195 protein-coding genes, 1 tRNA gene and 5 pseudogenes (1 of these 201 cut by a window edge) are annotated in these 230,686 nt (G+C 66.9%); 102 read left to right on the top strand and 99 right to left on the bottom strand.

Annotation, left to right across the window (positions count from 1 at the left end; translation table 11 throughout):
• Both FZN60_RS03245 and FZN60_RS03240 read right to left on the bottom strand, forming a co-directional pair.
• Positions 1–229: the beginning of a dCTP deaminase domain-containing protein gene (locus FZN60_RS03245; protein WP_158871038.1), read on the bottom strand. It extends 620 nt beyond the left edge of the window; 229 of the gene's 849 nt are visible here — the first part of the coding sequence; its start codon is at positions 227–229; the stop codon falls past the left edge of the window.
• 369 nt (positions 230–598) lie between these two features.
• Positions 599–781, bottom strand: a complete 183-nt coding sequence (locus FZN60_RS03240) for a hypothetical protein (protein WP_158871036.1) — start codon at positions 779–781, stop codon at positions 599–601.
• A gap of 770 nt (positions 782–1,551) precedes the next feature.
• Between FZN60_RS03240 and FZN60_RS03235 the strand changes: the two genes are divergently transcribed.
• From FZN60_RS03235 to FZN60_RS03220, 4 genes are all read left to right on the top strand, one after another.
• On the top strand, positions 1,552–2,706 hold the full coding sequence (locus FZN60_RS03235) for a DNA cytosine methyltransferase (RefSeq protein WP_199266471.1): 1,155 nt from the start codon (positions 1,552–1,554) through the stop codon (positions 2,704–2,706).
• A 216-nt stretch (positions 2,707–2,922) separates the two neighbouring features.
• The gene (locus FZN60_RS03230) at positions 2,923–3,738 is read left to right on the top strand and encodes a hypothetical protein (RefSeq protein WP_158871034.1); all 816 of its coding nucleotides are present in this window, start codon (positions 2,923–2,925) and stop codon (positions 3,736–3,738) included.
• 277 nt (positions 3,739–4,015) lie between these two features.
• Positions 4,016–6,958: an ATP-binding protein gene (locus tag FZN60_RS03225; RefSeq protein WP_158871032.1), complete on the top strand. Its 2,943-nt coding sequence runs from the start codon at positions 4,016–4,018 to the stop codon at positions 6,956–6,958.
• Entirely contained in the window at positions 6,951–8,702 is a 1,752-nt protein-coding gene (locus FZN60_RS03220) for a response regulator receiver domain (RefSeq protein ID WP_158871030.1), read from the top strand. Before FZN60_RS03225 ends, FZN60_RS03220 begins: the two co-directional genes overlap by 8 nt.
• On the opposite strand, the gene FZN60_RS03215 is transcribed toward FZN60_RS03220, so the two are convergent.
• The 4 genes from FZN60_RS03215 to FZN60_RS03200 are packed head-to-tail and all read right to left on the bottom strand — an operon-like array spanning position 8,659 to position 15,449.
• Positions 8,659–11,526, bottom strand: a complete 2,868-nt coding sequence (locus FZN60_RS03215) for a Z1 domain-containing protein (RefSeq protein WP_158871028.1) — start codon at positions 11,524–11,526, stop codon at positions 8,659–8,661. The genes FZN60_RS03220 and FZN60_RS03215 overlap by 44 nt on opposite strands.
• A gap of 3 nt (positions 11,527–11,529) precedes the next feature.
• Entirely contained in the window at positions 11,530–12,534 is a 1,005-nt protein-coding gene (locus FZN60_RS03210) for a PD-(D/E)XK motif protein (RefSeq protein WP_158871026.1), read from the bottom strand.
• Positions 12,531–14,021 carry an ATP-binding protein gene (locus FZN60_RS03205; RefSeq protein ID WP_158871024.1) on the bottom strand — a complete coding sequence of 497 codons (1,491 nt, stop codon included), beginning with the start codon at positions 14,019–14,021 and terminating at the stop codon, positions 12,531–12,533. The genes FZN60_RS03210 and FZN60_RS03205 overlap by 4 nt, the downstream gene beginning before the upstream one ends.
• A 51-nt stretch (positions 14,022–14,072) precedes the next feature.
• Positions 14,073–15,449, bottom strand: a complete 1,377-nt coding sequence (locus FZN60_RS03200; protein WP_158871022.1) for a DNA cytosine methyltransferase — start codon at positions 15,447–15,449, stop codon at positions 14,073–14,075.
• A 192-nt stretch (positions 15,450–15,641) separates the two neighbouring features.
• Here FZN60_RS03200 and FZN60_RS03195 point away from each other — a divergent pair, with 192 nt between their 5' ends.
• Both FZN60_RS03195 and FZN60_RS03190 read left to right on the top strand, forming a co-directional pair.
• Positions 15,642–16,097 (top strand): very short patch repair endonuclease, encoded by a 456-nt coding sequence (locus FZN60_RS03195; RefSeq protein WP_158871277.1) that lies wholly within the window; start codon positions 15,642–15,644, stop codon positions 16,095–16,097.
• A gap of 524 nt (positions 16,098–16,621) precedes the next feature.
• Complete coding sequence (locus FZN60_RS03190; protein ID WP_158871020.1) at positions 16,622–17,434, top strand: IS5 family transposase; 813 nt, start codon at positions 16,622–16,624, stop codon at positions 17,432–17,434.
• A gap of 313 nt (positions 17,435–17,747) precedes the next feature.
• Here FZN60_RS03190 and FZN60_RS03185 read toward each other — a convergent pair whose 3' ends face one another.
• The 4 genes from FZN60_RS03185 to kdgD all read right to left on the bottom strand — a co-directional run bounded on the left by FZN60_RS03185 (position 17,748) and on the right by kdgD (position 22,718).
• On the bottom strand, positions 17,748–18,731 hold the full coding sequence (locus FZN60_RS03185; protein ID WP_158871018.1) for a hypothetical protein: 984 nt from the start codon (positions 18,729–18,731) through the stop codon (positions 17,748–17,750).
• Positions 18,732–19,245: 514 nt separating this feature from the next.
• Complete coding sequence (locus tag FZN60_RS03180; RefSeq protein WP_158871016.1) at positions 19,246–20,214, bottom strand: Bug family tripartite tricarboxylate transporter substrate binding protein; 969 nt, start codon at positions 20,212–20,214, stop codon at positions 19,246–19,248.
• Between the two features lie 103 nt (positions 20,215–20,317).
• The gene (gene gudD / locus FZN60_RS03175; protein WP_158871014.1) at positions 20,318–21,694 is read right to left on the bottom strand and encodes a glucarate dehydratase; all 1,377 of its coding nucleotides are present in this window, start codon (positions 21,692–21,694) and stop codon (positions 20,318–20,320) included.
• 79 nt (positions 21,695–21,773) lie between these two features.
• The gene (kdgD, locus tag FZN60_RS03170; RefSeq protein ID WP_158871012.1) at positions 21,774–22,718 is read right to left on the bottom strand and encodes a 5-dehydro-4-deoxyglucarate dehydratase; all 945 of its coding nucleotides are present in this window, start codon (positions 22,716–22,718) and stop codon (positions 21,774–21,776) included.
• A 42-nt stretch (positions 22,719–22,760) separates the two neighbouring features.
• Here kdgD and FZN60_RS29120 point away from each other — a divergent pair, with 42 nt between their 5' ends.
• Both FZN60_RS29120 and FZN60_RS03165 read left to right on the top strand, forming a co-directional pair.
• Positions 22,761–22,889: a hypothetical protein gene (locus FZN60_RS29120; RefSeq protein WP_255475868.1), complete on the top strand. Its 129-nt coding sequence runs from the start codon at positions 22,761–22,763 to the stop codon at positions 22,887–22,889.
• Between the two features lie 37 nt (positions 22,890–22,926).
• Positions 22,927–23,859, top strand: coding sequence for a LysR family transcriptional regulator (locus FZN60_RS03165; protein ID WP_158871010.1), 933 nt, complete (start codon positions 22,927–22,929; stop codon positions 23,857–23,859).
• Positions 23,860–24,040: 181 nt separating this feature from the next.
• On the opposite strand, the gene FZN60_RS03160 is transcribed toward FZN60_RS03165, so the two are convergent.
• From FZN60_RS03160 to FZN60_RS03150, 3 genes are read right to left on the bottom strand one after another with little or no spacing between them, the layout of a single operon-like run.
• The gene (locus FZN60_RS03160) at positions 24,041–25,210 is read right to left on the bottom strand and encodes an FAD-dependent monooxygenase (protein WP_158871008.1); all 1,170 of its coding nucleotides are present in this window, start codon (positions 25,208–25,210) and stop codon (positions 24,041–24,043) included.
• On the bottom strand, positions 25,207–26,436 hold the full coding sequence (locus tag FZN60_RS03155; RefSeq protein ID WP_158871006.1) for an MFS transporter: 1,230 nt from the start codon (positions 26,434–26,436) through the stop codon (positions 25,207–25,209). The genes FZN60_RS03160 and FZN60_RS03155 overlap by 4 nt, the downstream gene beginning before the upstream one ends.
• A 5-nt stretch (positions 26,437–26,441) precedes the next feature.
• On the bottom strand, positions 26,442–28,496 hold the full coding sequence (locus FZN60_RS03150; RefSeq protein ID WP_158871004.1) for a TonB-dependent receptor: 2,055 nt from the start codon (positions 28,494–28,496) through the stop codon (positions 26,442–26,444).
• A 124-nt stretch (positions 28,497–28,620) separates the two neighbouring features.
• Between FZN60_RS03150 and FZN60_RS03145 the strand changes: the two genes are divergently transcribed.
• A complete protein-coding gene (locus tag FZN60_RS03145) occupies positions 28,621–29,577 on the top strand; it encodes a helix-turn-helix transcriptional regulator (RefSeq protein ID WP_158871002.1) in 957 nt (318 codons plus the stop codon).
• Positions 29,578–29,937: 360 nt separating this feature from the next.
• Here the strand turns inward: FZN60_RS03145 and FZN60_RS03140 are convergent, their stop codons facing one another.
• From FZN60_RS03140 to FZN60_RS03130, 3 genes are all read right to left on the bottom strand, one after another.
• A complete protein-coding gene (locus FZN60_RS03140; RefSeq protein ID WP_158871000.1) occupies positions 29,938–31,143 on the bottom strand; it encodes an IS91 family transposase in 1,206 nt (401 codons plus the stop codon).
• Positions 31,144–31,147: 4 nt separating this feature from the next.
• Complete coding sequence (locus FZN60_RS03135) at positions 31,148–32,059, bottom strand: tyrosine-type recombinase/integrase (RefSeq protein ID WP_158870998.1); 912 nt, start codon at positions 32,057–32,059, stop codon at positions 31,148–31,150.
• Between the two features lie 240 nt (positions 32,060–32,299).
• Positions 32,300–32,776 carry an Lrp/AsnC family transcriptional regulator gene (locus FZN60_RS03130; RefSeq protein ID WP_158870996.1) on the bottom strand — a complete coding sequence of 159 codons (477 nt, stop codon included), beginning with the start codon at positions 32,774–32,776 and terminating at the stop codon, positions 32,300–32,302.
• A 224-nt stretch (positions 32,777–33,000) separates the two neighbouring features.
• On the opposite strand from FZN60_RS03130, the gene FZN60_RS03125 reads away from it, so the two are divergent.
• Positions 33,001–33,873 (top strand): DMT family transporter, encoded by an 873-nt coding sequence (locus tag FZN60_RS03125; protein WP_158871275.1) that lies wholly within the window; start codon positions 33,001–33,003, stop codon positions 33,871–33,873.
• 240 nt (positions 33,874–34,113) lie between these two features.
• Here the strand turns inward: FZN60_RS03125 and FZN60_RS03120 are convergent, their stop codons facing one another.
• Positions 34,114–34,530, bottom strand: coding sequence for an Lrp/AsnC family transcriptional regulator (locus FZN60_RS03120; RefSeq protein WP_158870994.1), 417 nt, complete (start codon positions 34,528–34,530; stop codon positions 34,114–34,116).
• A 244-nt stretch (positions 34,531–34,774) separates the two neighbouring features.
• Between FZN60_RS03120 and FZN60_RS03115 the strand changes: the two genes are divergently transcribed.
• The 9 genes from FZN60_RS03115 (at position 34,775) to FZN60_RS03075 (ending at position 43,753) form a co-directional block, all read left to right on the top strand.
• Positions 34,775–35,548 carry a transporter substrate-binding domain-containing protein gene (locus FZN60_RS03115; RefSeq protein WP_158870992.1) on the top strand — a complete coding sequence of 258 codons (774 nt, stop codon included), beginning with the start codon at positions 34,775–34,777 and terminating at the stop codon, positions 35,546–35,548.
• A gap of 158 nt (positions 35,549–35,706) precedes the next feature.
• Complete coding sequence (locus tag FZN60_RS03110) at positions 35,707–36,369, top strand: amino acid ABC transporter permease (RefSeq protein ID WP_158870990.1); 663 nt, start codon at positions 35,707–35,709, stop codon at positions 36,367–36,369.
• Entirely contained in the window at positions 36,366–37,022 is a 657-nt protein-coding gene (locus FZN60_RS03105) for an amino acid ABC transporter permease (protein ID WP_158870988.1), read from the top strand. The genes FZN60_RS03110 and FZN60_RS03105 overlap by 4 nt, the downstream gene beginning before the upstream one ends.
• Positions 37,019–37,783 carry an amino acid ABC transporter ATP-binding protein gene (locus FZN60_RS03100; protein WP_158870986.1) on the top strand — a complete coding sequence of 255 codons (765 nt, stop codon included), beginning with the start codon at positions 37,019–37,021 and terminating at the stop codon, positions 37,781–37,783. The genes FZN60_RS03105 and FZN60_RS03100 overlap by 4 nt, the downstream gene beginning before the upstream one ends.
• Before the next feature lie 10 nt (positions 37,784–37,793).
• Complete coding sequence (locus FZN60_RS03095) at positions 37,794–39,488, top strand: M20/M25/M40 family metallo-hydrolase (RefSeq protein WP_246726564.1); 1,695 nt, start codon at positions 37,794–37,796, stop codon at positions 39,486–39,488.
• A gap of 33 nt (positions 39,489–39,521) precedes the next feature.
• Entirely contained in the window at positions 39,522–40,583 is a 1,062-nt protein-coding gene (gene ocd / locus FZN60_RS03090; protein WP_158870984.1) for an ornithine cyclodeaminase, read from the top strand.
• Between the two features lie 29 nt (positions 40,584–40,612).
• Positions 40,613–41,740, top strand: a complete 1,128-nt coding sequence (gene solA, locus FZN60_RS03085) for an N-methyl-L-tryptophan oxidase (protein ID WP_158870982.1) — start codon at positions 40,613–40,615, stop codon at positions 41,738–41,740.
• Positions 41,741–41,840: 100 nt separating this feature from the next.
• The gene (locus FZN60_RS03080; protein WP_158870980.1) at positions 41,841–42,905 is read left to right on the top strand and encodes a LacI family DNA-binding transcriptional regulator; all 1,065 of its coding nucleotides are present in this window, start codon (positions 41,841–41,843) and stop codon (positions 42,903–42,905) included.
• A gap of 320 nt (positions 42,906–43,225) precedes the next feature.
• Positions 43,226–43,753: a hypothetical protein gene (locus tag FZN60_RS03075; protein WP_199266470.1), complete on the top strand. Its 528-nt coding sequence runs from the start codon at positions 43,226–43,228 to the stop codon at positions 43,751–43,753.
• A 40-nt stretch (positions 43,754–43,793) separates the two neighbouring features.
• Here FZN60_RS03075 and FZN60_RS03070 read toward each other — a convergent pair whose 3' ends face one another.
• Positions 43,794–44,099 carry a hypothetical protein gene (locus FZN60_RS03070; RefSeq protein WP_199266469.1) on the bottom strand — a complete coding sequence of 102 codons (306 nt, stop codon included), beginning with the start codon at positions 44,097–44,099 and terminating at the stop codon, positions 43,794–43,796.
• An 87-nt stretch (positions 44,100–44,186) separates the two neighbouring features.
• On the opposite strand from FZN60_RS03070, the gene FZN60_RS03065 reads away from it, so the two are divergent.
• Complete coding sequence (locus tag FZN60_RS03065; protein WP_158871271.1) at positions 44,187–44,996, top strand: IS5 family transposase; 810 nt, start codon at positions 44,187–44,189, stop codon at positions 44,994–44,996.
• Between the two features lie 63 nt (positions 44,997–45,059).
• On the opposite strand, the gene FZN60_RS03060 is transcribed toward FZN60_RS03065, so the two are convergent.
• Together FZN60_RS03060 and FZN60_RS03055 are read right to left on the bottom strand one after the other, a co-directional pair.
• Positions 45,060–45,293, bottom strand: coding sequence for a DUF433 domain-containing protein (locus FZN60_RS03060; protein ID WP_158870978.1), 234 nt, complete (start codon positions 45,291–45,293; stop codon positions 45,060–45,062).
• 143 nt (positions 45,294–45,436) lie between these two features.
• A complete protein-coding gene (locus tag FZN60_RS03055; protein WP_158871269.1) occupies positions 45,437–46,474 on the bottom strand; it encodes an IS1595 family transposase in 1,038 nt (345 codons plus the stop codon).
• A gap of 98 nt (positions 46,475–46,572) precedes the next feature.
• On the opposite strand from FZN60_RS03055, the gene FZN60_RS03050 reads away from it, so the two are divergent.
• Positions 46,573–46,854, top strand: a complete 282-nt coding sequence (locus FZN60_RS03050) for a helix-turn-helix domain-containing protein (protein ID WP_158870976.1) — start codon at positions 46,573–46,575, stop codon at positions 46,852–46,854.
• Here FZN60_RS03050 and FZN60_RS03045 read toward each other — a convergent pair.
• From FZN60_RS03045 to FZN60_RS03030, 4 genes are all read right to left on the bottom strand, one after another.
• Positions 46,846–46,919: transfer RNA gene (locus FZN60_RS03045), tRNA-OTHER, on the bottom strand. The two genes, FZN60_RS03050 and FZN60_RS03045, sit on opposite strands and share 9 nt — an antisense overlap.
• A gap of 48 nt (positions 46,920–46,967) precedes the next feature.
• Positions 46,968–47,423: a hypothetical protein gene (locus FZN60_RS03040; protein WP_158870974.1), complete on the bottom strand. Its 456-nt coding sequence runs from the start codon at positions 47,421–47,423 to the stop codon at positions 46,968–46,970.
• A 211-nt stretch (positions 47,424–47,634) separates the two neighbouring features.
• A protein-coding gene (locus FZN60_RS03035; RefSeq protein WP_422570103.1) for an IS5 family transposase occupies positions 47,635–48,389 on the bottom strand; the annotation gives its coding sequence in 2 pieces (ribosomal slippage) (positions 47,635–48,054 and positions 48,057–48,389; 753 coding nt in all).
• 129 nt (positions 48,390–48,518) lie between these two features.
• Positions 48,519–49,919 (bottom strand): glycosyl transferase family protein, encoded by a 1,401-nt coding sequence (locus FZN60_RS03030; RefSeq protein WP_158870970.1) that lies wholly within the window; start codon positions 49,917–49,919, stop codon positions 48,519–48,521.
• A 223-nt stretch (positions 49,920–50,142) separates the two neighbouring features.
• On the opposite strand from FZN60_RS03030, the gene FZN60_RS03025 reads away from it, so the two are divergent.
• Entirely contained in the window at positions 50,143–52,323 is a 2,181-nt protein-coding gene (locus FZN60_RS03025) for a TonB-dependent receptor domain-containing protein (RefSeq protein WP_158870968.1), read from the top strand.
• Between the two features lie 34 nt (positions 52,324–52,357).
• Here the strand turns inward: FZN60_RS03025 and FZN60_RS03020 are convergent, their stop codons facing one another.
• The 4 genes from FZN60_RS03020 to FZN60_RS03005 all read right to left on the bottom strand — a co-directional run bounded on the left by FZN60_RS03020 (position 52,358) and on the right by FZN60_RS03005 (position 56,007).
• Positions 52,358–53,125, bottom strand: coding sequence for an iron ABC transporter ATP-binding protein (locus tag FZN60_RS03020; protein ID WP_158870966.1), 768 nt, complete (start codon positions 53,123–53,125; stop codon positions 52,358–52,360).
• The gene (locus FZN60_RS03015; protein WP_158870964.1) at positions 53,122–54,129 is read right to left on the bottom strand and encodes an iron chelate uptake ABC transporter family permease subunit; all 1,008 of its coding nucleotides are present in this window, start codon (positions 54,127–54,129) and stop codon (positions 53,122–53,124) included. Before FZN60_RS03015 ends, FZN60_RS03020 begins: the two co-directional genes overlap by 4 nt.
• On the bottom strand, positions 54,116–55,069 hold the full coding sequence (locus FZN60_RS03010; protein ID WP_158870962.1) for an ABC transporter permease: 954 nt from the start codon (positions 55,067–55,069) through the stop codon (positions 54,116–54,118). Before FZN60_RS03010 ends, FZN60_RS03015 begins: the two co-directional genes overlap by 14 nt.
• A gap of 110 nt (positions 55,070–55,179) precedes the next feature.
• A complete protein-coding gene (locus FZN60_RS03005) occupies positions 55,180–56,007 on the bottom strand; it encodes a siderophore ABC transporter substrate-binding protein (protein ID WP_246726561.1) in 828 nt (275 codons plus the stop codon).
• Between the two features lie 730 nt (positions 56,008–56,737).
• Between FZN60_RS03005 and FZN60_RS03000 the strand changes: the two genes are divergently transcribed.
• Complete coding sequence (locus tag FZN60_RS03000; protein ID WP_158870958.1) at positions 56,738–56,980, top strand: hypothetical protein; 243 nt, start codon at positions 56,738–56,740, stop codon at positions 56,978–56,980.
• A gap of 122 nt (positions 56,981–57,102) precedes the next feature.
• Here the strand turns inward: FZN60_RS03000 and FZN60_RS02995 are convergent, their stop codons facing one another.
• Positions 57,103–59,322, bottom strand: a complete 2,220-nt coding sequence (locus tag FZN60_RS02995) for a bifunctional diguanylate cyclase/phosphodiesterase (protein ID WP_246726560.1) — start codon at positions 59,320–59,322, stop codon at positions 57,103–57,105.
• Positions 59,323–59,850: 528 nt separating this feature from the next.
• On the opposite strand from FZN60_RS02995, the gene FZN60_RS29255 reads away from it, so the two are divergent.
• From FZN60_RS29255 to FZN60_RS02970, 6 genes and pseudogenes are all read left to right on the top strand, one after another.
• Positions 59,851–61,182, top strand: a complete 1,332-nt coding sequence (locus FZN60_RS29255) for a caspase family protein (protein ID WP_369413027.1) — start codon at positions 59,851–59,853, stop codon at positions 61,180–61,182.
• 183 nt (positions 61,183–61,365) lie between these two features.
• Positions 61,366–62,016: pseudogene (locus FZN60_RS29250) on the top strand (AfsR/SARP family transcriptional regulator); the annotation flags it as partial.
• 249 nt (positions 62,017–62,265) lie between these two features.
• Positions 62,266–63,324, top strand: coding sequence for a hypothetical protein (locus FZN60_RS28800; protein WP_246726557.1), 1,059 nt, complete (start codon positions 62,266–62,268; stop codon positions 63,322–63,324).
• Positions 63,325–63,342: 18 nt separating this feature from the next.
• Entirely contained in the window at positions 63,343–63,585 is a 243-nt protein-coding gene (locus tag FZN60_RS02980; RefSeq protein ID WP_158870950.1) for a hypothetical protein, read from the top strand.
• Between the two features lie 8 nt (positions 63,586–63,593).
• A complete protein-coding gene (locus FZN60_RS02975) occupies positions 63,594–64,781 on the top strand; it encodes a YcaO-like family protein (RefSeq protein WP_158870948.1) in 1,188 nt (395 codons plus the stop codon).
• The gene (locus FZN60_RS02970; protein WP_158870946.1) at positions 64,778–65,566 is read left to right on the top strand and encodes a TfuA-like protein; all 789 of its coding nucleotides are present in this window, start codon (positions 64,778–64,780) and stop codon (positions 65,564–65,566) included. Before FZN60_RS02975 ends, FZN60_RS02970 begins: the two co-directional genes overlap by 4 nt.
• A gap of 788 nt (positions 65,567–66,354) precedes the next feature.
• Here FZN60_RS02970 and FZN60_RS02965 read toward each other — a convergent pair.
• The 5 genes from FZN60_RS02965 to FZN60_RS02945 all read right to left on the bottom strand — a co-directional run bounded on the left by FZN60_RS02965 (position 66,355) and on the right by FZN60_RS02945 (position 74,418).
• On the bottom strand, positions 66,355–66,597 hold the full coding sequence (locus FZN60_RS02965; protein WP_158870944.1) for a hypothetical protein: 243 nt from the start codon (positions 66,595–66,597) through the stop codon (positions 66,355–66,357).
• Between the two features lie 394 nt (positions 66,598–66,991).
• Positions 66,992–69,283: a hypothetical protein gene (locus FZN60_RS02960; RefSeq protein ID WP_210253408.1), complete on the bottom strand. Its 2,292-nt coding sequence runs from the start codon at positions 69,281–69,283 to the stop codon at positions 66,992–66,994.
• A gap of 206 nt (positions 69,284–69,489) precedes the next feature.
• Positions 69,490–71,793, bottom strand: a complete 2,304-nt coding sequence (locus tag FZN60_RS02955; protein ID WP_158870940.1) for a GDSL-type esterase/lipase family protein — start codon at positions 71,791–71,793, stop codon at positions 69,490–69,492.
• 114 nt (positions 71,794–71,907) lie between these two features.
• A complete protein-coding gene (locus tag FZN60_RS02950) occupies positions 71,908–73,278 on the bottom strand; it encodes an N-acetylmuramoyl-L-alanine amidase (RefSeq protein ID WP_158870938.1) in 1,371 nt (456 codons plus the stop codon).
• An 879-nt stretch (positions 73,279–74,157) separates the two neighbouring features.
• Entirely contained in the window at positions 74,158–74,418 is a 261-nt protein-coding gene (locus tag FZN60_RS02945; protein ID WP_158870936.1) for a hypothetical protein, read from the bottom strand.
• A gap of 644 nt (positions 74,419–75,062) precedes the next feature.
• Here FZN60_RS02945 and FZN60_RS02940 point away from each other — a divergent pair.
• The 5 genes from FZN60_RS02940 (at position 75,063) to FZN60_RS02920 (ending at position 78,005) form a co-directional block, all read left to right on the top strand.
• On the top strand, positions 75,063–75,620 hold the full coding sequence (locus FZN60_RS02940; protein ID WP_158870934.1) for a hypothetical protein: 558 nt from the start codon (positions 75,063–75,065) through the stop codon (positions 75,618–75,620).
• Positions 75,621–75,690: 70 nt separating this feature from the next.
• Positions 75,691–76,182 carry a hypothetical protein gene (locus tag FZN60_RS02935; RefSeq protein ID WP_158870932.1) on the top strand — a complete coding sequence of 164 codons (492 nt, stop codon included), beginning with the start codon at positions 75,691–75,693 and terminating at the stop codon, positions 76,180–76,182.
• Positions 76,179–76,343: a hypothetical protein gene (locus FZN60_RS02930; protein ID WP_158870930.1), complete on the top strand. Its 165-nt coding sequence runs from the start codon at positions 76,179–76,181 to the stop codon at positions 76,341–76,343. The genes FZN60_RS02935 and FZN60_RS02930 overlap by 4 nt, the downstream gene beginning before the upstream one ends.
• A 226-nt stretch (positions 76,344–76,569) precedes the next feature.
• Entirely contained in the window at positions 76,570–76,722 is a 153-nt protein-coding gene (locus tag FZN60_RS02925) for a hypothetical protein (RefSeq protein ID WP_158870928.1), read from the top strand.
• 524 nt (positions 76,723–77,246) lie between these two features.
• Positions 77,247–78,005: a VOC family protein gene (locus FZN60_RS02920; protein WP_158870926.1), complete on the top strand. Its 759-nt coding sequence runs from the start codon at positions 77,247–77,249 to the stop codon at positions 78,003–78,005.
• Positions 78,006–78,708: 703 nt separating this feature from the next.
• Here FZN60_RS02920 and FZN60_RS02915 read toward each other — a convergent pair.
• Complete coding sequence (locus FZN60_RS02915; RefSeq protein ID WP_158870924.1) at positions 78,709–79,254, bottom strand: hypothetical protein; 546 nt, start codon at positions 79,252–79,254, stop codon at positions 78,709–78,711.
• Between the two features lie 775 nt (positions 79,255–80,029).
• Positions 80,030–81,070 (bottom strand): helix-turn-helix domain-containing protein, encoded by a 1,041-nt coding sequence (locus FZN60_RS02910; protein ID WP_158870922.1) that lies wholly within the window; start codon positions 81,068–81,070, stop codon positions 80,030–80,032.
• Between the two features lie 316 nt (positions 81,071–81,386).
• Here FZN60_RS02910 and FZN60_RS02905 point away from each other — a divergent pair, with 316 nt between their 5' ends.
• From FZN60_RS02905 to FZN60_RS02885, 5 genes are all read left to right on the top strand, one after another.
• Entirely contained in the window at positions 81,387–81,827 is a 441-nt protein-coding gene (locus FZN60_RS02905; protein WP_158870920.1) for a hypothetical protein, read from the top strand.
• Between the two features lie 466 nt (positions 81,828–82,293).
• Positions 82,294–82,560, top strand: coding sequence for a hypothetical protein (locus FZN60_RS02900; protein ID WP_158870918.1), 267 nt, complete (start codon positions 82,294–82,296; stop codon positions 82,558–82,560).
• Positions 82,561–82,565: 5 nt separating this feature from the next.
• Complete coding sequence (locus FZN60_RS02895; protein ID WP_210253407.1) at positions 82,566–84,224, top strand: recombinase family protein; 1,659 nt, start codon at positions 82,566–82,568, stop codon at positions 84,222–84,224.
• Between the two features lie 231 nt (positions 84,225–84,455).
• A complete protein-coding gene (locus FZN60_RS02890; RefSeq protein WP_158870914.1) occupies positions 84,456–85,721 on the top strand; it encodes a helix-turn-helix domain-containing protein in 1,266 nt (421 codons plus the stop codon).
• 10 nt (positions 85,722–85,731) lie between these two features.
• On the top strand, positions 85,732–86,235 hold the full coding sequence (locus FZN60_RS02885; RefSeq protein ID WP_158870912.1) for a hypothetical protein: 504 nt from the start codon (positions 85,732–85,734) through the stop codon (positions 86,233–86,235).
• A 382-nt stretch (positions 86,236–86,617) separates the two neighbouring features.
• Here FZN60_RS02885 and FZN60_RS02880 read toward each other — a convergent pair whose 3' ends face one another.
• The 6 genes from FZN60_RS02880 to FZN60_RS02855 form a co-directional block, all read right to left on the bottom strand.
• Entirely contained in the window at positions 86,618–87,199 is a 582-nt protein-coding gene (locus tag FZN60_RS02880) for a hypothetical protein (RefSeq protein ID WP_158870910.1), read from the bottom strand.
• A gap of 764 nt (positions 87,200–87,963) precedes the next feature.
• Positions 87,964–88,893 carry a nucleoside hydrolase gene (locus FZN60_RS02875; RefSeq protein WP_158870908.1) on the bottom strand — a complete coding sequence of 310 codons (930 nt, stop codon included), beginning with the start codon at positions 88,891–88,893 and terminating at the stop codon, positions 87,964–87,966.
• A gap of 67 nt (positions 88,894–88,960) precedes the next feature.
• The gene (locus FZN60_RS02870) at positions 88,961–89,926 is read right to left on the bottom strand and encodes a quaternary amine ABC transporter ATP-binding protein (protein ID WP_158870906.1); all 966 of its coding nucleotides are present in this window, start codon (positions 89,924–89,926) and stop codon (positions 88,961–88,963) included.
• Between the two features lie 73 nt (positions 89,927–89,999).
• The gene (locus FZN60_RS02865; protein WP_158870904.1) at positions 90,000–90,887 is read right to left on the bottom strand and encodes an ABC transporter permease; all 888 of its coding nucleotides are present in this window, start codon (positions 90,885–90,887) and stop codon (positions 90,000–90,002) included.
• Positions 90,888–91,051: 164 nt separating this feature from the next.
• Positions 91,052–92,050, bottom strand: a complete 999-nt coding sequence (locus FZN60_RS02860) for a glycine betaine ABC transporter substrate-binding protein (protein WP_422570096.1) — start codon at positions 92,048–92,050, stop codon at positions 91,052–91,054.
• 337 nt (positions 92,051–92,387) lie between these two features.
• On the bottom strand, positions 92,388–93,431 hold the full coding sequence (locus FZN60_RS02855; RefSeq protein ID WP_158870902.1) for a LysR substrate-binding domain-containing protein: 1,044 nt from the start codon (positions 93,429–93,431) through the stop codon (positions 92,388–92,390).
• 505 nt (positions 93,432–93,936) lie between these two features.
• On the opposite strand from FZN60_RS02855, the gene FZN60_RS02850 reads away from it, so the two are divergent.
• The 7 genes from FZN60_RS02850 to FZN60_RS02820 all read left to right on the top strand — a co-directional run bounded on the left by FZN60_RS02850 (position 93,937) and on the right by FZN60_RS02820 (position 104,813).
• Positions 93,937–94,431 (top strand): DUF2628 domain-containing protein, encoded by a 495-nt coding sequence (locus FZN60_RS02850; protein WP_158870900.1) that lies wholly within the window; start codon positions 93,937–93,939, stop codon positions 94,429–94,431.
• A gap of 378 nt (positions 94,432–94,809) precedes the next feature.
• Positions 94,810–95,064: a hypothetical protein gene (locus FZN60_RS02845; RefSeq protein ID WP_158870898.1), complete on the top strand. Its 255-nt coding sequence runs from the start codon at positions 94,810–94,812 to the stop codon at positions 95,062–95,064.
• Between the two features lie 369 nt (positions 95,065–95,433).
• A complete protein-coding gene (locus tag FZN60_RS02840) occupies positions 95,434–100,440 on the top strand; it encodes an AAA domain-containing protein (protein WP_158870896.1) in 5,007 nt (1,668 codons plus the stop codon).
• Entirely contained in the window at positions 100,440–101,879 is a 1,440-nt protein-coding gene (locus FZN60_RS02835; RefSeq protein ID WP_158870894.1) for a hypothetical protein, read from the top strand. The genes FZN60_RS02840 and FZN60_RS02835 overlap by 1 nt, the downstream gene beginning before the upstream one ends.
• 554 nt (positions 101,880–102,433) lie before the next feature.
• Complete coding sequence (locus FZN60_RS02830) at positions 102,434–103,939, top strand: AAA family ATPase (RefSeq protein WP_210253406.1); 1,506 nt, start codon at positions 102,434–102,436, stop codon at positions 103,937–103,939.
• The gene (locus tag FZN60_RS02825; protein WP_158870890.1) at positions 103,936–104,124 is read left to right on the top strand and encodes a hypothetical protein; all 189 of its coding nucleotides are present in this window, start codon (positions 103,936–103,938) and stop codon (positions 104,122–104,124) included. The genes FZN60_RS02830 and FZN60_RS02825 overlap by 4 nt, the downstream gene beginning before the upstream one ends.
• On the top strand, positions 104,124–104,813 hold the full coding sequence (locus tag FZN60_RS02820) for a metallophosphoesterase family protein (RefSeq protein WP_246726554.1): 690 nt from the start codon (positions 104,124–104,126) through the stop codon (positions 104,811–104,813). The genes FZN60_RS02825 and FZN60_RS02820 overlap by 1 nt, the downstream gene beginning before the upstream one ends.
• Positions 104,814–104,873: 60 nt before the next feature.
• Here the strand turns inward: FZN60_RS02820 and FZN60_RS02815 are convergent, their stop codons facing one another.
• The 12 genes and pseudogenes from FZN60_RS02815 to FZN60_RS02760 all read right to left on the bottom strand — a co-directional run bounded on the left by FZN60_RS02815 (position 104,874) and on the right by FZN60_RS02760 (position 115,698).
• The gene (locus FZN60_RS02815; protein WP_158870886.1) at positions 104,874–105,071 is read right to left on the bottom strand and encodes a hypothetical protein; all 198 of its coding nucleotides are present in this window, start codon (positions 105,069–105,071) and stop codon (positions 104,874–104,876) included.
• The gene (locus FZN60_RS02810) at positions 105,053–105,763 is read right to left on the bottom strand and encodes a GntR family transcriptional regulator (RefSeq protein ID WP_158871265.1); all 711 of its coding nucleotides are present in this window, start codon (positions 105,761–105,763) and stop codon (positions 105,053–105,055) included. The genes FZN60_RS02815 and FZN60_RS02810 overlap by 19 nt, the downstream gene beginning before the upstream one ends.
• 44 nt (positions 105,764–105,807) lie before the next feature.
• Positions 105,808–106,890, bottom strand: a complete 1,083-nt coding sequence (locus FZN60_RS02805) for an ABC transporter ATP-binding protein (protein ID WP_158870884.1) — start codon at positions 106,888–106,890, stop codon at positions 105,808–105,810.
• The gene (locus FZN60_RS02800) at positions 106,887–107,687 is read right to left on the bottom strand and encodes an ABC transporter permease (protein ID WP_158870882.1); all 801 of its coding nucleotides are present in this window, start codon (positions 107,685–107,687) and stop codon (positions 106,887–106,889) included. The genes FZN60_RS02805 and FZN60_RS02800 overlap by 4 nt, the downstream gene beginning before the upstream one ends.
• 3 nt (positions 107,688–107,690) lie before the next feature.
• Positions 107,691–108,482: pseudogene (locus FZN60_RS02795) on the bottom strand (ABC transporter permease); the annotation flags it as partial.
• A 198-nt stretch (positions 108,483–108,680) separates the two neighbouring features.
• Positions 108,681–109,691 (bottom strand): ABC transporter substrate-binding protein, encoded by a 1,011-nt coding sequence (locus FZN60_RS02790; protein ID WP_158870878.1) that lies wholly within the window; start codon positions 109,689–109,691, stop codon positions 108,681–108,683.
• Between the two features lie 121 nt (positions 109,692–109,812).
• The gene (locus tag FZN60_RS02785) at positions 109,813–110,784 is read right to left on the bottom strand and encodes a Bug family tripartite tricarboxylate transporter substrate binding protein (RefSeq protein WP_158870876.1); all 972 of its coding nucleotides are present in this window, start codon (positions 110,782–110,784) and stop codon (positions 109,813–109,815) included.
• Positions 110,785–110,855: 71 nt separating this feature from the next.
• Positions 110,856–112,319: an aldehyde dehydrogenase gene (locus tag FZN60_RS02780; protein ID WP_158870874.1), complete on the bottom strand. Its 1,464-nt coding sequence runs from the start codon at positions 112,317–112,319 to the stop codon at positions 110,856–110,858.
• Positions 112,320–112,324: 5 nt separating this feature from the next.
• On the bottom strand, positions 112,325–113,365 hold the full coding sequence (locus FZN60_RS02775) for an LLM class flavin-dependent oxidoreductase (protein WP_158870872.1): 1,041 nt from the start codon (positions 113,363–113,365) through the stop codon (positions 112,325–112,327).
• 3 nt (positions 113,366–113,368) lie between these two features.
• The gene (locus FZN60_RS02770) at positions 113,369–114,295 is read right to left on the bottom strand and encodes a flavin reductase family protein (RefSeq protein ID WP_158870870.1); all 927 of its coding nucleotides are present in this window, start codon (positions 114,293–114,295) and stop codon (positions 113,369–113,371) included.
• A gap of 46 nt (positions 114,296–114,341) precedes the next feature.
• Positions 114,342–115,175, bottom strand: coding sequence for an alpha/beta fold hydrolase (locus tag FZN60_RS02765; RefSeq protein ID WP_422570319.1), 834 nt, complete (start codon positions 115,173–115,175; stop codon positions 114,342–114,344).
• Positions 115,102–115,698, bottom strand: a complete 597-nt coding sequence (locus FZN60_RS02760) for an amino acid synthesis family protein (protein ID WP_158870866.1) — start codon at positions 115,696–115,698, stop codon at positions 115,102–115,104. The genes FZN60_RS02765 and FZN60_RS02760 overlap by 74 nt, the downstream gene beginning before the upstream one ends.
• 110 nt (positions 115,699–115,808) lie before the next feature.
• Between FZN60_RS02760 and FZN60_RS02755 the strand changes: the two genes are divergently transcribed.
• The 4 genes from FZN60_RS02755 (at position 115,809) to FZN60_RS02740 (ending at position 123,984) form a co-directional block, all read left to right on the top strand.
• Positions 115,809–117,269, top strand: coding sequence for an NAD-dependent succinate-semialdehyde dehydrogenase (locus FZN60_RS02755; protein ID WP_158870864.1), 1,461 nt, complete (start codon positions 115,809–115,811; stop codon positions 117,267–117,269).
• Between the two features lie 774 nt (positions 117,270–118,043).
• Positions 118,044–119,177, top strand: a complete 1,134-nt coding sequence (locus FZN60_RS02750) for a DUF6361 family protein (RefSeq protein ID WP_246726553.1) — start codon at positions 118,044–118,046, stop codon at positions 119,175–119,177.
• A 65-nt stretch (positions 119,178–119,242) separates the two neighbouring features.
• Positions 119,243–120,997 (top strand): phospholipase D family protein, encoded by a 1,755-nt coding sequence (locus tag FZN60_RS02745; protein WP_158870860.1) that lies wholly within the window; start codon positions 119,243–119,245, stop codon positions 120,995–120,997.
• Positions 120,994–123,984 (top strand): C-terminal helicase domain-containing protein, encoded by a 2,991-nt coding sequence (locus FZN60_RS02740; RefSeq protein ID WP_158870858.1) that lies wholly within the window; start codon positions 120,994–120,996, stop codon positions 123,982–123,984. The genes FZN60_RS02745 and FZN60_RS02740 overlap by 4 nt, the downstream gene beginning before the upstream one ends.
• 81 nt (positions 123,985–124,065) lie before the next feature.
• On the opposite strand, the gene FZN60_RS02735 is transcribed toward FZN60_RS02740, so the two are convergent.
• The 6 genes from FZN60_RS02735 to FZN60_RS02710 all read right to left on the bottom strand — a co-directional run bounded on the left by FZN60_RS02735 (position 124,066) and on the right by FZN60_RS02710 (position 130,171).
• Positions 124,066–124,242 carry a hypothetical protein gene (locus FZN60_RS02735; RefSeq protein WP_158870856.1) on the bottom strand — a complete coding sequence of 59 codons (177 nt, stop codon included), beginning with the start codon at positions 124,240–124,242 and terminating at the stop codon, positions 124,066–124,068.
• A gap of 291 nt (positions 124,243–124,533) precedes the next feature.
• A complete protein-coding gene (locus FZN60_RS02730) occupies positions 124,534–125,616 on the bottom strand; it encodes an ABC transporter ATP-binding protein (protein WP_158870853.1) in 1,083 nt (360 codons plus the stop codon).
• Positions 125,617–125,618: 2 nt separating this feature from the next.
• Complete coding sequence (locus tag FZN60_RS02725) at positions 125,619–126,494, bottom strand: carbohydrate ABC transporter permease (RefSeq protein ID WP_158870851.1); 876 nt, start codon at positions 126,492–126,494, stop codon at positions 125,619–125,621.
• The gene (locus FZN60_RS02720) at positions 126,491–127,393 is read right to left on the bottom strand and encodes a carbohydrate ABC transporter permease (protein WP_246726551.1); all 903 of its coding nucleotides are present in this window, start codon (positions 127,391–127,393) and stop codon (positions 126,491–126,493) included. Before FZN60_RS02720 ends, FZN60_RS02725 begins: the two co-directional genes overlap by 4 nt.
• Before the next feature lie 287 nt (positions 127,394–127,680).
• Positions 127,681–128,910, bottom strand: coding sequence for an ABC transporter substrate-binding protein (locus tag FZN60_RS02715; RefSeq protein WP_158870849.1), 1,230 nt, complete (start codon positions 128,908–128,910; stop codon positions 127,681–127,683).
• A 139-nt stretch (positions 128,911–129,049) separates the two neighbouring features.
• The gene (locus FZN60_RS02710; RefSeq protein ID WP_158870847.1) at positions 129,050–130,171 is read right to left on the bottom strand and encodes an AraC family transcriptional regulator; all 1,122 of its coding nucleotides are present in this window, start codon (positions 130,169–130,171) and stop codon (positions 129,050–129,052) included.
• 138 nt (positions 130,172–130,309) lie between these two features.
• Here FZN60_RS02710 and FZN60_RS02705 point away from each other — a divergent pair, with 138 nt between their 5' ends.
• Together FZN60_RS02705 and FZN60_RS02700 are read left to right on the top strand one after the other, a co-directional pair.
• A complete protein-coding gene (locus tag FZN60_RS02705) occupies positions 130,310–132,682 on the top strand; it encodes a beta-glucosidase family protein (RefSeq protein ID WP_158870845.1) in 2,373 nt (790 codons plus the stop codon).
• Between the two features lie 426 nt (positions 132,683–133,108).
• On the top strand, positions 133,109–133,255 hold the full coding sequence (locus FZN60_RS02700) for a hypothetical protein (protein WP_158870843.1): 147 nt from the start codon (positions 133,109–133,111) through the stop codon (positions 133,253–133,255).
• A gap of 274 nt (positions 133,256–133,529) precedes the next feature.
• Here FZN60_RS02700 and FZN60_RS02695 read toward each other — a convergent pair whose 3' ends face one another.
• Entirely contained in the window at positions 133,530–134,174 is a 645-nt protein-coding gene (locus FZN60_RS02695; RefSeq protein WP_158870841.1) for a DUF6904 family protein, read from the bottom strand.
• Between the two features lie 518 nt (positions 134,175–134,692).
• On the opposite strand from FZN60_RS02695, the gene FZN60_RS02690 reads away from it, so the two are divergent.
• Entirely contained in the window at positions 134,693–134,959 is a 267-nt protein-coding gene (locus tag FZN60_RS02690) for a helix-turn-helix domain-containing protein (protein WP_158870839.1), read from the top strand.
• A gap of 122 nt (positions 134,960–135,081) precedes the next feature.
• On the opposite strand, the gene FZN60_RS02685 is transcribed toward FZN60_RS02690, so the two are convergent.
• The 4 genes from FZN60_RS02685 to FZN60_RS02670 all read right to left on the bottom strand — a co-directional run bounded on the left by FZN60_RS02685 (position 135,082) and on the right by FZN60_RS02670 (position 139,690).
• Positions 135,082–136,053: a 3'-5' exonuclease gene (locus FZN60_RS02685; RefSeq protein WP_246726550.1), complete on the bottom strand. Its 972-nt coding sequence runs from the start codon at positions 136,051–136,053 to the stop codon at positions 135,082–135,084.
• 401 nt (positions 136,054–136,454) lie between these two features.
• A complete protein-coding gene (locus tag FZN60_RS02680) occupies positions 136,455–138,677 on the bottom strand; it encodes an AAA family ATPase (protein ID WP_158870835.1) in 2,223 nt (740 codons plus the stop codon).
• 47 nt (positions 138,678–138,724) lie between these two features.
• Positions 138,725–139,072 (bottom strand): DUF6634 family protein, encoded by a 348-nt coding sequence (locus tag FZN60_RS02675; RefSeq protein ID WP_158870833.1) that lies wholly within the window; start codon positions 139,070–139,072, stop codon positions 138,725–138,727.
• A 72-nt stretch (positions 139,073–139,144) separates the two neighbouring features.
• Entirely contained in the window at positions 139,145–139,690 is a 546-nt protein-coding gene (locus FZN60_RS02670; protein ID WP_158870831.1) for a hypothetical protein, read from the bottom strand.
• Between the two features lie 238 nt (positions 139,691–139,928).
• Between FZN60_RS02670 and FZN60_RS02665 the strand changes: the two genes are divergently transcribed.
• Together FZN60_RS02665 and FZN60_RS02660 are read left to right on the top strand one after the other, a co-directional pair.
• Positions 139,929–140,072 carry a hypothetical protein gene (locus tag FZN60_RS02665; RefSeq protein WP_158870829.1) on the top strand — a complete coding sequence of 48 codons (144 nt, stop codon included), beginning with the start codon at positions 139,929–139,931 and terminating at the stop codon, positions 140,070–140,072.
• A 422-nt stretch (positions 140,073–140,494) separates the two neighbouring features.
• On the top strand, positions 140,495–141,229 hold the full coding sequence (locus FZN60_RS02660; RefSeq protein ID WP_158870827.1) for a hypothetical protein: 735 nt from the start codon (positions 140,495–140,497) through the stop codon (positions 141,227–141,229).
• Positions 141,230–141,416: 187 nt separating this feature from the next.
• On the opposite strand, the gene FZN60_RS02655 is transcribed toward FZN60_RS02660, so the two are convergent.
• Both FZN60_RS02655 and FZN60_RS02650 read right to left on the bottom strand, forming a co-directional pair.
• A complete protein-coding gene (locus tag FZN60_RS02655; RefSeq protein ID WP_246726549.1) occupies positions 141,417–142,232 on the bottom strand; it encodes a MipA/OmpV family protein in 816 nt (271 codons plus the stop codon).
• A gap of 926 nt (positions 142,233–143,158) precedes the next feature.
• Positions 143,159–144,148, bottom strand: a complete 990-nt coding sequence (locus FZN60_RS02650; RefSeq protein WP_158870825.1) for an Lnb N-terminal periplasmic domain-containing protein — start codon at positions 144,146–144,148, stop codon at positions 143,159–143,161.
• A gap of 1,138 nt (positions 144,149–145,286) precedes the next feature.
• Between FZN60_RS02650 and FZN60_RS02645 the strand changes: the two genes are divergently transcribed.
• From FZN60_RS02645 to FZN60_RS02635, 3 genes are all read left to right on the top strand, one after another.
• Positions 145,287–145,967 carry a hypothetical protein gene (locus FZN60_RS02645; protein ID WP_158870823.1) on the top strand — a complete coding sequence of 227 codons (681 nt, stop codon included), beginning with the start codon at positions 145,287–145,289 and terminating at the stop codon, positions 145,965–145,967.
• A gap of 600 nt (positions 145,968–146,567) precedes the next feature.
• Positions 146,568–147,197, top strand: coding sequence for an SH3 domain-containing protein (locus tag FZN60_RS02640; RefSeq protein WP_158870821.1), 630 nt, complete (start codon positions 146,568–146,570; stop codon positions 147,195–147,197).
• 38 nt (positions 147,198–147,235) lie between these two features.
• Positions 147,236–147,427 carry a hypothetical protein gene (locus tag FZN60_RS02635; RefSeq protein ID WP_158870819.1) on the top strand — a complete coding sequence of 64 codons (192 nt, stop codon included), beginning with the start codon at positions 147,236–147,238 and terminating at the stop codon, positions 147,425–147,427.
• A gap of 327 nt (positions 147,428–147,754) precedes the next feature.
• Here the strand turns inward: FZN60_RS02635 and FZN60_RS02630 are convergent, their stop codons facing one another.
• The 6 genes from FZN60_RS02630 to FZN60_RS02605 form a co-directional block, all read right to left on the bottom strand.
• Positions 147,755–148,555 (bottom strand): MurR/RpiR family transcriptional regulator, encoded by an 801-nt coding sequence (locus tag FZN60_RS02630; RefSeq protein WP_158870817.1) that lies wholly within the window; start codon positions 148,553–148,555, stop codon positions 147,755–147,757.
• Positions 148,556–148,637: 82 nt separating this feature from the next.
• Positions 148,638–149,645, bottom strand: a complete 1,008-nt coding sequence (iolG, locus tag FZN60_RS02625) for an inositol 2-dehydrogenase (protein ID WP_158870815.1) — start codon at positions 149,643–149,645, stop codon at positions 148,638–148,640.
• Between the two features lie 14 nt (positions 149,646–149,659).
• On the bottom strand, positions 149,660–150,445 hold the full coding sequence (locus FZN60_RS02620) for a TIM barrel protein (protein ID WP_158870813.1): 786 nt from the start codon (positions 150,443–150,445) through the stop codon (positions 149,660–149,662).
• A gap of 29 nt (positions 150,446–150,474) precedes the next feature.
• Entirely contained in the window at positions 150,475–151,263 is a 789-nt protein-coding gene (locus FZN60_RS02615) for an ATP-binding cassette domain-containing protein (protein WP_158870811.1), read from the bottom strand.
• Complete coding sequence (locus tag FZN60_RS02610; protein ID WP_158870809.1) at positions 151,263–152,387, bottom strand: ABC transporter permease; 1,125 nt, start codon at positions 152,385–152,387, stop codon at positions 151,263–151,265. Before FZN60_RS02610 ends, FZN60_RS02615 begins: the two co-directional genes overlap by 1 nt.
• Positions 152,388–152,517: 130 nt before the next feature.
• A complete protein-coding gene (locus tag FZN60_RS02605; RefSeq protein ID WP_158870807.1) occupies positions 152,518–153,471 on the bottom strand; it encodes a sugar ABC transporter substrate-binding protein in 954 nt (317 codons plus the stop codon).
• Positions 153,472–153,693: 222 nt separating this feature from the next.
• On the opposite strand from FZN60_RS02605, the gene FZN60_RS02600 reads away from it, so the two are divergent.
• The 16 genes and pseudogenes from FZN60_RS02600 (at position 153,694) to FZN60_RS29245 (ending at position 171,903) form a co-directional block, all read left to right on the top strand.
• Entirely contained in the window at positions 153,694–154,686 is a 993-nt protein-coding gene (locus tag FZN60_RS02600) for a LacI family DNA-binding transcriptional regulator (RefSeq protein WP_158870805.1), read from the top strand.
• A gap of 741 nt (positions 154,687–155,427) precedes the next feature.
• Positions 155,428–156,534: an efflux RND transporter periplasmic adaptor subunit gene (locus FZN60_RS02595; protein WP_158870803.1), complete on the top strand. Its 1,107-nt coding sequence runs from the start codon at positions 155,428–155,430 to the stop codon at positions 156,532–156,534.
• Complete coding sequence (locus FZN60_RS02590; protein ID WP_246726548.1) at positions 156,531–157,604, top strand: efflux RND transporter periplasmic adaptor subunit; 1,074 nt, start codon at positions 156,531–156,533, stop codon at positions 157,602–157,604. Before FZN60_RS02595 ends, FZN60_RS02590 begins: the two co-directional genes overlap by 4 nt.
• Positions 157,601–160,726, top strand: a complete 3,126-nt coding sequence (locus FZN60_RS02585) for an efflux RND transporter permease subunit (protein ID WP_158870801.1) — start codon at positions 157,601–157,603, stop codon at positions 160,724–160,726. The genes FZN60_RS02590 and FZN60_RS02585 overlap by 4 nt, the downstream gene beginning before the upstream one ends.
• 363 nt (positions 160,727–161,089) lie before the next feature.
• Positions 161,090–162,376, top strand: coding sequence for an alpha/beta hydrolase (locus tag FZN60_RS02580; RefSeq protein WP_246726546.1), 1,287 nt, complete (start codon positions 161,090–161,092; stop codon positions 162,374–162,376).
• Positions 162,377–162,500: 124 nt separating this feature from the next.
• Positions 162,501–162,899, top strand: coding sequence for a hypothetical protein (locus FZN60_RS02575; RefSeq protein ID WP_158870800.1), 399 nt, complete (start codon positions 162,501–162,503; stop codon positions 162,897–162,899).
• On the top strand, positions 162,896–163,639 hold the full coding sequence (locus FZN60_RS02570) for a hypothetical protein (protein WP_158870798.1): 744 nt from the start codon (positions 162,896–162,898) through the stop codon (positions 163,637–163,639). The genes FZN60_RS02575 and FZN60_RS02570 overlap by 4 nt, the downstream gene beginning before the upstream one ends.
• A 457-nt stretch (positions 163,640–164,096) precedes the next feature.
• Positions 164,097–164,687 carry a TetR/AcrR family transcriptional regulator gene (locus tag FZN60_RS02565; RefSeq protein WP_158870796.1) on the top strand — a complete coding sequence of 197 codons (591 nt, stop codon included), beginning with the start codon at positions 164,097–164,099 and terminating at the stop codon, positions 164,685–164,687.
• 359 nt (positions 164,688–165,046) lie between these two features.
• The gene (locus FZN60_RS02560; RefSeq protein WP_158870794.1) at positions 165,047–166,195 is read left to right on the top strand and encodes an alcohol dehydrogenase catalytic domain-containing protein; all 1,149 of its coding nucleotides are present in this window, start codon (positions 165,047–165,049) and stop codon (positions 166,193–166,195) included.
• A gap of 50 nt (positions 166,196–166,245) precedes the next feature.
• Positions 166,246–166,785: a cupin domain-containing protein gene (locus FZN60_RS02555; RefSeq protein WP_158870792.1), complete on the top strand. Its 540-nt coding sequence runs from the start codon at positions 166,246–166,248 to the stop codon at positions 166,783–166,785.
• Between the two features lie 123 nt (positions 166,786–166,908).
• The gene (locus FZN60_RS02550) at positions 166,909–168,120 is read left to right on the top strand and encodes an amino acid ABC transporter substrate-binding protein (RefSeq protein ID WP_369413026.1); all 1,212 of its coding nucleotides are present in this window, start codon (positions 166,909–166,911) and stop codon (positions 168,118–168,120) included.
• A gap of 17 nt (positions 168,121–168,137) precedes the next feature.
• Positions 168,138–168,998: a branched-chain amino acid ABC transporter permease gene (locus FZN60_RS02545; RefSeq protein WP_158870788.1), complete on the top strand. Its 861-nt coding sequence runs from the start codon at positions 168,138–168,140 to the stop codon at positions 168,996–168,998.
• Positions 168,999–169,009: 11 nt separating this feature from the next.
• Positions 169,010–169,951: a branched-chain amino acid ABC transporter permease gene (locus FZN60_RS02540; protein ID WP_158870786.1), complete on the top strand. Its 942-nt coding sequence runs from the start codon at positions 169,010–169,012 to the stop codon at positions 169,949–169,951.
• Entirely contained in the window at positions 169,935–170,666 is a 732-nt protein-coding gene (locus FZN60_RS02535; protein ID WP_158870785.1) for an ABC transporter ATP-binding protein, read from the top strand. Before FZN60_RS02540 ends, FZN60_RS02535 begins: the two co-directional genes overlap by 17 nt.
• Positions 170,659–171,366: an ABC transporter ATP-binding protein gene (locus FZN60_RS02530; RefSeq protein WP_158870783.1), complete on the top strand. Its 708-nt coding sequence runs from the start codon at positions 170,659–170,661 to the stop codon at positions 171,364–171,366. The genes FZN60_RS02535 and FZN60_RS02530 overlap by 8 nt, the downstream gene beginning before the upstream one ends.
• 43 nt (positions 171,367–171,409) lie before the next feature.
• Positions 171,410–171,903: pseudogene (locus FZN60_RS29245) on the top strand (DUF2958 domain-containing protein).
• On the opposite strand, the gene FZN60_RS28565 reads toward FZN60_RS29245, so the two are convergent.
• From FZN60_RS28565 to FZN60_RS02500, 6 genes are all read right to left on the bottom strand, one after another.
• Positions 171,885–172,025, bottom strand: coding sequence for a hypothetical protein (locus FZN60_RS28565; protein ID WP_199266468.1), 141 nt, complete (start codon positions 172,023–172,025; stop codon positions 171,885–171,887). The pseudogene FZN60_RS29245 and the gene FZN60_RS28565 sit on opposite strands and share 19 nt — an antisense overlap.
• Before the next feature lie 320 nt (positions 172,026–172,345).
• Positions 172,346–173,383, bottom strand: a complete 1,038-nt coding sequence (locus FZN60_RS02520) for an Ldh family oxidoreductase (protein WP_158870779.1) — start codon at positions 173,381–173,383, stop codon at positions 172,346–172,348.
• Between the two features lie 24 nt (positions 173,384–173,407).
• Positions 173,408–174,286: an alpha/beta hydrolase gene (locus FZN60_RS02515; RefSeq protein WP_158870777.1), complete on the bottom strand. Its 879-nt coding sequence runs from the start codon at positions 174,284–174,286 to the stop codon at positions 173,408–173,410.
• 38 nt (positions 174,287–174,324) lie between these two features.
• Complete coding sequence (locus FZN60_RS02510; protein WP_158870775.1) at positions 174,325–175,752, bottom strand: aldehyde dehydrogenase family protein; 1,428 nt, start codon at positions 175,750–175,752, stop codon at positions 174,325–174,327.
• 10 nt (positions 175,753–175,762) lie between these two features.
• The gene (locus FZN60_RS02505; protein WP_158870773.1) at positions 175,763–176,668 is read right to left on the bottom strand and encodes a VOC family protein; all 906 of its coding nucleotides are present in this window, start codon (positions 176,666–176,668) and stop codon (positions 175,763–175,765) included.
• Between the two features lie 270 nt (positions 176,669–176,938).
• Positions 176,939–177,103, bottom strand: coding sequence for a hypothetical protein (locus FZN60_RS02500; RefSeq protein ID WP_158870771.1), 165 nt, complete (start codon positions 177,101–177,103; stop codon positions 176,939–176,941).
• Between the two features lie 332 nt (positions 177,104–177,435).
• Between FZN60_RS02500 and FZN60_RS02495 the strand changes: the two genes are divergently transcribed.
• Positions 177,436–178,140, top strand: coding sequence for a GntR family transcriptional regulator (locus FZN60_RS02495; protein ID WP_158870769.1), 705 nt, complete (start codon positions 177,436–177,438; stop codon positions 178,138–178,140).
• A gap of 21 nt (positions 178,141–178,161) precedes the next feature.
• Here the strand turns inward: FZN60_RS02495 and FZN60_RS02490 are convergent, their stop codons facing one another.
• Complete coding sequence (locus tag FZN60_RS02490) at positions 178,162–179,058, bottom strand: LysR substrate-binding domain-containing protein (RefSeq protein ID WP_158870767.1); 897 nt, start codon at positions 179,056–179,058, stop codon at positions 178,162–178,164.
• A gap of 191 nt (positions 179,059–179,249) precedes the next feature.
• Here FZN60_RS02490 and FZN60_RS02485 point away from each other — a divergent pair, with 191 nt between their 5' ends.
• Genes FZN60_RS02485 through FZN60_RS02465 form a run of 5 tightly spaced genes read left to right on the top strand, consistent with a single transcriptional unit; the run spans position 179,250 to position 184,269 of the window.
• The gene (locus tag FZN60_RS02485; RefSeq protein WP_158870765.1) at positions 179,250–180,458 is read left to right on the top strand and encodes an acyl-CoA dehydrogenase; all 1,209 of its coding nucleotides are present in this window, start codon (positions 179,250–179,252) and stop codon (positions 180,456–180,458) included.
• 13 nt (positions 180,459–180,471) lie between these two features.
• On the top strand, positions 180,472–181,671 hold the full coding sequence (locus FZN60_RS02480; RefSeq protein WP_246726543.1) for a CaiB/BaiF CoA transferase family protein: 1,200 nt from the start codon (positions 180,472–180,474) through the stop codon (positions 181,669–181,671).
• Complete coding sequence (locus FZN60_RS02475; RefSeq protein ID WP_158870763.1) at positions 181,668–182,417, top strand: electron transfer flavoprotein subunit beta/FixA family protein; 750 nt, start codon at positions 181,668–181,670, stop codon at positions 182,415–182,417. Before FZN60_RS02480 ends, FZN60_RS02475 begins: the two co-directional genes overlap by 4 nt.
• Before the next feature lie 23 nt (positions 182,418–182,440).
• Positions 182,441–183,370 carry an electron transfer flavoprotein subunit alpha/FixB family protein gene (locus FZN60_RS02470; protein ID WP_158870761.1) on the top strand — a complete coding sequence of 310 codons (930 nt, stop codon included), beginning with the start codon at positions 182,441–182,443 and terminating at the stop codon, positions 183,368–183,370.
• 20 nt (positions 183,371–183,390) lie between these two features.
• Positions 183,391–184,269: a 3-hydroxybutyryl-CoA dehydrogenase gene (locus FZN60_RS02465; protein WP_158870759.1), complete on the top strand. Its 879-nt coding sequence runs from the start codon at positions 183,391–183,393 to the stop codon at positions 184,267–184,269.
• Between the two features lie 783 nt (positions 184,270–185,052).
• Here FZN60_RS02465 and FZN60_RS02460 read toward each other — a convergent pair.
• From FZN60_RS02460 to FZN60_RS02445, 4 genes are all read right to left on the bottom strand, one after another.
• Positions 185,053–185,940, bottom strand: a complete 888-nt coding sequence (locus FZN60_RS02460; RefSeq protein WP_158870757.1) for a hypothetical protein — start codon at positions 185,938–185,940, stop codon at positions 185,053–185,055.
• A 240-nt stretch (positions 185,941–186,180) separates the two neighbouring features.
• The gene (locus FZN60_RS02455; protein ID WP_158870755.1) at positions 186,181–186,738 is read right to left on the bottom strand and encodes a formate/nitrite transporter family protein; all 558 of its coding nucleotides are present in this window, start codon (positions 186,736–186,738) and stop codon (positions 186,181–186,183) included.
• A 211-nt stretch (positions 186,739–186,949) separates the two neighbouring features.
• A complete protein-coding gene (locus FZN60_RS02450) occupies positions 186,950–187,453 on the bottom strand; it encodes a Ros/MucR family transcriptional regulator (RefSeq protein ID WP_158870753.1) in 504 nt (167 codons plus the stop codon).
• Between the two features lie 190 nt (positions 187,454–187,643).
• Positions 187,644–188,261, bottom strand: coding sequence for a hypothetical protein (locus FZN60_RS02445; protein ID WP_158870751.1), 618 nt, complete (start codon positions 188,259–188,261; stop codon positions 187,644–187,646).
• Between the two features lie 339 nt (positions 188,262–188,600).
• On the opposite strand from FZN60_RS02445, the gene FZN60_RS02440 reads away from it, so the two are divergent.
• From FZN60_RS02440 to FZN60_RS02430, 3 genes are all read left to right on the top strand, one after another.
• Entirely contained in the window at positions 188,601–189,038 is a 438-nt protein-coding gene (locus tag FZN60_RS02440) for a DUF2231 domain-containing protein (RefSeq protein ID WP_158870749.1), read from the top strand.
• Positions 189,035–190,348 carry a PQQ-dependent sugar dehydrogenase gene (locus FZN60_RS02435; protein ID WP_158870747.1) on the top strand — a complete coding sequence of 438 codons (1,314 nt, stop codon included), beginning with the start codon at positions 189,035–189,037 and terminating at the stop codon, positions 190,346–190,348. Before FZN60_RS02440 ends, FZN60_RS02435 begins: the two co-directional genes overlap by 4 nt.
• A 268-nt stretch (positions 190,349–190,616) precedes the next feature.
• Positions 190,617–191,240, top strand: coding sequence for a methyltransferase domain-containing protein (locus FZN60_RS02430; RefSeq protein WP_158870745.1), 624 nt, complete (start codon positions 190,617–190,619; stop codon positions 191,238–191,240).
• Positions 191,241–191,406: 166 nt separating this feature from the next.
• On the opposite strand, the pseudogene FZN60_RS28790 reads toward FZN60_RS02430, so the two are convergent.
• A pseudogene (locus FZN60_RS28790) lies at positions 191,407–192,137 on the bottom strand (EAL domain-containing protein).
• Between the two features lie 266 nt (positions 192,138–192,403).
• Between FZN60_RS28790 and argE the strand changes: the two are divergent.
• From argE to FZN60_RS02370, 10 genes are all read left to right on the top strand, one after another.
• Complete coding sequence (argE, locus tag FZN60_RS02415; RefSeq protein ID WP_246726541.1) at positions 192,404–193,558, top strand: acetylornithine deacetylase; 1,155 nt, start codon at positions 192,404–192,406, stop codon at positions 193,556–193,558.
• Between the two features lie 126 nt (positions 193,559–193,684).
• Positions 193,685–194,986 (top strand): flavin-containing monooxygenase, encoded by a 1,302-nt coding sequence (locus FZN60_RS02410; protein WP_158870739.1) that lies wholly within the window; start codon positions 193,685–193,687, stop codon positions 194,984–194,986.
• Between the two features lie 38 nt (positions 194,987–195,024).
• The gene (locus FZN60_RS02405; RefSeq protein WP_158870737.1) at positions 195,025–195,447 is read left to right on the top strand and encodes a RidA family protein; all 423 of its coding nucleotides are present in this window, start codon (positions 195,025–195,027) and stop codon (positions 195,445–195,447) included.
• Entirely contained in the window at positions 195,444–196,118 is a 675-nt protein-coding gene (locus FZN60_RS02400; RefSeq protein ID WP_158870735.1) for a DUF1028 domain-containing protein, read from the top strand. Before FZN60_RS02405 ends, FZN60_RS02400 begins: the two co-directional genes overlap by 4 nt.
• 12 nt (positions 196,119–196,130) lie before the next feature.
• Positions 196,131–197,642, top strand: coding sequence for an aldehyde dehydrogenase (locus FZN60_RS02395; protein WP_158870733.1), 1,512 nt, complete (start codon positions 196,131–196,133; stop codon positions 197,640–197,642).
• Positions 197,643–197,695: 53 nt separating this feature from the next.
• Positions 197,696–198,664, top strand: coding sequence for a LysR family transcriptional regulator (locus FZN60_RS02390; RefSeq protein WP_158870731.1), 969 nt, complete (start codon positions 197,696–197,698; stop codon positions 198,662–198,664).
• Positions 198,665–198,859: 195 nt separating this feature from the next.
• Positions 198,860–199,840: an ABC transporter substrate-binding protein gene (locus tag FZN60_RS02385; protein WP_158870729.1), complete on the top strand. Its 981-nt coding sequence runs from the start codon at positions 198,860–198,862 to the stop codon at positions 199,838–199,840.
• Entirely contained in the window at positions 199,840–200,706 is an 867-nt protein-coding gene (locus tag FZN60_RS02380; RefSeq protein ID WP_199266467.1) for an ABC transporter permease, read from the top strand. Before FZN60_RS02385 ends, FZN60_RS02380 begins: the two co-directional genes overlap by 1 nt.
• Positions 200,694–201,533 (top strand): ABC transporter ATP-binding protein, encoded by an 840-nt coding sequence (locus FZN60_RS02375; RefSeq protein WP_158870727.1) that lies wholly within the window; start codon positions 200,694–200,696, stop codon positions 201,531–201,533. Before FZN60_RS02380 ends, FZN60_RS02375 begins: the two co-directional genes overlap by 13 nt.
• Before the next feature lie 148 nt (positions 201,534–201,681).
• The gene (locus FZN60_RS02370) at positions 201,682–203,298 is read left to right on the top strand and encodes a GMC family oxidoreductase (RefSeq protein WP_158870725.1); all 1,617 of its coding nucleotides are present in this window, start codon (positions 201,682–201,684) and stop codon (positions 203,296–203,298) included.
• Positions 203,299–203,327: 29 nt separating this feature from the next.
• On the opposite strand, the gene FZN60_RS02365 is transcribed toward FZN60_RS02370, so the two are convergent.
• The gene (locus tag FZN60_RS02365) at positions 203,328–205,319 is read right to left on the bottom strand and encodes a primary-amine oxidase (RefSeq protein ID WP_158870723.1); all 1,992 of its coding nucleotides are present in this window, start codon (positions 205,317–205,319) and stop codon (positions 203,328–203,330) included.
• Positions 205,316–205,531, bottom strand: coding sequence for a hypothetical protein (locus tag FZN60_RS02360; RefSeq protein WP_158870721.1), 216 nt, complete (start codon positions 205,529–205,531; stop codon positions 205,316–205,318). Before FZN60_RS02360 ends, FZN60_RS02365 begins: the two co-directional genes overlap by 4 nt.
• 35 nt (positions 205,532–205,566) lie before the next feature.
• Here FZN60_RS02360 and FZN60_RS02355 point away from each other — a divergent pair, with 35 nt between their 5' ends.
• Positions 205,567–206,673: an AraC family transcriptional regulator gene (locus FZN60_RS02355; protein WP_158870719.1), complete on the top strand. Its 1,107-nt coding sequence runs from the start codon at positions 205,567–205,569 to the stop codon at positions 206,671–206,673.
• A 299-nt stretch (positions 206,674–206,972) separates the two neighbouring features.
• On the opposite strand, the gene FZN60_RS29115 is transcribed toward FZN60_RS02355, so the two are convergent.
• The 3 genes from FZN60_RS29115 to FZN60_RS02340 all read right to left on the bottom strand — a co-directional run bounded on the left by FZN60_RS29115 (position 206,973) and on the right by FZN60_RS02340 (position 208,867).
• The gene (locus FZN60_RS29115) at positions 206,973–207,098 is read right to left on the bottom strand and encodes a hypothetical protein (protein WP_255475871.1); all 126 of its coding nucleotides are present in this window, start codon (positions 207,096–207,098) and stop codon (positions 206,973–206,975) included.
• A 361-nt stretch (positions 207,099–207,459) separates the two neighbouring features.
• Positions 207,460–207,900 (bottom strand): hypothetical protein, encoded by a 441-nt coding sequence (locus tag FZN60_RS02345; protein WP_158870717.1) that lies wholly within the window; start codon positions 207,898–207,900, stop codon positions 207,460–207,462.
• Positions 207,901–208,438: 538 nt separating this feature from the next.
• Complete coding sequence (locus FZN60_RS02340; RefSeq protein ID WP_158870715.1) at positions 208,439–208,867, bottom strand: helix-turn-helix domain-containing protein; 429 nt, start codon at positions 208,865–208,867, stop codon at positions 208,439–208,441.
• A gap of 168 nt (positions 208,868–209,035) precedes the next feature.
• Here FZN60_RS02340 and FZN60_RS02335 point away from each other — a divergent pair, with 168 nt between their 5' ends.
• Both FZN60_RS02335 and FZN60_RS02330 read left to right on the top strand, forming a co-directional pair.
• Positions 209,036–209,566, top strand: a complete 531-nt coding sequence (locus tag FZN60_RS02335) for a PAS domain-containing protein (RefSeq protein ID WP_158870713.1) — start codon at positions 209,036–209,038, stop codon at positions 209,564–209,566.
• 96 nt (positions 209,567–209,662) lie between these two features.
• A complete protein-coding gene (locus FZN60_RS02330; RefSeq protein WP_158870711.1) occupies positions 209,663–210,679 on the top strand; it encodes an IS110 family RNA-guided transposase in 1,017 nt (338 codons plus the stop codon).
• Between the two features lie 422 nt (positions 210,680–211,101).
• Here the strand turns inward: FZN60_RS02330 and FZN60_RS02325 are convergent, their stop codons facing one another.
• The 4 genes from FZN60_RS02325 to FZN60_RS02310 all read right to left on the bottom strand — a co-directional run bounded on the left by FZN60_RS02325 (position 211,102) and on the right by FZN60_RS02310 (position 217,777).
• On the bottom strand, positions 211,102–212,514 hold the full coding sequence (locus FZN60_RS02325) for an ATP-binding protein (RefSeq protein WP_158870709.1): 1,413 nt from the start codon (positions 212,512–212,514) through the stop codon (positions 211,102–211,104).
• The gene (locus FZN60_RS02320) at positions 212,511–213,230 is read right to left on the bottom strand and encodes a response regulator (protein ID WP_158871248.1); all 720 of its coding nucleotides are present in this window, start codon (positions 213,228–213,230) and stop codon (positions 212,511–212,513) included. Before FZN60_RS02320 ends, FZN60_RS02325 begins: the two co-directional genes overlap by 4 nt.
• 119 nt (positions 213,231–213,349) lie before the next feature.
• Positions 213,350–216,496, bottom strand: a complete 3,147-nt coding sequence (locus tag FZN60_RS02315; RefSeq protein WP_158870707.1) for an efflux RND transporter permease subunit — start codon at positions 216,494–216,496, stop codon at positions 213,350–213,352.
• Between the two features lie 3 nt (positions 216,497–216,499).
• Positions 216,500–217,777: an efflux RND transporter periplasmic adaptor subunit gene (locus FZN60_RS02310; protein WP_158870705.1), complete on the bottom strand. Its 1,278-nt coding sequence runs from the start codon at positions 217,775–217,777 to the stop codon at positions 216,500–216,502.
• A gap of 547 nt (positions 217,778–218,324) precedes the next feature.
• On the opposite strand from FZN60_RS02310, the pseudogene FZN60_RS02305 reads away from it, so the two are divergent.
• A pseudogene (locus FZN60_RS02305) lies at positions 218,325–219,513 on the top strand (IS3 family transposase).
• Positions 219,514–219,610: 97 nt separating this feature from the next.
• Here the strand turns inward: FZN60_RS02305 and FZN60_RS02300 are convergent.
• Positions 219,611–220,333 carry an FRG domain-containing protein gene (locus FZN60_RS02300; protein WP_158870703.1) on the bottom strand — a complete coding sequence of 241 codons (723 nt, stop codon included), beginning with the start codon at positions 220,331–220,333 and terminating at the stop codon, positions 219,611–219,613.
• Between the two features lie 4 nt (positions 220,334–220,337).
• Positions 220,338–221,942, bottom strand: coding sequence for a P-loop ATPase, Sll1717 family (locus FZN60_RS02295; RefSeq protein ID WP_158870701.1), 1,605 nt, complete (start codon positions 221,940–221,942; stop codon positions 220,338–220,340).
• A 500-nt stretch (positions 221,943–222,442) separates the two neighbouring features.
• Between FZN60_RS02295 and FZN60_RS02290 the strand changes: the two genes are divergently transcribed.
• On the top strand, positions 222,443–223,438 hold the full coding sequence (locus FZN60_RS02290; protein WP_158870699.1) for a hypothetical protein: 996 nt from the start codon (positions 222,443–222,445) through the stop codon (positions 223,436–223,438).
• Positions 223,439–223,658: 220 nt separating this feature from the next.
• Here FZN60_RS02290 and FZN60_RS02285 read toward each other — a convergent pair whose 3' ends face one another.
• On the bottom strand, positions 223,659–224,279 hold the full coding sequence (locus tag FZN60_RS02285; RefSeq protein WP_158870697.1) for a TetR/AcrR family transcriptional regulator: 621 nt from the start codon (positions 224,277–224,279) through the stop codon (positions 223,659–223,661).
• A 99-nt stretch (positions 224,280–224,378) separates the two neighbouring features.
• Between FZN60_RS02285 and FZN60_RS02280 the strand changes: the two genes are divergently transcribed.
• From FZN60_RS02280 to FZN60_RS02270, 3 genes are all read left to right on the top strand, one after another.
• Complete coding sequence (locus tag FZN60_RS02280) at positions 224,379–225,065, top strand: PspA/IM30 family protein (protein ID WP_158870695.1); 687 nt, start codon at positions 224,379–224,381, stop codon at positions 225,063–225,065.
• A gap of 56 nt (positions 225,066–225,121) precedes the next feature.
• Positions 225,122–225,403, top strand: a complete 282-nt coding sequence (locus tag FZN60_RS02275; RefSeq protein ID WP_158870693.1) for a YiaA/YiaB family inner membrane protein — start codon at positions 225,122–225,124, stop codon at positions 225,401–225,403.
• A 77-nt stretch (positions 225,404–225,480) separates the two neighbouring features.
• Positions 225,481–228,831 carry an acyl-[ACP]--phospholipid O-acyltransferase gene (locus FZN60_RS02270; RefSeq protein ID WP_199266466.1) on the top strand — a complete coding sequence of 1,117 codons (3,351 nt, stop codon included), beginning with the start codon at positions 225,481–225,483 and terminating at the stop codon, positions 228,829–228,831.
• A gap of 554 nt (positions 228,832–229,385) precedes the next feature.
• On the opposite strand, the gene FZN60_RS02265 is transcribed toward FZN60_RS02270, so the two are convergent.
• On the bottom strand, positions 229,386–229,571 hold the full coding sequence (locus FZN60_RS02265; protein WP_158870691.1) for a helix-turn-helix domain-containing protein: 186 nt from the start codon (positions 229,569–229,571) through the stop codon (positions 229,386–229,388).
• 113 nt (positions 229,572–229,684) lie between these two features.
• Here FZN60_RS02265 and FZN60_RS02260 point away from each other — a divergent pair, with 113 nt between their 5' ends.
• Positions 229,685–230,254 carry a hypothetical protein gene (locus FZN60_RS02260; protein WP_158870689.1) on the top strand — a complete coding sequence of 190 codons (570 nt, stop codon included), beginning with the start codon at positions 229,685–229,687 and terminating at the stop codon, positions 230,252–230,254.
• A gap of 286 nt (positions 230,255–230,540) precedes the next feature.
• On the opposite strand, the gene FZN60_RS02255 is transcribed toward FZN60_RS02260, so the two are convergent.
• A partial coding sequence (locus tag FZN60_RS02255) for an integrase core domain-containing protein (protein ID WP_158870687.1) occupies positions 230,541–230,686 on the bottom strand: 146 nt, incomplete at its 5' end.

Below are 230,686 nucleotides of genomic sequence, written 5' to 3'. Positions count from 1 at the left end.
TGAGGCTAGTCTTCACCATGGCGATGCCCGCGACATCCATCGGCAGCGCCAGTCGTTCTTCGGAGACGATCTCGACGATGCCCTGCGGCGGAATGACGTAGTGATCGGCCAGCTGGCCGCCTGGCCTAACCACCTTTCCGACGCGCAGATCGTAGCTGATCGCACGGAAGGAGGCGTCCACGCCACCAAGGACTAGCTTGCGGGCATTGATCTGCACCGAGTTCAGCATGCCGACATCCTACTATGAAGCCCGAGGCGGGGAAGCGTCATCGCTTGCATCACGTGCTAGCTGATGCAGCAAGCCGTCTTTGCCAGCAACCCGGCCGGCGATGCCGGTCCGGAAGAAGGGCGAATGGGTCCCGCGTCATGACAGCTGCCCGTCGCCAGGGAAGATCCGTTCGAACGGCTCGAAGCTCGAGAAATCGGGATGCCGCCGGCCATCTTGCATGAGGTTCGCGTCATATGGATGCGCTGGTGTGGATCGGCCTTCCATTTGGTCGTTGATCGGCACGGTAAGCTGCCTAGCAAGCTGATCTCAAGCAGGCCGGTGAGCGATCTGGATGCCTGCGAGGAAGCGAGTCGTCTGGCGAACGGGTTGTCACGCTGAGGTAACGCGCATGATGGCAACCTTCTCATAGCCGATGCCCGTCCCACTCGCCCGCACTGCGGCAACGGGCTCGGCAGTGGTGAGCCGAAGGGACTTGGCCGGCATGCAAGTCATCAGGATCTGAAAGTTGCCGGCCTCTCCTCCAGCGTCATGGAGACCGATCGCCTGCCGCATGTCGTCGGCATCTCCGCAACCGCGAGCGGTTCTCGAGCAGCGCACGCCTCGAGCCCGGTTGAGTTTCCATGATCGCGGCAGCTCGTCCGATTCGCCGAGGACCCGCCTATGAACGCGTCAGAAGGCGCGTCCTCGGCTGCCCCGACTTCGATCCTGCCGCTCGGCGGTTCGGGGCCATCTGCGCCGATGGCATACGATCGCCTGCGTTCGGCCGTTCGGCTTGGCGTTCCTTGCCGCTGCAAGATACCCCGAGCGCATCTTGTGAGCCCCGTCCTGCAGTCTGCGTCGCCTTATCGAAGCGGGCAGCTCTGATGGCGGATCGAGCCTCCGGGCGCCCGATGACGTTTTCTGACGAGGGGAGGGGCTTCGGCGATCGTGCGGTGTCGCGCATTTCCCCTTCGAAGCGAAGCAGTGCTGGGCAATTCCCGACACATCTCGGAAAACGATCGCAGCCCATGTCGATCGGATCGCGGCGGTCTTCTGCTACTGCGAAGTCGGTCATGCACCCCTCGCGGCTGGGTGGATCGTGCCCGAGGAACGGTCGTGCGATCGGTGCGTCGCTCCATGATCCGGGGACGGTCGGGTCAATCCGACCGCCTCACCGTCAGGTTGTCGGGATTCCAGAATCGCGCTGGAAAAGCATATGGCGGAAACCGGTCTTTAGACAAATCGCGTATGCCATGGGTGCATGGCTGCCGGGATCTTTCGCGACGTCGGATGAGGAGCTTTCCGATCTGCGGAGTAGGGAGGGCGGAGCAGAAGGAGCGACGATGCCTGTTTCCGACCCTACCATGCAAATCGAGAATCTTCGCGGAGTCTGGGCCGGGGCGAGCCGAATGGGACGGCCGTTGATCGGAGTCGACCTTTTCGCAGGTGCTGGCGGACTGTCTCTCGGAGCCTTGGCCGCCGGTGTGCAGGTCGTCGGTGCGGTCGAAATGCACAGATGGGCGTGCGCGACGTACAGGTCGAACTTGATTGACAACCGTTTGACGCGCACGAAGCTGTTCGAGACGGACATACTCGAACTCGATCCGGCTCGGCTGATGCGCGAGACCGGACTCGACGAGGGACGGTGCGACATCCTGCTTGGCGGACCTCCTTGCCAAGGATTCTCGTCCCACCGTCTCAATGATGCCGGCGTGGGCGATCCGCGAAATCGCTTGCTGCTCCGATACTTCGAGTTTGTCGCAGCTTTGCGTCCTCGGATCTTCCTCGTGGAGAACGTTCCCGGCATGCTGTGGCCGCGACATCGCTGGTTCCTGGAGGAGTTCTACAGGCTTACCGAGGAAAGCGGCTATCATCTGCCGATGCCCTTCTCCCTAAACGCCCGGGACTACGGCGTTCCTCAGAACAGAAGACGGGTCTTCCTTCTCGGAACGGATCGGACGCAGGATCCGGTGGCGTGGCCTCCGGAGCCGACCTGCAGCGAAGGAGGCCTCATCGCGGGCACCCGACCTTGGCCGCCGGCTTCCGTCGTGTTCGACGAGCCGGTGGACGCGTCGGACGAGAACGGCGTTCACATGCGTCATGGCGAGGAACTGACGGCTGCCTTCGCGAAGACGCCGATCAACGGAGGGTCGCGGAAGCAGTCGGGACGGACACTTAGATGCCACGGCGAACACGACGGACATTCGGACGTCTACGGTCGGATTAACCCCGACCTCCCGGGACCGACGATGACGACCGCATGCATCAATCCGTCGAAGGGCCGCTTCGTGCATCCTACCGAACCCCACGGTATCACTCTCAGGCACGCGGCAAGGTTCCAGACCTTCCCGGAATGGTTTGTGTTCAAGGGCGGCTTGACCGCAGGGGGCTCGCAGATCGGCAACGCAGTCCCGGTTAAGATGGCCCGGACTCTTGTCCTTCCCCTTGTCGAGCTGCTTCAAGATGCGAGACGGGATCGGAGGCCTGCAGCCGCATGAGCGAAGCCTTGCGCTCCCGCGGCAAAGCGATCGTCCTTTCGGGAGTCGGACGTGGAATGGAGATCGCACTGAAACCGTCAGTTTGCATCGATGCTTGCGGCTCCGTCCCTTTCGATCCAGATCCCGGATTCGTCCATGTACGGTGAGGACTTGACCGCCCTTCAACGGCAATGGGCGGAGCGCGCGTTGGACGCGTCGCGCAAGCTCCTTCCGCACATGACCCCCGTTTCCACCTATGTCGGATGGGATCCAGCCCAGCGCGGAACGATCATGGGACTGGCGTCGGCCGCTGCTCGCTCGTCAGAGAGCGCGGTGCTCCTGTGTGCCTGCGGGCAGCTCTGGGACGCGGAGGTGCTTGTCCGCTCCTCGCTCGAAGCCTCATTGAAGATCGCTTATCTACTCCAAACGTGCGAAGACTTCACGCTACGCTGCCGCGAATACTCGGAGGATCTGTTCGGCGTATCGCTCCTGAAGGATCACGCCAGGGCTGCCAAGATCCTCGCCTTGGTAAACGACCCGCTCGACGGCAGATGGCAACCTATACGTGACCTGATCCTGTCCGATGCCGACCTGGCAGGACTGACCGGCCGATATCCGAAAAGCGTCCGCGGCGAGCTCGAGACGCGGTGGGGATTCACAGGGATCGTCGGAGAGCTGTCCCGATCCGGGGATCTGCTTCTGAAGGATCTGCAAGGACTCGCGCACGGCTATGCTCTGGCAAGCCACATACAGCATGCAGATACGATCGGAGCTTCCCTGCCGATGGAACGGGAGAGCCGGCCGGACTGCAGGAGGGATGCAGTCATCCTCGCTCACGAGGGCCGGATTCTTACGGACCTTCTCTGGTATGGCTTTCTGCGACTCTCGGTCGGATACAGGTTCGTCGGAGCCGACCCGGCGCCTCTCGGAGAGATTAGAAACTTGATCGAGGAAGCCACTCGGCCGTTCGAAGGATCCTTCGAAGATTGGGGTGTGGTGGAATTCGGCTTTCCGCCGCCGCGAGGTCGCGATGAGGATGCATATCAGTCATGACGAAGAGCAGGCGCTCGGGCGTGGATCCGCAATCAAGCGATGTAGGCGATGTGTGCCGCCCGGCATGTGGGACGTGTTCGGTCGTATCAAAATCGGATCGGCAATCCCTGCGGATCGCATTCTATCTGCGCCAGCTGATCTGCGCCGATGCTGCCGAGCCGCTCGAAGCCGATCGGAACTTGCGGGACGGATCGGCGACGTCGGTCACGAAGGCTCGACCGAGCCGACGGCCGATCAGCACGCCTGCTGCTCGCATGCTCGTCCGATACGGCGCCTCATGATCGGCATGTCTCAGAACGTTCCTTTCCGCACGCGTGCGCGCACGATCGACCACCTGGGACGCGAGCAGATCGCGGACGTGCCGACTGCAGTAAGTGAGCTTTGGAAGAACGCTTACGACGCCTACGCCCGCTCCGTGTCTCTCCATCTGTATGGGGGGCACAAGCCTGCCGCTGCCGTGTTCGACGACGGACACGGAATGTCGCGGGAAGACTTCGTCTCCAAATGGTTGGTCGTGGGTACCGAGTCGAAGGCGGGCGGCGCCGAGACCGACGAAACTCTCAGGCTCGGGCTTCCCGTACGCCCGCGTCAGGGTCAGAAAGGAATCGGACGTCTGTCGGTCGCCGCCATTGGCGCCGCGGTGCTCATCGTCTCGAAGCGGGCGGACGCTCCGTTCGTAGCCGGGCTGGTGGATTGGCGACTTTTCGAGAATCCCTTTGTGCTGCTCGAGGATGTGTCCGTCCCTATCGTCGAGTTCGACAGCCTCGAATCGCTCGGATCACTGGTTGAAGGATTGAGGCGGGAACTGCTGACCAGCGTAGACGGACCACGCGATCAGCCGGAGCGCGCCGAGCGCCTGCAGTCGGCCTGGTCCGCCTTCGACCGCCTCGAACGGGCGCAGGATCCATCCGCAGAGCGTACCTCCGAGCGGATCCGGCAACTCGTCGATCTGAGCCTTCCCAGCCTCGCCCCGCTTGAGGATTGGGGAGTTTGGAAGGGCGACAGCCGAACGGGCACGGCCTTGATCGTCGCGGACATCAATCCGTTCCTTGCCGCATGGGTGGGAAGGCACTACGGCGTAACCGCCGACGAGGCCGACGCAGTCAAGATTTCTCTGAGGAGGACCTTGACCGGTTTCTCCGATCCCTACGCCGCCGAAGATCTCGCGCTGGATTACCGGGTGATCGTTCACCGAAACGGCGAGATCGTGCCGGTCGTTGCTCGCGACCCGGACTTCGGACTGGGCTTCCTGCGCGGCCTCGAGCACTATGTCGACGGCGCCTTCGACGAGCACGGCGTCTTCCGAGGCGAGGTGAAAGCGTACGGCCGCGAACTCGGGACGGTCGAGTACATTCCGTCTGCGCATCCGCCGACAGCGCCCCGGGATCGGGTAGGCCCGTTCGGCGTCTGCATCGGCGCCTTCGAGCCGGAGGCAGGCTACTCGACGCATCCGCCGGATGTACATGCTAAGATCGCTGGGCGTTCCGAGGCACATTCCGGGTTGAACGTCTATCGCGACGGCCTGCGGGTGATGCCCTACGGGCGCCCGGAGAACGATTTTTTCAAGATCGAAGAGCGGCGCACGAACAATGCGGGACGCGAGTTCTGGTCGAGCCGACGTCTGTTCGGCCGGTTGGCCATCACGCGTGCAGCCAATCCGAACCTGCGCGACAAGGCAGGCCGGGAAGGCCTGATCGACAACACGGCCGCTCGCGCCATGCAGGCGCTCGTGATCGACCTGTTGCGGCGGTTGGCCCGAGACTACTTCGGTTCGGCATCGGAGGTTCGCAAGGATTTGCTCCCGGGCATCGCGGCGGAGAACGCCGGGGCGGCCGAGAAGGCAAAGGCGGCGAGACAGCGCACGTTGACCACCTTCCGCACCGCCGTTCGCGACCGTGCTCCGGTACTCCAGCGTTCCCTGACTGCACTGCAGGCGGCACGTTCACGTCTCGATGCCGCCATCGTCGACGGCTCTCCCGAAGCCCTGCTGGCCGTGGGCGGCCCGCTGGACGATCTCGTGACCACGAAAGGCGAGCTGCGTCTGCCCCCGAAGCCGAAGAAGCTCGCCTCCTTCGAGAAGACGTACCGCTCCTACCGCGACGACTACAGCCGGTTCGCCGCCGGGCTGGAGGAACTGCGGGACGTCTGGAGGGCGGAAACCGACCGTATCCAGACCGAGCCCGATCCGGTCGTCGCACGCTCACACCTGGGCCGGAACCAGAAGGCGGTGACGGATCTCCTGGTCCGCTGGCGCAGAGATATCGCGGCGATGCTCGACGCCGAGCAAGCCAGGGTCGCGGAATCGATCGAAAGCGATCTAAAGGAGTTCTACAAGCGTGCCGCTCCGCTGCTCGGCGAATTGGAAGAGGGACGGATCAGCCTCTCCCACGCCTTGGGCCAGATGGACTCCTTGCGGGAGCAACTCACGGAGCGTTTCGCCGGCGTGTACGACCCGTATCTGCGTTCCGTCAAACAGCTCTCGGAAGGCATCGATCTGGACAGCGCGTTGACGTTTGCGGATGCGCGGCAGGATACCCTGGAAGTTCAGCTGGGGCGCATTCAGGCGTTGGCTCAGGTCGGCATCAGCGTCGAGATCCTCACTCACGAGCTCAATACCCTCAACAGGCGCCTCGAACGAGCGTTGCACGGACTGCCCCAGGCCGCCCGCGATACGGCAGAATTCAAGGATGCCGACGAGGCGCGTCGAGAGCTCGTCGAGCGGCTGCGCTTCCTGTCCCAGATGCAGGTCTCGGAAGGAGACGCGCGGAGAGAGATCAACGGTAAGGAAATCCTCGACTATGTCGGGCGCTTTTTCGAGCGCGGGCTCTCGGACCGGAAAGTCAGCTTGGAAGCGAGCGCGGCCTTTCTCGCCGTCCGCTTCAGCGAGTTCCCCTCCCGTGTGCTTCCGGTCTTCATCAACCTGATCAACAACGCGCTCTACTGGGTCAGCGATGCTCCGGAGCGTCGTATTCGTCTCGGCGTGAGCGAGGGAGCGATCCTGATCAGCGACTCCGGCCCGGGTGTCGATCCCGACGACGTGCCTAACCTGTTCGAGCTCTTCTTCACGCGGCGGATCAGAGGACGAGGCGTCGGGCTCTATCTATGCCGCCAGACCTTGGCTGCCGGCGGTCACACCATCGAATACGTGACGGATCCGGACAGGCGGGACCTAAGCGGTGCGAACTTCAAGATAAGCATGCGGGACGGCATCGATGGCTGAACTTCACAGGGACCTGCTGGCCGAGGCCTACCTCGAGCCGATCCGGTTCGCTCTGCTAGTCGATGACGAGTTCCCGACCTACGGCCAGCCGGTCGACGCGAACGCGCGAGTCAGAACGATGGTCGATCTTTGCAGGGCGCGAGGTTGGCTTTGCGACGTCGAGAGCAACGTTCACAAGATAATCGACATCGAGAACAATAAGCACCTGCATCAATCGGATCTCCTGATCGTCGATTTCCATCTGGAGTCGGCCCGGCCGGAGGATTGTACGGCAGCGATCCAGCTTCTGCAGAAGCTTGCCATTTCTCCGCATTTCAATCTGGTTCTGATCTACACGAGCGATGAGCCAACATCGGTCGCGCTCAGCGTTGCCTATGGGCTCGGATCGGGCGAGTTCATTTCGGCCGACCTGGAAGAGCAGCTGTCCGACAAGCTCGACGAGGGCATCGAGGGAATCGAGTTGCCCCCCGACATCAAGTTGATCAAGGCGATGGTGGGCAGCCGCGGCTATGAAGGGACGCTCGCCGACGCACAGAAGGCATACGGAAAAGTTTTGAACAAACTCGGCAAGCCCATGCTCAGCATGGTCGCGAAGAGGCACTTCGAAAACCGCATGAGGGCTGAAGCGATCGCAAGTCGACCGACCGACGTCTCGCCTTCGTGCGACGTCGACTCCGACGTGCCGTGGATCAGCACGCCCAACCTGTTCGTCGCGGTGGTCAGCAAGGACGAACTTCCAGAAGTTCTCATCGAGCGTCTCTGCGACGGGTTGGCCGCCTCGCGGCCCACACCTTTGCAGGCGATGGTCGTGCAGGCACGCGCCGCGCTGGAGAAGGCAGGATCCAAGCACGACCGCTCGGTGCTGCGCCAGTCGCTGACCCAGGCCGGATGGTTTCTCAACCTCCTGTCGGCAGCCCCGGGCGAGCGGGCCGGCCGCATGAACGAACTCTATAGCCACCTTTTCTCGAGCCTGGCCGCCGAGATGCAGGCCGCCGCTGGTGCCTTCGGGAACAAGATCATCGGCGACGTTGCTCCGGCAGATGCTCTGTCCGCCGCCCGCGATCTCAGTCGCCTCGGCGAGGAAGTCGGGAACGAGGCCGTGTACCATGCCGCCAACGAGTTCCTGTGCTCGGGGCCGCTGGAAACCGACGGCCGGCTCGCGCCGGGCCTTGTCTTCAAGGCTTCGCTGGGCCGGGGAGCCGAGCAGTTTTGGGTCTGTACGACGCCGAGCTGCGATCTCGTTCCTGGGCAGAATGAGGGCGGCTGGGACGGGCAGCTGGGCGAATTCAAGGCCGTCTACGCCGCACGGCTGGCCCGCTTGCCGGCTCGCGACCTGGAAGAACGACTGCGGCAGGCCACGAACGGCCGCCATATCTATCTGACCGTCGACGGCAAGCCGACTGCCTTCGAAGTCGCCGACGAGACCAAGCGTCAGGCGAAGCTGGAGGTCTTGTTCGTGAACGACCAGGGCCGATACGCGTCCGGCAAGTTCCAAGGTATGCTCATCCGTCAGGAAGGCGGAAAGCCGACGTTCAAGGAAGTCGGCTTCGAAGTCATCGCCAAGCTCCGTCCTGGCTATGCGGCGAAGTTCCTCATGGATGCCGGAGTCCAGAAGGCCCGTATCGGGCTGAACTGGCTGCGGATGCCCGGGACGGACAGCACGGCTTCCGCCGCGGCTGCGGTCGAGCAGGCTGTCGACCTCATTCCGCAGGCACAACCGCTGCCGACGGTCGATCAGGTCTGACGACCCCGAAGGTGAGAGGGGTTCGTATCGTGTTCTTCGGGAAGAGGAAGGTCAGGCCGGGAGAAAAAGGGGGCTTGACCTTGCCGGTCTTCACGTCGGTTATGGGATAGAACAGCATTGCGCCTCGGCCGGGGCGGCGGAGTTCGTCGAGGGCGGCGTTCGGCCTCGACATCTCGATCTTGCCCGTCACATGCTCGGCGAATCTACGATGCACGGGATCGTTGTAGGTCGTGAATCGGGGCCCGTTTCGGCTGCGGAAGACTGCGTGGAAATCCGCGCCCGCGATCGACAGGTGCGCGCGGGGGCTATCGAACTTCGGGCTCATGAACACCCAGTCCTCGATCTGAGGGCTGCGATCGCCGGTCTGTTGAAGAAACTCCAGCTGTTGATAGAGCGGGTTCGGTGTGCGCCCTCGTTCACGGCGATCGAACCAGATGTAACCGCGGATGAGCTCGACGATGTCGCTCGGCCGGAGGATCCCGGCGTTCACCGTCAATCCTCCGGAGCCCCGGGCGGCGTCGCCGACAAGCGTCATTTCCCGGACGGTGGTCCGGCCGATTATATCCTCAACGAGATCCTGGTTGCTGCGCACGTCCTTCGGGTCGGTTGGGGCGAACGTCGACTCGGCCAGCTGTCCACCGAAGTTCCGGTAGGTCACCCGTGCATTGTACATCTTGTTGGCCGCCGTAGGCTTGAGCATGTGCATCGGCACCAGCGGCGGGATCTGGATCGGAGTGATGCGGGGCTCCTCCATCGAGGCGTACCGCTTCAGCTCCTCGCGAAAGAGCTCCTCGTCGCGACACACGGCGCCGAACGCCTCGTATAGGTCGATGCGTCTTCGCCCGTTCCTGTCCAGCCATTCGTCCGTGCCGATGAACAGCCGGACCAAGTCCCTGTAGCCATGTCTGAAGCCGAACCAGCGCCCCATCTGCATGAGGGTGTCCGCGGTTTGTGCCCGGCGGCGGTAGTAGCTGACGGTCAGTCCTTCGACGGTGTAGCCGCGGGACAACTTCGTGCCGCCGACGAGGATCTTCCAGACCGGGTTTTTGTCGAAGTCGGGTGCCTGATCCTGGTTCTCGTTGTTGAGGATGCGCACGGCTTCCCGTGCTTCTCCCAAACGGGCAAGCGTCTCGCCGACGAACGGCGCGATTTCCTCGAACGTGGCAGGAAACGGCATATCGGGACTGCGGATGGCACTGACCGGCCTGAAATCCGTCTCCAGAAGCTTGGCGAGACGGTCCGGTCCCCTTCCCGCTTCGTAACCTGCACCTTGTAAGACCGCTCGTATGCTTTCGGCGAGATCGTCGTGCTCGGCCACCCGGGCGGAAGCATGTGCCAGCATGGTGTGATGGCGGTAGGTGAGATCGGGACGGGCGGCTTCCCGGAACAACTTGAGGGCTCCGCTGAGAACATAGCTGTCCAGGGCTCGCGGAAGGTTCTCGGCGGCAGTGTCGTCTCCGACGAGCGGCCGCATGTAATCGCGGCGGTTGGGCCGCGTCGACTCGTCCGACGAGCTGCCGTTCAGGTCGTAGAAGTCCGCCACGCCCATGTAGCCGTCCGGGCGTGGAAGAGAGACGAGGAAATCTCGCGGGAAGATGTCTTCTTCGTTGTTGGGATCCACGAAGACGTTCGCGAACGGTGTTGCTGTATATCCGACATATTGGGCGCGGGGCAGTAGTCGGAGAAGCTCCACGATGCCGCGATTCGTTGCGGTGCGCTCCTGCTCTTCAGGTCCGGTCACCGGCTTGTTGGAATTGATCGATGCTTGGTCGGACTCGTCGTCGACGATAAGGGTGGGGATCTGATCCAACGGTGCGCCCGTGCGCGTGCGGCCGAGGAACCGGAGATCTGACAGCAAGCGTTCGAGGATCTTGCTGTTTTTCTTGACGATCGCTATGCGCGCCGGACTATCCACGAGATTGTCGGGATCGAAGAACGGTTTGGCAGTATTCGAGCGTACAAACGCAAGGGAATGGACCGCCCTTCCGAGCTTTCGATAGTCCGACTCAGGGCCGGTCAGCCGATGCCAGTCGAAGCTGCCCAGGCTCGAAGGTTTGGCTCCGTGCTCGAGAAAGCGCTTCCAATCGGCATCGTGTACGTAATCGCGATCCAGGAGTTCGCGCCCGATCAGGTCCTTGTCGATGCGTCGCTGCGTCTGTGAACGAAGTACGTCGAGCGTTCCCGCCAACACGATGATGAGCTTGTAGCCCGCATCGGCTGCCTTCGAGATTACGCCCGTGAAGTTGGCTGTCTTCCCGCTCTGGACATACCCTACGACCAACCCTTTAGCCTGATAAGCCTGAGTCCGTCGAGGATCCGAAAGCCTCTCGATGACGCTGGTCGTGCTCTCGTCCAGCGCCGAGATCCCGGCCTCCGACCAACCCTGGCGCTCGAGCTGCCGACGATAGGCAGTCCAGTAGAAGTCGGAGCTTCTTCTGCGCGCCTCATCATACCACCGCTCATGATCGGCGGCGATGACCGACGGCGCATCCAGACGGTGGAATGGGAAGCGCTCGTTGCACAGCTCGCGAAGGGATGGAGCCATGAGAAGTGCCTCATAGATCCGGGCACGTCGCTCGGCGGTGTTGCGAAGCGTCGTTCGCGTCCAGATCGCCTCGCCTTCGTTGTCCCATATGGCCAGTGCCCGACGAAAGATCCCGACAGAAGCATCTCCGGGCGCTGCCGACGAGAGCAACTCCTCGAGACCCAGGGCATCCAAGGGTGAGGCGACATCGTTCACGGCCGCGCTTGCGGCCAAGGCGGGGCCCAGCGGCTTCGGCCCCGATTGCATCAAAGCCAGCGCTCCGTTCAGTTGCTCGAACATCCGTTATTCATCCTGCCATTCAGCTGGAGGTATGATGGCGAGGAAATCCTCCGTCCCGTCCGCCACTCCCAGGCCGTCCACGTCGACTTCATAGCTGACATCGATGATCCGCTCGGGCACGAACGAGGGCGGCATGCTCCGGATGGCTTCGGCCGTGAGCCGAGGACAGGATTCGTCCACCGCGATAATGCGCGGCCGCTCCGCCAATCGCCATCGTTCCAAGTAGAGATGAGCGTCGGCTTCGCGATAGCCGCAACGTGCCATCAAACTATCGAACCGGTCTCGTTCCGAGGCGACCATCCGGCGGGCAATGGACTCAACCGCTTCGGGCAGGCTCTCTCCAACTTGGCCGGCAGCTTCGAGGCGCAAGGAAAGCAGGAAGAGCGGCACACCCGGCATGGGAGTCAACTGGGCCAATCCGTGGATGTGATGTACCCGACGCGTGCCTCTCGTCGTCTTGATCTCGACATCGAAGCCAAGAAGGCGAAAGTCGTGCGATGCTCCGAACGGACCTGTCCAAGCGTCCAGAGCATTGGCGGTGCCGGACTGCTGTAGGCGTCGCAGCAGCCATAATTCGCCGTAGAGGCCTTGCCGCCGATCCTCGCTCAGCGCGGAGTTCACCTTGAGGAGAGACTGCCACTCCTGCAGGACGTCCGTGACGGTTCGGCTCACGTCTTCGCTGGCTTCGACCCGTGTCGTCAGGTCCGCCAGCAGAGCGTGAAAGGTGCGGAACAATGCTCTTGATGTGACCGATAGCTCAAGGGCTCTTGCACCATCCGCGTGGATGTCCTGCATGCTCACGGCCGCAAGCCGAATCGGTACGTCGGCGCAGCTTCCCCCTTGGAACACCGCGCCTAGCCGGCTGCCCCCATCGTCGATGAACACGCGGATGAGCGGTCGGGTACGCAGGGCGAAGATGACGGGAACTCCGGTGACGATGTAATGGTCGTGAACCTGCTCCCAATCGGGAAGCAGCAAAGGATTGGCTTCCGCGACCGACTTGTTCACGAATTCTCCAGCGCCCTCAAAAGAAGATTGTTGATTTCATCCAAACGTCTTCTTCGACGCTGAGACAGCCGCGATCCGTCAAGTTCCTCTTTCAGAAGGAAGAAAAGCAGGGTCTTGAAGATCGGCAAGTCGATGGACGGTTCCTCCGAGCCCGGCGATAGCCGGGCTCTATGGACATCGTTCAATACGATGCGATCGGATGCTTGATCCAGGGCGAAGACGCGATCCGGCGGCAACGTGTGCCAGACGAAATCGATGCGGCGGAACATCGATCCGCCTGCATACAGACGAGACTGACGTTGCACGGACACCGGCAGGCCGTCGCCGAGCACGAGCGGGAGGGGAGCGGGACCTGCAGATTTACTTCGCGCCTGGCGGAAGGCTCGACGGGCGTCGTCCAGATAGTCTCCGAACATAAGCTGGCCCGACTTGGCATCGGCAAGAGCCGAAGACAGTGCCGCAGTCGTCTGGATCCGAGACTTTTGTACATTGATGTCAATGTACTCCGGCGGGATGTCGATAGCGACTCGGGCGAGGGTCAGTTCAGGATCAACGGCATCGTTGGTCACGCTTTGCCATCCACCTGCCTGGACAAGACGATCATTCCGGTAGAAGAAGAAGCCTTGGTTCGATAGGGCGCGGCGCTTACCGAGCAGGAATTCCGGCGATTCGGACCCGGACGGCCAGATGTGTGCGTGAAGCCTAAGCGCGGGTCCTCCCGGCATGTATGTCTCAAAGGTCCTGGGATAGCCCGAGCGTCCCGATGCAGCATAGCCGAAGGGGTCGTAGGCTCGAACGCGACGCGGCAGACTGGTAGGCCTTTCCTCGTGCTTCACCCTCAGCACTATGCCAAATGCGGGACCGATGAAACGGTGGAATGTCAATCCCAGGCTGCGATCAAGGCTGACCAGCATCTGCTGCAGGAAGCTGTCCAATCCCCCTTCACCGCCGGTTGTCGTCAGGCGGTCTAGCTGTTCCCAGAGGACCACCAGACCCGCATCAGGCTTCTGCGGAGAGGCGTAGCTGGCGGCGAAGCGCTCCCGGACGTCGGCACTCTCGAGAGTCTCGCAGCGCCAACCTTCCCTGATCGATGTTTCCGTCCATCGGCAACCGACCGGTGAGCCTGTCGCAGATTTTGCAAGGACGCTGACGCTGCGGCACTGGCTCAGAGACGCCGACTTCATGCCGAGCCCGAACATCCCAAGGGTCGAAGGGGCGCGGTGTTTCGGACCCGCAAACCGCATCGCCTCCTGCAGCTCACCCTCGGTCAGGCCGCGACCGTTGTCGGCGATCGTGACCGCGGTCACCCTGCTGTCGTTGCGTGTGAACGTGATTTCCACCCGACGGGCTGCCGCGTCGATCGAGTTGTCGATCAAGTCGGCCAAGGCTTCGGCGAGATCGTATCCGATGCGCGAAAATGCTCTTACGCTACCCGCATCGTCAGGCGGAAGGACGAACGATCCCGCCGATCGGAGTGCGGCCTTCAACAATCCTTTCCCTCTGCGACCATCGGCATCCGCATCCGTCCTGCCGCCCGTTCACCGAACCGGAGCGGAGTGTCCTTGGTTGTCAAGAGATCTCACGAGGTGACGTGCGAAGAACCGGGCAAGCTTGGGAGGCACGGCATTGCCTATCATTCGCGCCACGGGTTCGATCATGTGCGTCGGATAGAAAACGTAGTTATCGGGAAACGATTGAAGCGCCGCAGCCTCGCGAAGCGATATGCCGCGGACCTGTGTCGTGTCGTAATGACCGAAGCGCCCGTTCGAGATGCTGTGACAACGGGTGGTGATCGTCGGTGCCGGAGCATCGGGCCGCATTCTCGTGTAGACGTCCGTGAAGCATCTCTGTTTGAGCCGCCTTTCCAGGCGTCTGTGGCAGTCCAGGCTGAGGTCGCCGTCGCTCGTGCTTTCCAGGTAAGAGTTGTTCTGACCCGGCTTGGCGGCAGCGAGCCGCTTCAGGTTAAGTTCGCTCAAAGTCCGAGTGCGGTGGTTCGGAACCTCCGGGTCGGCTTCTCCGGCGCCGATCCTGGGGAAGCGCCGGAGAACCGATTCGACGGTGACGGGCGCTGCTTCCGTGTCCTCTTCAGGAACCATGAGGCTATCCCGGATGAGATTGCCGAATGCATGCTCGCTCACGCGGTCGCGACGAACGGCTAGAAGGATCGAGCGTTTCCTATACTGCGGAATACCGAACTTGGATGTGCAGACCAGCCGAGTGCCGACTGTATAACCTAGATTCTCCAGCGTTATACGGAAATCACTCCAGATGCCGCCATATTTTGGGTCGCCTATGCCTGCGACATTCTCCGATAGGATCATGTCCGGAACAAATCTCTCAACAAATTGAGCGGCTTCATTCAGAAGATTGCTGTCTCGCTCCCGTCTTTCCTGGCGAGTCTTGCTCAACTCCTTGCGTGCCAACGTCGTGAACGGCTGACAGGGTGCGCAGATCGCGAACATGAGGGAAGTTTCAGGGAGTTCCGATCGATAATGATTGATAAGAACCGACAATCTGTCGAACAGCTCAACCTGTTGCCCGCCGGGATGATCCTTTGTCTTCGGGAATATATCGTAATCCAGATATTCGGGCGCCGCCCCGTCGTACCTTTCGTTGGAATTGTTCAGGACGTAGGTATCCTTGCAGCGCTGCTCCTTATCGATGCCGGCGATGACGTAACCGCCTGCATCGATGATGCCTCTCGTGGTTCCGCCCGCGCCGCAGAAGAAGTCGACCGCGAGGAACTCGGGCGGAAGCAGCGCGGGCGCCGGTTCCTGAGAATCGCCGATGTTCGGGTCGGACGGGACGTGACTTTGCGCGGAACGGATTCGGTGCTTACGTGAACGGGGCGCGAAACATGCATGCTCCCGCCATACCTTCGTTCGCCGTACTCTAGACCGTCTTACGCCGGCCACTCTGCCGCTCCGCTCGCTAAGCTCCTCCTCTGAGGTAGGCGGACCTTACAGAGCGGCTTCTGACGAGGCAAGCGGCAAGGTTCCCTTCCTCACGACTCGAACGCAGGGGATCATGCGCCATTTGGATCGCAGGGGCCCTGGACGAGGCGGTAAAGGTTGGACAGGCACACTCTCGAGCAGCGTAGTTTCAACATGCGTCGGGTTCGCGCCCGCGATACTCAACCGGAGCGACAAGTGCGCTCATTGCTGCACCGATACGGTTTCCGCTTCCGGCTGCATGTCCGTACTCTGCCGGGCACACCCGACATCGTGCTGCCCCGCCACGGGGCGGTCGTTCTCGTTCATGGTTGCTTCTGGCACGGACACGGCTGCGCCAGATCGAAGCTTCCTCAGACCCGGCAGGAGTTCTGGCGGAACAAGATCGGAGCGAATCGAGCCCGGGATGAGGACGATGCAAGGCGGCTACGCGAGTTGGGATGGCGTATCCTGGTCATCTGGGAGTGTGCGTTGAGGGGGCGTTCACGCCTGTCTACAGACTTGGTGGCGATGTTCTCCCGTAATTTTCTTTTCGGCGACGAGGTGGAAGTGTTCATCGAAGGCGAGCGCCCGTCGCCTCCACATGAAGGGCAGACGAGCAGGGATCATTGAGTTTTCGACCGGTACCGCTCGCTGGCCTGGTTCGAGCGGCACTCTGAAGCATCAAGGCGCGTGACAATGCTCTATGGAAGCAGCCGTGCATCCTTAGGGTTGTGATCGACGTCAGATCTCGACGCCGATCGGCGTGACAGCCTTTTGGTCGCGCTTATGGCGGTAGGGTCAACCGGCGGCGCCGATCGACACATCGATGGAAGGCGATATCAATAGCGGATATCATCGTCGCCGCTTCCAGATGGTCAAGGAGCCAGGACGTTCGCGGCCCGGCGCGATCGAGCCGTCTGCTCGCCCGGCTTGTGGCAACTGGCGGCCATTTCGAGTTCTGTGCGGATCAAACCTCTATCATCGTCGGCGGCGATACGCGCATCGATCATCTCGAGCGATGGTTGAAGCCGGGTCTGCCCGGGTGGCACCTGCAGCTTCGTTGTGTCGCCAGTCAGAGCCTGTCCGGAATGGGTTGAGTGGCTCGCGTCGGGCTGCTTCCGTGGAGGTGTTCGAAGCCTTCGTTGGAGCCAGGCATGTGGACGCCGGCCACCCGCGCCCAGCATAACAGAGACTTTCTGCGCTATTCGAGCGATCTGACCGATGCGGAATGGGCGGTGATCGAACCCGTGCTGCCGAAGGCAGCCGCGGCCGACCGATCTCGAGCGTGGCCGATGCGCGAGATCGTCGACGCCGTCCTGTACATTCTGCGCTCCGGCTGCTCGTGGCGCATGCTGCCGGACCACTTCCCGCCGCGCAGCACGGTCCGGAACTGGTTCCGCCGGTTCCGTGACGAGCGCCTGTTCGAGGGCCTCGGCCATCGGCTGGTTCTGGCCGACAGGGAGCGATGCGGCCGCCAAGCCTCGCCCAGCGCGGCGGTCATGGACAGCCAGATCGCACGGACCTGCGAGAGCGGCGGGCCCCGCGGTTACGACGGGGCCAAGCGGATCGTCGGTCGCAAACGCCACGCGCTGGTCGATACCGATGGCCGATTGCTGACGGTCGTGGTTGGCGCAGCGTCGGTCCAGGACCGTGACGGCGCCGGTCCGCTCGCCCGCGCTTCGCGCCACCGCTTCCCCTTCGTCGAGCGCATCTTCGCCGATCGAGGCTATCAGGGCGAAAGGGTCCGCCGGACCAGCCCGGTGCCGGTCGAGATCGTGCGACCAGGACCCGGGCAGATCGGCCTCGCCGTGCAGCCGAGGCGCCGGGTGGTCGAGAGAACCTTTGCCCGACTCGGCCGCAATCGGCGGCTCTGGAAGGACGCGGAGACGGCGATCGCTAGGTCGACGGCCTTCCTCCATGCCGCCGCAGCGAACGTCCTCATTCGCCGCATCGCCTCAGCAAAATGAGTTTCCGGCCGGACTCTCAGAAATCAACTCGCCGTTTACGAATACTTAAGAATTAGAAGATTTGTGCAGTTCTACCTTGATCTGATAGCTTGCTTGAGCCTGTGCCTCGACTGGCCTCCAATTGGAGCGGATAAATACGGGATCCCGCGCTGAAACCCTATTGACTTTTGGGCGATCCATATTAAATCTGATGCAGAAAAGGCTGCTCACAAGGAGACTGTCATGTCCAAGGACAAGACCTGGTAATGCCTGATAATGTAGTGCTGCACTTGAAGGTGCAAGCGCTTCGTTGAAGGCCGCCAGAAGGCGGCCTTCATTTTGTTATCTCGGCGAACTTAGAGTCGTTTTTAATAGCGTCGAAGTCTCGATCTGAAATGGCGTCTGTCTTGTTTTCCGGATGTGAGGTGCCGGAAGAGAATAAGATGTCCAGTGCTTCCGATTTGTATTTTTCCTCTCCCGTCTCTTTGTAGAGTAGAGAGTAGTAGCAGGCTCTGTTGTAGTCTCCATCCGCCCAATCCTTGTCCTTCTGCCCTCTTAGCATCTTCGCGTTAACGAAAACGTCGAGAACTTCGATAGCTTTGTGCAGATCGCCGGACATGCGATGTAGGCGAGCGAGCGGTATGGCGATGCTCCTGTTCAAAGGCTCCGTTTCAAACCTCTTCGTCAATTGAACGATGGAGAACTCCCGCTCCGATGCCGGTGCATCAGGTCGGAACGCCGAAGCGATTGCTCGTGTGACTTCTGCCGTCTCCTCTGCCTTCTCCCGAGCTTCGCTCGCTTCCTTCGTGGCTGCCTCGGCATCCCTCTCTGCCTGCTCGATGCGCTTCTCCAGGCTGGAGGTGATTCTCGGAAGAAGCCGTCTCGCGCCAAACCCGGCGATGCAGCTGATCGACAGAAGAAGCATCGACCCTTCTGTGTCGAGGTTGCTCGGGAATAGCCTGATGAGCACTGCGACAAACTGGATGGCGAGAGCGCCGACCATGCCGACGGCCGTCTCGACGAAAGCGAGGAGGGCCAGGCGTTTGCCGTCGATATTCCTGCCGAAGAGACGGATTCTTTCATCTTCGTATCGGAGCTCGATGAGGAAGCTGACAAGCCCGCCCATCAGGCCGCCAGCAAGCACCAGGACGAGCGGCATCAGCAGGCTGCCACCTGATCCGACTTGGCCTGCCTGAGATACGACATCGTTCATCGCAATGCTCTCTGCTCTGGTTCGGCCGCGCACGAGCCACTTCGGAGAAGGCCCCTTCATGGCATGGCCGCCGTCCCCGTCGTCCGATCCCCCCTCGGCCAGCATGGGGCGTATCCAGATCTAGGACATCGAGCGCTCGGCGACCACTCTCGAGGTGGCAGCGGAAGCGGTCAGTGTGGACCTGCCAAGCCGCAGTGGCTTACTTGGTGTTGATCGGCGATGCATGACGGCCAGCTTGAGGTCAGCGCACCCAAAAGGTTGCCGCGCCGGTCGGCATCGAAGCTGCGCGCCGCTCGGGAGCGGCTGCTTTTTGCCTGTCGGCAAGCGAAATCAGATGGGTTTCCTAAGTGACGCCGACGTTGACTGCCGCGCAGGCTCGCCTCGTCCGTCGCGTCGCTGACGGCGGCAGTGTTGTTTAGGCGGCGTTCTCGCGAGAGATGGGCCGTCCCGTGTCAACCGGCAACACATGCCGAGCAGCGGAAGGCCAGCATCCTCAACGGCTACCGCGCCGATAGGCGTTCAAGCTGCGCGCCGATCCACATGCTCGTCGCTGCCTGGACTTGTCGGCCACAGAAAAGGGCGGGCGCCTCGAGACGCCCGCCCACCATGCTGCGGCAGGTCACTCCGGCTGGATGCCTGCCTTGTCGATGACGCCCTTCCAGCGGGCCATCTCCTCCGTGAGGTAGGTCGCGAACTCCTCGTTGGAGTTGGCGACGACCTCGAAGCCGAGCTTGTTGAACTCGGCGACGACCGCCGGGTCCTTCAGCGAGGCCTGGATCGCCTCGTTCAGCTTCGTCCTGGTCTCCGCCGGGAGGCCCGCCGGGGCGGCGACGCCCTGCCAGGAGTTGACGACGACGTCCGCGTAGCCGAGCTCCTTGAGGGTCGGCACGTCCGGCAGCATGGGGTGGCGCGTCTCGCCGGTCTGGGCGAGCGCCTTCATCTGGCCGCCCTGGACGTAGGTGAGGATCGCGCCGAGGTTCTGGAAGGACACGTCGACGTGGCCGCCCAGAAGGTCGGTCTGGGCCGCCGAGCCGCCCTTGTAGGGCACGTGGACGCCTTGCGTGCCCGTCGCCTGCCAGAACAGCGCCGCCGTCAGGTGGTCCGAGGACCCCGTGCCGGAATTGGCGAAGGTGACCGTTTCCGGGTTCGCCTTCATGGCCGCGACAAGGTCAGGCACGGTGGCCGCCTGGAAGTCCGGATTGGCGACGAGGACGTTGGGGGTGCGCACGGCGACGGTGAGGAGGTCGAAGTCCTTCACCGGGTCGTAGGACAGGTTCTTCTGGAGGTACGGGTTGGTCGCGAAGGTGCCGAGCGAGGCGACGATCATCGTCTGCCCGTCCGCCGGGCTGGACGCGACGCGGCCGGCCCCGATCGCGCCGGTCGCGCCCGGCAGGTTCTCCACGACGACGTTGCCGCCGAGCGCCGCGGCGAGCTTCGGCTCCATGAGGCGGGCGGTCGTGTCCGTCGCGCCGCCCGGCGGGAAGGGGACGACGATCGTGACCGGCCCGTCGGGAAAGGCGTGGGCCGCGCCGACGACGGCCGACAGGGCCAGGCCGACGGCCAGTCCGATGAAGGTCTTGGGCTTCATGAGGTATCCTCCCAGGGTTGATCGTTTCGGCGCCCCGCCTCCCGGCCGCGGGCGCCGCCTATGTTCGGCTCGGATGCGGCGGCTTCGTTCCGCCGCCCGTCGCTCAGCGCACGAGGCAGGGACGCTTGTTGTCGAAGCGCCAGCCGGGCACGAGGAACTGCATGGCCTCAGCGTCGTCGCGCGCGCCCAGGCAATGGTCGAGGTAGAGCCGGTGCGCCGCCTCCACGCGCTCCATGTCGAGCTCGACGCCGAGGCCCGGCTTCTGCGGCACGGCGACGTGGCCGTCGACGATGCGCGGCGGCTCGCGCGTCAGGCGCTCGGTGCCGTCCTGCCAGATCCAGTGCGTGTCGAGCGCCGTCACCCGGCCGGGCGCGGCGGCGCCGACATGGGTGAACATGGCGAGCGACACGTCGAAGTGGTTGTTAGAGTGCGAGCCGAAGGTCAGCCCGAACATCTGGCAGAGCTGGGCGACGCGCACCGAGCCCTGCATGGTCCAGAAGTGCGGGTCGGCGAGGGGGATGTCGACCGACTGGAGCTGGACGGCGTGGGCGAGCTGGCGCCAGTCGGTCGCCACCATGTTGGTGGCCGTCGGCAGTCCCGTGGCGCGCCGGAACTCGGCCATGACCTCGCGGCCGGAATAGCCGTTCTCGGCGCCGCAGGGGTCCTCGGCATAGGCGAGGACGTCGCCGCGGCCCTTGCAGACGCGGATCGCCTCCTCCAGCGACCAGGCGCCGTTCGGGTCGAGCGTCACGCGGGCGTCGGGGAAGCGGCGCTTGATGGCGGCGGCCGCCTCGATCTCCGCCTCGCCGGCCAGAACGCCGCCCTTCAGCTTGAAGTCGCGGAAGCCGTAGCGCTCCTGCGCGGCCTCGGCGAGGCGCGCGACGGCGTCCGGCGTCAGCGCCTCCTCGTCGCGAATCCGCGTCCACTCGTCGGTGGCACCCTCGCCGGCGCGGTAGGGCAGGTCCGTGCGGGCGCGGTCGCCGACGAAGAAGAGGTAGCCGAGCATCTCGACCCGGTCGCGCTGCTGCCCGTCGCCGAGAAGGGCTGCGACCGGCACGCCGAGATGCTGGCCGAGAAGGTCGAGGAGCGCCGATTCCAGCGCGGTGACGACGTGGATGGTGGTGCGCAGGTCGAAGGTCTGGAGGCCGCGGCCGGCGCTGTCGCGGGAGGCGAAGGCGGTGCGCACGCCGTTGAGGAGGGCGTTGTAGTCGCCGACCGAGCGGCCGACGAGGAGCGGTCCCGCTTCGGCGATCGTCTGGCGGATCGCCTCGCCGCCGGGCACCTCGCCGACGCCGACGTTCCCCGCATCGTCCTGAAGAATAGCGAGGTTGCGGGTGAAGAAGGGAGCGTGCGCGCCGCTGAGGTTCAGGAGCATGCTGTCGCGCCCCGCCACCGGCACGGCGCGCACCGAGACGATGCGAGGCGCGTGGCGGGCAAGGTGCGGGTCGGCGGCGGTGCTGGGCGTGGACTCGGCGAGCATCTGGATTCCTCCCTCCGGATGCCGGCGGCGCGGGGCGCATCGGGGGCCCCGAGCCGCCGGTGGCGGCTCTTTTCTGGGTTCAGGCGGCGAGCGAGGCCTTTGGCAGGCGCGCGTTCGCCGTCTCGATCAGGGCCTTCAGCTCGGCCCGCTCGGCCTGGGTGAGGTCGGTGAGCGGGGTGCGCACCGGACCGCCGGGGCGGCCGATCGCGTCGACGCCGGCCTTGACGATGGAGACGGCATAGCCGCGGCCGCGGTCGCGCAGCGCGATGTAGGGCAGCACGAACTCCTTCAGCTCGCGCGCCACCGTGTCGCGGTCGCGGGCCCGCACGGCCTTGTAGAAGTGCAGCGCCCATTCCGGCATGAAGTTGTAGATGGCCGAGGAATAGGTCGTCACGCCCATCTCGAGGTAGGGCAGCGCGAAGGTCTCGGCGGTCGGCAGGCCGCCGACATAGGTCAGGCGGTCGCCGATGCGGCTGGCGACCCGCGCCATCAGCTCGAGGTCGCCGACGCCGTCCTTGAAGCCGACGAGGTTGGGGCAGCGCTCGCAGAGCCGCGCGAGGGCGTCCGGGCCGAGAACCGCGTTGGCGCGGTTGTAGACGATGACGCCGATGCCGACCGACTTGCAGACCGCCTCGACATGGGCCGCGAGGCCTTCCTGCCCGGCCTCGGTGAGGTAGGGCGGCAGGAGCAGGAGCCCGTCCGCGCCCGCCGCCTCGGCGGCCCGCGCGATCTCGACGGCGATCGCCGTGCCGTAGCCGCAGCCCGCGATCACCGGCACGCGGCCGGCGGTCTCGGCGACGGAGGCGCTCACCACCGCGTCGACCTCGGCGGGGGTGAGCGAGAAGAACTCGCCCGTGCCGCCGGCGGCGAAGAGGGCGGCGACGTCGTAGCCCAGCAGCCAGGCGCAGTGCTGGCGGAAGGCCGCCTCGTCGAAGCGGTTCTGCGCGTCGAACTGCGTGATCGGGAACGTCAGGAGGCCGGAGCCGACGGCGTCGGCCATCGCGGCGGGCGAAAGATTGGTCATCGGCTGTCCTCCGGTTCGGGAGCGGGTGGGCGAAGCGGCCTCTTGCGGCGCCTGCTCGCTCCGGACGCGAGCGATCTGCACCAGTGGCGGCGCCGTTTGTCGGCCGTCGGCGTCTCGCTCTGCCAGCAGCCCGCGAGCCGACGAGTAGACGTCACCGACGATGCGGTCTAACTCAAAGAACGAATAGATCGATGCAAGGAATGGATCGATGTTCGAGCTGAGCCAGTTGCGCTGCTTCGTGGCGGTGGCCGAGGAGCTCCATTTCGGACGAGCATCCGCGCGATTGAACATGACGCAGCCGCCTCTCAGCCGCCAGATCCAACTACTGGAGCACGCGTTGGAGGCGCGCCTTCTGGAGCGCTCTAGCCGTGTAGTACGTCTCACTCCTGCAGGGCGCGCTTTCCTGCCGGAAGCGCGACGCATCCTTCGCCTGTCGGACAGTGCGGCAAGCTGGACGCGTCGGGTCTGGCGGGGCGAGGCAGGCACGCTACGCCTCGGGTTCACCGCTGCGTCGGGCTACAGCAGGATGCCGCTGCTCCTGAACCTGTTGCACCGGCGGTTGCCAGGGATCGACGTCGTCCTGCAGGAGATGGTGACCCACGCCCAACTTGAGGGTCTCGACAGCGGCACGCTCGATGTCGGGCTCGTACGCGCTCTGCCACCCGGGGCTCGACATGCCAGTCTGCCGCTCGCGCCGGAAGCGCTGCTAGTCGCCCTCCAGCAGGACGACCCGCTCTGCTCACACCACGAACTCGGGCCGGCAGACCTTGAGGGCAGGGACCTCATCGGTTACTCGCCCGACGCGTCGAGGTACTTCTTCGAGTTGACAAGTGGCCTCCTGGACCGCGCCGGCGTGCGGCCGAACGTCGTGCAGCAGGTTGGTCAGATCCACACCATGCTGGCACTCGTGACATCCGGCTTCGGCGCCGCGCTCGTGCCCGGGAGCGCCGCCTGCCTCGGGATGGAGGGCGTCTCCTTCAAGACGTTCGTGACCACCCCTCCGAAGCCCGTCGAACTGATGATGGTCTGGCTGCCGACTAACGAGAACCCGGCACTCGCCGCCTTCATCGACGCCTATCGATCCGCAGCCGATCCGGTGGACCGGACGTCGCCAACGTCGGTCGGCGCCGGGATGGGCTGAGTTGGGTCGAGAGTGGATGGGCAGCTTTTCGGCCGCTGCGCCCGGAAGCAGACCGTCTGGATTCGACCCTTCAGAGCCGTTCGGCGCTAGCTTTGGAATACTCGAGAGCAGACATGACGTACTCGGAGAGGAACGTCGTAAAAGACTGACGGCGCCTGCCAAACGAACGTTCGGATTGCTGTCATTGCGCCATCATCGCCTCCTCGCGAATGGCGCTCGACAGGTAGCGGGCGAGCCATCGACGCGGCATGTGGCGGATCGCGGCGTTGCGCAGACGGAAGGCGAGCGGTGAGGCCGGAATGAACATGGCGGCGCTGCGCCGCGCCCGGCCTTGAAGGCGGGCGATGGCAGGCCGCAATTCCGCCTCGTGCCGTCGGAGGGCCGCCTCGATGGATCCCGCCTCCAGCGCCCGCCCCAGACGCTCGGCCGAGGCCATCGCCATGCCGGCGCCCTGGCCGGAGACGAGCGTCAGGGAATGGGCGGCATCGCCCAGGAGGAGCACCCGGCCCCGCGACCACGAATCGGCTTCGGCGAGAACGAGGTCGTCGAGGACGCAGTCCAAGCCGGCCGCCTCGGCCAGATCGAGATGCCGACCAACGAAGGGATGGGAGGCCCGTGAAACATCCCGCAGCAGGCTCCAGCGCCGCGAGGGTTCCACCGGGCCGCTCCCGACGCTGCGCCAGACGTGGAGCGCCGCCACGCGCGTCGGCGACAGGCGGTAGTATTCCGCCATGTGACCCGGCTCGACATAAGACAGGAAGTCGACGCCGGGCTCCAGCGCGGCCTCGACGTCGTAGACGGCGAAGCGGTAGCCGAGCGGGCGCAGAAAGGCTTCGTCCGGACCGAAGACGAGGCGGCGGGTCGCCGAACGCAGGCCGTCGGCACCGATCACGAGGTCGGCCTCGACGGCCGAGCCGTCCGAGAGGGTTGCCCGGACAGTCCCTCCGTCGGGAGATCGGTCCTCGATCCGCTCGATCCGCGTCTCGAACGCGATCGACACATCCGGAACGAGCACGTCGCGTAGCTCCCGCACGAGGTCCGTGCGCAGGAGGGCGAGGTAGGGCAGGTCGCGGATGAAGTCCCGGTAGCGCAGCCGCGCGATCTCGCGGCCCCTCCGGTCACGGTAGACGTTCTCCTCCACCGCGAAGGCGCGGGCTTCGAGCTTCGGCAGGAGGCCCATGCGGCGCGCCGTCTCGTAGCCGGGGCCGGACAGGCCCATCATGTAGCCGCCGCGGCGCAGGTCGGGCGCGGCCTCTACAACGCGGACCGACCAGCCGGCGCGCGACAGCCAGAATGCGGCGGAGAGGCCGGCGACGCCCGCTCCGGAGATGAGGACGCGTCCGGGCTTCATCGAGATGCTCCGAGGTGTGCGAGGGGGCGCGTGACGAGCGGCAGAACGGCAAGGGCCGCAGCGGCTCCTGCCAAGGCAAGGGCGAAGCCCGCGCTATATCCGAACCAAGAGGTCAGGACGCCGCCCAGGAGGCCGCAGGACAGGGCGACGAAGGCGTCGGCGCTCTGGAACAGGGTGAAGTCGACGCCGGCCTGGTCGGGTGAGGCCGCGCCCATGAGAAGCGCGTAGAGAGCGACGAAGCCGAAGGCGTTGACGGCCGAGAACAGGAGGACGCCCGCCACGAGCGCGGGAACGGAGCCGATGGCGGTGGCGCAGACCAGTCCGGTGAGGGCGAGCGCCTGGAGAAGCGCCGCGAGGAGGAGCCGCGACGACGACAGGCGCTCCCCGATCCCGCCGGCCAGCAGCGTGGCGGGGAGCGCGAAGGCCGAGCCGGCGATCACGATCAAACCGACCCGGACGGGGTCGAGGCCGGACTCCACGAGGCTCGGTCCGACCAGCGCCTGCGCGATGCGCGGCCCCGCCTGGAACAGAAGAACGGCAACGAGCCCGGAACGCACCGGTCGCGAGCCGAAGGCACGGGAAAGGCTCGGCCGACGGGTCTTCGCGCAGGTCACCGGAAGCGGTGCTTCTTCGATCCGCAGGACGGGAAGCGTCAGCGCCGCGATCAGCCCGGCGATCGTGAGAAGGCTCCCTGTCCAGCCGAGGAAGGGAGCCGCCAGGAGAAGCCCGCCAGCCCCCGCCACCATGCCGAGATAGGCGCCGCCGATCTGGACGGCCGACGTTCGCTGCCGCCCGTGCGGTCCGGCCTGTTCCACCGCGAAACCGTCGCCCGCGACGTCCAGGGTGGCGGACGCGGTCGCCGCGAGGGCCAGGAGGGCGATCACGACCGCGGGGACGGAAGGACCCGCGAGCGCGAGAAGCGCGAGCGTGCAGACGACGACAGCCTGGCAGGCGAGGACGATGGCCCTCGTGCGCCGCCCGCCCGTCGCCGGCAGGCGGTGCCGCTCCACGATCGGCGCCCACAGGATCTTCAGCGTCCAGGGGAGCATCGCCAGATAGGTCAGGGCGACGATGTCGAGCGAGACGCCCGAGGCGCGCATCAGCGTCGGCACGCCCTGGAAGGTCAGGGCGCCGAGGAGGCTCTGGCCGGCGGCGATGCCGCCGATGGCGAGGAGCGGCACCGCTGCGGCGCTGCCGGGAAGTGTCAGGGCAAGGGCGCGCGCCACGGCCTTCAGAACTCCTTGCGCAGCGTGATGCCGAAGCTGCGTCCGGTGTCGACGGTCGAGAACTGCCGGCCGCCGGCGACGTAGCCGGAGGTGCGTACGATCTCGTCGGCGATGTTCAGGGCGAAGAGCTTGGCCGTCAGGCCGTTGCGGAAGTCGAGGTCGAGTCCGGCGTCGATGGTGGCGACCGCCGGCTGGTCCGCGAGGTTCGCCTCGTCGAAATAGGTGCGGCCGGCATAGTTGAGGCCGCCGGAGAGGGTGATATCGGCGGGGATCGCCTCCTGCGGCAGGAGCCAGCTCGCGAGGAGGCGGCCCGTGACGTCCGGCGCGTAGGGGACGGTCTTGCCGTCGTAGGAGATGCCGGCGGCCCGGTCGACGAAGTCGGTGAAGCGCGAGCGGCCGAGCGCGAGGTTGCCGGTCAGCGTCAGCGCATCGGTCGGGCGAAAGGCCGCCTCGATCTCGACGCCCTTGCTTTCCGCCTCGCCGGCATTGCGGATCGTTTGCTGGCCGATCGGGCCGACATAGATCTGCTTGTCCTTCGACGTGATGAGATAGGCCGCGAGCGTCAGGTCGAGGCGCCCGTCGAGGAGGCCGATCGACTTCACGCCGGCCTCGTAGTTGATCGCGGTTTCCGGCTCGTAGGGCTCGGCGTCGACGAGCGACGAGACGGAGTGGTTGAAGCCGCCCGGCTTGTAGCCGCGGGCCACCGTCGCGTAGAGCCGCGTCGCGTCGGTGATCTGGTAGCCGATGGCGATCTTCGGCTGGATGTCGGTATAATCCGCGTCGCGCTCGAAGTCGAAGCCGAAGCCCGTGCCGAAGGTGTCGGCGCGCCGCGCGTCGATCGAGGGCGCGTCGTAGCTGAGACGGGCGCCGGCGGTGAGGGCGAGGCGGTCGCTCGCCTGCCACGTCGCCTCGCCGAAGGCCGCCGCCGCGTCGGACCGGACGCGGTTGACGGACTCGCCGTAGAAGCCCGGAAAGGCGTTCTTGCGGCTTTCGAAGTCGTCGTGCTGGTACCAGAGGCCGAGGAGGCCCGAGACGGGACCGTCGCCCTCGTAGGCGGCGCGAAGCTCCTGGCTGTAGGTCTTCTCGTCCTGCGGCCACGCGAAGAGGAAGTTCGGCACCATGCCGGGGAAGTCCCGGCCGATGTCGGAGCGGGTGAAAGAGGAGAGGCTCGACAGGGTCCAGCCGTCGAGCCGCCAGTTCATCTGCGCCGAGGCGGTGGTGAGATCGCGCGTCAGATCCGGCCGGGGACCGTAGAGAGCGCTCTGGTACTCCAAGTCCTCGACGCCGTCTCCGAAGAGGTAGAGTTCCTCGTGCGAGTGCAGCCTTTCCTTCGAGACGCTGAAGGTCGCGTCGAAACCGCCGCCGTCCGGCGCGTAGCGCAGGCTCGCGCGCCCGGTGAGATCACGCGCGGTATCGATGTCGTCGTCGCCCGTCGAGACGTCGTCGATGCGGCCGAAGCGTCGCTCGCCGCCGAGCGCGAAGTCGAGATAGGTTGACCCCGGAACGAGGACGCGCGTGCCGCCGATCTCCGCCCCGGCCGCGCGGTTGCCCGCCGTGCCCTGGACGTAGAAGCGGTCGGCATCCGGCTTGCGGGTGATGATGTTGATGACGCCGGCCAGCGCGTTGCCGCCGTAGAGCGTGCCCTGCGGCCCGCGCACGAACTCGACGCGCTTGACGTCGATCAGAGGCTGCGAATAGGCGGAGGGCGGCTGGGGAACGCCGTCGACATAGACCTGCACGGACGGGCTGAAGAAGTCCGGCGACGAGATCCCGCGCACAGTGAAGTTCGCATAGGTCCGGTTGCCGCGCGTGTTGATCTTCAGGCCCGGAAAGACCTTCTCCAGATCCTGGACGGTCGAGACGTTGCGCGCCGCCAACTCCTCGCCGGTCGCGACCGAGACCGCCGCATCGGCCCGCTCCAGCGCCTGAGGCCGTTTCGAGGAGGTGATGGTGACGGTGTCCAGCATGATCGTCTCGCCGCCCTCTTGAGCATGGGCGGGCGAAAGGGCGGCGAAGCCGAACGGCACGGTCAGGAGGAGGCGGGGCAAGCGGATTGACATGGACGCGAACCGGAGCTGACGGACGATGGTTCTCCTTCGCCTCGCCGGGCATGCTTGGCTAACGGTTCCGGGACGGCTATGGACGAAAACAGGATTATAGCACTCAAGTTATGGGATGAAGCCCGTGAGCGCTCACCCTTCGCCCGAGCGCTTCCTCGACCCTCAGATCGAGCGGCTCGGGCCGAGCCTGCCCATCCGCTGCGAGCGGCCGTCGGACGATCTCGGGATCTACGTCGTGGAGGCGGAAGTCACCCGTCCCGTCCGGTTCCGCACCGAGGGGCCGGCGGCCTTTTCGGTGGCGGTGTTCCTGTGCGGCGAGGGCGTCCTGGCCCTCGACGGCGGCGACTCGCTCCGGGTTCGGGCGGGAAGCGCGGTGCTCTTCGCCAGCGACGGTCCAGCATCCGGCGAGAACGCCTTCGCGGGCGACCAGAGCCTCGTCTGCGTCGACTTCCGCTACGCGGCGGGCTTTCTGGAGCGGATTGGCGAGAGCCCGTTCTCCAGCGCCCGCCGCCTGAGCATGACCGCGTCCGATCCGTCGAGCGCAATCCTCCTCGGCTTCCGGGCCAGCCCGAACCTGATGCGCATCGCGGCCGACGTCGCCCGGTGCCCGCTGCCGCCGGGACTCGCCCGGCGGCTCTCCATGCTGGCGCGAGGAATCGACGTCCTGTCGGAACTCACCCGGCTCGTGGAGGCGCCGGCGCGGGTCGCCTTCGCCCTTCCCGCGCCGGCCGACCGCCGACGCGTCGAGAGAGCGCGGACGATCCTCGACGAGGACTTCGCCGGCGACTGGTCGATCCCCCGCCTCGCGCAGGCCGTCGGCCTCAACCAGCGCAAGCTGAAGCAGGGCTTCCGCGATCTCGCCGGCCTGCCGCCCCACGCCTATCTGAAGGAGCAGCGCCTCCAGGCAGCCTATCGGCTCCTGGAAGCCGGCCGCAGCGTCACCGACGCCGCCTCGCAGACCGGCTTCTCGAACCTCAGCCACTTCGCCAAGGCTTTCCGCCAGCGGTTCGGGATCGCGCCCAGCACCGCCCGCTACTCCGACGAAAGATTGGAACCCACAGGTCGCTCATTCGCTCGGTGAGGGCATAAACTCAACGGCAGCTATGAAGACTTCTTGCCGAAAAGCCGACGGTCGCCTTTCCTGAAGAGTTTCGGGCGCCGCGAGGCGTACGAAAGTCGCGGAAGAACGAACCCGCGGGATGCTGGTCGGTGAGCTATGGGGTTTTGGGCTGAGGGTCGTGCCGGGGTCGGCCGCGACGACCATCGGGCGGGACCGGTTGCCGGTGGCGGCGGACATGTGAGGCTGCCGCCGACGACGGCGAGCGGGCCTTTGGTTCTCCGACCATGGGCCGGCGGCAGCTCGTGCCGACACGATGGCCGCACGCGAATCTCCCCGGGAGCGTGCTGCTCGGGGCGGATGCGGATGTCATGCGATGCCGGATCATGGCGATCCATTCCGGTTCGGTGGCGGGTGCGGCGGCGGTCCTCGCGGCTGGCGCCATCGCAGGAGGGTACCGATGACGCGCATCGCTCCGCCGCAGCACGGGCAAGGCGGCCGGACGTCGCGCGGCTCGGGCTTGTCCGGTGCCGTGGTAGCGGGTTCGGGCGAAGGCGGTGGGCCGAGCAGCTCGCGGATGCGATCGAGGCCGGCCTTGCGGTTCGGCCCGGTGAGGAACCCGTAGTGCCGGATGCGATGGAAGCCGCGCGGCAGGACGTGGAGCAGGAAGCGTCGGATGAACTCGCCCGCCTCCAGCGTCAGGGTGCGGTGGCGGGCGGCGCCGTCCTGGCGGTAGTCCTTGACGCGGAAGGTGACGGAGCGGCCGTCGAAGGCGATGATGCGCCGCGACGAGATGGCGACGCGGTGGGTGTAGCTCGACAGGTAGGCCAGAACGGCCTGCGGCCCCGCGAAGGGCGGCATGGCGTAGACGACCCAGCGTTTGCGGCGCGCCGGGACGAGATGACGAGCGAAGGCGCGTGGATCGGCGAGGTGGGCGAGCGCGCCGTGGAAGGCGAGCTTGGCCGTCTTGTGGAGAGCAGCAAGCCCTTCGAGGAAGAGGCGGCGGAACAGGGCGCCGAGCACGCGCACGGGCAGGAAGAAGGCGGGACGCGAGGCGATCCAGCGCGATCCGTCCGGCGACAGGCCGCCGCCGGGCACGATCATGTGGATGTGGGGATGGTGGGTCATGGCCGAGCCCCAGGTGTGGAGCACGGCGGTCAGGCCGATGCGGGCACCCAGATGCTTCGGATCGGCGGCGATCGTCGTCATGGTCCGCGACGCTGCCTGGAACAGGAGGTCGTAGACGGCCCGCTTGTTCTGGAACGCGACGCTACCGATCTCGGCGGGCAGCGTGAAGACGACGTGGAAGTATCCGACCGGCAGGAGGTCGGCCTGTCGCTCGGCCAGCCAGTCGCGGGCCGCCGCGCCCTGGCACCGCGGACAGTGCCGGTTGCGGCAGGAGTTGTAGGCGATCCGCAGATGGCCGCACGTGTCACAGCCCTCGACATGACCGCCGAGAGCGGCGGTGCGGCAGGCCTCGATCGCCGACATGACCTTCTGCTCCGCCAGGCTGAGATGTCCGGCACGGCTCGCCCGGAACGCGGGTCCAGCGACGCGCAGGATGTCGGCGACCTCGATCGAGGCGGACATCGCTTCAGCCGGGCGCGGCCTCCTCGCGGGGAACCAGGGCGAGGCGATCAAGCGGGCTGACGACGGCCCGCACCGTGCGGACCGCGACCTTGGCGTAGAGCGCGGTGGTGTCGAGCTTGGCGTGGCCGAGCAGGACCTGGATGACGCGGATGTCGACGCCGTCCTCGAGCAGGTGCGTGGCAAAGGAATGGCGCAGCGTATGCGGCCCGACGCGCTTGGGAATCCCGGCCGCCCGTGCCGCCTCGACGACGATGCGGTGAAGTTGCCGCGTCGAGATGGGCCGGGCCCAGCTCTGACCAGGGAACAGCCAGCCCACGCGATGCAGGATGCCCTGCCGATGTCCCTCCACCCACCACTCGCGCAGGAGGGCGAGAAGGTCGGCGGACAGCATGGCGTTGCGGTCGCGCCCGCCCTTGCCGCGCTCGACGCGCAGCAGCATCCGGGTGGAGTCGATGTCGCCGACCTTCAAGCTCGCCACCTCGGCGACGCGCAGGCCCGCCCCGTAGGCGACCGAGAGCGCCGTCAGATGCTTCAAACAGACGGTGGCGCCGAGCAGGCGGCGCACCTCCTCGGGGCTGAGCACGTCGGGCAGGCTACGAGGATAGCGCAGCCGCACCAGCCTGCGGGCAAGATCGGGCCTGTCGATCGTGTGGACGAAGAAGAAGCGCAGCGCCGAGACGACGGCGTTCATCGTCGGCACGCCGAGGCCCGCCTCTTGAAGGGCGATCTGGAAGCGGCGCAGGTCCTCGAGGCTGGCCGTGTCGGGCGAGCGCCCGAGGAAGGAGGCCAGGCGCCCGACTTCGCGCAGGTAGTTGCGCTGCGTCTCGGCCGAGAAGCGCCGCATCGTCATGTCGGCGATCAGGCGCTGCCGCAACGGACTTATCGAGGTAGCGGCGGGAACGAGGGAGGTCGTCATCGGAAGGCTCCGTCAGGATGAAGGAGCCAGGATCGTCCGCCCGCAGCCGGGCATCGCTCAATCAGCGCAGCGCGCTCGCATCAGTCCGCCGACGACGAAGCCGCCGCCCCTCCCGCGGAAGCGGGTTCGTTCTTCCACCCTTTGAGGACGTGAAGATGCTTCCTCTATTTGCTTCATAGCCTTCATTGTGGGTGGTCAGTGGTCCGGCAACTCCAATCCAATCCATACCGCTGGATGACGTCACCTGTCGTCGACCGGGATCTCGGTAGTATCCTTCGTGACTGTCAGGACGATCTCGCTCGCGTAGGACTGGATGCCAGGCGTGACGGCCAGGACGCCGCGGGCGAAGGCCTGGTAGTCGCCGACGTCGCGGCTGCGCACGAGAAGGATGTAGTCGAAGTCGCCGGCGACCATCATGCACTGGAAGACGCGGGGCTGCTCTGCCATGGCCGCCTCGAACGACTTCGCCGCCTCGACGATCGGCAGCGCCAGCTTGACCCTGATGACGGTCGTCAACGGATAGCCGAGGGCGTCGGGCGAGAGGATCGAGACGGTCCGGCGGATCGCCCCTGTCGAGCGCAGCCGACGTACCCGCTTCAGGCAGGCGGGAGGCGAGAGCCCGACCTCCTGCGCCAGATCCTGGTTCGCGATCAGGCTGTCGCGCTGGAGGATCCTGAGGATGCGCCGATCGATGGCGTCGAGGGTGAAGCTTTGCATCCGGAAGCCGTCGAACGTCTATTGGGTCAGCCGATTTCTTCGCTGACGCCTCCCAGATAATCTAGGCACGCCATCCCGGTCTAATAAGAAATCGCCGCGAGGGAGTCTCATGGTAGCTTGGGCGCGTTCCAGAACAGGGATCGACGATGAGCGACCACGCCATGCGTGCAGATGTCAGCCTTACCGCGTCGCGCAGCAGCCTCAGCGCGCGCAACGTCTGCGCCATGCTCTTCCTGGCCGTCATGTGGGGCCTGTCCATCCCGGCCACGAAGCTGGCCCTCGAGGCGCTGCCGCCGCTGACGCTCACCGCAGTGCGCTTCCTGGTCGCCGTGCCCCTTCTCCTGATCCTGGCGGCCGGCCGCCTGCGGGTGCCGCTGCGGGCCGTGCCCAGCATCGTGGCCCTCGGCGTCATGGGCATCAGCCTCGGCAACGTCGCCCAGTCCTTCGGCGTCGCCGGCACCTCGGCCTCGGCCGGGACGATCATCTCCGCGACCATCCCCGTCTTCATCGTCGTCTTCGCCGCCTTCCGCCTCAAGCAACCCGTGGCGCCCCGCCAGTGGCTCGGGCTGTTCGCCGCCTTCGCCGGGATCGCCCTGGTCGCGATCGGCACCGGATCGGACGCCCCCGAGGGAGCCAGCACGACCGCCAGCGGCGTCGCATGGATGCTGGTGTCGGCCGTGGCGATCGCCTTCTACTACATCTGGAGCGCGGAGCTGACCGAGGTCTACGGGATGATGCCCGTCGCGGCCTGGAACGCCCTTGCCGGCCTTGTCGCCATCCTGCCCATGGCAGGCTGGGAACTGACGCACACCTCCTTCCAGATCACGGCGCTGTCCCTCTGGATGGCCGCCTACCTCGGCGTCATGGTGACGGTCGCGGGCCTCCTCCTGTGGCTCTACATCCTGCGCAACGTCCCGGCGCGGGTGGCCGCGAGCGTCCAGTACCTCCAGCCCGTGTTCGGCATCGGCGCGGCGTCCGTCCTATTCGGCGACCGGCTCGGGGCCCTGTTCGTCGTCGGCGTCGTCCTGATCCTGGCCGGGCTCGCGCTCGCGGTCGCCAACCGCCGCGTGCCCGAGGAGGCCGTGCCGCACGAGTGAGCCTCGCGCGGCATCCGCCGCCTGCGAGGCCAGTTCATCCCAGCACCGCCGGAGCGATGCCCGCCATCGCTCCGGCGGTGCTTTGTTTTCAGGCGCAAGGGTTCGTTCCCGGGCCCCTCGCATCCGATCGATCCTCGCTCTCGCTCGCATGCCGGCGACCCCGCCAGCGCAGTCCAGGTCATCACAGGCAGCGTCAGCGACCCTGGCAGGGAGATCGCGCCGCGGGAAGCTGCCGAGCGTTCAGGCAGGGCCGAGCATGATGAATGTCTCGCTCTTCTGGACCCCGTCCAGCGCGCGGATGGTCGCCATGACCTGGTTGAGCTCCGGCAACGTCGGGACCTGAAGCTCGGCAATCATGTCCCATATGCCGTTCGTGTTGGAGAGCGTGACGACGCCCGGTATCCGCTTGATCGCGGCGATCGTCGGGCGGATGGGCGACACACGCATCTCGATCAGCATGAAGGCGCGGATGCCGTCGTTCCCGACGTCGTCCCTCAGCCTGACCGTGAACCCCTTGATGTCGCCGTTGGCGACGAGGCGGTCGAGGCGCTTCTGCGCGGTCGCGCGCGCCACCCCGAGGAGCTGGGCGAGTTCGGGAACCGAGGCGCGTCCGTTGATCCGCAGTTCGGCGACTAGCTTCGCGTCGAGATCGTCCAAGTCGTTTCCCTTTTCGTCGGAGTGGGTGCCGGTTTCGGCAGAATTCTCTCTTTTCCAGCACTTTGCTTGCTATCCAGCAACTCTGCCTCTCGTTAACTTTCCCCATCACACCAAACCAGGCGCCCGCGAGGAGCGCCCCAAGGATCAGGATGCCCGCCGCCCGACCCGTCCTCCGGACGCTCGGCGGCCCGGCACCGATCGGCCATGCCCGGCGCATCCGTCCGGGCCGACACGGGAGGAAAGCATGAGCATTTTCAGGATGTCGGCGGCAGCGCTCCTTGCGGCTGGCCTGTTCTTCGGCACCGCGGCGGCGCGGGCCGACGACCTGGCGACCATCAAGGAAGCGGGCAAGCTCTCCGTCGCTCTCTCCGGCGCGTTCCCGCCATTCAGCTTCGTGGACGAGTCCAACCAGGTCGTCGGCTTCGACGTCGACATCGGCTCCGAGATCGCCCGTCGCCTCGGCGTCCAGCCGGAGATCGTCACCACCGCCTGGGACGGCATCATCGCGGGCCTCGTGACCGGACGCTACGACACGATCGTCGGGTCGATGGGGATCACCGACGAACGCAAGAAGGCGGTCGCCTTCGTCGGCCCCTACTACCACTCGGGCATCGGGCTCTTCGTCCAGAAAGGCGGTGCCTACGAGTCCCTCGACAGCCTCGAGGGCAAGACGGTCGGCGTGATCCTCGGCGAGGTGGCCGAGAAGTGGGTGCGCGACCAAAACCGCTTCGAGGTCCGCACCTACAAGGGCCTACCCGAGATGATCCTCGACCTCTCGGCGGGCCGCGTCGACGCCTTCGTCACCGACGACGTCCCCGTCCTCGTAGCCATCCGCAAGAACGACGCCCCGATCGCCCAGATCAAGGACGAGCGCCTGCCCAAGTTCGAGATCGGGATCGCGATCCGCAAGGACAACCCCGAGCTCGCCGCCGCCATGCAGAAGGCGCTCGACGACATGATGGCCGACGGGACCTACGAGGCGATCTCGATGAAGTGGATCGGCGCCGACATCCGCTGATGCCCGGTCCCGCCCGCCCGGGCAGCGTGCCGGGTCGAGCGTGACGACATCCCCCCAGCGGCGTCGAGGCCGTCGCCGGGTTCGCCGACCCCAAGCATCCCCCGAACACGTCACTTCCATCCGACGGAGCGGGGCCGCCGGACACTGCGGGGCACGAGATGGACCTTGAACTCCTGGCGCGCATCGCGCCCTTCATTGCAGAGGCGGCCCTCGTCACGCTGGAGCTGACGGTGGTGTCCGCAGTGATCGGGCTCGTCGTCTCCGCGCTCGTCGTCCTTGCGCGCTTCTCGAGGCTCGCCCCCCTTCGCTGGGCCGCAGTCGCCTATGTCAGCGTCATCCGCGGCACCCCGCTCCTCGTCCAGCTCTTCCTCGTCTTTTTCGGCGGTCCCCAGCTCGGCCTCGACCTGTCGCCGTTCACGGCGGGCGTGCTCACGATGGGGTTCAACATCGGTGCCTACATGTCCGAGGGCATCCGCGGCGCGATCCTCTCCGTGGAGAGGGGACAAAGCGAGGCGGCCCGGTCGCTCGGCTTCGGCCGGCTCGACACGATGCGGTACTTCATCCTGCCCCAGGCCGCCCCGCTGATGGTCCGCTCGCTCGGGGTCAACACCATCATCCTGTCCAAGGGAACGGCGCTCGTGTCGACCGTCGGCGTGGTCGAGCTGACCTACTCGGCGCAGCGCCTCGTGACGTCGACCTACAAGCCGTTTGAGGTGTTCGCCATGGCCGGGGCCGCCTACATCCTGATCATCGGGATCATCTCCCTCATCGTGCGGATGGTCGAGGCATCGTTCGACCCGAGCCGGAGGGCGCCGGCATGATGCTCGACTTCTCCCAGGTCCCCGGCTACGGCGGGCTCATCCTCACGGGCCTCCTGTGGACGATCCTGATCACCTGCCTGGCGGGCGCGGTCTCGATCCTCCTCGGCGTCCTCGCGGCCGTCGCCACGCTCTACGGCCCGCGTCTCGTCAGCTTGCTCCTTCGCGAGGTCGCGTTCCTCTTCATGGCGACGCCGCTGCTGTTGCAGCTCTATCTCCTCTACTACGGCCTGTCCCAGGTCGGGATCCTGCTGCCCGCCTTCTGGACGGGCGTGATCGGGCTCGGGATCCACTATGCCGCCTACAACGCGGACATCCTGGGCGCCGCCCTCAAGGCCGTCGACCCGGGGCAGGCCGAGGCGGCGCGGTCCCTCGGCTTCGCGAGGGGAGCCACCCTCCTGCACTTCGTCATCCCGCAGGCCATGCTGTCGTCCCTGCCGCAGATGGGGAACAACTCCATCATGCTCCTCAAGGACACGGCGGTCCTGTCCGTGCTCGGCATCGCCGAGCTGGTCCTCAACGCTCAGCGGGCGATCAGCGAGACCTATCGCCCGTTCGAGTTCTATCTCGTCGCGGCCGCGCTCTACTACATCGTCAACCTGGCGATGGAGCTGGCCCTGAAGGTCGCGAGCCGCAGAGCGGAGGTCGTCCGATGAGCACCCAACGCCCCATGGTCGAGCTGCGGAACATCCGCAAGTCCTACGGCACCCTCGAGGTGCTCAAGGGCATCGACCTTTCCGTCGAGCGCGGGCGGATCGTCTCGATCATCGGCCCGAGCGGCTCGGGCAAGAGCACGCTGCTGCGATCGGTCAACATGCTGGAGGAGGTGTCGGCCGGCGAGATCTGGCTCGACGGGACCCAGGTGAACCAGCCGCTCTCCGGCCGGGCCTTCGAGAGGCACATCAACGGCATCCGCCAGGCGATGGGCATGGTGTTCCAGCAGTTCAACCTGTTCCCGCACCTGACCGTCCACCAGAACATCATGATCGGGCCGATGCGCCTGAAGGGTCTGTCGAAGGACGCGGCGCGCCAGCGCGCCGACGAACTCCTCGCCAAGGTCGGCCTGACGGGCAAGGGCGGATCCTACCCCAACCGTCTCTCGGGCGGCCAGAAGCAGCGGGTGGCGATCGCCCGGGCGCTGGCCATGCAGCCGAAGGTGATGCTGTTCGACGAGGCGACGTCCGCCCTCGACCCCGAGCTGGTCGACGAGGTGAACCTCGTGATGAAGCAGCTCGCCGGCGAGCACATGACGATGCTGATCGTCACGCACGAGATGCGCTTCGCCGCCGAGGTGTCCGACCATGTCTTGTTCATGGACGGCGGCGTCGTCGTCGAGCAGGGCACCCCGGATCGGGTGCTCGCCAATCCGACGGAGGACCGCACCCGGGCCTTCCTGCGCAAGCACCTGTCGAACTGAGGACCCGGCCATGGCAGCGATCATGGAAGCCGTCGACGCGCGGTCCGAGAACGGGTGGGGCGGCGCGGCGCGCATCGACGCCGGCCACGTCGAGAGCCTGGCGCTCCGGATGGTGGCTTGGCCGAGCGTCGGCGGGACGCCCGGCGAGGCCGAGTTCGCGGGCCGCCTCCAAGAGTTGCTGCTGGAGATCCCGTACTTCCGCGAAAACCCCGACGACCTGCGCATCGTCGACGGTTACGGCGACCCGAAGGCACGCAACGTCGCGGCGCTGGTGCGGGGGCGCGGCCGCCGGACGATCGTCCTGGCCGGGCACTACGACACCGTGGCTGTCGACAACTACGGCAGCCTCAGGGACCTCGCCTGCGAAGGCTTCGCCTTGAGGGACGCGCTCGTCGCCGAGCTGTCGGGACGCGAACGCACCGAACAGGAGGAGCAGGCGCTGGCGGACCTCCTCGGCGGCGACTTCCTGCCGGGTCGGGGCATGCTCGACATGAAGAGCGGCCTCGCGGTCGCCGTCGCGTGCCTGGAGCGGTTCGCCGCCGACCCCGACCGGCACGGGAACATCCTGTTCGTCGCGACGCCGGACGAGGAGCGCGAAAGCCGGGGGATGCGCGCCATGCGCGACGCCCTCCCTAGCCTTGCCGCAAGCCTGGGCATCGAGATCGCCGGGGCGATCAACCTCGACGTCACGTCCGACCAGGGCGACGGGGCGGACGGCCGCGCGGCCTATGCGGGGACGATCGGGAAGCTCCTTCCCTTCGCCATGATGGTCGGCTGCGGCTCGCACGCGAGCTATCCCTTCGAGGGCATCAGCGCGCAGGCGATGGCCGCGGGCGTCCTCGCTCGGCTGGAGGGGAACGCCGATCTGGCCGACCGCGACCACACCGACGTGTCGCCGCCCCCGATCTGCCTTGAGGCCAAGGACCTGCGGGAGGGCTACGAGGTGACGACGCCGGAACGCTTCTGGCTCGCCTTCAACTGGCTGTACCACGCCATGACGGCGGAAGACCTCTTCAGGCGCTTCGCGGACGAGGTCCGGGCCGGCACGACGGACGCCGTGACCCGCTTCGCGGCGCAGTCCGAGGCGCATTCCCGGCGGACAGGGCGGAAGGCCGGGGCGGTCCAGCCGGCGCCGCGCGTCCTGACCGTCGGCGAGCTTCGCGCCCGCGCCGCGGACATTGTGGGAGCGGACTTCGAGGCGCTCTACGCCGACGAGGAGCGACGGCACGCGCAGGTCGACAACCCGCTCGTCGCCAGCCGCCTCCTGACCGACTGGCTGGTTGGGCTCGCGAGGATCGTCGGTCCCGCCGCGGTGGTCGGCTTCGCGGGGCTGCACTACCCGCCGAGCAGGCTCCTCGACACTGACGACGACAGGTCGCTCCGCGAGGCCATCGACGGGGTCCGCGCGGAACTCGCTGCCGAGCCGGACCGCGCCGTCGTCTGGAAGCCGTTTTTCCAGGGGATCTCCGACATGAGCTTCCTCGGACAGGCGGCCGCGGGCCGTGACGTCGTCTCGGCGAACACGCCGATCTCCAGGCTCGTCGACCATCCGCCGGCGGATGCCCTGCGCTTCCCCGTCGTCAACATCGGCCCGTGGGGCCGCGAGTTCCACCAAAGGCTCGAGCGGGTCCACGTCCCCTACGCGTTCGGCGTCCTTCCCGAGGCGGTCTACCGGATCGCCCGAATTGTCCTCGACCGCCCGTGACGGCGCGGCTCGACCTGAACGGAGCGTGAGGCCATGGCGCCCAGACCCAACCTGAACATCGTCCCCTTCGTCAGCGTCGAGCACATGATGCAGCTCGTCCTTGACGTCGGCATCGAGACCTTCCTCCTCGAGCTCGCCGCGGTCATCGAGGAGGACTTCCGGCGCTGGGAGGCGTTCGACAAGACGCCGCGCGTCGCCGCCCACTCGCCCGACGGCGTGATCGAGCTGATGCCGACGAGCGATGGCCAGCTCTACGGCTTCAAGTACGTCAACGGCCATCCGAAGAACACGCGCGACGGCCTCCAGACGGTGACGGCATTCGGCATCCTGTCGGACGTCGCGAGCGGCTACCCGCTCCTCCTCACCGAGATGACGATCCTGACCGCGCTCCGGACCGCGGCCATGTCGGCGGTGGCGGCCAGGCACCTCGCCCGCACGGATTCGCGGACCATGGCCCTGATCGGCAACGGGGCGCAGAGCGAGTTCCAGGCGCTCGCCTTCAAGGCCATCGTCGGGATCGAGAACCTGCGCCTCTACGATCTCGACCCGACTGCCAGCGAGCGGTGCGCCCGGAACCTGTCCGGCATGGGGCTTTCGGTGAAGGTCTGCCGCAGCTCGCAGGGGGCGGTGGAGGGAGCGGATGTCATTACGACGGTGACCGCGGACAAGCAGTACGCGACGATCCTCTCCGACAACATGGTCGGCCCCGGCACGCACATCAACGCGGTCGGCGGCGACTGCCCCGGCAAGACCGAGCTCCACCGCGACATCCTCCTGCGCTCGGAGATCTTCGTCGAGTACCCGCCGCAGACCCGCATCGAGGGCGAGATCCAGCAGCTCGGCCCCGACCACCCCGTCAAGGAGCTGTGGGAGGTGATCGCGGGCCGGATCGAGGGCCGCCGCTCGGAGCGCGAGATCACGCTGTTCGACAGCGTCGGATTCGCCGTCGAGGACTTCTCCGCGCTCCGCTACGTCCGCTCCAAGATCGGCGTGACGGGCCTGCACCAGGGCCTGGACCTCCTCGCCGACCCGGACGAGCCGCGCGACCTGTTCGGCATGCTCCTGCGCTGCGAGAAGCGGCTCAAGGCCGCCTGAGACGCCGACGGAACGGGGAGAGCGGCATCATGGACTTCGACTTCATCGTCGTCGGCACCGGCTCCGTCGGGGCGGCGGCCGCCTTCCACGCCTCGCGCTCGGGCCTGAAGGTCCTGATGGTCGACAATGGGCATCCGCCCCACGACCTCGGCAGCCACCATGGTCAAACCCGCCTGATGCGCCATGCCTACGGCGAGGGCGAGAAGTACGTCCCGACGGTGCTGCGCGCGCAGGCGCTCTGGGAGGAACTCGAGCGGGAGACGGGCGAGCGGATCTTCGAGCGCACGGGCGTCGTCAACATAGGTCCCGCGGGAGCCGCGTTCCTCGGCCGGGTGCGCGCCAGCGCCGAGCGTTGGAACCTGGCGCTCCAGGTCATGGGGCCGGCGGAGGTGCGGGCACGATGGCCGCAGATGACGCTGCCCGATGGGCTCGTCGCCCTCTACGAACCCGGCGCCGGGGTCCTTCGCAGCGAGGCGTCGATCCGCGCGCATGTCAGGCTTGCCAGGGACGCGGGAGCCGTGGAGGCGTTCGGCACCCCGGTGCGGTCGGTCGCTTCGGACGGGAACGGGGTGACGGTGGTCGCGGATGGGGGACGGTGGCGTGCCCGCAAGGTGCTGGTCAGCGCCGGGACCTGGACGACCACGCTGTTTCCCGAACTGCCCGTGACCCCGGTCCGCAAGATCTTCACGTGGCATGAGACCGACGGGCGGTACGAGGCCGTGTCCGGCTTCCCGGGCTTCGTGTCCGAACTGCCCAGCGGCAATCAGTTCTACGGCTTCCCGGCGGAGGACGGCATCCTCAAGATCGGGAGGCACAACGGCGGGCAGCCCATCGGGTCCCCCGACGAGCGCCTGCCCTTCGGCGCGCTCGACAGCGACGCGCACGAGGTCTCGGAGTTCCTGGATCGTGTCCTGCCGGGCGTCGGCGCCATCCGGCACGGCGCCTCCTGCACCTACGACAACTCGCCCGACGAGGACTTCGTCGTCGACACCCTGCCGGGCCAGCCGGACGTGATGGTCGTCGCCGGCCTCAGCGGCCACGGGTTCAAGTTCGCCTCCGTCCTCGGCGAGATCGCCGCCGGCTTCGCGGGCGGCCGAAATCCCGGGTTCGACCTGTCGCCCTTTTCGCTCTCGCGCTTCGGACAATACGGCCGTTGACGGAGCGGCCGGATCGCGGAGGAGGCACACCTTGCGCTGGCTCGTATAGGCATCCATCGGATGTCATCGGATTGCCCAAGATCCGTGGAAGCGTGGCGTAGTGATTGAGCATCCTCGCACCGTCACCGTAGCCGACGTCGCGAGGGCCGCGGGCGTGTCGAAGGCGACTGCGGCACGGGTTCTCGGTGGCTACGGAACCGTCGGCGCGGAACTGACTGCGCGGGTCCTGGCGGCGGCCGAGCGCCTCGACTATCGGCCCAACGAACTCGCGCGGACCATGGCGACGGGGCGCTCGTCTACGATCGGCGTCGTCATCGGCGACGTCGAGAACCCGTTCTTCGGGCACCTGACACGCGGGATCACCGATCGGGCGAAGAGCTTCGGCTACGGAGTCATCGTGACCAACTCCGCCGAAAGCGTGGCCGAGGAGCGCGCCGCCGTCGCCATGCTCCTCGGCAAGCGGGTGGACGGGCTCATTGTGGCCCCGGCCGACCGCTCTCATTCGGATCATCTCGAGGACGCGATCGGACGGGGCATGCCGGTCGTCCTCGTCGACCGAGAGGTCGAGGAATTACGGGTCGACGCCGTGGTCGCGGACGACCGGAAGGCGGCGGCTTCGGCCGTGCGCTATCTCGTCGATGCCGGCCATCGCAGGATCGCGTATCTGACTTCGACCGAGTGCGACGAGGTCGGTTATCGCGATCCCCGGCAGATCAAGCTGACCACCGTCTTGCACCGCATCGAGGGCATGCTGAAGGTATCGAACGCCGCCGGGATCGCCGAGCCCGAGCGGTACATCCGCCTGGGCGCCGTCGACGCTGCCGCGAGCGGGCTGATCCTCGATGCCCTCCTCTCTCTGCCGGATCGCCCGACGGCGATCCTCGCCTCCGACAGCAAGTTGGCCCTTGACGTCCTCCAAGCCGCCCAGCGCGCGAACCTCCTCATCCCGCGAGACCTGTCGCTCGTGACCTTCGACGATGCGGAATGGACGCGGGCGATTTCGCCGACCGTCACCGTGTTGGCGCAACCCTCCCACGAACTCGGTGCAGAGGCCGTTCGCCTGCTGATCGAGCGCGTCGAGGGACGACGGGAGATCAGCCGCGTCGTTCTTGAGACGAGGCTTGTCCACCGGGGGTCGGTAGCGATCCCAAACGTTCCCGAGTGAAGCGGATGTCTCTAGCCTCAGCCGATCGTCCGTATGCTGAGCGGCACTCGATGAGTCCTTCTAAGCTGAGGATGACCCTAGTGAGCGTTTGATCGCTTTTCGCTTGCGCTCTGCCGGAAGCAGACCGTCTGCCAACCACCCCGTCCAGTCTCAGGTCGCCGGAAAAGCGGACGTCCAGAAGCGGTCCGTCCGTTGTCGACCCATTTCGGTCATACGCGTCAGCCTTCTGCATCCTCGAAGCGGACATTATTACGGTATTAGGTAGCAAAGACATGTCGACGTCGGTTTCGGACGAATCGCTGTCGTCCTAGAATGGGGACATGCTGGACCAGACGCTCGACACGACCGACCATACGGTATCCGGACTGCTGCGCAAGCGAGCGGATCTATTCAACGAGGCGACCCGTCTCCGTGACAGGATCGCTGAAATCAAGAACGACATCGAGGCGCTCGACCGAACGATGCGCACCTTCGGGTATATCGGTGATCTGGACGCTGCGATGCCGCGCCAGAAGCGTCAGGTCATGTTCGGAGCCGGCGAGCTGTCACGCTCGATCCTGCGCGAGCTGCGTGACGCCGACGGTCCTATGACGACGCGTGAAATAGCGCAAAGCATCGTGGCTCTGCGCGGCGACGACGCTCGCGACCGGCGATTGGTGACCGAAATCTCGAACCGGGTGTCGAAGGCGCTACGCTCTCATCGCGAGGCCGGGCGCGTCCGGTCCTCCGTCGACGACGCAGGCAACCTGTTGTGGTCGAGACGGGTTGGCAAGTCAGGCGATGCGAAAGCTGTCGGGAACGGCACACCAATTAGATCATCGCACGATCACCCCGCAACCGATCCCTAGGAGCACTAGGGATGAGATCACCCGGCAACAGGTTACATGCTCATTTGAAGCTAAATGGCGATATGGCTGGAAGCTCTTCCGTGACCGTATCCTCGGCTACGACCTTCTTCGCTCTGCGTGTTCCATCCATCCGCATTTCGACGTGCTGGCCCGGTCGCGACCGATGCACCGTATCGGCCACGTCCGCTGCCCGCTCGACGAGTTGACGCTTCTTGTTGAGAGGAAGGGCTACGACGGCAACGTTGCGGCCGCGCAGGCTCTGCTGGCTCGCGATGTTCTTGTCATTGGTCAAAAGCACGTTGAACCCCGCCGCTTCGACCGCTCTGATCAACTCCCCGTTCGTCATCTGCCGGAGATGTTTCGGGAACTTGTGCGCATCGACGCCTAGAGGCTGTTATGGACTGGTTTGGCGGGATAGCTCATCTGGTTGGGGATGAGGACTTGCCGCAAGCCGTATCCGTCGGACGTTTCGGATGAGGAGTGGGCGCTGGTCGCGCCCTACCTGACGCTTCTGCCCGAGGAAGCAGGCCAGCGCGAGCATTCGCTGCGCGAGGTGTTCAACGGGCTGCGCTACGTGGTGAAGACGGGCGCTCCCTGGCGCTGGATGCCCAACGATCTGCCGCCCTGGGCCGCGGTCTACCAGCAGGCGCAGCGCTGGCTGGCGGCGGGCTGCTTCGAGGCTCTGGCCGAGGATCTGCGGGCGGTTCTGCGTCTTGCCGCGGGTCGCAAGGCCGAGCCGAGCGCGGCGATCCTGGACAGCCGGACGCTTCGCTCCTCGCCCGAGAGCGGGACGCGGGCCGGCTATGACGGGGCCAAGCGTAAGAAAGGCTCCAAGCTGCACTTGGCCGTCGACACGCTCGGCCATCTCCTGGCCCTTCACGTCACGCCGGCAAACGCTGAGGATCGCGGCGAGGTCGAGCGCTTGGCCAAGGCGGTGCAGGCCTCGACCGGGCAGAGCGTCGACCTGGCCTATGTCGACCAAGGCTACAGCGGTGCGCGAGCCGCCTCGGCGGCCAAGACGCACGGCATCGATCTGGAGGTTGTCAAACTGCCTGAGGCTAAACGCGGTTTCGTGCTCCTGCCACGGCGATGGGTGGTCGAGCGATCCTTCGCCTGGGCCACCCGCTTCCGCCGCCTTGCCAAGGACTATGAGCGATATGCAAGCACTCTGGCAGATCTGCACGTCATCGCATTCGCCTGCATCATGCTCAAACAGGCCGCTCTACTCGCAACCAGTCCATAACAGCCTCTAGCTCTCTGAGGGCCTCGGCAAGCTGCTTCGGCACCCCCTCATTGAGGATGACCCTCACGCGGCCCTCGTTCTCGCCATGACCTTCGACGTCAGTTCCAGGACGGTCACGACATCGTCTCGGTCGAGGGTCTCATACTCATCCAGAATCTCATCCACCGACATGCCGTCGGCCAGATTCTCAAACAGGACTTCGACCGGCACCCGGGTATTGCGGAACACCCGACGTCCCCCCATCACATCCGGGTTGGAGACGATGAGTTCATCGAGGGTGAGCGTGTTGTGAGCCATCACTTGATCTCTGAGAGCTGGCATCGGCCTTCTTGCAGGATGGTCGGCATGTTCCGAAAATAGAATCTCATCGGGATCAACGCCTACACGACCGACAGTCTGACATCTTTCGTTGTATCGGTCATCCCAGTTCTGGTGCCGGGCTACGGATGGTGCCCCTCTGAAGGGCTTGGCTTGCGCCTCGCCCTCTGCCAATAGCCCTTCCAGGTCCACGACGGTGGGTGCGTCAGGGCCGACAGACCCATGATCAGAACCTGCGTGCCGTTGTCGATTCGCCTGGCGTCCTCACGCCAGGCCATCTCGTGAGCGTAGGCATGCAGGTACGGTCCGGCGATGTGGTGATGCATGCCGATCTCGGCGCGTCGGATGCGCGAGAAGAAGCTCTCCGCCTGGTTCGTGCAGGCGTCGCCGTCGCTGTAGGCTTCCTGGTGGTTGATGCGACGAACGTCGAGTCCACCGTAGTGCAGCGGATCCCATGATCGCGCCTCGTCGGCGTGAACAGTCGATCCGGGCTTGATGCGCTGCTCGAGGATCGGGACGGCGTGAGCCTCGTGCCGGACGACAAAGGGCAATGTCCGTCCGTCCACCTCGCGCATGACGATCACGACCCTGCGCTTGCCGTTCTGGTTCTTCAACAGACGACGGTCCCGCCGGTTTTCCTTCCAGTTGGCAGGCTTCACGTAGCCCCCAAAGTAGGCGCCGTCCACATGGACCTCGCCCGACGCGGTCAGGCCGTCCATCTCCGTTCCCAGCGCCTCGCGGATCTTATGGGCGAGCACGAAGGCCGTCTTGTACTGGACGTTGAGATCCCGCGAGAGATGCAGGGCGGAATGCCCCTTCGCCGAGTTCGCGAAGATGGCGATGGCCAACAGGATGTCGCGGAGGGCCAGCTTGCGAGCATGGAAGATAGTCCCGGACGTAACCGAGAACTGCTTCTCGCACGCCTTGCAGGAGAAGATCCGTCGGCTCCTGTGTTCGTAGACCGCAGCGCAGCCGCACCGAGGGCAGACCGGCTCACCCCGTGTGTCGCACCAGCGGATGTTGCGGAATATGGCCTGAGCGTCGTCGTCCGAGAGGCGGGCAACCATGGCGAGCGACAGACGGCGAGCGGCGGCCGACAGCAGGAAGTGCTGTCCCGCGCCCGGCCCTCTGCCCGGCCCCTTCTCACCCGTTCCCGCCATGCCCGATTGACCAACGATTGCCGTTGGCGTCATATTTGGGAACTGATTCATCGAACGCCAACGATAGACGTTGACGTTGGTTACTAAAGTCCATCGTCATGATCATCTCGCCGGAGCAGTGCCGAGCCGCCAGGGCCTGGCTGGATTGGAAGCAGGAGGATTTGGCCGGTGCGGCTGGCGTCAGTCTCTCGACGGTCCGCGATTTCGAGAAGGGTCGACGCACACCGATGCCAGCGAATGCGAAGGCTCTGGTCACAGCGCTCGAAGCGGCCGGCATGACGCTCGTGTTTCACGACGATGGACGAGCCAAAGGGGTGGGAACCCTTGACGCAGTTCCGCCGATCGGCGAATCTCACGTCAAGGGTTCCCCGAGCGGATGACGGGAATCGAACCCGCGACCTGGGGGTGGGCACTCCTCAAGCTCTACCACTGAGCTTACATCCGCACATAGAATGGCGTCGCCCGAAGGCGGCGCCATTCTCGTTCATGGGGGCTACCGCCCCCCGATCTCTTCCTTCCCCTTCTCGGTGATGGTGTAGCGCCGCTTCTCGCTGTGGATCAGGCCCTGATCGCGAAGCCGTGTCTTGGCCTTCTCCGAGGCCGCCTTTGTCCAGCCGCCCGATATGACCGCCGCATCGATCTCGCTAGTCGGGACCGGATCGGTGGCACCAGCAAGAAGTGCCAAGATAATCTCGCTCGGTGATCGAGACGGTTTTGCCTTGCTCTTCGGTGCCACGACGAGCGTCCGCGGCTTGGCCTCGCGCAGCGCGCTCCTCAAGTGGTGTAGTCGGGAGTTGAGGGCCTCCCGTTCCTGATCCGTCTCCTGGATCACGGCGAGGCGCTTCTCGTGAGCGTCCGCGTCAATCCGGGCGAAGGCGTTTGCCAACCTGGACGCCAACTCGGCAACCTCGGCTTCCGCCTGCTCGATTTCGGATGCCAAACCGGACATGGCCTCATCTCCTGCTCGTCCGGTTTGTATTCGGAGTCAAAACGGGAGTCCAGACAACGGTTTAGCTAAATTTAACGTCGTCGTGCTTTGTCCGGAAATGGCAAACCAGACGCTCGCATGTCTTTGCTACCTAATACCGCATTATTAACCCAGCTATGGATCCGTGCGCAGCGTCGACGCCAATCAGCTCGCTAGGCTCAGGCCTCATTGATCAGAGCCAGAAGGTGACGGCGGCAGCGATGCAGATGGCGGAGAAGAAGGTGTGTGCGCATCGGTCGTAGCGCGTGGCGATGCGGCGCCAGTCTTTAAGCCTGCCGAACATGACCTCGATCTTGTGGCGCTGCTTGTAGAGCGTGGCGTCGTGCGGAACCGGGTTCCGGCGCTTGGCACGTGAGGGGATGCAGACCGCGATGTCGCGCTCGGTCAACGCCTCGCGCAGCCAGTCGGCGTCGTAGCCCTTGTCCGCCAGCAGTTCGCGGACTGGCGGTAGATGGGGCAGCATCAGGCGAGCGCCCTTGTAGTCGCTGGTCTGTCCTTCGGTGAGCGTCATGACGAGCGGTCGACCCTGCCCGTCACAGACAGCATGGAGCTTGGAGTTCAGGCCGCCCTTCGTGCGTCCGATACGGCGGGGAACATCCCCCCTTTGAGGAGGCTGGCCGCGGTACGGTGCGCCTTCAGGTGCGTGGCGTCGATCATGATGCGCTCGGGTCTTGGACCTTCGCCCGCCAGGCTTGCGAAGATGCGGTTGAAGACACCCAACCGTGACCAGCGGATGAAGCGGTTGTAGAGCGTCTTGTGCGGCCCGTAGCCAGGGGGCGCGTCTTTCCATTGCAGGCCGTTGCGGATGACGTAGACGATCCCGCTCACCACGCGCCGGTCGTCCACCCTCGGCACGCCGTGCGCCAGCGGAAAGTGCGGCGCGATCCGCGCCATCTGACACTCGCTCAACAGAAACAACTCGCCCATCGGATCACCCTCCAAGGCCGAACCGAAGCACCTGTCAATCCAAATTAATAGGTCCTGAGCCTAGTCTGTTGAGGGTGTTCACCTCAAGCTGGTGGAAGATGCATCGCCGATCCAAAAGTAAGGCTCGGATCATCGCCAGAGCGCCTCGATCTCGTCCCGCAAGGAGATCAGAGCGCCGGGAGCCTCTTCCTCGCGCAGCACCGTCAAAGCGAGTGCCGCGGTGTCCAGCACGACGCGCCGCGGATAAGCGTCCATGGCTTGGCGATGCCAGACCGCTTCCAAGTAGTCCGCCGCGCTCATGCCGCTCGGCAGGTCAAGACGCTCGATCGGCATGGCTGGCAGGCGCAACTCCGTCGGGCGTCCCGCCACAAGCCGCTGGATGAGAGCGGCGCGGTTCGGCCGTGCCTCGGCGACGTCCCGCGTGTGCGGCAGGATGCCGATGTTCAGGCAGCCCAGAATACGAGCAGCGTCACGGTGGAGCGTCCGGTGCGCCGAAGGCGCGGCTCCGAGGAGGCTCGCCCGCGCGCCCAGCGGATCAAGAAGGTGCACGACGTGGGACAACGGCGAGCGCATTTCCAGGAGCTGGTAGAGGCCTAGGAGATCGCGCAGCTTCGGGGCGAAAGCCTCGATCGGCAGAAAGACGATGCCGCCGCGGTCGAGCGCACGGCCCGCCGCGTCCAGCGAGGCGGCCGCGGGGATGCCGAGGCGCGCGCATGCCGCGCCCAGCCGGTCATGGCCTTCGCGGTCGCGGCCAAAGCCGTGAAGAAGCACGCGCGCGCCGGTTCGCCCGACGAGCCGCGCGGCGAGCAGGAACCAAGGCTCGAAGCGGCTCTTGGGCGAGAGGTAGACGGGCCAATCGAGATCCGCCACGCTTCCTCCCGTCGGCAAGGCGCCGGCTCGCGCGCGGGCGGCGGCCGCTAGGCCGGCGAGCTCGCTCGCCGTGACGCCGCGATGCTGGAAGGCGACGAGAAAGGCGCCGATCTGGACCGGATCAGCCTCGCCGGACAAGACAATGCCGAGCGCATCCTCCGATTCCTCGGTGCTCAGGGCTCGAGAGCGGCCGGTGCCCGCGCCGATCGTCGCGATCGCGCGGGCAAGGCGCTGGCGCGGTTCGGCGCGCGGGCCGATGGCGGCGAGCTTGCGGGCGAAGGCGGCTGGGCCGGGACCGCCCTCCGGCGGCGCCGCGCCGCGCAGTGCCAGCGGAGGCGCTTCGACGATCGGGCGGCGGTTGCCGGGCCACCCGCGGTCGGCGCCCGCCGGGCCTGCGCCCGGTAGCGAAGGCTCCAGGAGATCCTGCGCTTCGGCGGCGAGCGCTCGGAGGCGCAGGCGCAGCGTTTCGGCGAATGGTGTCGGCACCATGCCCCGCGCGGTACGCACGAGGATAGGGTCGCCGTAGAGGTCGCGAATTTGCTTGAGGAGACGGCTCATCGCCGGCGTGCCAAGCCCCATGCGCGCCGCCGCCCGCCCGACCGAGCCCTCGACCATAAGCGCGTCGAGGGCGATCAGAAGGCGGAGTCGGTTCAGCGGCAAGGACGCCTCGTCCAGGTAGCCTTCGGCTTCCGGTCGGTTGGCGGCTAAGGCTCGTATCGCGTCGTCCAATGACGGGGCGGCTCCTGTCCTGCGCGCTGCCCGAGCTGCCCGAAGGAACCCGAGTTGCGTTTTCCTGAACTTGGAATCGCTTGGAAACAGCGCGGTTGATCCGGCTCGTTCCATACTTAAGAGGAGCAGAGTACTCAAGTTTTAGGGGGCTCATATGGATGCGGCTTTGGACGGAACGAGGGGTGCGGCGAAGCCGATCGGTTCGGCGTGGGCGCCATGGCGCGCGACGCTCCTGGTGACCTCCGCGCTCGGCCTCGGCTTCGCCGGCTCCGTCGCTCCGGCCCATGCCCAGTCCACCGTTCAGGCTGTCGAGGAAGAGGACGCCGCTTCGACGAACCCAGAGGCTGACGGCGTCCTCAGCCTCGATACCGTCGTGGTGACGGCCTCCGGCTTCGAGCAGAACGTGCGCGACGCTCCTGCCTCGATCACCGTGGTCTCGCGCGAGGAGCTGGAGAAGGGGCAGTTCCGTGACCTCACCGACGCGCTGCGCGAGGTGCAGGGCGTCGCGGTCACCGGCGTCGCCAACGAGAAGGACGTCTTCATCCGCGGCCTGCCCGGCGCTTACACGCTGATCCTCGTCGACGGCAAGCGGCAAAGCACGCGCGACGCGCGCACCAACGGCAATTCCGGTTTCGAGCAGAGCTTCGTTCCCCCGATCAGCGCCATCGAGCGCATCGAGGTGGTGCGCGGGCCGATGTCCTCACTTTACGGCTCCGACGCCATGGGCGGCGTCATCAACATCATCACCCGCAAGGTCTCCGATACCTGGACCGGCTCGGCAACCGTCGAGGGCACGGCGCAGCAGCACGGGAAGTACGGCAATTCCGGCCAGATCTCCTTCTACGGCGCAGGTCCCGTCGTCAGCGACATCCTCGGCCTGCAGCTCTGGGGCCGCGCCTTCCGGCGCGGCGAGGACGATTTCCTCAGCGGCGTCACCGGCGCCAAGGAAGGCGACGTCACCGGCCGCCTGACCTTCACGCCGAACGAGAACCACGACTTCCTGCTGGAGGGCGGCGTCACGCGCCTGCGCCGCGAGGCGGAAGCCGGCAACACGCTCGAAGCGAACGCGAACGACATCAAGAACGACAACGACCGCGACCATTGGTCGGCGACCCATATCGGCCGCTGGGGTTGGACGACCTCGGAATTCTCCTTCTCGCAGGAATGGGCCGAGCGCACGAACTACACGTGGTCCGGCTTGGCTTCCGACTTCGTGGAGAACCCGCGCTCGCCCGAGATCCGCAACAGCGTCCTCGATGGAAAGTTCACGACGCCCTTCGAGTTCGCGGGCAACCACACCCTCGTGGTCGGCGGCCAGTTCTTCGATGCCAAGCTGACCGACCAGAATCCCGGCCGGCGTACGGGGGCCGACGAGGTCTTCCAGGTCGAGCAGTGGGCGCTCTTCGCCGAGGACGAGTGGCAGCTCACCGACACCTTCGCGCTGACCGGCGGCATCCGCTACAATCACCATGAACTCTACGACGCGGAAGTGACGCCGCGCCTCTACGGCGTTTGGCACCCCCACGAGCAGTGGACGATCAAGGGCGGCGTCTCCACCGGGTTCCGGGCGCCGGAGATCCGCGACATCGCGCCGGGCTACGCCTATACGACGGGCGGGGGCGGCTGCTCCTATGGGCCGAACGGCACCTGCGGCGTCATCATCGCCGACCCGAACCTCAAGGCCGAGACGAGCACCAGCTACGAGCTCGGCGTGTTGTGGGACAGCTATGCCGGATTCTCGGCGGGGGCGACCTACTTCCACACCGACTTCAAGGACAAGATCTCGAACGCCCTCGTCCTCGACGACCGCGGCCGGCCGGTGCGCTGGAGCGAGGACCCGAACTACCGCCTCTGGTACAACTACAACATCGACGACGCGGTCATCCAGGGTGTCGAGCTCGCCGCCAACTGGGACATCACCGACACGCTCTCGGCCCGCGCCAGCTACACCTACACTGATTCCGAGCAGAAGACCGGCATCTACGAGGGCTTCCCGCTCGCCCGCACGCCGGAGCACTCCGGCAACGCCCGGCTCGACTGGATCACGCCCGTCGAGGGTCTCGCGCTGTGGAGCTCGGCGATCTACCACGGCTCGGAGGTCGCGGCGGGCGCCCGCATCGGCACCAACGGGCGCGCGATCAGCCTCAACGGGCAGCCCGGCCGCAAGTACGACGCCTACGCGACCGTCGACGTCGGCGCCAACTACGCCTTCAACGAGACCGTCACGGTCAAGGGCGCGGTCTACAACGTCTTCGACAAGCGGGTCGGCCCGACCGACTTCAACACCTCGGAGGAGGGCCGCCGCGTCTGGGTGGGGCTGACGACGGAGTTCTGAGGGGGCGGGACGCGGCGCCGCTCCCCCGGCGGCGTCACCCCCGCGCGTCGAAGTAGAGCCCGATGCGCTTGCCCCCGATCTCCTCCACGTCGACCTCGATCTCGTAGAGGTCGCGCAGCACCTCCGGGCGCATGATCTCGGCCGGCGGCCCTTGGTGGGCCAGCCGGCCGTTCTTCATGGCGAGGATGGTGTCGGCGTAGCAGGAGGCGAAGTTGATGTCGTGGAGGACCACCACCACCGTCTTGTCCAGCTCGTCCGCCGCCCGGCGCAGGAGGCGCATCATCCCCACCGCGTGCTTGAGGTCGAGGTTGTTCAGCGGCTCGTCGAGGAGGACGTAGTCCGTGTCCTGGCAGAGCACCATGGCGACGAAGGCGCGCTGGCGCTGGCCGCCGGACAGCTCGTCGAGGAAGCGGCCCGACAGCTCATCGAGGCCGAGCCAGGCTAGCGCGGCCTCGACGCGGGCCTCGTCCTCGATCGTCGGGCGCCCCTTGGAATGGGGATAGCGGCCGAAGGCGACGAGGTCGGCGACGGTCAGACGGACCGTGACGGCCTGCTCCTGCCGCAGGATCGACAGGCGGCGGGCGAGGACGTCGCCGGGCGTCCGGCTCACGTCGAGGCCGTCCACCGTCACCGTTCCCGCATCCATGCCGACGAGCCGGCTCACCATCGACAGGAGCGTCGATTTTCCCGCGCCGTTCGGGCCGATCACGGCCGTCACCCCGCCCTTGGGGATCGTCACCGACACCCCGTCGACGACGAGCGCCGGGCCGTAGGACTTCGAGACGGATCTCGCTTCGATCATCGCGCGCCGCGCCCCTTGAGCAGGAGGAGGATGAAGACGACGCCGCCGACGAACTCGACGATGACGGCCAGCGCCGTGTCGAAGGCGAAGACCCGCTCCAGCACGAGCTGCCCCCCGACGAGGCAGAGCCCTGCCAGCATGGCCGCCGCCGGCAGCACGGCCGCGTGCCGGTGCGTCGGCACGATCTGGTAGGCGAGGTTGGCGACGAGGAGGCCGAAGAAGGTCACCGGGCCGACGAGGGCGGTGGAGACCGAGACGAGGACCGCGACGAGGACGAGGATCGCGGTGACGTCGCGCCTGTGGTCGAGGCCGAGCCCGACCGCCGCCTCGCGCCCGAGCGCGAGGACGTCGAAGCGCCGCCGCATCCGCCAGCCGAAGACGGAGACGAGGAGGGTCAGCCCGGCCGCGGCGAGGAGGAGGTCGCGGTTCACCGTGTTGAAGCTCGCGAAGAAGCGGTCCTGGAGGACCACGAACTCGTTCGGATCGATCAGCCGCTGCATGAAGCCGGACAGCGAGCGGAAGAAGGTGCCGAAGACGATGCCGACGACGAGCGTCAGGTGGAGGCTCCGAAGGCCCCCGGCGAAGAGCCAGCGGAAGAGGAGGAGCGAGAAGCCGGTCATCGCGGCGAGCTCGAGCGCGAAGGTCGCCCGGGCGTCGATCGCCGAAAGGGCCGCCGAGCCCAGGCCGAAGACGAGCGCCGTCTGGATCAGGACGTAGAGCGCGTCGAAGCCCATGATCGAGGGCGTCAGGATGCGGTTGTTGGTGATGGTCTGGAACAGGACGGTGGAGACGCCGATCGCGTAGGCGACGAGGAGCATCTGCAGGACCTTCAGGCCGCGCAGCTGGAGGACGAAGCTCCAGCTGCCCCGCGCGCCGACGGTCATGAAGGCCGCGATCGCCGCGAGGAGCGCGACGCCCAGAAGCGAGAGGGCGAGGCCGGCCGGGACCGTCCGAGCGGCCCGGGGCGGCGCGAAGGGCGCGCGGCGCGCCTCAGCCGAGCTCATGGCGGCGCCTCAGAAGGATGGCGAGGAAGAGGGCCGAGCCGACGACGCCGACGACGGTTCCGATCGGCACTTCGTAGGGCGCGCGCACGACGCGCCCGACGATGTCGCAAGCCAGCACGAAGCCCGCGCCGCCGAGCGCGACGAGGGGCGCGACGCGCCGCACGTTGTCGCCGACAACCATCGAGACGAGGTTCGGCACGACGAGGCCGAGGAAGGGGATGGCCCCGACGGTGACGACGACCACCGCCGTGACCATGGCGACGATGGACAGGCCGAAGCCCATGATCCGCCGGTAGTTCAGGCCGAGATTGGTGGCGAAGGCCTCACCCAGGCCCGCCACGGTGAAGCGGTCGGCGGCGAGGAAGGCGGCGAGCGTCAGGGCCGCGGACAGGTAGAGGAGCTCGTAGCGCCCGCGCAGCACCCCGGAGAAGTCGCCGGTGGCCCAGGCGCCGAGCGACTGGAGGAGATCGAAGCGGTAGGCGAAGAAGGTCGTCACCGCGCTGACGACGCCGCCGAGCATGATGCCGACGAGCGGCACGATCAGCGTCGAGCGCAGCGGCACGCGCGACAGGATCGCGAAGAAGAGGCCGGTGCCTAGGAGCGCGAAGAGCGTCGCCACGCCCATCTTGCCCAAGGGCGCCATGCCGGGGGCGAGAAGCGTGGCGGCGAGGAGGCCGAGGCTGGCGGACTCGACGGTTCCCGCCGTCGAGGGCTCCACGAAGCGGTTGCGCGCCAGCATCTGCATGATGAGCCCGGCCGTCGCCATGCCCGCGCCCGCGAGCACAAGCGCGATCGTGCGCGGCAGTCGGCTGACGAGGAGCAATTCCAATGCCTGAGGGTCGGCGAGGATCGTCGCGGGCGACACGTCGCTGACGCCGACGAAGAGGCTGACGAGAAACAGGCCGAGAACGGCAAGCGCTGGAACGAGGATGGTCGGCACGCGGAGAGACTGTCAGGTCAAAGCGGCCCCTGAAGACCCCGAGCGTTGAGGGATGAAGCCGGGCGAGCCGTGCGAGCGGCCCGACCGGTCAGGGCGGTCGCGAAAGGATGTCAGCCTTTGTCGGCGAAGGCTTCGCGCAGCTGCTCGACGTTGCGTTGCACCGCTTGGATGCCGCCGCCCATCAGGTACCAGCCGGCCGGGTCGAGATAAACCACTCGGCCGTTCTTCCAGGCATCGGTGCGGCCCACGAGCGCGTTGTCGAGCATGGAGGCTGCCGCGCCCCGGCCAATCGCAGCGTCTCGGTCGACCACGAAGAGCCAGTCCGGATTGGCCTCGGCGATGAACTCGAAGGAGATCGCCTCACCGTGAGTGGCCGTGTCGAGGTCGTCGCGTGCTGCCTTGATGCCATAATCTGTGTGGAGCATGCCGAAGCGCGATCCCGGGCCGTAGGCGCTCATCTTGTTGCCGGTGGTGAGCACGATCAGACCGCGCTCGACGCCGCCGGTCTCGGTCTTCAGATCCGCGATCGAGGCTTTGAGCTTCGTCACCAGCGCCTCGGCTTCAACCTCCTTGTTGAACACCTTCCCGAGATCGCGCGCGCGGGTCTCGACATTAGCAAGAAAAGCGTCGTTGTCGATGGATAGGTCGATCGTCTGGGCAATGGCGGAGAGCGCTTCGGCCTGACTGCGCGAGCGGCCGCCGACGATGATGAGGTCGGGCTCCAGCGCTCCGACTGCCTCAAGATCCGGCTCCTGCAGCGAGCCGACCTTTTCCGCGCTGGCATGAGCGTCGACGTAGTCGGGTAGGCGCGCCTGCGGGACCCCAGCCGCCCTGATGCCAAGCGCGTCCAGCGTGTCGAGTGAGGCGGTGTCGAAGACGACCACCGTTTTTGGGGTGCGGGGGATCGCCACGGTTCCGCTGGCGGTCTCGATGCTCACCGTGTCCTGTGCCGAGGCGATGCCGGGTGCGAGGCTCCATACGCTGGCGAACACGGCGGCGAGGAACTTGGATCGAAGGGAGGGAAGAAGCTTCATCGTGGCAAGACCCGTGAGTGAAAAGCTCGAGCGCTCCCCGCAGCGGCGACCGAGTCGGCGGCAGACGACACATCAACGAAGTTAGGTGCGTCCCATCTGCTGAGCGGGATTGTGACGGGGCACGTGTTCCGCAAAAATCATGATTGTGCAAGTCATATTTGTCCGCTTGCCTGGCAGCGTTGAGGGGGTGCTACATCTAACGGTAAATCGACCTACCTTAGAATCGGCCTGTGGATCGGCGAACAATTTCGACGCCGATCGGCGTTGTAACTTGTTGGGCGTTCTGATGCTGGCTATGGCGACCGGCTGTGCCGATCAACACCCATCCCAACCGCGACATCGACGAGCTGATGCCCTGGCGCATCAAACACGCCGAAGCCGAACTCGCCGCCGCGGCCTGAGGACGACGCTTACTGCGGATTCGGCGCTGGCCGTGAAAGTCGGCACGCCTGGGTGGTGCTGCATTATGATCGGCCTGCACTAGACGATTGATGCAGGATGGTCATGCATCGGGAGCCCTGTTTCTCTATTTCACCCGCTTCAGGTGAGAGGTTCCCCGCCTCGCGACACATCGAGAGCGAAGACCTCTCGTCTCCAGATGTCGGCTCCGAGTCGCGGATCTTGGAGGGCCGTCGTGTCCGTTTCCGTCGGGTTCCAAATGAGCATGGGAAGCGGACAGGGCGGACTCTTCGAGAATTTCGACCGACTCGTCCTTCAACTCGTTGCAGACGGCGAATCCTACGAAGAGGCGGCGTCCATGCTAGGAGCCGACCGGGCGTGCATCGACGCGGCCATGGAGCGCGTGCGCACCCACCTGCAAGCCTCGACGGACGAGCACGCCGTCGCGATCGGACTGCGCTACCGGATGATCGCCTAGGTCCTGCCTTCGCTTGCTGACGATGCCTCGAGCGCAGGATCTCGGATGGATCGCCGATCCGCGTCGAAGCTGTCTGCCCATTCATGGCTCGTCGCTTGCCCGCACCTCGCCTTTTCCGCGTTTCATGCCGCGAAGATGGATCCTAGGACCAATTTGCCGACTTTCTCGTCCTCGAGAAAACGCGCAGGTCTGCCGATGAGGTAACCCTGGACGGCGCCGCAGCCAAGCCCTCGCAGCAGTTCCAGTTGCTCCACCGTCTCGATGCCTTCGGCGAGCGTCGGGATCCCGATGTCGCGCCCGAGCGCGACGACGGCCTTGATCACCGCGTGCGCATGAGGATCGGCCTGGGCGGCGGCAACGAAGCTGCGATCGATCTTGATGCGGTCGAGGGGGAAGTCGCAGAGATGGGCCAGCGAAGAGTAGCCCGTGCCGAAATCGTCCATGGCGACCTTCACGCCGAGACGGCGGATCTCGGCCAGAGCTCTCGCGATCGTCGGTCCATCCTCGACGAGTGCCGTCTCCGTCAACTCTACCTCCAGGCGGTGCGCAGGCAGGCCGCTCCGCGCCAGGGCCCCCGTCAGATGCGAGGGGAGGAGGTGGGAGCGGAACTGCACGCTCGACACGTTCACCGCTACGTGCCGCCCCTTCGGCCAGGAGGCCGCCTCGCGGCATGCCTCTTCCAGCACCCAGCGGCCGATCTCGAGGATGAGCCCGGTCTCCTCCGCCACCGGGATGAAGACGGCCGGCGAAACGGATCCACGCACCGGGTGATCCCAGCGAAGGAGCGCCTCGTAGCCGGTGATCTCGCCGGTCTCGAGCGACATGATGGGCTGGTAGGCGAGGTGAAACTGGCGGCGGTGGAGCGCCTCGCGCAGGTCCGCCTCGAGGCGATGACGTTCCGCGGTCGCCTCCAGGAGGCCGGGGCGATAGCTCGCCACCCGGCCCTTGCCCTGGCGCTTGGCCTCGTAGAGCGCGACGTCCGCGCGTTGCATGAGTTCGTCCGGGGTCGCGACGCCGTCGCCCGAGCACAGGCCGATGCTGCATCCGACGCTCGCGGTCACCTCGCCGAGGACGAAGGGCTGCGAGAGGGTGCGGACGATCCCTTGTGCGATCTCCATGGCCGTCTGCGCATCGCCATAGACGAACACGCCCAGCTCGTCGCCGCCGAGCCGCGATGCGAAACCGGACCCTCCAACCACCTCCAGAATCCGGCGGCCGGCGTGGACCAGCAGTTTGTCGCCGACGCCATGGCCGAAGGTGTCGTTGACGGCCTTGAAGCGGTCGAGGTCGATCAGCAGCAGGAAGAACGGCGCGTCGCCCGCGATGGCGGCGAGCTTCCGCTCCCGGAAGGCGCGGCGATTGGGCAGGCCGGTCAACGGATCGTTGAAGGCGAGCTCGGAGATCTCGTTGCGGGCGGCGCGCTCGGCGGTGACGTCGTTGAAGGTCAGGACGGTGCCGCCCTTGGCTATGGGATTGCTGTCGATCTCCACGGTGCGCCCGTTCGGAAGGACGTAGTCGACCGGAGCGAGCCGGAACGGCTCGAGGCGTTCGGCGATGCGTCCGGCTGCCGACCGCTGGTGCTCGGTCTCCAATCCGGCTGCGGCGGATACGAAATCGATGACCTCATCGGCTCTCATTCCGATGTGAAGCGCCGCTCCGGCCAAGCCGAACATGTCGACGAAGCGGTCGTTGAATAGGCCCAGCCTCCCCGAGCCGTCGATGAATACGAGCCCGTTGGACATGTTGTGAAGGGCGGTGGCGAGGATGGTCGAATGAGCTCGCTCCTGTGCCTCGAAGCGGCGTGCCGCGATGATCGTCATCAATGCGCCGATCAGGAGGATCGCCGCGCCCATGGCCGTGAAGATGCCGAGGACGTTGTTGGCCCCCGGCATCCCGACCGGACCCGGCAAAGGGGAAAGGGTCGTGCCGGCGATCGAGACGAAGTGGGCGCCGCAGACGGCGAGCGTGAAGGTCACGCTGGACAGACGAGGCGAGGACGCGATCCGGCGCGAGCCGCTTCCCAGTGCCATCAGTGCGGCCCCGACGCCGTAGGCGGCGAGGGTCGCCCCCGGCTTCTGGGTCTGGAGGCATCCCGAGAGGGCCAGCATGCCCGTGTAGTGCATCGCGCCGATGCCGAGGCCCGCCGTTCCGCCGAGGGCGGCCCGCAGCGCGGCGCTTCGCACGAGGACGGTCGCCGCGAGCGGGAGGCCGACCGCGAGGATGCCGATCAGCGCCGAGGCGGCGGTGACCTGCCCGCCGTAGCCGATCGGCAGGTCGGGCCTGTAGCCGATCATCGCCATGAAGTGCGTCGTCCAGACGCCGAGGCCGGCGACTGTGGCCATCCCGATCAGCCACTGCGTGCAAGACGGGCCTTTCGACGACTCCGCTCGCTCGCGCAGGGAAACGACCAGCCAGCCGGCGGCCACACAGATGACGAGGGCGGCGAGGACCGCCGCGACGGAGTGGTCTGCGGCCAATCGAGAAAGGGTGGAGGAGAACATGGCGCGATATTTAAGGTTGCACCGCTTATTAAACTGCCAACTGGTATGGTTGATATGTCGCAAGGCGCAGCATGTCCGGGATCACGCACGAGCCAGGCACCGAAACGCCGGCTTCCGAGATCATGAGGCGATAAGGGGTGAACGAGGATCGGAGCCGGTGACGTAGTCTGCCACCCCAGCGCTGTCCGCGTCCCGATCGACGAACGCGTCGAGCATCCTGTCGGATACGAGCCCGCTGCGGCAGGTTGGCACCCGACGGAACACCTCGGCGCCGCCGTGTTCGGTTCCCCCAGGCGACGCTTGTCCTGCTTCGCGAGCGATCGACCTTCCGCAGACGGGCTGCCCGTTCGGAGGTCTGTATGCGAGGAGATGGTCAGGCGCCATCGACCAGGATCGGTCAAGCGGCTGCGCCGCTGCCAGGCGTTCGCCTCCCCTCCGCCGATCGACTCTGCCGGGCGAGCTTCCCTCGGTCGCGAAGCCGCCGCGCGATGGGGACTGGGTGGGGCTTTTCGCCGTTCTCCATATGTCGATGAACGGCCGGGCTTGGTAGGGATGAACGTCGTGCCTCCTGCGAGGGAGGCAGGTATCGATGTGAATTCCGGTATGAGGAGGTTCTCCGAGGTCATGAATGGACGTCATGCACTCGTGATCGGCGCGAACGCCTACCACGACGCCGCATTGGCCAATGCCGTTGACGATGCCCGTCGTGTGGCGGCTGCGCTGCGTGAACGCGGCTTCTCGACCTCGATCGCCCTCGATCCCGACCAGGCGGCGATCGACGTCGCCCTTGCCGACTTCAAGCTGTCGGCACAGACCGCGGAACTGGCGTTGATCTATCTCGCCGGACATGCTGTCGAGCGTCATGGCAGCGGCTTCTTCCTCCCGGTCGATTCCGAGTTCCCTGTGACGGCCGCTCGCCTGCGCTTCACCGCTACATGCTTCAACGCATTCGTAGAAGCTACGAATGGTGCTGGATCCCGCATCATCGTGCTCGATGCTTGTCGAAACTGGCCGCACGATCCCGACGAAGTCCGACGTACGCTGAACGATCTGGAAGAGCTTGCGGCGGACGAGCGGGACTGGCCGAACCTTCTGCTTGCCTATGCAACAAGCTCCACGAGAACGGCTGGCGATGGAGGCAAGGATCAGGGTAGTGTCTTTTCCAGCTCTCTGTGTCGACAGCTTCTGGATCATGACCTTACCGTCGATGAATGCTTCCGGCGCGTGTCGCAAGACGTCGTGGCCCATCGCCACGAGCAGCAACCCTGGACCTACTCCAGCCTTGCTCGCACGTTGTCCTTCACAGAGCGGACATCCGGAACGAGCGGTCTCCCTGGAACGAGGCCGTCTCCAATGTGCCGGGACAGTTGGCCTGGGGACTCCGGACTGGGGATCTCTGTTTCGCGGCGGCAAATCGTAGTCCTCCGACGTTCGCGGAGGAGGCGATGCCGTCGTCGGTCGGTGTCCGAAACGGTGCGTGACGAAGACGTGACCGTCATCGGCGCGCAGCTTCGACGCCGATCGGCGCGGCGATCTGTTGAGGACGCTGACCTGACGATAGTCGTCAGCGTCGCCGATCGACGCCCCAGGCCTTGGCAGGCGACCCACACCCCAAGACGAGCTCTCCTAGGTCGGCATGCTCGATGGTTCGTCCTGGCGACCGGCGTGGAGAGCCCATGCGGAGGCACGACGGCTCGATAGACAGGCATTCCGTGGAACAGCTGTTCTCGGAGGGTGGGCAAAGGATGCCCGCTATCGGAGGCCGGCTCGTGCGACCACCGTCGTGACAGGAGCGTGACGGGACTCGAGGCCACCGCTTTGCCGCTCTCTCCGGTTGCTGCTAGACCTTATCGCCACCGACACGCAGGCGATCCGGCGAACTCGATGGGCAACGGGCGGCACTCCCTCCTTCTTCTCGGTCCTCCGGCGCTGCGATGCGGCGAGAACGAGATCGCGAGGGTCCTTCCGAAGAAGGCGTTCGTCCTTCTCGCCATACTCTGGCTGTCGCCGGGCCACCGGGCCAGCCGATCGGTCCTCGCCGGCTGGATGTACGAGGACGCCGATCAGGCCGGCGCCCTGCAGAACCTGCGTCAGCTCCTGACGCGCATCAACGCGCGTCAGGCCCAACTCGGAACGCGGCTGATCGCGACCTCTCGGAACGAAGTTCGGCTCGTCGCGGCAAGGGACGATGTCTGCTGCGACCTGGACGTCTTCCAAGGCCTGTCCGATCCGCAGGACGGCACGTCGCTTCGACACGTGGCGGAGCTCTACCGAGGCGACCTCCTCGAAGGCGTCGCGGGCTGCGGGGAATCCCTGGACGCCTGGATCGCCATGCAGCGCGAGCGTCTGCGCAACCGCTGTTGCGAGCTGTTCCTGTCCGGAGCGCGCCTCGTCGGGGGAGCGGAAGGCGAGACGGCCCTCGGCCATCTCCTCGGCATCGAGCCGTACCGCGAGGATGCCTGGCGCGCCCTGATCCGTCTCCGCGCCGACAGGCACGGTCTCGGGTCGGCCGAGACCACCTACGAGCGGATGCGTCGTCGTTTCCGGTCGGAGCTGAAATCGGAGCCCGACGCCGAGACCGTCGAACTCGTGGCCGTCCTGAGGCGTACGGTTGCCGCGAACGTGGGCCAGCAGCCCGGAGTCCGCGGGACGGAAGCGGAGCGCGACACCGGGACTTCTTGCGCGGAGGGTTTCTCCGTCGCTCCGAGGCTCTGTCTCCTCATGCCGGACGGAGCCTGGGCCGAGCCGGCCCATGCCGGCCTCGCCGAAGCCCTCGTCGAGGACGTGACGTTCGGCCTGTGCCGGTTGCGGTCGATAGCGGTCATCGCTCCCCATTCCGCCATGCAGGTTTCCGCTCGGACGTCGTCGGACCTCTTCGGAGCCCGCTACGTCGGCGAGACCAGCATCCGCAGCTTCGCCGGGCGGACCCGCTTGGCCGTGAGGCTGATTCGCACGTCGGATCGCCTGACCCTTTGGGGGGATGAATACGACCTCCTCGCAGGCCAGCCGGAGCAGCACCATCGCGAGCTCACTCGATCGATCGTCGACGCACTGGCGAGCGGGGTGGAGCGTGCCGAGCTTTCCCGCTTCGAGGCCGCTCCCCGCCCGGACGCCTACCATCTCTATCTACTGGGACGGCAACACCTGCGTGCGCTCGGGTTGCCGGAGGTCCGGCGGGCGCGCAAGGCGTTCGCCCAGGCGGCGGACAGGGCACCCGCCTTCGTGCCCGCCCTCAACGGCATCTGCAGGACGCTGATCCTCGAGTGGCTGCTTCTCGCCAGGCCCGATCAGGTCCTCCTGCGCCAGGCGTTGAGCATCGCTTCGCGTGCGATCGAGATGGATCCATTCAGCGGCGAGGCGCTCCGGGAGCTGGCGAGCGCGACCCTGTTCCTCGGGGATTTCGGCGAGGCTGCCGATGGCTTCGCCCGCGCGGAGCGCCTGGCGCCTCATCATGCCGATATCCTGGCCGAGCATGCGAACGCGCTGGCGCATTGCTCCGAGATGATGCCCGCCCTGCGACGCATCGAGCAGGCCATCGAACTCAATCCGCTTCCGCCGGACGACTACCTCTGGACGGCGGGCGGCGCCTTGTTCTTCCTGGAGGACTACGAGGGCGCGTTGTCGCAGCTCGGCAGGATGAAGCGGCCGGAGCCGGCGTTCAGGCTGAAGGCGGCCTGCCTCGCGAAGGCCGGACGACGCGACGAAGCCGCGGTCTTCGCGACCATGGCGCTCGAGGATCAGCCGAACTTCCGGATCGACGAGTGGATCGCCACCATACCGCTGCGGTCGAAACGTCACGTGGCGCACTACGCCAGCGCTCTCAGCGAAGCCGGATTCAGGTGAGGACAGGAGAAGGACGACATGACGATCTTCATCATCGGTCAGCGGGGCGATCCGAAGCGGCTTTGGATCGTGGATACGGACAAGGGAACGGTCCAGCCCTTCTCGGGAGGCTCGGGCTCCGGAGGGATCGACCAGGGAACCGCCAGCACGATCGAGAACATGCGCGGACACGGCTTCTCGGTCGTCAAGGACGTGGACGTCGCCGTGGCGGTGCCGACCACCGCCGACCTGACCAGCCGGCAGTTCTCAGGGAACGCGTGACTGGCGGCATGCGCCTGCATTTCGGCGGGCGCATCCGCGATCCGGCCGACACCGTCCGGCGCGTCAAGCCGCACTTCGCCAGATACGGCATCACCCGGCTGGCGAGACAGACCGGTCTCGACAGGATCGGCATACCGGTATGGGCGGCGATGCGCCCCAACGCGATGACTTTGGCGGTGAACCAGGGCAAGGGGATCGACGACGCTTCCGCGATGGCCTCCGCCGTGATGGAGGCCGTCGAGTACGCAGTCGCCGAGCGGCCGGACGCGCAAGCGCGGATCGCGACGAGGAGCGGTCTCCTGGCCGCGGGCGAGCGGATCCACGAACCGACCCGTCTCATGCCTCCGGGCACGGCGTTGCCCGAGGCCGACGATCTTGCCTGGCTGCCGGGCCGGCAGCTCCTCGACGGCGGCCTCGTCTGGGTGCCGCTGGAGGCGGCGAGGCTGGATCACACCTGCGACGTCTTCGGGGGGATGTCACGCTCCTCCAACGGTCTCGCGTCGGGGAACGACATGGACGAGGCGGTGCTCCACGCCGTCTGCGAACTCGTCGAACGCGACGCCACGACGCTCCGGGCATTCAGGTCCCGAAGCGAGCTGGCGGCCTCGCTGGTGAACGCGGCATCGTTCGGGAGCGAGGCCGTCGAGTCCCTGGCGGGCCGGATCAGGAGCGCCGGGTTCGAGCTGCGGCTGTTCGACCTGACGACCGATCTCGGCGTTCCGGTCGTGCAGGCGGTGCTGAGCGAAGCCGGTCGCCGGGTTCGGGCACAGTTCGACCTCGCGGCCGGGACGGGCTGCCATCCCGTCGCCTCGCACGCGGCCGTCCGGGCCATAACGGAGGCGGCGCAGACCCGCGTCACGAACATCTCCGGAGCCCGGGACGACCTGGACCCGGAGGAGTACCGCGAGCCGCTTCGACAGGGCTTGGAATTCTATGCCGCATTGCCGCAGGCGGAGGGGAAGAGCGCCCCGCCGGATGCCTGCGGGAGGGCAGAGGCGACGCCGGGGGAGTTGCTGGCCATCGTCAAGGCGCGTCTCGCTCGCGTCGGCGTCACGGACCTGCCGGTCGTGGAACTCGGAGGAGGGGCGGCCGGCATCCGCGTCGTCCGGATCTTCGCGCCGCAGCTGGAGGACCGTCCGGCCAACCATCACTGGCGACCGGGAGCGCGCGCCATGAACGCCATGCTTGGGCTGTGACGAAGGTCCTGTTCGCCGGACCGAGCCTCCACGGCGTCGGGGACCTGCCTGCGGACCTCGTGCGGCGCCCTCCCGCCGCGCACGGCGACATCCAAGCCGCGGTCCTCGCGGGAGCGAACGTCGTAGGGTTGGCGGACGGCTTGTTCGAGACGGTCGCGGCGGTCTGGCACAAGGAGATCCTCTTCGCGCTTTCCCAGGGCGTGTCGGTCCTCGGTGCGGCCTCCATGGGAGCGCTGAGGGCCGCCGAATGCCGCGAGTTCGGGATGGTCGCGGTCGGAGAGGTCGCCAGGCGCTACGTCGAGGGCGAACTCGACGACGACGCCGCCGTCGCGCAGCTCCACGCACCGGCGGAGCTCGACTTCATGCCGCTGACGGTCGCGCTGGTCGACTGTCAGGACATGGTCGAGGCATTGCACGGGGCAGGGCTCCTCGATGCCCGGGACGCGGCGTCCGTCCTGGAGGCGGCGAGGGCCATGTTCTTCAAGGAACGCACATGGCCGGCGCTCCTCGCGGCGGCGGACGTCGATCCGACGAGTGCGGCCGCCATTCTCGCCCTGGTGCGGCGGCGGAGCGGCCCGAAGCGGCGGGACGCCATTCTCCTGGCACGATCCGTGGCCGCATCGCCCGATGTCCGGCGCGTGGACGCGGCCGAGTGGACGTTGTCCCGGACGCCGGCGTGGAGGCGCTCGCTTGAGCGCGCCGAAGGTGAAAGGCCATCCATGGGCATCGTCGCCGGCCCGACGACGGCGCGGTTCGGGGAAGCGTCGACCGTCACGCTTCGGTGACGGGGTCAGGGGCAGGAACGCGCCTGCGGCGCGATGGCGGACGCTTCGGCGGAGGAGCGGACGGAGCCCTGGACGAAGACCATCGGAACGCCCGCGCGTCGGAAGAGGCCGGACGAGCGACGTCGAGCGGGGGAAATGTCCGGACGATCGTGGAAGCGCATTCGTCGTGCCGAATGCCGGCACAAGGTCCTTCCCGCGCATCGACGGACTTGCCAGCCCGGCGTTCCGCCCGGCCGCCGTCCCGGACACCGACAAGATCGAAGGTCCTTTCGAGGGCGCGGTCCTGGGGCCTCCTCCGGTCGGGCGCATCTTCCGCTGGCGTCGGCTGGAGCGTCGTCGGGCGTGCGCGAGATCCTGGAAGGGCGTTCGCCCGTCGTCCCGGGAGGGCTGCAGATCCCGACCCGCGGTCTCGATGCCGCATCCCGCAAGGAACATGCAGGGCTCGTCCGTTCGGCAGCCATCCGTGTCGAGGAGCCTTGATTTCACCCCTTCTCCGCAACGAAGCCGCCCTCCGGCAAGGATGCAACGGATCGGACGAGGCTCGACGGCGTTGCAAGGAGCGCAGATCCGGATCACCGGCCGTAGGCCGAGACGAGGTGCCTCTCGAGCGGCGGCTTCCCCGAGCGCCTCACCCTCGCTGCGCCGCCAGGAGCGGATCGGATCGACGCCACCCATCGCCTTCGCACCGAATGAACGCAGCGAACCGGCCGAACTTCCGTGCCGGACGGCATCCTCGATCGGCGGATCGGCAGGGAAGGTCGACGCCGGCGGTCTGCGCCGGCCGAAGCCTACGGCAGCCTCCACCCGCCATATCCGGCGCGCGGATCGATCTCCGATGGCGGCGATGCGGCCGTGGTCTCCGTGAAGTCGTCCGGGGCGAGCAGGAAGAGCCGAGCGTGCGCGTTGCGCACGGCGACGACGAGGCCGCATGGCGCATGGAACAGGCGCGGCGGGACGATCGGCGGAGCGGAGGCGGCCGCGGCGGGATCGGTCAGCGCGAAGGCGGGCGGCACCGGGAGAAGGGTGCGCATGGCCCGGGTGGTCCGTGACCGTCCCTCGATGCCGGCGAACACGGCGACGCGCACCTGCTCGCTCCTTGCCCGATCCAGGGCGTGGACGCCGAGCCAGAGAGCTTCCCGTTCGATCAGGCATGCCGTGAAGCTTCGCTTGTCGCGACGATCCTCTCGACCTCCGGAGGACGGGGAGCTGCAGGGGTGAAGCGGCGCCAAGCCGAGGCTGCGCCATTCCACGGGTTCGGCCTGCCCACCTTCCATGCCAAGCCGCTTCCGCCGGGAACTGGACTGCGTGCCGCTCCGCGATGCCCGCTGGAAGGAGACGGATACGGTTTCGCCGAGTATCAGCCGGCCTCGATCGAGGCGGAGGGTCACGGCCACGGCTCCCGTTCCCCCTGCTGCGTCGGCCAGGTCACAGCTTCTTGAGCGCCCATTCGACGACCGAGCGCGGCACGCCCATTTCCAGCGTCAGCCGCCGTCGTTCGTCATCGCTCAGAAGGACCGCCGGCATCCGCGAAGGCGGCGGCGATCCGACCGTCCGTCGATGTCCATCTGCGCCGAGGCGCACATCCGGAGGATCCGCAGCGTCGGGACCGTCCGTCGGGAAGGCAGCGACGCGACCTGTTCCCAAGCCTTCCGGCTGCACGGCATCGATGACCGGCATCGCCGGAGCGGCTGCATCCACCGCCGCTGCAGGTCCGGGTCGATCGGCTTGTGACGATGTCGGAGCCGCGACACGGTCGAGGACGGAGGCACTCGACGCCTGTACCAGCATCCCCGCGACCTTTCGGCTCTTCCCGCGGCCCGCGACGGCGGCTGCCGAGCGGCGCACCCAGATCATGAGTGGGCGGTGCAGGGTCTGATCCGCGACGCGTTCCCAAAGATCGACGGGGACGAGCCGAGGATTCGCGTTGCTCGCCTCGACGAGGCTTGCCCAGCTTCGCCAGAGCATCGGCGGCATCCCGACAGGCATCCTACCGGCCTGATGCCCCGCCGCCAGCCGTATCGCCCGGACATCGGGATGGTCCTCGCCGAACATGGCCATGGTATCGGCCAAGGTCTCGTCGAAGAGAGCGCGCTCGAACCGGACCGGCCGGTCCGGTGTCAGCCCGGGAGACGGCACGGGACGCCTTCGCGCCTGATCCTGCGCTTCCTTCCGCTCGAGCAGCAGCATCAGGTGCAGCGCGTAAAGGCCCATCATGGGATTTCGAAACTTGGCTTCGGTCTTCTCGAGAAGCTCGCGAGACATGATCGCCTGCTCGTCGGCGAGCGCCATTCGGGCAGCTTCCGCCAAGCGCATCGCCTCGTCGTTGATCGGTGCATCCATCGGCCACATCTGGATCGAGACGTCTGCCAGCCGCTGACCGCGCGGGATCGAGCCGACCGTCGACGCCGGCTCGTAGAGAAGGGCGACCCTGGTCTGCCATCCTTCGAGCGCGGTGACGGTCAGCGCCGCCGGCTCGCTGCCGGTCTTCAGCGCGAGCCTGTGGAGACCTGGATCCACGCCCACGTCACGTCTCGCCCAGCGGTCGCTTTCACGATCGCCTTCGTCGGCCCCTTCGGCCAGATCGAAGGCGTGGGACCCGCCGTGATGATGCAGCTCGAGTCCAGCCTGCGGTGCGGGAAGCTCGAGGTCCTGGCGGGGCTCGCTCGCCGTCCACCAGCGTGCCAGCACCATCAGCGATGCACCTACGCCGGGACCTGGTTCCGCCGCCCCAGCAGCGCCGGACAGGGCCACGGCATGCGTCTCGTGGGCCCGAGCGGTTCCATCGAGAGGCACGGCCGAGGCGAAGCCGATGCTGGGGATCCGGACGGTCGTGTCGGCGCGGAGCGTGACCGTGCCCTGCCACTCCGCTCGGCCGAGTTTCGCTCGGATGGTGTAGTCGGCTGGCGGGAGGGACACCTCGGCTCCGCTCAGCCGTCGTGCGACCAGCCGGTCGTGTGCGTCGACGACGAAGATCTCCGTCGCGGGATCGGTGCATGCGATGGCAAGTCGAAGGCTCGGTCCGGCGGGATCGCCTTCGTCGCCGATGCCCGCGGTCGGCGAGCCGCTGGGCGGCACCAGTTCGAAGTCGTCGACCGTGCCGAAATCGGGCTCGTTGGAAACGTCGGGATCGGCGAGTTGCGCCAGCGACATGTGTCGCCGCATGTTGTTGATCAGGTAGTTCCGCAGGCTAGCCGTCGTCACCGCACCGGTGGAAGGATCTGCCGCCGCACCGCTCAGCCCCCGGACGAGCGTATGCGTGAAGATCCCTCGCGGCTCGCCCTCGACCGTCGTCTCGACCGCCTTCAGAAAGAACCGAGCCGCGTAGGCGATCATCATCCGCCCTTGGTGCGCGTTGGGCGCGATCATCGATCGCAGGCTGACCGGTTGCGGCATCTCCAGCCGTTCCCGGGTCGAGCACGCGTCGAACCACAGCACGTGCTGCTCGAACAACGCGGCGTTGTAGATCCAGTCGAAATAGCTGGCGATGAAGACGTGGCTGCGATTCACCGCGGTCGCATTCGCCGTGAAGAGCGCGCCCCTGCCTCTGACGTGACCGAAGCCGTGACCGCTGACGTATAGATAGAACCTCCGTCCGACGCGGCCGCCCTTAGAGGGGTCGCGCTTGCCGAACACCGTCTCGAAGGCCTTGACGACATCGGTCTCGACCGGCTTGGGATCGTCGTCGAACGGGTCGGGGTAATCGGCCGAGCGGATCATGTGGATGTTCTTTCGCCTGAGGCGGCCGCCATCCGGGCTCTCCAGCCAGGATGCGATCGACTGGGCGTCCCTGTCCGGCGCCTCGAGATCCATGGCCCTGAGCGGGGCGTCGCCTAGGGTCGGGTAGCGACGGATCCCGATGACGATGGCATGGTCGTCGGAAAGGCCGTCCTCGTCCATGGCTGGCTCCCGTCCGCGCCTCTCGATCAGGGATAGGCTTGTCTGATGATCTCACGATCGGTGGGCGACAGCTCGCCATTGAAGCCGGTCGAGAAGTCGCCCACCGTCCAGGACTCCGGGATGGGATACATCATGATCGAATCCTCATCGATCTCGCTCCCCGTCACCCGCTTGGGATCGTAGTGGTCGAGGACGTTGAAGCGGATCTGGTCCATGGTCCAGTTGTTCGGCGGACCGGAAAGGTCGGCGACGACCGCGGGCTCGTTCCACACGATGCCGCCCTTCGGATTCTGATGCTCGTGGATGAGCCCGAGCGCGTGACCGAACTCGTGCAGGACCACGCTGCGCACCTCTTCGTCGCCGGACGCGTCGGTCAGCCATCCGTAGTTCATCGTCGGCTCCGCCTGGTCCGTTATCTGCCGGGAGACGGTGCCGAGGTACGACCAGGATCCTTCCCCTTGCCGGAAGGCGATGCGGATCTCGGCGTCGCCGTCGTCGATCCATTCGAAGCGGAGGTTCGCCATTCCCGAGGCCACCCATTCCTCGGCGACGAGCCGGACGCGCTGGCGGAGCGGTTGCGAACCCTCGAGGAACCGGACGCGAAGCAAGGCGCCGCTACTCCACTTCGCCTCGTCGAGCACCGCCGCCTTCTGGCCCTCGGCGACCCGACGCCCCGCCGCGGACAGGTCGTCGCGCGTGAGGCACCTGCAGAAGCGATGTTCATTTCCGCTCATCGTCGTCATCCCTCTTCTTGGCGAATTCGAACTTGCGCCGGCCGTTGCCGCAGCGATGGCGGCGGCGCCGCGGGCGATCCCTGCCGGCATGCCTGCGCCCTCGGTTGCGAGCTGCTCGCTCCAGACCTCGCAGGTCTCGTCCAAGGTGGCGGCGAGGAAGCGCTTCGTGAGGAGAGCCGCCGCGACCGTCGCCGCCGCTGCCGGAAGCGCGAACGCGCTTCCCGCCAGGATGCCCGCCAAGCAGCCTGCCAGCGCTCCCGATCCGAGGCCGAATGCCTCGCGCAGTCTCGTCCGATCGGATCTGTCGGCCTCGGCCGAGCCGCACGACAGCGCGTGGAGCTCGCGGTGCAGCCGCGCCAGGACGCGCCTTCCCAGAAGATAGGACGAGTCCGATGAGCCGTCGACGCTGGAGGCGGGAAGAAGGACCTGCAGCGCGGAGAGCCGGTTCGCCGGCGGCGCGGCCGGAGAGGTCGCCAGCATCATGAGGCGTCCCAGCTCCCGATAGAGAACCGCGTCGGAATGACGGCGAGCCAGTTCCACCGCCTGCGGCCCGATGGCGTCCTCCGGGTTCGCGTCCGCCTGCGGCACATGGAAGGACCGAGGCGATGCGGATGGGTTCGCGAGACCGCCTGCCGGCTGCGGCGCGGCGCCGAGCGCGGTGCGGAAGCGTCCGGCGACGACGCCGAAACCTTCGTCGTCGGGGTGGAGCTCGTCGTACCAGTCGCCGTCCGCGACGGCGCCGCGGCAGTCGACCAGGGTCACCCGGGGTCCGATGGCGGGATCGCGGATCAGCCTCGCGAGGCCGTCGTGGAAGCGGTCCACGATCAGCCGGACGATCTCGCGCTGCAGCGTCGGGTCGGCGACGCCGATGTCGTTCAGCGGCCGCCCCAGCCAGCGCCCGTTCCGCGGGATCGCATGATCGTATGCGTGTATGAAGACCGGCGTCGAGGGCGCGGCCGCCCGAAGGCGAGACAGCAGCCTTCGATAGTCGTCCAGCACCTCGGAGAGTCGGCGGTCGAAGGCCTCCCGAAGGTGGTCCTGAGCGGCATGACGAGGACGGTGGGGCTCGACGACGTGCTTCAGGCGTCCCGCGCCGAGCAGGTCGTTGCCTCCGCCCGACAGCAGGACCGCGTCGGGCCGCTCCGCCAGCACCGCTCCGACGAGTTCATCCTGCTTGAGATAGTCGACGAGCGTGTCTCCGGCCCCGTCCAGGCTGAAGACGGCGAACGCATCCTGAAGATGGTCGACTACGTCGTCGAGAAGAAAGGGATACTGGAACCACGAGTCTCCCTCGCTGACGATCCTGGGGCCCGTCCATCCCGCGATCTTCCGGCGATAGCGCTGATGACGCCGCCAGCGATCGATGGCGTTCAGGGAATTGAGGACGAGCGCCGACTGCGGACGCACGCCTTCGCTCGGACCGGGACCGACAACCATCGACGGGTTGACACGCACGCTTGGAACGAAGGTCGAGCTCCGCGTGTCGTCCGACATGAGATATGGACGGATCTCGGCGTCGGAAACCGTCGGATCGAGCAGCATGCGCTCAAGTTCCGCGACTGGGATCGGCTGGGCGTGCGGGGCCACGTCGTTCATCTTCGAGATCCGGAGAAGCGAGTTGACGTCGGTTGCTCGGAAGGCGCCGATCCGGCGATCCACCGATGAGGATATGCCGGGAACTCCGCCGCGCCGGCCGGACCGCCTCGGGATCTACCAGTCCGCGGTTGCGCCCCTGGTGTCGATATGGACAAAGGAACGGTCGGGATAGAAACCGATGCCTCCGGTGAAGGTGTCGGCCGTGTCGCGAACCTCGCGAGCGACCTGCCAGCATTCCCCGATCGGCTTCTGCGGACAAGTCCAATCTATGGCGTTGAAGCGCATGTGCAGGCTTCCGCTCTCGCCGCCGATGCAGGAGTTGTATGGCTTGCTGCGATAGACTGACAGAAGATGTATGGGCGCCTGGAGCCTTTCCCTTATCTCGTCCACCATGAGCGCCGTGGACCGGAGGTTGCCCCAGAGTTCCTTCGGGGGCAACGAGTTCTTCCCGCGGCAGTTGCCGGCTTGATTGCCGCTGCCGAGGAACAGGAACTCGATCGACCTGAAATGCCGTAGTCGGAGCTGCCTGACGAAGTCGTCGAACGACTCGTAGTCGAAGGATTCGAGCGCCGCTCCGGCGAACGCTTCGGCAAGCCGGGCGCGAGCGGTCGGGACATCGTGGAAGGTGTCCCGGTCGAATCCGTTTCCGATGGGTTCGACGCTGAATTCGCCCGAGTCGATGCCCGTGCCGACAGGTTCGAGGATCTTCGACGCGATCTCGCCGAGGCGGTCCGGAGCGGCGGATCCCTGCATGGGATGGATGCCTTCCGCGCCGGGCATGCCGACGGCGTTCCTGGTCAGATCGGCATTCATCTCCTCGACGGTCAGGCCGGCCTCGACCGCGGCCACTTCCACGCCGTCTTCCAGCTCTTCGTCGTCGGCCAGCGCGAAGCTGGCCCCAAGCCCCAGGTAGGCTCCTATGCCGTCGGCGAGGGCGACGGCGATGCGGTCGCGGTAGTCGGTCTGCCGTAAACGCTGCTCCTCGTCGGCACGATCGAGGAAGCTGACCTCGACGAGGCAGCATGCCGTAGAGGGATGATGACCGGACGGCTGGAGCACGCCAAGCGCCTGGGTCTTGACGCCGCCGTGACTCCGATTGCGATCGAAGAGGCCGGTGGCCCCGACGAGCTTGGGCTGGACCACCCGGCACAGCGTTGCCGAGGCCGGACGATGCTGCGTGTGCACGAAGGTCTCCGTGCCTTGCGCATTGTGGCCGACGGACCCGTTGAAGTGGATCGACAGGAAGACCGACGCCGCGCTGTCCCTGGCGACCGCGGCACGGTCACGGAGCCCGAGGTTGTTGTCGCCGTCGCGCGTCAGGATCACCGTATGGCCGCGTCCTTGAAGAAGCGATCGAAGGCGGCGACCGACGTCGAGCGTCAGAGTCTTCTCGAGCGTGCCTGCCGGACCCACTGCGTTGTTGGCGCTCGATCCGCCGAGGGCGCTCTGGCCCCCATGTCCCGGATCGATGACGACGGTGGCCATGACATCCTCCCTTGAGGCGCAGACAAGTTGAGGGCCGATGACGATCTACAGGACCCAGGAACGTCGATCCCCGAATGGGCCGACCATTCGACTACCCCCTCTCGCGGCCTTGCCGTCGTGACTGGCTGCCGTAGCTCTTCCCTCGTGTCGGGAAGCGGGCGACGCCGAGTGGCAGGCAGGCACGCAGGAATGCGATGCCAGGCATGCCCGACGGCATGATCGTCGAGAGACCAGGCGAGGACGTTTGCGCCGCCTTGCGATCGGCGCGTGCAGTCGACATCGATGCAAACGTCGGACGTGCGCCGCCGGACGATCGGCAAGCTACGTCGGAGGTTGTATTTCCTGCATTGGGCATGATGGCATTTCAGGCATCCGAGAGGACGGAGTTCGGCCAGATGGAAATACGTGGTGGCTGACTGCGGCGGTCGAATGATCGAACTTGAGATGCTGCAGAGCATCGTGGCATCGTCGTCGTGACAGGATCGTGACGAGCTGTCAGGAGGTGTCGGAGCTCGCGCTGCTTGCGCCGTACTCAGGTCCGATCCGCCAGCCAAGACGCTGCTGCGTTCATCACCCCAAGGCCGGGAGCCACGTTCGAGACGCCGGCCGGGTCGGTTCGCGCTCGGGTGCCGAACCTCTCTGCGCGAAGACGATGGTGCCAGGCTTTCGAGTGGGCGATCCTGCTGCCATGACGAAAGCAAGATCGGCCTCCGCCATGACGCCTGGCTCGGCCCTGTCGGTCGATGCCGGTGGCCGGTCCGTCCTCTGCACGTCGCTGAAGGCTGCGGGCGCGCAGGACGTCGGTGGCCGGCTTTCGGATCTTCGTCGTATGTGATCCGGTCCTTGTGGAGCGAAGGGGTTCCGAGGACCGGTCCGACGTCAGTCGGCGCCGACGCGGCAGGTCGCCCGATGGCTCGAGACGTCGGGAGCGTGGCGGCCGTCCGCGACGGCCGCCATCGTTCTGGTCAGCTGGAGCTGCCGGGTCTGGAACTTCGCGTCGCGTGGATGGAGCACGACGACGTCGTCGCGCATGTCGGCCAACCGTTCACCTGCACCCTCGATGCCGATCTTGACGGTCCCGTCGCTGCAGGACTCGATGCTGGATACGCTCGGCGCCCCGTCCGCAGCTCGGAACGCCATCCCTCGATTTCGTCCGGCCCGCTCTCGCACGACCGGCGGTCTCGTGCTTGCGGTCGACGCGGCGCGGACGAGGCAAGACGTGGACGCCGGCACGGCATCTTCGTCGGCCTTTCCGTCCAATGCCCCGGATGGAAGCCATTTCGGCTTCGCGGAGTGTCGGCGACATGGCCTGGTCGAGCGGCCGCCCTCATGTTCGCTCCTCGTCGAAGACCGTCACGGTCCCGTCACGGGGCGCCACCTAGATCCCAGGTCTGGCTTGTTCGCTCGCGAGGGGAGCGCGCCTCGGAAACGCGCGATCGAGGACTCGATGATCAGGTGACGTCGCGACGGTTGCTTCTGGCGTGCGAATGATCTCCGACGGCGGGGTCGGCACGATGAGCCCGGTCTAGCTCCGGCTGGAGGAGAGGCTGCATGACCTGCCCGCAGCAGCTCGCCGCGGCGAACCATGGACGCGGCCCTTTGGCGGCGCCGCACTGATCTTCGAGCGAGGAGCATCGCATGGACGGGATCGATGTCCTGTCCCCCGCCGATCGCACGCCCTGCCGAATGCCTGCCGTGCTGCGGACGAAGGCGGAGAAGACGGATCCGCCGAACGCTGCCTTGCCGCCCACGCACCTTCACCTCTCTTCCAGGCCGATACCCGTATGCCGATCCTCAGAACCCTTTCCCGGCGCATCCAGCCTCTGCACGCACCTGCGGATCCGGCAAGGGAAGCACGCATCGTCGATTTCTGGATCGAGAAACAGGAACTATCCAACTGGTGCTGGGTCTCGGCGCTGCAGTCCATCTCGAACTACGGTGCCGAGACCTACTGGAGCCAACGTGAGGTGGCGGCTGAGATCTTGAAGGACGACGAATGCCTGCACCATCCCGACAAGTTCGACGAACCCAGGAACATCCGCTCCGACCTGGAGGAGATGGGGGGAATGAGTCTCCATCTGGATCGGGCGCTTACCGAATACGGCGTGAGACTCCGGGTGGATGGGCAGTCCCTGGCCGTATGCCTCATCGGTTGGGGTAACGGCACCTACCACTATGTCCTGGTTTCGGGCTGGGACGAGATCGGAGGCGACCTGTTCCTGCATGTCTGCGACCCGGCCCATGGAGGCGGTCCAGCTCGAGTGCCGTATTCCGACTTGCTGCTTTCGTACAACGAGAGGAATGTCGACTGGGTGCAGTCGACAATCGTGACGGGATTCTGACATGCTGACATTCGTAGAGGGCGTCCCCCGGAGCGCATTTCGCAAGGCAGCGGAAACGGCCGCCGCCGGAATGCCGGCGATGGGCCTGGATGGCGCCTTCGGCATCTCCGATCTGGCTTTCCAAGGGTTCGGGACGGCGGGGGACACGCTCGAGTCCATGCGACCCGCCAATCTCGTTCAGGTGGCGTGGAAGTTCGCCGTCCTCGAAGACGAGCGCCTCGCCGCCATCGTGACCGTCCGCAGGCGCAACAGGGCGATGGTCGCAGGCCAGATGGAGTTCGCACATAGCCGCCCGGCGATCGTCGAAGCTCTTCGGATCGCCGACGAGTTCGCGCTCCAGGAAGGGGTGCACGAGATCAGGTTCGTCGACATCCCGATCGTGGATGCGTCGTTCCTGTGGGTGACGGGCGATCGTCCGATGTTCGTCGACCGGACGGAGCCGAGAAGTCTCACCGAGGACGAGCTGATGGACGAGCTCGCTCGCCGTCTCGATCGGAAGGCTGCTCCTCGTCCCGATCGAACTCCCCGTCCCCGTGGTTCTGCGGGACCAGGTCGCGGGTGACGACCGAGAGCCGGCGCGTTCCGAGGCACGCCGGCTTCGTCCAGCCGGACCTCGAGACCGCCATCCGACACCCGGGCGATCTCGTGGAAGCGGCCGCGGTCGCGGCCGCTGAATCCTACGAGGTCGCTACCGGAACCGGCTGGATCGTGCATCTCGCCTGATGGATCCACTCGCCGATGGAGCCCGCGAGCCGGATCTGACGGTGCCCGCCGAGCGCGTCTTGCCGGCAGCCATGACCGGCTGCGTCCGATCGTGCACGCACCCGGATGCAGCCGGCGCTCGACGACCTTTCGGCCGTCGGAGGCAGGGCGACCATGGCGTCTCCGCACGCTTCCGGCATTCGGGCGAGCTCCCCGGGCGAGGGCCGCGCCGGGTCGCGAGCTCCGGATGGCCGCCGTCGGCGATGTCGCCAGGCGCTGCGTCGAGGACGGGCTCGACAGAGCCGCCGTCGCGCAGCTCCGCGCACGGGCGGAACCGGACGTCATGCCGCCGACCGCGCTCCTGGTCGATCGCGAGCACATGGCCGTCACGCTCCGGTGACGCATCCGAGGGCAGGATCGCGCCCGCGGCTCGATGGCGGACCGAAGCGGCGGCCGCGAAGCCGGACAGGGGCCTGAGCGACTTGACCATCGCAGCGCACTCGAACCGGATCGGCCCGGACGAGCGCCTTGGAGTGCCGATCGGCACCACCGCTTCGACAAGGCCGGCATCGGCTCGCTCGACCGGTTGCCGCGCCGATCTGCGCCCTGATCCGGCGCCGACCCAAGCCTGGAGATCGATGACGAGCCCGGCGGAGGCCGTCGTCACATGAAGGCTTGCAATGGCTGGAGATTGCCACCCTATCCGTCGCGGCGTCGACGGCATTCGAATGGCGATGTTCGCCGAAGGCCGCGACCACGTCTCGGAGTCACGTGCATCGACCTCGACAAGGCCGACTCGAAGCCGCGTCCCGCATGTGCGACGATGGCGTCGATGGCCCAGGTAGGGACAGGGGTTCCGTCGGGTCGGGCAGGAGACGCCCATGACCATCCGGCATGCATGACGATCGCCAGCGGAGGAGTGCCATGAGCGTCGCGTTCGATCATCTCGTCGTTCTCGTGCACGATCTCGAAGCCACGGCCCGCGACTACGAAAGGCTAGGGTTCACGCTCAGCGAACGTCATGATGCGATGGTCACGGGCGTCGCGAACCGCTTCGTATCCTTCGCCGACGGCTCCTATCTTCTCCTGAGCGCCCTTGGCGATCCGGCGTCGCCGGGAGCCAAGGCGTACAGGCTCGCGCCCTTCCTGGCGGAGGGGGAGGGGTTGGTCGACTACGCCTACGTGGTGGACGACGTCCGGGCTGCGGCGGCTCGCCTGCGAGCCGCCGGGCTTCCCGCCAAGGGGCCGCTCCGAACCATCGGCGCCTTGATCGGTGGCGGTGCATGGTCGCTCGACCTGCTGTTGACGGGCAAGGGCAGTGGCGGCGAGGACGCGTTGCCGTTCCTGGTGAGCGACGTGGAGGGGCGCAGCCACCGCATTCCCCCTGCGTCCGTCCACCGCAACGGCGCGACGGGCATCGCGGGCGTCCGCCTTCGCGCAGCTTCGGCCGCCTCGATCGTGCGGGCTCTTGCGAGCATGACGGGAGAAGAGCTCGAGCCGGACGCCTCGACGGCTGGGGCGAAGTCCCGGTACCGCCTGGGCTCAACCTGGCTGGAGATCGTCGAGGACGGCGCGATCGCTCCAGGGCATGGTCGCCTTGTCGAGGCCGTCCTGACCACCGACGGATCCGGAGTGCGACCGGATCCGGCCTTGCTTCGCAGGGCTGCCATCGCATTCTCCTGACGACCTTGCCCGGCTCGCGCCGCTCGCGCCCGTCCGCGAGGTGATCCGCCTCGGGAGCCGTTCCACAAGCTGCCGTCGACCCGTGCTTCGGTGACGTCCGGAGCCGGGACGAGCAGCCGACGGCGCATGCGGGCCATCGCCTTCGAAATCGGCAACGGCAGGGACCTGCTTCCTGGCCGAAGGGGTCGTCGCGAACTCGCCCGCCGCATCGGGCATGCCTTCGCCACGGTCGGCATCCGACCGGCGCTACCAAGCGCATGCAGCGCCGAGCCGGGAACCGAAGCGCGTCGACGTGCTGCTTCCTCGTAGATCCTCCCGGCCCTGCTTCGGATGGGATGGGGTCGAGGCGACATGGATCGGCGGCGAGCGCTCGTCAAATCCCATGGGACCGGCCGCCGGCCGTGATCCGCGTCGCGCAAGGTCCGACCGGGACGACCGGGCAGGGCACGACTCCCTTCTCGCTGCGGGTGGCTGCCTCGCCGCATCCACTCCCGACATGGATCGAGGTGCGGCTTCGACGCCGACCGGGGCGGTGCCCTTCTCGGCCGGCGGACATCGTCGATACGGGCTCGTGACACCGATCCGCAGGTTCGGGCGAGCGGCCCAGCTTCCTCCGGCCTGGGGCCGGTCTGGGCCGTGGATCCTCCAGCCGGGCGCCGCGCCGGGGCCGGGAAGGACGCGACCGGCTTCCCGGGCATGGTCGTCATGCCCACTCGCCTGCGCCGGGAGGATAGTCGGGCATCGCGTCGACGGGATAGATGCCCATCCGCATGGACGCATGGCGGCCCAGCAACACCGCCCGTCGCGCCGCCTCCGGGCCCGGATCGAGGCGCCGGCACCGGGCCAGGGTGTCGGCCGTCTCCTCCCCGGATGGGGAGCCCCCATCGAGGCTCGCATCGGCGCTCGCGTCCCAACTGCCCTCGTCGACCAGCCTGTAGTCGCGCTTGGCGAGGAGCGCCGCACGTTCGCCGGCAGGATGGAGCGGGTTCCCGATCTCGCCCGCGAGGCCCGGCTTCCTTCGCTCGATGACCACGGCGTCGAGGGGGTAACGCAGGGCGGTGTGCTCCACCTCGTCGCACAGTCGGCGATCCATGAGGCGTGCGACGACCTCTGCCGGCGTCGCCGTCGGCCCCATGGTCCTGATCTCGCCCGCCAGCGCCCAGTGGCCGGCCTCGTAGACGTGGTTCCCGTGGACGACGGCGTATCCGGAGATGGGCCCCGGGCAGACGGCTAGGACGAGTGCGTGCATCTCTGGCGGACTCCTTCTGAAGGCGAAGTGGGGTGGGCGAGGACCGTCGCTCGCGGCGGCGATCGGCTGCCCGGGAGCAGTCCCCGGGAGGCCGAACGGCGTTGCCGTGACGCCGGCGGATCGATTCTCCGTCGCTTCGGCGGGGAGTCGATCCGCCGCAGCGGCGGGCGCGAGTGGCGAAGCGGGGCTGGATCGAACGAGGGTGAGGAGGCTGGATCCGGCGATCGACGGAGATCGAGGGACGATGTCGGAGCTGGATCGGGAGGTCGACGGCGCCGATGGCTCGTGCATGGCCGGGAAAAGGAACATCGATCCTGTCACGCTTCCGTGATCCATGGGGGGGAAGGTGCGGCAACCTGAAGTGACCCTCGGACGAGGGAGGGTCGTGCGCGGAAGGGCGGCAAGCCGCATCTTCCGGCCGCCTGGGCCTAGATCCGGAGGCCTCCTGATGGAGCGGGGATCTACTTGCACGATGCTTTGCGGATCGGTCGCAAGTCGCTGCACGTAATGGATTTTTTGGTGTTTTTCGAGAGTCCTGGAATAGTGGATGAAGGAAGTTTCCAGAATCCTGACCGAACGGTGACTCTCGCCCGCTGCCGGGACATGGCGGTCGCGTCCTGCGTGCGACGGCCGCTTCGTGACCGGAGGCGCTGGCAGACGCCCTTGGGGCTTCGACGCCGTCCGTTCCGACTTGCGGAAGCTCCGCGGGGCAGTCGGCGTGTGACGGGTCGTCCGGCCTGTGGCGAGCTGCGAGGGAATGGGGAGCATGGCCGCCCTATGGGCCCGGACGTGGCTGGTTACGATCGAGCTTCGCGCCCCTGGCCGCCGGCCATCGAGCGAGGCGGGCCGCGGGCATCGTCACGCAGAGCACCGGCAGGCGAACCGGATCGGAGGCGTCGTCGGTCCGGTTCGCTTCCCGCAGCCGTCGGCACGTCTTGGCGTCGTTCCCCCGCGCGGACAGGGCCCAGCTCTCCGGCGTCACGAGCAGGCGCAGCATCGACGCGTCGGACCGGGCGATCGGCCGAAGGTGCACGAGCAGCGAGGAGGTCGGCTCCGCCTCCTCCCGGCACTCCCGAGTTTCCAGGACGGCGGTCTCCTCCGCCGGCACGCCGTATTCCGCTTCGACCCAGCCCGACTGCATCGGTCGGAACTGCCGGGGACCGGATGCCGGCGGGCGCGAGGACGAGCCCAGCCTGTCCAGGACGTCCATCGGGGTCGGCAGCGCCAGGATCCACGCGACCGCCGTCGTTGCGCTCCGGTCGGGGCGGCTGAGGGCGTCCACGAAGCGCGCGACCTCCCACGGCGGTCGGCCGGCGCGCCTGGCGAGCGCTCGCCGGGGCATGGTCACGCGCTCGAGCGCGACGTCGAGGATCTCGACCGGCAGGTCGTAGGCGTAGGCGTAGACCTCGGCGGTGCGACGAGGGATGGGCGTCCGTCCGGACTCGTGCGACCGGTAGGTCTCGACAGGCCATCCATAGGTGCGTGCCGCGGCGGTGGGTGTCGCGATCCCGCAGAGCGTCCTGGCGCGGCGCAGGGCTGCCGCCGCCCGTGCGGCTCCCCGGCGGGGAATGGAGGCGGAGTGCTCGCCCGGGCGCGGCAGGAAGCCGGCGGCCTCCAGGTCGGCCGGGCCGGTCGGCTCCCCGGTTGTCAGCCAGGCCGCCGAGACGCCGAAGGCAACGGCGTAGCGGTCGATCCAGCGCTGGATCGGCGTTCGATATCCGCATTCGTGGGCGGCATAGGTGCCCTCGGACCAGCCATGGTCAGCCGCCGCTTCCCGGAGCGATGGGAAGCCGCCTCGGCGGCGTGCGGCTCTCAAGCGGTCCTGCGGACGAAACTCTGGCGCTCTGATCATCATGGGGTATATTTACATATACTTTGGAAGGATCTCAAGTCCAAGTCTTAAATTAGCGTCGCGTGCGGCCGGTCGCGAAGGGGAGACGGCGCTCGTGGGACGCCCCAGGAGAATAACATCATGTTTTATATGAACTATTAATTCCGATAGGTTTGCGGTTTCATGTTCGTGTTGCTCCTTACCTTCACATTTACCAAGAGCCCGCTCTACCCAGATCTCAAAGGAAAAAAAGGTCAGACTGGCATTGAAGAGCAAGCATATGTGGCCATACGTAGCATAGATGTTCGATTTTATCTTGAGGGGGGAGATTTATTATGGCGCCGATGGTGGCAGGATTTCCAAAAACTCCTTGAATCACCGATCTGAAAACCAGGAGCTAACCGCACCCTCGAAATTCATCCTTGAGTTGAATTTCCCGATCCGATCTCCGTTCGACCGGCTGGAAAGCCCTAGGTCATGGGGTCTTGCCAACAACCTGAACGATCTCCAACCTCATGGGCACGCCACGCCGATCACCAGGAGGAAACACATGCGGATCTCGGTCACACACGCCGCGCAGCCGGTCGAAAGGACGGCGGCCGCGAACGACAACGAGGACCTCGTCGCGTCGGCGCAGGCCGACTTCAGGAGGGCGTTCATGGCCATGACCATGGCCGCCAGGCGCCCGTCCCGCCGGCGCAGGAAGGCCCCGTCGATGCCCGTGGCCGGAGAGCGCGGATGACCGTCATCGAGCCCGGGCCAGAGCCGATCTACCTTCGATTCTCCCGTCGGAACTGCGACGAGGAGGACGCGAGCATCCTTCTCCAGCAGGAAGCGTGCCGGTCGCTCGTGCGGGCGGCCGGGCTTCGGATGGTTCCGCCGCCGCGCGAGCCGCCCCCCGGGCCCGGCGCGTCGACCTGCGACCCCGGATCGGACCCGCTGTCCTAGCCTCGCGATCCTTTCCGTCCCGGACCGCACGAGGCGGGCGGGACATCCCACGCGGACGGCGTCGACGCGACGCCATGACGTAAAGGACCCATGACATGACCGCCAGACACGAACTTCCTCCCGCCGCGCCGGAGGAGCGTGCGCCGCCCGACGGACTCGACCTCGTCCAGGCGTTCGCGGAAGCCCGTCCCCCCAGGTTCTCGGACGCCATCCTCCGCCGCCACGATCCGGCGCCGGCCCTGGCCTCCGAAGGATCGATCGTGGCGACCTACCCCGACGATGACGACGACGACAACGAGGACGGCGGGCCGCCGATCGACCGCCCCGGTCTTCGTCTCCTGATCGAACACGCCACCGCGGCGAGGTTCTTCGACCTGCCGCCCACCGCCCTCCCGCGTCCGAACATGTCCCCGAGCCTGCGGATGTCGGCCTCAGCCATCCTCCGGTCGTTCCGGGAGGAACCCTCCAAGTCGCAAGCGGTCGCGAACGCGCAGGCCGCGCCGGAAGAAAAGGATACGACCAAGTGAGCATCATGGACGTCTTGTTCCCCGCCTCCTCCTTGCCGGACGATCCCGTCCCGGCCGGCGACAATGACAACTGCCTCGACGCGGCCGCCTACGGCCGCTTCTCCAAGCTCAGCAAGAACCACTCGAACCGAAAGAGCGCGACGCAGCAGCTCGACGCAGCCATCGCCTACGCCCCGAGCATGGGATTGCGCGTCGTCGAGACGTACGTCGACGAGGACGAGAGCGGCGTGGCGATGATGAATCGCCCCGGCTTGTTGCGCATGATCCGCGATGCCAAGGCGGGCAGGTTCAGGGCCGTGATCCTGAGCGACATCTCGCGCCTGGGCAGGAACGCGGCCCACATCGTGCCCCTCATCGCCTGTCTCGACGAACTCGGCATCCCGCTCTTCGTGATCGGCATGGGGCGGCTCACGGCGCAGATGGCCATGTCCATGGCCGTCGTCGCCGAGCAGGCGATCGGCTACCAGAAGGCCGCCACGTCGATGTCCAAGACGGCCAAGGCCGCCAACGGCGAGGCGGTGACGCGACCCCCCTTCGGCTACCGCCACGTTCCCGGCGGCGTCGAGCGATTCGTCAAGGAGCCGAAGGAAGTCGCGATCATCCACTACGCCATCGAGCGCCTGATGGCGGGGGCCAGCATCGCGGAGACGGTGTACGAGCTCAACAAGCGTGGCATGCTGGGCGACAAGAAGGCCATCTGGTCGCACGCCTCGCTCGTGGGCAGCCCGGAAACGCCCGGCATCTGCCGGAACCCCTTGATCGCCGGATACCGGGTCTACGGTCGCACGACCTCCCGGACGAGCACCACCACCGGCAAGCCGGTGAGCACCCCGGTTCCCCGGAGCAAGTGGACGATCGTCGAAGTGCCGGACCTGGCCATCGTCGACAAGGAAACCTTTCGCAGGCTTCAGGATCGTCTCGCCGCCCGCAGCACGGATCCGGGCGTGCGCCCGAGGGGGCCGCGCAGCCTCCTGACCGGCAAGATGCGATGCGTGAGGTGCGGCGCCAACATGGTTGCCGTGAGCGGCTACCCCAATGCCTACTACGTGCGTTGCCGGATCGCGAACCGCGGCGGGGATTGCAGTTCGTACAAGTCCTTGGATCGGCAGGTGGTGGAGAACTCGCTCCTCTCGCGGCTGCAGAAGCTCGTCAGGTCGGGATCGCTCGACGAGCTCGCCGCGGCGGAATACCGGAGGCAGCGCGGCGCGCGAGAGGAGCTCGAGGTCCAGGAGCTGCAGAACGCACGCCAACGCCTGGCGGAGAACGCCCGACTGAAGGACTCGCTGGTGGATGCCGTCGCGCAGGGACGGCTTCTCCCCGCCTGGGGAAACGACCGCATGATCGACCTGGATCGCCGCATCAAGGCGGACGGGCTGGAGCTCGCCAGGCGGGAAAGAGATCTCGAGCAGCTGCGGGAACACGTCCTGCCCATCGAGCGCGTGCGCCATGCCCTGACCCGGATCAGGCAGGTGCTGGAGGAGGGGGGCGGCCAGGCCAATCTCGCCTCGCAGGCGGCGGACCAGGTCCGCAGCCTGTTCGACACGGTCGAGGTGACCGGCGAGCACGATCGCTATCGTGTGAAGGTGAAGGGCTTCCTCGCCTTCGAGACGCAGATCCCGAGGCGCTCGGTGGGACGTCCGTCGAAGTCCGCCTCGCAGGCTTGATCTCCGGCGGCGGCCGGGTGGCTCGCCGGCGGGCCGGGAACATCCGCCCGGCCCGCTTCGGCGGGCCGGGCGCGCGCCGGGTCTGGCCAGCGCAGATCGGCGTACAAAGTGGACACGGATCGGCGCGGTGGATCATCGATCGTGCTTTCTCGAAGCGTGCCGAGAGCATCGCCGATCAACATCGTCGAACTGGCATCGGACGGTGCTTCATCATGGTTGGCGCCCCGTCCAATGCTTGGCATCCGCACGACAGGGGCGGCGACGTACAGCCGGCGTTCCGAGTGCCGACGCGGAGGCGCCTTCATCCGCGATCGGGGATCCATGGCCAATTTGCATTTTGCAATATTTTCTTGCACGACGGGCTCGCGCAAGCCACATGACGCGCTGGAGGGTCCAATGACGTCGGTACACGTCGGCATCAGGTTGAAGGCTCTGCGTGCGGAGAGGCACCTCTCGCAGGAGGACGTCGCCCATATCTTCGGTTTCGAGAATCGCCAGACCGTCGCCCAGATCGAGGCCGGGCAGCGGAAGCTGTCAGCGGAGGAGCTGGTGAGGGCCGTCGAGGCCTTCGACGTGCAACTCGACTACTTCACGAACCCCTTCCTGATCGTCGGAGAGGCTCGCTTCTCCTGGAGGCGCAGTCCGAACGTGACTCCAGGAGAGCTAAGCGACTTCGAATGCAAGGCGGGCGAGTGGATAGGCGCCTACCGTGAACTGAGCGAGGGCATCGGCCAGAGATTGCCGGCGGTTCTGCCGCGTCTGAGCCTCACGAGGGGCAGCAGCTACGAGGAGGCAGCGGAGGCCGGCGAGCGCATCGCCGCGGAATACGACCTGGGCGACGTCCCGTCGCAGAGACTCGTCGAGGTCATGCAGGAAAGGTTCTCGACCCTTGTCCTCATGGTCGATGCCCGCAGGGGCATTTCCGGAGCTGCCTGCCTCGTGCGGGATCTCGGAGCCGCCTTGGTCAACCGGCACGAGGCGCCTGGCCGCCGCAACTTCGACTTGGCTCACGAGTTCTTTCACCTCCTCACCTGGGATGCCATGCCGCCGGAGCACATCGACGGCTCGAGTCAAGGCAAGGCCCAGAAGAGGATAGAGGAGATGGCGAACTGCTTCGCCAGCGCATTGCTCATGCCTCGGGCCACCCTCGACCGCTACGACGGACCGGTGACCGACGCGGCCTGGCTGAACGCCACCGCCTCGCAGCTGCAGGTGACGGCCCTGGCCCTGAAGTGGCGTCTGAGGAGTGTCGGGCGCATAACCTCGAAGGTCGCGCAGGAATTCGACGACGGTCTCCTGGTCAACAACGGCCAGGCGCAAGCATCGCCGGCCGATCCGCCGCCGCCCTTCGGCCGCCGGTTCATGAAGGTCGTGGCGGCCGGCATCGATCACGGCAAGATCTCGGTTCGCCGTGCCGCTCGCCTGCTGGACGTCAGCATCGACGAGCTCGGCGAGCTCTGCGACATCCATGGCATCGATCGTCCCTTCGAGCTGTGAAGGACGATCGATGCCGGTTCACGCAGGTACCTTGCTCGTGGATGCGAACGTCATGCTGGAGGCGCATCGCACTGACTGCTGGCGAGCGCTTGTCAGCCGCTATCGGATCGAGACCGTGGAGGAGTGCTTCGAGGAGACGCAGACTGGCTTCCAGCGTCGGCGCCCGGAGGAGAACATAGACGGTCCCGAGCTTCGGGCGTCTCTCGGTGCGGTTCATACCGTGACCTTGCTCCAGCTCGCTCGGGTCGACTTGCTGGGAGGAACGGTGCTCGACTATGGCGAACGCGCGCTCTGGGCTCATCTTCTCGAAAGAGAGGATGCATGGATCGTGTGCGGGCCGGATACCGCGAGCATGAAGTTCGGCTGGAAGCAAGGAAGGCGCGACCGGCTGACCTGTCTCGAAAGGCTGCTCGGCGACATCGGACATCGTCCCAAGGTGGCCTTGCGGAACAACTACGGGCAGGCTTGGCACGATGCGCTGATGCACAGGCTCGCCATGGGACTTCTCGGCTGAGACCTTCGCTCCGCAGTGGTCGGGCCTCGACGATCGCCGCGAAAGCGGCGGCTCGGAGCGGCTTCGTCGACCGCTTCCCCGCCTCAACCGACGCGGCGCCGGCATTCTCCATGGGGCGCCCGTCCGGTTCGGTCATCGAAAGGGAGCGCCCCGGGACGACGGGCGCATGCTCCCGCCGAGCGAGGAAGGCGACGGCGAGCCAGTTCGGCATGACCGCACGGCGACGGAGGTCGTCGCCGGCGAGGAGCATCCCGCGACCGCGACGTCGCGCACGCGCGTTCGACGGCCTCCACGAGGTCGAGGCGGTCGCATCGTCGACCTGCCTCGCGCGCTTCGGCCGCACCGCTGCGCGGCCATCGCCAGCCCCTGGTATCCGATCGCCTCAGCCTTCGGAAACGCGCGCCGAGCGCCGGGGCGATCCGGATCTCCTCGTCGCGGACGCGCCGGAAGCCGCCGCGGCGGTGCGCCGGATCACCGCCGCCTCGTGGTCCTGGTCGGCGATGCGGCGGGCGAGCGCAAGGGCAAGCTCGATCAGCCGTTCGCGAAGGGCTTCGTTGCGCCCCAGGTCGACGTCGATCAGCCAGATCGTGCTCTCGTCCACCGGGTCGCGGGGCCTGGAAGAAGCGTTGCCCGTCTTACCGGCCGGCGGCCTCGAGTGGGTGCCCCGCGACGCAGGAGCGCAGCGCTTCCGTTTCGAGGAAGTCGCGGCAACCTGGACTCGAGGCGCTTCGCGACGACGCATGGCATCGCGGTGGATGTTCGCGTCGCGGTCGTTCCCGTCGTGGTCGAACGGGATCGAAGGCGGGGCGTCGGGTTCGACGACGGCGCCTCCCTCGCCGTCGCCGAGAGCATCTCGAACGGATTCGTATCGTTGCGCCATGAATGGATCCCCCGCGAGAGCGTCGGCCGCCGGTAGTTTTCGTATTCGGAAAATACAGGTAGTGAGCGCCGTCGTCGGCGCCAAGAGAGCCTTCCGCCGTGGTTAACGCGAGATTGCGGTGCGCAAGCGGTCGACAGGTGCAAGCATGGGACGCGGCGTGACGGCGGGCTTCGGCCCCGCCGCGGACCTGGAGGCTTCGTCCGTCCGGGTCGTTCGGAATGTCCGACCGGTTCTTCCGGACGGACTGTCGACCGGCGCCTGATACCGCCGCGCGTTTGAAATGACCCTTTTCGGCATTTGCCGCGCGGCGGCAGCCCGCGCGGCGTTTGAGCGTTCTTCCGGCACCGCGTGAACCGGCCCAAGGGGTCGGTTTATGAGCGGGCCGGTATGACTTCGATGCCGGTCGAGCCGGTAAGCTGTTGGGTCATCCAGCTCCAGGCAGCTCGACCCACCTCGGCGATCAACACCACGGGCGACGCGACCGCATCGAGATCATGTCCGGGCGTTCGAAGGACTGGCGACGGGTCGCGGCCCGCTACGGCCGGTTCACAACGGTCTTCCTCTCAGCCATCTCGCTCGCTGCCGCCGTCCTGTTCTGGCCATACCGATGTGTCCTGAGCTTGAACACATCGGGAGCAAGCGGCATGCCTCCTAGGAGAAGGGGCGCAAAGGCAAACCTGCCTCTCGCTCGTTCCAGGCCTTCGATCGAACCAGCAGGTCGCCGGCATCGATCTGGATGTTGACGCCGCCCATCATACGGATCCGCATCGAATGCCAGCGCCGATCGGCGTGACGGCATGCTCGGCTTTCTGACGCCGGCGACTGCAGATGGCTGCGCCGACAGACGCTCAGATCTTCGAGAGCGCGTGTCCGATAAGTGCGTAGAACGCTCCCTTGTCCGCATCCGTCAGCCAGAACGCGTTCGCAGGCCGCCCGGTCACGCCGTTCACGTCCACGATCGTCTGGCCATATGCGAAGCCCGGCGACGTCTCGATTTCCACGTTCAAGGCCCTGCCGGAGAAGATCTCGGGCATCAGGAGCCACGCGATCACCGCAGGATCGTGGAGGGCTCGCGGCGCCCCGGCCATCAAGGAGTTCCTGTAGAGGTTCAACAGCTTCCCGACCTGCTGCGCGAGCCTGCCGCTGCCCATGGTCAGGCGTCCCAGCTCGTGTTCCGTGAGCAGCAGTCTCGACGTGACGTCCAGCGACACCACCGTCTTGCGGATAGGGGCCGAGAAAACCCGCGCCGCAGCGTGCGGATCCACGAACATGTTGAACTCGGCGACGGCGTTCATGTTGCCGCCCTGGGAAGCCCCTCCCATCAGCACGAGCTCCCTTACCCTGCAGGCGATCTCCGGACACTTGGCGACCGCCAGGGCGATGTTCGTCAACGGTCCGAGGGCGCAGATCGTGACCGTGCCCGCAGGCTTCGACAGGACCGTCTCGATGAGCCAGTCCGCGGCGAACTCCGGACGTGGCGCGGCCGAGGACACGGGTAGGTCCCACCCGTCCATGATCGCGGCGCCGTGCAGCTCTTCCGCCGTCACCAGGCCGCCGACCAGGGGGGAGGCCGCCCCCAGATAGACCGGCACGTCTTCCCGGCCCGCCAGGGCGAGAACCTTCAGCGCATTCGCCGCCGTGCTCCTCACGCTGATGTTTCCGCAGACGGCGGTGATCCCCAGGACGTCGAGCGCATCGCCGTGGGCCAGGGCCAGGAGGATCGCCAGGGCGTCGTCCTGGCCGGGATCGGTGTCGATGATGATGGAGTGTCTGCACATGGATGCTGGCCGCCGTTCGAACGGTGAGGGGGAGCGATGCCGAGCTCGCCCGGTGGGCTCGCGGATCTCAGCCGTTGGCGATCATCGTGGAGACGATCCGGCGAAGCGAGACGCTGCCGACGATCGCGCCGTCCGCTCCTAGGACATCGGCCGTCTCGGCCCCCGAGCCGGCCATGATGCGGGCCGCCTGCTCCAAGGTGATCGCGCCGTCGACGGTCACTCCCGACCCAGGCGGCAGGGCGGCGCCGTCGCTCGACATCACCGCATCCACGCGGACGAAGCGCCCGCGGTTGACCTCGCGCACGAACCTCCTGACGTAGTCGTCCGCAGGCTCGAGGACGATTTCCTCACTCGTTCCCTGCTGCACCACCTCGCCGTCGCGCAGCATCGCGATCCGGTCTCCGAGCCGCAACGCCTCGTCGAGATCATGGGTGATGAATATGATCGTCTTGCGAACCTCCTCCTGGATCCCGAGCAGGACATCCTGCATCTCGACGCGGATCAGGGGATCCAGAGCGGAGAACGCCTCGTCCATCAGCAGGACGGGGGCGTCGACGGCCAAGGCGCGGGCAAGCCCGACGCGCTGCTGCATGCCGCCCGACAATTCGTCGGGATACTTGTTCTCGAACCCGTCGAGACCCACACGCTCGAGCCATCGCATCGCGGTCTCGCGGCGTCGGCGTGCAGGAACGTTCTGAACCTCGAGCCCGTATGCCGCGTTCTGGAGCACGGTCCGGTGCGGCAAGAGGCCGAACTTCTGGAACACCATCGCCGTGTACGTGCGGCGGAACTCGGTGAGTTCTGACCCGTCGAGCGCGAGCACGTCGATTCCGCCGATCGTCAGCTTCCCCGAGGTGGGTTCGACGAGCCGGTTGATATGCCTGATGAGCGTCGACTTTCCCGACCCGGAGAGCCCCATGATCACCTGGAGGGTCCCGGGGGCGATCTCCATGTCGATGTCGCGCAGGCCGAGGATGTGCCCATGGGATCGGACGAGTTCATCCTTGTCCATCCCGGCCTGCACCATCGGCATGAACCGAGCCGGCGTCGGTCCGAAGATCTTGTAGAGCCCTTCGATCCGTATGCCGACGCTGCGGGCGGTGCGTTCAACCACGGCCGATCCCCCTGTGCCGCTGGAGCCGCTCGCCGTAGGCCTGGCTGATGCGGTCGAAGACGATGGCGATGCCCACGATCGCCAGGCCGTTGAAGACGCCCAGGGTGAAGTACTGGTTCGCGATCGCCTTGAGGACCGGCTGACCCAGGCCCTGGACTCCGATCATCGCGGCGATGACGACCATGCCGAGAGCCATCATGATGGCCTGATTGACCCCGGCCATGATCGTAGGCAGGGCGAGGGGAAGTTGCACCGTGAACAGCTTCTGCCGACCCGTCGACCCGAACGCATCCGCCGCCTCGATGACCTCGCGATCCACCAGCCTGATGCCGAGGTTCGTCAGCCGGATGATGGGCGGCAGGCTGTAGATGACGACGGCGATCAGTCCGGGCACGCGTCCGATCCCCAGAAGCATCACCACCGGGATCAGGTAGACGAAACTCGGCATCGTCTGCATGACGTCGAGCAGTGGGAGCACGGCTTTCTGCAGCCGCTCCGAGCGCGCGGTGGCGATGCCGAGGGGGATGCCGAGGACGATCGTCAGCATGCTGCAGACGAAGATCATGGACACGGTCTTCATCGTGTCCTCCCACATGTCGAACAAGCCGATCAGCACGAAGATGGAGACACATCCCAGCACGAGCTTGATGCTTCGGCTTCCAAGCCAGGCGACCAGTGCGACGAAGGCGATCACCAGAGGCCATGGCACGGTCAGCATGAAGCGCTCGAACCCTCCGAGGGCGACGTGCAGCGGGTGGAAGACGAGATCGGCCGCGGAGCCGAGTGCCCGCGCCACGTCCCTGAACCAAGCGTCGACCGAGGTCTTGAGCGCCGTGAGAATCCGTCTGTCGATATGCGGAAAAGAAAGAAGCCAGTCCATTCTCGGTCGTCTCGTCTACAGGGAGAAGCCGGGCATGCCCGGCCGAACGGCAGGCTTGCCCGGCTATCCGCCAGGACTGGCCTGCGCGGCACTCGCAGCGGAAGGGGATGGGCCGCCCGCACCGTCGCGGCCCATCCCGGTCAAGCTGCCGGACCTTCCGCGCTTCAGAGTGCGCCCTTCACCTTCTCGGCGATCTCCGGGGATACCCACTTGCTCCAGATTTCCGGATTTTCCGTCAGGAAGTGCTGCGCCGCGTCCTCGCCTGTCGCCTGGTTCTCGTTCATCCAGGCCAGCATGTCGTTGATGGTTTCCTTCGTCAGCTCGCGCTTCTCGAGGTATTCGACGATCTCGCCGTTCTCGTCGGAGAACTGCTTCGACACCAAGGTCTTGACGTTGTCCGACGCGGCCCAGGCGTTCGCCTTCGGGTCGGCGCAGGCAGCGTTCGTGGTGCAGCGCGTCCATTCGACCGGATCGTGGGGAACTCCCAGATCGACCTTCACCATGGCATAGCGGCCGAGCAGTCCTGTCGGCGACCAATAATAGGCTACGATGCCCTGCTTGCGCTCGTAGGCGCGAGAGATGGCGCTGTCGAGGCCGGCCAAGGAGCCCGGATCGACGAGATCGAACTTGCGATCGGCCATCTGGTTGGCCTTGTAGAGCTGGGCCGTCACGATCGTGGCGCCCCATCCCGGCGCGCCGTTGTAGATCGCGCCGCGAGACGGATCCTCAGGATTGGGGAAGAGCTCCGGGTGGTTCAGGATTCCGGCAAGCGTCGCGAGTTCCGGATTCTCGTCCACCATGTATCTCGGAACCCACAGGCCCTGGGTGCTTGCATCCGAAAGCGGGTCCGAAAGGGCGACGATCTTCCCGTTCTCGATGCCTTCCTTGTAGAGCGCCGGAACGACGTCCACGGCTCCCTCCGGAACGATGTTGGGCTGGCCCTTCTCGATCATCGATGTGATGGCCGGAACGGTGTCCCCGGCCACGAGATCGGCGGTGCAGTCGAAGCCGTTGTTCAGGATGAACCGATCCACCGACGCGAGAAGCTCTGCGGACATCGAGCTCATGTCGGCGATGGTGACGTCCCCGCACGACGCAGTCTGGGCTTGCTGACCGGCGAAGAGCCCGACCATACCCACGACAGTTGCAGCCAGAATCCTCAAGACACGCTCCTCCAAGCTTGTTGTTCGTCCGCGGGTTGTTCCAAGATCGGAGGCGAGACCGGGGTTCGGGCCGCTCGATGCGCTCCCGCGCCTGAACCCGTGCCTGCACCGTCCTTGCTCGTTCCGGGCCGGACGTCGATTCTTCGGACGCCGGAACAACCAACCCGGTCGTTTCTATCAAGGGGCGTGACGGTCGTATCGCGCAAAAAAACACCGTGCGTCGACTTGTCCGCCCCTTCCGGATCCAGGTTCCCACGCCTGCGTCGCGAGGTTCCAGGCCCATGTTCAGGCACGTTGCCGTACGGCGAAGGACGAGTCGGCTTTCGCCGCAAGCGCATCAAGGCGACGTTCCCGTCTGCTCGCGCAGCCAGGCCTGGAAGACCCTTGCCGCACGAGAAAGCGGCTTCCTGTCGCTCCATGCCAGGCAGAAGCCGATGGGATCGGTGAGCGAGAGACGAGAGAACCGGACGATCCTGCCCTGATCGATCAGGGGCCGCACCATGGCATCCCAGCCGAGCGCAAGCCCGCAGTTGGCTTCCGCCGCCGCCAGGAGCACGGTGTACTTCGCGAATCTCTGGCCCCGCAGACCCTGGTAGATGATGGCCTTCTCCTGGAAGAAGTCCTGCCACCTCGGCCAGTTCGGATTTGTCCAGTCCAGATGCAGAAGCGGCAACTGCCAGAGGTCCGATGTTTCGCTGTCGCGATGCTCGTCGGCGAAAGCCAGCCCACAGACCGGATAGATGGTGTCCTCGTACAGCCGCTCGCTGCTCTCGTTCGGCCAGGAACCGGTGGAGGGCCTAATGGACAGATCCACCTCCGCGCCACGGAAATCGCTAGGCTTGTCGGGAATCAGGTAGTGGATCGTGATCTCGGGGAACCGGCGCGAGAAGTCCACCATTCGCGGCATCAGCCAAAGCGTGGCCAAGGCTTCCGTGCAAGCAAGGGTTACGCTCTCCTCCGGCTTGTCGGACTTGACGATCCTGATCGTTTCCGACCAGCGGGAGAAGCTCGTCGAGATCTCGGCGAAGAGATCCTGCGCGGCCGCGGTCAGCTGCACGCCATTCTTGCCTCTGATGAAAAGCTTGAAGCCGAGTTCGTCTTCGAGCCCCTTGATCTGACGGCTTATGGCGCCTCGGGTGACGTTCATCTCCTCCGCTGCGCGGCTGAAGCTCGTATGGCGCGCGGTTGCTTCGAAGACCGCCAGGCTCGTCAGGGAAGGAAGGCCGTAATATCTCCGTATGGTCGTCGTTCCCTCTCGATCCACCCCGGTTCGGCGGTCCACCTCGCATATTAGTTCAAGGTGGGTCTTCGCGCCACCGACGGCGTGAGAAAGGGATCCGTCGATCTCGATCGGCGAGGCCGGGACGACGTCGAGCTTCAAGGTCGCAAGGCATCGGTGCGTGACATGCGATCGGATGCGGGAACGCTGGATCGTTCGCGATGCCCGAGCCGGCGGCGCGACACGGCGCCGATCGCATGCTCGAGCTGCCGATCGCATGCTCGAGCTGTAGAAGGACCGCCCGAGGAGGTATCGTCACGTCACTCCGACCCACGCCATGCATCGGGACGCCGTCGCCCGCCTTCCGGGCGATCCCGTCGCCGGCTTGGTCGCGCCGTTCGGGATCGGTCGGCGGGCGGCCGAGCGCATGTGCGCGGGCAAGGCTTCGATGCGGCCCGAGATGCTGGAGCGGCGGGGCACCACCCGTCGGCATGAGCGGCTCGGGCGGCAGAAGCGGTGCGATCGCAGCTCGGAGACGTCAGGAAAAGGTGGACGCGCCATCCCTTCCAAGCGCGAGAGGAAGCATTTCGTCAGATGCTCTTAACCGGACAGCCACGTCGGATACCGTAGAGAGGTCCTGGATGATGGACCAGCTCGGAAAGAAATCTTGTTCGGTCAGTTCCGTGAAAAGAGCCGTAGAATCTGGGACCAGATCAGTCTCGAGGAAGTCCGACTGTTCATAGGACCGAACGCCGAGAGCTTCCGTCGAGCGGCCCATGGCGCGCATGCCGCCGCCTATGGCGGGAAGTCGGCTTGGTTCACGTGGTCATGGGGTGCTTTCGTCTTCAGTTTCGCATGGTTTGCATACAGGAAGATGTACTCGGCGGCAGTGCTGTCTGTCGCAGTTCCCTTGGCCTGCGCAATCGTGTTCGGCTTGGATCTGGATAACTACATCTTCGTCCTGGCTGTGATGGCGAAGCCGATGTATGTCGCGCATGCTGCCAAGCGGGTCTTCGACCTGAAGGCCCGGAGAGACTACCGAGAAGAGATGCTGATCTCCCAAGGCGGAGTGTCGATGTTGGCCGGGGCCATGGCCGGGGTGCCATGGCTGCTCATCATGGCATCCTTCGTGTGGCACGTCGCGGTCCTTCCGGGCCGATGAGCGTGCTTCGAGAGATCCGCATACGGAACGTACCCGTCGATCGTCTCGCCGCGATGTCCGCTCGGCTCGAGTGCTGGCAGGCCTCGAGCATCATGGCTGCGTTCTGGATCGAGTATGAGCCTGTCGCGAAGCGCCTTGGTGTGCTCCTCGCCATGACGGCCGGGCGAGGGGCATGGACGGAATGGATGCGCCGGCGTGCGGTGCCGCCTGGCTTCGACGCCGATCGACCCGGCAAGCTGTCGAGCCCGTGGATCCAAGCGGCTTGACGAATGTCGACGATCGACACCGCGAGACCGGCGAGACCGGCCCGCGAGGTCCGTGGGAGCGCTGCGGCGACCCATTGCGATTTCGTAGAGGATTGGCCCTTATCCAGATGCCATGGATCAGGACGCCCTCATCGCCCGTCTTCCGGGCAACCCGGTCTCCGCTCTGGTCGCGCTGTTCGGAATCGGCCAGCGGACGGCCGAGCGCATGTGCTCGGGCAAGGCGACGATGCGGCCCGAGATGCTGGAACGGCTGGCCGCGGCGGTCGATACCATCGAGCGCCTGTCGCGGGAGATGGACTCCAGCGCCGAACCGAACGTGTTGTGGATCATGGCCGCCCGATCGCTCGAGTCGTCGCCGGTCGATTGACGGTTCCGTAGTCCGCATGCGGTAGAGAAGAGGCACGTCGGTCGGCTTCGGATCGCGACTCCGGCCGACGCGACGACATGCTCGAGCTTGCTGACGTCGACGATTGCAGATGGCGGCGCCGATCGACGATGGACCTGCGATCCACTTGAATCCGGCGCTTCGACCTGCTCCGGTGAGGGCTCGGCCTGTTCATCGAGATCCGCGGCGATCGGCCGAGCGGCCCGGCGGACGGCCTTGCGATCGGTCCGCGCAGACCCGTGCGACGATGCGGCGGAAGGTAGTCCGTCGTCTCCGGGGCTGCGCCGAGCCACCCGGTTGCGCAGCGAATATCCTGATGCCCGGGGCGAGGGCAGGCGTGACGGTGCAGAGATGAAGATCAAGCAAGGCGGCGAAGGCATCCACATCCGGGAGATCTCCGGGATCGAACGGTTCCGGAACGAACTGCCGGCGACGTGGTACGGCTGGTCGAACCTCGATTGCGTCATCGGAGCCGGAACGACCCGAGAGATCGACCTGATCCTCGTCTCCGCGAGGTACATCTTCCTGCTCGACCTGAAGGATTGGAACGGCAAGATCGAAAGCGTGGATGGCGGGTGGTCGCAGAACGACAGGGCGCCCGAATCGTCCCCCGTCCAGAAGATCTCGAGGACCGCTCGCGAACTGGGTGTCGCCCTCGGCAGTCACATCAAGAAGAGCCACTCATCCGTGAAGAACGGTATCCCGCAGGTCAAGGGCCTGGTGGTGATCACGGGTAACGCGGACTACACGCATGTCGCTCCCAACGAGAAGGATTCAATATTCCGGATAGACGAGCTTCTGAGATTGCTTGGGTCGGAGACGACGCTGCGAACGAAGTTCGGCAATGTGGCGCCGTTGATCGTCGAGCTCGGATTGCAGGATCCACGGTACCAAAAGGCGATACAAACGTTCTTCAACGGTTCGAGCTTCAAGCCAGGCAGGAAGCTCTACCAGGATTTCGTCGCGGACGATCAGCCGGACTTCGTTCCGAAGAACAAGATCTATGCCGAATACGAAGCGCGTGGGCCCGGTTCGAACAACTTCGGTACGTTGCGGAACTGGGACTTTTCCCAGTGCCCGGATCCCTACTTCATGACGTCTGAGGGACGTCTCGAGATAGCCGGACGGGAACGGGATGTCTACAGCTGGTTGAAGGATCGCAGCGACCAGATCGAAGGTCTCGTGCTTCCTCCGCGTTACGAAGGACCCAGCAGTGAACCTTCGTACTGGCAGATCTTCGACCGCCGCCAGAGGATGAGGAGGCTGCAGGCGTTCGTCCATTCGGAAGGGCAGTCGCTTCTCCCGACGGAGCGAGTCGAACTCGTGCGTCAGCTCCTGGCGGTGGTGGCGGAGTTTCATCGCCAGGACGCGGCGCACCTCGACATCGCGGGACACAGCGTCTGGATCGAAGCGCCGACGAGCGTTCGTCTGTCTCACCTCTTCGCCACTCGCTATCCGCAACTGAAGACGTTGGGCGACAGCCGTTTCCAGTTCCTTTCCACCGTCACGTTGCCCGACGACGTCCTCGAGGTTTCCGGCGGGCACAAGCGTAGAGACGTCTTCTGCGCTGCGGTGGCCGCGCATCAGCTCCTCTTCGGAGCCGCTCCGGACGGCGATCCTTGCGAGTGGAATCCGTCGATCGACGAGGAGGGGCATTTCTCGCCGGAGATCCACTCCTGGTTCGACACGGCGCTGTGCCATTATCCCCAAGGTCGCTTCGAGGACGCAGTCGTCGCGCACAAGGCCTTCTTGTCGGCCGCATCGGCGTTGCCGTCGGTCGAGCGGACGGTCGCCTCGATCGAGGGTTACCGTCGCGACCTGAAGACTCAGGGCAGTTTCATACGTCGCTTTCCTTCCAGCGGCGACATGTTGAAGGAGACGGACAGGGTCGAGGCCTGGAAGAGCGATCTGGATGGAAAGCCAGTGATCGTCAAGCTCTGGAAGCAGCCCGCCTGGAACGGCGACCTGGCGGCCGTTCGACGCTTCCTCGACAGGGCCGAAAACCTCAGGTTGGACCGACCAGGCGGCTTCCCCGTCCTTCATCGGGTGCATTGGCTGGGCGACGCGTTCGCCACGGTTCTCGAGTGGGTCGAGGGAGAAACGCTGGCTGCCAGGCTCTCCTCCGGCACATTCTCGACGCCGCCGCACGAAAGCGACGCCCTCGAGTTGATCCTGCGGTTGATTGATCAGGTCGATCTTGTCCATGAGAGCAACCATCGCCACGGCGACCTGACGCCCGCCAACGTCATAGTCACTCCGGACGGCGATCTTCGTTTCATCGACTTTCTCGATTTCTCGTCCAGCGCCGATGGGGAGCCGATCACTTCGCACTACGCTCCGGATGAAGGGGATGCCTTCGCGCGTGATCGTTATGCCGTCACCAGGATGGTTGAGGAGATCGTTCCGAACCTGGCATTGCCTCACGATGCGCTGGCTGCGATCGCGGTCGGGATCCAGGATTGTCGGACCCGGTCCCCCAGGCTGTCGACCCTCTCCCCTCTTCGGGACGCAGTGAGCCGGGTCCTGGCCGGCGGGGAGCCGAAGGAGGTCGTCGAACGCATCGCGCTGCACGCGAGAGATGTTCGGTTGGGTCCGATATCGTCGGACGAGGGTCTCATGCACGTCCGGCTACGCCGCAGGCGCAGCGGCGACATCGTCCTGCACCTGCGAGGGGGCAGCGAAGAGCTGACGATCCGGATCGATGAAGACGGAGTTCCGAACCGCGCCTATGTCGATCGAGTCGACTCCAGGTGGATCTCCAAGAGCGTCAAGGAAGAGATCGTATCCCTTCCGCTCGAACTCGACGTGGTCGGGAATTCCACGAACGACTGGTCGTTTTTCCATCGGTTGCTGCAAAACGATGTCCTCGCGTCGCATTTGAGGGAACTTCGGAACGAGTCGCTTCCGATCGCGAAGGTCGAAAGCGACGCTGCCGATGGTGACCTGGAAGAAGTCACGCAGCCCCGCGAATCCGTGGAGGAAGCGCTGGCGGAGGAGATCTCCAAGGAGCAGGACCTCCTCGCCGGGATCCAAGAGGCCGAACGGATCGCTCCGGGCCCTCGAAACATCGACATCGACGTCGCTGCGCTCTGGCAGTCGTTGATCGAGATCGAGGACGAGCTGACCACGCAAGCGGTGGTGGCGCAGGACAGCGTCTTCAACGAACGAGAGGGTGTTCATCGGATCGCGATCGATCTGACCAGCGGGGTCCTGGACTACTCGAAAGACGATCGGGTCGCGGTCGAGGTGTCGGGCCAGCAGCAGCAGTGGCATCGCATCGGCAACCTGGACATAGCCAGGTCTACCGAGCAGGAAGTGATCATCCCGAAGCGGAGCGCGAGGGATACCTTCGGCCATGTCCGATCGCTCGTGTCGGAAGGTCAGACGCTAAGGTTCACCAGTCACTTCGAGCAGACGAGCTTGCGTCGCCGCAAGATAGCCGTCGAACGCATGCTGCAAAGCGACGACCGCCGAGGAGATCTTCTTTCCGCATTCGTGGGAAGCAGGGCGGCTAGGCCTCGGAATGCGGAACATACGGTGGACGAGGAGCTGTTGAGGACCTATGGGCTGAACGAGGACCAGCAGTCCGCGTTTCGCCGGATCGTCGGCAGCCGGCCGTTGGGACTTCTTCAGGGGCCGCCTGGAACCGGCAAGACACGGTTCATATCGGCGCTCACCCACTATGCCATAACGAAGGGTCTGGCTCGCAACGTGCTGCTCACGAGCCAGTCTCACGAAGCAGTCAACACGGCGTCCGAAACGGTTCTCCGGCTCTTCCGGAAGAATGGCGTGCAGCCCAGCATGCTCAGGGTCGGGATGAACGAGACGGTCGTCAGTCCGGATCTGCGACCATACCATACGTCGAAGGCGGAGGAGGTGATACGGGATCGCTTCAGGGCCGCGTTCCCGCAGCGTCTCGATGTGGCGGCTGCCCGCCTCGGCATCGAGCGGGAAGTGGCGGAACTCGTGCTGGCACTGGAAGGTCATGTCCACCCTCTTGCGCTGCGCTATCAGCAGGCCGCCGTCGCGAAGGACGAGCACGGCAAGTGCCTTGGGTTGATGGATACGTTGATCTGCCACCTGGAGGCCATCGGCCTGACCGACTTCGACGTCCCAGGCCCGGAGGAAGTGGAGAGCGACTTCTGCGATACGATCTGCCGATCCGTGATGTCGTATGCGAGTTCCAAGGCTATGGACCCGAGTGGCGCCGAGCGCTTCCGGCGAGCGGTCGTCATCGGGAAGGATTTCGTGAACAGCGTGTCGCGTGGGCAGCGGAACTTCGAAGCGTTCCTGGCGGGCACACGCCAGATCGTCGCCGGCACCTGCGTGGGGCTCGGGAGAGAGTCCCTGGGGCTGACGACGACGGCTTTCGACTTGGTCATCGTCGACGAAGCTGCACGCTGTACGCCGAGCGAGCTGCTCGTTCCCCTGCAGGCCGCCAGATGGACAGTGCTGGTCGGCGACCACAAGCAGTTGAAGCCGCAGCATGACGCAGAAGTCGTATCGGCCGTGGCGAGAAGGACGCAGATCCCGAAGTATGAGGTCGCTCGCAGCGACTTCGAAAGAGTGTTCGAGACCCACTATGGGCATGAGGCCGGCGCAAGTCTTCGCACGCAATATCGGATGCTGCCGCCCATCGGTCGACTTGTCTCGACGGCATTCTACCCGGAGCTGGATCTTAGGTCTGGTCGAGAGGAGCCTTACATCGATGCATCTGCAGTGCCGCCGACGCTGGGACTGCCGTTGACTTGGATCGAGACCGACGGTCTGGGAGAAGCAGGTTACGAAGGCCGATCGCGGGACTCGACAAGCCGCGTCAACCGATCCGAGGCCGACACCATCGTCGCCATGATCGAGGGCTGGATCGCCCATCAGCCATTCGCCGACTGGCTCGAAAAGGAGGGCAGCAGGCGGGCGGGGATCGGAGTGATCTGCATGTATGCCGCGCAACGCGACGAGGTCCATAGAAAGTTGAGAAACTCGCCGATAGGTAATCTTCTCGAACGCAGCGTAAAGATCGGCACGGTGGACAGCTATCAAGGCAAGGAGAACCCGATCGTCGTGCTGTCGCTCGTTCGAAACAACGCGGATGGGTACCGTGAGCAAGGATCCCGCAAGATCCAAGAAGGCTTTCTATCCGAACCGAATCGCATCAACGTCGCGGCCAGCCGTGCCATGGACCGGTTGGTGATCGTGGGAGCCAGACAACGATGGCGTGCCGGGAGCGCCGTCCAACGCCTTGCGGACGGATTTGCATCGGCGCTCAGGGCAGGGGACGCGGAACTACGCCAGGCAGGTGACATCCTGAGAGGAACGTCGACGGCAGATCTTTCTTCGAGGGCGGAGCGGCGGGCCTGATGATCGACAAGCCCATCCTGCGATTGAAGACGCCGGAACTCGTCGCGGCAGAACATGATCGCATCATCCCCATCGCTTCCTATCAAGCGCTGCTCCCATGCAGGAACTTCGAGGTGGGCTATAAAGTAGCGGTGCTCTCGAGCCTCAGCCCGACCTTGGAGTTCTTCCTGCGTCTCGTGAAGGCGGTGCCAGGAATAAGCCTTGTCGAAGCTGCCTCGTTCTTTGGGTATTCGGAGGAGGAAATAGCCTACGTCGTGGGGGAAGCGGCCACGCCCGGGTATGTCGAAGTGGAAGGCGGCAAGGCATTCATGACCAACGCCGGCGAGGCGCTCTTCACTATCTCGAACAACGAGCCGCTCGTAAGTCAAGTCAGGGCCATGCGTCGGACCATCGGCTTCGATCTCTATTCGGTCTCGCCCGAGCGCAAGGTGCCACTCAAGCCCTTCGAGCAGATGTTGCCGGAGCTGCCCCTGATCGATGGACAATCTCTCGGCAGGGAAGGATCCCTCGTTCCGGGTCGCTTCAAGCTGCTGTTCCGGGAGATCGCCGATCATGCAGATAGGGATCAGATGGAGAAGTCGGATCTATACTCGATCGACGACGTCGATGCGGGCGAGCGGTTCGCCTGCGTCGTTCCCATCGTGGCGGCCGTCCGGGCATCGGCTCCGTCTCGAATAGAATCTGTCGACCTCAGCGGCTGGCGTCCGCAGTTTCAGCTGCAGGATCGGCAGCAAGTGGAGACGAGCGCCTTCCGCTTCGTGAGTCAGATCGAAAGAACGAAGATGTCGATGGACGCGGATGCCGCCTACGACATGCTCCTGGAGGCGGCTCCGCAGTTTCTCCAGGACTATCGGACCCGCGACGGTCTCTCGGTCCGCCGCTATTGGGGTGACGCGCTTCGTCGCGTCGGCGAGCCGAGGAAGGACCGCCCCACCATCCCCATGGTAGGAGCTCTCGATCTGCGGGAGAACGTCCTGAGGATCCTTCGGATATTCGATTTCGGACTCGATCGTTCCGAAGGTTCGCCGGCCGGGGTGGTCTTCGTCGCGCCTCAACTTCCGCACTGGGCGACTTCAGCCGCATATCCGGGGCTGGTGCAGTCGATGAGCGAACGGTCGAGGGGTGACCGTGAGGAGACGCCGACCGGCTTCGCCTCGGCATGCATACACGCCGGTGAGCCGGAGAAGCATGTCGAGAAGATGTTCAGACGATCGAGCATGGCGGCGGGCGTACAGGTTTTCCCTCGATCGGTCGAGGTCATGCTCGTTCCCAAGGTCATGGTCGCCCTGCTGGTTCACGTCCCGATCGGTGTACCCTCGGGATTTCCGGTGCCGCTTGGCTTGGCCTCGTTCGATCGCGAGGTGGTCGACTTCATCGAAGGGAAGATCGTCGAGAGAGTCGATCTGGATGGTCTGCTGCGGGGGAGTGCTCTCCAGTGACTATGGATCCGGTTCGGATCTTCCGCCGATCGGCTCGACGACACGCCGTGCCTGCTGACGTCGACGGCTGCAAGTGGCCACGCCGATGGACGGCCGATGGTCGGTCCGGCATGTCTGACCGCCGATCGGCGTGATGGGTGTTCCCTTCGCTGCCGACGGGCCGATGTGCCGATCGGCGCCGAAGCGGCGCGCCGGTTCGCAGAAGACCGAACGCCTGTGCTTGGGCCGGACGCCGACGAGGCCGGAGACGGGGGAACGGCCGGTCGCGGTGGCGGAAACCATCGAGCGTCCCTCGCGGGAGATGGACTCCCGAGAGAAGCGAACGTGTCGTGGATCATGGCCGCTCGATCGCGCGAATCGTCGCCGCCAGGTTGACTGTTCCGTAGTACGCATGAGGTAGAAGGGGAGCAGAAGCGGAGCCGGCATGGGCCGGGCCGCGAAGGCAGAAAGGCCTGAACATGCCCCACGTCCCAGATCCGGGCGGCCCTGTCCGCATCGCCTCCGACGCCGTAAGAAAGGCATCCAAGGAGGCCGCGGCCCGCAATGTCTGGCCGATGGCCCATCAGGTCGCGATGGGAGCGTGCCTCTACGGGGAGAGCCTGCGCGAGGACATCGCCCTCTGGGCCAAGAAGCTGCGCGTCATGGGCGGCTGCGAGTCCGTGGTCGCCATCGTCGACCTTTTCCTCCTCACCGACGACTCCGCGCTGCTCGGCAAGCTGCCCGAGGCGCGCGTCGGTCTCGCCATGGATGCGGACGACGACCTTCGCTGCATGGTCTACGCGCTCGCTTTCTCCGTCAGGTCCGAGTGGTTGGACACGATCCGGACCATGACCGGACGTTCGCACCTGGCGCTCGCCTGGACCCATGGCGTCGGAGGGCTGCCGCTGCGCGTGTGGACCCGCGCCGCGCAGGCTGCGCGGGTGGACCTGGGGATCGCGGAGATGGCCGCTCGCGCGAGCTACGAGGCTTTCGATATCCTCGAGGTCGAGCTGGCGCTGGGGGTGGCGACGACGGGCCACTTCTCCGGAATGCTGGACCGCCTGACGCAGGAGGCCCTGCACCACGGCGTCGAGCTCCCCCGCTTTCCTGTCGAGGACAAGTCGAACGAAGGGGCTTCCGGTGAAGGCCTCGCCGGTTCCGAGGAGCGGGCCGGATCCGACGCCCACGATACCGTGGGTGATCGGACCTCGTTCGCCGCTCCGGCCGTCCCGCCGCCGGGCATGGTCGTGCTGCGCGATACGACCAAGCCGTCGTCCGCGTCCAAGGACCTGTTCAAGAGCTGCGAGAGGATCGCGGGCAGGGCGCTGCCGCTGCGTGCGATGCCCGATGGCGCGGTGTCCGCGCTCGCGGCCGAATGGCCGCACGCGGCCGAGGTCGTCCGCAGGATGCTGGGCCGCCAGCGGCTGGGGACGACCATCCGGCTGAAGCCGACCCTCCTCGTCGGACGGCCGGGATCGGGCAAGACGGCGCTGGCGACGGCCATGGGGCGGCTCCTCGGTCTCGAGCCGACGGTCTATCCCTGCGGCGGCGCGTCCGACAACAGCTTCGGCGGCACGCCGTCGCGCTGGTCCTCGGCCGGTCTCTCGGCGCCGGGCGAGGCGATCCGGCGGACCGGGATCGCCAACCCGCTCGTCATTCTCGACGAGATCGAAAAGGCCGGAACGAGCCGCAACCACGGCAGGCTCGAGGACTGCCTGCTTCCCATGCTCGAGGAGCATACGGCGCGGGCCTACCTCGAGGTGGGCCTGGACACGACGATGGACCTTTCGGCGGTGAACTTCGTCGCCACGTCCAACGCGCTGCCGCTGTCGGCGCCGCTGCTCGACCGCTTCGACGTCGTCGAGATGCCCGATCCCGGTCCCGAGCACGTCGGCGCGCTGGTCCGCAGGATCCTCGAGGACATCGCCCGCGAGCGCGACGAGGAGGGCTTCCTCCCGCCGCTGGCGCCGGACGAGGTGGAGGTCGTCGCCGCGACATGGCGCGGCGGATCGCTCCGGCGGCTCAGGCGGGCGGTCGAGATCCTGCTCGAGACCAGGGAAGCGCTGGAGGCGAGGCAATGATCGTGATCCTCGACCGCGCCGCGACGGACCGCCTCGAGCGCATCGAGGCGGAGGAGGGCATCCCGAAGGAGGAGCTGGTCCGCCAGGCCGTCGAGGTCTGGAGCCGCCTGACCCCGGAGGAGAGGCGGATCCTCGGCCTCGCCGCCATGCAGCTCGTGGCGGCCCGGCTGCGGGGGAGCCGATGATGGCGACGTTCTTCACGGCCGACACGCACTTCGGCCACGCCAACGTCATCCGGCACTGTGCGAGGCCCTTCGGGGACGTCCATGCGATGAACCACGCCATGACGGAAAGCTGGAACGCCGTGGTCCGCCCCGGCGACGTGGTCTACCACCTCGGCGATTTCGCCTATCGCTTCAAGGGCGACCTGCGGGCGCTCTTCGACCGCCTGCACGGCGAGAAGCACCTTGTCGCCGGCAACCACGACCGGCCTGAGACGCTGTCGCTTCCCTGGGCTTCCGTGCGCGAGCTGATGCACGCGACGGTCGATGGGCAGCGCATGACGCTCTGCCACTATCCCATGATGTCGTGGCCGCATCTCCATCGGAACGCGATCCATCTCTACGGCCACGTTCATGGGCGCATCCCGGCGACCGGTCGGGCCTGCGACGTCGGCGTCGACGCCTGGGCCATGAGACCTGCCTCGCTCGCCGAGATCCAGGCCAGGCTCTCGGCGGCGAAGCCGTCGGCGTCCGACATGTTCGCGCAGCGGCTGGATGGAAGGGCGCGCAGCCTCGTGGAGACCGCGGAGAGGCTGCTGCCGGCCTGGGCGGCCGACTCCGTTGCCGACGCGGCCGCACGGGCCATGGGCGAGGAGACCGACCGGATCCTCGAACAGCTGACCGGTCAGGGGCCGGGCGAGGCGGCGCAGTGAGCGCCGCCCCCAGTCTCCGGGTGACGAGCGACATGCGCCGGGACGGCCGGAGCTTCGACTCTACGCCAGCCGAGGCGGCGTGGAGAGCCCCGAGCGGTTCCCGATCTGGCGCGACATGACGGCGATGCGCCCGTCCAGCCAGCCGGAGACGTAGGCGAGCGAGGTGCCGTCTGCGAAGTTGACGAGCGTCCGAATGGAGAATGCACGGAGGTCGGCATCCGCCGAAGCGTGAGGCCGGATCAGGACTGATGCCGGCACAGTATCGCTTGCGCGATGCGCGAGGCGTTGGCGACGTGAGTCGCGGCCGCGTCGGCGGCTCCGGAACGGTCGCGGGCGCGAATGGCGGCTACGATCCTCGCCATCTGGGCCGGCCCCTCCACGTCGCGCCGCTCGGTCTTGATGGTCATCGAGCGCAGGTGGTTGATCCGGGTCGTCAGCGAGGTCACGATGTTCCAGGCGACGTCGCATTCGGCCTCGGCGAAGAGGATCCGGTAGAACTCCGTGGTTTCGACCAGGACGAGGCGGGAGTCGCCAGCGGCATATGCCGACCGAATGCGCGTGAGGATCTCCTCCAGCATGTCGGCGGCCCCGGCGCCCCTGCGCTCGGCGCAGATCCCCGCGGCCAGACCCTCCAGCGCGCCGCGGATCTCGTAGATCTGCCGCGCCTCGTCGAGCGAGGTTTCCGCGACGATCGGCCCACGCTGCGGGACGTTGGCGACGAGCCCTTCCGACTCCAGGTGGCGCAGAACCTCGCGCACGATCGTCCGGCTGACGCCGAGCTGCTCGCAAAGGTCCCGCTCCACCAGCCGGTCGCCGGGCTTGAAGTAGCGCTCCAGGATCGACTCGCGCATCTTCTCGAGCGTCAGCTCGCGCAGCGTCCGCTGGGGCCGCTCGACGCGTAGGCGCGCCGCGCGTGGGTTCGATGATCCCTCGGAAGTCGCCGCCGTCATGCCGGTCCCGTTCGCTGCCATTCGTCGTCCTGTCTCCAAACCTATCAGCAAAAGACGTGCGTGGCGCGGGGATCGAAGCCCAGCCACACGGTGTCGCCGCGCGACAGTCCCTCGATCGCCCCGTGGCCGAAGGGCAGCCGGACGGCGACGGGCTCGCCCCATCCGGTAGTGGCCGCGACGTGGACGTTGGAGCCGAGGAATGTGAGGCCGCCGACCGTGACCGGCAGGGTGCCGGCCTCGGCCGGCTGATGGCGATGGAGGCTGATGCGCTCGGGGCGCAGCAGCAGGGCGCCGGCGCTCCGCCCGCCGCCCCCGCCGTGAACGGGAACGCCGGGCACGACGAAGTCGGAGCCGAGGCGCACGTCGGCGGTGCGCCCGTCCGACGACAGGACCGAGCAGGTGAGGAAGTCGCTGTCGCCGATGAACTCGGCGACGAAGCGCGTCGCGGGGTTGGCGTAGAGCTCCGGTCCGGTGCCGACCTGGTCGATGACGCCCTTGGAGAAGACGGCGATGCGGTCCGACAGGCGCAGCGCCTCCTCCTGGTCGTGGGTGACGTAGAGGATCGTCACCTCGGTTTCCTGGTGGATGCGGCGGATCTCGACCTGGATCTCCTCGCGCAGCTTCTTGTCGAGGGCCGAGAGCGGCTCGTCCATGAGGAGGACGGGCGGGTCGTAGGCGAGCGCGCGGGCCAGCGCCACGCGCTGCTGCTGGCCGCCGGACATGTCGGCGGGCTTGCGATCCTCGAAACCCTCCAGGCGGACGAGGCGCAGCATGTCGCGCACCTTGGCGTCGATCTCGGCGCGTCCCTTGCGGCGGACCTTGAGGGGAAAGCCGATGTTCTCGGCGACGGTGAGGTGCGGAAACAGCGTGTAGCGCTGGAACACCATGCCGATCTGGCGCAGGTGCGAGGGCGTCTGGAGGAGCGACTTGCCCTCGAGAAGGATGTCCCCGGCGGTGGGGTCCTGGAAGCCGGCGAGGATGTAGAGCGTCGTCGACTTGCCCGAGCCGGAGGGGCCGAGGAAGGTCATGAACTCGCCGCGGCGGATCTCGAGGTCGACGTTCTCGACGGCCGTCACCGAGCCGTAGTCCTTGCGGATGCCGCGGATGTGGAGATAGGGCGCGGTCACGACTTGAATCCTTTGCGGACGAGGGCGACGAGCAGCATCAGGAGGATCGTCAGGAGGACGAGCAGGGTCGAGGCGCTGGCGATCACCGGGGTGAGGTCCTGGCGCAGCGTCGTCCAGATGCGCACGGGAAGCGTCTGGAGGGTCGGGCTCGCCATGAAGATCGCGAGCACGACCTCGTCCCAGGAGGTGAGGAAGGAGAAGATCGCGGCCGAGAACAGGCCGTGGCCGATGGCCGGCAACGTCACCCGAAACTTCGCCTCCAGCGGGCTCGCGCCGCAGAGGACGGCGGCATCCTCGATCGACTTGTCGAAGCCTTCCAGCGCGTTGGTGATGGCAAGGACGGAGAAGGGCAGCGCCACCACGAGGTGGGCGAGGACGAAGCCCGTCACCGTGCCGTTGAGCCCGAGGCGCAGGAAGAAGGCGTAGAGCGCCACCGCAAGCACCACCACGGGCAGGATCATCGGCGTGAGGAAGAAGGCCTTCAGCGTTTCCCGGCCCCGGAACTTGCCGCGCACCAGGGCGAAGGAGGCGCAAAGGCCGATGCCGACCGAGAACAGCGTGACGAGGGCGGCGATCTGCAAGCTGGTCCAGGCCGATTCCAGCCAGCGCGGATCGGCGAAGAACTCGCGATACCACTTCAGCGTCCAGGAGGGCGGCGGGAAGATCAGCCATTGCGACGAGCCGAAGGACAGCGCCGCGATGAACAGGATCGGCAGGAGCAGGAAGGCGGTGACGAGGCCGGTGATGGCGACCAGCACCCACTTCCACCAGCCGAGGCGCTCGAAGCTGAGCAGCATGGGTCACCGCCCTCCCATCTGAGACGTGCCGAAGAGCCTGAGCTGCACGGCGTAGAGCGCGAGCGTCGCGACGAGCAGCACGAAGGCCGCGGCGCTGCCCATGCCCCAGTTGACGAGGCTCTGGACGAACTGGGCGATGAGCTCGGCCAGCATCATGTTGTTGGTGCCGCCGAGAAGGGCGGGCGTGACGAAGTAGCCGAGCGACATGACGAACACCATCAGCCCGCCCGCCGCCATGCCGGGCGCGGCGAGCGGCAGGAGGATGCGCCGCAGCGCCTGCCCCTTCGTCGCCCCGCACAAGGCCGCGGCCTGGAGGATCGAGGGGTCGATGCGGCGGATCACGCCGTAGAGCGGCAGGATGACGAAGGGCAGCATGATGTAGACCATGCCGATGGTGACGCCGACGAGGTTGTTGACGAGCGTCAGGGGCTGGTCGATGAGGCCGAGGTTAATCAGCGTCTTGTTGACGATGCCCGTGCGCTGGAGGAGCACCATCCAGGCATAGGTGCGGGCGAGGAGGTTCGTCCACATCGACAGGAGCAGGATCGCGAAGACGATGCGCGCCCAGCGCCCCGGCATGATCGCGAGCGTCCAGGCGACGGGAAAGCCGATCAGGAGCGAGACCGTGGTGACGAGGCCGGACACCAGGAAGGTGTTGAGGAAGACGCGGAGGTACGTCGAGGAGCCCAGGAGCTCGGCATAGTTGCCGAGACCTGGGCTGGGCTCCAGCACGCTGCGCAGGAGCAGCGACACCACAGGCACCACGAAGAACAGCGTCAGGAGAACGAGCGCCGGCGTCGCCGGACCGAGCCCGGCGGGCAGCCATCCCCGGCGCCGCGGCGGCGGGGCGAGCATGGCCGTATTGGATGCTTGGGTCATGGGTCCTGCCATCCTCCCGATGAGGCCGGTGCGAGCCGACGGCCGGCCGGCTCGCCTTCGCGTAAGCGCTTCGCGCGGGGGCAGCGAGCCGGACGCGAAGCGATCGAAGCGGACTTACTGCGCCTGCCAGGCGTACCAGCGCGTGCCGATCTCATCGCGGTGCTCGGCCCAATAGTTCATGTCGGCATTCACCTGGCTCGCCTTCTGCTGGTCGGGCAGGGTCTTGGCGACCTCCGGGTCCATCAGGGCCGGCGAGTCGAGGTTCGTCGGCGCGTAACCGGTGGCCGCGGCCATGTCGGCCTGAGCCTGCGCCGAGGTCGCCAGCGCGATGAACTTCATTGCCGCGTCCTTGTTCTTGGCGCCCTTCGGTACGACGAGCGAGTCGGCCGCGGTGATGTTGTTGTCCCAGGAGGTCTCGATCGTCAGCCCGTCCGCCGCGAGCGCGGTGAGGCGGCCGTTCCAGAAGGAGCCGAAGGGCGCCTCGGCGGAGGCCAGGAGTTGCTGCGACTGCGCGCCGCCCGACCACCAGATGATGTCGCCCTTGATCGTGTCGAGCTTCTTGAAGGCGCGGTCGAGATCGAGGGGGTAGAGCTTGTCGGGGGCGACGCCGTCGGCGAGCAGCGCCGCCTCGATGACGCCCGGCGCCGACCACTTGTAGAAGGTGCGCTTGCCGGGGAAGTTGGCGGTGTCGAACAGGTCGGCCCAGGCCTTGGGGCAGGCCGAGACCGCGTCGGCGTTGCAGCCGATCACGAAGGAATAATAGAACGAGCCGACCGAGTGGTCGGTAACGAAGCGCGGGTCGAGCTTCGACTTGTCGATGACGGTGAAGTCCAGCGGCTCGAGGAGGCCCTGCTTGCCCGCCTGGACGGCGTAGTCGCCCTCGACGTCGACGGCGTCCCAGGTGACGCCGCTCGCCTCCACCATGGCCTTCAGCTTGCCGTAGTCGGTCGGCCCGTCCATCAGGACGTTGGTGCCGGTCTCGGCGGTGAACTTGTCGGCCCAGGCTGCCTTCTGGGCGTCCTGGGTGGTGCCGCCCCAGCTCGTGAACACCATGTCCTCGGCATGGGCCACGCCGGCCAGCGAGACGGCCGCCGTCAAGGCTGCCAGAAATGTCGTCTTTCTCATGTATTCCTCCCGTTCGTGGAAATATCGGATGCAGTTCGTCGCGAGCGACCGGCTCCTCCGCCGGCGGGTCGGCCGTATGCCATTCCAGAGGCGGTCTTCACACGTCGCGCCCGTCTGCGCCTCACTCCGCCTTGATCCCGGCCTCGACGACGACGGTGCGATACTTCTCGTCCTCGCCCTTGATGAAGGATCCCAGGACCTCGCCTCTCAGGTCCGGCCTCGCGACCATTCCCTGCTTCTCCAGCTGCGCGCCGAAGTCCGGTGCCGAGACGATCTCGTTCGTGGCCTCGGCGAGTTCGGAGACCACCTCCAGGGGCGTGGAGGACGGAGCGAAAAGCCCGATCCAGAGCTCGAGGTCGAAGCCCTCCAGCCCCGTCTGTTCCGAGAGCGCCGGCACGTCGGGGATCAGGGCGCTCCGCTCGGCGGATGTCACGGCCAGCGCCTTGCCCTGGCCGTCGCGGATGAAGGGCATCGCTCCCGCGAGGGACGAGACGCCGAGGTCGACCTGAGAGCCCACCACGTCGACCATGAGCGGTCCCGCCCCGCGATAGGGAACGTGCTCCATGTCGAGGTGCGCCCGGACCCTCGCGGCCTCTCCGGCGATGTGCATGAACGTCCCGATCCCGGCAGAGCCGTAGGACAAGGAGACGTCGCCGCCTTCCGGGGCGAGCCCGGCGAGTTCCGCGAAGGATGAGGCCTCCAGGTCAGGGCGCGCCATCAGCACCATGGGCCCCGCACCCAGCATCCCGACCGGCGCGAAGTCGCGGTAGGTGTCGTAGCTCGGCGCCGGATTGAGGTGCCTGTAGATGAACAGCTCCGAACCCGATCCCACGAAGAGCGTGTATCCGTCCCCGGGAGCCGTCGCCGCCCTTTGCGCGCCGATCGTGCCGCCGGCTCCCCCGACGTTCTCGATCACGACCCTCTGGTCGAGCTTCTCCTCGAGCTTCTGCGCGAAGAGGCGGCCCACGATGTCCGAGGATCCGCCCGGCGCGAACGGCACGATCAGGGTGATCGTCCTTTCCGGGTAATCGGCAGCCTGGCCCGGAAGGGCGAGCATCACCGAGGCGACGAGCGCGCCGATCAGCGATTTCATCGATCGAGTCTTCATCTGCTTCCTCCCATGCTTTCGATCGGGGAAGGCATGAGCGTGCCGTCCCCGGGCCTTCACCTCATGACGAAAGGATCCGGGATCGGGTCGTCGGAGGTCCTCAGCCACACGGTCTTGGTGCGGGTGTAGTCGAGCGCGGCGGCGAGGCCGCCCTCGCGGCCGTGGCCGGACAGCTTGGTGCCGCCGAAGGGGGCGATGGGCGAGACCGCGCGGTAGGTGTTGACCCAGACGACCCCGGCGCGGATGCCGCGGATAAGACGATGGGCCCGTGTCAGGCTGGCGGTGAAGACGCCGGAAGCGAGGCCGAAGGCGGTGTCGTTGGCGAGCGCCAGGGCTTCTCCCTCGGTCTCGAAGGACACGACCGAGAGCACGGGCCCGAAGAACTCCTCGGCGAGCGCCGGGGCGCTCGTCCCGTCGCAGTCGAGGATCGTCGGCGGGTAGTAGTGGCCCGGCCCCTCCGGCACGCGCCCGCCGGCGAGAACCCTCGCGCCCGCCGCCGTCGAGCGGTCGACCAGCGCCTGGATGTGGTCGCGCTGGCGCCGGGTGCAGAGCGGGCCGACCTCGGTTCCCATGTCGAGCGGCGCGCCGATCGCCACGCGCTCGGCCTTTTCCTTGAGGATCGCCAGGAAGCGCTCCTTGACGCTGCGCTCGACGATGAGGCGCGAGCCGGCGACGCAGGACTGGCCGGTGGCGGCGAAGATCGCGGCGACCTGGGCATTGGCGGCGCTGTCGAGGTCGGCGTCGGCGAAGACCAGGAAGGGCGACTTGCCGCCGAGCTCCAGCGAAGTCGAGGCGAGATTGTCGGCCGAGCCGCGCACGACGTGGCGCGCCGTCTCCGGCCCGCCGGTGAAGGCGACGTGGGCGACGAGCGGGTGGCGCGTCAGCGCCGAGCCGCAGGACGGGCCGAAGCCGGTGAGGACGTTGACGACCCCGGCGGGGAAGCCCGCCTCGTGGACGAGCCGGGCGAAGTGCAGGAGCGGCGCCGGGCCGTCCTCGGAGGCCTTGACGACGAGCGTGCAGCCGGCGGCGAGCGCCGGGCCGATCTTCACCGCGGCGAGGAAGAGCTGCGAGTTCCAGGGCACGATGGCGGCGACGACGCCGATCGGCTCGCGCCGCGTCCAGACCTCCATGTCCGGCTTGTCGATCGGCAGGACCGCGCCCTCGATCTTGTCGGCGAGGCCCGCATAGTAGCGGTAGTACTCGGCGACGTAGGCGATCTGGGCGGAGGTCTCGCGGATGATCTTGCCGGTGTCGCGGGTCTCCAGCTCCGCGAGCGCCTGGGCGTTCTCGGCGACGAGATCGGCGAGGCGATACAGCAGCTTGCCGCGCGCGGAGGCCGTCAGGCGCGGCCACTCGCCCTCGCGCAGGGCGCGGTCGGCGGCGCGCACGGCGCGGTCGACGTCGGCCTCGCGCGCCTCGGGCATCTGCGCCCACGCCTCGCCGGTGGCCGGGTCGAGGCTGGCGAAGCGCGCCTCGCCCTCGGTGAAGGCGCCGTCGATGTAAGCTTGGAAGCCGCGCATCCCCGTCACGCCCCGAACGCCGGCATGACCTCGGCGATGAAGCGCTCCAGCGAGGCCTTCTTGCGCTCGAAGCTCATGCCCGTGTCGATCCAGAAGGAATATTCGTCGTAGCCCATGGCCTCGTAGGCCTTGATCCGCGCGATCACCGCGTCCGCGTCGCCGACGACGTTGTTGGCGCGCATGGCGGCGGCCGAGATCATAGCGTTGGCGGCCAGCTCCTCGCCCGTCAGGCGCTGGATGAGGCCCTGGCTGACCGGGCGCTCGTTCTTGAACCAGGCGAAGAAGTAGTTGTAGTAGACCGACAGCTCGCGCGCGGCCTCCGCGACGTCCGCCTCGTCGGAGCCGACATAGGTGTGGCGCAGGAGCATGATCTTCGGGCGCGCCGTCCCGGGGCTCGCCGCGCAGGCCGTCTCGAAGCGATCCATCAGGGTGCGCACCTCGGTGTCGTCCTGCCAGAGCGGCGTCACCTGGACGTTGCAGCCGTTGGCGACGGCGAACTCGTGGCTGTTCGGGTCGCGCGCCGCCACCCAGATCGGCGGACCCGGCCGCTGCACGGGCTTGGGCGCCGAGGTGGTCGAGGGGAACTTGTAGAACTCGCCCTCGTGGGCGTAGTCGCCGGCCCAGAGCGCCTTCACGGCGGGGATGAGCTCGCGCATCCGCTGTCCCGCACCCCATGCGTCGAGGCCGGGGAGGAGCCGCTCGTACTCGTAGGAATAGGCGCCGCGCGCGATGCCGATGTCGAGCCGGCCGCCGGTGATGAGGTCGGTCATCGCCGCCTCGCCGGCGAGCTTGATCGGGTGCCAGAAGGGGGCGATCACCGTGCCCGTGCCGAGGCGGACGTTCTCCGTGCGGTTGGCGAGGTCGGCGATGGTGACGAACGGGTTCGGGGCGATGGTGAAGTCCATGCCGTGGTGCTCGCCCGTCCAGATGGCGTGCATGCCGCCGCGGTCGGCGATCTCGCAAAGCCGCAGGAACTCCTCGTAGAGGTCCTCCTGGCGCTGGTCGGCGCCCAGGCGCTCCATGTGGACGAAGAGGGAGAACTTCATGGGTCAGGCCCTTCCGGCGAGCGGATGAACCCGGCCCGCGGTCTCGTTTCCGAAATAGACGCCGAAGTTGCCGAGCGTGCTCTCGGCCGCGAAGCGGCGCAGGATGTCGGCCGTCTGAGGCGTGTCGAGGCGCTCCATCGGCAGGGTGTCGAGAGGGAAGAAGCGCCCTTGGCTCGGCGGGCCTGCGGCAGCTCCGGCGCGATAGACGATGTTCTGGCGCCCGCCCGTCCGATCCTCGAAGACCGAGAAGAGGAAGCCGGCATTGATCTCGATGTGGGTCGACGATCGCACGTCCGCCTCGATCGCTGCCACCGGGTCCCGGTCGCCGATCACCGTCGCGGGCAGGGCCCAGCGATCGCCCTCCGCCGGCACGAGCAGCACCGTGCCCTCGCGCTCGACCACGGCAGCGACCCGCGTCGCCTCCTCTCCCGCGGCACGCAAGGCCCTCGCCTCGAGCGCTGGGGTGAAGTAGCCGCCTCGCACGTAGCCGAGACCGTTGCGGCCGGAGTTCTCGAAACCCGCGACGCGTCCGATCAGGATGACGTGGTCGCCGGCGTCGACGATGCGCTCGGCGGTGCAGTCGAACCAGGCGGCGGCGCCGGGGAAGACGGGAGAGCCCGCCGGGCCGTCCCGCCATTCGACCGCCGCGAAACGGTCTTCCACAGGCCGGGCGAACGTGTTGGAGACGTCCTTTTGGTCCTCGGCGAGGACGTTGACGGCGAAGGCCGAAGCGCCGGTCATGTTGGCGTAGTTGCGTGATGTCTTGGCGAGGCAGACGAGGAGCAGCGGCGGATCGAGCGACACCGAGGCGAAGGAGTTCGCCGTGAAGCCGATCGCCGCGCCCTCAGCGGTGCGGCTGGTGACGACGGTCACCCCTGTCGCGAAGGCCCCGAAGGCGTCGCGAAGGCTGCGTGGGTCGAATGCTGTCATGCCCTTCCTCCCATTGTTCGCGTCGTGATCCGGACGTCCGCCGCCGTCAGCGTGCGAGCCAGTCCGCGAGGAGCCGGTTCACCTCCTCCGGGGCCGTCAGGTTCACCATGTGTCGATGGCCGCGGATGATCGCTGCCCGGCCGTTCGGCGCCGCCGCCGCCATCGTCTCCGCCATGCCGGGCGTCGAGTTCGGGTCCCCGTCGCCGGTTACGAAGAGGGCAGGGCAGAGAACCCTCGGCCAAGCGTCGGCATAGGTTTCATCCCCGCTGGCGAAGGCGGCATATGCGGTCGCGTATCCGGCCGGATCGACCCCGGCGAGCCACTCGCGCGTCAGCCGATAGGCCGCCTCGTCCTCGGCTCCTTCACCGAACCAGCGGCGCAGCGGCCCTTCGAAGTCCACCGCTCCCCCGGCGATCTCCCGGGCGCGCCCCATAACGGCGGCGCGGGCCTCGGGCGAGCGGCGATGGACACCGTTGAGGAGCGCGACCCGGCGGATGCGCGGTCCGAGGGTGGCGGCCGCTCCGCCGGCGATGAGGGCGCCCATCGAATGGCCCGCGAGGTTCACGGCATCGAGGCCGAGATCGTCGAGAACCGCGCCGAGCCAGTCCACGAAGCGCGGCAGCGGCGAGCCGGAGGGCAGGGGGGCGCTCTCGCCGTGGCCGGGCATGTCCACGGCGATCACCCGGTGGGTGGCGGACAGGGCCTCGACCTGCGGCTCCCAGGCCTCCAGCCGCATGCCGACGCCGTGGACGAGAACCACGGCCTCGCCGGCTCCGGCCTCGCGATAGGCGGCGCCCCGCGCCGTCCTAGACCGCTGCGGGGTTGCCAGCATCGTGGCCCAACTCCTCGAGGTCCTTGTAGCGGTCGCCGATCCGGTGATGCGGGCGCCCGCCGACGGAGGCGCCGAGCGCGACGAGGATCTCGTTCGCCGCAGGCGCGTCGGACACCGCGGTCTGGATCGTCAGGTAGTGGGACCGGCGGCCCTCGTCGTTCTTGTCCATCAGCGGGATCATCACCGGGGCGTTGGCGGGTCCGCGGGTGTTGCAGAAGGCGAGGTAGGACTTGGCGCCCACCGCCTGGCGGTAATGGTTGCCGAAGCGCAGCGTGTGGATCAGCGCCGAGGCGTGCTCGACCTCGCCGTCGAGGCCGACCACGGCCGCCTTGCCGTAGGCCTCCACCGCCTCGCCCGAGCCGACCGCGTCGAGGATCATGCGCGTCAGGAGTTCGCCGAGGATCGGGGCGCCCGCGTGGATCTCCGGCTTCAGATCTTCCACGAAGCCGCGGCCGGCCCAGGGGTTCCGCACCACCGCGATGGCGGTGAACAGCTTCAGCGGCGTCGCGGCGGCCTTGCCGCCCTCGATCAAGGTCGTCTCGACCTGCAACAGCGTCTTGCGGATTTCCATGAGCCGCCTTCCCCGATGACTTTGCAATGACAATCTTATGGTATACCAACATACGAAATGTCAACAGACAAGCGCCAGAGTTTCTCTTGGTGGCGTTCAGGAGGTTCCGAATGAGTTCGATCGCCGGCAATCCGTTGCTCAGGGAGCAAGCCTATTGTGCTGGTGAGTGGCTCGCGGCCTCTTCATCCGGCGAGAGTTTCGCGGTGCGCGATCCCGCCGACGGCGCGGTGCTGGCGACGCTGCCGGACCTGACGCCGGACGATGCCCGCCGCGCCATCGAGGCGGCGGCTGCCGCGCAGGCGGCCTGGGCGAAGGAGCCCGCCAAGGCGCGCGCCAAGGTGCTCAGGCGCTGGTTCGATCTCGTCACGGAGAGCGTCGAGGACCTCGCCCTCATCCTCACCGCCGAGCAGGGCAAGCCGCTCGCCGAGGCCCGCACGGAGATCGTGTCGAATGCGGCCTATCTCGAATGGTTCGCCGAAGAGGCCAAGCGCCTCGACGGCGAGATCATCCCCGGCCCCAACGCCGCGCAGCGCATCCTCGTCGTCAAGCAGCCGGTCGGCGTCTGCGCCGCGATCACGCCCTGGAACTTCCCGAACGGCATGATCACCCGCAAGGTCGGCCCGGCGCTCGCCGCCGGCTGCACCATGGTGCTGAAGCCTTCCGAGCTGACGCCGCTCTCCGCCTTGGCTCTGGCCGTTCTCGCCGAGCGGGCGGGCGTGCCGAAAGGCGCCTTCTCCGTCGTCACCACGACCGACGCGAAGGGCTTCGGGACCGAGGTGACGAAGAACCCGACGGTCGCCAAGATCACCTTCACCGGCTCGACGGCGGTGGGGCGCTGGCTGATGCGGGAGGGCGCCGACACGATCAAGCGGCTGAGCCTCGAGCTCGGCGGCAACGCGCCCTTCATCGTCTTCGACGACGCGGACCTCGACGCCGCGGCCGACGGGGCGCTCGCCTCGAAGTTCCGCAATTCCGGCCAGACCTGCGTCTGCGCCAACCGCATCTACGTCCAGCGCGGGGTCGCCGACGCCTTCACGCAGAAGCTCCTGGAGCGCACGGCCAAGCTGAAGCTCGGCCGCGGCACGGAAGAGGGCGTGACCATGGGCCCGCTCATCAACAGCCAGGCCGTCGCCAAGATGGAGGCACACCTCGCCGACGCCGTCGGGAAGGGCGCGACGGTGGTGTCGGGCGGCAAGCGCTCGCAGCTCGGCGGCACCTTCTTCGAGCCGACGGTGGTGACGGGCGTCCGCCAAGGCATGCTGGTGACGCGCGAGGAGACCTTCGCGCCGCTCGCCCCGATCATCGCCTTCGACACGGAGGACGAGGTGATCGCCATGGCGAACGATTCCGAGTTCGGCCTCGCGGCCTACTTCTACGCCCGCGACATGAAGCGCGTGTTCAAGGTGGCGGAGGCGCTGGAGGCGGGCATGGTCGGCGTCAACACCGCCGCGCTCGCCAACGAGGCGGCGCCCTTCGGCGGCGTCAAGCAGTCCGGCCTGGGGCGCGAAGGATCGCACCACGGCATCGAGGACTACCTGGAGCTGAAATACGTCGCGCTCGCCGGCCTTTGAGTCTGCATGGAGGCGGGAGGGGGGGCGGCCGGTGCCGAGTGTCTGATGATCGTGAGCGGTCGCGGCCACTTCTCCAGAGCCGAGGCCCCCGTCAGGAACTGAACGACGGCGCGGCGGCAGCTCGGAGAAAGCCCTGCCTGTTCCCTGGACGCCGAGCGATACGATGTCGCAACTCACCCGAACGGGGGGACGATCCGTGTCCCAGGATGAGAAAGGATTCGAGAACCGCCACGAACAGAAGCATGGAGGGTCGACTTCCCGACAAGCTTCGAACCTGACCCGCCGTTCCGGCAAGTGCTCAACCCTCATGATCCACCAGCCCATGATCCTGGAGGCTCGTCGCAAGCGGTGATCGGTGCCATGGCTCATGCTGACCGCCGTCCCGACGTGGATCGTGCCCTGGATGGCATGGCAGGCCGCCGGAAGGCGCCCCTGAGGACTTGATCGATCGTGGGGTCCGAAGACGAAACCGCGATCCGTTTCTGTCCGGCGTTCATCATGTCGGCGCTCCGCTCGAAGCACGCATGTCGAGCCGATTCACCGGTTTCGGCCGGAGGAACGTGGCACCATGCGGCTTCCGAAGCATGACGCCGATGAGTCCCGCCTTCCGGCGTATGACGGGGTGGCGGTCTCGAGGCTAAGCAGCTGTCGTCATTGCAGTGCGGGTGAACACGCGCTGTATTGCTCGAGGGACAAACAAGCAGGTGAACTCCGTTGCCATCGTTCGGACTCGCGTTTCTCTCGCGTTCGGCCTTGCGCGACGCCGAGCGTCTCATGCTCGGCGACACGGCCGGCGTGCGCGACGAAGTCGGCTTCCTCCTCGTGCACCAGCGCTACGCGGATCGCTTCTTTCCTGGCACTTCGGTACTTCATACACGGCTGCGCTACGTCCTGTTCGTACCCTGGATCCTGGAAAGGCTGAAGGCGCAGAGTGACGGCGTCAGGTTCCTGGATGCCTTGCGTGCCGAAGAGACTGCGCTTGCCGAACGGTTGAAGGGCGAGAGCTACGGCGTGATCGGTCGCCTGATGCTCCCCGATGCCAGCAATCAGCCGCCATCCTACGTCTACTGGACGGCGCTCGCGAAATGGGGCCTCCTCGACCCGAAGCCGACGGGCCGCACATGGAGCCGGGCCGATATCGGCGCGCTCATCGCCGCAGCTCGAGGCAAGGGGCCAAGGGATGATGACGGAAGACCGCTCGCAACCAGCGTCTGGCCGGTAGCCGAGCTCCCTTCGCCTCCCGAAGGTTGGGATTCCGGAGAGCCGTTGGGCTTCGATCTGTTGCCGCGCGAAAGGCGACATCTCGCCAAGCTGATCCGCGCGACACGCTGTCCCCACGATCCCGATGCGCGCTCCCTTCTCGCGCTCCTCGCCGGGAGCGATGTCGCCGATGCCGAGGCGTGCTGGGATCCAACGGTTCTCGACATCGCGGGCCGTCACCGTGCCGCGCTCGAGCGAGCCGGCCGGGCGGCCTCGCTCGCTGCGATCGGCCGCGGCGTGTACGCCGCGCTGGTGGAGCGGCAAAAGGAACGCGACGGACGCGCTGTCGGTCGCCGTCACCGCGATGCCCTGTCCGACGTGCTGGCAAGGCACGCGGAACGAGCCGTGACGCTCGACGCGGACCTCCTGATCGCGGACCTGCAGCCCGACCTGCCCTGCCGCGTGGAGGAGGTGCTGCGCCATACGCTGACTTGGTTGCGCGGAAGCGGCAATCGCGCATCGCAGCTTCTCGACGTCTATCGGCGAGCGGAGATCAAGCGCAAGGGTGCAAGGGCGCGGCTCGCCGAGGAGCAGAGCGGCATCGATCGTCGGATCGAGTGGAATGCCGACGAGCACCCTGCCGCCGAGCCGCTTCATTACCGTTGGGGGCAGGTGAGGCTGATGCTGCAGGATCTCGAGGGGGCATGAGCGCGTCGCGCCCCTGGAGAGGCCAGCCATACCTCGACGAGCTGCGGCCGGCGGCTGGATGGAAGGTGGATCTCGCCCTGTTCGCGACCTACTCCCTCGAGCTTCCGGCGCTCGGAGCGGCGCTGCTGGCTCTCTGCGGCCGGAACGACGGCAACGGCAGCGGATCCGTCGCCGACTTCGCGGAGGCGGTCGAGACGCTTCGCGGCAAGGCGCGCTTCATTGTCCAACGCGGCAGGATCGCACGTCCGTCGCGGTTGCCCGCCCTCGCCGGCATCCTCGACCAATTCGTCGTCGAGGTGCCTTACGACGAGGCGCGCCGAAGCTGGCATCCGAAGGCGGCGCTTGTCCGATACGTCAGAGGCCGCGAGACGGCTTGGCGCCTTTGGCTCGGCAGCCGCAACCTGACGCGCTCGGCCGACCTCGACGTGGGGCTGCTCGTCGAGACCACCAAAGGACGGCGCAAGGAGGGACGTCGCGTCGAAGGCATCGGCAAGGTCGCCGAACTGCTCGCGAGCCGTGCCGGTCTTCCGGACTTGGACGTCGCGAAGGTCGTGAACGAGCTCGAGGCGGTACGCTGGCTCGTCCCGACCGGGATGGAACTCGCTCGAGTCGATGTCGCCGACGCGGGCGAGCGGATGCCGTCGGGACCCTCGCGGAGGCGGCTCGACGCGGTGACTGTCGTGTCCCCATTCCTCGACGCTACCTTCCTGCGACAGGCCGGCGCGTGGGGAGATCGGGACACCAGGCGGACCTTGGTGTCGACCCGGCAGGCCTTGATCGCGGTCGCGCAGGCGCATTCCTCGCCGCTCGTGCGCTTCGAGCGCCTGCTTGTGCTGGACGCGCCGCTCCCGCCGCTGGAGGTCGCAGACGAGGCCGGCGACGACGCGGCGGCTGCGAACCCCGCCGGTTCGGTCGGCGACGACGCCGATCCGCCAGCGCCTTCGCTCCACGCCAAGCTCTTTTGCTTCGAGCACGGCGCTGCGGCCACGCTACTGATGGGCAGCGCCAACGCGACCTCGCGTGCATGGGACGGACGCAATGCCGAACTGCTCGCGGAGTTGAAGGGCGGTGCAGCGATCATCGAGGGGCTGGCGCACCTGGTCGGCTCGGCCTCGCGCGTGACGATGGACGAGCTGAGGGGAGCGACGCCGGCGAAAGCGGGTCCGCACGACGAGCTCGAACTTCTTCGCCGTCGGCTCGTCGGCGCCTGGTCGCCGCGGCTCGTCCGCGATGGTCCGGCGTTCGCCGTCGAGATCGACCCACCGGCGCCGGATGTGCCGGACGGCACGGTCCTGCTTGTCGGGCTCGCCTCCATGGAGCTGCTCGCTTGGCCTCCTGGCGCGTCGCGCCTGATGCTCGGCGACGTTCCGACGAGCCGCCACACCGACCTGCTTCGCTTCGAGCTGCGGGCCGGTGCGGCCGCCATCGGCTGGATGCAGAGGGCGCCGGTCGCACCGCCGCTGGACGCCGACCGCGATACGGTGGCGCTGGCCGGCCTGATGGGCTTCGGCGCGTTCCAGAGCTGGATGCGGCAGCTGCTTTCCGGCGACCCGGTTCGGGACGATGGGAAGCGCTGGGATCGGCAAGTCGGAGGCGCCGGTCCCGACGAACGCGGCGGCGACCTCGAACAGTTGACCCTCGAGGACATCGTCGGTTCCTGGGGCACGGACAAGACGCGCTTCCGACGGGCGGACGCGCAGTTCGAACGATACAGCGATGCCTTGATCGCGCAGGAAGGCCTGCTCACCACGGCGGAGCGCACGGCGCTGCGCGAGTTGCGGGCGATCTGGCGACTTGCCCGCGAGCGCCTGCCAGCATGAGCGCGACCGCGAAGGAATTCCAGGCCGCCACCGTTCGGGCTGCCGTCGCGGCGCTGAGGCGGGAAGACGGCACGCGCCGCTTCCTGATCGCGGACGAAGTCGGCTTGGGCAAGACGCTGGTCGCCCGCGACGTGGTCGCCGCCTTGACAGCCAGACGCCGCAAGCCGTTGGTCGTCTTCTACGTGACGAGTGGAAGCAAGGTCGGCGACCAGAACAAGAGGGACCTGCTCGCCTTCCTTCCCGAGAAGGAGCGAAGGGCCTGCCTTTCCAAGGCCGATCGTCTGGGACTGATCCCGTTCACGAAGTCTCCGCAGGGCAAGGTTCACCTCTACGCCTTCTCGCCCGAGACGTCCTTCCCCGCCGCCGATTCGCGAAGCAGTCCCGGACGCGCGGTCGAGCGCGCCTTTCTGTCCAAGCTGCTCGCCTCCTGCCTGCCGAAGGTCCACAGGTCCCTCGGCACGACCTTCTTTCAGTTGTCGGCGACCAAGAGGTGGCCCGACGCGCTCAAGGCTGCCGATACGGCCATGCGTCAGGGCGTCGGACGGCTACCGCACGCGTTCCGCAAGGCGCTCGAAGCGGAGTTCGCTCCGATGGACGTCCGGGAGGCGGTCGCCGCGTCCAAGTGTAGGCCGTACGCGCTGATAGCCAGGTTGCGCCGTGCGCTTGCCGAGGCGAGCCTTGCGGCCAACCCGCCCGATCTCGTCATCCTCGACGAATTCCAGCGCTACCGTCGGCTGCTGGCGCCGACGCAGGAGGATCGCATCGCGGCGCGACTTCTCGGAAGCAACGCGTCGCGGACCGGCAGGCCCGCGGCCTTGCTGCTGTCGGCGACGCCGTACCGGTCCTATGCGGAACGCTGGGAAGTCGGACCTCAGGCGCAGCCGCACCGGGAGTTCTTCGACGTCGTGTCCTTCCTTGGCGGCGAAGCTGCCGGCGTCGCGACCGCCAGCGCCTTCGAACGGTTCGGCGAGCAACTCCAGGTCCTCGGGCGCCTGGCTCCAGGCGACGACCACACGAAGCAGCTGGCCGAGGCGAGCGCCACCAAGGCCCAACTCGAAGCACTGCTGCGGCCTTACATGTCGCGTACCGAACGGGTCGTACGCGACGACGGGGAGGATCGCCTCGCCGAAGGCAGCGGAACCAGCCTCGAAGGGGTCGATCTGGATGTCTACCGCCACTTCGCCGAGCGGGTCGACGAGCGCTTCCGCTCCAGCGCCATGGCTTACTGGCTGTCGGTTCCCTTGCCGGCGCAAGCCCTCGGACAAAGCTACCGGATCTCCCGGAACGTGCGCTTCGCTTCGCGGGCCGCCATACCGAAGCTCGTCTCCGGTCGCCTCTATTCGCCCCCCGTAGCCGGATGGGGCAGCGCCAAGCTTCGTCGCCTTCACGAGATCGCCGACCCGAACTCGCTCGCGCTGCCGTGGGTCTCCCCCTCCCTGTCCTGGTGGCAGCCCGCCGGACCCTGGAAGGGAGCGACCGCAGGCAAGCTGCTTGTCTTCAGCCGCTTCCGAGCGACGCCCTCGGCGCTGGCGTCGTTGACGAGCCTGGAGGTCGAGCGACGTCTGCTGGGCCGATCCGCCGAGAGCTACCGCAAGGCATGGAATGGGCGCCGGCTCCAGCCCAAGCGGGGGAGGGCTGCGACCGTCGCGCTTTTCCATCCGTCGCCCTTCCTGATCGGTGAGACCGATGTCCTCGATGCTTCGGCGAGGACACGCCGCCAAGTCCAGGCGGTCGTGCGCCGGCAGCTCGTCCGTGCGCTCGGGAGTCTGGGGATCACGGTCGGCGGCGAAGTTCGAGGCGACGACAGACGTCACCGACCGGGATGGGAGATCATCGCGGCGATCGACAGGGCAGCCGGTCACAGGACCGCCGTCGAAAGGGCATGGAGGCCCCTCGGCGACCGAGACAAGGCGCTCGAGATGCTGCTCGCCGAGCACGCGCGTGCCCGACCGCTCACGTGGATCAGTCGCCGCGAGCTCGAGGACCTGCTCGCGATGGCCGTGTCCGGACCGGCTGTCGCACTCGGGCGCGCGTTGCGGCGCCACCATCCGGACGTACTCGACAACGGGCTACCCGCGTTGACCAGGCTGTGCTGGTCCGGATTGCGGACCTACCTCGACAATCCCGTGTTCTGGGCGCGTCTCGGCGACGGCACGCCCACCGAAACGCTGCAGCGTGCGGTCCTCGACGGGTGCTTCGAGGCCGTCATGGACGAGCACTTCTGGACGCGTAGTGCGAAGAAGGCCGGAGAGGAGCTCGCCGACGACCTTCTCCAGGCGTTCGACGCGCAGGTGGGCTGGTTCACCTTCCGCAGTCTGCACGATGCCACGGAGGGCGTGCGCGTCCGGTGCCACGCAGCGGTTCCGTTTGGCGGAATCGAAGCCGAGCCTGCCGACGGGAAGCTCACTCCGGGAGACCGTCCACATCGCAGCGAAGGCATCCGATCGGCGTTCAACACGCCGTTCTGGCCGCACGTGCTGGCAACCACCTCCGTCGGACAGGAAGGGCTCGACTTCCATACGTGGTGCGATCGGATAGGCCACTGGGATCTGTGCTCCAGTCCCGTCGACCTCGAACAGCGCGAAGGACGCATCCAGCGTTTCGGTGGCCTGGTCGTGAGACGTCGACTGGGCACCGAACTGACTTTCCGAGCGGGAGGGGGCGGACCGCCTGGACGCTCGCCCTGGAAGTCGGTCGCCATCGAGGCGGAGCGGCGGTTCGGCGACGACTCCGGCCTCAGCCCATGGTGGACGCTTCCCGGCGCGCATATCGGAAGGCACCTGTTCGCGCTGCCACGCAGCCGTGACGTTCAACGCTTCGCACGGCTATGCCGACAGCGCTCTTTGTACAGGCTCGCGCTTGGTCAGCCGAGGCAGGAGGAACTCGTCGAGATGCTAGGCGCCAAGGATCCGAAGGTCATCGCCGAACTCGCCCGCCTCGCGCTCGATCTGTCCGCCTACGGAGCGGAGCTCGCCTCCGGACCGTAGGCGCGGATGGCTCCGGCGGATGTTCCCGGATCCCGAGGCCGCGAAGCCGACGACGGGGGGCATGCCGCCGCCGCCCCGCTGTCATGGCTTTCCGGCATGGCGACCGCCCGTCGTCGTGGCGACCGGCTCGAACAGGCTCGTGAAGTCGATGAACCGGCTGCGGGAGCGCGGGCCGGAATTCCCGATGCCTGCCGACTGCATCGCCGGGAACGGAACTGCCATCAAGGCGCCATGCTCGACCGTGTCCGCGGCCAGCACGAGACGGGACGCCGTCCGACGAAGGCGGACCACCACTGGACCAGCGGCCGGCCTCAGCGGACGCACCGCACGATCGAGGCCGCGTCTACGCAGACGCCTTCGTCACGACGTCCGCGGACAGCTTCGACGGTACGCTCGGCTCTTCGTCGATGATCATGCACATGCCCACCGGCTCGGGACCTCGCGCGGCCTCAAGCCTTCTGGTTCGCCGTCCGTCCCCGGGCACGAGAGCCCGGTCGCTTGAGGCTCGATTCGTCACAGCTTGTCCCGGGACCCCACACCCAGGGGGCCTTACAGGCGCACGCCGGTCGTCTTGTCGAACAACGAGGCGTCGGCGGCATCGAACCCGGGTTCGAAGGGGCCGGTGGGAATGGCACCTCCTTTCGCGTCGACATACATCGACCAACGTTGACCATCGAGTTCGAGCCAAAGGAGCGAACGCGGCCCCAGGGACTCCGTGAATGCCGGGACGGCGGAGAGGGCGTCGCCGCGGCGCGCGGGCGCCTCCGCCACCCGCACGTCGTCCGGACGTACGCCGAGAACCACCTCCGTTCCCGGCCGAGGCGTGGAAGCGAAGGCGTAGCCGGAAAGATCGACCGTGGCGCCGGTCGCGCTGCGGAACCGGCGGTCGGCCATCAGGACGCCCTCGAGGAGGTTGATCGCCGGCGACCCGACGAACCTCGCGACGAACAGCGTCGCAGGCCGGTCGTAGACTTTCTGCGGGGTGTCGACTTGCTCCACCTTGCCACGGTTTATGACGGCCACGCGACTTGCCAGGGTCATCGCCTCGACCTGATCGTGCGTGACGTAGATCATGGTGGAGCCGAGATCGGCATGGAGCCGGCGCAGCTCGACCCGCATGTCGGCGCGCAGCTGGGCGTCGAGGTTCGACAGCGGCTCGTCGAAAAGGCAGAGCCGCGTGGAGCGGACGAGTGCTCGTCCGATCGCCACCCGCTGGCGCTGGCCGCCCGACAGTTGCGCAGGCTTCCTGTCGAGAAGGGGTTCGATCTGAAGAAGTGCCGCGACGGATTGGACCCGGCGCACGATCTCCGCCTTCGGCACTCGGTTGATCCTCATGCCGAAGCCGAGGTTCTGCCGCACGCTCATGGTCGGGAACAAGGCATAGGACTGGAACACCATGGCCAAGTGGCGCTTGCTCGGATCGGCATGGGTCATGTCCTCGCCCGCGATCTCGATCGCGCCGTCGTCGAGAGGCTCCAATCCCGCGACGATGTTCAGGAGGGTGGACTTGCCGCACCCGGATGGCCCGAGGAGCACGACGAACTCGCCCGGGTCGATCGTCAGGTCGATGCCGCGCAAGATCGGGAGCGCGCCGTAGGACTTGGTGACACCGCGGATACCCACACCGATCATCTTCAACCCTTCACTGCGCCGGCTGCGATTCCCCGGACGAAGTAACGTCCCGATAGCAAGTAGACCAAGAGCGTCGGCAATGCGGTCAGGATGGTCGCAGCCATGTTGACGTTGATGGCGACCTCGCCGCGCGTGTTGTTCACCAAGTTGTTCAATTGGACGGTCATCGGAGCGTTCTCGTTGCCCGCAAAGATGAATCCAAGGAAGTAGTCGTTCCAGATTCCCGTGAACTGCAGCACGCCGACCACGACGAGCATGTTCACGGAGAGCGGCAGCATGACGTGGCCGAAGGTCTGGAGAAAGCTCGCTCCCTCGATGCGGGCGGCCTTCGTCAGCTCGTCCGGAAGCCCGGCGTAGAAGTTACGAAACAGAAGCGTCGTGTAAGGAATTCCGTAGACGACGTGGATGAGGACGATTCCGGGGTAGGTCCCGAACAGGCCGCCCGTCCTCGCGAGGACGATCGTCGGGTACATCATGCATTGGTAAGGAACGAAGAGGCCGAAGGTGATGGCCAGCATGATGCGGTCGGCTGCGGGCCTCTTCCATTGCGAGAGCGCATAGCCATTGAGGGCGCCGACAAGCACAGAGAGGAAGACGGCGGGAACGGCGATCTTGATCGAGTTGAAGAGGCCCGGGCTGATGCCGCGGCATTCGATTCCCGAACAGGCGCTGCTCCAGGCGATGCGCCAGAAGTCGAAGGTGGGACTGGCGGGCAGCGCCAGCAGGCTGCCCTGCCGGATCTCGTCCATCGTCTTCAGCGAGTTGAGGACCACCACCACCACTGGAAGGAGAAAGAACGCGGCGGACGCGAGAAGGAAGACATAGAGCGCGATGCGCGCCGGATCGCGTCGGCGCTCTCGGTCCGAGGTTCGGGTCATGCTCGTCCCTTGCGCTGGATCAGGAGGTAGGGAACGAGAAGTGACGCCACGAAACCCAGGATCACGACGGAGGCGGCCGAAGCGAGGCCGATGTTCGCACGTCCGAAGAAATGGTCCACGGCGAACTTCGCGGGCAGGTCGGTCGAGAAGCCGGGTCCTCCCTTGGTCAGCGCGATCACGAGATCGTAGCTGCGCACCACGTCGGCCATCAGCAGGATGATGCAGGACGCGATCGTCAGCTTGAGGCTCGGCAGGACGATCTGGGCGTAGGCGCGCCACAATGGGATGCCCTCCAGACGGATCGCCTTCCAGATGTCCGTATCGACCCCTCGGAGGCCCGCAAGCATGATGATCATCACCAGGCCCGAGGATCGCCAGATCGAGGCGACCACCAGGGCGTAGATGGCCGTGTCCGGGTCCGCCAGCCAGTCGAGGTGGAACGACGACCAGCCCAGGCCGCGCAGGACGCTCTGTATGCCGGTGACGGGGTCGAGCAGCCAGCGCCACGCCAATCCCGTGATCACGAGCGAGAGGGCGAGCGGATGAAGGAAGATCGAACGCAGTAAGCCTTCGGCGCGCACGTCCCGGTCGAGAAGGATGGCGAGCAGGGTGCCAAGCGCGAGCGAGCCGGCGATGCCGAAGGCGCCGAGTATGACGAGGTTGACGCAGGCCGTCCGCCAGCGCGGCGTCGCGACGAGCCGGGCGAACTGGTCGAAGCCGACGATCTCGTAGGACGGGATGAGGCGCGAGTTCGTCAGGGAGAGATAGCCCGTCCACAGCAGGGACCCGTAGAAGACGAGCGCGACGACAAGGAAGAACCCGATGGCGACGAGGTCGGGCCTGAAGCCGGATTCCGGCATGTCGGACAGGCCGCGGGCGGGCGCTTTCGACCTGGTCATCGCATCAGCACGGTCATGACGGCGTCCTCCCCCGTTGACTTCATGTCCTTCCGGTCCTCGGGCCGGACGTGCATCGGTGCACGCGAGGTCCCGCCCGATCCGTCGGCATCGCCTTCCACGAGGCCAGCGGTGCCCGGCCTCGTGATGGCGCGATCCCATTCCGACGGCGAGGCGCCTTCCGACCGGGAGGGCGCCTCGCCGTCGAGGGGCCGCGCCGGCGACGTCCTTCCGTCTTCGCCGCGTGACGCGCTCATGCGATCGACGCGGCCCGGGCGAGCGTCGGAACCTCAGGGAAAGATGGCCGCGAAGCGCGTCGCCGCGTCCTCGGCCGTCATCGATCGATCGGTCCAGAACTGACCGACGAGATCGGTGACCTGACCCATCTGGTCGGACGACAGCGTCTCGTAAGGTCCGGAGAACACCTTCCGTGCGCCGGCGAGGGACTCGGATCCCAACCGGGCGCAGGGGTCCAGTCCTTCGGAGACGACGTCCGAGCGCCCCGGCGTCGAGCCCTTGCTTCGCGACATGTCCACCTCGACCGTCGGATCGAGAACGGCGGCCACGAGCAGGTCCTGCCCCTTGACCACGTCCGGATCGTCGACCGCGGTGATGGTCATGAGGTCGGTATAGACTTGGTACATCCCCTCGGTGCCGGGAGCGAGCACGCAGCCGTAGTCCGTGCCAGCCACCTTGCCGGCGGCAGAGAATTCGCCCTTCACGTAGTCGCCGATGAACTGCATGGCGGCTCGGTCGGTGACGAGGAGCCCCGTCGTCTCGTTCCAGGAGCGTCCGACACTCCCCTCGTCCACGTAGGCCTGGAGCTTGCGCAGCGTCTCGAAACCCTCCGCGACGACCGGCGACGCCGCCGCAGCCGGATCATGCTCGACATAGAGCTTCTGGTAGAAGTCGGGCCCTCCGAGACCGGACAGGATGGAGCTCATGATGTAGTTGATCTGCCAATTCTCGCCGCCGACGGCGAGCGGGACGTAGCCGGCCGCCTTGATCTTGTCAGCCACCTCGAGGAATTCCGGCCACGTCCTCGGCGGCGCGACCTTCGCCTCTTCGAATATCTTCTTGGAATACCACAGCCAGTTCGCGCCGTGCAGGCCAAGCGGCACCGCCACGATCTGATCGTTGCTCGTCATCTTCTCGAGAACGAAGGGCGGAACGACCTTGGACCAGCCCTCCCGCTCGGCGATGTCGCCGAGGTCGCGCATGTATCCCGCTTCCGTCATCTCGTCGAGCGTTGAGCCTGGGTTCATCAGGATGGCGGATGGTGGCGTGCCACCGGCGATGCGGCTGTTCGCGACCGCCACCGCCTCGTCGAAGTTGGCGACGGCCGAGTCGATCCACCTGCCGCCTTTGGCCTTGTAGGCATCGGCCAGGATGTTGATCGTGCGCGACTCGCTCTTGCTCGTCCAATAGTGGACCACATCGACGCTCTGCGCACTTGCCGGCCCCGCCAACGCACCCAATCCGGCAGCCAGAAAGCCGCCGAAGACGCTCGCTCGAGTCATGTCATCCTCCCGCATCCGAAGCTCCGACGGACCGGACGCTGCGATCCGCCAGTTGGCTTGTCAAGCTAGCCAACAACAGCTTTTGACATACCAGCGACCGGCACCGCGCCGAAATGCCGGCGTTTGCGGCAGTCGAGTATCATGAATTGCAGTTTTCCGTCGCGCGACCCCTGGTCTGCTGGGCGGCGCCGCCAACCGCCGCGAGATTGTGGGGCGCCGAAAGCCGGAAGGGCCCGCGTGGAGCGGCGACGGCCCCGAGCGCGCCGAGGTCATCGAGCCGGGCCGCCGTCTCCAGGAGCAGCCTGGCGGCGTCGGCGTCCCGGACGGGGGCGGCATGTTCGGGGCCGACTCCGCGCACCTTGCCGTTCCGGAATTCGGCCGGTGTGCAGCCGAAGCGTTCGCGGAACTTGGCGAAGAACAGGGTCGAGTTGGTGAAGCCGTTGCAGCCGGCGATCTCGGAGATCGGCGCGCTCGTGCCGCGAACCTGCCTGAGCGCCCGGTCGAGACGCAGGTTGATCACGTATTCCTGGAAGCCGAGCCCGACATAGGCCTTGAAGTTGCGCGACAGGTGGCTGACGGTGACCCCGCTCTCCTCGGCCAGGCGCTGGAGGCTGACGTCGTGTGCGAACTCGTCCCGGATCCTTCGCATGACGTGGAGGATGCGGTCGCGACCGCTGCTGTTGCGTCTGTCGAGGCTGAGGCGCTTCCGATCCCAGGGAACCTTCTGGTAGATGAAGTAGCAGAGGGCTTCCGCCAGCCAGCGGTGGAGGAATGCCTCCCCGGCGGCCTCCTCGGCGTGGATCACGAGGCGGGCTACGATCGCGCGGATTGGATCGACGGTCGTGCGGAAGTACTTTCCGTGAAGGAAGCTTCGGCACAGGAAGTGGCGGCTCGCGAAGCCCGGCAGGCCCGCCGCCTCGTAATGCTCGCCGTGGATGTGCATTCCGCAGACGAGGGCGTCCGGGCTCCATGCGACCGAGTTGTGGACGACGTTCGCGTTGACGATCATCATGTCACCCGCCCTCATCAGGCAGGACTGCCCGGCTACGGAGAAGCCCACCTCGCCGGCCAGGACGGTCACGATCTCGATCTCGGGATGCCAATGCAGCGGGATCGTCACGCTGCCGTGCATGAACGTGCGGTAGGCGGCGCCGGCGCGCAGTTCGACGTGCTCGTAGCCCGCCACATCGGACGCGAGGCCGCGATCGCCATGGTCCGACACAGTGCGCCGCACCGGCGCGTTCTCGCGAGATGTCAACATATGATACTTCGAACGGCCAATCGCCGGTGTTTCCCGATCCGGATCACTCACCTAGCATAAAATCTGCTGTTGCCACCCGGTCGTGGAAGTCTCCCCCGCGCTGGCTGTCGCCGCCAACGAAAACAGGGGTGATCGCAAATGACCTTCGGCTCGAGTGACAAGGTCCTGTCCGCTGTTCTGGCTTCCCTGTCCGACCAGGACAAGATCGAGCTGCTCAACGGCGACGGCCTCTGGCGCACGAAGGCGAACTACGATCTCAACATACCCGAGATCGTGATGACCGACGGCGCTCACGGCGTGCGCTACTCGATCACCCAGATGGAGAACGGAGGGGACGAACGGGGAAGCCTTCGAGACTTCCTCGCGATCGTCAACCAGACGGCCCAGGGACGGGGAAACGCCACCGTGGGACTGACCCGGCCCGCCACCTGCTTTCCGAACGGCAACCTGCTCGGTTGTTCGTGGGACGTGGACCTCGCGCGGGACCTGGGCGCCGCGCTGGCCGCGGAGTGTCAGCATTTCGGCATCCATCTCCTTCTCGGCCCCGGCATCAACATCCGCCGCACGCCGCTTGCGGGACGAAGCTACGAGTACTACTCGGAGGATCCCGTTCTCACGGGCGACCTGGCGGCCGGGTTCATCGACGGATTGCAGGAGAACGGCGTCGGCGCCGCGCTCAAGCATTTCGCCTGCAACAACTCCGAGATCGAGCGCACGACGATGAGCTCGGACGTCGAGCCGCGCGCCTTGCGCGAGATCTATCTCGCGGGCTTCGAGCGGGCCATACGCAAGAGTCGGCCTTGGACCGTGATGAGCTCGTACAATCGGATCAACGGCGAGCAGGCTTCGGCAAGTCCTGGCCTTCTCACCGCGATCCTGCGCGACGAGTGGGGCTACGACGGAGTCGTCCTGTCCGACTGGCACGGCATCAAGGACCGCCCGGCCTCGTTGCTGGCCGGAAACGACCTCGACATGCCGGAAAGCCGGCGGAGGCGCGAAGACGCCCTCGCGGCCATCGCCGACGGGACACTGCCCCGCCATGTCGTCGACCGCTCGGTCGTGCGTGTGCTCCGCTTGATCGAGAAGGCCAAGGCCGGCGAGCGCCCGGGCTCGACCTGCGACTTCGAACGCCATCATCTCCTCGCTCGCCGGGCGGCGCTCGAATCCATCGTCCTGCTGAAGAACCACGAAGCCGCCCTTCCGCTCGATACCGCCAGCCCGTCCGAGATCCTCGTCGTCGGGCGCGAGGCATTGGAGCCATCCATCCAGGGCTCGGGATCGGCCACGACCAATCCGACCCGGGTCGACGGCCCGTTGGAGGAGATCGTTCGGCACGCGGGACAGAACGTGCGTGTGCGTCACCTGGAAGGGCCGCTCGATGCCGACGACCGGGCGGGTATCGAGGCGACGGTCGCGGCGGCGCTTGAAGCCGACAGCGTGATCGTGTTCGCCGGCACGCCCTCGGACGGCGACGGCGAGGCGTCCGACCGCCGCGACCTGCGGCTGGCGTCGGGCCAGGATCCGCTCATCACGCGGCTGGTCGAGAGCGGGCGGAGGGTCGTCGTCGTCCTGACCATGCCGGACGCGGTGGAGATGCCGTGGATCGATGGCGTGCATGCGGTGCTGGCGAGCTTCTTTCCCGGCCAGGGAGGCGGCCAGGCGATCGCCGCGATCCTTTTCGGGGAGGCGAACCCCTCCGGGAAGCTGTCGGTCACGTTCCCCCGCAAGCTGGGCGACGTGCCGGGCATCCATAGCTATCCTGGCGAAAACGGCCGGCATGCCTACAGCGAAGGCATCTTCGTCGGGTATCGATCCTACGACCTTCGTGAGATCGAGCCTTTGTTCCCATTCGGCCACGGCCTCAGCTTCACGCGCTTCGAGTATGAGGACCTCGTCCTGGATGCCGAGGAGGTCGGTGCCGGCCGGAGCGTGAACGTCTCGCTGACGGTTCGCAACGCGGGCACGAGGGAAGGACGGGAGATCGTCCAGCTCTACCTGGCTCCGCATCGGCCGGGACTTCGCCGTCCGCCACGCGAATTGAAGGGGTTCGCCAAGGTCGCGCTCGAGCCTGGTCAAACCTGCCGCGTCGAGCTACGGCTCGAGCCGCGAGACTTCCTTCATTTCGATGCGGCAAGCGGCGGATGGTGCCTCGATGCGGAGGGATTCCGCGTCGAGGTCGGCGCTTCCTCTCGGGATATCCGCCTGACGCGGACGCTGCGTTGCATCGTCGACTCGCGGCCCAGGCGTCGGCTCACCACGGACACGCAGCCGAAGTACCTGCTGGAGAACCCACAGGCGGTCGCGGCGGTGTCGAAGCTCCTCTCGACACGCCTTGCGATCAGCGAAGACGAAGCGGTGCGCGTGCTCGAACTGACTCGGACATGGTTCCTCGGCGTGCACCAGGCACTATCCTGGTACATCGGCGACGACCTGTCCGTCGACGAGTTCCAGGCACTTCTCGATCGTGTGAACGGCGACGCGCATGATGCGCCTTCGGAGAGCGCGCGCTGATACGTCCGCAGCGACGCCCACGACGGCTGCCGGATCGGCGAGGACCTTGGCCGATCGCTTCCGTTCCCGGACCGGCCTGCTCCGCGACGGCGGCCGCTCGGCTCGCCCGGCATGGAAAGGTGAGCCGATTCCATGGAAGGTCGTACTGGGCGTCGCGCGGCTGGACGAGATCGGACGACGGGCCGGACACGGATTTCCGCCTGGGAGCTGCCGCCGGCGGAGCTGGATCGTTCGCTGCCGCGCCGCGACGGGCCTTCGCCACGATCCAGGGCTCGCGGCGAAGCCGACGAAAACTGCCGAACCGATGGGCGGCGGCGGCCAGATCGGCGCCAGCTTCGGCGCCTAGGCAGCGGAACGGAACGCTTCCCTCATCCGCGCATCCAAGCCGAGGCGCTCGAGGCGGACGACCCTTTCCAAGGACGGACGATGACGATCAACTTGCCCCTCATCATCTTCGCGGTCTTTCCGGTCTCGATCGCCATCGTTGCCGTCGTCGCCTTCAAGGAAGCGGTCGCCGAACGGCACAGGGCGACGTTCGCGGCCAGGCCGGAAGCGTCGGCGGAAGAGCCCTGACACTCGGCTCGCCCGACACGGCCGGGATTGCGCCGTGGATCTCCGCAGCCGCATGCCTCGACCAGCCGATGTGCATGCAACGTCGCCGGATCGCATGTCCCGCGATCGCGAGTTCCCGCGAGCCGCGCCGTGCTCCCGTGGGCGCCGCGCCATCGCTCGACGCGGTGACGTCCGCCGCCTGCCGATCGCGTAGCGACGACGGGATGCCCGAGGCGGCATGTCCCCGCCACCGGGCACCGCTCCCATTGGCGAGGACAGCCCGGGGCCGGTCGTCCTACCAGCGCGGATCCGGCCACTCGGCGTCCTTCCATCGCTCGAGGTCGGCAGGGGCGACGAGGCTTCGGCTGCCGAGCTCGACGCGCATGGCGTGCAAGGTCTCGTACATGGGGTCGAAGCTGGCGAGCAGCTCGGCCAGGCGGCTCTTCCGGTCGGCCTTGCTCCAGGAGCAGAACAGCGCGCCCCTGCCGTGCAGGCGATCGAGGACGCAGGGGCTGGACGGGTCGATGCGCTGCCACTGCGCGATCACGTCCAGGGCATGGGGACCGAAGTCCTCCGCCAGGGCCTCCTCGATCACGGCCTCCAGGGCGTAGCACACGGCCTGATCGCGGCGCGAATGATCGAAGTAGGCGAGCGAGACCCGCATGGTCCTTTGCTGCAGCAGGATCGTCGGCCAGAGTAGCCTGACCCCGTAACGGACGCCTACCTCCTTCATGTGGGCGGGCGGCGGCAGGATCTCCCTTTGACGCTCGAAAGCCTTTCGCACGTCGTAGGCGAGGCCCAGGAAGGGACCTTCCTTGTCCGTGACGACGACCGAGCGCTCGTTCACTGCGTGGACGGTGTCGTGAACCCATCGCAGCGACGTGTAGTCGCCGATCAGCGTCATTCCCGCATGGCTCCTCGACAGCGAATAGGAAAGCATCGGCGCTCCTTGTCTTCGATCTGGTTCCAACCTGTCCGCTTCTCCGACCTGCCCGTCCGGCCGCGTCCTTCCCGGCGGCCGCCTGCGAGCCGGTGCCGAGACCGCTCGACGTCGGATCCGGCCGAGTCCCCCGACTGAAGCTCGGGAGCTGCATAGCGCTGCGCGCCATGCCTCGACGCGGGCGCCGCGGCTCGCAGGATACTTCGGATGCCTTCCCTGCGGGAGAGACTCGACCCTTTCCGCCTGTCCCGCAGACGACGTTTCCACCGGGTACGAAGGACTGCCGCACGGCCGGACGGGTGGTTTTCAGGCCACGCGACCGAAGCGATCCCGCTCACTGCCATCGGCATCGAGATTCCGATCCGGGGGAAGAAGCGCACCCTGCGGCGGGATCGATCCCGCCTTCCGGGACGCGGAAGCGGCCGGAACGGCCGCAGGCAGTGTCCTGCGTTCTCGCCGACAGCCGAAGGTGGTACGATCGGCGATTGCGTGTGGAGAGCGGAAGGCAGGATCGCGCGATGTCCAGGCATCCGATCGACCTCCGCCTCGGCGGCCGCCTGCGCGAGCTTCGGGAACGCCGCGGCCTGTCGATAGCGACCGCGTGCCGCCGGCTCGGCGTCGACCGCGGGCAGTTCCGCAGGTATGAGGCGGCCGAGGACCGGATCTGCCCTGCCACGCTACTCGATCTGTCGCGGATCCTGAAGGTCGACGTCCTCGACTTCTTCGAAGCCGCATCTTGCGACGGCGTCCCGCCGAGCGGCCGCGACGCCGCCGACGGGACGTGAACCCCGCGACCATCCCCATCGGGACGACGTGAGGATCGACCTGGGCCGTGGGCGTCGGCGACGCCGGGCCCGACGACTCCTGCCGGGAGGAAACGTGCCGCCCCGGCGTCTGCGCTTCCCGGTCACCTGTAGCGATCGGCGGCGCCCATCCGGCGGCATGGGACGTGCGCCGCGGCCCTGTAGACGCGTTCGCGCAGGAAGCGCAGCTCGGCTTCGACCTCGTCCTCGTCGACCTCGGTCCGCCAGCACCTGGAGCGGCCGTCGGAGCCGTCGCTCCAGCGATAGCCCCGCTGCTTGAGGAGGTCCTTGGACTGAAAGGGACTCTTCTCGGCGCTGATCTCGACCCTCGTGCGGCTCGCCGACCGCATCAGCGTCTGGAACGGCGTCTCGGTCGCGTCGTGCCGTCCGACCGCGAGCACCTCCAGCAGCGCATGACAGTCGTCGACGGCCCGATGACCGTCGTGGAAGAGCCCGACGCGGTTCACGAGATGCTCGAGCCTGCTGCTCTCGTAGCCGATGGCCCGCCAGGGCACCTCCGCCACCGAGCAGGCCCAGGGCTTGGCTTCGAAGCCGGGGAAGGTCTTCTCGCAGAACGGCCGGTCGAACCTCGCGTTGTGCGCGACGACGATGCTCGCCGGCGCCACGAAGTCCGCGACCGCCCGGGCGTCGACGGACCGGCCCGCCAGCATCTCCGGGGTGATGCCGGTCAGCCGCGTGACCTCCGGCGGCATGGGGATCGACGGCTCCCGCAGTCCCCCGAAGACGTCCACGACGTCGTGGATCCGGAAGTCCTCGTCGAAGGTGAAGCTCACCATCCCGATCTCGACCACCTCGTCGGTGCGGCGGTCGAGGCCCGTCGTCTCGGTGTCGAGCACGACGCCGACCCGCATCCCGGCCGGGGGAAGGCTCCCGGCCGGCAGGCCGGCGGGACGGGGTTCGAGGCGACGCAGCACGCGAAAGCGCCCGGTGCGTTCAAGCCGGCGGGCCAGCGCCTCGTCGCGGAACGCGGCTCCGGCACGAGGCTCGGCGAGGCGAGGCGGCGGCGCCACGGCGGAGTGGGCCGCCAGGGGAGAGCGGAAGAGGTCGGCTTGCATCGGTGCTCCTTGGTCAATCATGGATGCGACGCGGCGCCTCCGGCGCTCGCGTTGCCACCTGCTCGGCCCGGACGGCGGAACGCCTCCGGACGAATCCTTTCCGGGCCGCGCTCAAGCGTTCCCGACGGCGGTCCTCCGGCGCCGGCCTTTCGCCGGCGCCCCGGAAGCGGCCGCACCCTTCGTCGCCATCCGCGCCACCATCGCCCTGTGGCCGGTGCGGGCCATCTGGCTTGCGAGGGAGCGGGCGAGCCGGACCAGCGTCTCCCGCAGCTCCCCGTCCGGCTCGGGGAGCGCGCCGTCGCCCGCGGCGATCCTCGCGGAAGCGGAAAGCCGTCCAGCCGAGCTGGGCCGTCCTTGGGCCTCGAGCGCGGCGGCGGCTCGCCCGGAGGCGGAGGACCGGGTCACGCGCGTGCCGCGCTCCCGTCGCCGGCCAGAGGATGGGTGCGCGGCGGGACGGGCGCGACGACGAAGCGGGGAATCGGGCCGAGTGCCTCCTTCACCATCTCCGCGTCGAGGTGCGAGGCTTCGAGGAGCCTGTCCGCACACCGGTGGATCGCGTCCGCGTTCGCCGCCACCAGGCGCGCCGCCTCGGCCTCGCCGTGGAGAAGCACGCGCCGCACCGGCTCGACGAAGGCGGAGACGCGCATCAGCGCCGAGAGGTGGTCGCCGTCGCCCATCCAGACGGGGCCGGCGTCGCCGAGACCCCAGCTCGCCTCCATGCTGAAGGCGAGGCGGGTCGCCCGCGCCAGGTCCGACGTCGCGTCGCCGCCCGCGCCGGCCGACGCCGCTCCGAGGAAGACCGTCTCGGCGGCCCGGCCGGCGAGGGCATGCACGACGAGATCGACCGCCTCCCTCCGGGTCGGCATCCATCGGGGATATTCGACGACGGTGATGCCGCCACCGTCGTGGATGGAAATCCCGTGCACCGAGCCGAGGGCCAGCGCGGCGGCGGCGCAGGCATGGGCCGCCTCGTGCAGCGCCACCCTCTCGCGCAGCTCGGCCGGCAGCGGCTCGCCGCCCTCCCTCATGGCCGCCAGCAGGTCGCCGACCTCGATCCCGCGGCCGGCCCGCCGGGCGACGCCCCTCGCCTGGCGGACCCAGGAAGCCGCGTCGGCGCCCGTGCCGCCGCATCCCGCCGCCGCGACCGGACGCAGGTCGGCGAACGGAAGGTCCTCTCCGAGCTGGGTCCGGAGGATCCCGGCCAGTCCGTCCACGTCCGGCAGGCCGATCTTGACCACGTGGTCGAGGCGGCCGCTCCGCACGATGGCCGGATCGACCCGATCGGGATTGTTGGTGGCGGCCAGCACCACCACGCCCGCACGGTCCCCGGCTCCGTCCAGCTCCTCCAGGAGGCAGTTCACCACCTGCGTGCTGTAGTCGCGATGCCGCCGGTCGAACGTCGAGCGGTCTCCCAGCGAGTCGAGCTCGTCGATGAACAGGACGCTCGGCGCGCAGGCCCTCGCCTCGGAGAAGGAAAGTCTCATCGCCTTCAGGCAGTCGCCGAGGTGGCCGTCGCCGGACGCCTGCCACTGGGCCAGCGAGGCGACCACCAGCGGCAGGCCGGCGCTCTTCGCGAAGCATCTCGCGAAGAAGGACTTGCCGGTCCCGGGCGGGCCGGCGAGGACCAGGCCGCGGCCGACATCGGACCATCCGATCCTGCCTTCGCGCAGGTCGTGCAGGTCCTGGATCAGCTCCAGCCCGCGCCGGCGCGCCTCGCCGTAGCCGGACAGGGACGCGAGCTCGGGAACCTCCTCCGCCTGCATCCGGCGGCGCGTGGCGAGCGTCCGGACGCGCCGCAGGGACTCCTCGCCCCCGCGCTGGCGCGACATCGACATCCTCAGGTCGTCGAGCGTCAGCCCGGCGATCCAGGGCTCGTCGGCCACCGCGACGGCGTCTCCGGTGACAAACTGGATCAGCAGCGCGAGCAGGCCGGGCTTCCAGCCGCCGGGAAACAAGACGCGGTCCGCGACCGTGCGGAGGTGCACCGGAACGTTGCGGCCCACGTCCGCCGACACCGCGAAGACCGGAAGGCCGAGCGCCAGCGCTCCCAGGCTGCGCTGCTCGAGCGTCTCGCGGTCGCGCCGCTCGACGTCGCAGGTCAGCACGACGGCATGCCGCCCGGCGAGCGCACGCGGGACGAGGGTCAATGCGTCGACCTGCCTCCCGGTGAGGACCTTGGTCTCCGGCCCCAGGACGCAGACCTTCAGGACGCGTTCGAGGAACGGGCGGGAACGGCTGTCCGGCGCCTGCACCGCGAAGATCGGCGCCGTGCCTCGCAGGACCCGACGGAGTTCGGGATCCTCCTCGATCCGGACGGCCAGGAGGATCGCCGCGGCCGCTTCGTCGACGGACAGCGTGACGTCCGCCGGCCTGGCGGGTTCGGCCGGCTCCTCGTCGGCGGGGAGCTCGACCTCCCAATCGTCGATCTCCGCCTCCCCGAAGCCGGAGTTGTCCGTCCGGCGGCCGGCCCGCCCGTTCGGACGCCGGCGCCTGTTGGCGTCCTGGACCAGGAGATCGAGGTAGCGCCCGGCCAGGAGACTTCCGCCGGTCGCACCGGGCGAGTGGGGCGGCGATGCTCCGGAAGGCAAGGCGGGGTCGGGCTTGTCGATGACGGCGTCGAGCATGAGGTCTCCCTGTCTGGGCGAGGGAACGCGGCGGCCGGAGCCGCGCGTCAGTTGGGGCGGACGTTGTCGTTCAGGCTGACCGGGGGACCGAGACGCCAGAGGCGGCTGTAGCTGCGCATCCACCCGTAGGACCGGTCGACCGCATGGATCCTCGAGGTGATGCAGCCGCCGGGGCCGACGTGAGGATGGCCCTCGACGAGGCCCGCGAGGCGTGCGGCCGAGCCGTCCGGCGTCGGATACCAGTGCGACAGCAGCGGGGCCGCGGCGAGCTCTGCCTCCGTCGGGAGGCGTCCCTCGGCGTAGGCGCGCAGGTCGGCGGCGAGCGCCTCCAGCCTGGCGAGGTCCCGGAGGCTCTCCCGGTCGGCAATCCCGGGAACGAAGTACGGCAAGCTCATCGGCTGTCTCCTGGTGGAAGCGGTCATGGAAGGGGGAGGGGTGGCGGAGGCGGAGGGATCGTCCCCCGGCGCTCACCCCCGCGGCGGCGCGAAGGGATCGAAGATCGAGACGGGCGACATCGCCGAGACCGGGCGATTTAGGTCGATGCGCAGGATGCCGGCGGGAACGAGGGAGAGGATGGAGGCGACCGGATCCTCGCGCTGCGGGAGCAAGCACGCGAGGTCGCCCAGGCACGCTTCCCCGCCGGCGTCCTCGATCGCCTCCAGGACGATCAGGCGTTCCGTCGCGGCGAGGGGGGCGTGCCCGCTCTCGGCCACGATCCGGCACGTCTCGCGGCGAGGCCAGGCGGTCAGGCGGCGCTCGGGGACCAGCAGGAGGCGCCGGCCCGCCTTGGCGTGGCGGCGGCGCAGCGCGAAGGCTTCCGCCCGCTCCGGCCCTGCCGCGGGCAAGGCCGCCAGGATCACGCGACCACCCCAGTAGCGCATGTCCACCGTGCCGTCCGGCAGAACCTCGAAGGCCTGGACGCACGGCTCCGCCTCGAGGAAGCGGAGCAGCGCCAGCTGCAGGCGCCCGGCGGCGCTCATCGCGCAATCGTTCTTGGCGCTGTCGAACGACATGGACGCGCGCCCGCCTTGCGCGCTATCCGCGTTCGCGGAACCGATCGGAGGCGCGGACCGGATGATTTGGACCTGCTGCAGCATCGCTGAACCCTTCTCGACTTGCGGGCCGAGAGCCGGCCGGCAATTTTCGTATTCGCAAAAATGGATATAGCGAATACGAAAATTGCGTCCAGCTGGTGGTGGCGACATGGTTAAGGAGAAGTCGCCGAGCGGCCCGGGGCGCCCTCGGAAGGCCTTGGAGGACGTCACGCATCCGCTCGCGATCCGTCTCACCGACCGGGATCGCGAGGCGCTGCGTACGCTGGCCAAGAAGCAGGGATCGTCTCTGTCCAGCTACATCGTAGCGGTGCTGAGACGGCACATGACGCAGAAGGAGTGATGCCGGCGACCTAGGTCGCGGTCATAGCGATGCCGTCCGCGACGTCTGCTCGAGACCCGACGGGGGGACCGCGACCTCGTCGGAGGGGATCCGGATGCCGACGGCGGCGAGGCCGACCGACGGCCGCGAAGTCGTGTGGACGGATACGTCGGCCATGGAATGGTTGCTGTGGGGGAGCGCGGGGAGGAAGTTCGAGCCTTCCTTTCGAAAGACGTCGCCGTGTCGCGCTCAACGGCGACCGGGGCTGACGGGCCGAGCACATCGCCGACGATCTCGAGCGACCTTCACTCATCGTGTTAGAACGGCTCAGGAAGTCACCTGCCTTTTCCGAGCACGACACGGTCGCCGCGAGGTGGCGGTGGGAATCGTTCGGACACGATGCGTAACTTCGCGATGGGCCACGACAGAGAGGAGGCCGAAGCTTGAGCCGAAGCATTCTTCCGGACGGTCTCTCGGAGATCGAGCAAGAGATCCCGGTTGTGATGGAGATGATCGCGCGTACGGCGCGCTGGGTTCATCCGGCCGTCTTCCGGGAACTGCCCGTATGGCGGCCCGACACGGCGAGGAAGCTTCCCCTTCTCATGGCCGACTGGGTCACGCCGGCAACCACACTCAAGGGCGAGCAGAAGGTGGAAGGGAACGTGGCGGCTCAGGCCTCGCTGATGTCGGCTCTTGGAATCGCCAGACCGTTCCCACGCAACTGGACCACGTGCCACCTCTGGGGATACGACGACGACCGCTTCGTCGGGAGCAGCGACATCGTGCGCGACCGCCGCTTCTTCTCGTGTGTCGCGAACATGGTCCTCCTGCCCACGCCGCTGAAGGGCTTCACCGACGCGGTGCCGACCATCAAGCGTCACCTGCGCGTCTGCGCGTTCCACCTCTACGGCTGGGCGTGCGAGCATCCCCTCGTCGAGCGCGAAGCCGCGGCCGTGAGGGGCGGCGAGATCCCGGAGGGCTACCCCGAAGGCTGGCCGACCTCGAAACGGCGCATCCTGCCGCCTGGCACGGGTCCATGCTCGGAGTACATTCTCGACAAGGCGGCCAAGCGGAAGCGGGAGATTGCCGCGCTGCTGGGCAACGTCCACTTTGCGAACTACCCCCGTGAGGCAGTGAGGGAGGTGTTGGATTTTTGGAAGGTGAACCTGAACCGTTGACCGGCGCCATCACGCGAACCCGCCTTCATCAACACGCTCAAGAGGTTGTCATGCGGATCGGCGCCGAGGTTTGGCGCCCATCCAGAATCGGGCTGGTGAAGGCCGTCGACGCCTGATCCGCCTGAACTGAGGCACGCCTCCACTGTCGCGATGTCGCTCGCACGACCTCTATGATGCAGGCTCCGCGTCAGAACAGGTCGACGGAGAAGCGCTTGGACAGGCCGAGGCCGAAGGTTAACTGGTCCTCCGACCCTTCCTCCTGGACGATCGGCGAGTCCTTGGCGTCGCCGACGAGGCGCATGTAGGAGCCTTCGGCGTTGAGGAACCAGGTCGGCGCGAACTCGTAGCGGGCAGAGGCCTCGAGGCCGACCGACTTGACGCCGCCATCGGCCTCGAAGGCGTCGAACTTGCCCCCCGAACGGACGAACTCGTCCGCATCGACGCCGAAGTAGGTGTTCATGTAGTCGTCGGAGGCGAAGGTGGCGCGCGGGCCGGCCTTGAGGAGCAGCGCCTGGTTCGGCCGGGCGATGGCGTTGGCGCCCACCGCGCCGACGAAGCCGTCCGCGCCGCCGAAGGCGTAGCGCGCCTCGCCGTAGACCTCGGCGTTGTTCCACTCGTAGCCGAGCTTGATGCCCGCCTCGTAGGTGGCGTCGATGTCGTCCAGCCCGTCGAGGTCGTCGTCGTCGCGCTCGCCGCCGTAGCCGAAGGACGGGCCGATCGAGAGGCCGCCGCCCTGCGGGTTGATGCTGCCGAAGGTGACGAGGCCGGGGATGGAGAGATAGTCGAGGCCGAGGATCGGCCAGGGCGAGGCCTCGTAGTCGTCCGATCCCTCGTATTCCGGCGAGACCATCGCGCCCGCGCCGAGCTCGAAGACGGCGTCGATGCGCTCGTCGGGCGTCAGTGGCACGCCCGCCGGATCGGCCTGTGTGTCGGTGGCGGATGCCGGGACGGACGCCACGGCGGACACTGCCAAAATGGCGAAACGAAGGATGGCGCGGCTCACGATCGATCTCCGGTGTGTGCTTTTTGATCGATGCCAGGACGGCCGATCACGCTGAAGAGCATTGTCGATGTCGATGTTCGAAATTTTTTTGAGAGATGCTCGTGCGCAGGGCGCGAGTTAGATTGTAATGAAATGATCTTCATTTGAAAGATCCGATTTTGAGGAAGATCAGAAAACCAGTCGGCGCACAAAAGAGAAGACTACTGTATTTCGGTGGTCTGCACGACCTTGGAGGCCGCCGCCGTTCCTGCTTCGTATGCAGTGGGCAGGTGGGGTCCCGGATCGCTCGGCGAAGCTTCTAACTGCATCTTGCGAGCGGAGCCGAACAACCTGGACGGCGCATCCCGGGCATGGTTGCGGCTATGCCATGCAGTCTCGCCTGTTCGAACGATCCCGTAGGCTGTTGGTCGAGCCAACCGACCTCGATCGTCGCCGCGACACGTCGGCGATCATGTTCCTGATGACGGTTGGATCGAAGACGGGTCCAAGCGCTGGTTGGCCCGACTGCCTTGCACGGACCAGGTCGACCTGGGACCCGCGATCCAAAGGGCGTTCGTCATGGAAGACGAGGAACGGCAGCGACCTGCCGTCCGGCGAACGCCCGCGCAAGCCGAGGCAGGTTGCCAGCGATCCGGCTCTTCGAGCCGAAGCTGCTCCTCCGCCATGTGGCGAAAGCTCGCCTCTCGGCACCGTCCCCGGCTGCGACAAGGTCCAGGTCGACGTCGAAGATTTCCGCCGAGGCGAGCGACCGGGGCAGGCGGCTCGGCACCCCTGCTCAGCCATGGAAGTAGGCGAAGTGTCCATGCTTCTTCCGGTTGCGCGACCCGCAGGCATGGCGTCCTCCAGGATCCCGACCGCACCCTGGCCCCGCACGATCTCGACATGCGCGTATGGCGTCCATCGAAGACGCGCGTCGGGGCTCCCTATCATGGTCTTGACCGTACGAGGTCCGAATAGTTCTCGACCGCCGCCGCGCCGATGCTGTTCGCCCTCGCGCCGATCGCCGCGCGGCGCTCGAGGTCTGCCTGCTCCCCACCCCAGGCAAGGACGCCCGAGTCGGCAAGGTAGCTCGGCAGGAAGCCCGATAGAACGATTCGCCAGTCGAACGGAGCACCCGGCTCGATCATGCGGGCCAAGTCGAACACGACCGTCGTGCAGTTGGCAGTCAGCGTGTCGTAGAACGCAGGCTCGCGGGCGAGGCGATTTCCGGTATCCAGGTACTCGAGGAACAGGGCCTGCATGTCCTCGCGAGGCATCGTCAGCGGATAGAGATATGTGTCCTCCCGCCTGACGTTCGTTCGTAGGTACAGGATGTCTCGTTCCTCTGCGGCTACGAGGGCAAGCTCGTATGTCTTGAAGAAGCCGGCGAGGGAGGAGAATTCCTCTCCACGTTCCTTACGGATCTCCACGGAGAAAACGACGTGCCGGCCATCCGTGAAGCCGAAGCTCACGAGGGTATGTGCGATCGCGTCGATGCCCCAATAGGACAGGACGACATCCACGCTCGCGATCGTCGCAAGATCGTACTGCCGCTTGTGCCATCGCACGACGCCCTGGTCCGGCGCCGTCCAATCGAAGTCGCGCACGTTGTCGAGGGTCACGACGGACCCATCGCGGCTGCCCGTGGCGATATGTGCCACATCCGGCGACCAATCGCGGTCGAGGCGGGGTTCGATCGTCCACCACCACGCACAGAACGACATGGTCATCACGGCCGCGAGTGCCACTCCCCATCTTGGTCGAACCAGGTCGAGCCAGAACGCGACCACGAGCAGTCCCAACCAGGATAGGATGAGCCCGAGGCGCGATGAGTCTGGACCGTCACCCTGATACCAGAGAGCCAATACGCTCCATGCGCAGAAGCCGACAGCGGCGAGCGCCAGCAGAGCCTTGCCGATGCAGCGTGTCGCGCGCATCAAAGACACCGGCCTAGACCCATCGCAGTCTCTGGGGAGCCATCGATGGCGTCGAGCGACCCGCCGAGGCTGGTGCTGGACTGGAAGGCGTCGGTCGTCGGAACCTTCCGGGTGGATCCGGATCGAGCCACGTGGATGGCTTGGCCAGACGCCGCGGTAGGGGGCTCGGGATGGGGCTGCTGCAACGCAGCGACGGGAAGAACGTCAGGCGAAGCCGAGCGGATTCCTCGGCCCAAGGGTCCGTATGGGAACGCGACGGGTGGGATAAGGTCGCGCGGTGAGACCGAGCCATCAGGCAGCGTCTTCATCGTGTCGACGTCCTTGCCGGCGACGTTGGCCCCTCGCTCGTGCGAGTTTCTCCTTGGGAAAGGCCCTGCCGAACCGGCCAGCGGAACCGTCGCCATCTCAATGGCGCCATGCATGTTCTCGATCATCGTGTTCCTGAGTCGGGCAGTTACTTGACCTTCGAGCCATGTGACCTGCTGGCTCGTCTCGAGCGACGGTCGCGCGAACCTGTTCGCGGCGCCGAAGCACACCGATATAAACAAAAGTACGAGTCCGTATCAATACCGCTGGAGCGACATCGATGGCATGTTGCCGACATGTGACGATGCCGTGGTGCATGCATGCTTGGTTTTGGGAAAGTTCGTTCGTGTACCTAGCCAGCAGCAGCTGACACGCGAGCCCGCAAGGCCCGCCGGCTCCGGCAGCGGAAGCCGGTTCCCGCCTGAGGCCGGTGCGCGAGCGGGTTACGGGACTCCGGAACCGAGGCTGGCTCCGATCGCGGGCGTGGCGTTCGCCGGCTGCCTATCTCCATCGACAGAGGCTTGGCGCGACGGCCGCTGCCGCACCTCCTGCTCTGCGGGTCGTTGCGTTCCGCCCGCCGACACAATCGAACGGCCGTCGCGAGGCACCGACACCACCAAGGCCTGATGATGGTCGGGCAGGGAGATGGCCATCTACCCACAGTTCTCCCACGCCGCACCTCGATCGGCGCAGAACAAGCCGCGGCGGCCTGCAGCCGGAGCCGAGCGTCCGCTAAAAAGCCCGACGAGGTATTGATACTGTACCGTATCTTATGGCAAACGGTCTCCGGACAGGTCGAGTCCATCGACCGCCAAGATGCGAGGAACTGTCTATGTGCCTGAAATTCCTGGTGGCGGCGTTGCCCCTGGTGATCGTAACGGGTGCTGCGGCCGCAACGAACCTTCTTGACAGACGCATCGGGACGGAGGGTTCCGCCTTCGAGTCCCTCCTCGCTGCGCCGGGCATTCATGTCCATGGCCGAGACGAGATGACATCGGACAAGCTGCCGGCAGGACTTGGCTGGCGATCCGAAGCAAGCGCCATCTTTGCGTCCTGCCCCACCAAGTCAGGATCTGGGATCCGGGATGAGGCGACATCTTCCGTTGGCGCGACAGGTGGTTTGCGCTGCCAGCATGGAAATTCCGCTTCGAACACGTTGGTCCTCATGATGGATGCCGGCGTTCCGGAAGAGGACGGATTCGAAGACGAGCGCATGACCGCCCTGGCGGGTAGGAGCATCCTCTACCAAGACAAGCACGCCATTCCTCCTTCTCCTCGTATCGCTCAGGCGGAACCTGATCCGACGGTATCCGTCGACGACGATGAGGACTTGTCAGAAGCTGGATGCGGGTACGTCGATTACTACGTGAGTGAGAATTTCTCCGTTGGACTTGAGTATCTGGTCGACTATCTTTGCGATGACATCGTCGCAATCGCTCCATCTGCGACCTACATCGAGACACGCTGGCCGACCGGACCGCAGACGTTGGGACATCGTCCAGACATGATATGAACTTCATCGCTGTTAGATCAGCGACTTCACGCCGCTCCGACCAGCCTTGATCTAATTCAAGCCCGATGCGGCGGGGCCGAAGAAATGGCCTCCTGGGGAAGGACGCCGCGTGACTCACCGACTCGCCGCGCGAGCGAGCTTGGAGAACCGATGGAACGGCGAGAATGCTCGCTCGCGCCAAGTTGTATCCGTCCTCTTTGAAGTTAAAATCGTTCGAGTGGCAATAATTAAATAATAAAATGCTTTAATTGACCAGCATCCGGACATCTGCAGATCAGATAACGGTTGAGGCCCGCTGAGGATGCTTGTGATCGGATCGCCTCGAAGTGGGCGATCCAGCATGGGCAACATCGATTGTCCAGCCTGAAATGTGGTCGACCGCCGATCGATCCGATCGACAGTCGTCAGCAAGACCTGATCGAGTACGCGATCAAGACAAAGCCCTGAACCCCCGTGATCCGCCTCTCCTGCTCGGCATGGTGAATCCGATGGAAGCAGAGACCCGAACCAGCAGCGTGAAGATGCTCACCGCTCGGATGGTTGATATTCCATGGACCGGCGGCGCTATCACAGATGTCGTCCCTAGCCTTCGAGATAGACATGTCGATCAACCGAATTGTAGAAGGCACAGAGAAAGCTTCGACAATGCGTCAGAAAAAATCGCTTTACGCTCTCATCGTTGCCCTGGTGGTCGGCGCCGGTGCGACCGTGCCAGCAACGGCGTCCGCTGAGACCTCGGCGTATTCCATCACTTCCGTGAACATGCGCGCTGGACCAAGCACAAGCTATCCCGTAGTTGCGACTCTTCCTGGTCATAGCGCGCTCCTGGTGCATGGATGTGACGTCGGCGTCTCCTGGTGCGACGTCTCCTGGAGCCATCAGCGTGGCTGGGTTTCCGCGAGGTATGTTCAGGTCACCCACCGCGGCTCGACGACCATCATCACGTCGTCTGTCGCACCCGCCCTCGGCGTTGCGGTCATACCGTTCGACCGCACCTACTGGGACACCCATTACCGCGGCCGTGCCTGGTACGGCGAGTGGCCTCGCTACTACGGCGCACCGCGAGCCGCTGCCGGATGCGGCGACGACGGCTGCGGCGCGGCGACGATCCGGCCCGGTCGCGCCGCGGCAGGCTACTGCACCGACGATACTTGCAGAGGCGCATCCGTGACCCGTGGACCGGGCGGCATCGTGGGTGTCCGCCGTGGGTCGATCGATCGACCCTGGTGATGCGCTACGCGTTTCCGGCTGCCTAGGAGGGTTCTTACATGGATTTTCCCGGATCGACGCGCCTTTTCGCCTTGGCACTGATGCTGGTCTCTTCGGCGCGTCAGGTGCCGGCGCAGCAGCTGGATGGGCCGCGCAATGAACTTTGCGAAGTCTTGGAGCCCCAACGAACCGGAGCGATGTCCCGCGAAGGGCTAAGGATCTTCGCCGTGCATGAAGCGTGGCCGACCTGAGCGATCACGGTGCAGTCCTCCTACGAGGCGAGGCGGCGCATTCCCGATGACAATCGGGCTGCCCTGAACATCCCGGCATCGGGAAAGGCGATCGATCGATGTCTGAACGTCCCCCAAGGTCTTCGGTGTTCGAGGGAAGTGGACGGGCGGTCGAACCGCCAGGGACGTTCGAAGCGACGCCTGCAACGCCTGCAACGCCTGCGGCGACTGACATGCTGCGGATCGGAGGCGTCTCGACTGCGAGCAACGCAGATCCCCGCGCCATGATGGCCACGGGACGAAGGCTTCGACGACGTCGCTATCCAACCGATGGAGAGTCTCACGTCCTCATCGGGACGAACCGCTGGAGCGGCAGGTCCTCTGGATCTGCCGCTCCTCGGCAACCGCCACCGTCAGCGCCATGGCGAAGGCCATGGAGGCGGACAGAAGGCGGAAGCCGGCGTGGTCGGCCTCGGCGAGCTCGAACCACTCGCTCGCCGACTCCACCAGCGGCGAGAAGGCCGAATCGGTCAGCGCCACCACCGGCACGCCCCGCCGAGCGAGGCCGCGCGCCTGCGCCACGGTTTCCGAGGCGTAGGGCGAGAAGGAGACCGCGAAGGCCGCGTCCTCGCGCTCGGCCAGGGCCAGGATGTCCTCGTCGATGCCCGCCGCGGTGCCGACGAGCTGCGTGCGCACGCCGAGCTTGCCGAAGGCGTAGGCCATGTAGACGCCGATCGGGTAGGAGCGGCGCTTGGCGACGAGGTAGATGGTGCGCGCCCCCGCGAGCACCTGCACCGCGCGCTGGAAGGCTTCGAGGTCGACGCCGGTCGCGAGGCGGTCGAGCGAGGTCTTGGCGGCGGCGACGAAGCCGAACAGGATCGAGGGCGGCTGCGAGTCCTCGCCCTGCAGCGCCTTCAGCCGATCCGTATAGACGGGATGGCGCTCGCGCAGGCGGTCGCGAAACAGCGCCTGGAGCGAGGAGAAGCCCTCGAAGCCGAGGGCCTGGGCGAAGCGCACCAGCGTCGAGGGCTGGACGTTGGCCGCCTGCGCGATCGAGGCCACCGTTCCGAAGGCGATGTCGTCGGGATGGTCGAGCGAGAACTCGGCCGCCGCCCGCAGACGCGGCGGTAGATCCCGGCTGCGCCGCATGATCGCGGCCTTCAGCTCATCGAAGTCGGCGGGCGGCGCCGAAGGCCCGAGAGCCTCTGCGATTCCACCCGCCGGCAAGGGGTCAGGCCCCGAGCATCTGCGGCGTGACCGCGACGGCCTCGCCGCTCTTGGCCGACTGCGTCGCCGCCTCCGCCAGCGCCAGCGCCGCGATGCCGTCGCGCAAGGTGACCGGAACGGTGCCGCCCGAGGCGAGGCTCGCGACGAAGGCCGTCCACTCCGCCTCGTAGGCGCGCATGTAGCGCTCCAGGAAGAAGTAGACCGGCTTGGCCGAGGAGGCGCCGTTCGTCGTGATCTTCTCGACGGTGTTCTCCAGAACGTTGCGGGCCGAGAGCAGGCCCTTCGAGCCGAGCAGCTCGACGCGCTGGTCGTAGCCGTAGCCGGCGCGGCGCGAGTTCTTGATCACGGCGATGCGCCCATCGTCCCAGGACAGGGTCACGGCCGCCGTGTCGACGTCGCCGGCCGCGCCGATCTCGGGATCGACGATCGAGGAGCCGACCGCCGTGACCTTGGCCGGCGCGCCGCCCATGATCCAGCAGGCCATGTCGAAGTCGTGGATCATCATGTCGCGGAACAGGCCGCCCGACACCTTGATGTAGGAGACGGGCGGGGGCGCGGGGTCGAAGGAGGTGATCGACAGGAGTTCCGGCCGGCCGATCTCGCCGGCGTCGAGCGCGCCCTTCAGCGCGGCGAAGTTGGGGTCGAAGCGGCGGTTGAAGCCGATCATCACCGGCTTTCCGCTGCCGGCGACGGCGGCCTGGCAGCGAAGCGCCCGCTCCAGCGACAGGTCGACGGGCTTCTCGCACAGGACCGCCTTGCCGGCCGCGGTCGCCCGCTCGATGAGGTCGGAATGGGTGTCGGTGGAGGTCGCGATCAGCACCGCGTCGATGCTCGCATCGGCTAGGATGTCCTCGACCGAGCGGGCCTCGGCCCCGACGCTCGCGGCGAGCGTCCGCGCGGCTTCGGCCATGACGTCGGCGACGGCGACGAGGCGCGAGTCCTTGTTGGCGATCATGGAGCGGGCGTGGACCTGGCCGATCCGGCCGGCGCCGAGGAGGGCGACGTTCAGCATGGGGAATGTTCCTTTCAAGCGATGGTGAAGGCGTCGCGGAAGCGCTTCAGCGCCAGCTCGTCGTCGCCCTGGGGCCAGGCCTCGAGGCCGATCACGCCGCGATAGCCCATGCCGTCGAGCGCGCGGGCGATGGCGGGATAGTTGATCTCGCCGGTGCCCGGCTCGTGGCGGCCGGGCACGTCGGCGACCTGGATCTCGCCGATGTTGGGCAGCGCCCGGCGGCACAGCTCGATCAGGTTCCCCTCGCCGATCTGCGCGTGGTAGAGGTCGAGGTTGAGCTTCAGCGAGGGGCGGCTCACCGCCTCGACCAGCGCGATCGTGTCGGCGGCCTTGGCGAAGGGCGTCTTCGGATGGTCGACGGCCTCGTTGAGGTTCTCCAGGACGAAGGTCACGCCGTGCCTTTCGCCGAGGTCGGCGATGCGGCGCAGCGTGTCGACCGCCTTCAGCCACATCGCGCCCGAAACGACCTCGGACTTGACCACCGGCAGGCCCTGCCCGTCGAGGCCGGTGCCGTGGAGGTTGAGCCGCGGGCAGTTCAGCTCCTTGGCGACGGGGATCGACTGCGCGGCGGTGCGCAGCAGCTCGTCCGCACCGGCATCGTCGGCGAGCGTGCCGGTGACGTAGCCGGTCATGGAGGAGAAGGTCGCGCCGGATCCGGCGAGCGCCTTGATGTCGTGTTTCGTCCAGTCCCAGATCTCGACGAGGAAGCCGGCCGCCGTCAGGCGCTCCAGCCGCTCGAGAACGGGACGCTTGGCGAAGACGGTTTCCGCGCAGACCGCGAGCGCGAAGGGCTGTGTCATGGGTGATGCCTGGTTCGGGAGGAAGGGTGTCAGACGGTGCCGCCGAGCTCGGCCGAGACGGCCTGGAGCTCCTTGCCGCCGGCCATCAGGTTCTGAAGCTCGTCGATGGCGATCTCGCCCTTGGCGAATGTGCCGAGCGTCTTGCCGCGGTTGAGGACGGTGAAGCGGTTGCCGACCGCCATGGCGTGGCGGACGTTGTGGGTGATGAAGATCACGCCGAGTCCGCTCTCGCGGACCTGGTTGATGTACTTCAGCACCATCGAGGTCTGGGCGACGCCGAGTGCCGAGGTCGGCTCGTCGAGGATCAGCACCTTGGCGCCGAAGTGGACGGCGCGGGCGATGGCGACGCACTGCCGCTCGCCGCCCGACAGGGTGCCGACCGCCTGCTGCGGCTCGCGCACGTCGATGCCGATGCGCTTCATCTCCGCGCGGGTGATGTCGTCGGCGCGCTTCATGTCGATGCGCTTGAAGGGTCCGAAGCCGACCGTCGGCTCCTGCCCCATGAAGAAGTTGCGCGTCACCGACATCAGCGGGATCATCGCGAGATCCTGGTAGACGGTGGCGACCCCCGCCTCCAGCGCGTCGCGCGGCGAGGAGAAGACCCGCGGCCTGCCCTCGATCAGGAACTCGCCCGCCGTCGGCCTGTGGACGCCGGCCAGCGTGTTGATGAGGGTCGACTTGCCGGCGCCGTTGTCGCCGAGGAGGCAGAGCACCTCGCCGGCCGAGACGTGCATGGAGACGCCGTTGAGGGCGATCACCGAGCCGAAGTGCTTGACGAGGTTGCGGACCTCGATGAGGGGCGTTCCAGTCCGGTCCATCAGCGCTCTCCCGTCACGCGCTTGCGGATGACGTTGTTGAACACGACGGCCAGGAGCAGCATGCCGCCGAGGAAGACGAGGTACCAGTCCTGGTCGATCGAGGTGTAGGTCAGGCCGATCAGCACCATGCCGAAGACGATGGAGCCGAAGAAGGCGCCGATGGCCGAGCCGTAGCCGCCGGTGAGGAGGCACCCGCCGATCACGGCCGCGATGATCGCCTCGAATTCCTTCTGGAAGCCGCGCCGGGCGTCGGTCGAGCCGGCGTCGAGAACGGTGAGGACGGCGACGAGCGTGGCGCAGGAGGCGGTGACGATGAAGAGGATGATCTTCACCCGGTCCACCGGCACGCCGGACTTGCGGGCGGCCTTCGGGTCGCCGCCGGCGGCGAAGATCCAGTTGCCGAAGGAGGTGCGCAGCAGCACCCAGGTGGCGAGCAGCGCGATGACGACGAACCAGAGGATCTCGACGGGAATGCCTGGAACGGTCGGCAGGCCGCTCGGGAAGGTCTCGATGATCCCGGCCTGGCCGAGCCAGGTGAAGAGGCCGCCGAAGGCGTCGCCGGAGAAGATCGGCGCGAGAATGCTGCCGGCCGCCGCCTCGCGCATGCCGCGCAGCTGCGTCGAGCCGCCGCTCGCCCATTTGAGACCGACGAGGGTGAGGCCGCGCAGGATGAACAGGAAGGCGAGCGTGACGATGAAGGAGGGAAGCCCGGTCCGCAGCACGATCTGGGCGTTGACGCTGCCGACCACGACGGCGAACGCGAAGGCGATGAGGATCGCGACCGGCAGCGGCAGGTTCCACACGACGAGGGCGGCGCCGAAGACAAGGCCCGCGAAGGCGACCATGGAGCCGATCGACAGGTCGAACTCGCCGCCGATCATCAGGAGCGCGGCGCCGACCGCCAGGATGCCGAGCTGGGCAGCCGGCGCCATGAAGTTCATCACGCCGGCGAGCGTGAACATCGCGGGGTTGGCGGTGAAGGCGAAGAACAGGGAGACGAGGACGAGACCGGCGACGGCGCCGAGTTCCGGCCGGCGAAGCAGGGTGGTGGCGAACGAGGCCTTTCTCAGCCGCTCGTCGCTCGTGCCGCCCGGCGGTGGATTCTTCTCGGTGATCGTGGACATCGGGGCGCTTCCTTGCGAAGGACTGGCGACGCGCGCGTCCGAGCCGCCGGGAACGGCGGCGTGCGCGGCGGCCGGACGTGTCGGAGGACGGAGCGGCCCGGTCCCGCCGGGGCCGCTCGCGCTTCTCGGATCAGCGGATGCCCTTGGACGCGCCGTCGATGACCTTGGCGGCGGTGTCCTGCGTCACGAAGCTCGGGCCGGAGGCGACGTTGCCGGCCGGCATCAGGCCGTTGCGGGCGTTGAGCGCGAGGAAGGTGACGGGCAGGTAGCCCTGGAGGTAGGGCTGCTGGTCGATGGCGAAGTCGGCCTTGCCGTCGGCGACGGACTGGAGGAAGCCGGCCGACATGTCGAAGGTGCCGACCTTCACCTTGTCGCCGAGGCCCATCTTCTGGACGACGGAAACCGCCGGCTCGCCGACGAGCGGCGCCGACAGGCCGAGGATGCCGTCGACGGAGGGGTCGGAGGTGAGCGCGGCCTGGATCTTGGCCTCGATCTCGGCCGGATCGGAGGTGGTCGGCAGGACCGTCACCTTGCCGCCGGTCAGGCCTTCCGTCAGTCCCTCGCAGCGCTGGTCGAGGCCTGCATTGCCGACTTCCTGGTTGACGCACAGGACGTTCTTGAGGCCCTCGCCGGCGAAGCGCTCGCCCGCCGCCTTGCCGGCCGCGCGCTCTTCCTGGCCGACATGGAGGCGGATGCCGAGCTTCTGGACGGCATCGACGCCCGAATTCATCGAGATCACCGGGATGCCGGCGGCGACGGCCTTCTCGATCGCCGGGCCGAGCGCGTAGGGATCGGGGTTGGACACGACGATGCCGGCGGGCTTCTGGTTGACGGCCGCCTCGATGAGCTGGGCCATCTGCACCATGTCGAAGGTTTCGGGGGCGCGGTAGTCGAGGGTGACGCCGCTGTCCTCGGCGGCCTTGGTCATGCCGTTCTTCACGATCGACCAGAACGGGTCCGAGGCCTGTCCATGCGTGACGGCGATGATCTGGACGGAGTCCTGCGCGTGGCCGGCGACCGGCGCGACGAGCGCCGCGACGGCGACGCTCGCGCCGAGGGCAAGCGTCTTCAGAATGGAATGCATGAGTTTTCTCCCGTGTGGAACCGCGTCTCAGGCGGTCACAAGCCAGCGCACGTTCTCGGACGTGCCTCCTCCTGCCGACACCGGCGGCGGAGCCTCCACGCTCCATTTGCTACCGGGTGCAAACAAGGATTTGATAGCATCTTCGCCGCGGAATGCAATACGTCCGTTGCATCGTCGGAAAATATGGAACAAACGTTCTGTGAGAGCTGACCGGGAGGGGCGGTGAAGAAGCGAGCGACGGCGCAGGAGGTGGCCCAGCTCGCCGGGGTCTCGAAGTGGACCGTGATCAGGGCCTTCACGCCGGGTGCATCGATCACCGAGGTCAGCCGTGCCAAGGTCATGGCGGCCGCGGAACAGATGAACTACCGGCCCAACCTCCTGGCGCGCAGCCTGGCGACGCGCTCGACCCGGCAGGTGGCGGTCTTCGTCGACGACTTCGCCAACCCCTACAAGCTGCAGCTGATCGAGGCGACGACCGCGGCGCTGCAGGCGGAAGGGCTGGTGGCGCTCCTGGTGAACATCAACGAGCACCTCGACCACGTCCACGCCATCCTCAACGCCGACCAGCGGCAGGTCGACGCCGTGGTCCTGCTCGGCACCTCGTTCCGGGAGGAGACGCTGGCCGACAGCCGGCTTCGCGACGGCGGGCCGCCGCTCTTCGTGCTCGCCCGCGACAGTCAGCTCGCGGGCATCCCGGCCGTGTCCTGCGACTCGGCCGTCGCCATGGAGGATATCTGCCGGCACCTGGCGGCGCGGGGCTTCGGCCGGCCCGGCTTCATGAGCGGGCCGCGGACGCTCTCGACGGCGCTCGGGCGCCATCGCCACTTCCGCGACCACTGGGCCAGCCGGGGCATCGAGGTCGCCGAGCTGCAGGCGAGCCCGTACAGCCATGCCGCGGGCGCCGCGGCCATGCGCGCCTATCTCGCGGCGAACCCGCCAGGGGCGCGCATAGACGTGCTCGTCTGCGAGAACGACATCCTGGCTCACGGCGCCCTCGACGTTCTTCGCCACGAGGCGGGCCTGAGCGTTCCTTCGGACATGGCGGTGGTCGGCTTCGACGATGCCGCTCCCTCCGCCCTTCCGGGCTACGATCTCACCACCTATCGCCAGCCGGTCGGGCGGATGGTCGAGACGCTGGTGGACATGCTCTCCGGTCGGCGTCCGCATGACACCATCGTCCTGCGTGGTGAGCTCGTCCTTCGTTCGTCCGCCTGAGGCGCTCTGCAACTATCGAGAAAGATCGGAATGCATGGCCGACGGGAGCGTCCGGTGATGACGCACCGCGGACGACGCCATTTCCGTTGCCGCGGCGATCGGCTGGTCGGCTCCGGTCTCCTCGATCCTGGCAGCTCGGATGAGGCATGATCACGTCATGGACATGATCGTGGCGAAGGACACGTTCGAGCTCGTTGGCGATGATCAAGTCATGGGAATCCAGCATCGTCTTGAGCGACAATCTCATCTCCGTCGAAATAGAGGATCTATCGCTGCATCCGTAATGAATGGGATGTGGCAAATCTTCAGGGAGCACAATGATCCTTGGACCGTGTCGCGACGATGCGGCGATGCACCATCGGCCGGCACCACCGGGTAGCGCAGGGGATGTGGACCATCCATCGTAGCTGAGCGTCGACCCGCCCGGGAATCCGCTTCCGCTCCGAGAAGAGGGGGTGCGGCGAGCGTCGTGCTCGGCAGAGCATCGCCCGCGGCGATCCGCTTCGCTCTCACGAGCATCGAGGCCCTCACCCTGCGTGCAAAATCAACTTCAGGTAGAGAATGGACGCCGATGGGCTTCGGAACCGCTTGACGATTGACGAACCCACGAAAATATTGATACGGTTCCGTTTATTATCTGTGTTGTGCTCGACGGGGATGCGCCTGCGGCTGGCTGTCGCGAGGCGGCCGCCGACAGCCCTCTGCCGAAACCGGCTGCATCTTTGTTCCTCCGAGGATCGTATGGCCCTCCTCCCGCGGCGCTTCGCCGATCGCCTCGTCCGCACGTCTGGTGCCTTGGCCGCTCTGGGCCTTCTCGCAGGGTGTGAGGCCGAGAGTCCTCCGCTGCCGGAGGAGCCTGAACATGTGCTCGTCCGACGAGTGACGTACGACCAGGTCGATCGGGAATTGACTCTGACCGGGACGGTCGTCGCGAAGGTGGAGGCAAGCCTCGCGTTTCAGACGGCCGGGCGCGTCGACAAGCGATACGTCGACGTCAGCAGCCGCGTAAGGGCTGGCGACCTGCTCGCGACGATCGACCAGACGCAACAGCGGGCGGATCTCGAATCCGCGGAAGCCGGCCTGCGAGCGAGCGCGGTCACGCTGCGGGAGGCCGAAGCCAACTTCGACCGCCAGGCTCGGCTTCTGGAAAGCGGCGTCACCACACGTAGCAACTACGATGCCGTCAGGGAGCAGCTTGGAAACGCCCAGGGTGCATTCGATACGGCCCAGGCTGAGGTCGACAATGCCCGCGAGCAGTTGTCGTTCACGGAGCTGAGGGCCGACGCGGATGGCGTCATCACGGAGCGCAACACCGAGACCGGCCAGGTCGCGGCTGCCGCGCAGCCGGTCTTCACGCTGGCTCACGACGGTCCACGAGAGGCGGTCTTCAACGTCTACGAGGCGCTCCTGCTGGGCGCCCCGCCTCAGTCCGACGTAGAGGTCCGGCTCGTCTCCGATCCTTCCGCGAGAGCCAAGGCCCGGATCAGCAGGATCTCGCCCACACTCGACCTGAGAACGGGCACCGTGGAGGTCCGTGCCACCATCGTCGACGCGGCACCGGAGATGGGGTTGGGTTCGGCCGTGGAAGGTGTCGGTCGCTCGAGGATGCGGAAGGTCGTCGATCTTCCGTGGTCGTCGCTCACTTCCGTAAGGGAAGGGGCGGCGGTGTGGGTCATGGACCCGGCAACGCGGACGGTTTCCTTGCGACCGGTCGAGATCGCGGATTACCGGAGCGGACGCATCCTGGTCGCCGACGGGCTGGCCGACGGCGACCAGGTCGTGATCGCGGGCGCCAACTTCCTGCGCGAGGGTCAGCTGGTGGATCCCGCCGAGGATGTGGCGCGATGATGCCGGGACGCTTCGTGAAGGTGGCCGTCGCGACGATGCTTCTCGCCGGCTGCACCGAGCCGGAAGAGCCGCCAAGCGCGCCGCGCCCGGTTCTCTCGACGCTCGCGGCGCCAGGATCGACGGTGCCGCTGAGCTTCGTCGGGGCGGTCGAGCCTCGACATTCCCGCGATCTGGGCTTCCGCGTTCTCGGGCGGGTGAACAGCAAGAGCGTGGACGTCGGCGACGTCGTCGTCGCCGGCCAGGTGTTGGCATCGGTCGATTCGCAGGCGCAGACGCTGTCGATAAGATCTCTGGAAGGGGAGGTCGCGACCGCCGAGGCGCAGCTGGAATCCGCACGCGCGACGCGGGACCGTCAATCGGCTCTCGTGGAACTGAACGCCGGCACCGCGGCGCAACTCGACAGCGCGGAACAGCAGTTCGCCGTCGCCCGGTCGACTTTGGTCAGCCGGAGATCGGACCTCGCCAAGGCTCGGGACGAGCTGAACTACACGCGCCTCGTCTCGGAAACCGATGGCATCGTCACGGCGGTCTCGATCGACGTCGGCCAGATCGTCAACGTGGGTCAGACGGCGCTGACCGTGGCGCAGATCGATGTCCGGGAGGCCGTCGTCGATGTGGCCGAAGACATCGCCGCATCGCTGGTCGTCGGGCAGGAATTCACGGTCACGCTTCGACTGGACCATGCTCAGGCGGCGAGCGGCCGGATCCGCGAGATCTCTCCACGATCGGACGCGGCGACACGCAGCAAGCGTGTCCGGATCACTCTCACCGATCCCTCTCCGGCATTCCGGCTCGGCAGCATGGTCGAAGCCAGGATGGATGCGACGCGCGATCCTACGATCAGGCTGCCCGAGAGCGCGCTCCTGCGCACGGACGAAGGCGACTTCGTCTGGGTGGCCGACGAAAGGAACGGCACCGTGCAGCGGCGGCGCATCACGCTTTCCGATCCGCGGGACGGTCGCTTCGACGTCCTCTCCGGGCTCGAACCGGGAACGCGTGTCGTGACCGCCGGCGTCAATTCGCTGCAAGAGGGTCAAGCCGTGGAAATCCAGCAGGAGCCAGCCTCTTGAAGCGCTTCAATCTGTCGGCATGGGCGCTCGAGCACCCTTCTCTCATCTGGTACTTCATGATCGTCTTCGCGGTGGCGGGAGCGTTGTCCTACGCGAACCTCGGTCGCGAGGAAGACCCCAACTTCACGATCAAGACCATGATCGTCCAGGCGAGCTGGCCCGGCGCCTCTCTCGAGGATACCGTCAATCAAGTGACGGATCGGCTCGAGAAGAAGCTCGAGGAGCTGCCGCAGCTCGACTACACCAAGAGCCTGACGTCGCCGGGCACGACCACGATCTACGTATATCTCCTGGACACTACGAGACCCGAGCAGGTCTCGCAGCAGTGGGCGCGCGTTCGGGACCTGCTGTCGGACATTCGTCCTCAGCTGCCATCCGGCGTCCAAGGTCCATCGTTCAACGACGACTTCGGGGACGTGTACGGCAACATCTATGCTCTGACGGCCGACGGCATAACCCAGCGTCAGCTGAGGGACTACGCCGAGATGGCACGCGCCAGGATCATGGCGATCCCGAATGCAGGCAAGGTCAACCTGATCGGCGCCCAGGACGAGGTCGTATACCTGGAGTTCTCCACCCGACGGATGGCCGCGCTCGGACTGAGCCAGCAGACCATCATCGACGCCCTGGCGGCGCAGAACGCGATCGTACCCTCCGGGACCATCGACTCGACCGGCGAACGCATCGCCGTTCGCGTATCCAGCGAGTTCGAGTCCGAGGACGGCTTGCGCGACGTCAACCTCTGGGTGAACGACCGCTTCTTCCGCCTTTCGGACGTCGCGACGATCGAGCGGTCCTACGTGGATCCACCTCGGTCGCTCTTCCGCTACAAGGGAGAACCTGCCATCGGGCTCGCGGTCGGCATGCGACCTGGCGCCAACCTCCTGGAGTTCGGCGAAGCGCTATCGGGCGAGTTGCGTCACATCGAATCGGAGTTGCCGATCGGCGTAGGCGTGCATCTTGTCTCCGATCAGCCTCACGTCGTGGAGGAGGCGGTCGGCGGGTTCACCAAGGCGCTCGCGGAGGCGATCGCCATCGTTCTCGCCGTTTCGTTCGTCAGCCTGGGACTGCGTGCCGGGATCATCGTGACGCTCGCGATCCCGCTTACGCTCGCCATAACCTTCGTGGCGATGGAGTACGCCGGGATCTCGCTTCAGCGCATCTCGCTCGGCGCCCTCATCATCGCCCTGGGCCTCCTCGTCGACGACGCGATGATAGCCATCGAGATGATGGTGGCGCGCCTCGAGGCAGGAGACAGTCTGCGGAAGGCTGCGACCTACATCTACACGTCAACCGCGTTTCCGATGTTGACGGGGACATTGGTCACCGTCGCTAGCTTCATACCCGTCGGACTCAACAACAGTAACGCCGGAGAGTTCACGTTCACTCTCTTCGTCGTGGTTGCCGTATCCCTGATCGTGTCATGGGTGGTCGCCGTGGTCTTCATGCCGATCCTCGGCGTGGCCATCATGCCGAAGACGTTGAAGGGGCATGCGGGGAGGAAAGGCTTCTTCTCGAGGATCTTCGCGGCCGTCCTTCGTGTCGGCGTCCGCTTCAAGTGGTCGACCATCGTCCTGACGCTCGCGCTGTTCGCCGGCTCGATCTACGGCCTGGGTCACGTCCAGCGGCAGTTCTTTCCCGCTTCGGATCGACCGGAGGTCGTAGTCGACTGGACGGCGCCGCAGAATACCTCGATCCTGGAGACGCGAGCCCAGATGGATCGCTTCGAGTCCGAACTTCGCAAGGACTCCGACATCCTTTACTGGTCTTCGTACGTCGGTCAGGGGGCGGTACGCTTCGTGCTGTCCTTCGACGTACAGCCGGCAAGCCCGAACTATGGTCAGATGATCATCATGACCAAGGACATCGAAGCACGGGATCGCGTGATCTCTCGGTTGCGCGAGATCGGAAAGCGGGAGTTCGTCGGAACCGACGTCTTCGTGCATCCCATGGACATCGGCCCTCCGGTCGGGCGCCCGATCCAGTATCGCATGAGCGGACCGGACCTTGGCAAGGTGAGGGCCTACGCCCAGGAAGTGGCTGGCATCGTCGACGCCAATCCCAACGTGGGGCGGGTCACGCTGGACTGGAACGAGCCGGCCCGCGTCGTGAAGGTCGAGGTCCTGCAAGACAAGGCACGCCAACTCGGCATCTCCTCCCAGGACATCTCGTCGGCCCTCGCGAACGTCGCCGGGACGACCGCAACGCAGATCCGCGACAGCATCTACCTCGTCGACGTCGTGACCCGTTCACGTGCCGCCGAGCGCACGTCCATCGAGACGTTGCAGGACCTTCAGATCAATGCGCCGGATGGCCGCGTCATCCCGCTGGCGTCCGTCGCGAGCTTCGGCCACGGAATGGAGCAGCCGTTCGTCTGGCGCCGCGACAGAGTACCCACGATCACGATCAGGGCGGCGCTTGCGTCGGACGCTCAACCGGCTACCGTGGACGCGCAGCTCGTCCAGCAGATCGACGATTTCCGCGCCCGGCTGCCGCCGGAATATGGCCTCGAGACCGGTGGAGCAGTGGAAGCGAGCGCCATGGGGCAGGGGCCGATCGTCGGCGTCCTGCCGCTGATGCTGCTGTCGATGACCACGATCCTGATGTTCCAGCTGCAGAGCTTCCAGCGGCTCTTCATGGTGGTCGCCGTCGCTCCGCTGGGTCTCATCGGCGTCGTCGCCGCCCTTGTCCCGACCGGCGCCCCTCTCGGCTTCGTGGCGATCCTCGGCGTCCTCGCGCTGGTGGGAATCCTCATCCGGAACTCGGTGATCCTGGTCGTGCAGATCGAGGAGCACGTCGAGGAGGGCTGGGGCCGCTGGGACGCCGTCATCGACGCCACCGAGCATCGCATGCGGCCGATCATGCTGACGGCGGCGGCCGCTTCGCTCGCGCTGATCCCGATCTCGCGGGAAATCTTCTGGGGTCCCATGGCCATCGCCATGATGGGGGGCATCATCATCGGAACCCTGTTGACACTCCTTTTCTTGCCGGCACTTTACGTCGCCTGGTTCCGGGTCCGGCCGGACGAAACCGGTCGGGCGGAAGATCGCCGGTCCGGGACCATCGCTTCGCATGACCATCCGGACGCGGGCTCGGTCGCCGGCGTGGACGCCACCGGATGAGCCGAGGCCGCGCCGACATCTCCCGCATCTCCGACGGAACGGATGGAGTGGCGCCGACATCGGCCGGTGACGCTGGCGCGACACCATGCGGAGGGCCGCGTCGTCCCGGCCGCATCTCGGCGATCGTCGTCGGACCGTCCTCGGGCCCGCTCCCGACCCGCTCAGGTCGAGAAGCCCGGGCTTACCTCACGGCGCAAGTGACGGAGGCCGTCTCCCGATCCGGTTCGCTGCGCGGCTATGCGGGACGATGATCGCGTCATAGGCCTCGATCCCGGCCGACGGAAGGCCGCACATGCCGTCCGGCGTCGCGCTCCCGGATCCGGGGATCCGGTCGACGCGTCGCAAGGATGATCGGCGTGCGGCGTGGACGACAAGCAATCCAGACCAGGTACGGATATGACCAAGACTGCCGAAATACGGGCCTTCCTGCCCCGCGTCGCGCTCGCCGTCTCGCTGGCGATCGCAGGTTCGGGATGTGCAAGCCGGCCCCATGCGTCGCTTCTGCCGGTGTCGCATACGGTTCAAGGAGCGCACGTCATCGACATGCTCGTCGCCACTACGAGGGCCCCGTCTCCCGAGTCCGGGGTGGTGTTCTCGGGAGAGCGCGGCTCGGGGCTGTCCCTGAAGAACGTCGTCGTGTCGATTCCGCCGGACGGCGTCCGTAAGCCGGGAGCGGTCATCTATCCCGAAAGCCGGCCGGGCGATCCGGCCCGGGAGTTCGTCGCGCTCGAGGTCGCCGCCATGGACGGACGTGGAGCTGCGGCGTGGTACGACCGTGTCGCAGGGCCGAAGAAGCGTGTCCTCATCTTCGTTCACGGATTCAATTCGACCTTCGAGGAAGCCGTCTTCCGGTTCGCGCAGATCAGCCACGACACGGGAGTGGATGCGGCACCGATCCTCTTCACTTGGCCGTCGCGCGGCAGCATCTTCGATTACGTCTACGATCGGGAAAGCGCCGACTTCTCCCGTGACAGTCTCGAGAAGATCCTGACGCAGGCCGCCGCCCAACCGGAGGTGGAGGAAATCACCTTGATGGCACACTCGATGGGTAGCTGGCTCGCGATGGAGGCGGTCCGCCAGCTCGCCATCCGCCAGGGCAAGGTTCCCGCCAAGCTGCGCAACATCGTGCTTGCTTCCCCCGACCTCGACATCGACGTCTTCCAGAAGCAGCTCGACGACCTCGGTCCGGCGCAGGAACGCATCACCATCTTCACGTCGCAGGACGATCGCGCGCTCCGCGTCTCCCGCCGGCTTGCCGGTGGCGGCGAGCGCCTCGGTTCCGTGGATCTCAAGCGTCCGGAAGTGAGTTCGATGTTCGTGCGCCGCGGCATCCACGTCGTCGACCTCAGTGGCGTCGTCGCGGGAGACCGGCTCAATCACACGAAGTTCGCGGAAAGCGCCGACGTGGTACGCGCCATCGGCAACCGCCTCATCGCCGGCGACGGCATCTCGGATTCGCGGCTCAGCGTCGCCGAGACTATCGGAGCCGCAGCCATCGGCACCGCACAGGGGGTGGGATCGGCGATCGGCGCGACGGCGACGATCCCGTCCGCGGTTCTGACCTCGGAAGGACGAGTCCACCTGCGCGAGCGCATCGAAGAGAGCGGGCGCAACTTCGGCGGTTCCCTTCAGACGGTCACCGGGCAGTGATCTGCATCGCAGCCTCCGCCTCCTGGAACGCGCTTGCGGCGGAGCCGCTTCGTGGATCGCGCTCCCTGTCTGCGCAAGCTGGGCCGTTCGCTGCCGACGCCCGCCTGCCGCGATCTGCATCGTCATGCTCGACGTCACCTTCTGCATCCCCCACGCGAAGATGCTACGCGAAGCCATCTCGCCGCACCCGCTCGCCATATCGCTGGAGGATCTGCAGGCCTTGACGCTCGAGCACCTTCAAGAAGGCAATCGGTCGGCTCGGCTGCCGGCATCCCGCGACACTCCGAAGTCCGACTCCACGAAGGTGGCGTCCGATCCTGCCGGCATGACCGTGCCCGGTGGTTCCGCCGACTGGCGGATCGTCCTGTCCGGCAGGCTGCAGGGCTACCATGCCCCTCGGTGGAGCCGTGACCGGGACGAAGAACCGGGTGATCCCGAGCGTCGTGGCGCGATCGGCGCCAGACCTAGGAGCGTCGGTCCGGTGGCCGATGGCTATCCTGACATGGCTCGGACACTGCCATGACCTGGCACCCCGACGCTCGCTATCCCTCGACGCTGGCCATGCCGATCGATGCAGCGATCGCCGATGTCGTGGGGAATAGCCGAAACGCTGCCGTACTGGAAATGCCTTGGAGCGCCAGACACACGGCAACCATCCCGCCGCATCTCGCCGAGCAAGCGCATCGCGCAGCCGAAAGATTCCATACATCGTCGCGCGGGACGATAGAGGAAGTCATCGGCATCGGCATCGAGCTGCTCGCCATCAAGGAGGTCGTTGACAAGCCGGCCTTCGGCGCCTGGATGAGGAGAAGCTTCGGATCGGAGAGTCGGACCGCCGACAACTACATGCAGCTGGCGCGAGCCTTCGCGGACCGCCGGGACGTCGTCGCGGCTCTTCCCCTGACCGTTGCCTACAAGCTGGCGGCACCCACTCTGCCCGCTGCGGTGCGCGAGGCCGTGCTGGAACGGCTCGCGCACGATCCGAACCTCGAACCGGCCGTCATCAGGAGCATGATCGCGGATGCCGTCGCGATCCGGAAAGGATCGACGCTCCGCAGGCCGGGCAAGCGCCCACGCAACCGGTCGATCGAAGCTGAGAACGCCAGTGTGGAGGCTGCACGCTTGATCGCCTCCGTGGCTGGCGCGCACCGTCCCGAGTTGTCGGCCCTGCTCGCACACTGCGACCATGGACTCGGCCTGCTGATCCGCCAAGCTCTACAGGCCGAGATGCAGCGATCGGCGAAGGATGAGCCGAACCGGTGAGGCGCGGACATCCACGGTTTCAACGAGCGTGTCCCGCACCGGGCACGGTGCCGTGTGCCATTCTCCACGAAGGAGCGGCTTATCATCCGGATGGAAGAGCCGGTCCGCGAAGGTTCGATCGGCGTCGCCGATCGTGGAGCCACCAGCTTGTCGGAAGCGGCAGGCTTCGACGCGGATCGATGTGCCAAGATGTTGATCGTTCCGACGCCGGGCAGGCGACCGGCCGCGTGGATCGACGATCCCATAGCCTATTGGCACGACCGAACTTGCCGCTAAAGGGTGCCTCTCGATGGAGCCTGCGGCTCATCTGTCAGTTCAATTGGAAGGATGGGCGGATGATCAGCCGCGACCATCGGCAAGAACGATCGATTAGGCAGCATAGCGAATGCTTGATGACACCATTCCGAGACGCTCCCGAGGGCGTCCCTCCGCAGAGCAGGCTAACGAGCTAACATCCGTGATCGCGAAGGTCGCTTGCGAGATGTTTCTTGAGTACGGGTTCGACAATACGAGCATCGATGAGCTTGTCCAGCGGACGAAAATCTCGAAGCGCACTTTCTACAATCGATTCAAGAACAAGGCCGATCTATTTTCGACCGTTTGCATCCAGTTGGCAAATGAGAGGTACCCTCTCGATATTGGGCACTACCAAGAGAATTGCGACTTGCACTCCATGTTGCAGGAGATGTTGCTCAAGATCCTGGATGCAACACTCAAGCCCGATGCGGTCGAGTTCGATCGAATGATGATCGCGGTCGCCATTCGCTTTCCCGAAGTCACCATCGCGGTGGATGCGGTGAGGCGCCGAGCCGTCCAGGGACTTCGCGAATTCCTGGCCGAGACGAACCGCGAGGAAGTTCTGCATATCGAAGATGCCGAGGAGGCAGCATGGCACCTCATTAATGGAGCCATCCTTCCGCCTTTCAGGCGAGCGGCCCTTGGCTTGCGGGACGTCGAGATCACCGCCGACGACAAGCGCGCAATCAGCCGGTTCGTGAAGTTCTTCATCAGAGGCTACGAGCCTCGTCCGGATCGGGAGGAACGGTAGCGCAAGTATCCCCGACGCTCGGCGCAAACGATCAGGTGCGCTGAGGCCGATCGTCGTGGCCGGCCCAACCATTCGACGGCGAAGGACGCGGGCACGCTCGACGGATCGCCGGACCGACCTGCGTGCAACCCCGCTGCCCATCCATCTTCCAGAGGAATTCGCGCGGACCCGTCAGGCCAGGAAAGCGAAGCTCCAGCCAATGAGGTTCGCAGTCGCGGAGAGAACCAGCCGCCGGGCAACCTTCTCGGACGGCTACGCGAGGATTTACGAAATTAGATTGCAGTTTCGAAAATTCTCGTCCACATTGCCATCGGACTCGCGGGGAGGATGCGCGCGTGTCGGATTTGGGAGATCGGTCGATGTTGGACTTCGAGTCCGCCGCCCAGCCAGGGCGGCTACCCGCGACGATGAAGGCCGCGCGGATGCACGAAGTCGGCGCGGCTCTTGTGGTCGAGGACCTTCCGACACCGGTTCCAGGTTCCATGGACGTCGTCGTGCGAGTGCGATCCTGCGGCATCGTCCCGAATCTTGCGAACATCCTGAAGAACTGGCCGACCTGGTTTCCTGGCCTGCCGCAGCCGCCGCTGCCCGCGATCTTCGGCCTGGACCCGGCCGGCGAGGTCGCCGCCGTCGGCGAGCGCGTGCACAACATCAGGGTGGGCGATCGCGTGTACGTCAATCCGGCACGCTCTTGCGGCTCGTGCCGCCATTGCCGGGGCGGCGAGCCTATCGCCTGCCAGTTCTTCGCCTTCCAGGGCTATTTCGGCTTCAGCAGGCACGCCGAGCAGACCTTCCTGAACTATGCCGGCGGCGGGCTCGCCGAATACATGATGGCGCCCGCCGCCGCGATCGTCAGCCTGCCCGACGCCATGAGCTTCGACCATGCGGCGCGCCTCGGCTACATGGGCACCGGCTACTCGGCGCTGAAGAAGGCCAAGGTCGGTCCCAGGACCACCCTTCTCGTCAACGGCATTTCCGGAACGCTCGGAATCAGCTGCGCGCTGTTCGGCCTCGCCATGGGGGCGCGCCGGATCCTCGGCACGGGTCGCGACCGGGATCTCCTGGAGGCGGTCAGGGCGCTGGCGCCCCATCGCATAGAGGTCCATTCGATCCATGACGGGCCGGTCGACGGCTGGGCGCGCTCGCTCACCCACAACGGCGAAGGCGTCGACGCCTTCGTTGACTGCAACGGGCCGGGCGCCTCGCATGAAACCTTCGTCCAGGGCATCATGGCGCTCAGGCGCGGCGGAGCGGCCGTCAACATCGGCGCCATCGCCGGCCCGGTGCCCATCGACGTCCACTACATGATGGACGGCAACATGCGCCTGCACGGCTCGGTCTGGTTCACGACGGCCGAGGGGCAGGAGATGGCCGACATGGTGGAGAGCGGCATGGTGGACTTCTCCGTTCTCAAAACGGTGGCCGTCCCGCTCGCGCAGGTCAACGACGCCATCTCCGGCATCGCCCGGCGCCATGGCGGCTTCTCCAACTTCGTGATCCATCCGTGAGGCCCTGAGGCGTCTCGCTGGATCGTCGCCATCGTCTGGGGAGGAAGGGCATGAAGATCAGACGCGTCGTCGTCGCACGCGACGAGACCGGGAAGTCTGCGGTCGTCAGCGACGGGCATTCGCCACGCGAGCAGGTGCTGAAGCACACGCCGGGCTTCGTTTCCTCGCCGCTCTGGCTGACAAGCGGCACGCCCGATCTTTCCCTGCCGATCGAGGAGACCATGGCCGGCGAGGGATCCGTTCTGGCAGGGCCGGGCGGAGCCTGTTTCATGGTCGTCACCTTTCCTCCGGACTCGGTGATGGCTGGTCCGGACTTCGATCCCGTCCTCGCAGGTCCCGAGCACGCTCGGGCGGCACCGGGCATCGCCGAGACCTTCGAGAGGGATGCGCCGGGAATGCACCGCACCCCGACGCTGGACTTCGCCACCGTCGTGAGGGGCGAGATCGTCCTCGAACTCGACGACGGTGCGATGGTGACCCTGCGGCAGGGCGACACCGTAGTGCAGCAGGGAACGCGCCACGCCTGGCGCAACCTGGGTGCAGAGCCGGCCACCCTGTCCTTCGTCATGCTGGGCGCTCAGGGCACCTGAACCACCGCGAAGCGCCCGCGCCCCGCACGAGCGAGGCGATGCCACGAGACTCGAACGTCGTCCACGCCGCCTCATCCGGGGCGCGGTGGCGGCACGCTTGCACATCGGGAGGATTGCATGAACATGAACCGTCGAACGTTCGTCGGCGCTGCAGCGACCGCCATTCTCGCCTGTGCGGCCGCAGTGCCGCCCGCGATCGCCCAGGAGCGAAGCTCGGTGCGGATCGGCTACGTCGTGTCGCAGACGGGCGTGAACGCGGCCGGCGCGACCACCACCACCATCCCGAACTACGAGCTGTGGGTCCACGACGTCAACGCGGCCGGCGGCCTGCGCCTGCCCGACGGCACGCAGCTGCCGATCGAGGTCGTCGCCTACGACGACCGCTCCCAGACCGAGGAAGTCGTGCGCGGCATCGAGCGCCTCGTCAACCAGGACCGCGTGGACTTCATCCTGGCGCCGTGGGGCACGGGCTTCAACCTGGCGGCCGCGCCCCTGATGGCGCGCTTCGGCTACCCGCAGATCGCCAGCTCCTCGATCGTCCCGCCCATTCCCGGAATCCACGAGCGCTGGCCCGGCGCCTTCTGGCTGCTCGGCACGGCCGAGGACTACGCCCACGCCTTCGCCGAGCTCCTGACCACGCAGAAGCAGGCGGGTGCGCTGAACGGGCGGATCGCGATGATCTCGATCGCCGACGGCTTCGGCATCGAGCTGGCCGCCTCCGCCCGCAAGGCCTTCGAGGAGGCCGGCATCGAGATCGTGATGGACCGGACCTATCCGCTGGGCACGCAGGACTTCGCCACCCTCCTGTCGGAGGCCCAGGCGAGCGGTGCGGACGCCTTCGTGGCCTACAGCTATCCCGGCGACACCTTCGCCATCACCCGCCAGGCGCGGGTGTCTGGCTACAATCCGCCGATCTTCCACACGGGCGTCGGCACGAGCTTCCCGATCTATCCGCAGATGGCGGAAGGCGGAGTCGAGGGGGTGATGAGCCTGGGCGGCATCGACGTGAACCGCCCGGAGATCCAGGACTACATCCGCCGCCACCAGGAGGTGATCGGCAAGCTGCCCGACGCCTGGGCGAGCCCGGTCATCTATTCCTCGCTGCAGATGCTGGCGCAGGCCATCGAGCGGCGGGGGCTCGACCGGGAGGCCGTGACGCAGGAACTGGCGAGCGGCCGCTTCGAGACGATCCTCGGGCCGATCCAGCTCGTCGACAACGCGCCGCGCGACCTCTGGTACATCGGCCAGTGGCAGGGCGACCACTTCGTCGCCGTGGCGCCGGCGGGCCGCGAGGGCTCGGCCGACCTCGTCGTCCCGAAACCCGGCTGGAACTGAACGGAAGGCGGCCGGCCATGCTTCTGTCTACGCTCGTCTTCGGCGTGGTGCTCGGCGGCACCTATGCGCTGGTCGCCCTCGGCCTCACGATCCAGTACGGCGTCGCGCGGATCATGAACCTTTCCTTCGGAGAGGTAGTGATGTTCGGCGCATTCGCGACCTTCGTCCTGTTCACGGGCGCCAGCCTGTCGCCGGTGCTCGGCCTGTTCGTGGTCGTGCCGCTCGCCTTCGCGATCTCGTGGATCCTCTATACCGTCCTGATGCGTCCGCTGGTGAAGCGGGCGCGTCATCCCGAGCGGGTCGAGATCGACTCGATCCTAGTCACCTTCGGCCTCCTGTTCCTGTTCCAGGGCCTGTTCACGCAGGCCTTCGGCTCCGGCTACACGGGCTACGGCTGGCTCCAGGCCCCGGTGGAGATCCTCGGGGCGCGGGTCGCCTCAGGCCGCGTCCTCGGCCTCGGCCTCGCCTGCCTGATCGGCCTCGGCCTCTGGGCGGCGACGACGCGCACGCGCTGGGGCCTGACGATGCGGGCCGTGGCGACGCGGCCGGCCTTCGCCGCGCTCGTCGGGATCGACGAGAACCGGGTGGCCCGCCAGGCCTTCGCGCTCGGCGGAGCGATCGCCGGCGCGGGCGGCGCGATCCTGTCCATGTACCAGCCCGTGACGCCGATCGACGGCGGCTTCCTTACCATGAAGGCGCTGGTGATCGTCATCATGGGCGGCATCGGCAACATGGGCGGCGCGCTCGCCGCCGGCCTCATCATCGGCATCGTCGAGGCCCTGGTGTCCTACGCGGTCGACCCCGGCCTGACGCTGGCCGCCACCTACGCCATCTTCCTCGCCGTCCTCCTGTGGCGGCCCAAGGGCCTCTTCGCGTGAGGACGACCGCCATGCGACCCGCCGTCTCCGCTCTCGCCTGCGCCCTTCTCGTGGCCGGCCTCGCCGCGCTTCCGCTCTTCGTGGGGGGCTACGGGCAGGGCGTCCTGGTCGGCCTGATGAACGCCGTCGTCCTGGCCTCGGCCTGGGCGCTGTTCTCCGGTCCGACGAAATACGTCTCGCTCGCCACCGTCGCCTTCTTCGGCATCGGCGCCTACACGGTGGCGGTGCTCACCGAGACGATGCCCTTCGGCGCGATCCTCGCGGTCGCCGGGGCCATCGGCGTCGCGGTCGCGCTCCTCGTCGGCCTGGCGACGCTCCGCCTGGCCGGCGTCTACTTCGTGATCTTCTCCTTCGGACTCGCCGAGCTGGTGCGCCAGATCATCACCTGGTTCGAGACGTCTGTGAACCGCACCCTCGGGCGCTACATCTTCATCGACCTGTCGGCCACGGCGATCTACTGGATGCTGCTGGCGCTGGCGGTCGCGGTGATCGGCACGCGCTGGTTGATCGAGCGCGGGCGCCTCGGGCTCGCGGTCCATGCCATCGGCGACGACGAGATCGTCGCGCGCCATGCCGGCGTCGACGTCACCAAGGTCAAGCTCGCGCTCTTCGCCCTCTCCGCGCTCGCCATGACGCTGGCCGGGGCCATCCAGGCGCCGCGCTGGACCTATGTCGAGCCCTCCATCGTGTTCAATCCGAACATCTCCTTCACCGCGCTCATCATGGCCCTCCTCGGCGGCGCGACCCGCCTCTGGGGACCGGTCTTCGGGGCCGTGCCGCTGTTCTTCTTCTTCGAATGGCTCTCCGTCACGATGCCGGGGCAGTTCTCCATCGTGCTCGGGCTGACCTTCATCGTCATCGTCTTCCTGGTGCCGAACGGCGTTCTCGACCTCGCCGAAAAGGGGCTCCGCAAGACGCGCGGCCCGAATGCGGGGGATGCGCGCCATGTTTGAGATCCGAGGCCTGTCCAAGCGGTTCGGCGGCCTGCAGGCGGTCAAGGCCGTCGATTTCGACCTCGCCGAGGGCGAGGTGGTGGGGCTTCTGGGCCCCAACGGATCGGGCAAGACCACGGTGATGAACCTCATCTCCGGCGTCTTTCCCGCCAATGGTGGCTCGATCCGCCTCGGCGGGCGGCGCCTCGACGGCCTGCCGGCGCACCGCATCGCCAAGGAAGGCGTATCGCGGACCTTCCAGCTCGTGCGCCTCGCGCCCTCGCTGTCGGTCCGCCAGAACGTTCTTCTTTCCCTGTCCTTCGGCGCCCGTCCGGTGTCCGGCCGGGAGGCGGAGCGACGCGCCGACGAGGCGCTGTCGCGCGTCGGCCTCGAGGGCGTGGGCGACGCGCGCGTACCCGACCTCAACTACATCGACCAGAAACGCGTCGAGCTCGCCCGGGCGGTGGCCACCCGTCCGCGCCTCCTGCTTCTCGACGAATGGCTGGCCGGCCTCAACCCGACCGAACTGCGCGCCGCCATCGCCCTCGTCGGCTCGCTGCGCGACGACGGCGCCACCATCCTCCTCGTGGAGCACATCATGGAAGCGGTCCGCGCGCTCTGCCCGCGCTCCATCGTCATGCGGGCGGGCGAAAAGATCGCCGATGGCCCGACCGCCGAGGTTCTGAACGACCGCCGGGTCGTGGAAGCCTATCTCGGGGGAGCGGCCCATGTTTGAGGCACGCTCGATCTCGGTGCGCTACGGCAAGCACCTGGCGCTCGACGACGTCTCGCTGGAGGTCGGAACGAGCGAATGCGTCGCGATCCTGGGCGCCAACGGCGCCGGCAAGTCCTCGCTCCTGCGCGGGCTGACGCAGGCCGGGCTCCGCGAGCGGGGCGGCGTCATCCGTCATCGTGGCGAGGACATCTCGGCCACGAACGACTTCGATCTGGTGGAAAAGGGCATCGCCCTCGTGCCGGAGGGACGCGGCGTCTTCGCCGAGCTGACGGTGGACGACAACCTCTCGCTCGGAGCCCATCCCAAGCGTGCCCGCGAGAGTGCCTCGGAGCGCAGGGCGGAGGTCCTCGATCTCTTTCCCAAGCTCGGGCAACGCCTCGCCCAGACCGTCGGCACCATGTCCGGCGGCGAGCAGCAGATGGTGGCGGTCGCGCGTGCCCTGATGTCGCGACCGACGCTGCTCCTCCTCGACGAACCGAGCCTCGGTCTCGCGCCGATCGTCGTCGATGAGATGTTCGCCGCGCTCCACAAGGTGCGCGACAGCGGCGTGTCGATCCTGATCGTGGAGCAGAACGTGCGCGCCAGTCTGGCGCTGGCGGCACGCGGCTACGTGCTCGAGGCGGGCCGGATCGTCGGCAGGGGCAGCTCCGCCGAGCTCGTCGCCGACCCCATGGTGGCCAAGGCGTTCCTCGGGCACTGAGGTTCACGTCAAGGACGGTGGGCGCCCGAAGACGACGAGCGGGGTGGCGGTCACGGAACGCGCCTTTCGCCGCCACTGCTCCGCGGGAGGTGCTCGGCACGGGGTCGCCGGCCGCCCGACGCCACCCCTCCATGCTGAAACCCGCGCCCGACCAACCGCCAACGGCATCCGCCGTGACGAGCGCCATCGGCGCATGCTCGATGTGTTTAACCCCACGGGCGCGGCTACCTGGGTGCTGACGGAACCGGTGGCGGACGGCGACGAGTCGTTCGGGATGCGCGACCTCGGGACAGGTTGCCCGAACTGGGGCCTAGCTCGCTGAACGGGTGGCGGCGGGTGCGCGTGCGCATGGAGCTCACCTTGGAGCGTGACATCCATTTCCGCACGGACAAGTCGTTAGTCGAACGGGCTGCCGCCGCCCGGCTGGCCGATCGGATCGTCGGCCCCGATCGATGCAGAGAAGCCGGGGCGGCTGCCCCGACTCCCATATGCTGTGGCGAGCCCATCGCGGTCTCATCTTACTTCGTGTCGCCGTGACCGCGCTTGGGAACCCGCTCCACGGTGGTCTCCTTGGGGCGGCTCTCCGCCTCCTTCACCGTGATGAACTGGCCGTTCTCGCTGTCGCGGCCCACGTCGAACGTCTTTCGTTTGCTGCTCATGGCAGTCTGTTCCTTCGGCAAGCCGGGATCGCAGATATTGCGTCCGTGCGGCCGAGATCCACTATATGTAGATTCGCAAGGGAGAGAAGCCCGCCAGCAGGCTTATCCACCAAATCTTAACGATTGCGTACGAACCGGGAACGAATGGGCCGCGGACGCTCGTGGGTCCCGATGGCGGCCAAGGCTTCGATGCTTGGGACGGCATCGATCGTCTCGCCGGGCGCGCGTTCGAGGTGGTAGCGCTGGCTTACTTGACGCGCATCGACGAGGCCGGACCGACCCGATCGTCCATCCTTCGCTGGTCACGCCAGATCGCTGCGTCAGGCGAACGCGCCGGGAAACTCGACGCCGAGGCCGATCGCCTCGTCGCGCAAACGCCGGGCGGTGCCGGCGGCCAGCGGGATTCCTTCGACTGCGCGCCGGCGGCCGATGTTGGCGCTCCGTTCGCCGGGCAGAGTCACCCTGTCGTTTCCGTGCGCAGGTTCGAGGGCGGAAATCTCTCTCCGCAGTTCCGACGTCGCGTCGCGGAAGTCTTCGGCCGAGCCGAAGGCCGCTGGATCCACCGCGATCACGAGACCGTTGAAGCCGCCCTTGCGGCGACCGGCCAGCACCGGGCCGATCACAGCGTTGCCAGCCAGCACGCTGGTCAGGATCTCGATCATCAGCGACAGTCCCGATCCCTTGGGGCCGGCCATCGGCAGAAGCGCGGCGACGCGGCCCGGATCGGTGGTCGGCGCGCCGTTCTCGTCGATCGCCCAGTCTCCGGGGATCTGTTTGCCGGCGTCCTTTGCGGCCAGGATCTTGCCGAGCGCTACGGCGGCGGTCGACATGTCGAGTACGATGGGGTCGTCGCCATCGCCGGTCGGCACCGCGATCGACAGGGGGTTGGTGGACACCGCCTCGCCCCTGGCTCCGTGATAGCTCATCAAGGGCTTTGAGGCGGTCATGGCAAGGCCTACGAGACCGCGCGCGGCGAGCGCCGAGGTGAAATAGCCGATCGCGCCGGCATGCGAGATGGAGCGGGCGGCGCACCAGCCGACGCCGTGAGAGCCGGCCAGCTCGGCTGACTTGCGCACGGCGGCGTTCATGCCGACGGCGCCGGGGCACTTGCCCCCGTCCAGCACTGCGATGGCCCCGTACTCGCGGACCAGGGTTACCGCGCCGCCGGGCACGAGCAAGCGCTCGGCGACCATCTTGATATATCGCGGGATGCGCAGGACGCCGTGGCTGTCGATCCCCCTCAGGTTCGCCCAGACGAGGAGATCGGCCGTCTCACGGGCGTCGCCTTGAGAGAAGCCGCCGGCCTGCAGGAGGCGGGTCGAGAAATCGGTCAGCTCTTCCGCCTTGATCACGGTCATTGTCGGTGCCTTCGTTGCCGCATGTCAAACCGGGAGCTGAGAGGGGAAGAACTTGTCGAGCCAGCCCTTCATGATCGCCTTGGTGCGCGGCGCGTCCTGGGGCGCGAGAGGGAAATGGGCGGTCGTGTCGACAAGGATCAGCTCGGTCGGCTGACCGGACTTCTCGAACATGCGCACCGATTCGATCGTCGGCGTGATCGTGTCGTGCGCCGTGTGGAACAGCAGAAGCGGGCGCGGGGCGATGTTGGCGACGACGTCGTCGGCGCGGAAGTTCATCATCGACCAAGCCGTTTCGGTCGGTATCTCCATGATCGCCTTGGGCGATAGGTTACGGCGCAGCGCTTCGGGTATCGGCACCGCGTCGAAGCGCGACATCCACAGGCTCTCGCCGGTCGCCTGCTTGTGCAGACGGCCCCTCTCCAGGATCGAGATGAAGCGGTCCCAGGATTCGCGGGTCGGGTGCTGTCCCCGGAACTTACGCTCGCCGTCACCCCATCCGCAGGAGGAAAGGCAGCATGCCACGCGCTCGTCGACGCCTGCCGTGTATATCGACACCGCCGCGCCGAAGGAGTGACCGGTGATGCCGATGCGTTTGGGATCGACTTCGGGACGCTTGGCCAGGAAGCTCAGCGCGTTCCGGGCATCGGCCACCTGGTCGAAGCAGCGTACCTGGCCGCGCTCGCCTTCGCTCTCGCCGCAAGAGCGGAAGTCGAAGCGCAACGCGACGTAACCGAACGCCTCCATCATCTCGGCCTGGAGCTGCGCGTGGCTCTCGTCCTTCGAGCCGACGAAGCCATGGCACACGATGAAGGCCGGCAGCGGCGTTCCGCCGTAGCCGTCCGGTACGTGGACGACGCCCGAAAGCTTCAGTCCGTCCGACTCGAAGGTGACTTTCTCCTGCATCGGATGCTCCCCGATCCTGATCCTGGACGAGTGCCCGCTCAGCCCGCGGCGACGTAGCTCGTCTTGGTTGAAGTGTAGAACTCTCTCGCGTGTGATCCCTGCTCGCGGGGGCCGAAGCTCGAGCCCTTGCGTCCCCCGAAGGGCGCATGGAAGTCGACCCCGGCCGTCGGCAGGTTGACCATCGTCATCCCTGCCTCGGAGCGTCGGCGGAAGTCGCTTGCATGCTTGAGGCTCGTCGTGCAGATGCCCGAGGTCAGGCCGAACGGCGTATCGTTTGCGATCGCCAACGCGTCCTCGTAGTCGCCCGCGCGAATCACGCAGGCTACCGGTCCGAAGATCTCCTCGCGCGCTACGCGCATCGAGTTGTGGATGTCGGTGAGGATGGCCGGACGCTGGAAGAAACCTTGAGTGTCGCGTGTCACGACGTCGCCGCCGAAGGCGATCTTCGCCCCGTCGGCGCGAGCGGACGCGATGTAGTCGAGATTGTTGCGCAGCTGCTCCTCGTCGACCACGGGGCCCATCTGCGTCTGCGGATCCAGGGCATGGCCGACGCGCAGCGCCTCGGCGCGCTCGCAGAGGACCGCCACGAAGCGGTCGTGGATCCCGTCCGTGACAATCAGGCGCGACGACGCGGTGCAGCGCTGGCCGGTGGAGAAGAAGGCGCCATCGAGGGCGCAGGAGACGGCGCGCTCAAGGTCGGCATCGTCCAGAACCACAAGCGGGTTCTTGCCCCCCATTTCCAACTGGAAGCGGCGCATCGTCCGCGCCGAAGCGAGCGCGACCGCAGCTCCGGCGCCGGTCGAGCCGGTGAAGGAGATGGCGTCGAGACGAGCCTCGATCAGCGCCCGCCCGACGGTGTTCCCCTTGCCCAATACGAGGTTGAGAACGCCAGCCGGCGCGCCCGCCCGGTCGAGGATTTCCACGAGTGCGTGGGCGCTCGCCGGAACGAGGCTCGCCGGCTTGAACACCACCGTGTTGCCGAAGGCCAGCGCCGGAGCGATCTTCCAGGCGGGAATGGCGATCGGGAAGTTCCAGGGGGTGACGATGCCTACCACGCCGACCGGCTCGCGCGTCACCGAGACTTCGACGTCGGGCCGGATCGAGGCGCCCGCCTCGCCGGACAACCGCAGGGCTTCACCGGCGAAGAAGTCGAAGATCTGGCTCGCCCGAGCGACCTCGCCGACTCCTTCCGCCAGCGTCTTGCCTTCTTCGCGCGATAGGAGACGGCCGAGTTCGTCGCGCCGTTCGAACAGTTCCCGCGCCGCGGCCGAAAGGATCGCGTGGCGTCGGAGAGGCGGTGAATGACGCCAAGTCGGCAGCGCCTCGCGTGCTGCCCAGACAGCCTCGGCGACGAGTTCCGCGTCGCCGGCTGCAAACTCTCCGACGACGTCGGAAAGGTCGGACGGATTGACGTTCGGAACGGTTCCGACCCCGATCCATCGGCCGGCGACGAAATGGGTGCTCACCGGGCTTCCCTCAGCCGACTGGCGCGAAGGGATGGAAGTGCTCGCGCCATTCGAGCGGTGCCGGCGTGCCCCAGACGTTCATGTCGCGCACATTGCCTGGCCGTTCGAGGTTGGTGATGATGCGCGGTTCGAAGGCCGTGTCGTCCGCCACCGTCGCCATCGGACCCGAGCATTCCACCATGCAGCCGCTTGGATCGAGATAGTAGGCATAGGTGTTGTCGCCCGGCCGGTGGCGACCCGGTCCCCAGACTAGCTGGCGATCGTGACGGTCGAGGATGTCGCCGAGTCGGCAGTACATGGCGAATTCTGGAAACTCGAACGAGTAGTGGTGCAGGCCAGGAGCCGTCCCCTTCACCACGCCGAGGATGTGGTGCTGCCTGTTGCCGCCGTACATCCAGGACAAGGCGTCGTTCACCATCCGCTCGGACAACCGCATGCCGCAGATCTCCGTCAGCTGCCGACGCGTGGCCACGGGATCCGGCGAGATGAGGTTGGCGTGGTCGATACGGCGCGGCGCGACACCGGTCGTGGCGTACCGCGGCCGGTACATGTCGTCGGCCGCCGGCGTGTGGATCTCGAAGCGGAGGCCTTCAGGCGTGGCGAAGGTGACGGCGGCGCGGAAACAGCCGAGGCTCGGCTCCCGGGACAGGATGCGGCAACCGGCACCCTCGACGCGTCCAGCCGCGAAGGTCACGTCCGCCTCGCTCAGCGCCTCTAGGCCGATCGTGTGGCAAGCGTTCGCGTCGTCCTCGATCAATACGAGCTCGGCCGTCCGGCCATTCGAACTCAACCAGACCTCGCCGCCCGCTTCCCTGGTGACTCGAAGTCCCAGGACCTCAGTCGAGTCGCGCACGACTTCCCGCAGCCGGGTCGTCGTCAGTTTTATGTGCCCAAGGGCGTGCACGAGGTGCGACAACGCTTCACTCCCATTCGATGTCCCGTGGGTCTTCGTAGCGGATCGCATCCGCAGCGGCAATAATTTCGAAATATTTTTTTATTTCGAAATTATGTAGCGCTCGCGGAGGCCTCAAGTGGGGCATCGACGCGGACACGCCCCCCCCCCCCCCGGCAACACGTCGTCTAGGATGTCTCCTGCTCATGTTGTTTCAGCGCCATCAGGTGCCTTCCGTGGCGCGAGCTACCTGAAAGGTTGCAAGGTCGATCGACGTCGAAGCTTTGCGCCGATCTACGGCCCGGAGATCCTCCGGCCGCACGGGGCGGCGGTCCTGGCGTACCAAGCCCGCGCCTCCGGCACGATCCGGGCGAGTGTCGCCTTGGCGTCGCCGAGCTCCACCGCGACGGCCGCTACGTTCATGTCGGGCGGGTCGCCGTACATGTGTTGTCGGAACATGCCGATGTGTCCCGCTAGGGGAGACAGCGAGACTTCGATCCTCCGCCGGGGGAGCCCCGGCCCAGCGATCGGCGAACGGCGGGATCCCGTCGTCCGACCCCTCCCAACGTTCGGACCGTTTAGAGCCCGAAGGAGTAGATCGTCGTCGCGGAAACTTGGCCGACGCGAGCGACCGGCAACCCAGATGACGTTCGAAAGAACTTTCGAAATTCCCTATGAAATTCGATATTTCAATGCCATGTCGATTGCGCAAGCCCTGCCTCTCGCCTAACGTCTGCTGTCCGCGGACGGTCCTGGTTTGCTCGGCACGGTTCACGGATGCTGGGGGATGGATGACACAGGCGATCAGAGGCAAGGGCGAAACTCGGGCCGGCGACGTTCTTGTGCGGCTGCGAGACGATATCCTGAGCTGTGTGATCCAGCCGGGAGAGAAGCTGCGCTTCGAAACGCTTCGCGATCGTTACGAAGTAAGCTTTTCGACCCTTCGCGAGGCGTTGGCTCGCCTGGCGGCCGAGCACCTCGTCGTATCGCAGGGCCAACGCGGCTTCGTCGCCGCTCCGGTGTCGATCTCCGACCTTCAGGACCTCACCGATATGCGCGTCCTCTTGGAACGGGATGGACTGCGCCGCTCCATGGAGTTCGGAGACGATCGCTGGGAGTCCGAAATCCTCGCCGCCTACCACCGCATGGACCGTCTCCAGAAGCGTTTGGGCGAGGCATACTACTTCGACGCAGAATGGGTGCGCCATCATGAGCATTTCCATCTGACGTTGGTAGGGGCCTGCGCCTCGCCGATCCTGTTGGAGATGCGGCACAAGCTGTTCGAACGGGCCCACCGTTATCGTCGCATATCCTCGCAGTTCCGTACTCAGTGGCGTCCCAAGGACGTCGAGCACCACGCCATCATGGATGCAGCGCTCGACCGCAGTCCAGAAGCTCTCGATCTGATCGAGGGCCACATCCGCGAGACCACGCGCAACGTGATCGAGTTCGGAGGGCATCTGTTCGCAGACGAGATGGTCCTGGAATCGGCATAGTCGTGCCAAGACGAGATCCGTCTAATACGGCACCGAAGTCGTTCTTATCCAATCCCGAAACGTCGCGAGTGGCGCGCTGATCTCGTTGCGTGCGGGATAGATCAGTGCGTAGTCCGAGCCGCTGGACAGAACGCGCGGCGAAATCCTGCTCAGCCGTCGTTCCTCGAGATCGGAAGCGGCCACGATCTCGGGCACGAGCGCGACACCGAGTCCAGCGCGTGCCGCAGCGATCACCATGCCGAAGTGCTCGAAGCGCGGTCCGCGCAGGATGGTGATCGGATCCAGGCCGGCGTCGCGGAACCAATCGAGCCAGAGCTCGGGACGCGTGGACTGCTGGAGCAGCGGCAAACGCGCGATTGCGCGGTCCTCCAGGGGAATCGACCCGATTCCCGGGAGATGAGGGGACGCGACCGCGATCAGCGCCTCGTCGGCCAGCGGCATCACGCTCGTGCCTGGTCCGGCGAGTTCCCTGCGCTGCAGGGCCGCATCGAAAGGTTCTCGGTCGAAGTCGACTGTCTGAAGCCGCGAGGCGATGTCGAGCGAAAGCTGCGGTGCGAGACGCCGAAACTCGGGCAGGCGCGGGATCAGCCAGCTCGTGCCGAAGGTTGGTAGCACTGCAAGGCGCAGAACGTCGGCATGGCCCCCGAACGACATCACGGTCAGGGCGGCCGCGTTGATGTCGGACAGCACCCGCTCGGTGTCGCGAAGCATCGCACGTCCCGCATCCGAAAGGATCAACCGCTTGCGCACGCGGTGGAACAGATGGACCCCTAGCCGCGCCTCTAGCGAGGCGAGTGCACGGCTTACCGCGCTTTGAGTCAGGCCTAGCCGCCGTGCGGCGTCGGTGACCGAGCCGCATTCGGCGCAGGCGCTCAGCGCTTGCAGTTCGGACAGGGTCGGCGTGAAGGAACGTCGCATGTCGGCTACAGGTCCTACCATGCCTTGCCGGGCTAGGGGAGAGGCAAGGGACAGCACGGAAGCCGAGGTCATGAGTTTGTCTCATGAAGTGTGCAGCCGAAGTCATTGGCTTCAGTGCCCGCTCCCCGAGTAGGAACGCTCATCGGTCAACCTGCTAGCCAACACCGCCGTCGGCGTATCGGAGTCGCCCCATGTCCCTCAAGCCCAAGGATGCCCCGGACCTCGGCCGGTTCGAGTGGGAGGACCCGTTCCGCTTCGAGGCGCAGCTCTCCGAGGACGAGATCATGCTGCGCGACGGCGCCCGCGCCTACGCGCAGGACCGGCTGCAGCCGCGCGCGACCGCCGCCTTCCGCGAGGAGGCGACCGACCCCGCGATCTTCCGCGAGATGGGCGAGATGGGGCTCCTTGGGCCGACCATCCCGGAGGAATACGGGGGGCTCGGCGCCTCCTACGTCGCCTACGGCCTCATCGCGCGCGAGGTCGAGCGGGTGGATTCGGGCTACCGCTCGATGATGAGCGTCCAGTCCTCGCTGGTCATGTACCCGATCTACGCCTACGGCTCGGAGGAGCAGCGCAGGAAGTACCTGCCGGGCCTTTCCCGCGGCGAGCTGATCGGCTGCTTCGGCCTGACCGAGCCGGACGCGGGCTCCGACCCCGCGGGCATGCGCACGACGGCGCGCCGCACGGCGAGCGGCTACGTCCTCGACGGCACCAAGACCTGGATCTCCAACGCGCCGATCGCCGACGTCTTCGTGGTCTGGGCGAAGTCGGAGGCCCATGGCGGCAAGATCCGCGGCTTCGTGATCGAGAAGGGCGCGAAGGGCCTGTCCGCGCCGAAGATCGAGGGCAAGCTCAGCCTTCGCGCCTCGATCACCGGCCAGATCGTGATGGACGGCGTCGAGGTCGGCGAGGAAGCGCTGCTGCCGAACGTCGAGGGGCTGAAGGGCCCGTTCGGCTGCCTCAACCGGGCGCGCTACGGCATTTCCTGGGGCGTCATGGGGGCGGCGGAGTTCTGCTTCCACGCCGCGCGGCAGTACGGGCTCGACCGCCAGCAGTTCGGCCGTCCGCTGGCCCAGACCCAGCTCTTCCAGCTGCGGCTCGCCGACATGCTGACGCACATCGCCATGGGGCTGCAGGCGAGCCTTCGCGTCGGGCGCCTCCTCGACGAGGCGAACGCGGCGCCGGAGATGATCTCGATCGTCAAGCGCAACAATTGCGGCAAAGCGCTGGACATCGCCCGCCGCGCCCGCGACATGCACGGCGGCAACGGCATCGCCGAGGAGTACCAGGTGATCCGCCACATGGTGAACCTCGAGACGGTGAACACCTACGAAGGCACGCACGACGTCCACGCGCTGATCCTCGGCCGGGCCGTGACCGGCCTCCAGGCCTTCTTCTGAGGGCGGCGGGGCGATGAGCGCGAACGCCGCGACGGGCGAGCCGCCGCTCGCCGAAGCCATGAAGGGCGAGCCGCCGCTCGCCGGGCTGAAGGTCCTGGAACTGGCGCGGATCCTCGCCGGGCCCTGGATCGGCCAGTGCCTCGCCGATCTCGGCGCCGAGGTGGTGAAGGTCGAGGCGCCCGAGGGCGACGACACGCGCCGCTGGGGGCCGCCCTTCGTGGAGCGGACGCTGGCGGACGGCACGCGCGAGCGCACCGCCGCCTATTTCCATTCGACCAATCGCGGCAAGCGCTCGATCGCCTGCGACTTCAACGACCCGGCCGACCTGGCACGGGTTCGCGAGCTGGCCTGCGAGGCGGACGTCCTCGTCGAGAACTTCAAGGTCGGGGGCCTCGCCAAGCACGGGCTCGACTATCCGAGCCTGTCGGCGCTGAACCCGCGGCTCGTCTACTGCTCGATCACCGGCTTCGGGCAGGACGGCCCCTACGCGCACCTGCCGGGCTACGACTTCCTGATCCAGGGCCTTTGCGGCATCATGGACCTGACGGGCGAGCCGGCGGGCGAGCCGCAGAAGATCGGCGTCGCCTGGATCGACATCCTGACCGGGCTCTACGGCACGATCGGCATCCAGGCCGCGCTCGCCGAGCGGGCGCGCTCGGGGCTTGGCCAGCACGTCGACCTGTCGCTTCTCGACTGCGGCGTGGCGGCGCTCGCCAACCAGGCGATGAACCACCTAGCCGGCGGCGCCCCGCCTCGCCGCATGGGCAACGCCCATCCCAACATCGTGCCCTATCAGGTCTTTCCCTGCCTCGACGGCCACGTCATCGTCGCCTGCGGCAACGACCGGCAGTTCGCCGCCTTGGCAGAGGTGCTGGGCATCGCCGAGATCGCCGCCGACCTGGCCTACGCCACCAACCCCGCCCGCGTCGCCAACCGCGACGCGCTGGTGCCGATCCTCGCGGAGCGCACGCGGGCGATGGGGCGCGACGCGCTGATCGCGGCGATGCAGGCGCGGGGCGTGCCGGGCGGGCCGATCAACGGCGTCGCCGAGGCCATCGCCCATCCGCAGGTCGTCCACCGGGCCTTGCGGATCGAGCCGGAGGGTCTGCCGGGGCTGCGCACGCCGATCCGCTTCTCGCGCAGCGCGCTCGCGCTGGACCGCGCCTCGCCGGCACTTCGATCCGATCCCAGCATCAAGGATGGCACATCATGAAGATCCTCGTCGCGGTGAAGCGTGTGGTGGACTACAACGTGAAGATCCGGGTGAAGCCGGACGGCACGGGCGTGGACCTCGCCAACGTCAAGATGAGCATGAACCCGTTCGACGAGATCGCCGTGGAAGAAGCGATCCGGCTGAAGGAGAAGGGCGTGGCGACCGAGATCGTCGCCGTCTCGATCGGCCCGGCGCAGGCGCAGGAACAGCTCCGCACGGCGCTGGCCATGGGCGCCGACCGCGCGATCCTCGTGAAGGTCGAAGGCGTCACCGAGCCGCTGACCGTCGCCAAGATCCTGAAGGGCGTGGTGGAGGCCGAGAGCCCGGACCTCGTCATCCTCGGCAAGCAGGCGATCGACGACGACGCCAACCAGACCGGCCAGATGCTGGCGGCGCTGACCAAGCGCCCGCAGGGCACCTTCGCCTCCAAGATCGAGCTGAAGGACGGCCGCGCCGAGGTGACGCGCGAGGTCGACGGCGGCCTCCAGACGATCTCGCTCTCGCTGCCGGCGATCGTCACCACCGACCTTCGCCTCAACGAGCCGCGCTACGCCTCGCTGCCCAACATCATGAAGGCCAAGAAGAAGCCGCTGGAGGAGAAGACCGCGGCCGACTTCGGCGTCGATCCGGCCCCGCGCCTGGAGGTCGTCAAGACGAGCGAGCCGCCGAAGCGCCAGGCCGGCGTGAAGGTGGCTTCCGTCGACGAGCTGATCGGCAAGCTCAAGAACGAAGCCGGCGTGATCTGACGCGAGAAACGGGAGAACCATCCATGACCATTCTGCTTCTCGCCGAGCATGACAACGCCGCCCTCAACGAGCAGACCGCCAAGGCGCTGACCGCCGCGACCAAGATGGGCGGCGACGTCCACGTGCTGGTCGCCGGGCAGGGCGCGCGCAGCGTCGCGGACGCCGCTGCCAAGCTCGGGGGCGTCTCCAAGGTGCTCCTCGTGGAGGATGCGAGCCTCGCCCACCACCTCGCCGAGCCGCTCGCCGACCTCCTGGTGTCGCTCGCGCCCGGCTACGACGCCATCGTCGCGCCCGCGACCTCGATGGCCAAGAACGCCCTGCCGCGCGCCGCCGCGCTCCTCGACGTCATGCAGGTCTCGGACGTCATCGCGGTGCACGGTCCCGACACCTTCGAGCGCCCGATCTATGCCGGCAACGCGCTCCAGACGGTGCGCTCGACCGACAGGATCAAGGTCGTCACCATCCGCGCGGCGAGCTTCCCGGCCGCCGGCGAGGGGGGCTCGGCCGGCGTCGAGACGGCGAGCGCCGCCGGCGATCCCGGCCTCTCGACCTTCGTCGGCGAGGCGGTCGCCCATTCCGAGCGGCCGGAACTCGCCTCCGCCAAGATCATCGTCTCGGGCGGCCGGGCGCTGGGCTCGAAGGAGAAGTTCCAGGAGGTCGTCCTGCCGCTCGCCGACAAGCTCGGCGCGGCGGTCGGCGCGTCCCGCGCCGCGGTGGACGCGGGCTACGCGCCCAACGATTGGCAGGTCGGCCAGACCGGCAAGGTGGTGGCGCCCGACCTCTACGTCGCCTGCGGCATCTCCGGCGCGATCCAGCACCTCGCGGGCATGAAGGACTCTCGCGTCATCGTCGCCATCAACAAGGACGAGGAAGCCCCGATCTTCCAGGTCGCGGACTACGGCCTCGTCGGCGACATCTTCACCGTACTGCCGGATCTGGCCGCGAAGCTCTGACCTGGACAGATGGGCCGCCCATGATCGAAATTCGCACCGTCGGCGTCGTAGGCGCTGGCCAGATGGGCTCGGGAATCGCTCATGTGGCGGCGCTCGCCGGCTTCGATGTCCTGATATACGACGTGAGCCCGGAGGAAGCTCGGCGCGGCATGGAGAGGATCGCCGGCAATCTCGACCGGCAACTGCGAGCCGGGAAGATCACGGAAGCCGATCGCGGAGCGGTCATGAAGCGGCTTGCTGCCGCTGGCGATGTCCTGGCTCTCGCCGAAGCCGACCTCGTGATCGAGGCGGCCACCGAGCGGGAGGAGATCAAGCGACGGATCTACTATCAGGTCTGCCCCGTGCTGAAGCCCGAGGCGATCCTGGCCACCAACACCTCCTCGATCTCGATCACGCGGCTCGCCTCCGCCACCGACCGGCCGGAGCGCTTCCTCGGCATCCACTTCATGAACCCCGTGCCGGTCATGAAGCTCGTCGAGCTGGTGAGGGGCATCGCGACGGACGATCCGACCTTCGACGCCGCCAAGCGCTTCTCCGCCCGGCTCGACAAGGTGACGACGGTGTCGGAGGATTTCCCGGCCTTCATCGTCAACCGCATCCTGATGCCGATGATCAACGAGGCGATCTACACGCTCTACGAGGGCGTCGGCTCGGTCGAATCGATCGACACGGCATTGAGGCTCGGCGCCAACCACCCGATGGGCCCGCTCCAGCTCGCCGACTTCATCGGCCTCGACACCTGCCTGTCGATCATGCAGGTGCTCCATGACGGGATGTCGGACTCCAAGTACCGCCCGTGCCCGCTGCTCGTGAAATACGTCGAGGCCGGCTGGATCGGCCGCAAGGTCGGGCGCGGCTTCTACGACTATCGCGGCGAGACGCCGGTCCCTACACGGTAGCAAGACATCTTGTAGCCCCTGGAGTTGCAGTTCGCTCCAAGTGAGACGTTGCGTGATCGTGGCTATAGGAGATGGCCGATCAAAGTCCCATCTCGACCTCCTCTTCAGATTTATCGGAAGCGTCGGACGATCGGAGAGCCAGCTTCGGCTGGAGCAGGCTATGATCTCGACATCGCGACAGGCCACTCGACCCCAAATTGCTGTAAATCTGCGTCAGGCTATCACGTCGGCTGATTTGATAGCATGCCGAGTGCTTGAGTCGGTAAGTCCTCATCGCGGTGTCGATCACTGATCGAGACGTCCAGCCCGAGCCCGTGCCGCTGAAGCGACATAGAAAATGCGTCTCGTAAAAGTAATCCTCGCTGATTGGCCGTCCCGAGCCGGCGGCGGACTCCGGCGGCCGAGTGCGACCAATCGGACGAGTCGCCTCCTGTGGAGTTGCCGCGCTCAAAATTGGAAAGGATAAGAACAAAGAAAATAAACCTAATATTCGTGAGGAAATAATGGTATTGACAGCTTGTAACTGGCTGGAGAATGTTAAATATCCAGCAAAATTTCTCAATGTGCAGATTGGAGCTTCCCCGATAGCTGCTGTTGTAGGGGGATGCCAAAACAGCAAGATTTCCTTGAGCGACATCTACAACCTGCATCTCGAAGCGTCTGACGACATATCTTGGGATGGACTGTGATTAAATTCTCTTCATTGTTGGTTGATTTCGTCCATTGTTGCGGAATTCAAGCTTGTGTAACTGCTCTGGTGTACTGAAGAAGTAACTGAGCGCCTTACCCTTTGACCGTCAGAGTGACTGCTTGTTCAGCTGCTGGGACCGATGGTTTGACACCTTCGGCGTCAAGCCAGATCTTCACTGCATCGGGGTGCAGCACGCTGTTTGGGGGCGTTCTCGCAAATAGCTCGCGCAGTGCCTCGAATTGCGCGTTCAGCCGTCCCCCTGCAAAGCTGAGTTCAGACCCATTCGGCTCGATGATGCCATAATCTGCCTCGAACTCCTCAACCAGATCTTTCATGGAGTTCATTGCCCAGATCTTCTCGCTTAGACTGGCTGTTGGATTATCCAGTGACCTTAGAATGGAAACTATCGTGTCGATTTGAGCGTCGATCTTGGGGGCCCACATCTTGTCGACTGTTTCAACAACGGTCTCAAGCTGCTCATGCGTTTCAAGAAGGCGTTTTCTGACTGCATCGATGTCGGCGCTGAATGTAGCTAAACGAGAGGCACGGTCGTTGATAATGCTCGTAAGGTATCGATCGGTCTCGTTTCTGTTTATGCCCAGACTTCTCAATTGCTTGGAAAACAGCAGGATCTCCAAAGCATTGTCTGGAGGCAATTGCCGTAGAAGGCCGTCAAGGCTCTCATTGCTCGGATCCTGCGACATCAAGGACGGAAGCAAGGAATTTGCAGGCGCACCCGACCTGATCAAGGTTCCATAGATAACCGCCAATAAAAACGGCAGAGTGAGTGAGATCGACGTCAGGCCGGCGATGCGAAAGCGTGTCTCATTGGGAGTCCTGAGGGCGAAGACGCCGGCAGAACTGACAATCAGTGTAAAAAGCAGAGGAAGGACATATTGAACAACCGGACTCTCGCTGACGCCGACCAAAAAGCCGGCGCAGAGACCAAGGGTCAGGCAACCCATGTAATATAACACCACGATCTAACTCCAGAGCCTCACCCGTGGCAGAATGCTGCAAATCGATACTGACATCCGCTTGATTGCGACTCAAGCGTCTCGATCGACGCCGCTTGGCGGCCCCGACCCCGACGATGTCGGCCGTGTCAGGACCTTACCATGGCGATCGGCGTCGAAATGCGGCGGCGATCCATATGGAGTCGCCTGAAGCCGCCATTAGCAAGACCATCAGCGCGATCAGCCAGCCCGCGAAGACGGACGTCAGGAACATGGTCCAGAAGGGCGAGGCCATCGTCGTTCGCGAGAACTCTGCCAGAGCCTCCTTCGTCTCCGGATCGAACACGGACGTGTAGGCAAGGACGGCCGAGAAGATCCAGGTGCCGCGATGTTGGAGGCGAGAACGATCGCCCAGAGGCGCAGGACGAGCCCAAGCCGCCGCCAGCTCGGGCCCTGCAGGAGCGGCAGGACGGGCATCAGCGTGTTCTCGGTGAAGAGCTGCTGGCGGCCGAGAACCACGATCAGGAAGCCGACGGTGTAGCCGAGCGAGGTGAGAATGTGCTCCCAGGGCGTGTCCGGCAGCGCCACCATGAGGGCCGCAGGAACCACGATGGAGAAACCGATCGAGAGACCCGCCGCAAGACCCGACACCATCAGCGCGAAGCCGCTTCGCTCCAGCTCCCGCTCGCCTTCCGTGCGGATCGTCTCGTGGATCAGTGCGGCGCTCGGCCGGCTCTGATGATCGACGGCCTTCCGCTCGCCACGCGTCAGATCGTCGGCCGAAGAGGCGGGCGTCAGGCGGTTGGCGGTGCTGTCATCCATGTCATCGCCCCATCCGGAGAACCGGCGCCGTGTCCGCCCTCGTCAACTCCGGACCTTCGACTTCGGTCCGGCGGGCGAGTGATGAACCGCGATGCTATCTATTCAGCGACCGGGGGGATAACCCGACGTCGACCGCACGCCGGGTCCGCCTGTCGAAACGCTCATCGCGGCGCCAATTCATCGCCGCGGTGTCGGCTCGTCCGTGCGACCATCAAGCCGCCTTCTTGGCTCGCCCGCGCTTGGCCTTCGGCGCGGGAGCCGGGGCTGGCGCGGCCTCGGGCTCGGCCTTGATCGAGGGAGACTCGGTCTCGGCGCGCTTGCGGCCCAGGCCCATGCTCCTGGCGAGCGCGGAGCGGGCGGCGGCGTAGTTGGGTGCCACCATCGGGTAGTCGCTCGGCAGGCCCCACTTCTTGCGGTAGTCGTCCGGGCTCATGCCGTAGTTCGACTGAAGGTGGCGCTTCAGCGACTTGTACCGCCTCCCGTCTTCCAGGCTGATCAGGTAATCGGGCGTGATCGACTTCTTGATCGACACGGCCGGCACCAGCTCGACTGGATCGGGCACCGCGGCGGCCTGGGGGCCGGCCGGGCTCGCCAGGGCGGCGCGCACGCTGGCGATCAGCGCGGGCAGCTCGCTCGCCGGAACCTGGTTGTTGCTGACATAGGCGGTGATGATGTCAGCCGCCGCGTCGAGGTGCGAGTCGTTGATGTCGCTCAAGGAGTTTCCGATCGTTCGGGAGTGATTTGGCAAACAGATACAACAGACAAGTCGGCGCGCGGCATCTGTAGATCACCCAGCGATCGACCTTCTTCCGGCTGCTGTCAAGCCAGCTTGGCTGTGATCGACAACCTGCCGGACACATTTGACGGTTTGGCAGATGCCCTCGACAAGAAGATGCGCCGGCGTGTCAGGTCGCCAGTCCGTTCAGGTCTTCAAGAGCCGAACGCTTCGTTGACCCGCTGCTTTGCGATCCAAAGGCTGCGGGTGGCGGTATCTGCATGGAGCGACGTCTGAAGCGATCCACGACGACGCGCGCCCAGTCCTCCTGGAAGAGGCGGCTGAGGTGAAGGTCGGTGAGCTGCAGGAGCCGGTATCCGTCGAACTCGGGCGGCAGGCCGCGGATCGCGACCCCAACGTCCTTGGGCTCCGGGTACCGCGTCGCCTGATGAACGGCGAGGGCGGCGAGGAGCATCGCGGCGATGGCGGCGCCGTAGCGCGCGCGGGTCGACACGATCGACCCCGACCGCCGGAACGCGAGCCTTGCGAGGCCGGAGAAATCGAGCGCGATCTGGAAGATCGGCAGGAACAGGATTGCGCCGAAGGCCCAGTTGAAGGCGAGCACCACTCCTTGCGGGAACTCCGGCGCGAAGACCGAGCCCGAGGAGAGGCGGCTCCAGAGGTGGTACTGCGACGCGAAAAGGAGCAGGACACCCACCGCGATCTTCGATCGGCGGCCCCAGGGCAAGGGCAGGAGACAGCGCGCCAGCACGTAGAGGCAGGGTATCGAGAAGTTCAGGTGGAACATCCCGGGCTTTCGGTGGGTGACCCGCGGGTCCGCGGCGGAGTAGGGGTTCGGCACCGATCGCGGGCCGTCGGGTCCGAGGTTCCGTGATTGTGGAGCGCGGACGCCCCCTGCCAGCGGGGCGGGACGACAGATCGCGATTGGACGGGAAGGGGGGTGTCGCACTTGGTCACGGCTGCCGTCGACGCGAATGGATGCAGCATCACGCCGGCCTATGTTCGAGGTCGGGAATAGGCTGACGGGTTTCGGGCTGACTGAGCCAAGCTACGGCGCGCGAGGCTCTCTTCAACGGAACGGATGCCTTCACGCCAGATTGTGACCATGCCGAAGCCGGAGCCCTGCATGAGCTACACTTCCTACGACCATCGATCGCCGTTCGACGCCTTGCACGGCATCCTGCTGAGCTTTCCCGTCGCGCTGTTTACGAGCGCGCTCGCTTCGGACGTGGCCTACCTTCAAACGGCCGAGATCCAGTGGAGCAACTTTGCGAGCTGGGCGATCGCCGGGGCGCTCGTCTTCGGCGGGCTGGCCGCCGCCTGGGCGCTGGCCGACTGGATCGTGAAGCTGGACCGCCCCGACAGCGGCCGCCGGCTCTCCTACGTCGCCGTCCTCGCGGTCATGTGGATCATCGGCCTCGTCAACGCCTTCCACCATGCGCGCGACGCCTGGAGCTCGGTCGGCGCGACCGGGCTCGTCCTGTCGGTCGTCACCAGCCTCCTCGCCTTGGCCGCGGGCTGGATGTTCTTCTCCCAATTCACGCGCCCGGACCCGAGCCGATGATCAAGCCCCTTCTGCTCACCGCCGTCGCCGCCCTGGTCCTTACGGGTTGCAGCGAGAGCGACCCGAACCTCAAGGAGGCCGGCGCGGCGCCCGACCTTCCCGCCGTCAACGAGACCCTCGTCCCGCCGATGAAGATCGCGGAGCCCGCGGGCTGGAACGGGCAGGTGCCGACCGTCCCGGAGGGCTTCACCGTCACCGCCTTCGCCGGCGACTTCCTCATTCCGCGCCAGATGCTCGTCCTTCCCAACGGCGACGTCCTCGTGGCCGAGGGACGCGGCGGCAACGCGCCGGCGCTCCGGCCGAAGGACATCATCGCCGGCTTCATCAAGAAGCAGGGCAACACGCAGGTGAAGAGCGGCAACCGCGTCTCGCTGTTGCGCGACGCCGACAATGACGGCACCCCGGAGGTGCGAACCGTCTTCATCGAGAACCTCGACGCGCCCTACGGCCTCGCCTTCGTGGACGGCTCGATCTACGTCGCCAACCAGGACGCCTTGATGCGCTTCCCCTACGAAGAGGGCCAGACGCGGATCACGGCGCCCGGCGAGGAGGTCACCAAGCTCCCCTCGGCCATCAACCACCACTGGACGAAGTCGCTGACGGCCAGCGCCGACGGCACCAAGCTCTACGTCGGCATCGGCTCGAACAGCAATGTCGGCGAGCGCGGCATGGAGGTCGAGGAGGAGCGGGCGGTCGTTTGGGAGATCGACCGGGCGAGCGGGGCGACGCGCACCATCGCCCGCGGCATCCGCAACCCGACGGCCCTCGCCATCGAGCCGACGAGCCGGGCCTTGTGGGCCGTCGTCAACGAGCGCGACGAGCTCGGGCCCCAACTGGTGCCGGACTACCTGACGTCGGTGCGCGAGGGGGCGTTCTACGGCTGGCCCTACAGCTACTGGGGCAAGAACCTCGATCCGCGCGTCCACCCGCAGAAGCCGGAGCTGGTCGAGACGGCCATCGCGCCGGACTACGCGCTCGGCTCGCACGTGGCGGCGCTCGGCCTGTCCTTCGCGACCGAGAACGGCTTCGGCGGCGCCTTTGCCGAAGGCGCCTTCGTCGGCGAGCACGGAAGCTGGAACCGGCTGGACCCGTCGGGCTACAAGGTCGTCTGGGTGCCGTTCGAGGCGGGCCGTCCGGCCGGAGAGCCCGTGGACTTCGTCACCGGCTTCCACATCGAGGGCGGCGAGACACGGGGCAGGCCCGTCGGCGTGACCTTCGATCCGAAGAAGCGGATCCTGCTCATCGCGGACGACCTGTCCAACACGATCTGGCGGGTCGCTCCAAGCCCGCAGGTCCAGGCTTCGCGCTGAGGCTCGGAGCCTGCCGACAGGAAGCGGCCGTTCGAGGGTTCCATCGTGCCGTTCTCATAGCTCGGCTGGGTCGAGACCTGTTCAAAAGCTTCCGTCCGATTCGTCAGGGCGTATGGGTCCATGTGGGCCGGCGAGAATCGACAGTTGCTTCATTCGCCAAGCCGGAATGCCGCCTTTCCGCTGACGGCCCTTGCGAGGAGCCCGGGCAGCCGTCGAGCGTCACCGTCGTTCCCGCAACGAAGCGGCCGGTCGCGGCATTTGCGATCCTATGATCCGCGACCTTCCCGAACTGCCGGACCACGCCTTCAGCAAGGCCGATGCCGGCGACGACGCGCTGTTCTATAGACCGGCCCGCCTCGTCACCCACATCGACGAGGGCGCCACCGCGGCCTTGGCCGATTTCTACGCGACGCTCCTGCCGCGAGGTGGAAGCGTTCTCGACCTCATGTCGAGCTGGGTCAGCCATCTGCCCGCCGAGATGGAGTTCCGGGAGGTCGTCGGGCACGGCATGAACGGAGAGGAACTGGTCGCCAATCCTCGCCTCGACCGATGGTTCGTTCAGGACCTCAACCGCGTTCCCACGCTGCCTCTGCCGGACGAGAGCCTGGATGCCGTCCTGTGCTGCGTCGGGGTGCAGTATCTCCAGCAGCCCGTGTCCGTGTTCCGCGACGCCAAGCGCCTGCTTCGCGATGGTGGGGTCGCCGTCGTCAGCTTCTCGAACCGCTGCTTTCCGACCAAGGCGGTGGCGGTCTGGCGGGCGCTCGACATGAATGGACAGGCGGGGCTGGTGCGCCTGTACCTGGAGCGCGCCGGCTTCGCTGCGGTGGAAACGGTTGTTCTGCGAGATGGCCAGGATGGCGATCCGCTGGTCTGCGTCGTGGGGTGGCGATAGGGGCGAGCAGGTCCCGCGTCCACGCTGCCTAAGCCGGTCGGTCGCTTCGCCCCTTCAAGGTTGCTCAGGCGATCGGAACGCCCAGAGATCCTTCCGGCCGCGTCTCCGAGGCGTAGCGTGGATCGACGGCGACATCAGCTCCGGTCCCACGCGAGCCGAAACGACATCAAGCCCGTGCCCTGAGCCTTTCCGGCTGGATATCTCCCGCTTCCCATGCCAGCAGTTCCTCGATCGGCATCGGCTTGGCCAGGAAGTATCCTTGTAAGCAGTCGCAGCCGATCGATCGAAGGAGCTGAAGCTGCGAAGCGTCCTCCACCCCTTCCGCTATTCACTTCATGCGCATCGACTTGCAGAATGCGACGACGGCCGACAGGAGCTCGCGACCTTCCTGGTCCTGCGAGCCCACGATGAAGCTCCGATCGATCTTGACCTTGTCGAAGGAGAGCCTGCGCAGGTAGCTGAGGCTCGACTGGCCGGCGCCGAAATCATCTAGCGCGATCTTGATCTCGAGCGAGCGCAGCAGGCGGATCGATGCTTCTGCCGTCGGGAAGTCCCGCACTACCGCCGTTTCCGTAAGCTCCCTCACGAGGCGCGAGGGGTGAATGCCCGAGCCTCTTACGAGTGAGATGATCGCGACGACCGTCTCGTGGCAGGTGATGTCATGGGCGGGCAGGTTGAAGGACAGTTTCACCTTTCCCAGGATCTGCTCCAGGCATGTCAGGGCCTTCGACAGCAGCGTCAGCCCAGGCGGTGCATGATGCCTGCACGCTCGGCCAACGGGATGAAGACGTCGGGCCCGACGCGGCCGAGCTGCGGGCTCGTCCAGCGAGCGAGAGCCTCCACCGAGGTGATGGTTGCCTCGCCGATGCTTGCGATCGGCTGGAGGTGGGCGACCATCTCCGCCTCGAGGTGGGCGACCTGGAGTGCTGCCTCGACGACAAGGTCCGAGCGGATCCCCGACGGAAACCGTCATTCCCGCCGCCAAACTGCATCAGTCATGAGTCAGACCCAGTTTTGTAGGCCGTTTGACACCCATCCAGGACCGAGCCGTCCTGCCGGTTCCGTCAGGAGCCTCTGCCGTGACGAGCAGATCTTCGTGGCGCCCAGTTCTCAGGTCGGGCATGCTATGGAGCGGAAATTGGAATGGCTTGAGGCGCGGCCCCTTGACGACGAGAACGCTTGAACTTCTCGACCGGCTTGTCGGCTTCCCGACCGTCAGCCGCGATTCAAATCGCGCGCTGATCGATTTCGTCGCCGATCTGCTGGGCCGGCGCGGCATCGACTGCGAGATCGTCGGCACGCCGGACGGGTCGAAGGCGAACCTCTTCGCCACGATCGGGCCAGCGGAGGTTCCCGGCATGCTTCTGTCGGGGCACACCGACGTCGTGCCGGTGGACGGGCAGGACTGGGCTTCCGACCCCTTCCGCCTCGCCGTCCGGGAAGGGCGGGCCTTCGGGCGGGGGACGGCGGACATGAAGGGCTTCCTCGCCGCGGCCCTGGCGCTGGCGGAGCGCGCGGCCGGCGAGCGGCTCGCCATGCCGCTGCACCTCGCCTTCAGCCACGACGAGGAGGTGGGGTGCGTGGGCGTGCGCTCGCTCATCGGGCATCTCGCCCGGCGCGCCTTCGAGCCGCGCTTCTGCCTCGTCGGCGAGCCGACCTCGATGCGCGTGGCGACCGGCCACAAGGGCAAGATCGCCGCGCGCGCCTGCGCCCACGGCCTCGCCGGCCACTCGGCGCTCGCGCCGAAGGCCTTGAACGCCATCCATCTGGCGGCCGACTTCGTGGCAAGCCTGCGCGAGGCGCAGGCCCGGCTCGCGGCGAGCGGCCGCCGGGACGCGGACTACGACGTGCCCTACACAACGATCCATGTCGGGCGGATCGAGGGCGGCACGGTTCTCAACATCGTGCCCGAGCGCTGCGCGCTGGACTTCGAGATCCGCAACGTTTCGGGCGACGATCCGCTCGCGATCCTCCATGCCTTGCGCGCCGAGGCCGAGGCGATCGCCGCGCGCGAGCGGCCGCGCTTCGCCTGCGCCGCGATCGACGTCGAGGTGACCAACGCCTATCCCGCGCTCGATACGCCGCCAGATGCCGACGTCGTGGCCTTCGTCCGCTCGCTCACCGAGGAGGACGCGACCTGCAAGGTCGCCTTCGGCACCGAAGGCGGCCTCTTCGACGAGGCCTTCGGCGTTCCCACCGTGGTGTGCGGCCCCGGCTCGATGGACCAGGGCCACAAGCCGGACGAGTTCGTGTCGCTGGAGCAGCTCGCGGCTGCCGACCGGATGATGGACCGGCTACTCGCCGCGATTCGCGCCTAGCGGTCTTCCTCGGTTTTGCTGAAGCAGAGCTGCGCCAAATCATAGTTTTGCCGAAGCCGTGGGTCCGGTACCTCGATGGACGGATACGCCCCCGCGGCGGAATCCGGGCCGTCGGAGGGACCGGGAATGTCAGTGGAACAGATCGATACGCTCGTCGTCGGAGCGGGACAGGCCGGCGTCGCGATGAGCGAGCATCTCGGCCGCAACGGCGTGCCGCACCTCGTCCTGGAGCGCGGCCGCATCGCCGAGCGCTGGCGCTCGGGGCGCTGGGACTCGCTCGTCGCCAACGGCCCGGCCTGGCACGACCGCTTTCCCGGCCTCGAATTCGACGCCTTCCATCCCGACGCCTTCGTGCCGAAGGACGAGGTCGCGGGCTATTTCGCGCGCTATGCCGAAGCCTTTTCCGCTCCCGTGCGCTGCGGGGTCGAGGTGCGGCGTGTCAGCCGGCTGGAGGGGCGGCGTGGCTTTCGCGTCGAGACTTCGCAGGGCGTGATCGAGGCCGGCAACGTCGTAGCCGCCACCGGTCCCTTCCAGACCCCGGTGATCCCGCCGGTCGTGCCGAGCGGAAAGGGGCCTGCGCAGATCCACTCCGCCGACTACCGCAATCCGGGACAACTGCCGGACGGCGCCGTGCTCGTGGTCGGCGCCGGCTCCTCGGGCGTCCAGATCGCCGACGAGCTGTCGCGCGCCGGGCGGCGGGTCGTCCTGTCGATCGGGCCGCACGAGCGCCCGCCGCGCGCCTATCGCGGGCGCGACTTCGTGTGGTGGCTGGGGGTGCTCGGCAAGTGGGACATCCAGTCCCGCGCGTCCGGCACGGAGCACGTCACCATCGCCGTCAGCGGCGCGCGGGGCGGCGAGACCATGGATTTCCGCCGGCTGGCGGCCGAGGGCATGACGCTGGTCGGGCGCACCGAGTCCTTCGCCGACGGGGTGCTGCGCTTCGCGCCCGACCTCGCCGAGACCATCGCGCGGGGCGATGCGAGCTACCTCGCCCTTCTCGACGAGGCGGACGCCTATGTCGCGCGCAACGGGCTCGACCTGCCGGAGGAGCCGGAAGCGCGCAGCATCGGCGAGGACCCGTCCTGCGTGAGCGAGCCGATCCTGGAGCTGGACCTCGCCGCGGCGGGCGTTTCGGCGATCGTCTGGGCGACCGGCTACACAGCCGACTACGGCTGGCTGGAGGTCGACGCCTTCGACGCGAACGGCCGCCCGGCCCACCAGCGCGGCGTATCGAGCGAGCCCGGCATCTACTTCCTCGGCCTGCCCTGGCTGTCGGGGCGCGGGTCGAGCTTCATCTGGGGCGTCTGGCACGACGCCCGCTACCTGGCCGACCACATCGCGACGCAGCGCTCCTACCTCGCCTATCACGAGGCCCGCGAGGCCGCGGACGCGAAGGCCGCGCCCGCCCGGCGCGCGGCCTCGGCCTGACGCGCGACGCGACCCGCACCCGATCGATGGAGGCCCCTGTGGCACACACCCGCATCCGCACGTTCAACACGCGCGACACCTATCCCGAGCAGAAGCTCGACAACGACCTCTGCCAGACGGTGGTGGCCAAGGGCTCGATGGTGTTCGTCCGCGGCCAGATCGGCCAGGACCTCGACACCTCGCAGAGCGTGGCGATCGGCGACGCCGCGGGCCAGACCGAGAAGGCGATGGCCAACATCGCCCTGCTGCTCGGCGAGGCGGGGGCCGAGCTGGCGCATATCTGCAAGATCACGATCTACATCACCGATCCGCGCTACCGCGAGGACGTCTACCGCGTCGTCGGCCGCTGGCTGAAGGGCGTCTATCCCGTTTCCACCGGCATCGTCGTTTCGGCGCTGGCGCGGCCCGAATGGCTGGTCGAGGTGGACGCGATAGCCGTGATCCCGGAGGACGCCGCGTGACCTTCTCGATCGTCGCGCGCTGCGCGAAGACCGGCATGTTCGGCGTCGCGGTGGCCTCGTCCTCGCCGGCGGTGGCGGCGCGCTGCGCCTATGCGCGGGCCGGCGTCGGCGCCGTCGCCAGCCAGAACGTGACGGACCCGCGGCTCGGCAACAGGACGCTCGACCTCATGGCGCTCGGCGCGGGCGCCGAGCAGGCGATCGAGATCCTCAGGGCGTCTACCCGGCACATGGACTTCCGCCAGGTGCTGGCGGTCGACGCCGCCGGCGGCTCGGCGGTCCATTCCGGCCCGCGCGCGCTCGGCACCTTCGCCGAGGCCCGGGGGCCGGACGTCGCCTGCGGCGGCAACCTTCTGGCCGACGCGGGCGTCCCGCACCGCATGGTCGAGGCCTTCGCAGCGTCGAGCGGCCATCTCGGCGATCGCCTCCTCGCCGCGATGCGGGCGGCGGTCGAAGCGGGGGGCGAGGAAGGCCCCGTGCATTCGGCGGGCCTCAAGCTCGTGGACGAGGTCGAGTGGCCGGTCGCCGACCTTCGCGTCGACTGGACGCACACCTGCCCGATCGAGGACCTCGCCGCGCTCTGGGCGCTCTACCGGCCGCAGCTCGACGCCTACGTGACGCGCGCCCTCGATCCCGCGGCAGCGCCGAGCTACGGCGTGCCGGGCGACGAATAGGAATTGGCCGACATGACCACCGAACTCGATCGCGCCGCCTGGACGGCCAAGGCCCGGGCGCTCGACATCCGCACTCAGGCGTTCATCGACGGGCGCTTCTTGCCCGCCGCCTCCGGCCGCACCTTCGACACGGTGAACCCGGCGACCGGCGCAGTGATCGCCGCGGTCGCGGAAGGGGCCTCCGAGGACGTCGACCGGGCGGTGCGCGCCGCGCGCCGCGCCTTCGAGGCCGGGTCCTGGTCGCGCGCCGCGCCCGCCGAGCGCAAGACGGTGCTCCTCCGGCTCGCCGACCTCATCCGCGCCCACCTCCACGAGTTCGCCCTTCTCGAAAGCCTCGACATGGGCAAGCTCGTCAAGGACGCCGCGGCGATCGACGTGCCGGGCGCCGCCGGCGTCTTCCAATGGTACGGCGAGGCGGCCGACAAGCTCTACGACGAGGCGGCGCCGACGGGGCGCGGCGACCTCGCGCTGGTGCGGCGCGTGCCCCTCGGCGTCGTCGGCGCCGTGGTGCCCTGGAACTTCCCGCTCGACATGGCGGCCTGGAAGTGCGCGCCGGCGCTCGCCGCCGGCAACAGCGTGGTCCTCAAGCCCGCCGAGCAGTCGCCGCTCTCGGCGCTGCGCTTGGCCGAACTCGCCAGCGAAGCCGGCCTGCCCGACGGCGTCCTCAACGTCGTGCCGGGCTTCGGCGAGACGGCGGGGCGCGCGCTCGGCCTCCACCCGGACGTCGACTGCCTCGCCTTCACCGGCTCGACCGAGATCGGCAAGGTCTTCCTCGGCTATTCCGCGCAGTCCAACATGAAGCAGGTCTGGCTGGAATGCGGCGGCAAGAGCCCGAACCTCGTCTTCGCCGACTGCCGCGACCTCGACGCGGCCGCCGACATGGCCGCCTTCGGCATCTTCTTCAACCAGGGCGCCGTGTGCTCGGCGAACTCGCGGCTGCTCGTCCAGCGCTCCGTCAAGGACGCCTTTCTCGAAAAGCTCGTCGCCAGGGCCGAGGCGATCCGGCCGGGCGACCCGCTCGATCCCGCCTCGACCATGGGTGCGATCGTCGACGAGGCGCAGACCGGGCGCATCCTGTCCTTCATCGCCGACGGGCGCGAGACGGCGCGCCTTGCCACCGGCGGCGAACGGGTGCGCGTCGCGGGTGCGGGCTGCTTCGTCGAGCCGACGATCTTCGACGAGGTCGCCGCCTCCTCGCGGCTCGCGCGCGAGGAGGTCTTCGGCCCCGTGCTCGCCGTCATCCCCTTCGACGGCGAGGCGGAAGCGGTCGCCCTCGCCAACGATTCGCCCTACGGCCTCGCGGCCTCGGTCTGGACCGACGACCTGTCGCGGGCGCATCGCGTCGCCGATCGCCTCCATGCGGGGACAGTCTCGGTCAACACGGTGGATGCCTTGAGCCCGCAGACTCCCTTTGGCGGCTTCAAGCAGTCCGGCTTCGGCCGCGACCTGTCGCTCCACGCGCTCGACAAGTATACCGGCCTGAAGACGACCTGGATCCGCTACCGGGCTGAGAGCGGCGATTGAGGCGCTGGGCCGGAACCGGCTAGAACGGCGCCCGCATCACGCGGGGCCATGACATGCGCTTCACCTTCCGGCAGCTCGAATACTTCGTCGCGGCGGGCGAGACGGGCTCGATCACCCTCGCCTCCGAGCGGCTGCACATTTCGCAGCCCTCGATCTCCACCGCGATCTCGCATCTCGAGCGCGAGTTCGACGTGCAGCTCTTCATCCGCCACCACGCGCAGGGGCTGTCGCTGACGGCGGCCGGGCGCGCGTTCCTCGTCGAGGCCAAGCGCCTCGTGCAGCAGGCGGAGGCTCTCTACGCCGTCGTCTCGGAGACCAGCGCGCAGGTGCGCGGCCGGCTGATCGTCGGCTGCTTCTCGACGCTCGCCCCGCTGGTCATGCCGGAGCTGGCGCACGCCTTCACCGAAGGCTTTCCCGCCACCCAGATCCAGCAGCTCGAAGGCGACCACGGCTCGCTGATCGCCAGCTTGTCGCGCGCCGAAATCGACGCGGCCATCACCTACGACCTCGCGCTCGCACCCGGCATCGCCTTCGAGCCCCTGGCAAGCCTGCCCGCCCATGTCTGGGTGGCCGATAGCCACCCGCTCGCCGGGCATACGGCCGTCGCCCTGTCGGACCTGACCGACTGGCCGCTGATCCTCCTCGACCTGCCGCTCAGTCGCGAATACTTCCTCGGCCTCTTCGCCGCGGAAGGGCTGACGCCGGTGATCGGCCAGCGCACGACCTATCAGGAGGTCGTGCGCACCATGGTCGCCAACGGCTATGGCTACACGCTCGCCAACGTGCGGCCGCGCTCCGACGTCGCGCTCGACGGCAAGCGAATCGTGCGGCTCCGGCTCGCGGGCGAGCACCGCCCTATGCGGCTCGGCATCGCGACGCTTGCCGCCTATCGCAAGCCCCGGCTGCTGACCGCCTTCGAGCAGCACTGCCGGGCCTACATCTCCGACAGCTACATCCCCGGCATGGCGGCCCCCGCCACCGAAAAGCGCACGCGCCGCGGGCAGGAGACGCCGCCTTCCTAGGCATGTCGCACAAGGTCCGGGCAGCTTTTCCGCATGGCGCCTGCTTCCGAAAAACCGATGCAGGACCGCAGAATTTGGTAATTTTTCCGAACATCGCGGAGTGATTTCATCTCCTCGCGCCGAGCTTCTCGGCCCTTCCGTCGCGGACCGCCGGTTCCGGCCGGTCGGCAACCCTCGAGACACGGGATCGAGACGATGAAAGCAGCTCTCCGCCTGTTGGGCGCCCTCACGACCTCGGTGGCGCTCCTCGCGACGCCGCTCGCGGCCGAGGCGGGCACGCTGCGCCTCGGCATGACGACTTGGGTCGGCTACGGCCCGCTCTTCCTGGCGCGCGACCTCGGCTACTTCAAGGAGGGCGGGCTCGACGTCGAGCTGAACCTCATCGAGGACACCGCGCTCTACATGGCGGGCGTGGCCTCGGGCGATCTCGACGGCTCGGCCTCCACGGTGGACGAGCTGATGAAGTACCGCTCGTCGGACTTCTGCTTCAACTTCGTCGTGGCGCTCGACGATTCGAGCGGGGGCGACGGGGTCCTCGTCGGCGAGGGCGTCAACAGCCTCGCCGATCTCAAGGGCACCCAGGTCGGCCTCAACGAGGGCGCGGTCTCCGAGTTCTGGTTCGACATCCTGCTGAAGCGCGAGGGCATGAGCCTTTCCGACGTTCAGGTGCTCAACATGACGGCCGACGACGCGGCCGCCGCCTTCATCGCCGGCCGGATACCGGCCGCGGTGACCTGGGAGCCGCATCTCTCGCTCGTGCGCGCGCAGAACAAGGGCAAGGTGCTCGTCGACTCCAGCGCGACGCCCGGCGTCATCGTGGACGTCGTGCAGCTGCGCTGCGACGTGATCGAGAAGCAGCCGGAGGACGTGAAGGCCCTCGTCGCCGGCCTCTACCGTGCCAACGAGTACATCAAGTCCAACCCGCAGGAAGCCTACGAGATCATGGCAAAGGGCGTCGGCGGCTACCTGTCGGAGCCGGCCGCCTTCGCCGAGGCCGCCAAGGGCGTCACCTTCTACGACAAGGAACGCAACGTCGCCTTCTGGGGCACGGCGGAACAGGGGCCCCTTTCCGATCTGATCAAGCTCGGCAACGAGATCCTCGGCGGCTCCGGCGCGCTGCGCCAGCCCGGCTCCTACGCCGAGCTCGTCAGCACCCAGTTCGTCCGGGGCGAGTGATGGCGCAGGACCTGGCGATGGAAGCTCCCGGCAGCCGGAGCCGGGCCGAAGCCTCTCCCGCGGGCCAAGCGCCGGCGCGGCGCCGCTCGCGGACGTGGACGCCCTTCGCGGCGCCCTCGTCCTCCCAGAACTTCGTCCTCGCCTCCGCCGTCTGGGCCCTGATCGCCGGCTGCTGGGCGGCGCTGTCCTACGGCGGCGTCGTGTCCTCCATGTTCCTGCCGACGCCGACCGCCGTGTTCGAACGCGCCGTCGCGATGATCGGCGACGGAAGCCTCCTGACCCACGCCCTGTCGAGCGTCCAGGTGGTGATGATCGGCTTCGCCCTGTCATCGCTCGTCGCCGTGCCCGTCGGCCTTTGGATGGGCACCTACGCGCCGGTGCGGGCCGCGATCGAGCCGGTGGTGAACTTCATCCGCTACCTGCCCGTCACCTCCTTCGTGCCGCTCTTCATCCTGTGGATCGGCATCGGCCTGCAGCAGCGCGTCACCGTCATCGTCTTCGGCGTCTTCTTCCAGCAGCTCGTGATGGTCGCCGACAGCGCGCGCGGCATCGCGCGTGACCTCGTCAACGCCGCCTACACGCTGGGCACCAAGCGCTCGGAGGTGGTCTGGCACATCGTCTTCCCGGCGACCCTGCCGGCGATCCTCGACATGCTGCGCGTGACCGCCGGCTGGGCCTGGACATACCTCGTGGTCGCCGAGCTCGTCGCCGCCTCCAGCGGCCTCGGCTACATCAGCCTGCGTGCCATGCGAGGCTTCCAGGTCGACACGATCTTCCTCGCGGTCCTGACGATCGGCTTCCTCGGCCTCGTCACCGACCTGTTCTTCAGGCTCCTCCGCAGAAAGCTCGCGCCATGGGCGATGTGATCGAAGCGCCCTCAGTGCCGCGTGCCGGCACCGTGAGGCCGGAGGCCGGCCGGTCCGCCGCCCTGTCCGTGTCGAACGTCTCGCTCGTCTATGCCGGCGGCCGGGGCCGCGAGGTGGTCGCCCTCGACCGGGTGTCGCTGGACGTTTCGCCGAACGAGTTCTGCGTCATCGTCGGCCCGTCGGGATGCGGCAAGTCGAGCCTCCTCTACCTGATCGCCGGGCTGAACGAGGCGACCTCGGGGCAGATGGCGGTGAACGGCGTTTCCGTCCACGAGCCGGGCCCCGACCGGGGCATGGTCTTCCAGGGCTACACGCTGTTTCCCTGGCTGACGGTGCGCCAGAACATCGAATACGGCCCGAAGCGCCAGGGCATGTCGGCGGCCGAGCGCTCCGGCATCGTCGACCGCTACCTCGCCGAGATCGGCCTGACGCAGTTCGCCGAGCACTACCCGGCCATGCTGTCGGGCGGCATGCGCCAGCGCGTGGCGATCGCGCGCGCGCTCGCCAACGATCCGGGCGTCCTCCTGATGGACGAGCCCTTCGGCGCCCTCGACAGCCAGACCCGCGCCACGATGCAGAAGCTTCTCCTGCGCATCTGGGAGCAACACAAGAAGACGGTGCTCTTCGTGACGCACGACATCGACGAAGCGCTGCTGCTCGGCGACCGCGTCGTCGTGATGAGCGCCCGGCCCGGCCGCATCAAGGCGGAGCTGTCCATCGCGCTGCCGCGCCCGCGCTCCATGGACCTGGCGCTTGAGCCCGACTTCATCGCGCTCAAGCGCCGCATCCTCGACCTCCTGCGCGACGAGATCGACGAGGAGCACTGATACCGGCGCGCCTTCGCCCTGACGTCGTCAGGGCGAAGGGTTCCGCCCACAAGGGCGGACGCCCGTTCGGGCTTGGCCCCGCTCCTCCGAACGGGTCCGCTCGACGGAGCGGCGGCATGAAAGGTCCCGCGGGCCAGGAAGACGCGACATGACGAGCGAGACCGGCGACGCCCTCGAATTCGACTACGTGGTGGTGGGGGCCGGCTCGGCGGGCTGCGTCCTCGCCAACCGGCTGAGCGCCGACCCCGCCGCGCGGGTCTGCCTCGTGGAAGGCGGCGGGCAGGACCGCACGCCCCGCATCCACGTCCCCGCCGGCACGATCACGCTCTACAAGAGCGACCGCTACGCCTACCAGTTCATGTCCGAGCCGCAGGAGAAGCTGAACGGGCGGCGCGTCCACGTGCCGCGCGGGCGCATGCTCGGCGGCTCGTCCTCCATGAACTCGATGATCTACATCCGCGGCGACCGGTCGGACTACGACGGCTGGGCCGCCATGGGCTGTCCCGGCTGGGCCTTCGACGACGTCCTGCCCGTCTTCAAGCGCTTCGAGGACGACCGCCTCGGCCTCGACCCCGCCTTCCACGGCACCGGGGGCGAGCTCGCGGTGGACCGGCCGCGCGATCCCAATCCCGCTTCGCGCCGCTTCGTCGAGGCGGCGCGCGAGGTGGGGATGGCGGAGAACCCGGACTTCAACGGCGCGCGGCTCGAGGGCGTCGGCCTCTACAACGTCACGCAGGCGAACGCCCGGCGGCTGTCGAGCTACCGCGCCTTCGTCCACCCGGTGCGCGGGCGGGCGAACCTCACCGTGATGACGGATGCGCGGGTGGACGGCCTCGACCTCGAGGGCGCGCGCGTGCGCGGCATCGTCGTGACGCGGAACGGCCGGCGCCTTCGCCTCGGCTCCCGGCGCGAAACCGTGCTGGCCGCCGGCGCGCTCGGCTCGCCGGAAATCCTCCTGCGCTCAGGGATCGGCGACGCGGGCGAGCTCGGCCAGGCCGGCATCGAGCCGCGCCACCACCTGCCGGGCGTCGGGCGCAACCTCCAGGACCATCTCGACGGGCTGGTGACGGTGCGCTCGGCCGACGCCTCGACGCTCGGCTTCTCGGCGGGCTCGGCCCCGCGCATCCTCGCCTCGCCCCTGCGCTACCTCGCCTCCAAGGCGGGCTGGCTGACCACGAACTACGTGGAGGCCGGCGGCTTCGCGCGCACGCGCTTCGCCGGCGCGGTGCCCGACGTCCAGTTCCACTTCGTGCCGGGCTATCGCAGCCATCGCGGCCGGCTGTTCGAGTGGGGCCACGGCTACGCCATCCACACCTGCGTCCTGCGGCCCGAAAGCCGCGGCCGGGTGTTTCTCAAGCCCGGCCCAGAGGGGCCGAGCCTCGCCATCGACTTCCGCTTCCTCGACAAGGAGCAGGACGGGCGCGTCCTCGTGGAAGGGATGAAGCTCGCCCGCTCCATCCTCGCCGCCTCGTCCTTCGCCCCGATCCGCGGCGCGGAGATCGCGCCGGGGCCGAAGCGGGCGAGCGACGAGGACCTCATGGCCTATGTGCGCTCGGACGCCAGCACCGTGTTCCACCCCTCCGGCACCTGCCGCATGGGCAGCGACGACCTCGCCGTGACGGGCCCCGACCTCAAGGTGCGCGGGCTCCACGGCCTGCGCGTCGCCGACGCCTCGATCATGCCGACCCTCGTCAGCGGCAACACCAACGCGCCCTCGATCATGATCGGCGAGAAATGCGCCGCGATGATGCTCGCGGACCGATGAGCCGGGGCGCTCCCGCCCCGGCTCGCGCTTCACGCGCCCCGGCTCCCGCAGCAGGAGGCGGCGGGCGCCGGCGGCTCCGCGCCGTCGCGCGCGTCGACGCTGTGCCGGTTCGGCTCGGGCGGCAGGTTCATCGCGATGTTGCGGTCGAAGAAGCCGTTGGGCTTCAGCGTGAAGCCGGCATATTCCACCGGCATGATCGGGAAGTCCTCCGGCTTGCAGACGTGGGTGTGGCCGAAGGAATGCCACAGGACGAGGTCCGTGTTCTCGATCGGACGGTTCTTCTCGACGTAGCGCGGCAGGCCGTCGCCGCCGGCATGGACGTTGGGATAGTCGCCGCTGGCGTATTTCTCGGCCCTGTCGAAGGGCGTCACCCAGACGTGGCGGGTGGCGAAGCCGCCGCGCCGGCGCACCGTCGAGCCCTCCTGCGCGAGCATCAGGGGGCTCGGCATGGCGATCATCTTGTAGCCGGTCGGCTTGCCGACGGAGTTGGCAACGTTCGGGTTGACGACCTTCCAGTAGCGCCCGTTCGCCCCGTCCGCGATGCCGCCCGTGTCGTTCTCGGTGGCCAGCGTTCGAACGCGCGTGTCGAAGACGTTGCCGAACGGGTTGTCCTCGCCCATCGGCCGGGGATGGAACTCGTGCTCGGTGACGGAATTGCCGCCGCCGTCGACGTCCATGTGCAGGCGCACGTTGAAGAAGTGCTGGTGCGTCGGGCCGCCGAGATTGTCGTCGACCATGCCGCCCCAGGGATAGGTCTCGCCGTCGGCGACGGCCGCCGTCTGGATGATGCCGGTGAGCTTGGCTTCCAGCTGGATCGTGCCGTCCTGGTAGAGATACCAGTAGAAGCCGTAGTCGTAGTTGCCGACGGTGGCGAAGAAGGAGATCACCAGCCGGCGCGAGCGGCGCACCTCGTGGACGCCGGTGCGGAACTCGTTGTGCTTCCAGAGGATGCCGAAATCCTCCTCGTGCATGCAGATCGCGTTTTTGAGCAATGTCGGCTGGCCGAGGTCGTCGGCGATCGGCACGTCGAAGTAGCGGATGAGGCCGAGGCAGTCGCAGCCGAGCTCCAGCGAGTTGGCGAGGCGGCCCAGCCCGTACTCGCCCGCGTCGAAGGCGCTCTTCCAGTAATGGTTCGCCGTCGGGTCGGCATAGGGCACGACCATCTCGGTGACGCTGGCGCGGAAGATCACCGGCCGCAGCCGCTCGCCGTCGCGGATCGACAGCTCGTGCAGCACCAGCCCCTCGCGCGGCGTGAAGCCGACGCGGAACGACCAGCCCTGCCACTCGACCTTCCAGCCGTCCACCGAGAAGCTCGGCCCCTCGCGCTGGACGATGTCGAGCGGCTTCAGGTCGGTGCGGGGGCTGAAGTCCTCGCGCCCGTAATTGCGCTTCTTGCGCGGCACGGGAATGGCGAGCGCCTCGTCCACGAGGTCGACGACGCGGTTCTCGATGAGGTCCACCACCGCCACGACGCCCTCGATCGGGTGGGCGTAGCCGTTGTCCGTGACCGCCTCGCGCCAGTAGGCGACGGCGCGCACGATGCGCTTGCCCTTCTCGAAGTCGCGGTCGAAGAAGCCGGACGAGAAGGGATCGACCTGGACGAGTTCCAGCTCGGCCTCCGTCAGCCCCCGCCGCATCACGGCGGCGCGCCAGGCCGGGTCGGCCTTCACGATCGCCTCGCAGCGGAAGAACTCCTCGATCATGACCGGCGGCTGGCCGTAGGGCGCGTCGCGGTTCGGCAGCATGGTGGAGGCCCGCACGCGGCCGTCTTCCAGGTCAACCAGCGCCTCGTGCGCCTCGCCGCTCTCGACGTCGAGCGTCAGCACGAAGGCGATCCGGTCCGGCGCCGCGCCGGTTTCGCGCCAAGCGGAAAGCTCCGCCTTGGCGGGCTCTTCCAGCCGCACGATCGGGTAGCGGGCGTTCGGGCCCAGGCCCCGGTCAGCCACGACCGCGGCGACCGCCCGCGCGATCTCGTCGAGGCTCAAGGGGTCGAGCGGATGGGCAGCGGGCGCGGTGGTCATGGCGAAACCTTTTGGGATGCGGAGCGGCAGATGTCGGAGGCCATGGGCGCCCCGATCCGCTCGTGGACGCAGAACAGGCCGCAGGCGAGGTGCAGCGGCATCGCCGCGGCCAGGAGCCCGACGAGCAGCGCCGCCAGCAGGATCAGGCCCCCGGCCGCGCCTTCGGCCGTCCTCTCGCAATGCCTCACGGACAGGAGCTGAAATGCCGTCATCGCGCCTCGGAGCCTCGTTCGTTGCAGGGGAAACAATGACTGCCGCCGCCGCCCCGCGCCATGGCGAACCGCGCCATGCCTTCGATAATCCGCGCCAAGCGAGCCTCCCCGCCGAGCCGGCGCCGGCCGGCCGCCCCTTTGCCGCGATCCGCGCCTCTGTTCTGCGTCCGGTCCTCGACCACGTCGCGGCGTGCGGCGGCGACGTCGAGGCGCTTCTGGCGCGCAACGGCGTCGCGCGCGAGGAGACCGACGACGCCTACGCCCTCGTGCCCATGAAGCGCTACCTCGCGCTCTTCGAGGATGCGGCGCGGATGCTGGACGAGCCGCTCCTCGGGGCGCGGCTGGGTGCGCAGGCGCAACCCGCCGACATCGGCCCGGTCGGCCTCCTGTTCGCCTGCGCCGCGACGATCGGCGAGGCCTTCGAGGGCATGGCGCGCTCCATGAACGCGCTGCAGGGCGGCACCGCCGCGCTGCTCGCCGGCGGCGGGGACGCGGACGAGAGCGTCTGGACCTATCGCCTGACGGATCCCGCGCTCGGCGTGCGCCGGCAGGACGCCGAGTTCACGCTCTCGGCCAATTGCCGTTTCGTCCGCGCCTGCTTCTCGCCCCGCTGGGCGCCGCTGGAGGTGCATTTCGAGCACGCCGCGGGATCGCCGGAGGACGCGGCGGCACTGGAGCGCATCGTCCGCGCACCAGTGCGCTTCCTGCAGGGCGCCAACCGGCTGGTGATGGATGGCGGCGAGTTGCGCCGGCCCTTCCGCGCGCAGGACGGCGGCTTCGTCGAGGTGCTGCGCCGCCACATCGCCGAGTTGCGGATGGATGAGGCGCCGGGCGCCCGACTCCAGGACCGGATTCGCGCGCTTCTCGCCGCCGATCTCGGCCGCCGACCGGTGACGATCGCCACCGTCGCGCGCGACCTCGGCCTGTCGCCGCGCACGCTTCAGCGGCGGCTCGGCGAGGAGGGCACCTCGCTACGCGACCTCCTGCGCGACTACCGCGCCGAGACCGCCCGTACGGTCCTCCGCTCCGGGACCGTCACCTGCACCGCCCTCGCCGCCCGCCTCGGCTACGCCGATTCCACCGCCTTCTGGCGCGCGCACCGCAACTGGACCGGCCACGCCCCATCACGCATGGCGGATTGATCCAGCGTCATAGGAAACAGTCTGAGCTACAGCTCCTCAAGGTCGTCGGCGCATGAATCAATCGTTGACCGCGGTTTTGCTACATGCCGGCGCAGCACGAGGAACGGTGTGGATGCATGACGTTGTCGATATCGCTCGCTAAGCGTCACATCGGCATCGGTCGAGGACATGCCAGGGTTTCGAGCGGCACCGCTGCGTGTTGATCGGCAGGGCCTGGAGACCAGCGTGTGGCCAGCATCCTCGAAGGTTCACAGTGCCGATCGGCATGCAATCCGGGTCTGACGCATTTTCGATGACGTTCAGGGTGCGCCGATGAGGCGCGCTTCCAGCAGGTCCAACCTGGCGCGGCCGTTGACGAGCTTCAAGCGGTTGACGTGCCCTTCGGTCTGGTCGTTCGACCAGGGGGAGGAGATGGCAGCGCGCACGGCGTAGAGATCTTTGGTGATGGGCGCGAGGCTGTCGGTGGCGTGAAGAGGTCGAAGGACAGATATGGCGCAACGTCGGTGAGACGGGATCGGGAGAACCAGGCGCATGAGGAGCGCTTCGAGCGCGTTCCAGTGATGTGGACCTGATCCTCGTACTCCCATACGGGCCCGCGGCCATCTCGCGCGCCGCATCAGAGGCCGGACACATGGCAGCACCCGATCACGCGCAGCAACCTGGACCGAAGCTTTCTCTTGCGCCAGAAGGGGCGTCCACACATGGCCGTGCGGCACGCTCGAGCGACAGCGCTCGCCTCGTGGGGCTCGGCCGTAGCGCCGCGCCATCTTCGTCGGCAGGCTGGTCTCATCGAAGAAGACGAGCTTCGCAGGATCGAGGTCGAGCTGATCGTTGAATCAGGCCTGCCGCCGCTTCGGAAGGTCCGGGCGCTCCTGCTCGCTCGCGTGCGCGGTCTTTTTTCCATGTGAGCCCGTGCCGGTCGAAGAAACGCCAGAGCGTGCCGATCCCGATCTTAAGCCCGCGCTCGTCGGCCAGGCGGCGCTGCTTCTCGTGCAACGTGATGTCCTCCTTGCCGTCAACCAGGCTTTTAAGGAACTCAGCCTCCGCCTCGATGCGACCCGAGCGGCGGTCCCTGCCCATCGGCAGGGGATCGCTCCGGCCCGCCCGATCCTGTGAGCGCCAGCGCACCGCTGTCGCGATCGCGATCCCGAACCGCTCAGCCGCAGCATGGGCCGAGGCGCCCTCGCGCATCGCCTTCAACACACGATGCCGAAGATCAATCGACAAAGCTCTCGCCATCCTTGCCTCCCGTCCGGTTGGCGGAGGCAATCATGTAGTGGCTTGCGACTCCAGCCGGCCGGAAAGCGCCTAGGGCTGGCGCACCTTTCTCGATCACGGCGACCGTGAGAGTCTCAGCCTTCGTCAGATGGTCGCGCTTCAGCGTCATCAGGCGGGCGATGGTACGGGCAGACGGTGGTCTGCCAGGCGGCTCATGTGGCGCGCCGCTGCGGATGGTGACATCCACTCGGTGCCGCGGTGCGAGAACCCATCGGTCGACATCGCGTGGCCGAGAAGGCTGGCCATCCGCGCAGCCATCCTGCGGTGGGTCGGAGTTCGAGGACCGGATCGATCCAGGAGCCGCGGCGATCATGCGGAAAGACCATGTATGCCGATCGACAGCTTCACGTCTCGACCGCCGCGATGCGGCAACGTGCAAGTCGGCGGCAGACTTCGACGCCGATCGGCGTGACAGCCTGTTGAGCGTACTCATGCCGGCTGTGTCGATCGATCGCATCGATCGACCGGCAACGTCTATTTACGTCGATCAGACGACCGGATGCTGTCGAGCGTCGAGTGTGCTCCACGACAGGATGATGTAGCCCGCCGAAGACGTGCTCACCGGCGAGAACGAAGCGTCGGCAGAAAGCCGCCGAGATGGCGACGGAGTTCGGGGATCTCGATCCTCGGGCCTCTGGTCGACCGCCACCTCGGGTGCTCCGGCAGCCAGGACGCTGCCGGAGCAGGTTGACAGACCGGGCAGCTCTCGGAAGAATTCGTGGATCTCGACGTCCAGGAGCTGCGCGAGGCGATACGAGTATGCGACGTCGACGCGGTTCTCTCCGGACTCGTACCTCCGGACCTGCTGATACGTGGTGCCGATCTCCCGACCCAAAGCGGATATCGAGAGACCGCGCTTCTCGCGGAGGTTCTGGAGGCGAGTGCCGATCGACGGATCCAGGTCAGGTCGAGACATGGAGGCACCCGTTCTTCGTCTTGTCCGAGATCGGATCGCCTGCGACCTTAAGCGCAGATGCGTCATTTGTTGGATCGCGGCGCATCAATGATGATTCGTTCGCAACAAGCTCGACCTGAGCCGACCAGGCCACGTCGTCGGCTGTAATCGGGAGGGGCTCAGGACGCCATGGATGGCCTCGCGTGGCATGCACCGAACGAGCCGCCGATCGCCTCGATCGGCTTCTGGAGCGTTGACGTCGCAACGAAGCGGATCACGCTCGATCCGACCATGTCGGTGTACTTCGGCGTTTCGGCGGAACAAGGCGCTCTCGGGATCGAGCCGGAGCGCGTTCTGCCCCGTGTCCATCCCGACGATCGCCAGAAGGCCATGTCGGTTCTACTCGACACCATCGAGACGGGAATGCCCTACTTCCTCATCTATCGGCTCGAGCACGGTCCCCGGCACTACACGCCGGTTCGCGCGATCGGACGCCGCTTCCTCGACGACGCAGGTGCGCCCAGTCACGTGGCGGGCATCCTGATCGAAGATCGCGGCGGGATGCCGCTGCCCTGGGAGGTGGAAGTCGTCGAAGGCCTGATGGCCGTTCTCGGTCTGTCGAGGCTCGGTGACGATCCCATGTTGACCCGACTCATCGAGGCCACGCTTCTGCATGCCGGACGATCGATGGCCAAGAAGATGGGGCCGTCGACGTTCTAGGATCAGCCACGCTTGAACTGATGCGGTGGATGCCCCCGCCGAGCGGCATCACGTATGCCAGGACGGTTCTATAGAAACCGATCGAAGGGGTCCCCGATGACGACGAACATCAGCATGCTGGCGGTTGATCTGTCGAAGGGCAGTTTCCAGGTCTGCGCCGTCGGTTCGGACGGGACGGTTCTGTACAACCGCGCGCTTTCACGGGCACGGTTCTCGGCGCTGCTGGCCGACCAGCCGGCTTGCATCGTGGCGATGGAGGCGTGTGCGACGTCGCATCACTGGGGTCGCGTGGCTCAGAAGAACGGACACGAGGTGCGGATCGTGCCAGCGGTCTACGTGAAGCCGTTCGTGAAGCGTCAAAAGAACGATCGCGCCGACGCGGAGGCGATCGCCGAGGCGGCTTCGCGCCCGGCCATGCGCTTCGTGGCGGTGAAGAGCGCCGAGACGCAGGGACGCGCGGTAGCGTTCCGCACGCACCAGTGTCTGGTCCGCCAGCGCACGCAGCTCATCAACGCGCTGCGAGGTCATCTGGCCGAGTTCGGTGTCGTCGCTCCAAAGGGGCCGGCTAACCTCAAGGTGCTGGAGGAAGCCCTCGCCGACGAGACCGGCGACCTGCCCGCCGAGGTACGAGCGATGGGGGCGATCTACCTCGACCAAATCGCTCGGCTGACGGACGTGATCGAGCGGCTCGGCGACGAACTGGAGGCGGCGTCGCGAACGGATGCCGACCTCCAGCGTCTGTGCACCATACCGGGCATCGGGCCGGTGACGGCGGGTGCCGTCGCTGCCTTCGCTCCGGAACTCGACACGTTCGACAGCGGACGCAACTTCGCCGCCTGGCTCGGCCTCGTGCCGCGACAGCGATCGACGGGCGGCAAGGCCCGGCTTGGCTCCGTCAGCAAGATGGGCCAGACCGATATCCGGCGACTGCTCATCGTCGGGGCCATGAGCGTGATCCGCTGGGTGGTGCGCAAGGGCGGGAGCGCCAACCGCTGGCTCGCGAACCTCGTCGCGCGCAAGCCGAAGATGGTCGCGGCGGTCGCGTTGGCGAACAAGATGGCACGGACCATCTGGGCCGTGACGACGAAGCAGGAGAATTACCGAATGGCGTGACCCGAACCCGTCATAGGGCGAAGGCACGGCATGGCCGTAAGGCCGGGGTGAGCGATCGACGAGGAGTAGGCGACACGGACTTCGAAGTTCAAGGCAGGGACATTCAGACCCGGGGCTCGAGCGCAGACAGCTCTCTGAACCGATGTGAACCCAGCCTTCCGAACAGCATACCGGCCCGTGGCGTCATCGAAGCCACATCGTGAGGCCTGACACACGTCCGATCGAAGACCCCGCCGAAAGAACGAAGATCAAGCTTGCCAAACAGGGGGCATCCACACATGCCCCGGCATACGTGATGCCGCTCGGTGGGGGCATCCACCGCATCAGTTCAGTTTTACCGAAAGCAGACGAAGAGCGAATCGTTTGGCAATCGCCTGGCGCTTCTTGCTTCGGGTAACCCGGTCATTTGCGAGTTGACACATTCAGCGTGGCAGTTCGAACACAGCTTCGAGGCCGAGGGCGCGGCCCCGGAGCAGGATATCTCCACCGTGATGCCGGGCGATGGCGCGGGCGATGGAGAGGCCGAGCCCAGCGCCACCTGTTTCAATATTGCGCGAGCCTTCCAGGCGCACAAAGGGCGTGAACACGTCCTCCATCCGGTCGACAGGAATGCCCGGCCCCCGATCGCGGACGATGATCCGCACAGTATCGACCGTCTGCTCCAAGGAAACGCGTGCCTCGCCTCCGTAGCGGACGGCATTCTCGACGAGATTACGCAGGCCTCGCCGTAGGCTGTCCGGTCGGCAGCGACAGGTGATGCGACCGCTGCCCTCGAACCGAACGTCGTCGCCGACCTCCGCGAGATCCTCGCACAGGCTTTCCACCAAAGTCCCAAGATCCACCAGCCGTGTCGGCTCGCTCGTGCTCTCCTGCCTTGCGAGCGCCAGGATCGCCTCCGTCATCACGCGCATCTCATCGATTGTGGCGAACATGCGCGCTTGAAGATCCTTGTCCACAATAAATTCCGTGCGCAGCTTCATCGTCGTCAGCGGCGTGCGAAGGTCATGCCCAATGGCTGCGAGCATCCGCGTGCGGTCCTCCACGAAGCGCTGGAGGCGGTCCTGCATGCGGTTGAAGGCTTCCGCGAGATGGCGAATGTCATCCGGTCCGGTCTGGGGTACGATCTCCGTGAGTTGGCCGCGCCCCACGGTCTCGGCCACCCGGGTAAGACGGGCGAGGGGCTCGGTGATGCGTCGCACCACCGTGAGGCTGACCAGAACGACAAGACCTGCGGTGAGAACGGCCCTGACGGGGAAGGGAGTTGAGAAGATCGACCCCGACAGAACGCTGTAGTACGCGGCGTTGAGGCGAGTGCCGTCATCCAAGGGGACAACGATCCCTTTTCCGATGCCGTCGTCCAGTGTGACCGCCGTGGCCTCCTGAGGCAGGTCGGAGGGCCAACCGGTCGGCGGCGATCGCGTCTCGACGACCTTGACCGCAGCCATGGCCTCGGCGGCTCCTTGATGGGAGCGAGCACCATGCCCGATCGCCTCGGGCGACGTGCCGAGAAGACGGTTCAGCGGCGTTGCGAAACGGTCTCGCATTTGCGTCACCCAAGCGCTCGAAGTCGGCTCCACCGCCGCCGCGATCCAGAAACGAGTGTGCTCGGTGTTGGCGCTTCTGGTTACGGCTTCGCGAACGTCGGCAGGCAGAGAGGAGACGAGCCTCGACAGCGACTGGGCGCGGTTGATGAATTCCGCGCGATTGTTCGCTTCCAGAAACTGCCTGCGGTCCTGAAGGACAAACAGGAAAAAAACGACCTGCGATAGAACCAGCGCTCCGAGAAGCGCTGCGACGAGCTGGCCCGACAGGCTCCTGTACCACCACGACCTCATGCCCTCGAGACCACGGCGGCGAACCGGTAGCCACCGCCCCACTCCGTTTGAAGAACGGCCGGGTTCCTCGGGTCGACCTCGATCTTCTTGCGCAAGCGGCTGACCTGGTTGTCGACCGAACGGTCGAAGGGCTCGGCGCCCCGGCCGGTGGTCAGATCGAGAAGCTGGTCCCGTGTCAACACGACGCCGGGACGCTCGACGAAGACCCTGAGCAGACGGAACTCGCCCGTTGACAAAGAGACGGCAATCCCTTTCGCGTCCTGCAACTCGCGACGTTGCAGATCCAGAGTCCACTGCGCGAAGCGCACGCGCTGGCTCGGGACAGGCTCATCGCTCCGTGGCGGCGCGTTGACCCGTCGGAGGACGGCCTTGATGCGGGCCAGCAGTTCGCGCGCCGAGAACGGTTTGGTCAGGTAATCGTCGGCCCCGACCTCGAGCCCGACGATCCGGTCCGTTTCATCGGCGACCGCGGTCAGAAAGATGATGGGCACTGCGTTGTTGGACCGAAGCTCGCGGCAGAGACTCAACCCGTCGTCACCCGGCATCATGATGTCGAGCACCAGAAGATCAGGTTTCTCCTGACTTAGGATGCCTCGCAGCGCCTTCCCGTCCTCTGCCGCGCTAACTCGGAAACCCTGTTGCTCCAGATACTGGCGCAGAAGATCACGGATCTCGCGATGATCGTCGACAACGACGATATGGGGTACGGTGGACATGGCGAGCCCTCGTTTATCCGGATCGGCCTCGATCGCACCTACAGGGTTGTCGCGATGGCCGATAGGCACTTGCGCACGCCCGTTCGCCAGCCGAACGTAGGTTGCATCGACGCCGCCCATCATTCTCCAGGCTCGGGAAACGCGGTTCGGGAAACGCGAGAACCACCGACGCGCGACAACCTCGCGCTGAGGCGCATCACGACCGCGAAGAAAAGCGGCACGAAGAAGATGCCGAGTACGGTCGCGGCGATCATGCCGCCCATGACGCCGATGCCGATGGCCTGTTGGGCCCCGGCACCAGCGCCCGTCGAGATCGCCAGCGGCAAGACGCCGAGGATGAAGGCGAAGGACGTCATCAGGATCGGACGGAGCCGCAGGCGGGCCGCTTGCGTCGTCGCCGCCAGCAGCGGATGCCCGGCGGCATGGAGATCGCGCGCGAACTCCACGATCAGGATCGCGTTCTTGGCCGCGAGGCCGATCGTCGTCAGAAGTCCGACCTTGAAGTAGATGTCGTTCGACAGCCCGCTCGCCCTCGCCGCCACCACCGCGCCGAAGACGCCGACCGGCACCGCCAGGATCACCGAGAAGGGCACCGTCCAGCTTTCATAGAGAGCGGCAAGGCACAGGAACACCACCAGCACCGACAGGGCGTAGAGAAGCGAGGCCTGCGACCCGGACAGCCGTTCTTGATAGGACAGTCCGCTCCAGGCCGCCGACCAGCCGGGGCCGAGGTCACTGACGAGCTGTTCCATCCTCGCCATCGCCTCGCCGGACGACGCGCCGGTCCCGGCCGAACCCTGAATGCTGATCGCGCTGAGTCCGTTGAAGCGGGCGAGTTGCGCCGAGCCCAGTTCCCAATCGACCTGCGTGAACGCCGAGAAGGGCACCATCTCGCCCCCGTCGTTGCGTGCATACCAACGGTCGAGGTCACTCGGCACCATGCGAAAGGGGGCGTCGGCCTGCACATAGACCGGCTTGATGCGACCCTCGTTGTTGAAGTCGTTCACGTAACTGCCGGCCCATGCGGTCGATAGGACACTGTTCACAGCGGAGACGTCCAGTCCGAGTGCGCCCGCCATCTGGTGATCGATCTGCACGTCGAGTTGGGCCTGCGTGGGCGTTCCGCTGCGGCGAACGCCCGCCAGCGACGGATCGGCCGCCGCCGCCGTCAGGAGGCGCTGGCCGGCATCGATCAGCGCATCGTTGCCCTGTCCGGCCGTATCCTGAAGATACATCTCGAACCCGCCTGACTGGCCGAGACCAGGCAGGGCGGGCGGCGACAGGGCGACGACGCGCGCGTCCCGGATCTGGGAGAAGGCGCGCATCGCTCTTCCCGCGATGGAGGCTGCGTCCTGCCCTTCGCCCGTGCGCTCGTCGAAGGGCCTCAGCCGCACGAAGGCCGTGGCGACGTTCTGTCCGCTGCCGCCGAACGAGAAGCCCTGAGCGGCGAGGATCTCCTGCACGTTCGCTGCCTCCTGCGTGAGATAGAACTGCTCGACCTGGGCGAGGACCTCGGCAGTGCGCGCGCTGGTCGCGCCGGCCGGCAGTTCGATCTGCGTCATCAGGAGCCCTTGGTCCTCGGGCGGCAGGAAGGAGGACGGGACGCGCGTGAACAGAAAGGCCGTTCCCCCGCAGATCAGGAGAAAGACGATCAGACCACGCAAAGGGCGCGCCAGAACACCGCCGGTGATCCGCTCATAGGCATCCGTCAGCACGCCGAAGCCTCGGTTGAAGCCACGGAAGAACCAGTTCTTGCGCGCACCATGCGTCGGCTTCAGGAGCGTGGCGCAAAGCGCCGGCGTCAAGACCATGGCCACCACCACCGACAGGAACATGGCGGTGACGATGGTGATCGAGAACTGCTGGTAGATGATCCCGACCGAGCCGCCGAAGAAGGCCATGGGCAGGAACACCGCCGACAGGACAAGCGCGATGCCGACCAGAGCCCCGGTGATCTCGCGCATCGACTTCTCCGTCGCCTCGCGCGGGCCGAGGCCTTCCTCCTCCATGATCCGCTCGACGTTTTCCACCACGACGATCGCGTCGTCGACGAGAAGGCCGATGGCCAGCACCATGGCGAACATGGTCAGCGTGTTGATGGAGTAGCCCGCCACAGCCAGGACGCCCAAGGTGCCGAGCAGCACGACAGGCACGGCCAGCGTCGGAATCAGTGTCGCACGCCAGTTCTGGAGGAACACGAACATGACGACAAAGACGAGAACCACCGCCTCGATCAGCGTGTGGACGACCTTCTCGATCGCGAGAAGAACGAAGGGCGTCGTGTCGTTCGGATACACGATCTCGACGTCAGGGGGCAGCGAGCCGCTCAGTCCCTCCATCGCCGACCGCACGCCCTCGGCCGTGTCGATGGCGTTGGCGCCGGCTGCCAGGCTTACTCGGAATCCTGCGGCGGGTTGGCCGTTGTAGCGCGCGCTTGTGTTGTAGCTTTCCGCGCCGATCTCCACGCGCGCGACGTCGCCGATCGTCACCAGCGAGCCGTCGGGGACGGTCTTCAGGATGATCGAGCGGAACTGTTCGGGCGTTTCGAGCTGGCTCTGCGAGGTGATCGTATAGTTCATCTGGGCGCTCGGCGCGGCAGGTGTAGCGCCGAGCTGGCCCACGGATACCTGGGAATTCTGCGCTTGGATCGCCGACGTGACGTCGCCGGGCGTGAGCTGGAACTGTGCGAGCTTGGCCGGGTCGAGCCATACGCGCATCGCATAGCCCGAGCCGAAGAGGTTGAGGTCGCCGACGCCCGGCACGCGGCGAACGGCGTCTTCGAGATTGGTTGTGACGAGATCGGCCAAGTCGGTCGTGCTGTAGTCGGGGTTCGTGGACGTCAGCGCTGCGACCATCAGGATGCCGGACGACGACTTCGTGACCGTCAGCCCCTGCCGCTGCACCGCTTCGGGAAGCTGCGAGGTGACCTGCGCAAGCTTGTTCTGCGTCTGCACCTGCGCGATGTCGGGGTCGGTCCCATTCTGGAACGTCAGCGAGATCGATGCCGAACCGGTCGAGGTCGATGTCGAGGACATGTAGAGGAGACCGTCGAGCCCGGTCATGTTCTGTTCGATGATTTTGGTCACCGAGTTCTCGACCGTCGCGGCGCTGGCGCCGGGATAGGTCGCGCTGATCTGGACGGCGGGTGGGGCGATGTCGGGATAGCGCGAGATGGAGAGTTGGGACAGGCCGAGAAGGCCGCCCAACATGATCGCGATCGCGATCACCCAGGCGAAGACGGGACGGCGGATGAAGAACTGGGCCATGGGTCAGTCCTGCGCCTTGGCCACGAGCGCGCTGGCCAACCCCGGGGAACTCGTCTCTAGCAGAGCGGTCGAGCCCGCCGCGTCCGGCGTTCGAACCACACCGTTCCCATCGAGTTCGACCTCGACCGGCGAGACCCTTGCTCCCGGCTGAATCTTCTGGAAGCCGTCGACGACGAGGCGGTCGCCCTCGGCAACCCCACCAGTGACAAGCCATTCGCCGCCGACGTCGGTATAGGTTTCGATGATCCGTGTCTCGATCATGTCGTCACCCGTCAGGAAGCTTGCGGTGGCCTCGCCCTTGCTGTTGCGTGAGACGGCGCGCTGGGGAACGAGAAACCCTTCGTCGTCGCTGCCAATCTCGATCGAGGCGCGAACGTACTGTCCTGGCAAAAGCGTGAGGTCCGGGTTCGGGAAGCGGGCGCGGACGGTGAAGGTGCTGGTGCTCTCCGAAACGAAGCGATCGCGAGCCTCCAGCGTGCCCGTCTCCCCGTAGATTGTGCCGCCGGGAAGTTTGAGCGTGACCTGTGGGGAAGCGGCTGCGTTGCCGAAAGCCGAGACGAATGCGCCCTCTTCCAGCGCGGCTTGGCGCCGAAGGAGGTTGCTCGAGGACTCGGTGAGATCGACATAGATCGGATCGAGTTGGCGGATTGTGGCCAGGGAGGCTGCCTGTCCTGCGGTGAGAAGCGTGCCGATGTCGACGTTCGTGGTCCCGATAATCCCATCGATCGGGGCGCGGATTTCGGCATAACCGAGGTTGATGCGAGCCGTCTCGACGGCGGCCTCCGCTGCCGCGATGTCAGCCTTTGTCTGGAGGAACAGCGCCTGCGCATCCTCCTTGTCCTGCTGACTGATCACGGTGCTGGCAGACAGGTTGGCGTAGCGTTCAGCCTTGGCCTGGACGCTGGGAAGCGCGGCGCTGGCCTTGGCAAGCGTCGCCTCGGCTGCCGCGAGCTGCGCTTCGAATGGCTTCGGATCGAGCCGGAAAAGCAGATCTCCCTGCTTCACCTCGCACCCTGGCTCGAACACTCGTTCCATCACGACGCCGCCGACCTGCGGTCGGATCTCGGCCGTCCGCAAGGCGACGACGCGACCCGCCGTGTCGCTTTGGATTGCGACCGGCTGCGGACGCAGCGTGACGTATCCGATCTTGGGCGAGGCGGCCGCAGCACGTGGCGATGTGGCGGTCTCGGCCTGCGTGCATGCCGACAGCGTGGAAAGTATCCCGAATGCAATCAGAAGCCCGACGGCACGATGGATTGGAAGACGGGTGTCAAGGAGCATGGGACCTGTTTCGGGCAGCGGGGATGGCGTTGTGCCCAACTCATACGGCATTGCGGCATCCGAAGATTTGTCAGGACCTTGACCGTTTGTCGCAAAGTGTAACGGGATAGAGCAGGCATGGCGCTGAGCAAGCAAACGATCCGCCCGCCTTCTGCAGCGGCGGGCGGATCGTCTTTCGAGACGAGGCGGGGTGCCGATCTCAGCCGAGGTCAGCAGGCGCGTTCACCTCGTGGCCCGTGGCCGTTTCGGTTTCCGTTCTCGCGCCGCAGTTCGGAACGATCGAGCTCTCCATCTCCGTTCCGGTCCAGATACGCGAAGCGCTTGTCCCAAGGATCTTGGACCTCCCGCAGAGTGCGGTCGCAACCAGCGTGGTTCTCCGGAGCGAGCCGCCCAAACCTATCGAACCCGCCCTGTATGGCTCGTGACTGGCGGAGCACGAGGGCGCGGTCGTTAGCCTGAACGGCAGGCTTCTTCAACTTTCGTGACGTGACCTCCTGAAACTCCTCCAGGGATGAGTAGAGTCCGCCCAACCACACGGGACGGACGGATGAAGAAGTCACGGTTCACGGAAGAGCAGATCATCGCGATCCTGCGCGAGCAGGAGGCGGAAGTTGCCACCGTGGAGGTCTGCCGGACGCACGGGGTCAGCTTGGCGACGTTCTACAAGTGGAAGGCCAAGTCGGCGGCCTTGAGGTGTCGGATGCCCGGCGGCTGAGGGGGTTGGAGGACGAGAACGGCCGGCTGAAGCGGACGCTGTCGGATGCCATGCTCGACAACGCCGCGCTGAAGGATCTCTTGGGAAAAAAGTGGTGACGCCCGCCGCCAGACGGGAAGCCGTGGCCCATCTCGCCACGACCTTCCAGATGAGCGAGCGGCGGGCGTGCCGGGTGACCGGAGCCGACAAGGCGAGCGTGCGCTATGAGGGGACGCGGCCCGACGACGGCCTGCTGCGAGCGCGGCTGAAGGAGCTGGCGAGCGAGCGCCGACGCTTCGGCTACAGGCGGCTGCACGTCCTGTTGAAGCGGGAGGGCCATGCCGTCAATCGCAAGCGCGTCCAGCGGCTCTATCGCGAAGAGAAGCTGACCGTTCGCCGCCGCGGCGGACGCAAGCGGGCGCTCGGCACGCGCCGGCCGATCGAAGTGCCGCTCGCGCCCAACCAGCGCTGGAGCCTGGACTTCGTGTCGGATCAGCTCACGGACGGGCGTCGCTTCCGCATCCTGGCCGTAGTCGACGACTGCACGCGCGAGTGCTTGGCGCTGGTTGCCGACACCTCGCTGTCCGGCCTTCGGGTCGGTCGGGAACTCGATGCCATCGTGCGCCAGCGCGGTCGTGCGACCACCATCACACAGCGACAACGGCACGGAGTTCACCTCGAACGCGATCCTGGCCTGGGCGGACAAGGTGGGCGTCGGCTGGCATTACATTGCGCCCGGCAAACCCCAGCAGAACGGCTTCATCGAGAGCTTCAACGGCCGGCTGCGCGACGAGCTTCTCAACGAGACGCTGTTCCGCTCCCTGCCGCATGCCCGCGCCGTGCTGAAGGCCTGGCGGCGCGACTACAACGAGGAGCGGCCGCACGCCAGGCTCGGCTGGATGACGCCCGGGACTACGCCGGCGCCATCCTTGGAGCCGCCGGTCGAAGCGCTGCGCAAGCGGATGGCTCCGCGCTTCGGCCTCTTGCAACCGCCTTCGACGACGGCTCAGATCACGACAGGACTCTCGCTCCTGCTGGATGAAAAACGGGGGTCACGTCAGACGGCTTCGAACTCCTTCCCTCCGGCAACGACGCGACCGGCGGCTTCTACGGCATGTTTTTTCACGCCGGAGCGCGGCTCAGGCGCCATGTTGAAGATAGAGGCGCTCCAGCGCGGTCTGCACCCGTCCGTCGATGCTTCCGAACAGCTCGGTCGCTCGGATGTTGCAGGCATCCAGCCATGCGAAGGCGGCGCGGCTGTCGGACGCCGATACGTTGAACTTGTAGAGAACCGCCCGTCCCGGGTTCAGGCGCACGACGAAATCCTCGATCGACTCGTCGGTCGACGAGAGATTGGTTGCGGAGCCGAGCTGGCGGGTGGCACGATCGTTGTGCTTTGTCTTCAGGCTCAGGAGCTCTACGCCCAGGCGCTTGCTCCAGACGTCTGTGTCCTGGGTGTCGAGGCACCATATGCTGACGTGATTGGCCGCTGCTTTCGTGGCCAGCTCGTGGAAGGCGAAGTAGGCAGCGATGAGGGGACTTGAACTCCAGTCCAGCAGGCGCGTCGGAACGCCATGGTGCTGGGCAAGCCCCAGGGCGTCGGTCTCGGAGCAGCTCGGGTCGATCTCCCTCATCTCCTCGAGCAGGAGCCCGACGAACGCGTTGTAACGTTCGACTCGCTTGATGATCGGGAGATGGGCGAAGCGCCTATCGAAGCTCGACACCAGCTTGTAGTTCGAATTTCCTTGGCCACGGAAGAGGAACCGTTCCCGAACGAACACGCCGTCGCTCGGAAAAAGAATGGTGACGAACTGGGAAAGGAACGCGGAGAACGAAGGAAACGTATGCGATACTATCGGCATGAGGTTATTTGTCATCCGATGGCTCGCCCTTGTCTACCGAGATGCCTCCGACGGCATCGATCAGTATGCTTTTGAAGCAGTACTCGCTCCCGCCGGCCGGTAAGGCAAAGCCGGCGTTCCGGCTCAGGGAGTAGTATTCGAAACCGGTTTCCTCGTTGGTCCGGCGGACGCCGATCAGGCCGTTCTGCCAAAGGATCGTCGAGAGCGTCACGTCGGCGGGACGATCTTCGCGGAACCGCTCTTCGGTCTGCACGAGCGTGGAATACTGGAACCTTTCTCGCCCGATCTCCCTGATAAACGCCTCGAACAGCTTCGCGCGGGTCCTCACGTAGTCCTGATTGGAGGTATAGAAGTCGCTGTAGCGGTGCTGAGCGGAGCGGCTTGGGGCATCGTGGGAGGATAGTTGATTGGCGCAGATCTCGATCTGCTCTTGGCCGAACACGGAGGCGCAGCCGGAGATGATCTTGCGAAGTCGCTCCTCCCAGCTCGGCGAAGAACCATCGCCCTGAAGAAAATCGAGTTTCTCCGCGGCGATCGCGTTTCCCATCTGGACGATGTCCCGCGGAAGCGCACGGGTGTGCCTCAGGAGATAGCTGGAGGCGTCCTCCTCCACGCTTCTGCGGGAATTGTAGATCGTGCGCAGTCCCAAAAAGCCGTAGATGCTGCGTTCCTCGCTGGCGGAGAAGTATTCAGGGCCCAGCGCGGCGATCTTTTCGTGGAGGAAGTAGAGGATGGACTTCTTGCTCCAGTCCAGGAGCGAGATGCTCGGCGAATTTATGTACCTGGTTCGATGCTCGCTCCTGAGCACGGAGGAGTAGACGATGTCGCGGATCGCGATGACGACGTGTAGGCGGGAAGCGATCGCACCAGAAAGGCTCAACAGCCGCATCACGGCATAGAACAATCCCTTCTGGCATCTGTGCCATTCCATCGGGGCGTGGGCGAACTCGTCGTCGCTCGCGTCAAGATAGATGAACAGCGGGGGGCATACCTTCAGCTGCGATCCGAGGACGATCTGGAAGTCGTCCCATTTCGCGTCGGTGACGAGATCCCAGAACGCCTTCTCCGAACGTTGGCTGGAGATTATGTTCTTCAGCTCGGAATAGGTACTTCGCTCGTGGCGGGCCACCTTTCCCGGCGCGATCAGACTGTCCAGTTCGCCTCTCATTCGATCCTGATCCACGTGGGCCGCGAAGAACGTCTTGTTGCAGATCAAGCTCGCCGCCGACATCAGGATGGCCACGCGCCATGCGTGCTGCCAAGCTTCCGTGACCTTCTCGGCATTGAAGCTCTGGCAAAACTCGATGACCGCATTGGTGGGAGGAATGTCTTTGGCGATCCGGCTCGCAAAGATCGAGTCTTCCTTCCTCGCCGAATCCTGGAGGCGACGGAGATAGATCGTCTTTCCTGCCCCTTTCTTTCCCACGATGACGCGGATCGACCGATCGAGGTCGGAAGCCGCGATCCCGCTCGCGAACTGCCTGTCGTCCAGCGAGACGAACAGGCTCGCCTTTTCCAGATCGGCGCGGGCGCCGTCGGGATCTCCGAAGGGCAGCCTGTTTCCCTTGAAGCGAGGGTCGTCGAATTGCTTCGCCTTCTCGTCCGACATTGAACGGCTCCGGCATGTGGCTCGATCTGGAAGACGGATGGTAGGCCCGGCAAGGAAGGCGGAGTTGGTCGCGGACGGCCACGCGGGCCGGCAGGAGGTCGTCGGTAGGGTGGATTCCGAAAACTTGCGGATTTCGTTGATGCGAGGCGCATCGGTGGGCGGCGGATGCTGGGTCGTGGGGCGATCGTAGGCTTTCGTGAGGGAGGGGGCTCGTTCGAGCCCCGGGGCACCCTGCGGCGTGAGATGCGTCGGCTGCAGCGTGAAGAAGTTCCGCTGGCTTGTCCAGGAGCGATCGATGTCGTGAAATCAGTGTTCGCTGTCACAGTTCCGTAACGCAGGGTCTGGAAAGATGACGTGGAAGCGTCGTTCTTGTTGGCGCGCAGATCCTGCTACGTCAACCGGCGCCTGGAGGCACCTGTCTTCGTTGAGGCTCGACGGATGGGAAGAACGGGCGTCCGTCGCGACCGACGCGAGAAGCCTTGCTCAGGGAGCGGAGCGTCATGGAAGATCGTCTCGTGGCCGTCCAGCGATCCACCTCCACCGTCCTGGCCGCGAGCGAGGCGACGCGTTCGCTCGGACAGGCGATGGAGCGAAGACGCACTTACGAGGAAACGCTGTGGCGCCTCCTGAAGCGCGAGAAGCAGCAAGCGAAGCCGGACGAGGAGCTGCTGGCTCGGTACCTCCTGCTTCGAGGGCCTCTCGAGCGCGTCGGTGAGGCGGGCCTATACGAGACCGCGCAGCTAGGCCTTGCGGCCTACGAGAGCGATTTCAAGTCCGTGGCGGAAGACATCGTCAACGAGCTTCGATTCCAGACTTCCGCGAGCGCCGCGCTGGGCGAGGTCCTGCATGGTCTCGTGACGTTCATCAAGAGATCGTTGTGGGCGGTGGCGGCATTCGGCCTTCTGTTTCTGGCCACCGTCGTCTTCGTCTACGTCGTATCGAACGAGCTCGGCCTGGCCGGATCGGTGTCCTCGGCGTCGACGCTGTTCTCGACCGCGCTGGGGCAGGCAGGGCACATCATCCTGGCCTTCCTGTTCGGAGGTCTCGGAAGCGTGGTCAGCATCCTTCTCAGGCTCGGCGAGTTCGAGGCCATGAGGGGGAAGTCGAAGCAGTTCCTCTACTACACAGGGTTCACGCTGCCCATCATCGGTGCCGCGTTCGGAGCGGTGATCGGCGCGGTGCTGGCGGCACAGGTGATCAGCATCCGCATCGGCGAATTCCCGGGCGGCTCGCAGTCCTTCGAGGTCTACATGGTGGTAGGCTTCCTTGCGGGCTTCAGCGAGAGGTTTAGTCGCGGCGTGCTCAAGGCGCTGGAGGGAACGAGCGGCGCACGCGGTGCCGGCAGCGCCGTGGCCGGGCAGATCGAGACGGACTCCACCGTGACGAGCCGGCAGGTGCACAGGCAAGGCCCGGCTACCGCCGACCGGGAGTCCGCCGCCGATGGCGACGCTCCGCCATCGGCATCGGCGGCGAACCCTGCCTCGCCCGATCGCTGATACGCTCCCGATCGTCGCCGACGGATGGACAGCGCAGCGACGCCGGCGCCATCCCGACTCGTTCCGCGGCTCCATGGGGCGTCGCCGGCGATTCCGTGTGGATCGGCGCCGAGCTTCGACGCCGATCGGCGTGGTAAGCTGTTGAAGGGTCTGACCTCACCGGGACTTCAAAGCGGCGCCGATCTATAACATGTGATGGCGAAGCTTCCTCCTTCATCGGTCAAGAGATCGGGCGTCCGGCGGGCACAACGGTCCCGGCCACGATCACGTCCACGAAGGCGCCGATCTCGCTTGCCAGTCCCTCGGCTGACAGTCCCACGAAGCGCTCCTCCATGGAAGTCGAAACGATCCCGTGAATGGCGCCGAACAGGGTGCGGGCGCGCAGGAGAAGCGTGTCGCGGTCCCAGTCCGGCCGGAGCCCGCGCAGCGGCTCGACGATGTGGACCAGCAGCTCGGCCTGCTCGGCCAGGTGCCAGTCGGGCATCCGGCGACCCGAGGCGTAGCGATACTCGAACAGCGCCGACCAGAGCGAGCGGTTGGCCTGGGCGAAGGCGAGATAGGCCAGGGCAGCGGCGCGCAGAGCTTCCGTCGGGTTCTCCAGGCCCTGCGAGGCCCGCGTGAGCGCCGCCTGCAGCCGGCCGAGCGTGCGCGAATTGACGTGGATGACCACGTCGTCGAGGTCTTCGAAGGCGTTGTAGAGGCCGCCCAGCGCGGCGCCCGCATCCGCCATCACGTCGCGCGCCCGCAGGGCCGAGGCGCCGCTCGAGACGATGCGCGCCTCCGCCGCCGCCAGGATGCGCTCGCGCAGCGCTCCGCGCCGGTCGATCTGCTTCTCCGTCATCGCCGCCTCCCACATGAACGTTGTTCAAATCCATGCTTGAACGGCGTTCAAAAATCTGCTTCATTGCGCTTGAACGATGTTCATAGCGAGGATCTCAGCATGTGGAAACAGTTCGTCGCTCTCGCCCGGGGCCGCAGGTACGAAGCGGCGGAAGCGCTGCTCGACCGCGACGCCCACGTCATTCTTCGCCAGCAGATCCGCGACGCCGCCGCGACGCTGGAGCGCGCGCGGCTCGCCGTGGCCCTCGCCATGGCGCAGGAGCGGGAGGAGGGACGGCGCGCGGACGGCTTGTCGTCGCGCCTCGCCGACCTCGAAGAGCGCGCCGTCGCGGCGCTCGACGCCGGCAAGGACGGGCTCGCGCGGGAAGCGGCCGAGGCGATCGCCCGGCTGGAGGCCGACCTCGACGCCGCGCGCCGGGCGGGCGCGGTCGCGGGCGCCGAGATCGCGCGCCTGCGCCGCATCGTGTCGGACGCCGAGGAGCGGCTGCGCGACCTGCGGCGCGGCCAGCGCCTGGCGGAAGCTGCCGGCCGGGTGGGGCGCCTGCGCGCGTCGGCGCCGGGCGAGGTCGCCTCGAGCCTGCGCGACGCGGAGGCGACGCTCGCCCGCCTGCGCGGCCGCCAGGACGAGGCCGACGCCGTCGAGCGCGCTCTGGCCGAAATGGCGCGCGACGCCGATCCCGCCGCCCTTGCGCGCCGCCTCGCCGAGGCGGGCTGCGGGGCGCCGCCGCCGCACAGCGCCGACGCCGTCCTGAAGCGGCTCGACGAGCGGCGCAAGTCCCGCGCGTGACCCCCACCACCGCCTTCTCCGATCCGACATCCAACCGACACGAAGGAACCAATACGATGACCGAGTCCTACACGCCCAAGCACACCGCCGCCTGGAAAGGCTTCACCATCATCAGCTTCGCCATCGCCGCCGGCATGATGGCGGCCGGCATCTGGTCGCTGGAGGCGAGCTTCGCCGCCAAGGGCTTCTACGCCATGGCCTCGGTGATGCTCGTCCACTCGGCGATCACCGTCACCAAGACGCTGCGCGACGAGGAGGAGGCCTCGCGCTTCCTCAACCGCCTGGAGGAAGCGCGGACCGAGAAGCTCCTGATGGGCGCCGAGCGCCGCGCCGACTGACGCGCCGCCGGGGCGCCGGCCGCGACCGGCGCCCCGGAACCATCCTTCTTCAACCGATCGACCGGACAGGACCTCCGATGGCCTCCCGCATGATGCTCTCGGCGCGCTTCGCGCCGCTCTTCTGGACGCAGTTCCTCACGGCCTTCAACGACAACCTCCTGAAGAACGCGCTGGTCTTCCTGATCCTCGCCCGCATCTCGGGGGAGGGTGCCGGTCCGCTCGTGGCGCTGGCCGGCGCCGTGTTCATCCTGCCCTTCCTGCTTCTGTCCGGGCTCGGCGGCGAGCTCGCCGACCGGCACGACAAGGCGCTCGTCGCCCGCCGGCTGAAGCTCGCCGAGATCGCCGTGGCGCTGGTCGGCGCCGCCGGCCTCGTTCTCGGATCCGTTCCCGTGATGATGGCCGCGCTTCTCGGGTTCGGCGTCGGCTCGGCGCTGTTCGGGCCGATCAAGTACGGCATCCTGCCCGACCACCTGCCCGTCTCCGAGCTGCCCGCCGCCAACGCCTGGGTGGAGGGGGCGACCTTCGCCGCGATTCTCGGCGGCACGCTCCTGGCAGGCGTCCTCGCCGCGGGCGCGCCGGTCGTGACGGGCCTCGTGATGCTCGCTCTGGCCGTCGCCGGCTGGCTCGCCGCGCGGCGCATCCCGCCCGCCGGACCGGCCGCGCCGACGCTGCGCGTCGAGCCGAACGTCCTGCGCTCGACGATCCGCCTCGTTTCGGCTCTTCGCGGCGAGCCGCGCCTGTTCCGGGCGGCGCTGATGGTGTCCTGGTTCTGGATGGTCGGCGCCGTCCTCCTGTCGCTCCTGCCGGTGATCGTGACGGGCAGGCTCGGCGGCGGCGAGACCATGGTCTCGGCCGTCCTCGCCCTCTTCGCCGTCGCGGTCGCCGCCGGCTCCGCGATCGCCGCGTGGTTCTGCCGCGGCCGGATCGTGCTCCTGCCCGCTCCCGTCGGCACGCTCGCCATGGCCCTCTTCGGCCTCGACCTCGCCGTCGCCCTGTCTGGGGAGCCGAGCACGGGGCGCGCCCTGTTCGATCTCGGCGGCATCGCGCTCGCCAGCGCCTTTCTCGTGGTGCCGACCTTCACCGCGATCCAGGCCTGGGCCCCCGCGGCGGGGCGCGCCCGCGCCATCGCCGGCGTCAACGCGCTGAGCGCCGGCTTCATGGCGGCGGGCGGCATCGCTCTGGCTCTGGCGCAAGCCGCCGGGCTGTCGCTGACCACGATCCTCGTCGCCCTCGCGGGCCTCAACCTGGCCGCGGCGGTCCTGATGATCGCGAAGCTGCCCACCAACCCCTTGCGCGACCTCGTCTCCATCCTCTTCCGCGCGTTCTACCGCATGGAGGTGGAGGGGCTGGAGAACCTGGACAAGGCCGGGCCGAACCCGATCCTCGCGCTGAACCACGTCAGCTTCCTCGACGCGCCGCTGGCGCTGGCGCTGACCGACCGCGAGCCCGTCTTCGCCATCGACCACGCCATCGCGCAGCGTTTCTGGGTGAAGCCCTTCCTGCGCTTCGTGCGAGCCCTGCCGCTCGATCCCTCGCGCCCGATCTCGACCCGCACGCTGATCAAGGCGAGCGAGGCGGGCGAGACGCTCGCGATCTTCCCGGAAGGCCGACTCACCGTCACGGGGAGCCTGATGAAGGTCTATGACGGCGCGGCCATGGTCGCCGCGCGCACCGGCGCGCCGGTCGTTCCGATCCGCATCGAGGGGCTGGAGCGCTCGGTCTTCTCGCGCCTGCGGGACGGCCAGGTGCGCCGCCGCCTGTTTCCCAAGGTGCGCGTGACGATCCTCGAGCCCGTCGCCATTCCCGCGCCCGAGGGCGGCACGGCCCGGCAGCGGCGGGCCCGGGCCGGGGCCGCCCTCTACCGCGTCATGTCCGACCTGATGTTCCGCACCGGGCAAACGGACGGGACGGTGCTGGAGACGATCATCGCCAATGCCCGGCGCGACGGCCTCGGCCGCCTCGCCCTGGAGGATCCGGTCTCGGGCGCCATGAGCTACGGCACGCTCCTGACCGCCGCGCGGGTGCTCGGCACGCGCTTCGCCGCGATGTTCCCGGGGGAGGCGCATCTCGGCCTCATGCTGCCCAACGCCAACGGCACGGCGGCGACCTTTCTCGGCCTCCTCTCGGCCGGCAAGGTGCCCGCGATGATCAACTTCACCGCGGGAGCCGCCAACATCCGCGCCGCCTGCCGCGCGGCCGAAGCCCGGACGATCCTGTCCTCGCGCGCTTTCGTCGAGAAGGCCAAGCTCCGGCCGCTGGTGGAGGAGCTCTCGAAGGATTTCGCCTTCGTCTGGCTGGACGACATCCGGGCGGGCGTCGGGCCGATCGACAAGATCAGGGGCCTCCTGCGCCGCACCCGGCCGCTCGTCGCGCGCAAGGCCGACGATCCCGCGGCCATCCTCTTCACATCCGGCTCGGAGGGCGCGCCGAAGGGCGTGGTGCTGAGCCACCGCAACATCCTTGCCAACATCGCGCAGGTGGCGGCGCGGATCGACTTCAGCGCCCGCGACAAGGTGTTCAACGTCCTGCCGATGTTCCACTCCTTCGGCCTGAGCGCGGCGACGCTCCTGCCGCTCGTCTCCGGCGTGCCGGTCTATCTCTACCCCTCGCCGCTGCACTACCGGATCGTGCCGGAGCTCATCTACGGCTCGAACGCCACGATCCTCTTCGGCACGGACACCTTTCTCGCAGGCTATGCCCGCACGGCGCACCCTTACGACCTGCGCTCGCTGCGCTACGTCTTCGCCGGCGCCGAGCCGGTGAAGGCGGCGACGCGCCAGGTCTGGCAGGACCGCTTCGGCCTCCGCCTCTTCGAGGGCTACGGCGTCACAGAGGCCGCGCCGGTGCTGGCGCTGAACACCGCCATGCACAACCGGCCGGGAACCGTCGGCCGGCTCTTACCGGGCATCGAGCACCGCCTGGAGCCGGTCGAGGGCGTGGAAACGGGCGGGCGCCTCCACGTGCGCGGCGCCAACGTTATGCTCGGCTACCTCAAGGAGGACCGGCCGGGCGTCCTCCAGCCCCCGGCGGAGGGGTGGCACGACACGGGCGACATCGTCTCGGTCGACGCGGACGGCTTCGTGCGGATCGAGGGGCGCGCCAAGCGCTTCGCCAAGATCGGCGGCGAGATGATCTCGCTGGCCGCGGTCGAGGCGCTGGCGAGCGCCCTCTGGCCGGGCGCCCCCTCCGCCGTCCTCGCCGCGCCCGACCCGCGCAAGGGCGAGCGGCTGGTGCTCCTGACGGAAGAGAAGGCGGCCTCGCGGGACACCTTCTCGACCTTCGCGCGCTCGCGCGGCGCGAGCGACCTGATGGTGCCGTTGGAGGTCCTGATCATCGAGCGCCTGCCGCTGCTCGGGACCGGAAAGACCGACTACACTGCCCTGCCGGCGCTGCTCGCCGTGTCCGCGGCCGCATCGCTACACGTCTAGCTGCCGATCGGAGCCGGCTCGCGATCGCGTCGATGTGCCACGTTCAACAGGAGGCCCGACCTAAACCGGTGCTAATGGGCTTGCCGGCAGCTTTCACGGTGGCCAGCGTAACGAGGGGGGAGCGTTTGCGCTCACAGCGCGGCTGCCCGCCTCTCCACCCTCTCCCGAAAGATCAAGCGCCCAAGCTTGTCCCCGCCCAGGCGAGCGGCCGGCACCGTGGCCGGCGAGCGTTCGAGGAGCTGTGTCAGGCCGGAAGGGGAAGGCGGCGGACGGCAATCCGTGGGAAGAGCTCGCCCACTAGAATGGCTGGACCGGAGGGCCCAATGGTGGTACACAAGGCATGTTTCGCGATTGACGAAACCCTTGTTCTGTATGGGTTTTCACCCACGTGGCGGCGAGTCCCTCCCTCTCCGCCAATCATCATGTCTAAGTGACTGTAGTTGCTCAGAAAAATCTGAGACGCTCGATCCTTCCCCACTTTGTTCCCCACTTCTGCGCTGCGCTGTGCGTGATCGTTCGTTGCCGGCCGCTGTCGTTTCAGCTTTCAACATTGCCTATCCCGATCTAGCCTCGATGGCTGGAAGAGAGCGGATGCAGGCCTCCAGCTCATCGACGAGGATCAGCGTGCGCTTGCCCAGCTTGCGCGGGTGCAGCCTGCCTTCTCCAATCAGCTTGTAGAGGGTGGTCCGGCCAATGCCGGACATCGCGACGGCCTGGTCGATCGTGACCGCGATCTTCATGGTCTGCATTCCCGCGGACGGAGCGGTCCGGGCGCGGACCCCATTTGCGCGGGGCCGACAGGATAGATTTCACAGGGTTCGGCAATCCACTCCCGAAAAATTCAAGCGGGCAGATGCATGGCCGCCGGAGGGGCCACTTTGTCGCTTTCCGCCACATCGCTGAACCTGTTGGCCTCAACCAGGAGGCCCACCCCATGAAGACGCCTACCACGCCCGACGCTGTCACACCCGATACGACCACGCCCGAAGTGCGCACTCCCGAGACGACCTCGTCCGTGTCCTCCACCCCTAAGCCTGCTCCTCCAAAGCTCAAGCTCATCGCCCGCAAGAGCGTCACGCAGATCGCGAAAGAGGATCGTCAGCGGACGGCGAACTGGCGGGCAGACCGGCGCGCCCGGCGCGTGCCCGAGGCATCGCAGATCGACCGAGCCGTTCTTGAGGCGCTGATGTGGCGCAGCCGGCGTGGCGGCGAGATGATGATCGACGGGCCCGCCTTCTATGAGGCCATGCAGGTGGCCGTGCAGCTCCTCATCCGGCGGCGCGCTGATCCTCTGGAGGCTGTCGCCGCCCTCCAGAAGCGCGTCGGAGATCACGCCAGATCGACAGCGGTTCGGGACATGCAAAGACGGGAAAAGTTTGACCGGGAGAACCCCCTTCCGGATGGGGAGGAGCCTACGCGGTGACGCTCAACCCCCGCCTACTCCCCCGTTACACCGACATACCGCGTATGCTTTGAGGCTCAGCCCGTGGCGGGTGTAAACGCCCTCCACGGGGAGCCGCATCGGACTAAGCAGCCCGAAAAATACTCCCGAAAGCGCCCTTTCGCACACCGACAAAACCGACAGAAATTCGGCCAAGCCAAGCCCGCTATGCAGCCGGCGAGGCGGATTTCGAATGGCTGTGGATGTTTCAGATTGCAACAGCCTCGGCGTCACTTGGCCTGCCCCCGTTAGGTGGCCCGGTTCAAATCTAATGCATGGTTGGCTTATCGGCGACGTTTGAGGTGGCCGGCGAAGCGGGTTGGGGTGGCGCAGCCGGCCACGGCACGACGGCTGGTGCCGGCGGTTTGTAGCCCAGGCTCGAGTGTGGACGCTTGGTGTTGTAGTGCTGGCGCC

Source organism: Antarcticirhabdus aurantiaca (assembly GCF_009765365.1).
In the GTDB taxonomy this organism is placed as follows: Bacteria; Pseudomonadota; Alphaproteobacteria; order Rhizobiales; family Rhizobiaceae; genus Antarcticirhabdus; species Antarcticirhabdus aurantiaca.
Note: the sequence above shows the minus strand (reverse complement) of the source record. Positions and strands in the feature narration are given on the sequence as shown.

Bases quoted from the DNA above. Each gene is read 5' to 3' on its own strand.
- FZN60_RS03190 (WP_158871020.1), top strand. From the start codon at position 16,622: ATGTGGACGCCGGCCACCCGCGCCCAGCATAACAGAGACTTTCTGCGC.
- FZN60_RS02275 (WP_158870693.1), top strand. From the start codon at position 225,122: ATGACCGAGTCCTACACGCCCAAGCACACCGCCGCCTGGAAAGGCTTC.
- FZN60_RS02495 (WP_158870769.1), top strand. From the start codon at position 177,436: ATGACACAGGCGATCAGAGGCAAGGGCGAAACTCGGGCCGGCGACGTT.
- FZN60_RS28565 (WP_199266468.1), bottom strand. From the start codon at position 172,025: ATGAGCAGCAAACGAAAGACGTTCGACGTGGGCCGCGACAGCGAGAAC.
- FZN60_RS02630 (WP_158870817.1), bottom strand. From the start codon at position 148,555: ATGCGGCGCAGCCGGGATCTACCGCCGCGTCTGCGGGCGGCGGCCGAG.
- FZN60_RS02725 (WP_158870851.1), bottom strand. From the start codon at position 126,494: ATGACCCGAACCTCGGACCGAGAGCGCCGACGCGATCCGGCGCGCATC.
- FZN60_RS02490 (WP_158870767.1), bottom strand. From the start codon at position 179,058: ATGCGACGTTCCTTCACGCCGACCCTGTCCGAACTGCAAGCGCTGAGC.
- FZN60_RS02740 (WP_158870858.1), top strand. From the start codon at position 120,994: ATGAGCGCGACCGCGAAGGAATTCCAGGCCGCCACCGTTCGGGCTGCC.
- FZN60_RS02265 (WP_158870691.1), bottom strand. From the start codon at position 229,571: ATGAAGATCGCGGTCACGATCGACCAGGCCGTCGCGATGTCCGGCATT.
- FZN60_RS02950 (WP_158870938.1), bottom strand. From the start codon at position 73,278: ATGGCCACCGTCGTCATCGATCCGGGACATGGGGGCCAGAGCGCCCTC.
- FZN60_RS02780 (WP_158870874.1), bottom strand. From the start codon at position 112,319: ATGCGCGGCTTCCAAGCTTACATCGACGGCGCCTTCACCGAGGGCGAG.
- FZN60_RS02875 (WP_158870908.1), bottom strand. From the start codon at position 88,893: ATGTGCAGACACTCCATCATCATCGACACCGATCCCGGCCAGGACGAC.
- FZN60_RS02675 (WP_158870833.1), bottom strand. From the start codon at position 139,072: ATGAGCTTGCCGTACTTCGTTCCCGGGATTGCCGACCGGGAGAGCCTC.
- FZN60_RS02575 (WP_158870800.1), top strand. From the start codon at position 162,501: ATGCTCGACGTCACCTTCTGCATCCCCCACGCGAAGATGCTACGCGAA.
- FZN60_RS03140 (WP_158871000.1), bottom strand. From the start codon at position 31,143: ATGTCCGCCTCGATCGAGGTCGCCGACATCCTGCGCGTCGCTGGACCC.
- FZN60_RS02750 (WP_246726553.1), top strand. From the start codon at position 118,044: ATGCTCGGCGACACGGCCGGCGTGCGCGACGAAGTCGGCTTCCTCCTC.
- FZN60_RS02980 (WP_158870950.1), top strand. From the start codon at position 63,343: ATGACGATCTTCATCATCGGTCAGCGGGGCGATCCGAAGCGGCTTTGG.
- FZN60_RS02430 (WP_158870745.1), top strand. From the start codon at position 190,617: ATGATCCGCGACCTTCCCGAACTGCCGGACCACGCCTTCAGCAAGGCC.
- FZN60_RS02560 (WP_158870794.1), top strand. From the start codon at position 165,047: ATGTTGGACTTCGAGTCCGCCGCCCAGCCAGGGCGGCTACCCGCGACG.
- FZN60_RS03135 (WP_158870998.1), bottom strand. From the start codon at position 32,059: ATGACGACCTCCCTCGTTCCCGCCGCTACCTCGATAAGTCCGTTGCGG.
- FZN60_RS02435 (WP_158870747.1), top strand. From the start codon at position 189,035: ATGATCAAGCCCCTTCTGCTCACCGCCGTCGCCGCCCTGGTCCTTACG.
- FZN60_RS02605 (WP_158870807.1), bottom strand. From the start codon at position 153,471: ATGCATTCCATTCTGAAGACGCTTGCCCTCGGCGCGAGCGTCGCCGTC.
- FZN60_RS02335 (WP_158870713.1), top strand. From the start codon at position 209,036: ATGGATGGCCTCGCGTGGCATGCACCGAACGAGCCGCCGATCGCCTCG.
- FZN60_RS02965 (WP_158870944.1), bottom strand. From the start codon at position 66,597: ATGCGCACCCTTCTCCCGGTGCCGCCCGCCTTCGCGCTGACCGATCCC.
- FZN60_RS02540 (WP_158870786.1), top strand. From the start codon at position 169,010: ATGCGACCCGCCGTCTCCGCTCTCGCCTGCGCCCTTCTCGTGGCCGGC.
- FZN60_RS02380 (WP_199266467.1), top strand. From the start codon at position 199,840: ATGGCGCAGGACCTGGCGATGGAAGCTCCCGGCAGCCGGAGCCGGGCC.
- FZN60_RS02340 (WP_158870715.1), bottom strand. From the start codon at position 208,867: ATGTCTCGACCTGACCTGGATCCGTCGATCGGCACTCGCCTCCAGAAC.
- FZN60_RS02640 (WP_158870821.1), top strand. From the start codon at position 146,568: ATGTCGATCAACCGAATTGTAGAAGGCACAGAGAAAGCTTCGACAATG.
- FZN60_RS02475 (WP_158870763.1), top strand. From the start codon at position 181,668: ATGAAGATCCTCGTCGCGGTGAAGCGTGTGGTGGACTACAACGTGAAG.
- FZN60_RS03095 (WP_246726564.1), top strand. From the start codon at position 37,794: ATGGCAGCGATCATGGAAGCCGTCGACGCGCGGTCCGAGAACGGGTGG.
- FZN60_RS02295 (WP_158870701.1), bottom strand. From the start codon at position 221,942: ATGTCGGACGAGAAGGCGAAGCAATTCGACGACCCTCGCTTCAAGGGA.
- FZN60_RS02680 (WP_158870835.1), bottom strand. From the start codon at position 138,677: ATGCTCGACGCCGTCATCGACAAGCCCGACCCCGCCTTGCCTTCCGGA.
- FZN60_RS02840 (WP_158870896.1), top strand. From the start codon at position 95,434: ATGAAGATCAAGCAAGGCGGCGAAGGCATCCACATCCGGGAGATCTCC.
- FZN60_RS02935 (WP_158870932.1), top strand. From the start codon at position 75,691: ATGCCGGCGATGGGCCTGGATGGCGCCTTCGGCATCTCCGATCTGGCT.
- FZN60_RS03240 (WP_158871036.1), bottom strand. From the start codon at position 781: ATGCGGCAGGCGATCGGTCTCCATGACGCTGGAGGAGAGGCCGGCAAC.
- FZN60_RS03025 (WP_158870968.1), top strand. From the start codon at position 50,143: ATGGATGCGGCTTTGGACGGAACGAGGGGTGCGGCGAAGCCGATCGGT.
- FZN60_RS02610 (WP_158870809.1), bottom strand. From the start codon at position 152,387: ATGTCCACGATCACCGAGAAGAATCCACCGCCGGGCGGCACGAGCGAC.
- FZN60_RS02835 (WP_158870894.1), top strand. From the start codon at position 100,440: ATGATCGACAAGCCCATCCTGCGATTGAAGACGCCGGAACTCGTCGCG.
- FZN60_RS03235 (WP_199266471.1), top strand. From the start codon at position 1,552: ATGCCTGTTTCCGACCCTACCATGCAAATCGAGAATCTTCGCGGAGTC.
- FZN60_RS02895 (WP_210253407.1), top strand. From the start codon at position 82,566: ATGGACGTCTTGTTCCCCGCCTCCTCCTTGCCGGACGATCCCGTCCCG.
- FZN60_RS02310 (WP_158870705.1), bottom strand. From the start codon at position 217,777: ATGCTCCTTGACACCCGTCTTCCAATCCATCGTGCCGTCGGGCTTCTG.
- FZN60_RS02595 (WP_158870803.1), top strand. From the start codon at position 155,428: ATGGCCCTCCTCCCGCGGCGCTTCGCCGATCGCCTCGTCCGCACGTCT.
- FZN60_RS02820 (WP_246726554.1), top strand. From the start codon at position 104,124: ATGGCGACGTTCTTCACGGCCGACACGCACTTCGGCCACGCCAACGTC.
- FZN60_RS02845 (WP_158870898.1), top strand. From the start codon at position 94,810: ATGGATCAGGACGCCCTCATCGCCCGTCTTCCGGGCAACCCGGTCTCC.
- FZN60_RS02955 (WP_158870940.1), bottom strand. From the start codon at position 71,793: ATGAACGACGTGGCCCCGCACGCCCAGCCGATCCCAGTCGCGGAACTT.
- FZN60_RS02715 (WP_158870849.1), bottom strand. From the start codon at position 128,910: ATGACTCGAGCGAGCGTCTTCGGCGGCTTTCTGGCTGCCGGATTGGGT.
- FZN60_RS02770 (WP_158870870.1), bottom strand. From the start codon at position 114,295: ATGACAGCATTCGACCCACGCAGCCTTCGCGACGCCTTCGGGGCCTTC.
- FZN60_RS02695 (WP_158870841.1), bottom strand. From the start codon at position 134,174: ATGCTTTCCTATTCGCTGTCGAGGAGCCATGCGGGAATGACGCTGATC.
- FZN60_RS02330 (WP_158870711.1), top strand. From the start codon at position 209,663: ATGACGACGAACATCAGCATGCTGGCGGTTGATCTGTCGAAGGGCAGT.
- FZN60_RS02920 (WP_158870926.1), top strand. From the start codon at position 77,247: ATGAGCGTCGCGTTCGATCATCTCGTCGTTCTCGTGCACGATCTCGAA.
- FZN60_RS03225 (WP_158871032.1), top strand. From the start codon at position 4,016: ATGATCGGCATGTCTCAGAACGTTCCTTTCCGCACGCGTGCGCGCACG.
- FZN60_RS02645 (WP_158870823.1), top strand. From the start codon at position 145,287: ATGTGCCTGAAATTCCTGGTGGCGGCGTTGCCCCTGGTGATCGTAACG.
- FZN60_RS03020 (WP_158870966.1), bottom strand. From the start codon at position 53,125: ATGATCGAAGCGAGATCCGTCTCGAAGTCCTACGGCCCGGCGCTCGTC.
- FZN60_RS02280 (WP_158870695.1), top strand. From the start codon at position 224,379: ATGTGGAAACAGTTCGTCGCTCTCGCCCGGGGCCGCAGGTACGAAGCG.
- FZN60_RS02285 (WP_158870697.1), bottom strand. From the start codon at position 224,279: ATGACGGAGAAGCAGATCGACCGGCGCGGAGCGCTGCGCGAGCGCATC.
- FZN60_RS02700 (WP_158870843.1), top strand. From the start codon at position 133,109: ATGACGATCAACTTGCCCCTCATCATCTTCGCGGTCTTTCCGGTCTCG.
- FZN60_RS02870 (WP_158870906.1), bottom strand. From the start codon at position 89,926: ATGCCGATGGTGCAGGCCGGGATGGACAAGGATGAACTCGTCCGATCC.
- FZN60_RS02360 (WP_158870721.1), bottom strand. From the start codon at position 205,531: ATGACGGCATTTCAGCTCCTGTCCGTGAGGCATTGCGAGAGGACGGCC.
- FZN60_RS02995 (WP_246726560.1), bottom strand. From the start codon at position 59,322: ATGGCCACAGTCGCCGGCCTCGGCGTCTGGACGACGCACTTCATGGCG.
- FZN60_RS02520 (WP_158870779.1), bottom strand. From the start codon at position 173,383: ATGACCGTGATCAAGGCGGAAGAGCTGACCGATTTCTCGACCCGCCTC.
- FZN60_RS03130 (WP_158870996.1), bottom strand. From the start codon at position 32,776: ATGCAAAGCTTCACCCTCGACGCCATCGATCGGCGCATCCTCAGGATC.
- FZN60_RS02960 (WP_210253408.1), bottom strand. From the start codon at position 69,283: ATGATCCGCTCGGCCGATTACCCCGACCCGTTCGACGACGATCCCAAG.
- FZN60_RS03165 (WP_158871010.1), top strand. From the start codon at position 22,927: ATGTTCGAGCTGAGCCAGTTGCGCTGCTTCGTGGCGGTGGCCGAGGAG.
- FZN60_RS03180 (WP_158871016.1), bottom strand. From the start codon at position 20,214: ATGAAGCCCAAGACCTTCATCGGACTGGCCGTCGGCCTGGCCCTGTCG.
- FZN60_RS02270 (WP_199266466.1), top strand. From the start codon at position 225,481: ATGGCCTCCCGCATGATGCTCTCGGCGCGCTTCGCGCCGCTCTTCTGG.
- FZN60_RS02925 (WP_158870928.1), top strand. From the start codon at position 76,570: ATGGCCGCCGTCGGCGATGTCGCCAGGCGCTGCGTCGAGGACGGGCTC.
- FZN60_RS02500 (WP_158870771.1), bottom strand. From the start codon at position 177,103: ATGTTCCGACAACACATGTACGGCGACCCGCCCGACATGAACGTAGCG.
- FZN60_RS02550 (WP_369413026.1), top strand. From the start codon at position 166,909: ATGAACCGTCGAACGTTCGTCGGCGCTGCAGCGACCGCCATTCTCGCC.
- FZN60_RS02390 (WP_158870731.1), top strand. From the start codon at position 197,696: ATGCGCTTCACCTTCCGGCAGCTCGAATACTTCGTCGCGGCGGGCGAG.
- FZN60_RS02370 (WP_158870725.1), top strand. From the start codon at position 201,682: ATGACGAGCGAGACCGGCGACGCCCTCGAATTCGACTACGTGGTGGTG.
- FZN60_RS02545 (WP_158870788.1), top strand. From the start codon at position 168,138: ATGCTTCTGTCTACGCTCGTCTTCGGCGTGGTGCTCGGCGGCACCTAT.
- FZN60_RS02455 (WP_158870755.1), bottom strand. From the start codon at position 186,738: ATGGATGACAGCACCGCCAACCGCCTGACGCCCGCCTCTTCGGCCGAC.
- FZN60_RS02825 (WP_158870890.1), top strand. From the start codon at position 103,936: ATGATCGTGATCCTCGACCGCGCCGCGACGGACCGCCTCGAGCGCATC.
- FZN60_RS02885 (WP_158870912.1), top strand. From the start codon at position 85,732: ATGCCGGTTCACGCAGGTACCTTGCTCGTGGATGCGAACGTCATGCTG.
- FZN60_RS03115 (WP_158870992.1), top strand. From the start codon at position 34,775: ATGAGCATTTTCAGGATGTCGGCGGCAGCGCTCCTTGCGGCTGGCCTG.
- FZN60_RS02590 (WP_246726548.1), top strand. From the start codon at position 156,531: ATGATGCCGGGACGCTTCGTGAAGGTGGCCGTCGCGACGATGCTTCTC.
- FZN60_RS02975 (WP_158870948.1), top strand. From the start codon at position 63,594: ATGCGCCTGCATTTCGGCGGGCGCATCCGCGATCCGGCCGACACCGTC.
- FZN60_RS02375 (WP_158870727.1), top strand. From the start codon at position 200,694: ATGGGCGATGTGATCGAAGCGCCCTCAGTGCCGCGTGCCGGCACCGTG.
- FZN60_RS03015 (WP_158870964.1), bottom strand. From the start codon at position 54,129: ATGAGCTCGGCTGAGGCGCGCCGCGCGCCCTTCGCGCCGCCCCGGGCC.
- FZN60_RS02260 (WP_158870689.1), top strand. From the start codon at position 229,685: ATGCATGGCCGCCGGAGGGGCCACTTTGTCGCTTTCCGCCACATCGCT.
- FZN60_RS02945 (WP_158870936.1), bottom strand. From the start codon at position 74,418: ATGGCGTTCCGAGCTGCGGACGGGGCGCCGAGCGTATCCAGCATCGAG.
- gudD (WP_158871014.1), bottom strand. From the start codon at position 21,694: ATGCTCGCCGAGTCCACGCCCAGCACCGCCGCCGACCCGCACCTTGCC.
- FZN60_RS03065 (WP_158871271.1), top strand. From the start codon at position 44,187: ATGAGGACTTGCCGCAAGCCGTATCCGTCGGACGTTTCGGATGAGGAG.
- FZN60_RS02315 (WP_158870707.1), bottom strand. From the start codon at position 216,496: ATGGCCCAGTTCTTCATCCGCCGTCCCGTCTTCGCCTGGGTGATCGCG.
- FZN60_RS02705 (WP_158870845.1), top strand. From the start codon at position 130,310: ATGACCTTCGGCTCGAGTGACAAGGTCCTGTCCGCTGTTCTGGCTTCC.
- FZN60_RS02465 (WP_158870759.1), top strand. From the start codon at position 183,391: ATGATCGAAATTCGCACCGTCGGCGTCGTAGGCGCTGGCCAGATGGGC.
- FZN60_RS02810 (WP_158871265.1), bottom strand. From the start codon at position 105,763: ATGACGGCGGCGACTTCCGAGGGATCATCGAACCCACGCGCGGCGCGC.
- FZN60_RS02915 (WP_158870924.1), bottom strand. From the start codon at position 79,254: ATGCACGCACTCGTCCTAGCCGTCTGCCCGGGGCCCATCTCCGGATAC.
- FZN60_RS03105 (WP_158870988.1), top strand. From the start codon at position 36,366: ATGATGCTCGACTTCTCCCAGGTCCCCGGCTACGGCGGGCTCATCCTC.
- FZN60_RS03055 (WP_158871269.1), bottom strand. From the start codon at position 46,474: ATGGCGGGAACGGGTGAGAAGGGGCCGGGCAGAGGGCCGGGCGCGGGA.
- FZN60_RS02690 (WP_158870839.1), top strand. From the start codon at position 134,693: ATGTCCAGGCATCCGATCGACCTCCGCCTCGGCGGCCGCCTGCGCGAG.
- FZN60_RS03110 (WP_158870990.1), top strand. From the start codon at position 35,707: ATGGACCTTGAACTCCTGGCGCGCATCGCGCCCTTCATTGCAGAGGCG.
- FZN60_RS03070 (WP_199266469.1), bottom strand. From the start codon at position 44,099: ATGACGAACGGGGAGTTGATCAGAGCGGTCGAAGCGGCGGGGTTCAAC.
- FZN60_RS02685 (WP_246726550.1), bottom strand. From the start codon at position 136,053: ATGCAAGCCGACCTCTTCCGCTCTCCCCTGGCGGCCCACTCCGCCGTG.
- FZN60_RS02555 (WP_158870792.1), top strand. From the start codon at position 166,246: ATGAAGATCAGACGCGTCGTCGTCGCACGCGACGAGACCGGGAAGTCT.
- FZN60_RS02620 (WP_158870813.1), bottom strand. From the start codon at position 150,445: ATGACACAGCCCTTCGCGCTCGCGGTCTGCGCGGAAACCGTCTTCGCC.
- FZN60_RS02325 (WP_158870709.1), bottom strand. From the start codon at position 212,514: ATGAGGTCGTGGTGGTACAGGAGCCTGTCGGGCCAGCTCGTCGCAGCG.
- FZN60_RS02890 (WP_158870914.1), top strand. From the start codon at position 84,456: ATGCTTGGCATCCGCACGACAGGGGCGGCGACGTACAGCCGGCGTTCC.
- FZN60_RS02730 (WP_158870853.1), bottom strand. From the start codon at position 125,616: ATGATCGGTGTGGGTATCCGCGGTGTCACCAAGTCCTACGGCGCGCTC.
- FZN60_RS02290 (WP_158870699.1), top strand. From the start codon at position 222,443: ATGGAAGATCGTCTCGTGGCCGTCCAGCGATCCACCTCCACCGTCCTG.
- FZN60_RS02615 (WP_158870811.1), bottom strand. From the start codon at position 151,263: ATGGACCGGACTGGAACGCCCCTCATCGAGGTCCGCAACCTCGTCAAG.
- solA (WP_158870982.1), top strand. From the start codon at position 40,613: ATGGACTTCGACTTCATCGTCGTCGGCACCGGCTCCGTCGGGGCGGCG.
- FZN60_RS03220 (WP_158871030.1), top strand. From the start codon at position 6,951: ATGGCTGAACTTCACAGGGACCTGCTGGCCGAGGCCTACCTCGAGCCG.
- FZN60_RS02635 (WP_158870819.1), top strand. From the start codon at position 147,236: ATGGATTTTCCCGGATCGACGCGCCTTTTCGCCTTGGCACTGATGCTG.
- FZN60_RS03075 (WP_199266470.1), top strand. From the start codon at position 43,226: ATGCTGGACCAGACGCTCGACACGACCGACCATACGGTATCCGGACTG.
- FZN60_RS02320 (WP_158871248.1), bottom strand. From the start codon at position 213,230: ATGTCCACCGTACCCCATATCGTCGTTGTCGACGATCATCGCGAGATC.
- FZN60_RS02355 (WP_158870719.1), top strand. From the start codon at position 205,567: ATGACTGCCGCCGCCGCCCCGCGCCATGGCGAACCGCGCCATGCCTTC.
- FZN60_RS02790 (WP_158870878.1), bottom strand. From the start codon at position 109,691: ATGAGAAAGACGACATTTCTGGCAGCCTTGACGGCGGCCGTCTCGCTG.
- FZN60_RS02775 (WP_158870872.1), bottom strand. From the start codon at position 113,365: ATGAAGTTCTCCCTCTTCGTCCACATGGAGCGCCTGGGCGCCGACCAG.
- FZN60_RS03195 (WP_158871277.1), top strand. From the start codon at position 15,642: ATGCGTCGGGTTCGCGCCCGCGATACTCAACCGGAGCGACAAGTGCGC.
- FZN60_RS03040 (WP_158870974.1), bottom strand. From the start codon at position 47,423: ATGTCCGGTTTGGCATCCGAAATCGAGCAGGCGGAAGCCGAGGTTGCC.
- FZN60_RS03160 (WP_158871008.1), bottom strand. From the start codon at position 25,210: ATGAAGCCCGGACGCGTCCTCATCTCCGGAGCGGGCGTCGCCGGCCTC.
- FZN60_RS03150 (WP_158871004.1), bottom strand. From the start codon at position 28,496: ATGTCAATCCGCTTGCCCCGCCTCCTCCTGACCGTGCCGTTCGGCTTC.
- FZN60_RS02905 (WP_158870920.1), top strand. From the start codon at position 81,387: ATGTTCGATTTTATCTTGAGGGGGGAGATTTATTATGGCGCCGATGGT.
- FZN60_RS02410 (WP_158870739.1), top strand. From the start codon at position 193,685: ATGTCAGTGGAACAGATCGATACGCTCGTCGTCGGAGCGGGACAGGCC.
- FZN60_RS02515 (WP_158870777.1), bottom strand. From the start codon at position 174,286: ATGCAGGAGAAAGTCACCTTCGAGTCGGACGGACTGAAGCTTTCGGGC.
- ocd (WP_158870984.1), top strand. From the start codon at position 39,522: ATGGCGCCCAGACCCAACCTGAACATCGTCCCCTTCGTCAGCGTCGAG.
- FZN60_RS03215 (WP_158871028.1), bottom strand. From the start codon at position 11,526: ATGTTCGAGCAACTGAACGGAGCGCTGGCTTTGATGCAATCGGGGCCG.
- FZN60_RS02385 (WP_158870729.1), top strand. From the start codon at position 198,860: ATGAAAGCAGCTCTCCGCCTGTTGGGCGCCCTCACGACCTCGGTGGCG.
- FZN60_RS02940 (WP_158870934.1), top strand. From the start codon at position 75,063: ATGCCGATCCTCAGAACCCTTTCCCGGCGCATCCAGCCTCTGCACGCA.
- FZN60_RS03050 (WP_158870976.1), top strand. From the start codon at position 46,573: ATGATCATCTCGCCGGAGCAGTGCCGAGCCGCCAGGGCCTGGCTGGAT.
- FZN60_RS02830 (WP_210253406.1), top strand. From the start codon at position 102,434: ATGGCCCATCAGGTCGCGATGGGAGCGTGCCTCTACGGGGAGAGCCTG.
- FZN60_RS02535 (WP_158870785.1), top strand. From the start codon at position 169,935: ATGCGCGCCATGTTTGAGATCCGAGGCCTGTCCAAGCGGTTCGGCGGC.
- FZN60_RS29255 (WP_369413027.1), top strand. From the start codon at position 59,851: ATGGTCAGGCGCCATCGACCAGGATCGGTCAAGCGGCTGCGCCGCTGC.
- FZN60_RS02785 (WP_158870876.1), bottom strand. From the start codon at position 110,784: ATGAAATCGCTGATCGGCGCGCTCGTCGCCTCGGTGATGCTCGCCCTT.
- iolG (WP_158870815.1), bottom strand. From the start codon at position 149,645: ATGCTGAACGTCGCCCTCCTCGGCGCCGGCCGGATCGGCCAGGTCCAC.
- kdgD (WP_158871012.1), bottom strand. From the start codon at position 22,718: ATGACCAATCTTTCGCCCGCCGCGATGGCCGACGCCGTCGGCTCCGGC.
- FZN60_RS02470 (WP_158870761.1), top strand. From the start codon at position 182,441: ATGACCATTCTGCTTCTCGCCGAGCATGACAACGCCGCCCTCAACGAG.
- FZN60_RS03100 (WP_158870986.1), top strand. From the start codon at position 37,019: ATGAGCACCCAACGCCCCATGGTCGAGCTGCGGAACATCCGCAAGTCC.
- FZN60_RS02395 (WP_158870733.1), top strand. From the start codon at position 196,131: ATGACCACCGAACTCGATCGCGCCGCCTGGACGGCCAAGGCCCGGGCG.
- FZN60_RS02720 (WP_246726551.1), bottom strand. From the start codon at position 127,393: ATGACCAGGTCGAAAGCGCCCGCCCGCGGCCTGTCCGACATGCCGGAA.
- FZN60_RS02570 (WP_158870798.1), top strand. From the start codon at position 162,896: ATGACCTGGCACCCCGACGCTCGCTATCCCTCGACGCTGGCCATGCCG.
- FZN60_RS02670 (WP_158870831.1), bottom strand. From the start codon at position 139,690: ATGTCGTTCGACAGCGCCAAGAACGATTGCGCGATGAGCGCCGCCGGG.
- FZN60_RS02530 (WP_158870783.1), top strand. From the start codon at position 170,659: ATGTTTGAGGCACGCTCGATCTCGGTGCGCTACGGCAAGCACCTGGCG.
- FZN60_RS03125 (WP_158871275.1), top strand. From the start codon at position 33,001: ATGCTCTTCCTGGCCGTCATGTGGGGCCTGTCCATCCCGGCCACGAAG.
- FZN60_RS02440 (WP_158870749.1), top strand. From the start codon at position 188,601: ATGAGCTACACTTCCTACGACCATCGATCGCCGTTCGACGCCTTGCAC.
- FZN60_RS02755 (WP_158870864.1), top strand. From the start codon at position 115,809: ATGAGTTCGATCGCCGGCAATCCGTTGCTCAGGGAGCAAGCCTATTGT.
- FZN60_RS02300 (WP_158870703.1), bottom strand. From the start codon at position 220,333: ATGCCGATAGTATCGCATACGTTTCCTTCGTTCTCCGCGTTCCTTTCC.
- FZN60_RS02760 (WP_158870866.1), bottom strand. From the start codon at position 115,698: ATGGAAATCCGCAAGACGCTGTTGCAGGTCGAGACGACCTTGATCGAG.
- FZN60_RS02710 (WP_158870847.1), bottom strand. From the start codon at position 130,171: ATGTTGACATCTCGCGAGAACGCGCCGGTGCGGCGCACTGTGTCGGAC.
- FZN60_RS02445 (WP_158870751.1), bottom strand. From the start codon at position 188,261: ATGTTCCACCTGAACTTCTCGATACCCTGCCTCTACGTGCTGGCGCGC.
- FZN60_RS02650 (WP_158870825.1), bottom strand. From the start codon at position 144,148: ATGCGCGCGACACGCTGCATCGGCAAGGCTCTGCTGGCGCTCGCCGCT.
- FZN60_RS02365 (WP_158870723.1), bottom strand. From the start codon at position 205,319: ATGACCACCGCGCCCGCTGCCCATCCGCTCGACCCCTTGAGCCTCGAC.
- FZN60_RS03230 (WP_158871034.1), top strand. From the start codon at position 2,923: ATGACCCCCGTTTCCACCTATGTCGGATGGGATCCAGCCCAGCGCGGA.
- FZN60_RS02865 (WP_158870904.1), bottom strand. From the start codon at position 90,887: ATGGACTGGCTTCTTTCTTTTCCGCATATCGACAGACGGATTCTCACG.
- FZN60_RS02800 (WP_158870882.1), bottom strand. From the start codon at position 107,687: ATGCTGCTCAGCTTCGAGCGCCTCGGCTGGTGGAAGTGGGTGCTGGTC.
- FZN60_RS02485 (WP_158870765.1), top strand. From the start codon at position 179,250: ATGTCCCTCAAGCCCAAGGATGCCCCGGACCTCGGCCGGTTCGAGTGG.
- FZN60_RS03185 (WP_158871018.1), bottom strand. From the start codon at position 18,731: ATGCTGGCCGAGGGGGGATCGGACGACGGGGACGGCGGCCATGCCATG.
- FZN60_RS03060 (WP_158870978.1), bottom strand. From the start codon at position 45,293: ATGGCTCACAACACGCTCACCCTCGATGAACTCATCGTCTCCAACCCG.
- FZN60_RS02480 (WP_246726543.1), top strand. From the start codon at position 180,472: ATGAGCGCGAACGCCGCGACGGGCGAGCCGCCGCTCGCCGAAGCCATG.